Origin of the sequence: Hymenobacter perfusus (assembly GCF_003944765.1) — a bacterium.
GTDB lineage: Bacteria > Bacteroidota > Bacteroidia > Cytophagales > Hymenobacteraceae > Hymenobacter > Hymenobacter perfusus.
The window spans coordinates 1-230,686 of the sequence record NZ_RWIU01000007.1 but is presented as its reverse complement, the minus strand read 5'-3'; the positions used below and the strand labels follow the sequence as shown (position 1 = coordinate 230,686).

At 60.5% G+C, this 230,686-nt stretch carries 189 protein-coding genes, 3 tRNA genes and 2 pseudogenes; 102 read left to right on the top strand and 92 right to left on the bottom strand.

Annotated features, from left to right (window positions below; all coding sequences use genetic code 11):
- Nucleotides 1–15: 15 nt before the first annotated feature.
- The gene (gene rny, locus EI293_RS18760; protein ID WP_125440082.1) at nucleotides 16–1,713 is read left to right on the top strand and encodes a ribonuclease Y; all 1,698 of its coding nucleotides are present in this window, start codon (nucleotides 16–18) and stop codon (nucleotides 1,711–1,713) included.
- 69 nt (nucleotides 1,714–1,782) lie between these two features.
- Here the strand turns inward: rny and EI293_RS18755 are convergent, their stop codons facing one another.
- Both EI293_RS18755 and EI293_RS18750 read right to left on the bottom strand, forming a co-directional pair.
- Nucleotides 1,783–2,097, bottom strand: a complete 315-nt coding sequence (locus tag EI293_RS18755) for a hypothetical protein (RefSeq protein WP_148103285.1) — start codon at nucleotides 2,095–2,097, stop codon at nucleotides 1,783–1,785.
- A gap of 248 nt (nucleotides 2,098–2,345) precedes the next feature.
- The gene (locus EI293_RS18750) at nucleotides 2,346–3,743 is read right to left on the bottom strand and encodes a mercuric reductase (RefSeq protein WP_125440080.1); all 1,398 of its coding nucleotides are present in this window, start codon (nucleotides 3,741–3,743) and stop codon (nucleotides 2,346–2,348) included.
- Between the two features lie 150 nt (nucleotides 3,744–3,893).
- On the opposite strand from EI293_RS18750, the gene EI293_RS18745 reads away from it, so the two are divergent.
- The gene (locus EI293_RS18745) at nucleotides 3,894–4,625 is read left to right on the top strand and encodes a porin family protein (protein ID WP_125440079.1); all 732 of its coding nucleotides are present in this window, start codon (nucleotides 3,894–3,896) and stop codon (nucleotides 4,623–4,625) included.
- A 21-nt stretch (nucleotides 4,626–4,646) separates the two neighbouring features.
- Here EI293_RS18745 and EI293_RS18740 read toward each other — a convergent pair whose 3' ends face one another.
- The gene (locus EI293_RS18740; RefSeq protein WP_125440078.1) at nucleotides 4,647–6,533 is read right to left on the bottom strand and encodes a hypothetical protein; all 1,887 of its coding nucleotides are present in this window, start codon (nucleotides 6,531–6,533) and stop codon (nucleotides 4,647–4,649) included.
- Nucleotides 6,534–6,604: 71 nt separating this feature from the next.
- Nucleotides 6,605–7,867, bottom strand: coding sequence for a PIG-L family deacetylase (locus EI293_RS18735; RefSeq protein WP_125440077.1), 1,263 nt, complete (start codon nucleotides 7,865–7,867; stop codon nucleotides 6,605–6,607).
- A 438-nt stretch (nucleotides 7,868–8,305) separates the two neighbouring features.
- On the opposite strand from EI293_RS18735, the gene EI293_RS18730 reads away from it, so the two are divergent.
- Nucleotides 8,306–9,043 carry a hypothetical protein gene (locus tag EI293_RS18730; protein ID WP_125440076.1) on the top strand — a complete coding sequence of 246 codons (738 nt, stop codon included), beginning with the start codon at nucleotides 8,306–8,308 and terminating at the stop codon, nucleotides 9,041–9,043.
- Nucleotides 9,044–9,064: 21 nt separating this feature from the next.
- Here EI293_RS18730 and EI293_RS18725 read toward each other — a convergent pair whose 3' ends face one another.
- The 3 genes from EI293_RS18725 to sucD form a co-directional block, all read right to left on the bottom strand.
- Nucleotides 9,065–9,844, bottom strand: a complete 780-nt coding sequence (locus EI293_RS18725; protein ID WP_125440075.1) for a hypothetical protein — start codon at nucleotides 9,842–9,844, stop codon at nucleotides 9,065–9,067.
- On the bottom strand, nucleotides 9,841–10,710 hold the full coding sequence (locus EI293_RS18720) for a hypothetical protein (protein WP_125440074.1): 870 nt from the start codon (nucleotides 10,708–10,710) through the stop codon (nucleotides 9,841–9,843). The genes EI293_RS18725 and EI293_RS18720 overlap by 4 nt, the downstream gene beginning before the upstream one ends.
- A 149-nt stretch (nucleotides 10,711–10,859) precedes the next feature.
- Nucleotides 10,860–11,741, bottom strand: coding sequence for a succinate--CoA ligase subunit alpha (gene sucD, locus EI293_RS18715; RefSeq protein ID WP_044001011.1), 882 nt, complete (start codon nucleotides 11,739–11,741; stop codon nucleotides 10,860–10,862).
- A 247-nt stretch (nucleotides 11,742–11,988) separates the two neighbouring features.
- Between sucD and EI293_RS18710 the strand changes: the two are divergent.
- Nucleotides 11,989–12,963, top strand: a pseudogene (locus tag EI293_RS18710) (PLP-dependent cysteine synthase family protein); the annotation flags it as partial.
- A 44-nt stretch (nucleotides 12,964–13,007) separates the two neighbouring features.
- Entirely contained in the window at nucleotides 13,008–13,418 is a 411-nt protein-coding gene (locus tag EI293_RS18705) for a response regulator (RefSeq protein WP_125440072.1), read from the top strand.
- 80 nt (nucleotides 13,419–13,498) lie between these two features.
- On the opposite strand, the gene ade is transcribed toward EI293_RS18705, so the two are convergent.
- Nucleotides 13,499–15,154, bottom strand: coding sequence for an adenine deaminase (gene ade / locus EI293_RS18700; protein WP_125440071.1), 1,656 nt, complete (start codon nucleotides 15,152–15,154; stop codon nucleotides 13,499–13,501).
- Between the two features lie 253 nt (nucleotides 15,155–15,407).
- Between ade and EI293_RS18695 the strand changes: the two genes are divergently transcribed.
- The 4 genes from EI293_RS18695 (at nucleotide 15,408) to EI293_RS18680 (ending at nucleotide 18,274) form a co-directional block, all read left to right on the top strand.
- Nucleotides 15,408–15,800, top strand: coding sequence for a hypothetical protein (locus EI293_RS18695; protein WP_125440070.1), 393 nt, complete (start codon nucleotides 15,408–15,410; stop codon nucleotides 15,798–15,800).
- 41 nt (nucleotides 15,801–15,841) lie between these two features.
- Nucleotides 15,842–16,558: a (d)CMP kinase gene (gene cmk, locus EI293_RS18690; protein ID WP_125440069.1), complete on the top strand. Its 717-nt coding sequence runs from the start codon at nucleotides 15,842–15,844 to the stop codon at nucleotides 16,556–16,558.
- Nucleotides 16,559–16,696: 138 nt separating this feature from the next.
- A complete protein-coding gene (locus EI293_RS18685; protein WP_125440068.1) occupies nucleotides 16,697–17,581 on the top strand; it encodes a 4-hydroxy-3-methylbut-2-enyl diphosphate reductase in 885 nt (294 codons plus the stop codon).
- A 138-nt stretch (nucleotides 17,582–17,719) separates the two neighbouring features.
- Nucleotides 17,720–18,274 carry a DUF502 domain-containing protein gene (locus tag EI293_RS18680; RefSeq protein ID WP_125440067.1) on the top strand — a complete coding sequence of 185 codons (555 nt, stop codon included), beginning with the start codon at nucleotides 17,720–17,722 and terminating at the stop codon, nucleotides 18,272–18,274.
- Nucleotides 18,275–18,356: 82 nt separating this feature from the next.
- On the opposite strand, the gene EI293_RS18675 is transcribed toward EI293_RS18680, so the two are convergent.
- Nucleotides 18,357–18,929 carry an O-acetyl-ADP-ribose deacetylase gene (locus EI293_RS18675; RefSeq protein ID WP_125440066.1) on the bottom strand — a complete coding sequence of 191 codons (573 nt, stop codon included), beginning with the start codon at nucleotides 18,927–18,929 and terminating at the stop codon, nucleotides 18,357–18,359.
- 152 nt (nucleotides 18,930–19,081) lie between these two features.
- Between EI293_RS18675 and EI293_RS18670 the strand changes: the two genes are divergently transcribed.
- From EI293_RS18670 to EI293_RS18640, 7 genes and pseudogenes are all read left to right on the top strand, one after another.
- The gene (locus EI293_RS18670; RefSeq protein WP_125440065.1) at nucleotides 19,082–19,369 is read left to right on the top strand and encodes a 2TM domain-containing protein; all 288 of its coding nucleotides are present in this window, start codon (nucleotides 19,082–19,084) and stop codon (nucleotides 19,367–19,369) included.
- A 95-nt stretch (nucleotides 19,370–19,464) separates the two neighbouring features.
- Entirely contained in the window at nucleotides 19,465–20,586 is a 1,122-nt protein-coding gene (locus tag EI293_RS18665; RefSeq protein ID WP_125440064.1) for a PQQ-dependent sugar dehydrogenase, read from the top strand.
- A 119-nt stretch (nucleotides 20,587–20,705) separates the two neighbouring features.
- Nucleotides 20,706–21,167: an ATP-dependent zinc protease family protein gene (locus EI293_RS18660; RefSeq protein WP_125440063.1), complete on the top strand. Its 462-nt coding sequence runs from the start codon at nucleotides 20,706–20,708 to the stop codon at nucleotides 21,165–21,167.
- Nucleotides 21,168–21,245: 78 nt separating this feature from the next.
- Nucleotides 21,246–22,175 carry a 30S ribosomal protein S6--L-glutamate ligase gene (gene rimK, locus EI293_RS18655; RefSeq protein WP_125440062.1) on the top strand — a complete coding sequence of 310 codons (930 nt, stop codon included), beginning with the start codon at nucleotides 21,246–21,248 and terminating at the stop codon, nucleotides 22,173–22,175.
- A gap of 438 nt (nucleotides 22,176–22,613) precedes the next feature.
- Nucleotides 22,614–23,069: pseudogene (locus EI293_RS22740) on the top strand (succinylglutamate desuccinylase/aspartoacylase family protein); the annotation flags it as partial.
- Nucleotides 23,070–23,596: 527 nt separating this feature from the next.
- A complete protein-coding gene (locus EI293_RS18645; protein ID WP_125440061.1) occupies nucleotides 23,597–24,256 on the top strand; it encodes an OmpH family outer membrane protein in 660 nt (219 codons plus the stop codon).
- A 187-nt stretch (nucleotides 24,257–24,443) separates the two neighbouring features.
- Entirely contained in the window at nucleotides 24,444–24,710 is a 267-nt protein-coding gene (locus tag EI293_RS18640) for a hypothetical protein (protein ID WP_125440060.1), read from the top strand.
- A 115-nt stretch (nucleotides 24,711–24,825) separates the two neighbouring features.
- On the opposite strand, the gene EI293_RS18635 is transcribed toward EI293_RS18640, so the two are convergent.
- From EI293_RS18635 to EI293_RS18600, 8 genes are all read right to left on the bottom strand, one after another.
- Nucleotides 24,826–26,133 (bottom strand): T9SS type A sorting domain-containing protein, encoded by a 1,308-nt coding sequence (locus tag EI293_RS18635; RefSeq protein ID WP_170170440.1) that lies wholly within the window; start codon nucleotides 26,131–26,133, stop codon nucleotides 24,826–24,828.
- Nucleotides 26,134–26,310: 177 nt separating this feature from the next.
- Nucleotides 26,311–26,877, bottom strand: a complete 567-nt coding sequence (locus tag EI293_RS18630) for a hypothetical protein (protein ID WP_125440058.1) — start codon at nucleotides 26,875–26,877, stop codon at nucleotides 26,311–26,313.
- 58 nt (nucleotides 26,878–26,935) lie between these two features.
- Entirely contained in the window at nucleotides 26,936–27,604 is a 669-nt protein-coding gene (locus EI293_RS18625; RefSeq protein ID WP_125440057.1) for an NAD-dependent epimerase/dehydratase family protein, read from the bottom strand.
- A 286-nt stretch (nucleotides 27,605–27,890) separates the two neighbouring features.
- Nucleotides 27,891–28,730, bottom strand: a complete 840-nt coding sequence (locus EI293_RS18620) for a CvfB family protein (RefSeq protein ID WP_125440056.1) — start codon at nucleotides 28,728–28,730, stop codon at nucleotides 27,891–27,893.
- A 450-nt stretch (nucleotides 28,731–29,180) separates the two neighbouring features.
- The gene (locus EI293_RS18615; protein WP_125440055.1) at nucleotides 29,181–29,678 is read right to left on the bottom strand and encodes a hypothetical protein; all 498 of its coding nucleotides are present in this window, start codon (nucleotides 29,676–29,678) and stop codon (nucleotides 29,181–29,183) included.
- 41 nt (nucleotides 29,679–29,719) lie between these two features.
- Nucleotides 29,720–30,211, bottom strand: coding sequence for a hypothetical protein (locus tag EI293_RS18610; RefSeq protein WP_125440054.1), 492 nt, complete (start codon nucleotides 30,209–30,211; stop codon nucleotides 29,720–29,722).
- A gap of 22 nt (nucleotides 30,212–30,233) precedes the next feature.
- Nucleotides 30,234–30,779, bottom strand: a complete 546-nt coding sequence (locus EI293_RS18605) for a hypothetical protein (RefSeq protein WP_125440053.1) — start codon at nucleotides 30,777–30,779, stop codon at nucleotides 30,234–30,236.
- Between the two features lie 355 nt (nucleotides 30,780–31,134).
- Entirely contained in the window at nucleotides 31,135–33,039 is a 1,905-nt protein-coding gene (locus tag EI293_RS18600; RefSeq protein WP_125440052.1) for a BamA/TamA family outer membrane protein, read from the bottom strand.
- A gap of 246 nt (nucleotides 33,040–33,285) precedes the next feature.
- Between EI293_RS18600 and EI293_RS18595 the strand changes: the two genes are divergently transcribed.
- The 5 genes from EI293_RS18595 (at nucleotide 33,286) to EI293_RS18575 (ending at nucleotide 37,333) form a co-directional block, all read left to right on the top strand.
- Nucleotides 33,286–34,554: a putative DNA modification/repair radical SAM protein gene (locus tag EI293_RS18595; RefSeq protein WP_125440051.1), complete on the top strand. Its 1,269-nt coding sequence runs from the start codon at nucleotides 33,286–33,288 to the stop codon at nucleotides 34,552–34,554.
- Between the two features lie 90 nt (nucleotides 34,555–34,644).
- On the top strand, nucleotides 34,645–34,830 hold the full coding sequence (locus EI293_RS18590) for a hypothetical protein (RefSeq protein ID WP_125440050.1): 186 nt from the start codon (nucleotides 34,645–34,647) through the stop codon (nucleotides 34,828–34,830).
- A 253-nt stretch (nucleotides 34,831–35,083) separates the two neighbouring features.
- Nucleotides 35,084–36,025 carry a TIGR03915 family putative DNA repair protein gene (locus EI293_RS18585; protein WP_125440049.1) on the top strand — a complete coding sequence of 314 codons (942 nt, stop codon included), beginning with the start codon at nucleotides 35,084–35,086 and terminating at the stop codon, nucleotides 36,023–36,025.
- 94 nt (nucleotides 36,026–36,119) lie between these two features.
- Nucleotides 36,120–36,980: a dTDP-4-dehydrorhamnose reductase gene (rfbD, locus tag EI293_RS18580; RefSeq protein WP_125440048.1), complete on the top strand. Its 861-nt coding sequence runs from the start codon at nucleotides 36,120–36,122 to the stop codon at nucleotides 36,978–36,980.
- Between the two features lie 17 nt (nucleotides 36,981–36,997).
- Entirely contained in the window at nucleotides 36,998–37,333 is a 336-nt protein-coding gene (locus EI293_RS18575; RefSeq protein WP_125440047.1) for a DUF7668 domain-containing protein, read from the top strand.
- A 101-nt stretch (nucleotides 37,334–37,434) separates the two neighbouring features.
- On the opposite strand, the gene EI293_RS18570 is transcribed toward EI293_RS18575, so the two are convergent.
- On the bottom strand, nucleotides 37,435–38,667 hold the full coding sequence (locus EI293_RS18570) for an MFS transporter (RefSeq protein WP_246010730.1): 1,233 nt from the start codon (nucleotides 38,665–38,667) through the stop codon (nucleotides 37,435–37,437).
- A gap of 382 nt (nucleotides 38,668–39,049) precedes the next feature.
- Entirely contained in the window at nucleotides 39,050–39,970 is a 921-nt protein-coding gene (locus EI293_RS18565; protein ID WP_125440046.1) for an AraC family transcriptional regulator, read from the bottom strand.
- A gap of 274 nt (nucleotides 39,971–40,244) precedes the next feature.
- Between EI293_RS18565 and EI293_RS18560 the strand changes: the two genes are divergently transcribed.
- Together EI293_RS18560 and EI293_RS18555 are read left to right on the top strand one after the other, a co-directional pair.
- Nucleotides 40,245–41,771 (top strand): aldehyde dehydrogenase family protein, encoded by a 1,527-nt coding sequence (locus tag EI293_RS18560; RefSeq protein ID WP_125440045.1) that lies wholly within the window; start codon nucleotides 40,245–40,247, stop codon nucleotides 41,769–41,771.
- A gap of 99 nt (nucleotides 41,772–41,870) precedes the next feature.
- The gene (locus tag EI293_RS18555; RefSeq protein ID WP_125440044.1) at nucleotides 41,871–42,278 is read left to right on the top strand and encodes a DUF779 domain-containing protein; all 408 of its coding nucleotides are present in this window, start codon (nucleotides 41,871–41,873) and stop codon (nucleotides 42,276–42,278) included.
- Between the two features lie 77 nt (nucleotides 42,279–42,355).
- Here the strand turns inward: EI293_RS18555 and EI293_RS18550 are convergent, their stop codons facing one another.
- Both EI293_RS18550 and EI293_RS18545 read right to left on the bottom strand, forming a co-directional pair.
- Nucleotides 42,356–42,823, bottom strand: a complete 468-nt coding sequence (locus EI293_RS18550) for a nuclear transport factor 2 family protein (protein WP_125440043.1) — start codon at nucleotides 42,821–42,823, stop codon at nucleotides 42,356–42,358.
- A 97-nt stretch (nucleotides 42,824–42,920) separates the two neighbouring features.
- The gene (locus EI293_RS18545) at nucleotides 42,921–43,433 is read right to left on the bottom strand and encodes a glycine zipper 2TM domain-containing protein (RefSeq protein ID WP_125440042.1); all 513 of its coding nucleotides are present in this window, start codon (nucleotides 43,431–43,433) and stop codon (nucleotides 42,921–42,923) included.
- A 304-nt stretch (nucleotides 43,434–43,737) separates the two neighbouring features.
- On the opposite strand from EI293_RS18545, the gene EI293_RS18540 reads away from it, so the two are divergent.
- The gene (locus EI293_RS18540; protein WP_125440041.1) at nucleotides 43,738–43,938 is read left to right on the top strand and encodes a hypothetical protein; all 201 of its coding nucleotides are present in this window, start codon (nucleotides 43,738–43,740) and stop codon (nucleotides 43,936–43,938) included.
- On the opposite strand, the gene EI293_RS18535 is transcribed toward EI293_RS18540, so the two are convergent.
- The 9 genes from EI293_RS18535 to EI293_RS18495 form a co-directional block, all read right to left on the bottom strand.
- Nucleotides 43,935–44,804 carry an alpha/beta hydrolase gene (locus EI293_RS18535; protein WP_125440040.1) on the bottom strand — a complete coding sequence of 290 codons (870 nt, stop codon included), beginning with the start codon at nucleotides 44,802–44,804 and terminating at the stop codon, nucleotides 43,935–43,937. The genes EI293_RS18540 and EI293_RS18535 overlap by 4 nt on opposite strands.
- Before the next feature lie 85 nt (nucleotides 44,805–44,889).
- A complete protein-coding gene (locus tag EI293_RS18530; RefSeq protein ID WP_125440039.1) occupies nucleotides 44,890–47,958 on the bottom strand; it encodes a DUF6493 family protein in 3,069 nt (1,022 codons plus the stop codon).
- A gap of 153 nt (nucleotides 47,959–48,111) precedes the next feature.
- Entirely contained in the window at nucleotides 48,112–49,458 is a 1,347-nt protein-coding gene (locus tag EI293_RS18525; RefSeq protein WP_125440038.1) for an SWIM zinc finger family protein, read from the bottom strand.
- A 506-nt stretch (nucleotides 49,459–49,964) separates the two neighbouring features.
- The gene (locus EI293_RS18520; RefSeq protein WP_125440037.1) at nucleotides 49,965–53,192 is read right to left on the bottom strand and encodes an efflux RND transporter permease subunit; all 3,228 of its coding nucleotides are present in this window, start codon (nucleotides 53,190–53,192) and stop codon (nucleotides 49,965–49,967) included.
- A gap of 210 nt (nucleotides 53,193–53,402) precedes the next feature.
- Complete coding sequence (locus EI293_RS18515; RefSeq protein WP_125440036.1) at nucleotides 53,403–54,548, bottom strand: efflux RND transporter periplasmic adaptor subunit; 1,146 nt, start codon at nucleotides 54,546–54,548, stop codon at nucleotides 53,403–53,405.
- Between the two features lie 170 nt (nucleotides 54,549–54,718).
- On the bottom strand, nucleotides 54,719–56,077 hold the full coding sequence (locus tag EI293_RS18510; protein ID WP_125440035.1) for a TolC family protein: 1,359 nt from the start codon (nucleotides 56,075–56,077) through the stop codon (nucleotides 54,719–54,721).
- A gap of 439 nt (nucleotides 56,078–56,516) precedes the next feature.
- Nucleotides 56,517–58,910 carry a penicillin-binding protein 1C gene (gene pbpC, locus EI293_RS18505; RefSeq protein WP_125440034.1) on the bottom strand — a complete coding sequence of 798 codons (2,394 nt, stop codon included), beginning with the start codon at nucleotides 58,908–58,910 and terminating at the stop codon, nucleotides 56,517–56,519.
- Between the two features lie 141 nt (nucleotides 58,911–59,051).
- Complete coding sequence (locus tag EI293_RS18500; protein ID WP_125440033.1) at nucleotides 59,052–59,600, bottom strand: transposase; 549 nt, start codon at nucleotides 59,598–59,600, stop codon at nucleotides 59,052–59,054.
- Between the two features lie 160 nt (nucleotides 59,601–59,760).
- Nucleotides 59,761–65,295, bottom strand: coding sequence for an alpha-2-macroglobulin family protein (locus tag EI293_RS18495; protein ID WP_125440032.1), 5,535 nt, complete (start codon nucleotides 65,293–65,295; stop codon nucleotides 59,761–59,763).
- A gap of 103 nt (nucleotides 65,296–65,398) precedes the next feature.
- On the opposite strand from EI293_RS18495, the gene EI293_RS18490 reads away from it, so the two are divergent.
- Nucleotides 65,399–66,124, top strand: coding sequence for a hypothetical protein (locus EI293_RS18490; RefSeq protein WP_125440031.1), 726 nt, complete (start codon nucleotides 65,399–65,401; stop codon nucleotides 66,122–66,124).
- Between the two features lie 2 nt (nucleotides 66,125–66,126).
- Here the strand turns inward: EI293_RS18490 and EI293_RS18485 are convergent, their stop codons facing one another.
- A complete protein-coding gene (locus EI293_RS18485) occupies nucleotides 66,127–66,723 on the bottom strand; it encodes a Uma2 family endonuclease (RefSeq protein WP_125440030.1) in 597 nt (198 codons plus the stop codon).
- A 149-nt stretch (nucleotides 66,724–66,872) separates the two neighbouring features.
- Between EI293_RS18485 and EI293_RS18480 the strand changes: the two genes are divergently transcribed.
- The gene (locus EI293_RS18480; RefSeq protein WP_246010729.1) at nucleotides 66,873–67,772 is read left to right on the top strand and encodes a M28 family peptidase; all 900 of its coding nucleotides are present in this window, start codon (nucleotides 66,873–66,875) and stop codon (nucleotides 67,770–67,772) included.
- Nucleotides 67,773–67,853: 81 nt separating this feature from the next.
- On the opposite strand, the gene EI293_RS18475 is transcribed toward EI293_RS18480, so the two are convergent.
- The gene (locus EI293_RS18475; RefSeq protein ID WP_125440029.1) at nucleotides 67,854–72,275 is read right to left on the bottom strand and encodes a DUF2339 domain-containing protein; all 4,422 of its coding nucleotides are present in this window, start codon (nucleotides 72,273–72,275) and stop codon (nucleotides 67,854–67,856) included.
- 458 nt (nucleotides 72,276–72,733) lie between these two features.
- Here EI293_RS18475 and EI293_RS18470 point away from each other — a divergent pair, with 458 nt between their 5' ends.
- Together EI293_RS18470 and EI293_RS18465 are read left to right on the top strand one after the other, a co-directional pair.
- Nucleotides 72,734–73,642 (top strand): LysR substrate-binding domain-containing protein, encoded by a 909-nt coding sequence (locus EI293_RS18470; RefSeq protein ID WP_125440028.1) that lies wholly within the window; start codon nucleotides 72,734–72,736, stop codon nucleotides 73,640–73,642.
- 262 nt (nucleotides 73,643–73,904) lie between these two features.
- Nucleotides 73,905–75,110, top strand: a complete 1,206-nt coding sequence (locus tag EI293_RS18465; RefSeq protein WP_125440027.1) for a threonine synthase — start codon at nucleotides 73,905–73,907, stop codon at nucleotides 75,108–75,110.
- 185 nt (nucleotides 75,111–75,295) lie between these two features.
- On the opposite strand, the gene EI293_RS18460 is transcribed toward EI293_RS18465, so the two are convergent.
- From EI293_RS18460 to EI293_RS18445, 4 genes are read right to left on the bottom strand one after another with little or no spacing between them, the layout of a single operon-like run.
- Nucleotides 75,296–76,498: a tetratricopeptide repeat protein gene (locus tag EI293_RS18460; RefSeq protein WP_125440026.1), complete on the bottom strand. Its 1,203-nt coding sequence runs from the start codon at nucleotides 76,496–76,498 to the stop codon at nucleotides 75,296–75,298.
- A 27-nt stretch (nucleotides 76,499–76,525) separates the two neighbouring features.
- Complete coding sequence (locus tag EI293_RS18455) at nucleotides 76,526–77,779, bottom strand: tetratricopeptide repeat protein (RefSeq protein WP_170170439.1); 1,254 nt, start codon at nucleotides 77,777–77,779, stop codon at nucleotides 76,526–76,528.
- Nucleotides 77,780–77,814: 35 nt separating this feature from the next.
- Entirely contained in the window at nucleotides 77,815–79,080 is a 1,266-nt protein-coding gene (locus tag EI293_RS18450; RefSeq protein ID WP_125440024.1) for a tetratricopeptide repeat protein, read from the bottom strand.
- Between the two features lie 7 nt (nucleotides 79,081–79,087).
- Nucleotides 79,088–80,464 (bottom strand): ATP-binding protein, encoded by a 1,377-nt coding sequence (locus EI293_RS18445; protein WP_125440023.1) that lies wholly within the window; start codon nucleotides 80,462–80,464, stop codon nucleotides 79,088–79,090.
- Nucleotides 80,465–80,727: 263 nt separating this feature from the next.
- On the opposite strand from EI293_RS18445, the gene EI293_RS18440 reads away from it, so the two are divergent.
- Nucleotides 80,728–82,113: an ammonium transporter gene (locus EI293_RS18440; RefSeq protein WP_125440022.1), complete on the top strand. Its 1,386-nt coding sequence runs from the start codon at nucleotides 80,728–80,730 to the stop codon at nucleotides 82,111–82,113.
- A gap of 81 nt (nucleotides 82,114–82,194) precedes the next feature.
- Here EI293_RS18440 and EI293_RS18435 read toward each other — a convergent pair whose 3' ends face one another.
- The 8 genes from EI293_RS18435 to EI293_RS18400 all read right to left on the bottom strand — a co-directional run bounded on the left by EI293_RS18435 (nucleotide 82,195) and on the right by EI293_RS18400 (nucleotide 88,084).
- Nucleotides 82,195–82,995, bottom strand: coding sequence for a ZIP family metal transporter (locus tag EI293_RS18435; protein ID WP_125440021.1), 801 nt, complete (start codon nucleotides 82,993–82,995; stop codon nucleotides 82,195–82,197).
- Between the two features lie 82 nt (nucleotides 82,996–83,077).
- Nucleotides 83,078–83,350, bottom strand: coding sequence for a DUF167 domain-containing protein (locus EI293_RS18430; protein WP_125440020.1), 273 nt, complete (start codon nucleotides 83,348–83,350; stop codon nucleotides 83,078–83,080).
- Between the two features lie 3 nt (nucleotides 83,351–83,353).
- A complete protein-coding gene (locus tag EI293_RS18425; protein WP_125440019.1) occupies nucleotides 83,354–83,554 on the bottom strand; it encodes a hypothetical protein in 201 nt (66 codons plus the stop codon).
- Between the two features lie 38 nt (nucleotides 83,555–83,592).
- The gene (locus tag EI293_RS18420; RefSeq protein WP_125440018.1) at nucleotides 83,593–84,336 is read right to left on the bottom strand and encodes an endonuclease III domain-containing protein; all 744 of its coding nucleotides are present in this window, start codon (nucleotides 84,334–84,336) and stop codon (nucleotides 83,593–83,595) included.
- 80 nt (nucleotides 84,337–84,416) lie between these two features.
- On the bottom strand, nucleotides 84,417–85,364 hold the full coding sequence (locus tag EI293_RS22275; protein WP_211339617.1) for a hypothetical protein: 948 nt from the start codon (nucleotides 85,362–85,364) through the stop codon (nucleotides 84,417–84,419).
- 314 nt (nucleotides 85,365–85,678) lie between these two features.
- Nucleotides 85,679–86,077: an STAS/SEC14 domain-containing protein gene (locus EI293_RS18410; protein WP_125440017.1), complete on the bottom strand. Its 399-nt coding sequence runs from the start codon at nucleotides 86,075–86,077 to the stop codon at nucleotides 85,679–85,681.
- 12 nt (nucleotides 86,078–86,089) lie between these two features.
- The gene (locus EI293_RS18405; RefSeq protein WP_125440016.1) at nucleotides 86,090–86,500 is read right to left on the bottom strand and encodes a response regulator; all 411 of its coding nucleotides are present in this window, start codon (nucleotides 86,498–86,500) and stop codon (nucleotides 86,090–86,092) included.
- A gap of 96 nt (nucleotides 86,501–86,596) precedes the next feature.
- Nucleotides 86,597–88,084 carry a sensor histidine kinase gene (locus EI293_RS18400; protein ID WP_125440015.1) on the bottom strand — a complete coding sequence of 496 codons (1,488 nt, stop codon included), beginning with the start codon at nucleotides 88,082–88,084 and terminating at the stop codon, nucleotides 86,597–86,599.
- 105 nt (nucleotides 88,085–88,189) lie between these two features.
- Here EI293_RS18400 and EI293_RS18395 point away from each other — a divergent pair, with 105 nt between their 5' ends.
- Both EI293_RS18395 and EI293_RS18390 read left to right on the top strand, forming a co-directional pair.
- Nucleotides 88,190–89,044: a TrmH family RNA methyltransferase gene (locus EI293_RS18395; protein ID WP_246010727.1), complete on the top strand. Its 855-nt coding sequence runs from the start codon at nucleotides 88,190–88,192 to the stop codon at nucleotides 89,042–89,044.
- 34 nt (nucleotides 89,045–89,078) lie between these two features.
- A complete protein-coding gene (locus EI293_RS18390; RefSeq protein ID WP_125440013.1) occupies nucleotides 89,079–89,357 on the top strand; it encodes an acylphosphatase in 279 nt (92 codons plus the stop codon).
- Nucleotides 89,358–89,361: 4 nt separating this feature from the next.
- Here EI293_RS18390 and EI293_RS18385 read toward each other — a convergent pair whose 3' ends face one another.
- Both EI293_RS18385 and typA read right to left on the bottom strand, forming a co-directional pair.
- Complete coding sequence (locus EI293_RS18385) at nucleotides 89,362–90,111, bottom strand: YqjF family protein (protein WP_211339616.1); 750 nt, start codon at nucleotides 90,109–90,111, stop codon at nucleotides 89,362–89,364.
- 224 nt (nucleotides 90,112–90,335) lie between these two features.
- Nucleotides 90,336–92,144, bottom strand: coding sequence for a translational GTPase TypA (gene typA, locus EI293_RS18380; protein ID WP_125440012.1), 1,809 nt, complete (start codon nucleotides 92,142–92,144; stop codon nucleotides 90,336–90,338).
- 258 nt (nucleotides 92,145–92,402) lie between these two features.
- Between typA and msrB the strand changes: the two genes are divergently transcribed.
- From msrB to EI293_RS18365, 3 genes are all read left to right on the top strand, one after another.
- The gene (msrB, locus tag EI293_RS18375) at nucleotides 92,403–92,978 is read left to right on the top strand and encodes a peptide-methionine (R)-S-oxide reductase MsrB (RefSeq protein WP_125440011.1); all 576 of its coding nucleotides are present in this window, start codon (nucleotides 92,403–92,405) and stop codon (nucleotides 92,976–92,978) included.
- 145 nt (nucleotides 92,979–93,123) lie between these two features.
- Nucleotides 93,124–93,918 (top strand): DUF3050 domain-containing protein, encoded by a 795-nt coding sequence (locus EI293_RS18370; RefSeq protein WP_125440010.1) that lies wholly within the window; start codon nucleotides 93,124–93,126, stop codon nucleotides 93,916–93,918.
- A gap of 76 nt (nucleotides 93,919–93,994) precedes the next feature.
- The gene (locus EI293_RS18365; protein WP_125440009.1) at nucleotides 93,995–94,327 is read left to right on the top strand and encodes a hypothetical protein; all 333 of its coding nucleotides are present in this window, start codon (nucleotides 93,995–93,997) and stop codon (nucleotides 94,325–94,327) included.
- 84 nt (nucleotides 94,328–94,411) lie between these two features.
- Here EI293_RS18365 and EI293_RS22150 read toward each other — a convergent pair whose 3' ends face one another.
- Entirely contained in the window at nucleotides 94,412–95,011 is a 600-nt protein-coding gene (locus tag EI293_RS22150) for a hypothetical protein (RefSeq protein ID WP_170170438.1), read from the bottom strand.
- 262 nt (nucleotides 95,012–95,273) lie between these two features.
- Here EI293_RS22150 and metG point away from each other — a divergent pair, with 262 nt between their 5' ends.
- On the top strand, nucleotides 95,274–97,322 hold the full coding sequence (gene metG / locus EI293_RS18355; RefSeq protein WP_125440007.1) for a methionine--tRNA ligase: 2,049 nt from the start codon (nucleotides 95,274–95,276) through the stop codon (nucleotides 97,320–97,322).
- Between the two features lie 73 nt (nucleotides 97,323–97,395).
- Here metG and EI293_RS18350 read toward each other — a convergent pair whose 3' ends face one another.
- From EI293_RS18350 to EI293_RS18330, 5 genes are all read right to left on the bottom strand, one after another.
- Nucleotides 97,396–97,677 (bottom strand): hypothetical protein, encoded by a 282-nt coding sequence (locus EI293_RS18350; RefSeq protein ID WP_125440006.1) that lies wholly within the window; start codon nucleotides 97,675–97,677, stop codon nucleotides 97,396–97,398.
- A 28-nt stretch (nucleotides 97,678–97,705) separates the two neighbouring features.
- Nucleotides 97,706–98,272, bottom strand: a complete 567-nt coding sequence (gene pth, locus EI293_RS18345; protein WP_125440005.1) for an aminoacyl-tRNA hydrolase — start codon at nucleotides 98,270–98,272, stop codon at nucleotides 97,706–97,708.
- Between the two features lie 189 nt (nucleotides 98,273–98,461).
- Nucleotides 98,462–99,034 (bottom strand): 50S ribosomal protein L25/general stress protein Ctc, encoded by a 573-nt coding sequence (locus tag EI293_RS18340; RefSeq protein WP_125440004.1) that lies wholly within the window; start codon nucleotides 99,032–99,034, stop codon nucleotides 98,462–98,464.
- Between the two features lie 215 nt (nucleotides 99,035–99,249).
- Nucleotides 99,250–100,179 carry a ribose-phosphate pyrophosphokinase gene (locus EI293_RS18335; RefSeq protein ID WP_125440003.1) on the bottom strand — a complete coding sequence of 310 codons (930 nt, stop codon included), beginning with the start codon at nucleotides 100,177–100,179 and terminating at the stop codon, nucleotides 99,250–99,252.
- A 191-nt stretch (nucleotides 100,180–100,370) separates the two neighbouring features.
- Nucleotides 100,371–100,443: transfer RNA gene (locus EI293_RS18330), tRNA-Gln, on the bottom strand.
- Nucleotides 100,444–100,707: 264 nt separating this feature from the next.
- Between EI293_RS18330 and atpD the strand changes: the two genes are divergently transcribed.
- The 4 genes from atpD to EI293_RS18310 all read left to right on the top strand — a co-directional run bounded on the left by atpD (nucleotide 100,708) and on the right by EI293_RS18310 (nucleotide 104,838).
- A complete protein-coding gene (gene atpD / locus EI293_RS18325) occupies nucleotides 100,708–102,213 on the top strand; it encodes a F0F1 ATP synthase subunit beta (RefSeq protein WP_125440103.1) in 1,506 nt (501 codons plus the stop codon).
- Between the two features lie 108 nt (nucleotides 102,214–102,321).
- Nucleotides 102,322–102,561, top strand: coding sequence for an ATP synthase F1 subunit epsilon (gene atpC / locus EI293_RS18320; protein ID WP_125440102.1), 240 nt, complete (start codon nucleotides 102,322–102,324; stop codon nucleotides 102,559–102,561).
- Between the two features lie 145 nt (nucleotides 102,562–102,706).
- On the top strand, nucleotides 102,707–103,591 hold the full coding sequence (locus tag EI293_RS18315) for a tetratricopeptide repeat protein (RefSeq protein ID WP_125440002.1): 885 nt from the start codon (nucleotides 102,707–102,709) through the stop codon (nucleotides 103,589–103,591).
- A 125-nt stretch (nucleotides 103,592–103,716) separates the two neighbouring features.
- The gene (locus tag EI293_RS18310) at nucleotides 103,717–104,838 is read left to right on the top strand and encodes a trans-sulfuration enzyme family protein (protein ID WP_125440001.1); all 1,122 of its coding nucleotides are present in this window, start codon (nucleotides 103,717–103,719) and stop codon (nucleotides 104,836–104,838) included.
- Nucleotides 104,839–105,034: 196 nt separating this feature from the next.
- Here the strand turns inward: EI293_RS18310 and EI293_RS18305 are convergent, their stop codons facing one another.
- From EI293_RS18305 to EI293_RS18295, 3 genes are all read right to left on the bottom strand, one after another.
- Complete coding sequence (locus EI293_RS18305) at nucleotides 105,035–106,183, bottom strand: DegT/DnrJ/EryC1/StrS family aminotransferase (protein WP_125440000.1); 1,149 nt, start codon at nucleotides 106,181–106,183, stop codon at nucleotides 105,035–105,037.
- Nucleotides 106,184–106,302: 119 nt separating this feature from the next.
- Nucleotides 106,303–106,989, bottom strand: coding sequence for an acetyltransferase (locus tag EI293_RS18300; protein ID WP_125439999.1), 687 nt, complete (start codon nucleotides 106,987–106,989; stop codon nucleotides 106,303–106,305).
- Entirely contained in the window at nucleotides 106,986–107,630 is a 645-nt protein-coding gene (locus tag EI293_RS18295; RefSeq protein WP_125439998.1) for a sugar transferase, read from the bottom strand. The genes EI293_RS18300 and EI293_RS18295 overlap by 4 nt, the downstream gene beginning before the upstream one ends.
- 83 nt (nucleotides 107,631–107,713) lie before the next feature.
- On the opposite strand from EI293_RS18295, the gene ispE reads away from it, so the two are divergent.
- Entirely contained in the window at nucleotides 107,714–108,535 is an 822-nt protein-coding gene (gene ispE, locus EI293_RS18290) for a 4-(cytidine 5'-diphospho)-2-C-methyl-D-erythritol kinase (RefSeq protein ID WP_125439997.1), read from the top strand.
- A 97-nt stretch (nucleotides 108,536–108,632) separates the two neighbouring features.
- Here ispE and EI293_RS18285 read toward each other — a convergent pair whose 3' ends face one another.
- From EI293_RS18285 to tgt, 3 genes are all read right to left on the bottom strand, one after another.
- The gene (locus EI293_RS18285) at nucleotides 108,633–109,568 is read right to left on the bottom strand and encodes a DMT family transporter (protein ID WP_125439996.1); all 936 of its coding nucleotides are present in this window, start codon (nucleotides 109,566–109,568) and stop codon (nucleotides 108,633–108,635) included.
- A gap of 113 nt (nucleotides 109,569–109,681) precedes the next feature.
- Entirely contained in the window at nucleotides 109,682–110,758 is a 1,077-nt protein-coding gene (locus tag EI293_RS18280) for an LptF/LptG family permease (RefSeq protein WP_125439995.1), read from the bottom strand.
- A gap of 152 nt (nucleotides 110,759–110,910) precedes the next feature.
- Complete coding sequence (gene tgt / locus EI293_RS18275) at nucleotides 110,911–112,041, bottom strand: tRNA guanosine(34) transglycosylase Tgt (protein WP_125439994.1); 1,131 nt, start codon at nucleotides 112,039–112,041, stop codon at nucleotides 110,911–110,913.
- Nucleotides 112,042–112,197: 156 nt separating this feature from the next.
- Between tgt and EI293_RS18270 the strand changes: the two genes are divergently transcribed.
- The 3 genes from EI293_RS18270 to rsmG all read left to right on the top strand — a co-directional run bounded on the left by EI293_RS18270 (nucleotide 112,198) and on the right by rsmG (nucleotide 114,631).
- Entirely contained in the window at nucleotides 112,198–113,319 is a 1,122-nt protein-coding gene (locus tag EI293_RS18270; protein WP_170170437.1) for a glycosyltransferase, read from the top strand.
- On the top strand, nucleotides 113,310–113,924 hold the full coding sequence (locus EI293_RS18265; protein ID WP_125439992.1) for an RNA polymerase sigma factor: 615 nt from the start codon (nucleotides 113,310–113,312) through the stop codon (nucleotides 113,922–113,924). Before EI293_RS18270 ends, EI293_RS18265 begins: the two co-directional genes overlap by 10 nt.
- 86 nt (nucleotides 113,925–114,010) lie before the next feature.
- Entirely contained in the window at nucleotides 114,011–114,631 is a 621-nt protein-coding gene (rsmG, locus tag EI293_RS18260; RefSeq protein WP_125439991.1) for a 16S rRNA (guanine(527)-N(7))-methyltransferase RsmG, read from the top strand.
- A gap of 102 nt (nucleotides 114,632–114,733) precedes the next feature.
- Here the strand turns inward: rsmG and EI293_RS18255 are convergent, their stop codons facing one another.
- Together EI293_RS18255 and EI293_RS18250 are read right to left on the bottom strand one after the other, a co-directional pair.
- Nucleotides 114,734–116,353: a MutS-related protein gene (locus EI293_RS18255; protein WP_125439990.1), complete on the bottom strand. Its 1,620-nt coding sequence runs from the start codon at nucleotides 116,351–116,353 to the stop codon at nucleotides 114,734–114,736.
- Nucleotides 116,354–116,646: 293 nt separating this feature from the next.
- Nucleotides 116,647–117,633 carry a YheT family hydrolase gene (locus EI293_RS18250; RefSeq protein WP_125439989.1) on the bottom strand — a complete coding sequence of 329 codons (987 nt, stop codon included), beginning with the start codon at nucleotides 117,631–117,633 and terminating at the stop codon, nucleotides 116,647–116,649.
- 246 nt (nucleotides 117,634–117,879) lie between these two features.
- Between EI293_RS18250 and rpsT the strand changes: the two genes are divergently transcribed.
- A complete protein-coding gene (gene rpsT, locus EI293_RS18245) occupies nucleotides 117,880–118,137 on the top strand; it encodes a 30S ribosomal protein S20 (RefSeq protein WP_044001080.1) in 258 nt (85 codons plus the stop codon).
- Nucleotides 118,138–118,415: 278 nt separating this feature from the next.
- Here rpsT and pyk read toward each other — a convergent pair whose 3' ends face one another.
- Both pyk and EI293_RS18235 read right to left on the bottom strand, forming a co-directional pair.
- On the bottom strand, nucleotides 118,416–119,855 hold the full coding sequence (gene pyk, locus EI293_RS18240) for a pyruvate kinase (RefSeq protein ID WP_125439988.1): 1,440 nt from the start codon (nucleotides 119,853–119,855) through the stop codon (nucleotides 118,416–118,418).
- 162 nt (nucleotides 119,856–120,017) lie between these two features.
- On the bottom strand, nucleotides 120,018–120,446 hold the full coding sequence (locus EI293_RS18235; RefSeq protein ID WP_170170436.1) for an IPExxxVDY family protein: 429 nt from the start codon (nucleotides 120,444–120,446) through the stop codon (nucleotides 120,018–120,020).
- 162 nt (nucleotides 120,447–120,608) lie between these two features.
- On the opposite strand from EI293_RS18235, the gene EI293_RS18230 reads away from it, so the two are divergent.
- From EI293_RS18230 to lgt, 7 genes are all read left to right on the top strand, one after another.
- Nucleotides 120,609–120,845, top strand: a complete 237-nt coding sequence (locus tag EI293_RS18230) for an acyl carrier protein (protein WP_019948606.1) — start codon at nucleotides 120,609–120,611, stop codon at nucleotides 120,843–120,845.
- A gap of 177 nt (nucleotides 120,846–121,022) precedes the next feature.
- On the top strand, nucleotides 121,023–122,270 hold the full coding sequence (fabF, locus tag EI293_RS18225; protein WP_125439986.1) for a beta-ketoacyl-ACP synthase II: 1,248 nt from the start codon (nucleotides 121,023–121,025) through the stop codon (nucleotides 122,268–122,270).
- Nucleotides 122,270–123,019, top strand: coding sequence for a ribonuclease III (gene rnc / locus EI293_RS18220; RefSeq protein ID WP_125439985.1), 750 nt, complete (start codon nucleotides 122,270–122,272; stop codon nucleotides 123,017–123,019). Before fabF ends, rnc begins: the two co-directional genes overlap by 1 nt.
- 160 nt (nucleotides 123,020–123,179) lie before the next feature.
- On the top strand, nucleotides 123,180–125,114 hold the full coding sequence (nadE, locus tag EI293_RS18215) for an NAD(+) synthase (protein WP_125439984.1): 1,935 nt from the start codon (nucleotides 123,180–123,182) through the stop codon (nucleotides 125,112–125,114).
- A 237-nt stretch (nucleotides 125,115–125,351) separates the two neighbouring features.
- Entirely contained in the window at nucleotides 125,352–126,056 is a 705-nt protein-coding gene (locus tag EI293_RS18210; protein WP_125439983.1) for a DUF433 domain-containing protein, read from the top strand.
- A complete protein-coding gene (locus tag EI293_RS18205; protein WP_125439982.1) occupies nucleotides 126,034–126,444 on the top strand; it encodes a PIN-like domain-containing protein in 411 nt (136 codons plus the stop codon). The genes EI293_RS18210 and EI293_RS18205 overlap by 23 nt, the downstream gene beginning before the upstream one ends.
- A 24-nt stretch (nucleotides 126,445–126,468) precedes the next feature.
- On the top strand, nucleotides 126,469–127,467 hold the full coding sequence (gene lgt / locus EI293_RS18200; protein ID WP_246010726.1) for a prolipoprotein diacylglyceryl transferase: 999 nt from the start codon (nucleotides 126,469–126,471) through the stop codon (nucleotides 127,465–127,467).
- Nucleotides 127,468–127,673: 206 nt separating this feature from the next.
- Here lgt and fbaA read toward each other — a convergent pair whose 3' ends face one another.
- From fbaA to yidD, 3 genes are all read right to left on the bottom strand, one after another.
- Nucleotides 127,674–128,762, bottom strand: coding sequence for a class II fructose-bisphosphate aldolase (fbaA, locus tag EI293_RS18195; protein WP_125439981.1), 1,089 nt, complete (start codon nucleotides 128,760–128,762; stop codon nucleotides 127,674–127,676).
- Nucleotides 128,763–129,078: 316 nt separating this feature from the next.
- Nucleotides 129,079–129,975, bottom strand: a complete 897-nt coding sequence (locus EI293_RS18190) for an SdiA-regulated domain-containing protein (RefSeq protein ID WP_125439980.1) — start codon at nucleotides 129,973–129,975, stop codon at nucleotides 129,079–129,081.
- A 188-nt stretch (nucleotides 129,976–130,163) separates the two neighbouring features.
- Nucleotides 130,164–130,385, bottom strand: a complete 222-nt coding sequence (yidD, locus tag EI293_RS18185; protein WP_125439979.1) for a membrane protein insertion efficiency factor YidD — start codon at nucleotides 130,383–130,385, stop codon at nucleotides 130,164–130,166.
- Nucleotides 130,386–130,515: 130 nt separating this feature from the next.
- Between yidD and EI293_RS18180 the strand changes: the two genes are divergently transcribed.
- The 3 genes from EI293_RS18180 (at nucleotide 130,516) to EI293_RS18170 (ending at nucleotide 136,036) form a co-directional block, all read left to right on the top strand.
- Entirely contained in the window at nucleotides 130,516–132,801 is a 2,286-nt protein-coding gene (locus EI293_RS18180; RefSeq protein ID WP_125439978.1) for a S46 family peptidase, read from the top strand.
- A 260-nt stretch (nucleotides 132,802–133,061) separates the two neighbouring features.
- Nucleotides 133,062–133,931, top strand: a complete 870-nt coding sequence (locus EI293_RS18175; protein WP_125439977.1) for a hypothetical protein — start codon at nucleotides 133,062–133,064, stop codon at nucleotides 133,929–133,931.
- Complete coding sequence (locus EI293_RS18170) at nucleotides 133,928–136,036, top strand: ComEA family DNA-binding protein (protein WP_125439976.1); 2,109 nt, start codon at nucleotides 133,928–133,930, stop codon at nucleotides 136,034–136,036. Before EI293_RS18175 ends, EI293_RS18170 begins: the two co-directional genes overlap by 4 nt.
- 116 nt (nucleotides 136,037–136,152) lie before the next feature.
- Here the strand turns inward: EI293_RS18170 and EI293_RS18165 are convergent, their stop codons facing one another.
- The 7 genes from EI293_RS18165 to EI293_RS18135 all read right to left on the bottom strand — a co-directional run bounded on the left by EI293_RS18165 (nucleotide 136,153) and on the right by EI293_RS18135 (nucleotide 150,534).
- Nucleotides 136,153–139,743 (bottom strand): reprolysin-like metallopeptidase, encoded by a 3,591-nt coding sequence (locus EI293_RS18165; protein WP_125439975.1) that lies wholly within the window; start codon nucleotides 139,741–139,743, stop codon nucleotides 136,153–136,155.
- A gap of 373 nt (nucleotides 139,744–140,116) precedes the next feature.
- Nucleotides 140,117–142,072: a DUF3857 domain-containing protein gene (locus EI293_RS18160; protein WP_125439974.1), complete on the bottom strand. Its 1,956-nt coding sequence runs from the start codon at nucleotides 142,070–142,072 to the stop codon at nucleotides 140,117–140,119.
- Between the two features lie 5 nt (nucleotides 142,073–142,077).
- The gene (locus EI293_RS18155) at nucleotides 142,078–144,117 is read right to left on the bottom strand and encodes a DUF3857 domain-containing protein (RefSeq protein WP_125439973.1); all 2,040 of its coding nucleotides are present in this window, start codon (nucleotides 144,115–144,117) and stop codon (nucleotides 142,078–142,080) included.
- Between the two features lie 166 nt (nucleotides 144,118–144,283).
- Nucleotides 144,284–146,257, bottom strand: a complete 1,974-nt coding sequence (locus EI293_RS18150; RefSeq protein ID WP_148103284.1) for a transglutaminase domain-containing protein — start codon at nucleotides 146,255–146,257, stop codon at nucleotides 144,284–144,286.
- A 225-nt stretch (nucleotides 146,258–146,482) separates the two neighbouring features.
- Nucleotides 146,483–147,688 (bottom strand): MFS transporter, encoded by a 1,206-nt coding sequence (locus EI293_RS18145; RefSeq protein ID WP_246010725.1) that lies wholly within the window; start codon nucleotides 147,686–147,688, stop codon nucleotides 146,483–146,485.
- A 103-nt stretch (nucleotides 147,689–147,791) separates the two neighbouring features.
- A complete protein-coding gene (locus tag EI293_RS18140) occupies nucleotides 147,792–149,282 on the bottom strand; it encodes a hypothetical protein (protein ID WP_125439971.1) in 1,491 nt (496 codons plus the stop codon).
- Nucleotides 149,283–149,337: 55 nt separating this feature from the next.
- A complete protein-coding gene (locus tag EI293_RS18135; protein ID WP_125439970.1) occupies nucleotides 149,338–150,534 on the bottom strand; it encodes a thioredoxin family protein in 1,197 nt (398 codons plus the stop codon).
- 110 nt (nucleotides 150,535–150,644) lie between these two features.
- Between EI293_RS18135 and EI293_RS18130 the strand changes: the two genes are divergently transcribed.
- The 4 genes from EI293_RS18130 to EI293_RS18115 all read left to right on the top strand — a co-directional run bounded on the left by EI293_RS18130 (nucleotide 150,645) and on the right by EI293_RS18115 (nucleotide 154,458).
- Complete coding sequence (locus EI293_RS18130) at nucleotides 150,645–152,528, top strand: ABC transporter ATP-binding protein (RefSeq protein WP_125439969.1); 1,884 nt, start codon at nucleotides 150,645–150,647, stop codon at nucleotides 152,526–152,528.
- 80 nt (nucleotides 152,529–152,608) lie between these two features.
- Complete coding sequence (locus EI293_RS18125) at nucleotides 152,609–153,211, top strand: hypothetical protein (protein ID WP_125439968.1); 603 nt, start codon at nucleotides 152,609–152,611, stop codon at nucleotides 153,209–153,211.
- Nucleotides 153,212–153,243: 32 nt separating this feature from the next.
- Nucleotides 153,244–153,708: a GNAT family N-acetyltransferase gene (locus EI293_RS18120; protein WP_125439967.1), complete on the top strand. Its 465-nt coding sequence runs from the start codon at nucleotides 153,244–153,246 to the stop codon at nucleotides 153,706–153,708.
- 138 nt (nucleotides 153,709–153,846) lie between these two features.
- Nucleotides 153,847–154,458, top strand: coding sequence for a DUF4136 domain-containing protein (locus EI293_RS18115; protein WP_125439966.1), 612 nt, complete (start codon nucleotides 153,847–153,849; stop codon nucleotides 154,456–154,458).
- Between the two features lie 5 nt (nucleotides 154,459–154,463).
- Here EI293_RS18115 and EI293_RS18110 read toward each other — a convergent pair whose 3' ends face one another.
- From EI293_RS18110 to EI293_RS18095, 4 genes are all read right to left on the bottom strand, one after another.
- Complete coding sequence (locus tag EI293_RS18110) at nucleotides 154,464–155,450, bottom strand: XdhC family protein (RefSeq protein WP_170170435.1); 987 nt, start codon at nucleotides 155,448–155,450, stop codon at nucleotides 154,464–154,466.
- A 108-nt stretch (nucleotides 155,451–155,558) separates the two neighbouring features.
- Nucleotides 155,559–156,056, bottom strand: a complete 498-nt coding sequence (locus EI293_RS18105; protein ID WP_125439964.1) for a hypothetical protein — start codon at nucleotides 156,054–156,056, stop codon at nucleotides 155,559–155,561.
- Nucleotides 156,005–158,329: a xanthine dehydrogenase molybdopterin binding subunit gene (locus tag EI293_RS18100; RefSeq protein WP_125439963.1), complete on the bottom strand. Its 2,325-nt coding sequence runs from the start codon at nucleotides 158,327–158,329 to the stop codon at nucleotides 156,005–156,007. The genes EI293_RS18105 and EI293_RS18100 overlap by 52 nt, the downstream gene beginning before the upstream one ends.
- Before the next feature lie 115 nt (nucleotides 158,330–158,444).
- Nucleotides 158,445–159,908: an FAD binding domain-containing protein gene (locus EI293_RS18095; protein ID WP_125439962.1), complete on the bottom strand. Its 1,464-nt coding sequence runs from the start codon at nucleotides 159,906–159,908 to the stop codon at nucleotides 158,445–158,447.
- A 382-nt stretch (nucleotides 159,909–160,290) separates the two neighbouring features.
- On the opposite strand from EI293_RS18095, the gene EI293_RS18090 reads away from it, so the two are divergent.
- The 3 genes from EI293_RS18090 to EI293_RS18080 all read left to right on the top strand — a co-directional run bounded on the left by EI293_RS18090 (nucleotide 160,291) and on the right by EI293_RS18080 (nucleotide 163,683).
- The gene (locus tag EI293_RS18090) at nucleotides 160,291–161,409 is read left to right on the top strand and encodes a fatty acid desaturase family protein (protein ID WP_125439961.1); all 1,119 of its coding nucleotides are present in this window, start codon (nucleotides 160,291–160,293) and stop codon (nucleotides 161,407–161,409) included.
- 183 nt (nucleotides 161,410–161,592) lie between these two features.
- A complete protein-coding gene (locus tag EI293_RS18085) occupies nucleotides 161,593–162,522 on the top strand; it encodes a hypothetical protein (protein ID WP_125439960.1) in 930 nt (309 codons plus the stop codon).
- Between the two features lie 96 nt (nucleotides 162,523–162,618).
- Nucleotides 162,619–163,683 (top strand): MJ1255/VC2487 family glycosyltransferase, encoded by a 1,065-nt coding sequence (locus tag EI293_RS18080; RefSeq protein WP_125439959.1) that lies wholly within the window; start codon nucleotides 162,619–162,621, stop codon nucleotides 163,681–163,683.
- Here EI293_RS18080 and EI293_RS18075 read toward each other — a convergent pair.
- A complete protein-coding gene (locus EI293_RS18075) occupies nucleotides 163,680–164,270 on the bottom strand; it encodes an HD domain-containing protein (RefSeq protein ID WP_125439958.1) in 591 nt (196 codons plus the stop codon). The genes EI293_RS18080 and EI293_RS18075 overlap by 4 nt on opposite strands.
- Nucleotides 164,271–164,447: 177 nt before the next feature.
- On the opposite strand from EI293_RS18075, the gene EI293_RS18070 reads away from it, so the two are divergent.
- Nucleotides 164,448–167,129: a cyclic nucleotide-binding domain-containing protein gene (locus tag EI293_RS18070; RefSeq protein ID WP_125439957.1), complete on the top strand. Its 2,682-nt coding sequence runs from the start codon at nucleotides 164,448–164,450 to the stop codon at nucleotides 167,127–167,129.
- A 232-nt stretch (nucleotides 167,130–167,361) separates the two neighbouring features.
- Here EI293_RS18070 and EI293_RS18065 read toward each other — a convergent pair whose 3' ends face one another.
- From EI293_RS18065 to EI293_RS18050, 4 genes are all read right to left on the bottom strand, one after another.
- Nucleotides 167,362–168,408 carry an adenylate/guanylate cyclase domain-containing protein gene (locus EI293_RS18065; RefSeq protein ID WP_125439956.1) on the bottom strand — a complete coding sequence of 349 codons (1,047 nt, stop codon included), beginning with the start codon at nucleotides 168,406–168,408 and terminating at the stop codon, nucleotides 167,362–167,364.
- Entirely contained in the window at nucleotides 168,398–168,793 is a 396-nt protein-coding gene (locus EI293_RS18060) for a response regulator (RefSeq protein ID WP_125439955.1), read from the bottom strand. The genes EI293_RS18065 and EI293_RS18060 overlap by 11 nt, the downstream gene beginning before the upstream one ends.
- 108 nt (nucleotides 168,794–168,901) lie before the next feature.
- Entirely contained in the window at nucleotides 168,902–170,188 is a 1,287-nt protein-coding gene (locus EI293_RS18055) for a sensor histidine kinase (protein WP_317127229.1), read from the bottom strand.
- 129 nt (nucleotides 170,189–170,317) lie between these two features.
- Nucleotides 170,318–170,608, bottom strand: coding sequence for a hypothetical protein (locus tag EI293_RS18050; RefSeq protein WP_125439953.1), 291 nt, complete (start codon nucleotides 170,606–170,608; stop codon nucleotides 170,318–170,320).
- A 191-nt stretch (nucleotides 170,609–170,799) separates the two neighbouring features.
- Here EI293_RS18050 and EI293_RS18045 point away from each other — a divergent pair, with 191 nt between their 5' ends.
- A complete protein-coding gene (locus EI293_RS18045) occupies nucleotides 170,800–172,791 on the top strand; it encodes a peptidylprolyl isomerase (protein WP_125439952.1) in 1,992 nt (663 codons plus the stop codon).
- A gap of 105 nt (nucleotides 172,792–172,896) precedes the next feature.
- On the opposite strand, the gene EI293_RS18040 is transcribed toward EI293_RS18045, so the two are convergent.
- Nucleotides 172,897–173,238 carry a cupin domain-containing protein gene (locus tag EI293_RS18040; RefSeq protein WP_125439951.1) on the bottom strand — a complete coding sequence of 114 codons (342 nt, stop codon included), beginning with the start codon at nucleotides 173,236–173,238 and terminating at the stop codon, nucleotides 172,897–172,899.
- Between the two features lie 171 nt (nucleotides 173,239–173,409).
- On the opposite strand from EI293_RS18040, the gene EI293_RS18035 reads away from it, so the two are divergent.
- Both EI293_RS18035 and cysK read left to right on the top strand, forming a co-directional pair.
- Nucleotides 173,410–174,246 (top strand): serine O-acetyltransferase, encoded by an 837-nt coding sequence (locus EI293_RS18035; protein ID WP_125439950.1) that lies wholly within the window; start codon nucleotides 173,410–173,412, stop codon nucleotides 174,244–174,246.
- Between the two features lie 116 nt (nucleotides 174,247–174,362).
- Nucleotides 174,363–175,283, top strand: coding sequence for a cysteine synthase A (gene cysK / locus EI293_RS18030; protein ID WP_125439949.1), 921 nt, complete (start codon nucleotides 174,363–174,365; stop codon nucleotides 175,281–175,283).
- 216 nt (nucleotides 175,284–175,499) lie between these two features.
- Here cysK and EI293_RS18025 read toward each other — a convergent pair.
- The 5 genes from EI293_RS18025 to EI293_RS18005 all read right to left on the bottom strand — a co-directional run bounded on the left by EI293_RS18025 (nucleotide 175,500) and on the right by EI293_RS18005 (nucleotide 183,518).
- Nucleotides 175,500–175,573: transfer RNA gene (locus tag EI293_RS18025), tRNA-Ala, on the bottom strand.
- A gap of 41 nt (nucleotides 175,574–175,614) precedes the next feature.
- Nucleotides 175,615–175,688 (bottom strand) — tRNA-Ala (locus tag EI293_RS18020).
- A 140-nt stretch (nucleotides 175,689–175,828) separates the two neighbouring features.
- Nucleotides 175,829–179,287: a TonB-dependent receptor gene (locus tag EI293_RS18015; protein WP_125439948.1), complete on the bottom strand. Its 3,459-nt coding sequence runs from the start codon at nucleotides 179,285–179,287 to the stop codon at nucleotides 175,829–175,831.
- A 209-nt stretch (nucleotides 179,288–179,496) separates the two neighbouring features.
- Complete coding sequence (locus EI293_RS18010; protein WP_125439947.1) at nucleotides 179,497–182,694, bottom strand: TonB-dependent receptor; 3,198 nt, start codon at nucleotides 182,692–182,694, stop codon at nucleotides 179,497–179,499.
- A 146-nt stretch (nucleotides 182,695–182,840) separates the two neighbouring features.
- A complete protein-coding gene (locus EI293_RS18005; RefSeq protein ID WP_246010723.1) occupies nucleotides 182,841–183,518 on the bottom strand; it encodes a C40 family peptidase in 678 nt (225 codons plus the stop codon).
- A gap of 45 nt (nucleotides 183,519–183,563) precedes the next feature.
- Here EI293_RS18005 and EI293_RS18000 point away from each other — a divergent pair, with 45 nt between their 5' ends.
- Entirely contained in the window at nucleotides 183,564–184,973 is a 1,410-nt protein-coding gene (locus EI293_RS18000; protein WP_125439946.1) for an FAD-binding oxidoreductase, read from the top strand.
- 222 nt (nucleotides 184,974–185,195) lie between these two features.
- Here EI293_RS18000 and EI293_RS17995 read toward each other — a convergent pair whose 3' ends face one another.
- Nucleotides 185,196–185,726: an acyl-CoA-binding protein gene (locus EI293_RS17995; protein ID WP_125439945.1), complete on the bottom strand. Its 531-nt coding sequence runs from the start codon at nucleotides 185,724–185,726 to the stop codon at nucleotides 185,196–185,198.
- 128 nt (nucleotides 185,727–185,854) lie between these two features.
- Between EI293_RS17995 and asnB the strand changes: the two genes are divergently transcribed.
- The 26 genes from asnB to EI293_RS17865 all read left to right on the top strand — a co-directional run bounded on the left by asnB (nucleotide 185,855) and on the right by EI293_RS17865 (nucleotide 214,525).
- The gene (gene asnB / locus EI293_RS17990) at nucleotides 185,855–187,762 is read left to right on the top strand and encodes an asparagine synthase (glutamine-hydrolyzing) (protein ID WP_125439944.1); all 1,908 of its coding nucleotides are present in this window, start codon (nucleotides 185,855–185,857) and stop codon (nucleotides 187,760–187,762) included.
- 57 nt (nucleotides 187,763–187,819) lie between these two features.
- Nucleotides 187,820–188,551: a glycosyltransferase family 2 protein gene (locus tag EI293_RS17985; protein WP_125439943.1), complete on the top strand. Its 732-nt coding sequence runs from the start codon at nucleotides 187,820–187,822 to the stop codon at nucleotides 188,549–188,551.
- A gap of 62 nt (nucleotides 188,552–188,613) precedes the next feature.
- Entirely contained in the window at nucleotides 188,614–189,951 is a 1,338-nt protein-coding gene (locus tag EI293_RS17980) for a UDP-glucose dehydrogenase family protein (RefSeq protein WP_125439942.1), read from the top strand.
- 108 nt (nucleotides 189,952–190,059) lie between these two features.
- Entirely contained in the window at nucleotides 190,060–191,046 is a 987-nt protein-coding gene (locus tag EI293_RS17975) for a UDP-glucuronic acid decarboxylase family protein (protein ID WP_125439941.1), read from the top strand.
- Between the two features lie 14 nt (nucleotides 191,047–191,060).
- Nucleotides 191,061–191,462 (top strand): sugar 3,4-ketoisomerase, encoded by a 402-nt coding sequence (locus EI293_RS17970; protein WP_125439940.1) that lies wholly within the window; start codon nucleotides 191,061–191,063, stop codon nucleotides 191,460–191,462.
- A gap of 40 nt (nucleotides 191,463–191,502) precedes the next feature.
- Nucleotides 191,503–193,047, top strand: coding sequence for a hypothetical protein (locus EI293_RS17965; protein ID WP_125439939.1), 1,545 nt, complete (start codon nucleotides 191,503–191,505; stop codon nucleotides 193,045–193,047).
- Nucleotides 193,048–193,111: 64 nt separating this feature from the next.
- Entirely contained in the window at nucleotides 193,112–194,053 is a 942-nt protein-coding gene (locus EI293_RS17960) for a glycosyltransferase family 2 protein (protein ID WP_125439938.1), read from the top strand.
- A 189-nt stretch (nucleotides 194,054–194,242) separates the two neighbouring features.
- On the top strand, nucleotides 194,243–195,382 hold the full coding sequence (locus EI293_RS17955; protein ID WP_125439937.1) for an acyltransferase family protein: 1,140 nt from the start codon (nucleotides 194,243–194,245) through the stop codon (nucleotides 195,380–195,382).
- A 158-nt stretch (nucleotides 195,383–195,540) separates the two neighbouring features.
- Nucleotides 195,541–196,449 carry an ABC transporter permease gene (locus EI293_RS17950; RefSeq protein ID WP_246010722.1) on the top strand — a complete coding sequence of 303 codons (909 nt, stop codon included), beginning with the start codon at nucleotides 195,541–195,543 and terminating at the stop codon, nucleotides 196,447–196,449.
- Nucleotides 196,450–196,490: 41 nt separating this feature from the next.
- Nucleotides 196,491–197,750, top strand: coding sequence for an ABC transporter ATP-binding protein (locus tag EI293_RS17945; RefSeq protein WP_125439936.1), 1,260 nt, complete (start codon nucleotides 196,491–196,493; stop codon nucleotides 197,748–197,750).
- Nucleotides 197,744–198,367: an acyltransferase gene (locus EI293_RS17940; RefSeq protein ID WP_211339615.1), complete on the top strand. Its 624-nt coding sequence runs from the start codon at nucleotides 197,744–197,746 to the stop codon at nucleotides 198,365–198,367. Before EI293_RS17945 ends, EI293_RS17940 begins: the two co-directional genes overlap by 7 nt.
- A 63-nt stretch (nucleotides 198,368–198,430) precedes the next feature.
- The gene (locus EI293_RS17935; protein ID WP_170170433.1) at nucleotides 198,431–199,228 is read left to right on the top strand and encodes an FkbM family methyltransferase; all 798 of its coding nucleotides are present in this window, start codon (nucleotides 198,431–198,433) and stop codon (nucleotides 199,226–199,228) included.
- A gap of 37 nt (nucleotides 199,229–199,265) precedes the next feature.
- Complete coding sequence (locus EI293_RS17930; protein WP_125439934.1) at nucleotides 199,266–200,576, top strand: glycosyltransferase family 4 protein; 1,311 nt, start codon at nucleotides 199,266–199,268, stop codon at nucleotides 200,574–200,576.
- Nucleotides 200,577–200,603: 27 nt separating this feature from the next.
- Nucleotides 200,604–201,770, top strand: coding sequence for a glycosyltransferase family 4 protein (locus tag EI293_RS17925; protein ID WP_125439933.1), 1,167 nt, complete (start codon nucleotides 200,604–200,606; stop codon nucleotides 201,768–201,770).
- A 6-nt stretch (nucleotides 201,771–201,776) separates the two neighbouring features.
- On the top strand, nucleotides 201,777–202,760 hold the full coding sequence (locus EI293_RS17920; protein WP_125439932.1) for a glycosyltransferase family 2 protein: 984 nt from the start codon (nucleotides 201,777–201,779) through the stop codon (nucleotides 202,758–202,760).
- A gap of 59 nt (nucleotides 202,761–202,819) precedes the next feature.
- The gene (locus EI293_RS17915) at nucleotides 202,820–203,815 is read left to right on the top strand and encodes an NAD-dependent epimerase/dehydratase family protein (RefSeq protein WP_211339613.1); all 996 of its coding nucleotides are present in this window, start codon (nucleotides 202,820–202,822) and stop codon (nucleotides 203,813–203,815) included.
- Nucleotides 203,815–205,029, top strand: a complete 1,215-nt coding sequence (locus EI293_RS17910) for a glycosyltransferase family 4 protein (RefSeq protein ID WP_125439931.1) — start codon at nucleotides 203,815–203,817, stop codon at nucleotides 205,027–205,029. The genes EI293_RS17915 and EI293_RS17910 overlap by 1 nt, the downstream gene beginning before the upstream one ends.
- Before the next feature lie 46 nt (nucleotides 205,030–205,075).
- Nucleotides 205,076–206,179, top strand: a complete 1,104-nt coding sequence (locus EI293_RS17905) for a DegT/DnrJ/EryC1/StrS family aminotransferase (RefSeq protein ID WP_125439930.1) — start codon at nucleotides 205,076–205,078, stop codon at nucleotides 206,177–206,179.
- Between the two features lie 3 nt (nucleotides 206,180–206,182).
- Nucleotides 206,183–206,593 carry a sugar 3,4-ketoisomerase gene (locus EI293_RS17900; RefSeq protein WP_125439929.1) on the top strand — a complete coding sequence of 137 codons (411 nt, stop codon included), beginning with the start codon at nucleotides 206,183–206,185 and terminating at the stop codon, nucleotides 206,591–206,593.
- A gap of 9 nt (nucleotides 206,594–206,602) precedes the next feature.
- The gene (locus EI293_RS17895) at nucleotides 206,603–207,187 is read left to right on the top strand and encodes an acyltransferase (RefSeq protein ID WP_125439928.1); all 585 of its coding nucleotides are present in this window, start codon (nucleotides 206,603–206,605) and stop codon (nucleotides 207,185–207,187) included.
- A gap of 3 nt (nucleotides 207,188–207,190) precedes the next feature.
- Entirely contained in the window at nucleotides 207,191–208,117 is a 927-nt protein-coding gene (locus EI293_RS17890) for a glycosyltransferase (protein ID WP_170170432.1), read from the top strand.
- A gap of 38 nt (nucleotides 208,118–208,155) precedes the next feature.
- Nucleotides 208,156–209,703 carry a lipopolysaccharide biosynthesis protein gene (locus EI293_RS17885; RefSeq protein ID WP_125439926.1) on the top strand — a complete coding sequence of 516 codons (1,548 nt, stop codon included), beginning with the start codon at nucleotides 208,156–208,158 and terminating at the stop codon, nucleotides 209,701–209,703.
- A 38-nt stretch (nucleotides 209,704–209,741) separates the two neighbouring features.
- A complete protein-coding gene (locus EI293_RS17880; RefSeq protein ID WP_170170431.1) occupies nucleotides 209,742–210,911 on the top strand; it encodes a glycosyltransferase family 61 protein in 1,170 nt (389 codons plus the stop codon).
- A gap of 4 nt (nucleotides 210,912–210,915) precedes the next feature.
- On the top strand, nucleotides 210,916–212,130 hold the full coding sequence (locus tag EI293_RS17875) for a glycosyltransferase family 4 protein (RefSeq protein ID WP_170170430.1): 1,215 nt from the start codon (nucleotides 210,916–210,918) through the stop codon (nucleotides 212,128–212,130).
- Nucleotides 212,127–213,389, top strand: coding sequence for a glycosyltransferase (locus tag EI293_RS17870; RefSeq protein ID WP_125439923.1), 1,263 nt, complete (start codon nucleotides 212,127–212,129; stop codon nucleotides 213,387–213,389). Before EI293_RS17875 ends, EI293_RS17870 begins: the two co-directional genes overlap by 4 nt.
- A complete protein-coding gene (locus EI293_RS17865) occupies nucleotides 213,389–214,525 on the top strand; it encodes a glycosyltransferase family 4 protein (RefSeq protein WP_125439922.1) in 1,137 nt (378 codons plus the stop codon). The genes EI293_RS17870 and EI293_RS17865 overlap by 1 nt, the downstream gene beginning before the upstream one ends.
- Here the strand turns inward: EI293_RS17865 and rffA are convergent.
- A complete protein-coding gene (gene rffA / locus EI293_RS17860) occupies nucleotides 214,518–215,696 on the bottom strand; it encodes a dTDP-4-amino-4,6-dideoxygalactose transaminase (RefSeq protein ID WP_125439921.1) in 1,179 nt (392 codons plus the stop codon). The genes EI293_RS17865 and rffA overlap by 8 nt on opposite strands.
- The gene (locus tag EI293_RS17855; RefSeq protein WP_125439920.1) at nucleotides 215,693–216,631 is read right to left on the bottom strand and encodes a glycosyltransferase family 2 protein; all 939 of its coding nucleotides are present in this window, start codon (nucleotides 216,629–216,631) and stop codon (nucleotides 215,693–215,695) included. Before EI293_RS17855 ends, rffA begins: the two co-directional genes overlap by 4 nt.
- Before the next feature lie 183 nt (nucleotides 216,632–216,814).
- On the opposite strand from EI293_RS17855, the gene EI293_RS17850 reads away from it, so the two are divergent.
- From EI293_RS17850 to EI293_RS17835, 4 genes are all read left to right on the top strand, one after another.
- Entirely contained in the window at nucleotides 216,815–217,951 is a 1,137-nt protein-coding gene (locus EI293_RS17850) for a glycosyltransferase family 4 protein (protein ID WP_125439919.1), read from the top strand.
- A 78-nt stretch (nucleotides 217,952–218,029) separates the two neighbouring features.
- Nucleotides 218,030–218,422, top strand: a complete 393-nt coding sequence (locus EI293_RS17845; protein ID WP_044001134.1) for a MaoC family dehydratase — start codon at nucleotides 218,030–218,032, stop codon at nucleotides 218,420–218,422.
- A gap of 59 nt (nucleotides 218,423–218,481) precedes the next feature.
- Nucleotides 218,482–219,339 (top strand): carbohydrate deacetylase, encoded by an 858-nt coding sequence (locus tag EI293_RS17840; RefSeq protein WP_170170429.1) that lies wholly within the window; start codon nucleotides 218,482–218,484, stop codon nucleotides 219,337–219,339.
- On the top strand, nucleotides 219,326–220,279 hold the full coding sequence (locus EI293_RS17835; RefSeq protein WP_125439917.1) for a GNAT family N-acetyltransferase: 954 nt from the start codon (nucleotides 219,326–219,328) through the stop codon (nucleotides 220,277–220,279). The genes EI293_RS17840 and EI293_RS17835 overlap by 14 nt, the downstream gene beginning before the upstream one ends.
- 124 nt (nucleotides 220,280–220,403) lie before the next feature.
- Here the strand turns inward: EI293_RS17835 and EI293_RS17830 are convergent, their stop codons facing one another.
- Complete coding sequence (locus EI293_RS17830) at nucleotides 220,404–221,786, bottom strand: hypothetical protein (protein ID WP_125439916.1); 1,383 nt, start codon at nucleotides 221,784–221,786, stop codon at nucleotides 220,404–220,406.
- A 12-nt stretch (nucleotides 221,787–221,798) separates the two neighbouring features.
- The gene (locus tag EI293_RS17825; protein ID WP_125439915.1) at nucleotides 221,799–223,061 is read right to left on the bottom strand and encodes a tol-pal system protein YbgF; all 1,263 of its coding nucleotides are present in this window, start codon (nucleotides 223,059–223,061) and stop codon (nucleotides 221,799–221,801) included.
- Nucleotides 223,062–223,173: 112 nt separating this feature from the next.
- On the opposite strand from EI293_RS17825, the gene EI293_RS17820 reads away from it, so the two are divergent.
- The 6 genes from EI293_RS17820 (at nucleotide 223,174) to obgE (ending at nucleotide 230,294) form a co-directional block, all read left to right on the top strand.
- Entirely contained in the window at nucleotides 223,174–224,088 is a 915-nt protein-coding gene (locus EI293_RS17820) for a M20/M25/M40 family metallo-hydrolase (RefSeq protein WP_125439914.1), read from the top strand.
- 51 nt (nucleotides 224,089–224,139) lie between these two features.
- Nucleotides 224,140–225,321 carry an acyltransferase family protein gene (locus EI293_RS17815; protein ID WP_170170428.1) on the top strand — a complete coding sequence of 394 codons (1,182 nt, stop codon included), beginning with the start codon at nucleotides 224,140–224,142 and terminating at the stop codon, nucleotides 225,319–225,321.
- 116 nt (nucleotides 225,322–225,437) lie between these two features.
- Nucleotides 225,438–227,648 carry a sodium-translocating pyrophosphatase gene (locus EI293_RS17810; RefSeq protein ID WP_125439912.1) on the top strand — a complete coding sequence of 737 codons (2,211 nt, stop codon included), beginning with the start codon at nucleotides 225,438–225,440 and terminating at the stop codon, nucleotides 227,646–227,648.
- A 122-nt stretch (nucleotides 227,649–227,770) separates the two neighbouring features.
- Entirely contained in the window at nucleotides 227,771–228,310 is a 540-nt protein-coding gene (hpt, locus tag EI293_RS17805) for a hypoxanthine phosphoribosyltransferase (RefSeq protein WP_125439911.1), read from the top strand.
- A 131-nt stretch (nucleotides 228,311–228,441) separates the two neighbouring features.
- Entirely contained in the window at nucleotides 228,442–229,065 is a 624-nt protein-coding gene (locus EI293_RS17800; protein ID WP_125439910.1) for an adenylate kinase, read from the top strand.
- A 230-nt stretch (nucleotides 229,066–229,295) separates the two neighbouring features.
- Nucleotides 229,296–230,294 (top strand): GTPase ObgE, encoded by a 999-nt coding sequence (obgE, locus tag EI293_RS17795; protein WP_125439909.1) that lies wholly within the window; start codon nucleotides 229,296–229,298, stop codon nucleotides 230,292–230,294.
- Nucleotides 230,295–230,686 lie beyond the last annotated feature (392 nt).

Sequence of the window (230,686 nt, the reverse complement as noted above, 5' to 3'; positions counted from 1 at the left end):
CCCCTCTTATAGCTCATGTCCGAAACTCTTTATATTGTCCTGGCGGCCGTGCTTGCCCTTGTGGTAGGCGTGGTACTGGGGCGCCAGCTGGCGGGCAAAGCCCGCCAGGACCACGAAGCCGACGCCAAAGCCCGCGCCCAGCAGCTGCTGGCTGAGGCCGAAGCCCAGGCCACCCGCACCCGCGACGAGCGGATTCAGCAGTCGAAAGATAAATTCCGCACCCTCAAGCAGGAATTCGAGCAGGAAAGCCGCCGCCAGAAGCAGGCCCTTGACCAGGAGCTGACCGAGCGCCGGGCCGCTGTAGTGGAGCAGGAGCAAAGCATCAAGCAGCTCAGCCTGACCACCCAGAAGCAGCTGGAAACCATTCAGCGCAAGGAAAAAGACCTGGACGCCACCCGCGAAAAAGTAGAGCTGCAGGCCCAGCAGCAGCGCGAGAAGCTGGAAGCCCAGGAGGAAAAGCGCAAAGTCACCCTCGAAAATCAGCTGGCCAAACTGGAGCAGCGTGAGCAGGAAGTGGAGCAGGAGCTGGAGGAAACCCGCCAGAGCCTGAGCGAGAAAATTCAGCTGGTAACCACCCAGCTTGAAACCATTTCGGGCCTCACGGCCGCCGAAGCCCGCGAGCAGCTGGTGGAAAGCCTCAAGAACGAAGCCCAGATTCAGGCAAGCTCCTACATCAAGGACGTGGTAGCCCAGGCCAAGCTCACGGCCACCAAGGACGCCAAGAAAGTCGTGCTGGAAACCATCCAGCGCACTGCCGCCGAGCACGCCATTGAAAACTGTGTGAGCATTTTCAACATCGAGTCGGACGATGTGAAGGGCAAGATTATTGGCCGTGAGGGCCGGAATATCCGGGCCCTGGAAGCCGCTACCGGCGTCGAAATCATCGTAGATGATACGCCCGAGGCTATCATCATTTCGGGCTTTGACCCAGTGCGCCGCGAGGTGGCCCGCCTAAGCCTGCACCTGCTGGTGAAGGATGGCCGGATTCACCCGGCCCGCATCGAGGAGATTGTGGCTAAGACCCGCAAGAACATCGACGAGGAAATCGTGGAAATCGGGGAGAAAACCATCATCGACCTGGGCATCCACGGCCTGCACCCCGAGCTGATCAAGATGGTGGGCCGCATGCGCTTCCGCAGCTCCTACGGCCAGAACCTGCTGCAACACTCCCGCGAAGTAGCCAACCTCTGCGCCACTATGGCCGCCGAATTGGGCCTCAACGTGAAGCACGCCAAGCGCGCCGGCCTACTCCACGACATCGGCAAAGTAAGCACCGAGGAGCCCGAGCTGCCCCACGCCATCCTGGGCATGGAAATGGCCAAGAAGTATAAGGAGCACCCCGACGTGGTCAACGCCATCGGCGCCCACCACGACGAGATGGAAATGACGGCCATGATTTCGCCCCTGGTACAGGCCTGCGACGCCATTAGTGGCTCGCGCCCCGGTGCCCGCCGCGAGATGATGGAGAGCTACATCAAGCGCCTGAAGCAGCTGGAAGAAACCGCCAACGGCTTCAAAGGCGTGAACCAGTGCTTCGCCATCCAGGCCGGCCGCGAGCTGCGCGTGATGGTGGACGCTGAGAACGTAACCGACGAACGGGCGCAGGAGCTGAGCTACGAAATTTCCCAGAAAATCGAGAAGGAAATGCAGTATCCCGGCCAGATCAAAATCACCGTTATCCGTGAAATGCGCGCCGTGGCCTACGCTAAGTAGTACGCCGCTTTTTCAACGCAAAACAGCCCCCGCAGCTACGGCTACGGGGGCTGTTTTCGTTGGTGGGTGCTACTGTCGGTACAGCTCCAAGTATTTCGCGTCGCAGTTGCTGAAACGGGTGTATTCGTTCATCGAGTTGCCATAGTTCTGGATCAGGAGCACGCTATCCTGCCAGGCGGCGGTAATATCTTCCTCTGGTTCCTGGCCCTTCAGGCCAATGAACGTAAAGTAGGTTTCGGCTCCGTCATTGACTACTTCCACCTGCCCCCGGGTACCCTGATAGGTATACGTGTAGTGGCTGCCCTGCTGAGTAACGGCTATGGACAGCGGACAGATCGTGGTATCCTTTATAGCGTACGTGCCAGCGTACGTGCCAGCGTACATGGGGCTGGCAGGTTGTGGGACAGAAGTACTCACGCGGGAAGTATCGGAAGGGGCTGCCCCAGCGGCGGCGGAAGCAGGTGGAGTATTCGACTCACACGCTGCCAAAGTCGACGAAACAAGCAGCGTCGTCAGAAAGCCAAAATGTCGGCAGTTCATACGGGTAAATCGGTATTGAACTCAAAGAGGAAAAAAACTGACAAGAAGCGGCTCGAGCATTTATTCAGCAACGACTACTCACGCTTCAGATGCTACGCCTTAACCAGCTTGGCAAACAGGTTATTCAGCGCCTCGGCCCAGGTGGGGTGGGCGAATACGGTGTTCTGCAAATCGTCGCAGGTGAGGCCGCCGGCCATGGCCAGCTGGATCATCGACATGATTTCGCCGCCCTGCTCGCAGAAGATGGTGGCCCCGAGGATGTGGCTTTTCTCATCCACCAACACTTTCATGAAGCCGGTGGTGAAGCCCGTTTCCTGGGCCCGGCCAATTACCCGAACCGGCATGGTGGCTACGCGGTAATCGCGCTTTTCGTGGCGGGCCTGCTTTTCGCTGAGGCCGATGCGGCCCAGCTGGGGCTGGGTGAATACCACGTAGGGCAGGGGGCGGGCTTTGGCCGAGCGGCGCTTGCGGTGCAGGATATTGTCGCGCACCACGCGGTAGTCGTCGTAGGCCAGGTGGGTGAACTGGGGGCCGGGGTGCACGTCGCCGAGGGCGTAGATGCCGCGCACGTTGGTTTGCAGCCGCTCGTTCACCAGCACGTAGCCTTTCTCGTCGGTTTCCACGCCGGTCGTTTCCAGGCCCAGGTCGTCGGTGTTGGGCTCCCGGCCCACGGCCACCAGCAGGTGGGAGCCGCGCAGCCGCCGCTCCCCGTCGGGGGTACTGGCCGTGAGGGTGTACTCGCCATCGGCGTTGCGCGACACGCGGCGGACTTCCGCCTCCAGCACGAACTCCACGCCGTCGGCTTCCAGCTGCTGGTGCATGGCCTTGCACACGTCGTCGTCCTCGCGCTCCAGCAGGTTCTTGGCCGCGTCGATGATAGTGACGCGGCTGCCGAAGCGGCGGAACATCTGCCCGAACTCCAGCCCGATGTAGCCCCCACCCAGAATCAGCAGGTGTTCGGGCAGTTGCTTCAGGTCGAGAATGTCCACGTTCGTGAGGAAGCCACTTTCGGCCAATCCCTCAATGGGCGGCACGGCGGCCCGGGTGCCGGTGTTGATGAAAATGAGCGGAGCCGTCAGCTCCTGCTCGCCGCCGCTGTTCAACTGTACGTGCAGCACGCGCGGACTCCGGAAGCGGGCGTGACCCATGAGTACGGTAATGCCGGTTTGTTCCTCGGTAAGGTTGGCGCGTACCCCGTCGCGTTTGTGCTGGATGATGGCATCCTTACGCGCAATGATGGCCGGAAAATCGGGTTTTGGCGCACTGGCCCGCACGCCGTAGTCGGCGGCGGTGGCGACCTGATGGACGCGTTCAGCTGAGGACAACAAGGCTTTTACCGGCGAGCAGCCGTAGTTGATGCAGGAGCCGCCCAGTAGGTATTTTTCGATTACGGCCACCTGGCGACCGGCCTTGGCCAGGGCCGTGGCCAGTGGGTTGCCGGCCTGGCCGGAGCCGATAATAATAGCATCAAAACGAGTAGGACGGGGCATACGCAGGGGCGGAAGAAGATGAGCCGCCACGGAGCGGGGCGGCAGGCTCTATACGCATCCGCCCGGCAAACTGTCGGGCCGGCCCTAAAAGCTGCACAACGAAACCCAACTGCCGACGTTCTGAGGCCAACTTCCTACCTTCCGCTGCCTATGCTGTACCTGCTTCGTCGCGTTGCGTTTCTGTTGCTGCCCATACTGGCCAGCTGCTCCTCGTTATACTTTCCGCCGCCGCCGCAGGTGCCGCTGCTTACGCAGAAGGGCGAGTGGAGCGGGGGCATTTACACCAACTTCAGCCAGAACACCGCGGTGCAGGGCGCCTACGCCGTTACCGACCACCTGGGCGTGATGGGCTCGGCTTCGTTTCTGCACACCGATAAAAAGAAGCGGGCTGAGGACCACGACTTCGGTGAGCTGGGCCTGGGCTACTACACCCGCCTGCGCGACTCGCGGGTGCTGGAAGTGTACGGCGGCTACGGCCTGGGCCACACCAAACGCGTGGAGCGCACGCCCGCCGAAGGCATCACCCGCGTCTTGGAAGGCAGCCTCGATAAGTACTTTGTGCAGGTAAATTACACCTCCAAGGACAAGAAAACCTACCATGTGCTGGGCCGCGACTGGCCCGTGACCTACGGCACGGCCCTGCGCGCCAGCTACGTCACGCTCACCGATTTCCGCCTCGATGGCCAGCCCCACGCTTCCGAAAATAACATCTTTCTGGAGCCCATCACCTATTCTCGCATCAACCTCATCGGCCCGCTGGATTTTCAGCTCATCAGCGGCAGCAACTTCGGGCTGCGGCACCGCAAGTTTCTGAAAGCCGCCAACTCCGTGTTCCAGTTCGGGCTGGTGGTGAACGTGGGCGGGCAGAGTGGGGGGAAATGAGAAAAAAGAGGCGGTGGAGTGCTAGCGTACGTCCCAGCGGTATAGCCGCAGGTTGCCGGCTTCGGCTACGAGGATAAGCTGCTGCTGAGCGGGTAGGGCGGCTCCGGCTTCGATGAGCTGCCGGGCCTGGGGGTTGGTTTGCTGACTGCTCAACAGGTTGGTGCCATTATAGTAGCTCTGGTCGAATAACACGAGAATCGGCTTGCCTGCCGCGCGTAGCTGCCGGCGTAGCTCGGGCGTCGGGCCCTGAGGGCTGAAGATGCTGCGCAGCTGCTGAATATGCACCTGTGGCGTACGGGAAAGCTTGCTGGCCATCAGAGGCAGGTTGGTGCGCAGGGCCAGCTGGTAGGCGTGGAGGGAGTGCGCATTGTCATCATCCACGGTCAGGGCCATATCCTCGCTGCCTACATGGAAAAACGGTACCGGCAGAATGGCCTGATACTGCCCGGGTTGTACTTGCTGCAACAGCGGCTGCAGCTCCGGGAACTCCTGTTCGTTGGTGAGGACATTGGGCAGCAGTGATTTGCGGTAGTGCTTTACCGTGTCGCGGGTATCGAGCAGAGCCAATGCAACCAGTGCCACCACCACGGCCCAGCGTCCGGGCCAGCGGTTGAAGCGCAGCCAGAAATCGAGTCCGGCCAGCACGAGCAGGTTCACGGCCCAAAAGAACGGCCAGCTGAACCGGGCTACTGCCCGGAAATGGGTAACGGCGGCAGTCAGCTTCTGCAGGTAGTAAAATGCGCTGAAGTAGTTCTGAAAGGTATACTGGCCGTCGGCTACGCTGTATTCGGTTCCGATTGACACTGCCAGCCCAACCAGGGCCGCGCCCAGGAGCAAGCCCAGAAAAGCCCGCTCGGGTGTTGCTCGCCAGGCCGCCCAAAAGCGTTGAGTGGCAGGTTTGCGTACCACCCATGCTCCGGCAAAAAACGTCAGCCCAAACAAGGCAAACGCCCCCAGGTACGCCACCGATTCGTAAGTGGGCTGCTCCCGGGGTTCCAGCCAGAAATGCACGGTTTCGTAGCTGTTCGTTCGGATCAGAGCGGAAAGCTGGAGCTTCCATGGCGCAAAGTTGAAGCCCGTTGCCTCCATGCTGCGCAAGGCGTAATAGCCGTCGGAGAGGCGAACAGCCAGAAAGCACACGGCAAACGGCACCAGCGTAAGCAGCAACCCGGCTCCGCTGAGCGACCAGGACCGCCATTGCTGGCGTGGAAGCAGCCACCACGCAAAAAAACCAGCCGTGGTAAGTGCCAGCAAAGGAAGATAGTACAAGTGAGCCAGGCCGGCCGCAATAAAACCCAGCCCCAGTCCCAGCACCCACCGCCAGATAGGCCGGCAGGCTTGTGCCCGCTCGTATAGCCCCAGTAGGCCCCAGATGGCCAGGAGCACCACCCAGCTGTACGACAGGTTGAAATGGCCCACCAGCAGGCGGCTGGTTTGCGGATTCAGCCAGGGCAAAACCACGGCAAAAACGAGCACTAGTCCCCAATGCCGCACCAAGCGGTGCAGAATAGCCACTAGCAGGGCCGTACTCCCAAAGAAGCCTAGCACCAGCAGCCAGTGGTACACATCCAGCGCGTAGGGCGTGAGGTCGAAAATATAATGGGACCAGAGCCGGACCGGAATGGCGAGCAAAGGCGTGTTATCGGTGTAAAAGACGTAGTCTCCGAACGGGTAATTCATCTGGCCAAACCAGCCTAAGCCGTTCTGCCAGGGCTGCTGAATGTAGGCCTGAAAGGTGAAGTAGTTTTTGGCTCCGTCCTGTGTGGTGACCAGCAGATGCTGGCCCGGCTGCAGCAGTAGCTGCCCGAAAGCCCGCATAACCAGCAGGGCCTGAAACAGCAGGGCCAGCGCCAGCAGAAGAACACGAGAGGGCCGCCAGCGCCAAACCGTCGCGAATGAAGCACGCATACCGTGAAGTGGAGCGCGTAAGCAGAAGCTCACGCCGGGGAAACAATTGACAGATTATTCGGGCGGGGTACCTACCGTATTACCGACACGGTACGCAGCCGTCTGTGCCGGCCAACCCGCAGTTCAGTTACATAATTGCCGGCCGCCGGAAAGCGTTGGACGTCCAGCCATACCTCGTGCTGGCCAGCCGGCTGGATAGTGCCGTTCTGCAGCAGTAGAATTTCGCGGCCCTGCATATCCAGCACCCGCAGCCACACGGCGGCTGGCAGCGGCAGCTGATACACCAGTAAGCTGGATTGGGCAAATGGATTCGGGTAGCTGGGCAGCAGGTTCAGCTTTTCATCCAGGAGCGCATCCTCATCTTGCGCCACTTCCTCATCGGAGATGGAAGAGGCAATAACGGGCCGTTCGGGCTGCAGCAGTTGGCCGGTCTGGTGTTTCACCTGCACGTACTGATGGCCAATGAAAGCCAGATGCTTCGTATCCCAGGGGTCGCCCTGGCGCTGCTCAGTCATTGTCTGGCAGTAGGCCTTGTACACCTGGCGCTGGTTGTTTTGCTGACTGGCCGTCAGATTGACGGGCCGGCGGCTTACATCGTAGCCCACGTACTGAAAAAAACGGCATTCCTGCTGCCGCATGGCGTACTGGGCTAATGCGCCAGCCAGGTAATGGTCGGAATGGTCGCCGGGGTTGCACCGTGCTTCGGCCTGCGGAATGTGCAGGGTGAGCTGGCCTTTGATGGCTTCCCGCGCCAGCAGGCCGCGAATCGTCTGGCTCAGGTCATCCCACGAAACGTAAGGTGCCCCGCCATTCAGCGGGGTAAGCGGGCGGCCATAATCCCGCAGTTGCTGCAGGCTCTGAAAATTACCGCGCGCCAGCCCCCGGCCGTTTACCCCACCATCCGGCAGGTGCAGATAGCAGGCTACCGTATTTTGGTAACGGTACACATCAATGCTATGCCCATTGATAACCACTCGGGTAACCGCCGCGGCAGTGCTGGCAGCCGAAGCGAACAAGTCTGCGGCCTGCCGCACGGATGCCCGGTGGCCCGCTTCGCGACTTTGCCAGTAGGCATCCGCCGGCTCATTGGCCTGCCCGCCCGTCAGACAGATGAAAACTGTTTTGCGGCGCGGGTGGCGTACTTCCTCACACACGGCTGCCCCCATGAACAGCTGCCAGTCATCGGGGTGCGCCGTGAGAACAGCCGTCCATTTGGGCGTGGACTGGGTGGTGGAGCAGGATGGCGGCGCGGGGCTACCGGTTTGGGCATAAGTGGCTGTCGGGCGCGGGTATACTATTCCTAAGAGGAGAATCCAGAGTAGGTTTTTTGTCATCCGGTAGCAGTGGGAGCAGGGTGAGGGGAGTCCCTGTACTTCCAAAGTTATCGGTTCAGATGCGGGGATTTTCTCTTCATGGTTTGTTCTTTAGCCCAACGACGGAATTGAGCTAGCCAATGATCTGTATAAAACGGTAGAGAGCCTGTTTGGCCGGGTTTTGCAATAAATAGCCGGTCGTAATTGCCGGTCGATAAGATGAGCAAAGCGGGCTGCCTGCCACACCCGACTGCCAGTCGAAAACGCCGCTGAACAGGGAGAATAGGCTGGTGAAACCTCGCGGAAATATGCGCCAGGTTCAGAAACCGGCCTTTGGCTGCAGCGCTCCGTTGAACCGGGAAGCAGCACCATCAAGCAGAAAACCCGGAAAGCCGGCAGAAGTAATTTTGCCGCTTGCTGCCGGATGAGTACTCTTGCTGAAAGTATCCGTTGTGCTATATGTGGTATTCGTATCTGCTGCCTGTCATCGGCCTGATTTTGGGAGGCTGCACCGTTTATGCTCCCGTGCAGCCAACCATGCCGTTGCTTACGGAGGTTGGGCAGGCTGAAATACACGCCAGCATGCAACTTTCGGGGCGGTTGGAAGCGGTGGGGGCGTATTCGCCGGCCCCGCACATGCTGCTGACCGGGGCCGGAACGGTAGGCGTGAAAACGGGGGGGGATACCTACCTGCGCACCCGTCAGGGCGAGTTCGGCATTGGTGGCTACCGGGAGTTCGGCACCAATGGCCTGCTGACGGTCATCGGAGGCGGCGGCCTAGGCGTTACGCGCCGACGCACCTGCCTCTGGGGCTGCGACGACGTGCAGGGGCGTACCAGTAAGCTATTCGGGCAGGTTGGGGCGGCCTGGGAGCTACCCAACAGCTGGCTGGGCCTGACGTATCGGCTGGCGTACGTTGAGTTCTATCAGGTTAGCCAGGATGCGGTGGCGCTAGCCGACTTCGGGTCCTTCCGCCATGAAGTACTGCTGTTTCGGCGGCAATGGCTGTTTGGGAGTGAGCAGTGGTTTGCCCAGAGTACGCTCGGCCTGTCCATTAGCTCTCTGCGCAATTCCTCCCGCTCCTTAGCCATTCCGGATAGGGTAGGCGATGCCCGCTGGGAGGTGGCCGGGGTGCCCACGCCGCTACTGAGTATCGGTATCGGCTGGCAGCCCGCTATGCGGCCGAAGAATCGTTAGCTCCCCGTAGCGTTGCGGGTTTTACTCAACCGGCTCCAGCTCCAGCATGACCACCGTATCAAACGCCTGCACCGATTTACCCCGGAACGTCTGTACGCCTTCCCGCTTGTAGGGCAGATGTGGTGCCCAGCGCATCCAGGTATTCGAAACATAGCCCGCCGGACTCTGGCACAGCTTCGGAAATGCATCGGTAGAGGTCCAGATGGTGGTAGTGTCAGTGCCGCGCCGGGTAAGGATGTATGGCTGCACTACAGCTGAACCGTCCTTCTTAGTTTTGCGTCGTTGGATGTAAGCACGCCGGATAAACACTTCATCCTCCGCTGTCGGCAGGCTCTCCAGCACTACATATACTCCGGCCGTCGGCAATTGAATGTGCTCTGGAAGTAAGTTCAGCCGTACTTGCGTCCGGCGCTTGGGAATGGAATCAGGCGGCGCAAACAGAAAAGGCTGTTTCAGTAGTGAGGGCCCCAGCATTTCTGCTTCCGCTCCCCGTTGGTGGAGGCTCACCTGTAAACGCCCCGCCGTAAACCGCTGGTGTAGCGGGAGCAGCAGGGCCGTGAGGGTGTAAAGCCGGCCGGAGTCTGGCGCCGGCAGCCACACAACGCAGCGCTGCTGCGGTAATAGTGGGCGGGTACCCCGAATGTAGCTGCCGTGAAAGGTACTGACTACCTGTTTCACCAAGCGCCCCTGCACTGCCACTTCCGGCAGTGCAATGGTGTGTACTGAGTCCGTAACCGTGGGCTGAGAACAGGCCGCATACGGGCTGAGTATTGCCAGCAGGAAGAACAGATACCGCTTCATAATTCCTCTACTTCCAGTTCCAGCTCATAGTTGTAGTCGGCACTGGATGCGTCCGGATTGGCCTTGCGCATGGGAGCCATATCCTGCGGCACCGACTGCCATATCGGAGGCTGCCCCCGTCGGCTGACCAGAATCCAGGACCGACAGTCGGCGGCCGTAGCGACCAGCCGGTACGCCAGCGTGGGGAAGGACGCCGTGGCGACCAGCCGCGTGCTGCCATCGGGGCGGCGCAGTTCCTCGTACCGGTAGGAGCGGGTACTGGTGCCCGGCTGTATTTTTTGAAAATTCAGATCCTGCGGTGGGGTTCGGCCGTCGTAGGGAGTCGTCAGTATCCGGTGGCGCAAGAAGGTTTCGGTAGCCGTGGTGGGCAGGCCCTCGGCCACCACAAACGTGCCGGACCGGGGCAGTACCAGCCGATGAGCCGAGACATCGAACCGCAGCCAGCCGTGCTTTTCCACAGCCGTTTCGTCCGTAAGCAGCAGTTTCTGGGGCAGCAGATTCTGTTCGGCGGCGGGGCCGTTGGCATTGGTGCCCGGGCTGAGCCAGAGGTGCAGGCGGCCTTCGGGCAGGTTACGACGGTTTTTGGGCAAGTCTTTCATTGCCTCCGGCAGACGGGACCCCAGCCGCAGCCGCACTGCCCGCACCACGTACACTCGCGCCGTATCGGGCGGCCCGTGCCACACGGCTACCGCCCGCCCGGGCGTCATTTCCCGGCCAAAAGCAGTGTGTAGTCCTTTTGTTTCACCGGGTGCCCGCAAGGTTAGCGTCCGGTGCTGGGCGTGCACGGCCACTTCGGGTAGGTGCTGGCGGGTGTGAGCCGTGTCGGGGTAGGCAGTAAGCAACAGCAGTGAGGAAGATAAAAGCATAAGGAAGCAGTCGGATAACACAGCAAACCACTGTCGGACCAGGCCCGCAAGTATATAGTGTATATCGAATAAAATGTGACATAGCCTAAAAAAAACCGGCCGCCCCTGCGTAGCAGAAGCGGCCGGTTAAGCAGGTAGTCGAGCGAAGGTTACTTCGCGCCCAGTACGCGCAGCATCGTGTCGCCGATTTCAGCGGGCGAATCCACTACGTGGATGCCGCACTCGCGCATGATGGCCATTTTAGCGGCAGCCGTGTCGTCGGCACCGCCTACGATGGCACCAGCGTGGCCCATACGGCGGCCGGGAGGCGCGGTCTGGCCGGCAATGAAGCCTACTACGGGCTTCTTGTTGCCGGTTTCCTTGATCCAGCGGGCAGCTTCGGCTTCCATGCCACCGCCGATTTCACCGATCATCACGATGCCCTCGGTTTCGGGGTCGTTCATGAGCAGCTCCACGGCTTCCTTGGTGGTGGTGCCAATGATGGGGTCACCGCCGATGCCGATGGCCGTAGTCTGGCCCAGGCCGGCTTTGGTGAGCTGGTCAACGGCCTCGTAAGTCAGCGTGCCCGATTTTGACACGATGCCTACGCGGCCTTTCTGGAAGATGAAGCCGGGCATGATGCCCACTTTGCACTCGCCGGCGGTCATTACGCCGGGGCAGTTCGGCCCGATCATGCGCAGACCCTCGCGGCCCTTCAGGTATTCCTTCACCGCAATCATATCCTTGGTCGGAATGCCTTCGGTGATGGTGACAATAACTTTAATGCCCGCGTCGGCAGCTTCCATGATGGCGTCGGCGGCAAAAGCCGGCGGCACGAAGATGATGCTGGTATCGGCGCCGGTTTCGGCTACGGCTTCAGCCACGGTGTTGAACACGGGACGCTCCAGGTGCTGCGAGCCGCCTTTGCCAGGCGTTACGCCACCCACCACGTTGGTGCCGTACTCAATCATCTGTTGGGCGTGAAACGAGCCTTCGGAGCCGGTGAAGCCCTGCACAATCACTTTGGAATTCTTGTTTACCAGAACACTCATAGAAGTGGGGTTAGCGGAAGATGCGGGTTGAGGGTGGGGTACTAAGCCGCCGGGCAAAACCGACGGTGCGCAAAAGTAGCCTTTTTTGCCTGTCGGGCGAAGCATTGTTTGTCATTCCCACGGAAACACACTATCTGAGCGGCGCGGCCCGGACCTGGCGGCTATCTGCGGGCGGCACCCTGCCGCTCCCACCCGAAATCCGTACCTTTGCGGCCCTCTCTCTCAAAACCGCTTACCCTTCTCACCCATGTACTTTAATAACATCGTTGAGGCCATCGGCAACACGCCGCTGGTGAAACTCAACCGCGTCGCCGACGGCATCAAAGGCACCGTGCTGGCCAAGGTGGAATACTTCAACCCCGGCAACTCGGTGAAAGACCGCATGGCCGTGAAAATGGTGGAAGACGCCGAAAAAGCCGGTTTGCTCAAGCCCGGCGGCACCATCATCGAGGGTACCAGCGGTAATACCGGCATGGGCCTGGCCCTGGCCGCCATTGCCAAAGGCTACAGCTGCATCTTCGTGATGAGCGACAAGCAGAGCAAGGAAAAGCAGGATATTCTGCGGGCCGTGGGCGCGCAGGTAGTGGTGTGCCCCGTAGACGTGGCCCCCGAGGACCCGCGTTCCTACTACTCAGTGGCCAAGCGCCTGAGCGAGGAAACGCCTAACTCGTTCTACCCCAACCAGTACGACAACATGTCGAACACGGCGGCGCATTATGAGAGCACCGGCCCTGAAATCTGGAAGCAGACCGAGGGTACCATTACGCACTTGGCCTGTGGCGTGGGTACCGGCGGCACCATCTGTGGCACGGCCAAGTACCTGAAGGAGCAGAATCCGGCCGTGGTAGCGGTGGGCTTGGATACCTACGGCTCCGTGTTCAAGAAATACAAGGAGACGGGCATTTTCGATGAGAACGAAATCTATCCGTACAAGACGGAAGGTATCGGGGAAGATATTCTACCCAAGAATGTTAACTTCGACCTGATTGACCTGTTCATCAAAGTAACCGATCAGGACGCTGCCGTCATGACGCGTCGCTTAGCTAAAGAAGAAGGCCTGTTCGTGGGCTGGTCGTGCGGCTCGGCAGTACATGGGGCGCTGGAATACGCCAGAGAGCACCTGCAGGAAGGCGATACGATGGTCATCGTGCTGCCCGACCACGGCACGCGCTACCTGGGCAAAATCTACAACGACGACTGGATGCGGGCGCAGGGTTGGCTCTAAGCCCGCCGCCACTTATCTTACTTCATCAACAAAACCCGATTATGGCCCGAAAGCTGCGGAACGTCGTGCTGGTAGACGACAACGAAACGACTAGCTTCCTGAATAACCGGCTGCTGAGCCGGCTGGAAGTGGCCGATCAGGTACACACTTTCTCCAAAGCCGAACAGGCCTACCAGCAGATCTGGGGCGGCACCAAGGGCGAAGTACCAGCCGAGGACGCGCCCGATCTGGTGTTCGTGGATCTGAAAATGCCGGGCATGGATGGCTTCGAGTTTCTGAAACTCTACAGCGCCCTGCCCGATTCCGTGCGCGAGCAAACCGTTATGGCCGTGCTCACCACCTCTATGCACGCCGCCGATACCGCCCGCGTGGCTCAGTACGAAGGCGTGGAATACCTGGCCAAGCCCCTGACCGAGGAAAAGATGGAAAAGCTGCTCAAAAAGCGGTTTTAAGTTAAGTCAAAGAGAAAAAGTAAATGCCCCGAACGATAGGACCGTTCGGGGCATTTACTTTTTCTCTTTGACTTATATCCTTACACCACGTTTTCCACGAACCGGAAGGCTTCGCCGTCGAACAGGCCTTTGTCGCTGAGCTTGAGGCTGGGGATGACGAGCAGGGCCATGAAGGAAAGCGTCATGAACGGGGCCTGGAGCGGAGAGCCCAGCTCCTTCGCCAGCGCATCCACGGCGGCGTAGGCCTCGGCCACATGGTAGCCCTCCTGGTCCGACATGAGGCCGGCCACGGGCAGCGGCAGCACCAGCTCCCGCCCGTCGGGCGCGACGACGGCCAGACCGCCCCGGGCCTCAATCACCAGATTCACGGCGCGCGCCAGGCTGGCATCATCACAGCCCACGGCCGTGATGTTGTGGGAATCGTGGCCGACGCTGCTGGCCAGGGCCCCACTTTTCAGGCCAAAGCCCTGAATGAAGGCCACAGCCGGCGGGGCGGCGTGGTAGCGGTTCACCACCGTGAGCTTGAGCACGTCCCGCGCCACCTCGGGCAGCACGAGGCCGTTTTCCACGCGGGCGGGCAGGTCGTGGCGGGCCGTGATGAGCTGACCGTCGAAGCACTCGATAACGCGTACAGTGGCCGCCGCTTGTGGGGCGGAGAGCTGGAAGTCCTCGGGCGCGGTGGGGTTGGTGTCGAAGTTATTGACCACGGCCACCGGCACAGCCGGAATCAGGGTTCGGCCGTTTTCGGCCACCAACTCGCCATTGAGGTAGGTCTGGCGCACCGGAAAATCGGTGAGGTTATCCACCACGATGAAGTCGGCCGGGTCGCCTTCGCGCAGCAGGCCCACCGGCAGGTTGTAATGCTCCACGGGGTTGCGGCAGGCCACACGCAGTACCTGCAGCACCTCCTGGCCCCGGGCCACGGCCCGCTGCACCAGCTGGTTGATGTGGCCCAGCACCAGCGTATCGGGGTGCTTGTCGTCGGAGCAGAACATCAGGTTTTCGTAGTGCGCGGGCAGCAGGTCGATGAGGGCCTCAAAGTTGCGGGCCGCCGAGCCTTCCCGGATCAGCACCTTCATGCCCACGGCCAGCTTATCAAGCGCCTCCTCGGCCGTGAAACACTCGTGGTCGGTGCTGATGCCGGCCGAGGCGTAGCGGGCCGCATCCTCGCCCCGCAGGCCGGGGGCGTGCCCATCCACGGGGCGGCCGTACTGCTGCGCCAGCCGGATTTTCTCCATCACCTGCTCGTCGCGGTTCAGCACGCCCGGCCAGTTCATCATCTCGGCCAGGTAGCCGATTTCGGGGTGCTCCTTGAATAAAAGCTCGATGTCCTGCGCGGTTATTTCGGCCCCGGCGGTTTCAAAAGGCGTCGCGGGTACGCAGGACGGCGCGCCGAAGCAGAACTTAAACGGCACCTGCGCCCCATTCTCTAGCATGTACTTTACGCCCGCCACGCCCAGCACATTGCCGATTTCGTGGGGGTCGGAGACGGTGGCCACGGTGCCATGCACCACGGCCAGCCGGGCAAACTCGGAGGGTACCAGCAAAGAGCTTTCCACGTGTACGTGGGCGTCCACGAAGCCGGGCAGGGCGTAGGGCAGGGAGGGGTCGGGAGCTGCGGCCCCGGTTGGTTCAATGCGCTGGATGCGGCCGGCGGCAACGTGGAGCGTAGCCGGGGTTATCGTGTTCTGAAACAAGTTGATAACGTTGGCCTGAAGCGGAAAATCGGCGGGCATAGGACAGGAGGGAAGCACGGTGAAAAGTACGGCCGCAGGGCGGCTAACGGGTAAAGAACCGTATATTTGCCGAAAATCCGCGCCGTGAGAAAGATTGTGACTTTGCTACTGGCCGCCCTGCTCGGGGGCTCGGGCCTGCTAACGGCGGGCTGTGCTACCCGCTCGCCGCAGCAGAAAAAAACTGCCTCCATGAAGCGGAAAGCCAAGTTCGGCAAACTGCCGTGTCCCTGCGAAAGTCACTAACCCGTAGTTCATGCCCGACCAAAATCCCGTTGCCGCGCTGGTAGCCGCCGCGGAAGCCGTGCGCCAGCAGTTGCACGTCAACCAGTATGATGCCGCCGCCGTGGAGCGCCTAGCCGAGTTCATCGAGGTCCAACGCACTACGATCAAGGAAGCCGACCGCCAGGGCGTGATTACCGCGCTGGGCTGCTTCCTGGGCCAGTGCCTCGTAACGGAGTACGGCGGCGGGTGGGCCAAAGGCCCCGATGGCAGTACCGGCGTGGGCCTCAACGGCACCAGCTTTTTCAACCCTTTTTACCGCGTAAGCGAGCAATTGACCAAGGGCCTGGCCCAGTCAGTAGCCACGTTTTTCGCGGGTGTACCCGAGCGCCTGGCCGCCAAGCCGGGCCGTAAATCCTGGATTTAGTGAGTCCTTTCCGTCAGTCTGAGCCCAGCAGCGAACCTGTCATGCGAAAAATCGTCATTGCCATCGACGGCTATTCTTCCTGCGGCAAAAGCACGACTGCCAAGGCCGTGGCCGCCGAGCTGGGCTACGCCTACATTGATACCGGCGCCATGTACCGGGGCGTGACGCTGTACCTGCTGGAACACGCCATTGATTTTGCCGACCTGCCCCGCGTAGAGCAGGCCTTGCACGAGATGCAGATTGCCTTCAAGCGCAACCGCAAAACCGGCCGCAACGAGCTGTGCCTTGATGGCGTGGTGCGGGAAGACGAAATCCGGCAGATGCGCATTTCCAACCTGGTAAGCGAGGTTTCGGGGATTCCGGCGGTGCGCCACGCCATGGTGCGGCAGCAGCAGCGCATGGCCCGCAAGCGCGGCGTGGTGATGGACGGCCGCGACATTGGCACCACCGTTTTCCCTGATGCCGAAGTGAAAGTGTTTATGACTGCCGAGGTGCTGACCCGCGCGTTGCGCCGGCAGGAGGAATTGGCCGCTAAAAACGAGCTGGTGCCGGTGGAAGACATTGTGGAAAACCTGCGCAAGCGTGACCACCTCGACTCCACCCGCACCGAGAGCCCCCTGCGCCGCGCCCCCGATGCTGTGCTGCTCGACACCACCCACATGATGATTGATGAGCAGGTAGATTTCGTGCTGGAACGCGTGTCGGCCAAGCTGTTCGCGTTGGCGTCGGCTGGCTGGGAACCGAAGGAAATAAAATAAGCAGCAACGGTCTGGCAGGAAGAAAATTTCGGCTTTTGGCTGTTGTTAATAGAGTTGAGGCACAGGATTCGCTAGAGGCGCACTCGGCCGCACGGTAGGGGAGGGATTCTTGCCGGGTTGCCCTAAATTAAGGAGCTCATGAACGTCACCATCGATAAGAATTCCGGCTACTGTTTCGGCGTTGAGTTTGCCATTCAGATGGCCGAAGACGAACTGGCCCAGCAGGAAACGCTGTATTGCCTCGGCGACATTGTGCACAACCGCATGGAGGTAGAACGCCTGCACGCGCTGGGCCTGCGCATCATTGAGCGGGAGCAGCTGGAGGAGCTGCACGACGCCAAGGTGCTCATTCGGGCGCACGGCGAGCCGCCGGCTACCTACGAGCTGGCCCTGCGCAACAACATCGAGCTGATTGACGCCTCCTGCCCCGTGGTGCTCAAGCTGCAGAACCGCGTGAAGCACGCTTTCGACGCCAGTACCCGCCAGAACGGCCAGATTGTGCTATACGGCCAGCCCGGCCACGCTGAGGTAACCGGCCTCGCGGGCCAGACGCTCAACCAGGCCATTATCGTCATGACCGAGCAGGACCTCGATCAGGTGGATTTCTCCCGGCCCGTGACCCTGTTCAGCCAGACCACCAAGAGCACCGCCGGCTTCTACCACATGAAAGCCGTGATGGAGGACCGGATTCGGGCCGCCGGGGGCTCCCTGGAGTCGTTTGATGCCAACGACAGCATCTGTCGGCAGGTGAGCAACCGGGAGCCAGCCCTGGCCCGATTCGCCGTGGAGCACGACGTTATCATCTTCGTGAGTGGCCGCAAAAGCTCCAACGGCAAAGCGCTGTTCTCGGTGGTCAACAAAACCAACCCGCGCAGCTACTTCGTGGAAAACGAGGAGGAATTACAGGATGAGTGGTTCCACGAGGCCGAATCAGTTGGCATCTGCGGGGCCACCAGCACCCCCATGTGGCTGATGCAGCGCGTGAAGGACCGCATTGAGGAAGTAGCCGAGCACGTAGCGTAGGTAAAGAACTGTCATTCCGACGCGGGAGGAATCTGGGTCAAACTGTGAGAACGGTAAACCCAGATTCCTCCCGCGTCGGAATGACAGTTTCTATGGTGTCCGTTCCTGTAACTTGCCAGCCCTAATCTGTTCCAGCATATGCGGCGTCTGCTCAATTACTTTCTCAGCGGATTTCTGATTGTGGCCCCCATCGGGCTGACGATTTACATTCTGTACGCGCTGCTGCGCTGGCTGAATGAGCTGTTTGCGGGGCTGAGCTTCGATGTGCCGGGCCTGGGGCTGGTGGTGGCCGTGCTGCTGATAACGGCCGTGGGCTTCGTGGCCAAGTCGTTTCTGGTGCGGCCGTTCCTGATTATCACCGAGCGGCTGCTGCACCGCACGCCGCTGGTAAGCATCATCTACTCCAGCCTCAAGGATCTGTTCGACGCCTTTGTGGGCGACAACCAGAAGTTTAACCGCCCGGTGCTGGTGCGGATGAGTGCCACGGACCAAACCTTCAAAATGGGCTTCGTCACCCAGCCCGGTATGCAGGCCATCCACCGCGACGACCTGCTGGCCGTTTACTTCCCGCATTCCTATAACTTCTCGGGCGAGTTGGTGCTGGTACCCGTCCAGAACGTTACCTACCTCGACCTGCCCAGCTCCGAAGTCATGAAGTTCATCGTCTCCGGCGGCGTCTCGCGGCTGGGGTAAGTGGTGAAATGGTGAAATGGTGAGATAGTGAAATGATGAGTTTGATGTTCGGTCCGCGCAAGTGTTACGTCAAACTCACCACTCACCACTCACTACTCACAATTTCACCATTGTACAGCTGCTCACTTTCTTCGTCGAACACCACGAACGTGACTTCCAGATCCTCGTGCCGAGCTAAGAACTGCCGGACTTCGTGCGCGGCAATGGCGGCGGCCTGGGCTTTGGGGTAGCCGTAGATGCCGGTGCTGATGCCGGGGAAGGCCAGACTGCGGGCTCCGTTTTCCACGGCCAGGCGCAGGCAGTTGCGGTAGCAGTTGGCCAGCAGCTCCGGCTCCCGCTTGTGGCCCCCGTTCCAGACCGGCCCCACCGTATGGATGACGTAGCGGGCCGGCAACCGGCCGCCGGTGGTCAGCACGGCCTCGCCGGTGGCCAGGCCCCGGCCGTAGTGCCCGGCCCGCAGGCGGCGGCAGGCCTCCAGAATCTCGGGGCCACCAGCCCGGTGGATGGCCCCATCCACACCGCCGCCGCCCAGCAGGCTGGAGTTAGCGGCATTCACAATGGCGTCGGTATCGAGGTGGGTGATGTTGCCACGGTAAAGGAGTACGCGGCCGAAACGGTGGGCGGCGGTGCGCCAGTCGGGAAGAGGAGCAGACATAAAGCAAAACAGATGCGTCCGGCCCGAAACAGTTCGGGCGGGTTTTTTGACGGTTCAAGTACGCGAAATGGCTGCTTGGGTAACCCGGGTTTTTGGTATCTTCCTGAAAAGCATAGGTTTGTTTCATCCTACTACCTAAACGCTCCCGCATCATGGAAACTCCGGCTCGTGACCCCCAACTGTGGCGCATTGCAAAAGCCCGCGCCAAATTCAAGTCGCATCTGTTCACCTACTTTGCCGTGAATGCGCTGCTCTGGACCATCTGGCTGCTCACTGACCGCCACAGTGCCAACGGTATTCCGTGGCCCGTGTGGGCAACGGTGTTCTGGGGAATCGGCGTATTCATGAACGGCGTGGGCGTGTACGGCGGCTTCGGTAAAGCAAACCTCTCGGAGCGCGAGTATGAACGACTGCTCCGCCAGCGGGCGAATGAGTTGTGAGTTGGTAGTTGTCAGCACAGGTCTGATAACTCACAACGCGCAACTGGCAACTGAAAGAACGCAACCTTCGGGGGCGGGGGCGGGTTAGTGGCAGTATGAACACGCGCCTTCTCCTTCCGCTGCTGCTGGCTCCGCTGGCCGCCTTCGTGCCCGAGCCGAAGTCGGCCCCGGCTCCCGACGTAAATCTGAGCAAGATTAAGCTGCCTGCCGGCTTCACCATCAGCTACTTTGCCCGCAACGTGAAGAGCGCCCGGGAGCTGGCCGTGGGTCCCGATGGCACCGTGTACGTGGGCACTAAAGACGACAAAGTGTACGCCCTGCCCGACCGCAACAAGGACGGCCGCGCCGATGAAGTGGTGACGGTGGCCACCGGCCTGAACGCGCCTAACGGTGTGGCCGTACGCAACGGGGCCCTCTACGTGGCTGAAATCAACCGGATTCTGCGCTACGACAATATTGCCCAGCGCCTGAAGCAGAAGCCGCAGCCGGCCGTGGTGTATGGCAAACTCCCCACTAAGGAGTGGCACGGCTACCGCTACATTGCCTTCGGCCCCGATGGCAAGCTCTACGTGCCGGTGGGCGCGCCCTGCAACACCTGCCTACCCGAGGAGCCCATCTATGCCACCATCAACCGCATGAACCCCGACGGCTCCGGCCTCGAAACCTTCGCCTACGGGGTGCGCAACACGGTGGGCTTCGACTGGAGCCCCCAGGATAAGGCCCTTTGGTTTACTGATAACGGCCGCGACCAACTGGGCGACAACCTACCCGCCGATGAGCTGAACCGCGCCGCCGGCCCAGGCCAGCACTTCGGCTTTCCGTATTTCTTCGCCGGCGACGTGGCCGACCCCGAGCTGGGCAAAGGCAAATCGGCGGATACGTACGTGAAGCCCGCCCGCAAGCTGGGCGCGCACGTGGCGGCTCTGGGCATGAAGTTCTACACCGGCAAGCAGTTTCCGGCGGCCTACCGCAACCAGATTCTCATTCCCGAACATGGCTCCTGGAACCGTAGCAGCAAGGTGGGCTACCGCATCAGCCTAGTGAAGCTCGATGCCACCGGTAAGCAGGCTCTCAGCTACCAGACCTTCGCCGAGGGCTGGCTGCAGGGCCAGACGCCCTGGGGCCGCCCCGTATGCCTGCTGGTGCTCCCCGATGGCTCCCTACTCGTCAGTGACGACCAGAACGACGCCGTGTACCGCATCAGCTACAAGGGCTAACTGTGAAGTGATGAGATAGTGAAATGGTGAGTTTGTCGTTCTGTTAGCGCTGCCTGTGCATATTGCGCTAGTAGTACGGCAAACTCACCATTTCACTATCTCACCATTTCACCTTTGCTATGAAACAGCGCGCACCGAAACGCACCGTAGGACGGCGGGAGTTGGTCGATTTTCCGCAGTTTCAGCTCTGGGGAGTGGAGGCCAAGGTAGATACCGGCGCCTACACCGGGGCCATTCACTGCTCCAATATCCACGTAGAAACCGATGCCGCAGGCCGGCAGCGGCTACATGTGCAGCTGCTCGACCCCTCGCACCCCAACTTCGACGGCTCGCCCATGCAGTTCGCGGAGTTCACGCTGCGCGACATCCGCTCCTCCAACGGCGAGGTGCAGGAGCGGTACGTAATTCGGGCCGGTATCCGGCTGTTTGGGGAGGATTTCGAAACCGAGTTTTCCCTTTCCGACCGGTCCGATATGCGCTATCCGGTGCTGCTGGGCCGGGTGTTACTGCGGCAGGCTAGGTTGGTGGTGGATGTGTCTAGGCGTAATGTTTCGTATAAAAATCAGCTGGCGGCGCGTTGAATCGCGCCGGGTGCCACCGGGGCCGCTTATCTTTGAGCCACGCTTCTGCTCCTATTCTTCTCTCCTAAGTACCCTCCCATGAAATTGGCGATTCTGTCGCGCGAGCCGAAGCTGTACTCCACCACGCGGCTGGTGGAAGCCGCCGAGCAACGCGGCCACGAGGCCGTGGTGGTGGACCATTTGCACTGCAACCTAGTGCTGGAAAAAGGCAAGCCGGGTATCATTTATCAGGGCCAGCAGCTGGAAGGCTTCGACGCCATTATTCCGCGCATCGGGGCTTCCGTCACGTTTTACGGCTGCGCCGTGGTGCGGCAGTTTGAGATGATGAAGGTGCGCACGGCCGTGGAAAGCCAGGCCATTGTACGTAGCCGCGACAAGCTCCGCTCCATGCAGATTCTGGCCCGGGCCGGCGTGGGCATGCCCAAAACTGCCTTCACCAACTACTCCAACGAGGTACCCGAGATGATCCAGCAGGTGGGCGGGGCGCCCGTTATCATCAAGCTGCTGGAAGGTACCCAGGGCCTGGGCGTGGTGCTGGCCGAGTCGGAAAAGGCGGCCCAGTCGGTGATTGAGGCGTTCCACAACCTCAAGGCCCGCATCATTGTGCAGGAGTTCATTGCCGAAAGCAAGGGCGCCGATCTGCGGGCCTTCGTGGTAAACGGCGAGGTAGTGGGCGCCATGAAGCGACAGGGCAAGGAAGGCGAGTTCCGCTCGAACCTGCACCGGGGCGGCTCGGGCACGCTGGTGAAGCTCACCCGCGCCGAAAAGGCCGCCGCTCTGCTGGCCACCAAGGCCCTGGGCCTGGGCATTGCCGGCGTGGATATGCTGCAGAGCAAGCGCGGCCCATTGGTACTGGAAGTGAACTCCTCGCCCGGCCTAGAAGGCATTGAAAAAGCCACCGGCCTCGATATTGCCGGCAAAATCATTGATTACACCGCCGGGCTGGCCCTCAAGAAAAAGGTCAAGCAAGCCGTGACCCCCACGCCGCCCGATACCCAACCCGACTAACCTACGTCATCCGGTTTGGCCGCTGCCAGCAGTCGGACCGGGTATCGTTCGGGCCGTCCGAACGACAACGTAGCAACCTCAGTTGGCAGCACCAGATCCAACGGTTGTCAGCCACCGGACCGGGACTACCATCGGCCGGCCGAGCGACGTATCTTCCCAAACGGGCGTGCCGGATGGGGTGGACTTGTAGCGAAGGGCCGCGCACTTGTGTATCATTCTGCCACCGGGCCCGCTGCGCAGGGCCACAATTGCTGCCTGCCCTTGCTGACCCCCGCTGCTTCTGATCTGCTTTGCCTGAACGGCCTAACCATCGCCCCCGGCGAGCAGGTGCTCACGCGGCTGGTAATTTCCCGGTTGCCCTCCGGTACGGTCATCGATATTCCGGTGCACGTATTCCGCTCCCACGCGCCCGGCCCCACGGTGCTGCTGCTGGCCGGCATGCACGGCGACGAAGTAAACGGCATTGAGGTTATCCGGCGCATGATCCGGCGCGACATGCTACGGCCCTTACGCGGCACCATTCTGGCCATTCCCATCCTCAACATCTACGGTTTTCTGAACTTCTCTCGGGAAGTGCCCGATGGCAAGGATGTAAATCGGTCGTTTCCCGGCAACCCGCGCGGCTCGTTGGCCAGCCGCGTGGCCGCCCGCTTCATGCGCGAAATCATGCCCCTCATTGACTATGGCATCGATTTTCACACGGGCGGCGCGGTACGGGCCAATACGCCGCAACTGCGCTGCCTGCTGCACCAGGATGCGGAAACCGACGCGCTGGCGGCGGCGTTTGCGGCCCCGTTCACGCTGCACGCCGGCCTGCGGCCCGGCTCTCTGCGCGAAACGGCCATGCAGGAAGGCCGTCGCATCATCGTGTACGAAACCGGTGAGTCGCTGCGGCTGGATGAGGAAGGCATTGATGTTGGCATTGCCGGTACGCTGCGAGTGCTGCACCATCTGGGCATGCTGCCCGAAGCTCCGGCGCCCACCCGGCCCACGGTGGTATGCCTGCGCTCTACCTGGCTGCGGGCCAAGTATGCGGGGCTGTTTCGCAGCATCGTGAAGCTGGGCCAGTACATCGAGAAAGGAGAGGTGTTTGGTTCCGTAGCCGACCCTTATGGCGAGCATTCCGTGCGGCTGGAGTCACCGGTGGCGGGCTACATCATCGGCCTCAACCACATGCCGGTCGTGAATCAGGGCGACGCGCTGGTCCACGTGGGCCGCACTGACTCGGCCCTGAGCCGCACCGATCTGGGCGTGCCCTTCGACGAAAAGCCCACCAAGCCCACGGAAGTGGAAACTGAGGAAGATGAGGAAGCGGGGGAGGAAATGATTGGGTAGAAAAGGGGACGGTTCCGGCATCTGCGCAACTTTCCCGTACTTTGACCGGCCGCCCGTCGGCCCTTTCTCTCCATTTCTGTTTTTGAATGAAAAACTCTCTTCAACTGGCCCTCAATGTTGTGCTGGGCCTGGCCGTGGCCGTGTTGTTCTACCTGCACTTCGCCAACAAACCCGCCACTACCTCCCGTAAACCGGTAGCCGTGGTACAAACCACCGACTCCACGGGTACCGTCACCACCGCCCCAGTAGAGGAAACAGAGGACATTGTAGCCGTAGCCGACACCGACAAAGTAGCCTACGTGGAATCGGGCAAGATGCTGGATGGCTACCAGGGAATGAAGGATGCGCGCAAGGCCTTCGAGGGCAAAGCCCGCCGTTGGGAAGCCCAGAACCAGACGCTGGTGCGCGGCTTCCAGACGGCTGTGCAGCAGTACCAGCAGAAAGCCGAGGGCATGACCCAGGAGCAGCGCGCCACCACCGAGCAGCAACTGCAGCAGCGGCAGGCGCAAGTAGCCCAGGAGCAGGAAAAACTCCAGCGTCAGGCTCAGGAAGAAGAAGCCAAAATGACCCAGCAGGTGCTGGAGCGCATCAATAAGCAGATTGAGAAGTATGGCAAAAGCAACGGCTACCGTCTCATCCTCATTGCCGCCCCCAGCGGCACCATTGCTTACGGCCGCAAAGACCTCGACATTACCAACGCGGTGCTCAAACACCTCAACGACGAGTACCGGGGCGCAAAAAAATAGCGTCTAGCCTACTCCATTCCTCGCGCCGGCCCGATTGATTTACTCAATCGGGCCGGCGTTGTTTTGGGGCCGAGCCAGCAGCTGAAAGTAGGCGACCCGGCGCGGCTTTTAAACCTGGGCGGTTGGCGGGCGTCCAACCCACAACCCGGCCGTGCTACCCAGGCACTGGCCCTTATCCGTTCCGACTATGAAAAGCTTCCTGAAACTACCGGCCCTGGTGGCCGCCTTGCTGATAACCACGGCCTCGTTCCTGACAGGCTGCGTAGCCACCACGCCCGCCACGGCGGTGGTGGTGCGCCCGCGCCCGTATCCGCCGCAGCCGTATTACCGGCCGCACCGGGCCTATTACCGCCCGGCCCCGGCCGTTATCGTGCGGCCCCGGCCGGTTATCGTGGCTCCGGCCCCGCGCCCGTACTATGGCGGCCGGCCCCACCGCTACGTGCGCGTCCGGTAACCACTGATCCAGTGACGCGGACGTTGTAACCCGCGTCTGTTACGTTCGAGGTAGCAACCTTTGGCTACGCAAAAGGCCTCGTAACATCCGTTGCGGGGCCTTTCGTGTTATTGCTTTACTCCCGTACGAACCGCTGTATCACGCGGCCCCGATTGGTGGGAAGGCAAAGCAGATAGATACCGGAGGCCAGCACAGGCAATGGTATCCGTAGGATACCGCGCTGCGTTGTGGCCGGAGCGCGCTGCACCAGCTGCCCGGTTAGCGTCCGGATTTCCAGCGGGCCGGTTAACGTGCCGGGCACATCGGCCGCTTCCACGTACAGGACCCCGGTAGCTGGCACAGGATAGAGGTGAAGGGGCCCAGCCGACTGGCGGGCCAGGCTGGCCGTGATGATATCCTGAAAGTTGCCGTAGTTGATGCGCTGACGGTTGACAAATTGCGCGGTAATGGGCGAATACAGCTGCTCCGTCCGGCGCGTGAGGCGGTTCTGGGCATCGTAGCGCAACTGGGCGCGTAGCTCGTTGGTCAGCACCCAGCCGCCATTGAGCCAGTCCTCCTGCCGGTAGCCCAGGTCGTTGCCCTGCACATCATAAGGCTCAGTGTAGCGGCTGAAATTTTGCCAGGCGCCGGCGGGCTGCGCTTCTTCAATGAGTTGCGTTATGGTGCCGGTAGCGCCGTAGCTGAGCGTGTGCCGCTGAAAATCGGCCCACTGGCCACTACTGAGCCATGCCTGTACCCGAAAGCTGGCCGGTTGTCGGGCGGGCCAGTCGTGCCAGATCAGCTCGGTTAGCCGCTCCTCATTCACCCAGGCCGCGCCGTCCCAGCGCTGGGCCACCACCTCCGACCACTGCCCGTTGCTGGCCGCGTACCGGAACCGGGCGTCATTCTGGTAGCTGCCGGCGTTGAGGACCTGCACGGTTTGCTCCGTGAGCAAGGTGCCGACGTAGGTGTTCAGGTAGCGGTAGCCATCGGTGGTTTGCCAGGCATTGCCATTCCAACCCTGGCTAAGCTCTTCCGTCAGTTGGTTTTGGGTATCGTAGGTGCTCACGTACCTAAACTCATTAATCCAGGGCGTGCCATTGCCGGTCTGGGTGGTTTCCTCCAACTGGTTGCCTTGCGCATCATAGCCGTACTGCACGCGCCGGAAGGCAGTGGCAGTAGCCGAATCGGCTGTGACGATTTCGGTAGGGCGGCCCTGAGCATTATATGTGAGCTGGTCGAGGAGCGGGTTGCTCCAGGCGGCGGTGGCGGCGTCCCAGCCGTAACTGACTGCCTGTCGGGGCCGGTAGGCGGTGGTCTGGCGGGCCGGTGGCGTGGGCGTTGCGTTGGCAGTGGTATAGTGCGCAGCGCGGGAAAGAGCTTTGGGCAGCAGTTGGCCGGTGGCAGTAGTTGCAACCGCCAGCAACCCCGGCAGTAAAAGCAAACGGAACGGTATCATGGGCTTCTCCTTGAGCAGGCCGGGGTCGGCTGAATCCCAGTCGACCTGGGAAGATACAGAATTGAGCGCATATTGTGTATCGGAAAATTCATATAAAAACCCGGCCCCGCCAAAGCGGAGCCGGGTTCTGAGTACGCCTGATCGAAAGGCGTCAGCTGAAACCTAAAAAGCGAAGCGCAGGCTTACGGCCGCATCGTTGTAGAAGCCCGTGTAGCCATCAAACACTTCAAAGAAGGGCTTGTAATCGACGCCAACAGTAAAGGGCAGGTCTTCCATTTTGTACTCCAGGCCCAGAATCAGGTCGGCCCCGCCCACAATGTAGTTGGCATCATCGTACCAGTACTGCCGGTAGTAGTATTTGTCTTTTTTGCGACGGAAGCGGACGTCCTCAAAGTAGTAACGGCCTTGGTAGGAACCGATGTGGGCCCCGGCCCCGTAGTAAAACTGCAGCCCTTTGAAGTCGGAAACCGGCAGATGCTTTTCCAGTAATAAGGTCAGGCGGCCTCCACGGGCGGCATATTCGCGGGTGAGCAGCCCCTCGAAGGCCACGTTGTTCTTGCCGCTCAGGAAGTGCTTTACCGTCAGGCCCGACGACCAGCCGCCGCCCCGCAAACCAATGCCGGTAGTGTAGCCGGCCCCGGAACCGCCCTTCTTCTTACTCTGGGCCTGCGCGCCTTCACTGGCTGCCAGCAACCCGAAAGTCACCGCCCCCAAAAACAAATACTTCATGCTGGAAAGGAAATGGTACAACTCGATTTCCGGCAAAAGTACAAACCTGCTGGCAATATTACCGCCCCCTTGTTCCCAGCCGTGCCACGGCATCCGACGGATGTGCCTGCAGGCCCGCGGCCTCGGCCTCGGCGGCGTGGAGCATGGCACGGGCGACGGTAGCGGCCTCAATGGCGCGGTATTTCCGCAGCGGCCCGCGCAGGGCCGGCCGCAACGCCCGTAGCACCAGGGCCCCCAGCTGCTCCCCAAAACGTTTTTCGGCCCGGTCGCCCAGCAGCAGGGAAGGCCGGAAGAAGTGGATGGCCCGGAAGGGCGTCTGGCGCACGGCTGCCTCCATCTCGCCCTTCACGCGGTTGTAGTACACGCGCGAACCGGCATCGGCCCCCATGGACGAGACGACCAGCAGCTGGGAGGCAAAATTGGCCGCCGTAAGGGCCGCCAGCTTCACCACGTACAGGTAATCGACTTTATAAAAGGCCTCCCGGGAGCCGGCCTGCCGCAGTGTGGTGCCCAGGCAGCAGAACACGTCGTCGGCAATGAGTTGGAGGCGGTGGTCTTCCAGGTGGTCGAAATCGAGCAGGCGCTGCTCCAGCTTGGGGTGTACCAGCGGCACCGGGCGACGGCCCACGGCAATTACCCGGTCGTAACGGTCGGAGGCCAGCAGCAGCGGCAGCAGCTGGGAGCCGATGAGGCCACTGGCACCGGCAATAAGGGCAGTTTTGGACATGGGGCGGCGGTAAGCGGGTGAGGTGGTTGGGGCACAACAGCAAGCGGAGACTTCCCACTTTACGCGTTGGCCATTGAAAAGTCAGATGCACCCCACAGCCGTAGCGTTGCCTGCACGACGATGCTCACCCGATGTAAAGACGCGACACTTCGCGTCTCGGCGCGTGCTGACGTTGAAAAGTCGTTGCTGACGTTGCATGACAGCCGCCACGCCGTCTGAGTAGATACCAGCCGTTCAGATAAACAACATCAGCCGCATCAAAACGCGAAGTGTCGCGTCTCTACCTTTACTCGGCGGCGTTTAGCAGCTGGGTGTGCTCGGTGGCGAGCTGCACCAGCCCCTGCTTGTAGAGGGTGCCCAGGGCCTTTTTGAAGACTTTCTTGCTCATGCCCAGGCGGCGGTAAATGTCGTCGGGCTCACTTTTGTCGCCGAGGGGGAGCAGGCCGTTGGGGGCCTGGCGCAGGAAGGTGAGCAGGGTTTCGGCGGCGGCCAGGGCCTCGTCGTAGCCCTGGCGCTGCAGGCTCAGGTCCAGCTTGCCATCGGGGCGCACCTGCTTGATGAAGCCGGAATGCACATCACCGAGGCGCAACGGCTTGAACACCTCGTTGTGGTAGAGGATGCCCTGGTGCGAGCCATCGACAATGACTTTGTAGCCCAGGTCGGTTTCCTCGGCCACGAACAGCTCGGCCGGGTCGCCGGCTTTGCCGGGGAAGGGCTGGTCGCTCAGGAACCACTCCCACTTGGCCGAGGCCACGATACGGTCGGAGGTTTCATCGAGGTAAGCGAAGATGGTGACCCGCTCGCCGGGGCGTAGGTTGCGGCGCTGGTTGCGGTAGGGCAACAGCAGATCTTTTTCCAGGCCCCAGTCGAGGAAGGCCCCGGTGGTGGATACGTCGCGCACGGTGAGGGTGGCAAACTGGCCCACCAGCACGAAGGGCTCCAGGTTGGTGGCAATCAGGCGGTCCTCCGAGTCGCGGTACACGAACACGCGCACCACGTCGCCCACGCGGGTACCCGGGGCAATGTACTTGCGCGGCAGCAGCAGGTCGCCGTCGTCGGAGGTCAGGTACATCCCGAAATCTACCTCGCGGGCTACTTCCAGCTCGTTGAAATCACCAAGATTCATGGGAAAAGGGCAAAAAGGGAAAACGTCAGAAATCAGCCGGCCGGGGCCGCCGCCGGGCCGCAAAGCTACGCAATCAGGCGCGGCCGGGTACCGGGCACGCGTGGCCGGATGAAAATCACGGGAGGTCGGGTAAAAATCACAGGACGCCGGATGATTTTTACCCGACCTCCTCTGCTTTTCATGCGCCGCCGGGTAGAATTCACAGGACGTCGGATGATTTTCATGCTACATCGAGTGAAAATCACGGGAGGTCGGGTAGAAATCATCCGGCGTCCCATGATTTCTACCCGGCGGCGGGTACACGCAACGCGGGGCCGGATGACGGGCATCCGGCCCCGCAGGAAAGGGACTAAACGCGTGTTTGGGAAGTGAAAAGAACGTCATGCTGAGCTTGTCGAAGCATGACGTTCTTTTCACTTCTCAAACACGCACTAAGCGGTTTCGGGGTGGCTACGAGTTCGGGGTTGGGATTGGAAGCTTACCCGGTTTGCGGACGGTGCTCTGCTCGAAGCGGGTTTTGAGCACGTTTAGGGCATCGGGGGCACCGGCCACGCCCTGACGGGCGGCGTGCTGCACCGAGTTGTAGAAGGCCAGGGCCGTCACGTAGGCCTCGCTGCCCAGCTTGATGTTGGTGCTGGTGAGGCCGCTGAGCAGGGGCTGGAGACGGCGGGCCACCCGTTGCAGCTGTTGCCAGGCCACCAGATCGAGGCGCAGGCCGGCAATATCCACGTAGCCGGGGGCAAACTGCGGCTGCTGCTCGGCCAGTTCCAGGGCCTGCTGAATGAAGGGCAGAGAGGCGTCGCTGGCCTTGGGCAGGCGCTTCACGTCGGGGGCGGTGAGGGTAATGAGCACGGGGGCCAGAGCGGCCTCCAGGGCATCGAGGGCGGCGGTAATGCTTTGCAGCTCGGCGTCGGAGAGCTGGATGCGGAGGTTGTCGGCGGTAGCCATAAGTAGAAGAGAATTGGGGGAAAAGGTGGGAAATAAGAAAATCAGACTGTTTTGCGTGTGAGACAGGGCGACTGCGCCCGGCCGGCTACGTCGAAGAGGGCACCTTCTTCCCCGTCGGGCTGGCTGAACATATTGCGTTGCACGGCCAGCGTATCGAGCAGGTTGAAGCGGTGGTGTAGCACCCCGATGGGTACCACGCCCGCCTGCCGGTGTTGGGCGGCGCGGGCCCGCAACGTGGTGGCGGAGCCCAGGGTTACGGCTCGGTACGAGGCGTACCATAATTCCTGATGGGCTTGAACAAAATGCTCGAACCGCGTAGTGTCGGTAGTTGTCTGGCCGAACTGATCGAGGCGGGCCAGCGGAAATACCCGGTCGTAGAGGATGCCGGAGGGCACGGCGCTTTTGTCGAGGGCGGCCGTCAGGCTATCGATGGTGGCGGTATAGTGGGGGCGGGCGGGTAGCTGTTGGGCGCGCACAAGGGTGGGTAACAGGGCGCAGCAAAGCAGCACCCAGAGGCGATAAACGTGAGCCATAAAAGGGAGAGCGTAAAAAGCGTTAAAAAGTATAATCGAATCGGCCTTGGGTAAGCTGGTGGGTTTGGGGGCTGGTTTCCTCCTGCACCGTGAGGTCGAAGGTGCCACTGACTACCCGCGCCACCGTGTCAAAGCGGGTCACCGTCAGGCTGCCCGTCGCTGTGGGGCCGGTGTAAAAAAGCCGAGGAATAGTTAGGCTTTTCGTCATGGCGAACATACCGTAGGTAGGATTCCGATAGCCAAGAATTGGGCTGACTTGTTGGTTGCACACAAAGACACCGCTACGTTGGATATGGGGTATGAAGAGTTGAGTTATGGTCAAATCAGAATCACGGCTGAACCTTATGGTCATCGACCTACCAACCACTGTGCGTTGCCAGGAAGCTGACACCGGACCACCTTTACTAAGCAGCTTGCCCGCTTCCGGCAGCCAGGCTTTGCCATCGAGCAGGAAGCCGGCGGTGTTCTTGCCTTTCTGGGTGGCATCAGGCAGCTTGTCCAGCTCGGTTTCTTTCTTGCAGGCGGCCAGCGTGAGCAGCAGCAGCCAGGGAATGGAGGAGGCTTTCATGGGGGTAGGGGAAATGGTAGGAGAGGAAAAAGCGGCGCATAAAAAAAGCTCCGACCACGCAGCAGCCCCTACGCTTAAAAAGCGGTGGAATCTGAGGCGTAATAAGAGCAAGCGGTGTGGGTAGGAAGTGCCCGGCGCGATACTGGATAAATGCGGGCGGTAGCAATAACTGCGGTAAGAATACGCAGAACAAGTTAAAAAACAAGTCGTCCGCTCAAACCAACATTCGCGAAAATCGGACGCTGGAATTCATTGGAATCAAGTAGGGAAAGGTAATAAAATGCAGCAGGCAGGCGCGTAAGGCCACTGCCGGGGCGGCTTTTTCCGACTTTCTGGGCGGCTCAGGCTTATAACCCTACCGATACTGAATAATCCCCGGCTGGCCGAAGCTGAAATCGGAGAAGTCGTAGTAGGCGCGGGAGTTTTCGAAGATGCGGATGCCGTTGGGTGAGGTCATGCCGCGCGGGTAGAAGCCGAAGGTAATCTGGAAGGTGCGCAGGGCGGCGTATTCGTTGCGGAAGCGCAGGCCTAGGCCGAAGCCGGTGTACGGCGCCTCGTGGAAGGGCAGCACGCGGTTGAGGGTGCGAGCATTCAGCCAGGCTACATCGGCAAAGGCCACGGCCGCCATCCGGAAGCCCAGAAACGAGACGGGTGTAAACACGGTAGCCTCGTAGTTGAGCGTCACGCGGCTGGTGCCCGTGAGCAGGCCGTTGGGCTGGAAGCCGCGCAGGCCCCGCTCGCCCTCAATGCCCAGCGGCTGCTCGCCGGGCCGGCGGTTGAGGCCCAGGTTGTTGCGCTGCCACAGAAAATGCCGCCACTGGTAGTTGCCGGTGTGGTAAAGGCGCGTGAAGTAGAGCACTTCCCCGCTCACCAAGCCCTGCTGCCAGTCGTTGCCGCGCCCGCGCAGGTAGGAGCCGAACTCGCCGTTCAGGTACAGGTAGCCGCGCTGGGGGTGGTAGCCGGCGTAGGCCAGCCGCAGTCCGTAGTACCGGCGGTTTTCCAGCTCGTTGAACTCGTAGCCGGTAGTGAGGCTGGCCAGCGTGCCCGTCGGAATGTCCTCGGTGCGCCCGAAGCCGAACAGGTACTTATCCTTATAATACCGCCGCACGCTGTACCCGAAAGTGCCCAGCAGCAGGCTGGCGTTCTGGTAGTCGGTAGTGGGCTTCCGGTCGTAGCTGGTCCGGATGACGCGGCCCGCAACAATCATGCGACCGGGGCTTTCGTAGCCCAGGTCGTAGCTTTTGGGGCGCAAAGCGCGGCCCAGCCAGGCATCCTGCACGTTGTAGCGCAGGTCGCGGAAAATATACGGGTCTTCCGCGCCGCCGCTGCCCGCAATAGCCACCAGCCGGTCCGCGTAATCGTAGCTCAGGGCCCCGGCGTAGCGGGTGTTGATGGAGTAAAAGTCGCGGCTCAGGCGCACGTTGGCTTCCCGGTTGCGGGTTTCCTCCCGGTAGCGGGCCTGCCCGTAGAAAAAGCTGCGGAACGGCACCAGGTAGCTGCCGTCGTAGCGGAAGGGCCGGGCCCCGGGGCCTTCGTCGCGGCGGCCGTACTCCAGGCGGTTGCGCAGCTGATGACCCAGGCCCAGGAAGTTCACGTCGCGCAGCCCGATTACGCCCGCCTGCACGTCGCGCAGCTGAAACGAGCCGCTGATGCTGAAAATATCCTTGGTAATCACCTGCACGTCCACGCTGTCGGGGGTACTGGTGCGCTCATTCACGAACACACGCGCATCCAGCAGCTCCGCCGTCTGGCGCAGCAGCCGCTCCGATTCGGCCAACGCCTGCGGCTCCAGCTCCTCGCCTTCCTCAAACAGCAGCACCTGCCGCACCCGGGCCTTGGTGGTCTTGAGGTGAAACGTGTTGCCGGCCTTCTCCAGAATATTGCGCGGCACCCGCATCGAGTCGGAAATGCTGAACCCAAACGCATCCAGCGTCCGGATGTTGATGCGCCGCACGATTTTGTAGTTGTGGCGGTCGAACTGCCGGTCCAGCAGCGTGGCATCCAGGCCGGCCTGGTCCTCGCGCCGCTCCGTGAAGTTGAACAGGGCCGAGGCGGCCTTGCCGGCAATGGTTTTGCGCTTGGTGTACGCCTTCAACCCTTTCAGCATCCGCTCCTGATCGAAGCGGCGGCGCAGGGAATCGGGCCGGACCCCGGCCGTGCGGACGGTATCGGGCAGGGAAGCGCGCGGGGTCTGGGCGGTGGCCGGGGCCACGCCGCTCAACCACCACAGCAATCCGCCAAACCACCACAGATACTTCATACGAACAGACCGGCCAAGGCAGGCAAGTTACAACGCAGCGGGAGCATTTGCTGGTTTCCATTGGGTTCCCGCTCGTGGTCTGATTCGGTTGGTGCGCCGGGTACGGTATCCTGTTCCGTTAGCAATGCCCCGGCTGCAAACCACCGATTATAAGTTGCCACGCGGGAACAATTCTAAAAAAATTAGTCTTATAATCTGTTGTCTTTTGAAGTGTAAGCTTCTATTTTTAAGCCGAGAAAGCCGCATATGAACGACCAGCGCATCCAGGAGAAGCTAAGTATTTTGGCAGATGCCGCGAAGTACGATGTATCGTGCTCCAGCAGCGGCGGTAAGCGCAAAAACGAGGGTAAAGGCCTGGGCAACGCCGAGGGCATGGGCATCTGCCACAGCTACACCGAGGATGGCCGTTGCGTATCGTTGCTCAAGATCCTGCTCACCAACCACTGCATTTTCGACTGTGCCTACTGTGTTTCGCGCCGCAGCAACGACGTGAAGCGCGCCGCCTTCACCGTGGATGAGGTGGTGGACCTGACCATGAACTTTTACCGCCGCAACTACATCGAGGGGCTGTTTCTGAGCAGCGGCATTTTCTCCTCGCCCGACTACACCATGGAGCGGCTGGTGCGCATCGTGAAAAAGCTGCGCACTGAGCACCGCTTCAACGGTTATATTCACGTGAAGGCCATTCCGGGTGCCTCGGAGGAGCTGATTCAGGAAGCCGGCCTGTACGCCGACCGTCTGAGCGTGAACATCGAGCTGCCCTCGGAAATGGCGCTGCAAAACCTGGCGCCCGAGAAAAATTACGAGGAGATTCTGACCCCGATGGCCCAGATCCGGGACGGCATTATTCAGAATAAGGAAGAAAAGGCGCTGTTTAAGAAAGTACCGCAGTTTGCCACCGCCGGCCAAAGCACCCAGCTCATCGTGGGCGCTTCCCAGGAAAACGACCTGCAAATTATCAACCTGAGCGACTCCTTGTATAAAGGCTACGGCCTCAAGCGGGTGTACTACTCCGGCTACATCCCTATTACCGACGACGCCCGCCTGCCCCAGGTCACGCAGCCGCCCCTCATCCGGGAGCACCGCCTCTACCAGACCGACTGGCTGATGCGTTTCTACGGCTTCCAGGCCGATGAAATCCTGGACCCCGCGCACCCCTTCCTCGACCTCGAAATTGACCCCAAGCTGGCCTGGGCGCTGCGCAACCGCCACGTCTTCCCGGTAGATGTCAACGTGGCCGATTACGAGATGATTCTGCGCATTCCCGGCGTGGGCGCACGTTCGGCTAAGCGCATCGTGGCCGCCCGCCGCTTCGGGCCGCTCAACCTCGACCATCTGCACAAGTTCGGGGTGGTACTCAAGCGGGCCAAGTTTTTCCTCACCTGCCGCGGCCAGGCCCTGGAGAAGCGCGACTACGATGAGCAGACCATCCGCCGCCAGATTCTGTTCGGGGCCGGTTCCGTCCGCTCCGCTTTGGTTACCCAACAGTTAGATCTTTTTGCTCAAGCCTCCTGAAACTGGTTTTTGGTTAGTGGTTCTTGGTAGCAAGCCGAACCCATAACAAAAAACCACCAACCAAAAACCAAGAACTAACCCGCCATGACCGTGTCCCATCGCGCTGCCGCCGCGTCGGCTTCTTCCGCCGCCGTTTCCCATCCGTCGCCCCTGAAAGTTGCTCGTGTGGCCTGCTGCTGCAAGCTGTCCGACCTGTTGCCAATGGTTCAGCAGATGCACCGGGAGGTGGCGCGCCGGTCGGTAAGCAAAGCGGCCCAGGCATCGGAAGCTGCCTGAAACATAGCAGCACGTCATTCCGAGCTTGCCGAGGAATCTCGCGTGCTGATGTTGTAGTGGTAACCAAACCTCGGAACAGTAGCCCGACGAGAGGAGCTACCTCACGCGGCTGACCGTGTTTCACTAGCCCCGGCTTTACGCTCCGAAGCTCTGGAGTCATGGTCGTTGGAAGAGTTTGGTAACGCCAGTATGCGTCATTCCTCGGCAAGCTCGGAATGACGTTGCAGGGGTTCTTCGCAAAATAGTTTTACGCATGGCCGTATCCCGTTTTTCCGCGTCAGCCTCACCGGCTACTGGTACCCCGGCCGCCCGCCGCCCGGTCCCTCAACTCACCAATCAGCCCCTCGATTATGCCTACGACGGGACCTTCGAAGGGCTGTTGACGGTGCTGTTTGCGGTGTACGACCGAAAGGCGGCTCCTAACAGCATCCAGCCGCTGGGCGCAGTGCAGGGCGGCTTGTTTGCCCAGCCGGTGGAAATCAGCACCGACGAGGCCACGGCCGCCCGGGTGTGGAAGGGCCTGTTGCAGTACATGGACAAGGACGCGCGCACCCGGCTATTTCACACGTTTCTGAGCGAGCAGCCCGACCGGGAACTGATCATTTTCCGCTACGCCGACCTGTCCATGCGCGCTGGCCGCGACATTTCGGAGCACTATGCCGATGACAACGTGCGCCGGGTGCAGCGCCTGGCCCAGCAGATGTACCGCGAGAAGCACCGCATGGAAGCCTTCGTGCGCTTCGAGAAAACCCAGGATGGCCTGTTTCATGCCACCATCGAGCCGGATTTCGACGTGCTGCCGCTTATTGCCGCCCATTTCACCAAGCGCTACGCCGACCAGCGCTGGCTGATATATGACCGGCGCCGCCACTATGGCCTCTACTACGATTTGCACCGCACCGACATCGTGCAGTTTGACGCCGATACTACGCCCCAGCGCAGCACGGCAGTTTCGGCCACGGTGCTGGATGAGCGGGAGCCGCTGTTTCAGGTGCTCTGGCAAGCGTATTTCGACCACGTGAACATTCCGGAGCGCAAAAACCTGAAGCTGCACCGCCGCCACATGCCGTTGCGCTACTGGAAGTACCTGAGCGAAAAACAGCCCCGCGTCCAACCTTTCCAGCCCATCCAGAACAAGCGCCCCGTGCAGCCCGGCGGCCCCGCGCTGGGGGCAACTTCAGCCGAAACGCAGTAGGAGGGAGGCAGGAAAGCCGTAATTTGCGGCCGTATTGTCCTTGATCTGTCATTCTGAGCTTGCCCAGGATGGCAAACGCCTTATTCCTCACTGTATGAGTTCGAGCATTCTTGTTTTCGGTGGTAGCGGCCAGTTGGGCCAGTGCCTGCAACAGGTAGCGCAGCAGCGCGGTATCACCGACATCGTGTTTCTGCCCGAGCAGCAGGCCAACATCCTCAATACTGAGACGCTGCGGGCGGTTTTTGCCGAGTACCAGCCGGCCTACATCATCAACTGCGCCGCCTACACGGCCGTGGACAAGGCCGAGGACGAGGTAGATATTGCCCGCAAGGTGAACCGGGACGGCGTGGAAAACCTGGCCCGCCTCTGCGGCGAGTTCAACACCACGCTGCTGCACGTATCCACCGATTTCGTGTTTGCCGGTACCGGCAACCAGCCGCTCACCGAAACTGACGCGGCCGAGCCCATCAGCGTGTACGGCCTCACCAAGCTGGAAGGCGAGCAGGTAATTCCGCCGCACACCAGCCAGTATTTCATTCTGCGCACCAGCTGGCTTTACTCTGAGTACGCCAACAACTTCGTGAAAACGATGCTGCGCTTCGGCAAGGAGCGGGAGGAAATGCGCGTCATCTGGGACCAGCTGGGCACGCCCACCTATGCCATTGATCTGGCCGGGGCGCTGCTGCACATCATCCAGACGGGCAGCACCGAATACGGCATCTACCACTACAGCAACGAGGGCGTGACCTCCTGGTACGATTTTGCGGTGACCATTTTCGAGCTGGGCGGCCTGCCCACCCGCACGGTGCCCATCCGCACCGCCGAATACCCCACCAAAGCCACCCGCCCCACCTTCTCGGTGATGGACAAAACCAAAGCCAAAACCGCCCTGGGTCTCGCCATTCCACACTGGCGTGAAAGCCTGAAAGTGTGCATGGGGCGGCTGGCGGAGTAGAACGGTCTTTTGGACAGATGCAGCCAATTGATTTTACGTTTCCTGTTAAACGCTTTGTTGATCTACTGTTAGCGGAAAACTACCAGGCTGTTATCGAACAGAGTTTCCACAAGGACCGATTGCAGGCAGTAGATATTGAAGAGGCAATTCGTTTATTTCCCGGCTGCCTGACAGCTCCACCTATTTCTGCTTACGAAACATTAGATGTATATAAGTACGATAACGGGAGTGGTTATATGTTGGAATTCTTTCTTTGGATTGACCAAGAGCAAAGTGATTTGATCATTACCATCGATGCTATTTGGTCTGATAATGAATTGCATTATAGCTTCTGGAATATATATGGTACTTAAGCAGTACTTGTGATATTTTTATTGAATAGGACCACTTGTGCAGAACTATGAATAGTGTGAGCATTCAGATAGATACAGATGTGATGTATCTATCTGAATGCTCACTCGCCTATTATCGTATTATCTCTCTGCCGCCCATAAAACCGATTCGCCAGATACGCCAGCGCCACCAGACCCAAGCCCACGGCGCAGACGCCGGTCCACTGGAAATGGTCCCAGGCGAGGCCGCCGAGGAAGGAGCCGGCGGAGGCCCCGATAAAGCAGGCCGTCATGTACACGGTGTTCAGGCGGCTGCGGGCTTCAGGGCGGAGGCTGAAAATGCGCGTCTGGTTGGAAATGTGGGTCATCTGCTGGCCCACATCCAGCACCACCACCCCGGCAATGAGCCCCAGCAAATAAGTGCCGCCGAAACCCAGCAGCACGTAGGCCCCCAGGAACAGCAGAATCCCCAGGTTCAGGGCGTAATCGGCCCCCTTCCGGTCGGCTGATTTGCCGGCGAAGGACGCGGCAAAGGCCCCTGTGGCCCCAATGAGGCCGAACAAACCGGCCACTTCGGCTCCGTAACGGTAGGCGGGGCTTTCCAGGAAGAACACCAGCGTGGTCCAGAACGCGCTGAAGCCCCCGAACATGCACGCCCCCACCAGGGCCGAGCGGCGCAGCACCGGCAGCTCCCGCACCAGCGTGCCCAACGAGCGGAGCAGGCTGCCGTAGCTGCCCGCGTACTGCGGCTGGTTGCGTGGCAGCATCCGGGCCAGTACGGCGGTGAGTACCACCATCACGCCCGCGCCCACCCAGAACATGGTGCGCCACCCGAACTGTGACCCCACGTAGCCGCTGATGGTACGGGATAGTAGCACGCCAATCAGCAGGCCGCTCATCACCTTGCCCACTACCTGGCCCCGTTCTTCGTCGCCGGCCAAAGAGGCGGCCATGGGAATGAGCAGCTGCGGCACCGCCGAAAACAGCCCGATGAGCAGGCTGGCCGCCGCCAGCATCCCGAAAGAAGGAGCCAGCGCAGCCCCGCCCAGGCACGCGGCCGAGCACAGCAATAGCCCCAGGGTGAGGCTTTTTCGTTCCCGCTTGTCGCCCAGCGGCACCACCAGCAGCAGGCCTAGCGTATAGCCCACCTGCGTAACGGTAGCTACCAGACTGGCCCGGCTTTCCGACAGCCCAAACGTGCGCCCGATTTCGGCCAGCAGCGGCTGGTTGTAATAAATGTTGGCCACCACCAACCCGCAGGTTACGGCCATCAGCCACACCAGCCCGGGGGCCATGCGGGCCGGGACTTTAGGTGCCGCAGCTACCGGCTGCGCCCCTCCACTCAATTCTCTCATGAAAGCAAAAGCCGCCGGACAAAACGTGCGGCGGCATGAAGTACGAACAGCAGAAACCGATAAACCCGCCAGAAGGTTACGCCGGTAGTGAGTGAGTCGTTTAAAGTGGTGATGCAATGAAGAGCTTCGTTCTTCATCTGGCGTCCGCGCAGCCGAAGCATCTCTACCGCTTCGTTGTAATGCCAGAACGGTTCCTCAAGCGGTGTGCGTGGGATGTAGAGACGCGAAGTGTCGCGTCTTTACATCGTTCAGGAAGCCATTGTGAATGATTAGCCAGCGGTAGAGATGCTCCGGCTTCGCGGACGCCAGATGAAGCATGATGCTCTTTTGCACTCTCATACCCTCATACCCTCATACCCTCACACCCCAGAGTAGCCCCAGACTACCCCAGCAGCTGCCGTTTGTACATGCCGGGGGTCACGCCTTCGTATTGCTTAAAGAGCTTCTGGAAGTACGCCGTGTTGTTGAAGCCGGCCCGGAAGCAGACGTCGGCTACTTTGCTGAGGGGGTTGCGCAGCAGGCGCTTGGCTTCGGCAATGCGCTCCTGAATGATGAATTCTACGGGCGTCAGGCCCAGCTCGCGCTTGAATACGCGGAAGAACGTGGCTTTGCTCATACAGGCTAGCTCCGAGAGCTTCTCCACGGTAATCTGCTCGGTGAGGTGCTGCTTGATGTACTGCACCACCGCCGCAAAGCGGTGCGAAGTGGCGTGCTGCTGGTAATTGTGGAACAGCAGCTGCCGGGCCTGGGTCTGCATCAGGCGCACCAGCATTTCCTGAATGGTGAAGCCGGCCAATACGTCTTTCACCCGGCCGGTGTCGCGGGAGAGCTGCACGAGGCGCTCCAGGGTGCTGGTGAGTTCGGGCGTGTTCTGGAAGTGGGCGTGGTCGAGGGTATCGAGATGCCAGGGCAGGTGGGCTTCGGCGCGAGGCTGCTCCTCGTTGAGCAAATCCACGGTCTGGCGGATGGTATCGGTGGGGATGGCCACGGCCAGGCACTGGGTCGGGTGCTGCTCGTCGGCCTCGGGGAAGTCGATGACCATGGTTTCGTTTTCGCCCACAATCACCGACTCGCCGGGCAGATACTCGAAGGCTGGCTGCCCGGACAGGTGCATCACTTTTTTGCCCCGCAGCATGGTGGTAAGCACCACATGGCCCATATTCAGCGGTACCTGGTGGGCGGTCTGGTGGGTTTCGAACACGTTCAGCTCAAAGGCATCCAGGGCGTACACCGTGCGGTTTTCGACCAGCGTGGTCAGCTGTTGAGGCGGGCGCAGGGCAACGGGAGCGGGCAGATGCGGCATAAGCGGAGAAGCACGTGGCGCCGGTGCCCGCAAGGGCCGCCGACGGGTGGGAGGAACAGCTAAAGCTAAAAACCGGCGGAGGAAAATTCAACCTCCGGCCCGTCTGGTGACATGGCTACAACCCGCTGAGCTAGGGCAGAGTTGCAGCAAAAGGTGAGTGAGTGTTTACTTTTTGCGAGAATAAGTGGCTTTTATTGCGACGATAAGATACCTGTTTCGTGGCAATCAGCCTCTAGCTTGTGGTATCGGATTAACCCACTAATTCTACTCCCGAATGGAAACGCTCGAAAAACCCACCACGCTCGTCGAACGCCCCAAATTCAAATCCCACTACGATAACTTCATCGGGGGCAAATGGGTAGCCCCGGTAAAAGGCCAGTACTTCGAGAATATTTCGCCCATCGACGGGCAGGCATTCTGCAAAGTAGCCCGCAGCTCGAAGGAAGACATCGACCTGGCCCTCGACGCGGCCCACGAAGCCTTTAAAACCTGGAAAAAAACCTCGGCCACGGAGCGCAGCAACATGCTGCTCAAAATTGCCGACATCATCGAGCAGAACCTCCCGCACCTGGCCGCCGTGGAGTGCGTGGAAAACGGCAAGCCCATCCGCGAAACCACCCTGGCCGACCTGCCGCTGTGCGTGGACCATTTCCGCTACTTCGCCAGCGTCATTCGGGCTGAGGAAGGCTCGGCCACCGAGCTGAACGCCACTACCTTGTCGCTCAATATTCAGGAGCCGCTGGGCGTGGTGGGCCAGATTATTCCCTGGAACTTCCCGCTGCTGATGGCTACCTGGAAGCTGGCCCCGGCCCTGGCCGCCGGCTGCTGCGTGGTGATGAAGCCCGCCGAGCAGACGCCCGCCTCCATTATGGTTCTCATGGAACTGATTCAGGATGTGCTGCCCGGCGGCGTGCTTAACGTGGTGAACGGCTTTGGGCTGGAAGCCGGCAAGCCGCTGGCCTCGTCGCCACGCATTCAGAAGGCCTCCTTCACCGGCGAAACCACCACGGGCCGCCTGATTATGCAGTACGCCGCCGAAAACCTGATTCCGGTGACAATGGAGCTGGGCGGCAAGTCGCCGAACATCTTCTTCAAATCGGTGATGGATGCCGATGACGACTTCCTCGACAAAGCTCTGGAAGGCGCGGCCATGTTTGCCTTGAACCAGGGTGAAATCTGCACCTGCCCCTCGCGCATGCTGGTGCAGGAGGACATCTACGACGAGTTCATCGAGCGGGTAATTGCCCGCGTGAAGGCCATCAAGCTGGGCAACCCGCTCGATATGGAAACCATGATGGGCGCCCAGGCCAGTAATGACCAGTTCGAGAAAATCCTGAGCTACCTGGAAATAGGGAAGGCCGAAGGGGCGGAGGTGCTCTGCGGCGGTGAGGCCTACTCGCAGCAGGACGGCGCCTTGGCCGAGGGCTACTACATTCAGCCCACCATGTTCCGGGGCCACAACAAGATGCGCATCTTCCAGGAAGAAATCTTCGGGCCGGTGCTGTCAGTAACCACCTTCAAAACGGTGGAAGAAGCCTTGGAAATTGCCAACGACACGCTCTACGGCCTCGGGGCCGGCGTCTGGACCCGCGACGCGCACGAACTGTACGAAGTGCCCCGCGCCATTCAGGCCGGCCGCGTGTGGGTGAACTGCTACCACGATTACCCCGCCGGTGCGCCTTTCGGCGGCTATAAGGCGTCCGGTTTCGGCCGCGAGAACCACAAGATGATGCTCGCGCACTACCGCCAGAACAAGAACATGCTGATTTCTTACAGCCAGCAGAAACTGGGCTTCTTTTAGGCCATATCGCAACTGTGCTAAAATAAGAACGTCATGTCTCATCTGGCAAGCGGATGCCAGATGAGACATGACGTTCTGTTCATTTCAAAAGCCTTGCCCATGCCTACCGAACCCACCGCCCGCGTGCTGGTCACGCCCGCCGCCGAGGCCACCATCGACCTGCTCCGCGACGAGCACGGCCCACTTATGTTTCACCAGAGTGGCGGCTGCTGCGACGGTTCCTCGCCCATGTGCTTTGCCAAGGGCGAATTCCGGGTGGGCACGAACGACGTGTGGCTGGGCCGGATTCACGGCTGCGACTTCTTTATGAGCGCCGCGCAGTTTGCGTACTGGAAGCACACCCAGCTTACGGTGGATGTGGTGAAGGGCCGGGGGGCCAGCTTTTCGCTGGAAATCCCGCTGGGCGTTCGGTTTCTCATTCGCTCCCGCTTGTTCACCGCAGAAGAGGAAGAAAACATGGCGCCGGTGTATGATGGGGAAGAATACCCGCAGGCCACCGAAGCCTGAACCGCTCAAACGCACCACGGCCCCGGCAACTACGCAGTTATCGGGGCCGTGGTATGTTCGGGAAGTGGGAGCCGGAGCTATTTAATCTTCACGGGGAGGCCTTCGAGCTGCACGTAGCTGAGCTTCCAGGCATTTTTCTTGTTCTTCTTCCAGAGCAGAATGAAGTTGCCTTCGCCTTCACCAGCGGGCTGGCCAGGGCCTTCGGGCATTACTTCCGTGGAGAACGTACCGGCCTCGTAGGCCGTGGTTGCATCGGTGCCGGAAGAGGTGGTGTAGAGCTTTAGATCAGCAATGGTGCCCATAGTAGCGCGCACCCACTTGTCGGCTACTTCCGATTTGCCGTTGAAACGCGTGGCGCCCTGAGCGTACTGCACGTCATCGGCCAGCAGCGTATCAAGCTGGGCGGTGTTCTTGGCATTCCAAGCCCCTACGAATTGCTGATTGAGGGTTTGCACGTTGACGGCAGCGGCGGCTTCGTCGGCCTTGGGTGCGGAGCAGGAGGCCAGTAGCGTACCGGCGAGCAGAAAACCAAAAATGGGTTTCATGGAAACAAAAGTTAGGTGAAAGCGGAACAGCACAAAGAAACGAAACAGAAAGCCCAGGCCCGGAGGCCTGGGCTTTGAAGCTACGGCAAATACAGGACTACCAGCTCTTGCGACGTACCTCCGAAGTTGGATACGCCTCGTCGCGGGCACCGTAAGCAGTGTTAGGCAGATAGGCCGAGCTCATGGCCAGCGAGGCAGGAGCCGCGCCGGGAGCCGAGAAGCTGCTCATCATGGCCGGAGCGGCGGGGGCGGCGGCTACTGAGGCGGCGCGGGCAGCGGCCTGGCTACGGCCTTGGGCAATACCGGTGCGGTAAGCGGCGGCGCGGCGGGCCTCAGCCTGACGGGCGGCGGCTACGCGGGCAGCTTCGGCGCGGCGCTTGTTATCGGCGTTGCGGCCGATGGCATAGCCCAGGCCCCCACCGGCGGCACCACCTACGGCACCACCTACCACGCGGTTTTTCTTGTTGATGAGAGCACCAGCGGCGGCACCACCCAGGCCACCAATAATGGCACCTTTGGCACTGGAGCTTACCTTACGGTCCTGGGCGAAGCTGCTGGCGATGGTGGAAAAGAACATCACGAGGGCGAGAAGCAAACTTACCTTTTTCATGTCGAGAGAATGTTAGGTTCAGTGGGCCGGTTGTGTGGTGGCCCTGAACTCAGGTTTACAAGCACCATGCCAATACGGGTGGAAGCGGCTCCGGGTTTAGCTCGGCGGTAGCGTTTCCGGCCCGGCCAGAAGCATGTGGCCGGTTAGGCGAAAATAGCGCTGATTTACTTGTTGCGGACGTTTAAACGGATAGAAGTCGATGGAAGAAAAACTGTTGTTCCGGGTCTCTAAAAGTTTTTTCCTGCCCGGCCTGGGCTTACTGCTTTTACCCGAAAATCCGGGGCCGGAACTCCAGTCGTTTGCTTTGCACACCACTTTGCGGCTTACGCTCCTGCAACCCGACGGGGAGCGGCACACCGCCACTGCCAGCCTGGAAGAACTCACCCGTCCCGGCGAGCCGGCCATCCGCGCCCTGCTGCTCACCCAGGAAGACGCCGAGCCGGTATCGCCCGGCACCGAGGTATGGTGGACGGGCCGGGAAGCTACCTGGGAAGAATTAATTTAGCGCAGCCAGCCGCCGGCCGCCAGCCAGTTGCGCAGGCGGTCCATCCACTGGTCGGGGGTGGTGGGGTTGTGCATGCCGAAGCCGTGGCCACCCCTGGGATACAGGTGCATCTCGGCGGGAACGTGCTGTTGCACGCACGCCTCGTAGAAGCGCAGGCTGTTGCGCACGTCCACCGCCGCATCGTCCTGGGCGTGTATCAGGAAGGCGGGCGGCGTCTGAGGTGTTACGTGCAGTTCGGTAGAAAAATGCTCAATTTGCTCAGTCGTCGGCTTTTCACCGAGGAGGCGGTTGCGGGAGCCCGCGTGCGTGAGGTTATCGGTGAAGCTGATAACCGGATAGAGCAGCACCAGAAAGTCGGGCCGCAGGGAGGTGCCGGCCTGGGTGTCGTCAGTGGCTCCGGTGAACCGGGTGCCGGCCGTGGCCGCCAGGTGGCCGCCCGCCGAGAAGCCCATGAGTCCCACCTGGCCCGGCTGCACCCCAAACCCGGTGGCCCGCTGCCGCACCAGCCGCAATGCCTGCTGCGCATCCAGCAGCGGCACCACCGATTTATCGGTTTGGCTGGCATCATCGGGCAGGCGGTATTTCAGCACAAAGGCCGTAACGCCCCATTCGGTGAGCTGCCGGGCCACGTCGTAACCCTCGTGGTCGATGGCCAGGCGGGCATAGCCGCCGCCGGGACAGATGATGATGGCCGTGCCGTTGGGTCGGGCTGGTCTGAATACGGTAAGCGTGGGCTGCACCACATTGGAAATGCGGAGGCTGCCATTTGCCTGCTGCTCTACTACTTCCGTCACGCTGCTCGGTCGGGATTTGGGGATAAGGCCGGCGTGCAGCGGCAGAACGGGTTGGGTTTGAGAGGAGAGCATGGGTGAAGAAACCAATAAATCCGGAGAGCAAAAGCCTTGGTTCCGGGCAGTCCCGTTTCACCACGCGGCGGGCAGCAGTCCAAAATTACGCGGCGGTGAGGGTAGCCGACGCTTTTTTCAACGTGGCTGAGCTGCTCCAGGTATGCAGCTGTTGCTGCACCACTTCCGGGGCAATGCGGCGGTGGCGGGCCAGCAGGTCGGCGTAGGCTTCGATGAGCTTGCGAGTATTGCGGAGCGGTACGGCAGGCAACTGGGGTAGCAGCGCTTCCAGCAGCTGACGCACGGCATCATCGGTGGGGCCGCTGATGGCGCGGGTTTGCCCCAACGCTTCGGCCAGACGGGCTACGGGCACAAATTCGGCAGCCAGCAACCGGCCCAGCGTAAGGCCCAACGCATCTGCTACCACCCGCTGCTGCGCAATGGCCGCCAGCAGCACCTCCAGCGCCAGGGCCCGGCACGGCGCATCGCCATGCGTGAGGCCCAACGCCAGCAGTAGCGTAGCCGGCTCCGTGAATACCGGCCCGGGATTCAGCAGGGTGGTAAGGGCCGCCTGCAATGCCAACTGACCGGTAGCATCCTTGTCGGCGGTTCGGCCTGCCGTGTGTACTACGTGCCAGAGCAGTGTATCGGGCTGGTTAGGCAGCAAACTGAGCAGAAACGGTAGCTCGGTGCTCAGCGGCCAAAGGGCGTAGCGGTGCCGGCTGTCGGAGGAGGCGTGCAGGGAGTACAGCAGCAGGCCCGAAGGCAGGGGCCGTTGCGGGATGACAACCTGTACTTCCAGCTCCTGCCAGGTGTGCGTGACGGTTGGCTGGGCCTTATTCCAGGTCTGCGCGTACGTGTGCGACTTTTTGGTCAGGGCCCAGGTAGGCTGCCAGGGCTGAGCCAGCCCGGGATAGGTGCCCAACGCCTGCAACGCGGGCAGTTCGGCGTGAAGTTGACGGGTACGAGCGGCCACGGCCCACAGCCAGGGCAGAGCCTCCGTCAGGGCCGGGGCCAGCTCGGCGGCCGGGCGGCGCAGAAACGGAATCAGCTGACTCAGCCGTTCGGTCAGCCGCTTTTCCAGGGGCGGGCGGGTAAAGGAGGGCATCTGCCAGGCCGTGGGCTCCGGCCCCAGAAACGACTGGAGCAGGCGGCGCAACTCGGGGTGGCGGAACAGGGGTAGCAGCCGGCGGGCCTCGGCTACATCGGCGGGGGCGGCTACGGCCGTGCGGGCCAGCGCCAGGGTGAGGTCGGCGGCGTTGGGCTCCTGGCCGGCTTCCTCATAGTCAAGTAGCCGCCGCATCAGCACCGAAGCGGCTACCCAGTGCGGGGCGTGGCTGGGTGTGCTCAGCAGTGGCAACGTACGGCCCTGTTGCAGCGCGGCTTCGGCAGCGGCCAGCCGCTGCTGCTCCAGGTGCAGCAGCGGGTCGGGGCGGCTGTACTGCTGGGGCCGCAGCGGCACCTGCGCCACCAGCAGGCGCGGAAAGCCCAGGTACCAGCTGATGAGTAACGCCAGCAGCAGCTCCCGGCGGCCGTTATTGCTGGCTTCGAAAGCATAGCTGAGCAGGAAAGTCCGGGTTTCTTCCTCCGATTTTCCCTTCAGCTGCCACGGCAACGCCTGCACCAGATACGGGTGCAACTGCCGGGTATAATCGGCGGGGAACTGACCACGCAGGTGCAGCAGCCCATCGAGCCAGCGTTCCACCTCCATCGGCTCGTTCTGCCGCAGTACCTGGCCCGTCAGAAACAGCAGCTCGTGCCAGTCGCGCACCGGCTCTAGGGCCGTTGCGGCCGAAATATCGGGTCCGAAGCCACTGCGGGGCGCGTAGTGTTCGGCTTCAGCAACCAGCCCCTCACTGGCTGGCAGATAGGGAGCCAGTACCAGGCGGGCGGGAGGCGTCAGTAATTCAGTATACAGGCAGAGGTTGGCAGTAAGGTCAGCCGCTTCGGTAGCCGAGAGGAGCGGTTTCCGGGCTCCCAGAATTGTATGCAGCAGGCGGGCGGCGCGCTCCTGCACGGCCGCATCGGCGTTGGCCAGAGCGGTGGTGGCGAGGGTCGCCAGCGCGGGAGCCAAGGCGGGGTCGCGGCGGAGTAGCTTTTCCAGGCCCCCGAGCAGGGTGCGCAGGCCGGCGCGCACGTCCTGGCGCGTCAGCAGACCTTCGGCGTAGAGCAGGAGCGGGGCGGCGGCAAATTCGGGGTGTTGCCACAGGTCTTTTAGCTGTTCGAGGGCGAAGTTCACCACCAGCGGCAGCGGGTGCGCCAGCAGATCCACCAGTTCCGTCTGCCGGGTCAGGCGCTCCTCGGGGGTAGGATGCAGAGCCAGGAACAGCGTCCGGAACCAAGTGAGCAGCGGCCGGCGGAAGTCGCGGCGCAGCGCGAGCAGGCAGCGGTTGAGCAGCTCGGGCCGCACCAGGTGGCTTTGAGTAGCCAAGCTACGGAAGACATCCAGCCAGCGCAGCTCCTGGGGCGGATGCTGCTCCTGCCAGCTCTGCCAGGTGAGGGGCTGGGCCAACCGCCGCCAGTTGCTGGGCATCGGTTGCTGCACCCGCGCCTGAAAGCTGTCCACGGCCGTATCAAAATCGAACACCAGCGGCAGGTCGCGGGTCAGCAGCTTGGGGTCGGCGGCGAGGCGGGCGGTTACCACGGCCAGGGCATCGTTCGGAATGGGATTTTGCTGACTGATTTCCGTGGCCCACTCCTGCAGCAGGGCCGGTACGGAGCCGGCAAACAGCCGGGGCTCATAGGCCAGCAGCTGCCGCCGCTCCAGCTCGCGCAGCAGCTGGTAGGCCGGCCGGCTCCAAGCATTCCGGTCCGACCACTGCCGGAAAAAGTCGCCCAGCCAATCGGGACGAGCATGCTCCACCACGGCCCAGAAGTGAGGCATCTGCGCTGACTCTATGCCCCAGAGTTGAAAGTTGGGGCTCAGGGCTTCCTTTCGCGAGTATGTGTGCAGGCCTGCCAGCTGCAGCATAAACCGCTGCTCGTCGGTGCCGGCCCGGCCCCAGTTTCCATCAGGCTGCTGCCGGAAGTCTTCCAGTTCCCGGCGCAGGCGTTTGGTTTGCTGGCGCACGGCTACCACCTCGGTTTTGGGCAGGTGCAGCAGGAACTCTACCAGCGCGGGCGTGGCCTGGTGGCGAATGATGTACTCGAAAGTCTCAACAACGGAAGCAGACATAGGAAAGGAGCTGGAAAAGAGGCAGTAAAACGACGGAAAGGGCGATAAATAAGGCGCAGAGGGTCCCGGCGGCCCGCCACGAGCCCCCTGTGCAGAGGCCCGGGCCGGTCGGAAATCAACCACACCAGAAGAGAAGGGGGAAAGGGGGCGGGCTTACTTCAAGAAGCGCAGCTGGGCCGCCAGCACGTGCTTGCAGGGGCCGCGCTGGCCCTGGTGGCCGCTGTACCAGGGGCAGGTGCAGCGAGCCGGCTCGGGGCCGCCCACCAGCACGGTGTACCACACGCCGGTGCCGCGCACCCGCGCCTCAGTGCGGCCCTCGGCCCCGATGCTCACCAGCTGCACATCATCGGCGGCCGTGAGCAGGGCGCGGGCGTTTTTCAGGCGTGGGTTGAGGCTCAGGATGCGCTGGGTCTTGAAGGGCAGGCGGCGGTAGAAATACTGGTTTTCGAGCAGGTCGAAGCCCAGTAGGCCCATGGCCGAGAGGCTGGCGCAGAGGCGGTCCACGGTATCGGGGGCGAGGCCGTGCTCCAGGGCAAACAGGGTGGGGTTGAAGGTTTCGTTGCCCCGGAACAAAGCGTTGGCCCCGGCCACCCACTCGGCGGGCAGCTCGTCCACCAGGGCTTCCAGTTGGTTGCCCTCGCCCGAAAATCCGCGCCACGCATCCGCCGACAACGCCAGCACAAACTGCTGCCCGCCGCCCAGCTCCAGCACGAAGGCGGCCGCCTGCCCGTTGGGGGCGGCATACACGCGCAAAGCCTCACACAGCGGCAACAAACCTTCCAGCAGCCGCAGCCGGTGCACGCCGCCCACCCGCACCGCGCCGGGACTGGCTACGGCCGCGAAGCTGGGCCGGGGGCCGCGCAGCACCAGGAAAAAATCGGTGCGGGCGGTGCCGGCGGGCAGGCTCTGCACCAGCTGCACGGCCTGCAGGCGGGTGAGGCGCAGCTTTTCCTCCATCTGGGCCAGGTAGCCTTGCACGGTGGTCAGGCCCTTGATCCAGCGTTCCGGCAGCGCCACTTTGCGCTCAGTCACGCGCCCTGCGGCCCGCTCCAGCACCACTTCCTGCTCGCCCACCGACAGCAGCACCGGCTCGGTGCGCGAAATGCGGGCCAGGGCATTCACCATCGGCTCGTTGAAGTCGACGTTGGTGGTGCCGCTGCACAGAAACTCGCCGTCCAGCGCCTCGGGGCCCAAATCGAGGCGAGCGTACACGCCGTTGCACGACGAAAACGCCTCGAATCGCAGCTGTCCGGCCCCGGCCGTTACAATGGGGTCGCGCAGCACGGCGCTCTGGGGCACGAAGCGAGCGGCCACCACCTTGGCCAGGGTGCTCAGGCCCCGCGCCGCCAGCCACGAGTCGCGCAGGCGGCCCCGGAAAAAGCAGGCGGTTCCTGCCGTCTCGGCAGCATCCTCGGCAAAGGCCGATAACAGCAGGGCCTGGCCCTCAGGCCCTGTTTCCAGCACCGACGGCCGGGCATAGGCATAAGCAAAATCAGTCATAACATTGGCAGTTGATTACGATGCCAAGTAAGCGAATGATTTTGGCAAATACTAATTATGTTAGTATAAAATGAATGTCAATTCAGAGATGAATGACTAAATAATTTAGTTGTATACTATGTGTGGTGAAGCAGGCTGTAATGCCTTTAGAAACGCGTATTCGCGTCTTGTCATTGCTGAGGTTGTTTGTATGGACCGTTCGTAGTCATCCAATATTAAGATACGTGTATACACTGGATTTGCTAAATATGCTGGGGTTGCGTGGTGCCGGGTCGTTCAACGACGAGACGCGAATACGCGTTTCTACACCGGGCACGAAAAAGCCCCGACAGCGGGGGCTGTCGGGGCTTGGTAGGTAAGTTGCGGAACGGCTCCGGTCCGGCGGCTTTTTCAGCCGTCGGGCCGGTCGTTGTATGCTGATGTTGTTATGAGGTTGTCCAACCAGATTGTTCTTACTTCGACCGGTCCGACGGCTGAAAAAGCCGCCGGACCGGACCAGAAACAGATTACGCCGGTTGCGGCTGGGCCGAATGGTCGCCTTCGCCGGGGCCGGCTTCTTTGGGGCCGCCGTGCTCTTCGTCGGGTTTGTAGTTGGCTTCCAGCTCGGCCAGTTTCTCCTTGCCGTAGGCGAAGCGGGTGATGAGCACGTAGAGCACCGGCACGATGAAGATGGCCAGCAGCGTGGCCGAAATCATGCCGCCGAGCACCGTCCAGCCGATGGTCTGGCGGCTCTGGGCACCGGCACCGGAGGCGAATACCAGCGGCAGCACGCCCAGAATAAAGGCCAGGGAGGTCATGATGATGGGACGCAGACGCAGGCGCACGGCTTCCAGGGTAGCATCTACCAGCGGCATACCTTTATCCACCCGTTCCTTGGCAAACTCGATAATCAGAATGGCGTTTTTGGCCGACAAGCCGATCAGCGTAATCAGGCCAATCTGGGCGTAGACGTTGTTGGTGAGCTTGGGCAGGAAAATCAGGGCCAGAATAGCGCCGAACGCGCCCAGCGGCACGGCCAGCAGCACCGAAAACGGCACCGACCAGCTTTCATACAACGCTGCCAAAAACAGGAATACGAACGTGAGCGACAGGGCGAAGATGTACACCGTCTGCCCGCCAGCCAGCTGCTCCTCGCGGGTCAGGCCCGAAAACTCGAAGCCGTAGCCGGCCGGCAACGACTCGGCCGCCGTTTCCTGCAGGGCCTTGATGGCGTCGCCGGAGGAGTAGCCGGGGGCGGCGTTGCCGTTGATTTCGGCCGAGCGGAACAGGTTGTAGTGCGAGATGAGTGGGGCCGACTCGTTGCGCTTGTAGCTGGTGAGCGTGCTCAGGGGCACCATGCCGCCGCTGCTGTTGCGCACGTAGTATTGGCCCAGGTTGCTGATGTCACCGCGGTACATGCTGTCGGCCTGGGTTACGACGCGGAAGTTGCGGCCGTACACCGTGAAGTCGTTCACGTAGGCGGAGCCCAGGTAGGTGCGCAGCGCGGTACCGATATCGGAGATGGACACGCCCAGCTTCTTGGCTTTTTCGCGGTCAATGGTCAGCTCGTAGCCGGGGGTGTTGGCGGTAAAGAACGAGAAGGCGCCGGTGATTTCGGGCCGCTTGCGCAGGGCGTTCAGGAAATTTTGCAGCTGGGCATCGAAGTTCTTGATGTCGCCGCCCGCCTCGCGCTCCTGGAGCACAAACGAGAAGCCGCCGGTATTGCCCAGACCCGGAATGGCCGGCGGCGAAATCACCACCACGTTGGCTTCCTTGAAGCGGCTCATGCGCTTCTGGATGTTGGCAATCAGGCCCTGCAGCTGCAGCTCCTTGTCCTCGCGCTCTTCCCAGGGCTGTAGCTGGCAGAACACGGTGCCGCTGTTCGATTTCGAGGAGAAGTTGACGGCGTTCAGGCCGCCCAGACCGGCGTAATGCCGGATGCCTTTCACCTCGCTCAGCTCCTTCATAATGCCCTTGAGGGTGCTCACGGTGCGCTCGGTGGAGGCGGCTTCGGGCAGGTTAAAGGTGATGATGATGCGGCCTTCGTCCTCGGTAGGGATGAAGCCGCCGGGCTTCTTGGCGAACAGCAACCCGGTGCCCGCAATGATGCAGACCAGAATCACGACCACGAAGCGGCTGTGCTTGATGCCGCGCTGCACGCCCGCGCCGTACTTGCCGGTCACCTTATCAAACCAGGTGTTGAACTTGTAGAAGAACTTGTCGAGGCCTTTCGAATTCTCGTCGCGCTTGTGGGGCTTGAGCAGCAGCACGCACAACGCCGGCGTGAGCGACAGGGCCACGAAAGCCGATATAATCACCGAAATGGCAATGGTGATGGCGAACTGCTGGTACAGCCGCCCGGTGATGCCCGGGATGAAGCCTACCGGCACGAATACCGCCGCCAGAATCAGGGCAATGGCAATAACCGGGGCCGAAATTTCGCGCATGGCGGCCAGCGTGGCCTCCAGCGGATTCATGCCCCGCTCGTTCATGTTGTGCTCCACGGCTTCCACCACCACAATGGCGTCATCGACCACAATACCGATGGCCAGCACGAAGCCGAACATGGTGAGCGTGTTGATGGTGAAGCCCAGCGGGATAAACATGATGAACGTGCCGATGATAGACACCGGAATGGCCAGCACCGGAATGAGCGTGGAGCGCCAGCTCTGCAGGAACAGAAACACCACAATAATTACCAGCACCAGGGCTTCCACCAGCGTGTGCAGCACTTCCTCGATGGATACTTTCACCACCGAGGCAGCCTCAAACGGCACCACGTAGTCGAGGTCTGTAGGGAACTGCTTTTTGAGCTGATCCATGGTCGCCACCACGTTTTCGTAGGTTTCGAGGGCGTTGGCGCCGGGGGCCTGGTACACGAGCAGGTAGGCCGAGCGTTTGCCGTCCACGTAGGAGTTGTTGGCGTAGTTGAACTTGCCCAGCTCCAGCCGTGCCACATCCTTGAGGTACACCACCGAGCCGTCGGCGGGCCGGGTTTTCACGATGACGTTGCCGAACTCCTCGGTGTTGGTCAGGCGGCCCTTCACGAACACGATGTACTCAAACGTCTGGCCGGTTTGGGCCGGGGGTGCGCCGATGGAGCCGGCCGCAATCTGGGCGTTCTGCTCCTGAATGGCGGCCGTGACTTCCTGGGCCGTCACGCCGAGCTGGCTGAGCTTATCGGGCTTGAGCCACACGCGCATCGAGAAGTCATCGGCGCGGCTCACGATGTCGCCTACGCCCTTGGTGCGCAACAGCGCGTCCTTCACGAACACGTTGGCGTAGTTGTCGAGGAAGGTGGTGTTGTGGGTGCCTTTGGGCGCGTACATGGCCACCAGCATCAGAATGCTGGGGTTCCGCTTGCGCACCACCAGGCCCAGACGCTGCACTTCCTGCGGCAGGGTCGGCTGGGCAATACCCACGCGGTTCTGCACGTCGAGGGCGGCAATGTTGATGTCGGTGCCCACTTCGAAGTTCACCGTCATGCTCATCTGCCCGTTGCTGGTGCTGTTGCTTTGCAGGTAGGTCATGCCGGGCGTGCCGTTTACCTGCACTTCCACGGGCGTGGCCACGGTCTGCTCCACGGTCTGCGCATCGGCGCCGGTGTAGGTGCCGCTGACCGATACGGTGGGCGGCGTAATCTCCGGATACTGCCCCACGGGCAGGTTCAGGATGGCCAGCACGCCCACCAGCACAATCACCAAAGAGGTGACAATGGCCGTAACGGGACGCCGGATAAAGGTTTCTGCAATCATGTTGTGGTGCTTAGTGCGTGGTGCCTAGTGCTCAGCAGCGCGTTAGGCGGTCATGCTGAGCTTGCCGAAGCATCTCTACCTCTGGCTAATTAATGATGGAGCAGCAGCTCCGTAGTCTAGGGTTTAACCCCTGGACTATTGAATTGTCCGAACGAAGCGGTAGAGATGCTTCGACAAGCGGACGCCAGATGAAGCATGACGTTCTGCTGCTTACTTGGCGGCAGCGGCAGGGGCGCCGGCGCCGGCCGTAGCGGGGGCGCCGGTGGTAATCTGGCCGCCGTCGCGCAGGCGGTTAAGGCCTTCGGTAACTACTTTGTCGCCGTCCTTGATGCCGTTCATTATCACGATTTGGTCGCGGAGGCGGGGGCCGAGCTGCACTTTGCGCTGCACGGCTTTGCTGCTGTCGCCGGCAATGAACACGAAGTTCTCGCCCATCTGCTCCACAATGGCCTTAAACGGCACCACCAGCCGGCGGCCCGACTGTCGGTTGAGCACATTGAGCACGGTGCTCATGCCATCCTTCAGGTCCCGCTGGGGGTTGGGGAACTGCACCCGAATCTGGACGGTGGCCGTCTGCTGGTCCACGCCCCGGTCAATGGCCAGCATCTTGCCGGGCTGCGGGTAGCGCGTGCCATCGGGCAGCACCATGCGGAAGGTAGAATCCCGGCCGCCCTGGCGCTGTAAATCGGCGAAGCGACTCAGGTCAGAATCCGGAATCACGAAGTCCACGCCCATTGGGTCCTCGCCGCTGATGGTGTTGAGCAGCGTGGTGCCGGGGCTCACCTGCGCCCCCAGCCGCACCTGCGAAATGCCAATGCGGCCCGTAAAAGGCGCGTTAATTACGGAGTAGTCGAGGTCGGTGCGGGCCAGGGCTACGTTGGCCTGGGCCTCGGCCACCTGGGCCTGGGCGGTGGCGTAGCTGGTGGCGGCGTTGTCCACAATCTGCTTGGCAATGGCGTCCTGCTGGGCCAGGCGCTGGTACCGGCTCAGGTTCACCTGGGCGTTCTGCACCACGGCCTGGGCGCTGCGGAGGCCGGCCAAAGCCTGCTGGTAGGCGGCCTGGTACTTGCGGCGGTCAATCTCATACAGCGGCTTGCCCTTCTGCACCAGGTCGCCATCCTTGAAGTAGATCTGAGTGATAAACCCGGCCACCTGACTGCGCAGCTCCACGTTGTTGAGGGCTACCACGGTGGCTGGGTACTCATCGTAGTACACCGCGTCGGTGGTGCGGGCGGCTACCAGGGTCACGGGCGTGGCCGGCGGCGGACCGGCGGCTTTTTCGTCTTCTTTCTTGCCGCAGCTGGCCAACGCCAGCAGGCTGGCGGCGAAGGAAAAGCGGAGGAGGGTATGTTTCATATGAAAAGCAGGAGCAGCGGAAGGGGCAGTCTGGGGAGGTGTAGAGACGCAATATTTTGCGTCTCGGCATTGCTGATGTTGTTACGTCAATCGTCTGAGAGTACCGTTCAATGACGAAACGCAAAATATTGCGTCTCTACCTCGTTCAACCGGCGTGGTTCCAACGAGGCCTAGTACTCCGTCGGCAGCTCGCCGAGGGCGCGGAGCAGGTCTACTTTGCTGCTCAGGAGCTGGAACAGGGCCGTGTAGTAGTTGAGCTGGGAGGTGCGCAGGGTGGTTTGGGCCACAATAAGGTCGATGTAGGCGCGGATGCCTTCCCGGTATTGCAGATTGATGACGTTGTACACTTCCTTGGAGGCTTCCAGGTTGCGCTTGCCCAGCATGTACTGCGTGTAGTAGCCCTTGTAGTTGGCCAGCGCCGTGGCGTACTCGGTGTTGATCTGGTTGCGAACATTGCTCACGTCCTCGTCCAGGCGGGTGTTTTCGAGGCGGGCGCGGCGCAGATTCTGGGTGCGCCGGAAGCCGGTAAACAGCGGCAGCCCGAGCTGCAGGCCGGCGTAGGAGTTCGGGAAGCGCGTGCGGTACAGCTCGCTGGCCGAGTTGTTCTGGAACACCGAGTTGTAGTTGCCAAACGCCGACAACGACGGCAGAAAGCCCAGCCGGTAGTAATCCACCGTGATATCCTGCAACGACTTCTGAGTCTGGAGCTGCTGAATTTCGATGCGGTTGCTGATGTTCAGGGCCACGGCCGTGTCCATGGTGGCGGCCAGCTCCAGCTTCAGCGTGTCGTATTGTAGGGCCAGGGGGCGCTCGGGTGGCAGGCCCATCAGTTGCTTGAGGTAAGCCAGGCGCGCCTTGATGGCTTCTTGGGCCTGCTTGCGGCCGGTAAGGGAGTTGTTAAGTGAAATTTCGGCCTGCAGGTACTCCGTTTTGTCGGCAATGCCGGTTTCGTAGCGGGCCCGGGCGTCGCGGTAGTTGCGCTGGAGGCGGGCAATATCCTGACTGAACACCTCCAGCTGGCGCTGGGCCAGCAGCACGTCGTAGAAGCCCTTACTCACGTCCGAGACGGTGGCAATCTTCACGTTTACCGTGTTCTGGGTGGCGGCCTGGTTATTGAACCGCTTGCTGCGGGCGGCCAGGTACACGTCGTTGTTATAAATAGTCTGCGTGCCGCTCAGGCCCACGGTGGTCACGTTGCGCACCCCAATCTGGCGGGGCGTGAGCGTGCCGGTAGCGGGGTCGGGGAAGATGGTGAACGGCAGTTGGAAATAATGCTGCGCCGTGCCCTGCACGCCCACCTGCGGCAGCCAGGCCGCCAGGGCCACCTGGTTGTTGGCCTGCGCAATTTCCTGGTCGATGCGCGCCTGCCGCACTACCGGCTGGTTGGCCAAAGCCACATTCAGGCACTGATCGAGGGTGAAAACCTGATTGGCAGGCAGGGAAGGAGGGGCCGACTGGGCAAGCGCCGCGCTGGGCGCCAGCCACAGAAAGCCAAGCAGAAGCCGGAGCGCCTGGTGTACGTGTTTCATACGAAAGGAAAAGCAGTTACTCCGATACGTAACTGGACGGTTCAGGGCTGAATAACCCACTAGAAGCGGCAGGGCGGATGCCCCGATGGACACCGGCAGCCGGGGGGAGGCTGCACGAAAGAGAGAGGTAGAAGCCGGTGGGCGAGCCGAAGAGCGTGGGCGCGCGTTTCGGGTAGTTGCAAGGCGGAAGCTGGTTAAACCTGCCGCCCGCTGAAAGGTTTTGCGGAGTTTGTGCGGATGCTGTACGTGCGATTCAAGTTCGGGTAAACAGTTGCTCCGGTCCGGCGGCTTTTTTCAGCCGTCGAGCCGGTCGCCGGTCGGGCGTCCCGGCGGATATAACCTGCCGGCTCAACGGCAGCACGGGAAGACCGGACTGTCGGCTTCAACAGCCGCCAGTCCGGCGGCCGGCGCGGGGACGCGAACTGCAAAGTTCGTGCTACTACTCCAGCTCCGTGACGGTTACCAGCACATCGGTGTTGCGGCCGTGGTCGTCGGCGCAGGAGATTTTAAGCGGGCCGGGTTGGGGCCGGAAAAACACCCGCTCGGTGGCTTTGGCGGTGCGCAGAAACTGGTCGTTCACGTACCAATGTACCTGGCGCACCTCGCCATCGGTGGCGCAGCTGAGCAACAGCTGCTGCTGCTCGTGGTGGTTTAGCACGTACTCGGTGTTGGCGGTGGGCGAGGTGATGGTGGGAGCCAGCTCCCGGCCGCCGCGCACCTGCTGGCACTGCGGGTTGTGGGGCGGCAGGCGGCGGTACGGAATGCCCTGGGCTTCCTTATAGGCTGCCACTTCAGGCAACAGGTTCGGGTACAGCGCACGCCGGTATCCGGCCGCCGGCGCACAGGCCCGGCAATAGGTAAAGCTGCCATCTTCCGACACCAGTACCTCGCGCTGATGCTGGCACCGTTGCCCGTTGCTCACGTTGGGCAGGAAGTAGTCGATAAGCTGATTGGGGCAGTTTTCGCCGGGCACGAGGCCGCTTTCGGCGCACACCAGCCGGAAATCCAGCGCGGCCGGAGGGGCATACCAGTCGTTGGGCGAGTTGTAAGCCAGGGCGTTGAACAGGTCGAACAGCAACGGCGTAGCCACGTCCGCCCCCGTCAGGGCCGGGCTGCCCTGCCCGCTGAAGTTGCCCAGCCACACGCCGATAGTGTACTCCCGGTTGTAGCCGATGCTCCAAGCGTCGCGGCGGCCGTAGCTGGTGCCGGTTTTCCAGGCCACTTTGGGCAGGCGCATGCTGCTGGCCGCCCCCAGCGGGAGGTCAGGCCGGGTGAGCTGTGCGAGGATGTCGGTGGTGAGGAAAGCGGCGGCAGGGGAGATGAGCTGAGTGCCGGCCTGCCGGGGTACCCCGCCCTCCCCGCCGAAAAAGGAGAGGGGGGAGGCATGCGACTTTTTAGAGCTAGAGCCCCTCTCCTTTTCGGAGAGGGGTTGGGGTGAGGCGACTAAAGCTAGTTCTCTATAGTTTCCCTCAGCCGCCAGCGTCACGTACAGGTTCGTCAGCTCCTCCAGACTGGCCCCGCAGCCGCCCAGAATGCTGCTGAGGCCCAGCTGGGCGCGGTTGCGCGTTACACTGCGGAAGCCGGCTTGGCGGAGCTTGTCGGTGAAGGCGGGCACTCCCAGCTGGTTGAGCACGCGCACAGCCGGGATGTTGAGCGAGTAGGCCAGGGCGCGCTCCAGCGTTACTTCGCCGTTGCAGTGCTTGTCGAAGTTCTCGGGGCGGTAGCCCTGGAAGTTGGTGGGCACGTCGGGCAGCAGCTGCTTGGGCGTGACGAGGCCCCGGTCCATGGCCAGCGCGTACAGAAACGGCTTGAGCGTGCTGCCTGGGGAGCGAACGGCCACCACCCCGTCGTTCTGCCCCTGGCTGGCGAAGTCGCGGAAATCCGCTGAGCCCACGTAGGCTTCCACCTGCCGGGTGCGGTTGTTGATGACCAGCACGGCCGCCTGCGTGATGCCCAGCTCGCGCAGGCGGCGCACGTAGTTGCGGGTGAGGTCTTCGGCCTTGCTTTGTTTGGCGCGCTGGAGGCTGCTGCGAATGATGGCCTGCCGTGGAAACTGCCGTACCAGCCGCCGCGCCAGGTGCGGGGCCAGGGTGGGCGCGGCGTGGCGCTGCACGTCCAACGGTTCCAGCAAAGCATCCTCCACATCTTGCTTCGGGAACAGCCCCGCCGCCCCAAAGCGCCGCAGCCACCGGTTCCGCTCCCGCAGCACGGCCGCGTTGTTCTTGCCCAGCACCAGCCCCCGCGGGCGGTTCGGGATAATGGCCAGCGTCACGGTCTGGGCCAAAGAGAGGTAGTCGGGCGTCTGCTGGAAGTAGAGCAGCGCGGCCGATTTCACGCCTTCCACGTTGCCGCCGTAAGGCACCAGGTTCAGGTACAACTGCAGAATCTCGTCTTTGCTATAGTGGGCTTCCAGCTGCACGGCCCGGGCCATTTCCAGCAGCTTGTTCGGGAAGGTGCGCTCCTTGGGCTCCAGCAGCCGGGCCACCTGCATGGTGATGGTGCTGGCTCCGGTGGTGTGCCCCGTGCCGAACAGGTTGCGCCCAGCCGCCTGCACCAGCGCCAGTGGGTTCACCCCAAGATGCCACCGAAACCACCGGTCTTCCTTCTCAATAATGGCCGCCCGCAGCACCGGCGTAATCTCGCGCAGCTCTGTTTTCATCCGCCACTTCTGGGTGGGGTTGAGGTATGCGTGCAGCACCGAGCCATCCTGGGCCAGCACGATGGGCGAGTACAGAGGCGCAGGCGGCACCGGAAACGCCCGATCCAGCCCCAGAAGCAGCAGCAGCAACAGGCCGAAGCCCGCCAGGATACGGTAAATGGGGCGGCGTTTCATTGGATGTAGAGACGCAATATTTTGCGTCTCGTCGTTGCTGATGTTGTTATAGATGGTTTGTTTTTTGATGTCCAGTGTCTGAAATCGGGCGGTTCGATGTCGTTCAACGACGAGACGCAAGATATTGCGTCTCTACATCCTTTATCGGAACAAACCGTCTGCTTTGTCGTGGTCAGCTGACCATTGGGACGGATTATTGCGAATGTATTCCCGTGCTTTTTGTAACTCTACTTCGTTGCGGATTACTCGGTCAAAGTACCCCTGCTGCCACATGAATTCCACGCCAGTCCGCGTCGCCCGGGCCTTCACGCCCACTTTGAAGCCGCGCACGACAGCCGCCAGATTCTGGCTTTGTGGGCCGAACGTGGCAGGGACTTCAGTATTTGTATCCGGTTTGTGGAAGAATATGATGCCGTGTACATGGTTGGGCATCACCACAAAGGCGTCCGGTACCGCAAAAGCAAAGTGGTCCGGTATTTCCTGCCAACATGCCAAGGCCCGCTCTGCCAGAGGCGTGAGAGCCAATACTGCTTCTGCCCCAACGGCTTGTCCGGCTTGTATTTCCCCAAAATACCGGCGTCGGCTCTGCGTGCAGATAGTGATGAAATACGCACCGTTCTGGCTGTAGTCGTATCCTTGCCAGCGGGTTGAAGCAATACGGTATTTATCCTGATAAAGCCCGGAGTCCATAGGTGAAGTATAGAGCAACTGAAACGGTGTAGAGACGCAATATTTTGCGTCTCGTCGTTGAACGATGCGGTGACACGTGGTTGAACGGCCCAGTGACGCGCTACCCAAACAACATCAGCAACGACGAGACACAAAACATTGCGTCTCTACACCGTTCTGTTTACTGCACCCGCACCACGCCGGCTCCATTATAGCTGTGGTACTCGGCGTTGTACATAGCGTCGGCACTCACGGGGCCGAGCTTGAAGGTGCCTTTCGAGACGGCGCGGCATAGGTAGTAGAACGATTTGGGCTGGGGCGTGACAGTGGTGAACAGGTTGATCCGGTCGTCGCGTACGTCGAGGTAGTCGGGTTGGGCGGCGTCTTTGGCCCAGGTTAGGTCACGCACGGCCCCGATGCGCGGGTTTTCGATTTCCAGGCCGGCGGGGAGCAGGTCGGTGATGGCCACGTTCTTGACTTCACCGGCCGACTCAGCCGACTGAATGGTGATTTTCACCACTACTAAATCGTTCTGGCGGAAGCTAGTGCTGCCCACGGGGGCGCCGTTGCGGTCCAAGAACTGGCGGCGCACCTGCAGGTAGGCGTCTTCCTCGCGGATCTGGCCGGTGGGTGAGATGCCCTCGGTTTCCCAGAAGTAGTAGAGGCTGCCTTTGCCACTGGTGCGCAGGGCCAGCTGGCGGTTGGCCACGTTGCTTACCGTGAGGTCCTTGCCTGAGAAGTTACCGATGGTCTTGCCGTCGGCTAGCAGACTGGCCGTGACGGTGCTACCGGCATTCTTCTTGGCCAGCTTGCCCAACGCCAGCAGCGCGAAGGCGCGTTCCTGGGTGCTGAGCCAGCCGGCCTGTTTCACCTGGCGGCTGAGCTGGCGGGCCAGCACGTTCACTTGGGCATTGGCCGGGTCGGCGGCGAGCAGAGCATTGAGCACTAAGGCCTCGTCGCGGATGGGGGAGGAGAAGGCGTCGCCGAGCTGACGGCCGGCTATGGACTGCACCCCGAAGCGGGTGGGCAGGGCGTCGCGGTAGCTGCGCTGGTTGCCGCTCAGGGCGAAGGCCGCCGCCAGCAGGTAGCGGGAGTCTTCGGGCAGTAGCTTGCGGTTGGCTTTGTAGTAGTTCAGGCCCACGGCATCGGGGCGGCCGGCCACAGCCAGCACGTAGAGCGAGTAGGCAATTTCCTTCTTGGCCAGCGTCACGGGCTGAATCACGCCGCCGGTCTGGATGATGTTGTAGGTGTCGGTTTCGCGCTTGCGGACGCGGGCCTGCAGGTAGCGGAGTACCCGGTCGAGCACGTTCTTATTCACGTCGAAGCCGGCTTGCTGGGCTTCCAGCAGGAAGTGGGCGGCGTAGGCGGTGGCCCACCAGTTGTCGTAGTCGCCGCCGGGCCAGTAGCTGAGGCTGCCGTTGTACATCTGCTGGGCTTCCACCTTGCGGATGGCTTCTTGCACATGGTAGTTGGGGTTGAACAGGCCGGCTTTGCCCGTTTTGCCGGTTTTCTGGCCCAGGGTGGCGGCCAGGTCGCCGTAGTACAGCTGCGGGAAGGCGGCCGACACGGTTTGCTCCAGGCAGCCGTAGGGGTATTGCAGCAGGTAGCGCAGGTCCTTGGCAAACTCCGTCATCGGCGAGCGGCTCACCACCAGCTGGCTGCGCAGGGAGGAAGGCAGGAAGTCGGTGCGCAGGTTTAGCTGCTGGGCCGCGCCGCCCGCCACCACGCCCGCCCCCGTGCGCTTCTGCAGCGGCGAAGCGGGGCGGATAGGCAGTTCGATGGTTTCGGTGAAGGTTTCGTTTGTTTTTGAATTCTTAACTGTAATTGCAACGCTACCAGTGCCAATAGATGGCTTGGCATTGACCCGGAAGCTAATGCGTTTCTCTGTGTTAGGAGGAAGCTTAACAGCATATCCAGCAGGTTCTACCTTGTCTGGTAAAGAGCCATCTTGAATTAAGGGTTCGGCTGATGCAAGAGGGCCAGTGAGCTGTTTCTTGACCATAACCCACATTTCCTTACCCGTCGTATTCGTCAGCGTCACCGGCACGTCAATCGTGTCGCCGGGGCTGAGGAAGCGGGGGAGGGCCGTTGAAATAACTACCGGGTCGGCCACGCGCATGGTGTGCTCGGCTGAGCCGAAGGCGTCGCCTTTGTAGGCCACGGCCATGATGCGGATGGCCCCGCTGAACTGCGGGATTTGCAACTTGTAGCGCACTTTGCCGCTGGCGTCGGCGGTGAGCACGCCGCTCCATTTGGCGAGCAGGCGCACGCGGCGGTTGGGCACGGGCGTGGTGCGGCGCGAGAGGTCGTAGCCGTCGCCGCCGGTGCTGCTGGTGCCCAGCTCGGGCAGCAGGAAGGGGTACACGTCGTAGGCCTGCACTTCCAGAGCGCGCTTCTGGTAGAAGTAGCCATAGGGGTCAGGCGTGCGGTAATCCTTCATCTGCAGAATACCCTCGTCCACCATGGCCAGCGTCACCTGCGCGCCGGGGGCGGTGGTCACTTCAATGGTCTGGGCAGTCTGGGAGCGGCTTCGGGCGGGGGCTTTAATGGCGACTTGCAGACGCGCGCCGGGCTTCTCCACCGTCAGCGGCACAAAGCCCCGGGCCACCGTGAGCGGCAGGCGGTTGTCCTTTATTTCGCGGATGGCGGTGGCCGTCACGTAGATGTTCGGCACGTGGTTGCCGCGAATCGGCACGTCTACCTTGGCCGATTTCTCGTCGGTGGTCACGTAGAAATGGTCGAGCACCCGGTCCCGCTCCACGGTCACGAGCACGCGGCCGGGGAAGGGCGTTTTCAGCAGCAGGTGGGCCACGTCGCCGGGCTCGTATTTGGGCTTGTCGGCCTCAATGGTCACCTCGCCCTCGTTGTTTACCTCGAAGGAGTTGCTCTGGGTGTCGCCGTAGCCGTAGGCGTACACGCGCCGGGCCACGTAGGTCACGGCCCCGGGCCGCGAAATCCGGATTTCATACTCGCCGGAATACGTAGGCGAGAAGCCCAGATTGGCGTCGGAAGTGCTGCCCCCGTACACCGGAATAGTGCGGCTGAGCACCACTTCCTCGCGCTTTTGCGAGTTGTACACGTAACGGCCACCCTGGCGCTCAATGACAGTTTCCCAAAGCATCCGCACAACGGACACCTGCGCCTGGGCCTGCGTGGGCTTGCCGGCCGGCGTGAGGGCCACCAATTGCACCGCTAGCGGCTTGCCGGTGCTCACCAAATCATCGGGGCTTTTGATGCCGAACAGCACCGGCTGGGTCTGCACCTCAAACGTAGCTAGGCGGTTCACGGGGCGGCCGGTTTCGTCGAATACCGTGGTGAAGGCCGCGCCTTCCAGCGTGCCGAGGTCGGTGTAATCGGGGACTTCGTAGATGGCGGTGCCGCGGCCGGCGGCGTCGGTGGTGCCTTCGCGGGTGGTTTTCTCGAAACGGTCGGAAATAGGCGTCGATTCTAGGTCGCCGTAGTTGCCGCGCCGCCGCTCGCCGCTGTTGATGGCGAAGGTGAACTGCTCGTAGCCTTTGGGCTGGAACGCTTTTTCCTTCAGCGAAAACTCGACTTCGAACTTGCGGTCAGCAGCCGGCGGGCCAAACAGGTTCTGGGCCGTAATCAGGGCCGAAACCGACTGCCCGGGCTTCACCACGGCGCGGCTGGCTTTCACCGTCACCTTCATGCGGTCCGGAATAAATTCCTCCACCGACAGCTGGCGCGAGGTCAGCAGCACGTCGTTGCCGGTCAGCACTTCCAGGGTGTAGAGGCCGGTCATCACGGCCGGGGGCAGGATGAAGCGGGCCTCGAAGGAGCCAGCTGCGTTCAGGGTTTTCTGCAGGCTGGCGTACTCCTTGCCGGTGGGCAGCAGCAGCAGGATTTTCACCGGCAAGCCTTTCGGTGGCGACTGCCAGTCCTCGGTGCGCAGTACGGTGTTGGTCTGGATGGTGTCGCCGGGGCGGTACAGGTCCCGGTCGCCGTAGAGGAAGGCCTGGTAGCGGGCGGCGTTGGTTTGCAGGCCGCCCACCTCGAAGCGGGAGGTTTCCACGCGGCTGCGGCTCAGGTCGAGGAAGGTGAAGTCGTTGCCCTGCTGGGCCATCACCATGCCCAGCCGGAAGCGGCCATTGGCAGCCGTGCTGTCGAAGCGGGCCACGCCGTCGCCGTTGGAAATGCCGGTGCCCATCACCTGGTTGTTGGTGCTGATGTAGCGCAGCTCCACGCCGGAAAGCGGCTTGGCGTTGCGGATGGAGTTGGCAAACACCAGCGTGCTGCCGGCCTTGCCCTGCTTCACAATCAGCCCGATATCCGACACGGCCACCAGCTTGCTCACCTGCAGCCACTGCCGCTCGGTGTCCTGCACTTTGATGATGTAAAGTCCTTTCAGCCCGCCCGAAAACTCCAGGTCCTTCAGGTTCAGGTTCAGGAGCCGCAGCCCCTGCGCCTTCGGCAGCCCCGACACGGTGTAAGTGCGCTCGGTGAGGACGTTGCCCAGGTTCTCCACGTCGTAGTACTGGAAGGAGCGGTCCACGTACTCGCCGCCGTCGCCTTCTTCCTCGTTGCCTTCCTCGCCGTCGTACTCGGGGTAGCCGTATTGGGTGCCGCCGCGCAGCAGCTGCTGGATGTTGTTGGCATACACCTTGGCAATGGTCACCTTCACCTGGTTTACCTCGTTTATGCGCACGCCCAGGTTGCGCGAGCCCAGCGCATCGAGGTACATGGCCTTATCGGCGCTGCCGAAGCTGATGGTAGGCCGCTCGTCGGAGAAGCTCACCGACTGCGTCACGCCCTCCCCGAGCATCCCGCCCAGCGCCCCGCGCAGGCCCTGGTTCACGCCAATCTGGTAGGTGCGGCCCACCTCGAAGCCGCCTTTCAGCCGCACGCCGTTTTCCACTTCCTCCACCTCGTAGGCCACCTGCGGCGACACGCTGAGGTAGCTCTGCAAATCGGTGGCCGTCACGGGCTGGTTGGTGGTGATGTGCACCACCGGGTCGGCGTTTTTCAGCGAGCCTTCGATGGTGGTTACCTGCAGGGCCTCGGGGTCGGGCACCGTTACCTGGGTCTCGTAGTCGGCGGTGCTGGGCTGGTCGCTGCCCACGGCGTGTAGGCCCTGGGCCAGCGCCACCGTGAGCGGGGAGCCGGGGCGCACCTGCTGGTTAAGGCTGACGCGCACCACCTCGCCCGGCTCGCCGCTGACCTCGAAGGCCACGGGCTGGCCGTCTTGGGTCACGCGCAGCAGCGGCTTCACGTCGGCGGGCTTTACGGCGTAGTTGAAGGGCAGCTCCACGCGCATCTCGGCGGTGCCGGCGGCCCGACTGGAGCGGCCCCAGAACGCCTGTGGCTCCTGCAGCTCCAGGTAGGGCGTGTGGAATTTCCGGCGGTTTTCGGGCAGCTCGGCGTTGCGCCGGGCTTCCGGCAGTGCCTCCTTGCGCAGCGTGGCCTTGAAGGCAGTGCTGGGCTTGAAGGGCGTGCTGGGCGAAAATACCAGCTCCCGGTCCGAGTTCCACTTGAACTTGCCGCGCACGGCCGGCTCGAAGCTGACCACCTGCACCGTATCCCAGCGGTCCTGTAGCTCAGGCGTCACCACGGCATCGGCAAACTGAAACACGAGGTTCTGGTACGGATCAATTTCCTCGCCGTTGGGGTCCTGGCCGGCATCGGAACCAGACTTGGAGCAGGCGCACAGCACCGCCAGCAACACCAGCAGCGGCAGGCGGGAAAAGGAGCGAAACAGCATGGAAGGGGGAGGAGTTAGGAAAGACGCCGGAAGGTATAGAAAAACGGCGTTTTTGCTAGGTTTTGTATAGGTTTACTCCCGTTTTATTATAAACTACTGCTTTATGCTGCACCCTATGAGCAAGTGGCTCTTTCGCGCCATCATACTACTTGTTTCGCTTTCAGGCCTTAGCTATTTGAGAGTATATGGGTCTACTGCTTATCCCAATGGAAAGCCAGCATACCTAGCGAGTATAGATTCTCTGACCAATAATTATCTGGCTCAGAATCAACCAGAGCATAATCGGATGTGGAATCTGCACAAGATTCTTTTGAGCCGACTAAGGAAAGCTGGAATTGACACAATACTGTATTACCAAAGCGGCTGCGTTGGCTGTGAGGTTTTGCCTGACCGTAATACCGTGGCTTACAAAAAAAGCTGTTTGTGCTCGGAAGAGGAACAGAGTGTTTACTTATTCTGGCAAGACCACGGAAAAACACTATCCAAAAAGCTTGACTGTTGCCAAAATCAGCCTGTGACAACAGGTAAGCCAGTGGTAGTCAACTTTTACTTTCAGAATCAAGCCGCCTTTCAGGCTGGGAATAAGTTTTTCCAGGATTTTGAGGCGTACAACCGCAGCCACCCCAAGGCTGTCAGGTTTCTTCCACCAACATCAGTACATGATGATGTAACAGATATACAGTTCTATCTAGCCAAGCGAACAGTGCAATTTTCGGTCAGGAAGGCAGATTTCACGGAGGCAGGAGTTCCTAAATATCTGCGCTACCCATGGAAACGCAAGCAATGGGAGTGGACTCAGCTAATAAAGAAGTCGACACTAAAAATCTAAAACTACACTCCCTCAAACACCTCAGCCCACTCAATGCCAAACCCCGGCAGCGTGTGTACCGGAATGAAGCCGGGGGTGTAGAAGTCGCCGCGGGGCTGGTAGCGGCCTTCGTGCAGCACGAATACGGAAACCGTCTTCTCACCCGGGAATACAATCCAGTATTCCGGCACGCCGTTTTCCTCGTAGAGGTCGAATTTGCTTTTGGTATCGTGGCTGGCGTTGCCGGGGCTCACGATTTCGATAATCCAGTCGGGCGCGCCGATACAGCCTTTCTCGTCCAGCTTGGCCGGGTCGCACACCACGCAGATATCGGGCTGCACCACGGTGGTAATCTGGGCGTCGCCGTTGGGCGTGGCTTTGGTCAGGCGCACATCGAAGGGCGCGTGAAATACCTCGCAGGAACGGTGGGCCAGGTGCGCGTAAATCATGCCCAGGAAGCGGCTTGACAGCCGCTGGTGCGCTACCCGGGGCGCAGGACTCATCTGGCGCACTTTGCCCCGGATCAACTCAACCACTCCCTCCAGCCGCCACGTCAGGTAGTCGGCGTAGGTGTAGGTTTTGGTGAGGTCGAGCTGGGAAAGGCTGGTGATGGGCGGCATAGAATTAGGTGTTTCGTATGGTAGTAAATATACACGCCGCAACTGCTTTCGGGACTGTCCAGCGAGGTGCCTATCTTGGCCACATGTCTCGCCCGATGTTCTCCTGGCTGTTGGTCGCTACAATACTGATAGCGGCAGCTAGCTATTTTATGATGCGTTTCTCTCATTCTACTTCCACCGTGCCTACCTCGAAAGCCGACGAAAACCGCCTCTATGCCGATGTGGAGTTTCTGACTTCGCTGCGCCCCGCCCGCAACTACGAAAATCTGGCGTCGCTGAATCAGGCCGCTGATTACATCAAAGCCGAGTTCAGCAAGCTCGGGGGCGAGGTAGTGGAGCAGCCCTTCGAGGCCGATGGCCGCCGCTACCGCAACATTATCCTGCGCCTGGGTCCGGCCAATGCTCCTCGCTTGGTAGTGGGCGCGCACTATGATGTATTCGGTGACCATGCCGGGGCCGATGATAACGCCAGTGCCGTGGCGGGGCTGCTGGAAACGGCCCGGCTGCTGCACGCCCGCCGGCCCCCGTTGCGCTACTGCGTGGAGCTGGTGGCTTATCCCAACGAGGAGCCGCCCTACTTTGCTACCGAAGACATGGGCAGCTATGTGCATGCCAAGTCGCTGCATGATGCGGGCACGCCGGTACGGGCCATGCTCTGCTACGAAATGATTGGCTACTTCCGCGACGAGCCCGGCTCGCAGCGCTTCCCCAACCAGCAGTTGGCCGCCTTGTACCCCAGCACCGGCAATTTCATCACCGTAGTAGGTTGCACCGGTCAGGAGGTACTCACCGAAAAGGTGCACGGCCTAATGCAGGTCAACGCTGACATTGATGTGCAGCGCATCAACCTGCCCATCGGTACTGCCCTGGCCAGCCTCTCCGACCACCGCAACTACTGGCATTTCGGCTACGAGGCTCTGATGCTCACCGACACCTCCTTTCTGCGCAACGACAACTACCACGAAGCCTCCGACACCATCGATACGCTGGATTTCCGGCGCATGGCCGAAGTGGTGAACGGGGCGTACGCGGCTATTCTGGGCTTGTAAGCGGCTGAATCAGTTTGCTGAAAAGAGCCCAACTACCTCGGCCCGACGAGCTGTACCCACCGGCCCGAAATAGTTAGGTTCTTATTCCAGCGACGGAAGTGGGTCGGAGGGAAGCTCGGGTTCCTCAGGCTCTTCAGCAATGGGTTGCGGTGCCAGCCGGTCCTTGAAGCGGGCGTACAGCGCATTCATGCCCAGCAGCAGCAAACCCATCAGGATGAAGACCACCGCCCGCGTGATGGTGCCACTCTGGCGCATATCGAAAAAGAGCAGTCGGGCCAGGCTGAGCGCCATGCCGGCCAGGGCCACGTAGCGCAGATCGGGGCGGCGCAAAAGCAGGCTGCACACGAAAGCGGCCACTACTTCCAGCATCAGCAGCACCGTGAGCACCGAGCGGTCGAAGGATTGCACCAGCAGCAGCGTAAGGGCTCCGAAGGCCGGGTAGAGCAGCAGCGGAACGAGGAGGGCAGGCGAGAGGCGACCCAGACCGGCCAGCGGGGCCAGCATCGGGGGCCAGTAGGCCGGGCGCACCGCCGTAGGTTGCAGCCGGACAGCGGCGTAGGCAAACAGCAGCGCCGCCGCCCCAAACGACACCATCCACTGCACCGTGAGCAACTGCCCGGGGGCCAGGTAGCGTACCGACACGTAGCTGCTGGACAGCACCGCCGCCCCAAAAAACAGCAGCCCATACACCTGCACCCGGCGCAGGCGCCAGGGCAGGCGGGTGCCGCCCAGCGTCAGGCCAAACGCCCCGACTACCCAGACCAGCGGCAGCCATTCGGTCCGTACCTCATAGCCGATGGTACAACTGGCGAACAGCAGCAGCGCCTCGGGCAGCAACGGCTGCAGATACCGCCAGGAGCGGTACAGCGGTTCCGCTGCGGGCGGACGTTGCCAGGCCAGGCCCCCGAGCAGCAGCAGCACCGCGCCAGCCGTGAGGCGGCGGTCCGGCAGCCCCGGTAGCAGGTCGGCCGGGTTATCCAGCAGCACGTGGAAGTGCCCCAGCAGCCCCAGTGTGAGCAAAGCGTAGGTGAGGTGGAGCAGGAACCGGTCGGGAGAACCGGCGCGGTGCAGGGCCTCGGGAGTAGCGTAGCGGCGGCGGGCGTGGTGGGCGGCGGTAGCGGCCAGGGCCGCCAGCAGCAGCCAGAGTAGCACCGGTAGCGCCTCGGTCCGCGGGGCAAAGGCCGCCCAGCTGAGCAACGCAGTCTGGACGCCCGACAGATACAGCCACGGCGCGCGCACCTGCTGCCTGGCCGCCGGCCACCACGAGGTAAACAGCCCCGTAGCGGCCACCAGCAGCAGCGGCAGTAGGTAGCTCACCACTTGCAGCGGCTGAAAAACCGCCGTTGCCGGCAAGGCGTGGTTCCATTGCAGCACTTGGTAGCCGATGGTAGCCAGCACCACGCCCAGCCACAGGCCGGGCACGGCAAACCGGCGGCGCACCAGCAGCAGGCTGGCCAACAAGCCCGCCGCCACCCAGCCGGCCCAGGTGTACTCGTACACCAGGCCGCCCGCCGCCAGCAGCTGCACGGCCGGCAACAGCCCCAGCAGTCGCACCCGGTGCCGTGGGTTATCGGAAAGCGGTACGGCATCGAGCACCGGCGCTTGTTTCCAGTGCAGCCAGCGCTGAGCCGCTACCGTGGCCAGCGCCGCCCCCACCAGCAAAGCCGCCCGTTGCAGATCGGGAAGGAAGCCCAGCCGGCATACCAGGAACGGCAATGCTACGGCCAGCGCCATCGTGAAGAGCAGCAGCCCGCGGTACAGGCCGGTTTCCTGCTTCCAGGCCAGCGCCAGCGTGAACAGCAGCAGCTCGGCGTACAGCAGCGTAAATGTGGCGGGCCAGCTCAGCCCCAGCTCGTGCAGCCCTAGGATACTAACGGCCAGCACCAGCTGCCCCAGCAGCAGGTGCGCCTGCCGGAACCAGCCCAGCTGCCCGCGCCACCAATACGCCAGCCCGAACAGCAAGCCGGCCGCCGCGCTGCCGACGCTTAATAAAGCCCCCAACGGTGGTTGGGCTTGTCCGAATACGGCTTGGGCAAACAGGCCCGTTGCGCCCAGGTAGAGCAGCAGCGTGAGGCCGAACAAGGCTTGTTGCAAAGAGGTGCTGTGAGCGGGAGTCAGCAGCCGTTGCCAGGTCGGGCGCAGCACGGGCAGCATCAGAAGTACGGAGCTGCTGAGGCCGGCCGCTACCAGCAGCAGCAGGCGGCGGTGCAGCTCACCGGCCTCCAGTTCGCGGACCGTGCCGGTACACGTCAGCAGGAAAATGATGCCGCTGAGCAGCGTAGCGCCTAGCAGGGCGCGGTAGGCGTTGGCTTCGCGGGCCCAGCCGCAGGCTCCGGCCAGCAGCAGGGTTTCCAGATACAGCAGCAGGAGCGTGGCTGGCCAGCCCAGCCCCGCTTCGTGCAGCCCGAGAATGGCGACTACCAGCAACGCCTGCCCGCACAGCAGATGCAGCGTGCGGAACCAGCCACCTGTATTGCGCAGCCTCCACGCCACCCCGAAAACGGCCCCGGCCGCGGCCAAAGTACCGCTCAGCAGGGCAAATAGCGGCGGCTGCGCGAAGCCGAAAACAGCCTTGGCCAGCAGCCCGCCCGCCCCGAGGTAAAGCGCCCCCACCACCCCGCCGAACGTCTGCTGCATGTCGCGGCTCCGGCTTTCGGTGTCACGTTGCAGCCAGGGTGCCTGGTGCAGCAGCAGGTAATAGGCCGCGCCCAGCAAACCGGCCAGCAGCAGCAGAAACGCATTGCGGGGCAGCTCAGCCGCGGTGTAAGTATCAAGCTGCGCCAGGTTGAGCAGCACCAGGCCCAGCCCCGCCACCAAAGCAACCACCGAAGCCACCTGAAACACCACTTTCTCCTGCTCCCGCGCCATCACAAACGCTACCAGCAGGGTTTCCAGCAGCATAAACAGCAAAATGAGCGTCCCGGACGCGTGCCAGCCCTGCAAGGAGAAAGCCGCGAACAAGGCCAGCATCAGGGAGATGATACTATCCGTGCGGAACAGCCACCCGATACCCAGCTGCCGGGCCTGCCGCGCCACCCAGAACGTGAACAGCGCCCCCAGCCCCAGCGGTATCGTTTTCCAGGGCGAGCCGGTGCTGTAACGGTACAGGTTGATGCCCAGGCAGGTCCAGTTGAGGACGTGAGCCGCAAACAGCAGCGCATCGAAGCGGACGGTGGCGTACACCTTCCGGTATTGCACCACGGCGCCCGCCACGCCCACCAGCAGCACCAGTCCCATAGCGGGCAGCCGCACTGCCGCTGGCAGCGCACCCGTTGCCACCTCCGTAAAGCCCTGGTACCAGTACTGATGAAACGCGAAAAAGCTCAGAATACTCAGCAGCAGCTGGTATTTCCAGCGTTGCCGGTACGTAATTCCGATGCTGAATACCGTGACACCAGCTGCGGCTGCCAGCGTCAGCAGGTTGTGCGGTAGTACCGCCAGGGCCACCAGGCTCAACACGCCGTGTAACGTGGCCACAGTTTCCCGACGGGCATCCCAGGCCAGCCACAGATTCACGGCCACGCCCGCCAGCAGCAGCAGGTAGCTCAGCGGCGGCGAGGCCCATTGTAGCCCGGGCACGCTCACGGCCCCCACGCAGGCAAACAGGAATACCGCCGCCGCGCTGCTTTGCAGCCAGACGTGCAGCTTTGCCGCGAATGGTCGGGGCCGCAGGTAATAGTGCAGCCCCAGCAGCACCGCCGCAAAGCCGGTAATCATGCCGAAACGAGCCGGGGCACTCACCCGCAGGGCCGTATAAATGCCTAGAAATCCGATGCCGGTCACGAGGACCACGGCCCCCAGCACGCCTGTCCAATTGTCGAGCAGGAGCTGCTCGGTCCGGTCCCACCATGTGGGGCCGGCGGGCTGGGTAGGCAGCGGGCGGGTGGGTGCGGGGCGTAAATTCGGTACCCGATCCGGCTGCGGAGCCGGGGCGGGCCGAGGAGCCGGCGGCGTAACCGGGGGCGGTGTAGCCGTCGGGGGCGTAGCAGCCGCAGGACCGGCAACTGCAGGCGCAGCCGGCGCAACTACTGGCGCATCTGCAACAGGCCGCGGGGTGGCGGCCGGGGCCGGTGAAACGGCCGCTACCACCGGGGCCGGAACCGGCAATGCGGGCGCAACAGGCGGTACCACCGGGCTTGGTGTTGCCGCAATCGGAGTCGTGGCAATTTGAGGTGTGACAATTGAGGTTGTCACGTCTGACGTTGTCACGGCCGGAGCCGCCGCAGCAGGAGCGGTAACGATGGCGGCTACTGGCGGTACTGGCTCCCGCTGCGCAACCGGCGCGGCGGTGGCCCCGACCGGGGTGGCAGCCATTGGTGCCGCGTCAGTGGCGTGGGGCAACCGAAGGAGTTGCTGACGTAGCTGTTCCACCGTAATCTGCAGCTCGGCGTGGGCCTCTTCGCGCTGCTGCAACCGGTCGGTGAGGTCGCGCAGCCGTTTGCTGATTTTCTGATACAGTACGGCCAGGACAATGACCGTCAGCATCAGCAGGGAGGTACTCATAGGGGAAATCCGTAAGAGATAAAACACAAAGTGGCCGTGGTCAGACAGCCGATAATAGGGCGGTGGGGGCGCTGAAGAATCCGGCAGCCACCTGCAATCCGCTATAACTAAGGGACCGAAAAGTACCGGAAGTGCGGCGGATAATCCTAATAAAAATGACAAAATTTTATACGTTTTGCCTGTGGCCGCCCAATTGGGTCACTGGCGCGAGTTTAGCATTCCGCGCATCGAGCGGCGACGTAACTCGTGACCAGTTTATAAGGGAAATCTGTGCCTTCACTGCCGCGACGCGGCAAGGCGGTACCGCGCCGCTTGGGCGGGTTGTGCGGCCGGGCGAGTTGAAAACTCACGGTATGAGTTGGCACGACTTACGTCGCCGCTCGATGCGCGGAATGCTAAACTTGCGCCGGTAACGCCAGCTCCGCCCAAAACCCAGCCGGGCGCGTACCTTCACGGCCATGCTTTCCCACGCTCACGAAGTCTTTCTGGAAGTTGCCCGGCAGCTGAGCTTTACCAAGGCGGGGCAGACGCTGTTTCTGAGTCAGTCAGCGGTAAGCAAGCGGGTGCGAGCCTTGGAAGAGCACTACAAAACGGGCCTGTTCGAGCGGCTCGGCAACGCGGTGCAGCTTACGGCGGCCGGCGAGCTGCTGTACCGCAAGCTGCTGCTGGCCCGGCAGCTCCAGCACGAGCTGGAGCAGGAGTTTACCGAGCTGAGCCCCGAATTTCAGCCCCGCCAGCAGATGGTAATCGGGGCCAGTACAACCATTTCGCTCTACGTGATTCCGCCGGTGTTGTCGGCCTACCTGGGCCGCTATCCGCACACCCAGCTCACGCTCAAAAACCGCAACTCCGAAAACATCCTCAAGGCCCTGCTGGAGCACGAAATCGACCTGGGCATCATCGAGGGCATCCACAAAGTCAGCCACGTCACCTATACCCCGCTGCTCACCGACGAGGTAGTGGCCGTGTGCTCGGCCCGCAACCCGCTGCACCGCCGCGAGCTGGAAGCCCAGGACCTGCGCCGCACGCCCGTGGCTTTGCGCGAAACCGGCTCCGGCACGCTGGCCGTGCTGGAAGAAGCCCTGCAAACCCACGGCATCCGCCTCACCGATTTGCCGGTGAAAGTGCGCCTGGGCGGTACCGAGGCCCTCAAGAACTTCGTGCGGGTGGATACCTGTTTGGCGTTTCTGCCCCGGCAGTCGGTGATGAAGGAGCTGGCCGCCGGCGAGCTGGTGGAAGTGCCCGTCCGCGACCTAAACCTGGTGCGCCACTTCGATTTCGTGCAGCGCAAAGGCACCGAAAACAACCTGCCCTACAAAACCTTCGTCCAGTTCGCGCGGCGGTATTATAGCAACCTGCAGCGGTAGTAGGGTCGGCGCAAACCTAGAACGTCATTCCGAGCCTGCGAGGAATCTCGCGTGCTGATGCCTGAAAAGTGTAGAGACGCAATATTTTGCGTCTCGTCGTTGCTGATGTTGATTAGAATGTGCGGTTCCGGGCCGTTCAACGACGAGACTCCAACTATTGCGTCTCTACATCCTTTCATCATTCCAAACGGGCATAGCCTATTCCAAGAAGGCGTTTGGTTCCGGCATAGCGGGCAGGGAGTTTTGCGTTGAACTCTCCGCTATGACCACCCTCGAAACCACCACCCAATCCCGTTTGCACGCGTTGCACTGCGCCGCCTGCCACGCCCCACACGATGCCTTCACGCTGCAACGCCTGTCCGACTGCTGCGCCCAGCCGCTGCTGGCCCGCTACGACCTCACCGCCCTGCTTACCCCCGCCGAAGCCATCAACCCCGCCGACAACTCCATGTGGCGCTACCGCGCGCTGCTGCCCTTGCTCGATGACGCCAACCTCGTGACGCTGGGGGAGGGCTGGACGCCGCTGCTGCCGCTGCCGCGCCTGGCCGCCCGCCACGGTTTGCGCAGTCTGCTGCTCAAGGACGAAGGCCAGAACCCCACCGGCTCGTTCAAGGCCCGGGGCTTGAGCATGGCGGTTTCCAAGGCGAAGGAGCTGGGCGTAACCGGCTGCATCATCCCCACGGCTGGCAACGCGGGCGTGGCCCTGGCCGCCTACTGTGCCCGGGCCGGCCTGCGTTGCGTGGTGGTGATGCCCCGCCATACGCCCACCGCCTTCAAGGAAGAATGCTACTGGTACGGGGCCGAAGTTCACCTCGTAGACGGCCTCATCAACGACTGCGCCGCCCGGGTGCGGGAGCTGAACGCCGCCGGCGAGCTGCTCGACGTATCCACCTTAAAGGAACCCTACCGCCTCGAAGGCAAGAAAACCATGGGCTACGAGCTGGCCGAACAGCTTAACTGGACCCTGCCCGACGTGCTGCTCTATCCCGCCGGCGGCGGTACCGGCCTCATCGGCATCTGGAAGGCCCTGCGCGAAATGCAGGCCCTGGGCTGGTTGCCACGCCACGCCAAATTGCCCCGCATGATAGCCGTACAGGCCGCCAACTGCTGCCCGCTGGTGGAAACCCGCGCCGGCCGCCAACCCAACTGCCACGCCTACGTGGGCCAGCCCTCCATCGCCAACGGCCTGGCCGTGCCCCGCCCGCTGGGCGAGCCGCTCATGCTCGACGTGCTGGATGAATCCCACAGCCTGGCCCTAGCCATCACCGACGAGCAGATGCTGGCCGGCATGCGCGAGCTGAGCCACCTGGAAGGCCTGTTCGTGGCCCCCGAAGGCGGGGCGCTGTGGAGTGCGGCCCTGCACCTGCTGCACACCGGCCAGATCCAACCCGAGGAGCAGATCCTGCTGCTCAACACCGGTTCGGCCCAGAAGTACCTGGATAATGTGCTGGGCCGGGCAAACGGCTAGCAACCGTAACGATGTAGAGACGCAATACTTTGCGTCTCGTCGTTGCTGAGGTTGGGCTGTCCGAACGGACCTAACGGCACGGACGACGAGACGCGAAGTATCGCGTCTCTACAACCGGGCAACGAATTGGTAGAGATGCTTTGGCAAGCTCAGCATGACGTTCTGTTCCCTGGCTGCCGCAGCACCTAGCCCCGCAACCCCATCACCCACACGTACACCAGCGTGCCGCCCATAAACGTCAGGAACAGTGGGCCTTCACCGGGCAGCGCCAGCGCATCGAAGCCAACGGCCAGTACGCCCACGGCGGCCAGTCCCCAGCCAAACCATTTCGACTGCTGCCGCCGTTTCGGGAGCCACTGGCGCTGGGTGCCCACCAGCGGAAACAGCAGCCCCAGCGCCACCAGGCCCGCTGTGGTCAGCGAACTAAGCTGGCCGTAATGGCCCGCGCCTAGTAACGCCAGACCGCTCAGCAGCAAGGCCAGAAACTGATTGGAATAGCGGGTATCCGCTTCGCTGAGGGCAAAGCGGCCGTAGCGGTTGAAGCGTAGCAGGGAGTTGAACAACGGCTCGGCAAACCAGCTCATGTACACCAGCACCAGGTACAGCGGCAGCAGCCCCGGCACCACCCGCGAGAGCAGGAACAACCCGATGAACAGGCCCTGCCGCGTGCCCGGGCTCAGCGTCTGGGTCCAGACCATGAAGCGGTAGAAGCCGTTGTAGAGCCAGAAGCGGGCTTTCAGGGCCGAAACCAGGCCTTCGCGGGCGTAGTCGGAGGTGGGGTTGAGGCGCAGGGCTTCGCGGAAGTGGCCGGCGGCTTCCTTGGCGCGGCCGCGCTCCAGGGCCACCCAGCCCAGGTCGGCGTGGGTACCGGCGTCGGAGGGGCTGTGGCGCAGGGCTTCGTCGAGGTCGGCGGAGGCTTCGTCGCGGCGGCCGAGGCGGGCCAGGCAGCGCGCCCGCAACCCCAGGCAATCCACGTGGGTGGGGTCAACCTGCAGGCCGGCTTCGGCGGCGCGCAACGCGGCGTGGAGCTGCCCCTGCTGAAACCGCAGCTGGCCCAGCACGTGCTGGTAGTCGGCATCTTCGGGGTCGAGGGCCAGGGCTTCTTCAATGGCAGCCAGCGCCGCCGGTAGCTCGTGCTGGCGCTGGAGCGTGGCGCTCAGCACGTAGAAGGCAAAGCTGCTTTCGGGGTCGAGGTGGATGGCCTGTTGGGCTTCGGCCTGGGCCTCGGGTAACTGAGTTAGCTCCATCAACGCCAAAGCCAGCAGGCAGTGCAGGAAGCTATTGTCGGGGTCGTCGCGGAGCTGGCGGCGGGCTTCCTGCTCGGCCTCCTGGGGGCGCTTATGCTGCAGCAGTAACTGTACGCGGCTGATATTATGGTAGGAATTCATATCGATCTTGGGTGCCCGAAAGAGCAGTTATTCGAGATAGGAAAAAGCTAGCAGATACACCCACATGCCTAGGCTGAAGCAGAGCATGAGTGCTCGGCTGCCGAGGCTGTACTCCAGTTGGAACGCCTCTAGCAGTGCTGCCAGCAACAGCAAAGCGGCGCCATAAAGGTAGGCTGCCCGGCGGCCCCGTACGGTGCTAAGCGTTTGCCAGCTCAGCGCTGTCGCCGCCAAACTTAACGCTATACATACCCAGGCTACGACAGGACTTGCAGGCAGCAGGGCAGCGAGGGTCAGGTAGAACGCCACAATGGCCCCGGCTTCTGCTGCCAGTTGCTGACGAATTGGGGTTGGCAGCACGTGGCGGGTAGCGGGCCGCAGCAGCTGCCAGCTCAGGTGCAGCGTTTTGAAGCTGGCAATCAGCAAAGCCGGCGAGAGAAAAAACAGGACGGCCCCGGCCAGCACCGGTAGCGCGTACTGCCGCAACGTGGCGGCTTCCACGTCTTCCAGCGCAACATAAAACACTACCAGAAACATCAGCACAAACGGGGCAATCAGAAAAAACCCGGCCCGTTTGTCTTCTACAAACCACGGCTTGGGCGCCTTCGGCGGCGGAGCAAGCCCGGCCCTTGACACCGCCGTGGATACCACACCAGCCCGGGCCTCATGGGAGGTTGGGTCGAGGGCCAGCGCCTGCAGAAAATGCGTCTCGGCCTGCTCAAACTGGGTATGCTCGAGGTAGCTGAATCCCAGATTGACGTGCGTGGGCGCAAACATGGGCGCCTCGCGCAACGCCTGCTGATACTCGTGGTGCCAGTCGGCCCCGCCACCCAGCCGCGACAGGGCCCGCGCCCGGAGGTTGAGGCATTGCACGTGCTGCGGATGCAGGCGCAGGCCCTGGTCGGCGGCGGTCAGGGCGGCTTCTGCATAGCCTTCGGCAAAAGACACAGAGCCCTGAATGAAATGGTAGTCGGGCACAGTGGGCTGCAGCTGCAGGGCCGTGGCAATGTGCAGGGCAGCTGGCTGTAGCTGCCCGCTCTGCAGGCACGCCAGGCTAAACACGTAAAAGGCGAAGTCATTCTGGGCATCCAGTGCCACGGCCCGCTCGGCGGCCGGCCGGCTTTCGGCTGTCTTATTCTGGCGAATCAGACTCAACCCCAGCAGCGCCAGCAGCTGGCTGGATTCCGGAAACCAAGCTAACTGCCGCCGAGCTTCCCCTTCGGCCAGATCGGGGCGCAGCTGGCGCAGCAAAACCTGAATCCGGCGCGGCTGGAGGGTGTTCATAGAATGCATGGTATAGAAGGCAAAAACGGCGGCTACTATGCTGCCGCCCGGGCTCGGCGAAAGGCCAGAAATCCAGCCCAACTCGTAAGCCCCAATATTGCCAGCGGCCCATAGGGCCAAGTGGCTGGCCAGCTAGCGCACGTAATACTGAGGACCAGCGCCAGCGCGGCTGCCAGCACCTTTCCCAAGGGTGACTTTTCAGGCAACGGGTGCTCGGAGGCTTGTTTGAAAGCGGCCCAGATGGCCATTGCCACCGTCGTGAGCCCGCCCGTGAGGCCCGGGCCCAGGCTGCTTTCCGGGACGCCCAGCCACACCAGCAGCCAGAATATACCCGTGAGCCAGGCCAGCAGCAACAGCGTAAAGGCCGCCACCGGTCCGTACCGCCAGAATGTTTGCTGCGCGTAGGGAAGAGCCTGGTCGGGGCGGTTGCGCAGGCGCCGTACCTGCGGGTGCAGACGCCAGTACACGGCTTCAAACCCCATGAACAGTAACAGGGGGATGCAGAGCAGACTCAGCGGAATCAGAATCAGCAGAAAGTGGCCCCAGGCTTTCAAGTTGCGCTGTTTGGTGCCTTCCGAAATGAACGTCAGGTAGGCATCCAGCCACACGGCCGCTCGGCCAACCCAGAGCTGGCGGCGGATGGCCTGACTGGCCCCTTGCAGGGCCGTGGCATCGGTGGGAGCTAGGCGCAGCACTTCCTGAAAATGCACCTGGGCAGCGGCGTAGCGCTGCTGCCGCATCGCCTCGCGGCCCAGCAACTGGTGCGCTTTCGGCATGGTAGGATGAGCCGCCACCAGCTGCTGCAGCACCGGTGCCAGGTCTGGCCAGCGCTGCTGCTCGTGCAGCGCATTCGCCACCGCTATCAGGCATCCTGCGTGACTAGGGTAATTGGCTAGGCCTCGCGCCGCCGCCTGCTGCGCCGCGGCCGGCTGGTGTTGGTGGAGGTAGAGCTGCGCCTGCGCCGCCAGGTATTTGGGGTTGAAGGGCTGCAAATGCAGGGCTTCCTGCAGCGCCTGGGCACGGGCAGGTCCCTGCCCGGCCTGGTCTTCAACCAGAAACAGCACATAAAACGCCTCACTGGCGGCCGGATTCAGGGACAATGCCTGCCGGGCCGCTTCGCGCGCGCCATCCAGCTGCTGCTGTTGGTAGAGCGCAAAGCTGAGCAGGATGTGCGCGAATACATCCTGCGGATTGAGCGCCAGCTGCTGCCGAACCAGCCGCTCAGCCTGCTCCGGCCGGTGAATGTCCAGCAGGTTCTGCACCGCATCCTGCCACCGTGCGGCCGGGGTTTCGGGCCTCATAGCGCCGTTATTTTTTGATGCCGAGGTAGGTCAGAATATCGTCGTAGGTACCGCCTTCGTTGGAGTAGAGAGCGTAGTTTTTGGCCGTGGCAAACCACTCCTTGGTGCTGGGGCGCACCTGCTTGGCGGCGGCCAGCAGATGGCTCTGCTGCACCGGCCGCACTTGGCCGGCCTTCATCGACTCGCGCAAACACGCCTCCACGGCCGTATCCACCACGGCCTGCAGGTCGGCACCGGAGAGGCCGGCGGTCTGGGCGGCCAGGGCGGGCAGGCGCAGGTCGGCGGCCACGGGCTTGCCGCGAAGCAGCACTTCCAGGATGGCCACGCGGGCAGCCTCGTCGGGCGGGGTCACCAGCACAATCCGGTCGAAGCGGCCGGGGCGGCGGAAGGCGGGGTCGAGCTGCCAGGGCGCGTTGGTGGCGGCTAGAATCAGCACGCCGTCGTTGGAGCTGCGGGCGCCATCCAGCTCCTCCAGAAACTGGTTGATGAGGGTGCGGCCGGCGCTCTGGCGCAGGTCGTGGCGGTTGGCAGCCAGGGCATCCACCTCATCGAAAAACAGCACGCAGGGGGCCTGCACCCGGGCCAGCTCAAACAGCTCGTGCAGCTTCTTCTCGCTCTGGCCCATCCACATGTCCAGAATGTCGTTGATGCCCACGTGAATGAATGAGGCCTTCACTTCACCGGCCGTGGCCCGGGCCAGGTAGGTTTTGCCGCAGCCGGGCGGCCCGTATAGCAGCAGCCCGCCACCGGCGGCCTTGCCGTAGGCTTTGTAGAGGTCGGGGTGCAATAGTGGCTGAATCATCTTCATACCGATTTCTTCCTTCACCGCGTCCATCCCGCCCACGTCCTGGAACGTAATCTTCGGCTTCTCCAGGCCCGCAAACAGGGCCCGCTCATCCAGGCCCTGGTCCGAAACGTGGGTGGCGTTGTAGTCCGCCGGGGCGCCACCGCTGGCGGGCTGGGCGGCTGGGCGCAGGCCCAGCTGCTCGTCGAGGTCCTGGTTGCGCAGGCTGCCGTCCAGCTGCAGGGCCTGCTGGTAAGCAGCGCGGGCTTCGTCGGGTGGGCCGCCGGCGCGGGCCAGCACCCGGGCGTGCAGCAGGTGGGCGCGGGCGTGGTCGGGGTGGGCGCGCAGCACTTCTTCCAGCACCACCAGAGCGGCTGAGGTTTTCTGGAGGGCGGCGTAGGTTTCGGCCAGACCCAGCTGCAGCTCCTCATCGTCGGGGGCTTGGCGCAGGCCGAGGCGGTAGTGGTCCTCGGCCTCGGCAAAGCGGCCCAACTGGCGCAGCAAACCGGCTACGTGGCGGCGCAGGGGCACGTTTTCGGGCGAAAACTGCAGGGCGTCGAGTAAGAGCTGTAAGTCGGATGGATTGGGCAAAGCGGCCATAAAGCATATGTAGTAGGATGGCTGCAAGCTACGGGTTTCACCCGCAACTACGCTTTACAACGCTACTGATGGCACTCAGCTTACTGGAAGAAACAGCATACTAGCTATTGGATACGTAGACTGTAAAAATGGAAGCGTATATGTGATTTTTAGTCATAATGAGATGATTAATGCATGTAATTATAATGCCTGTTGGAGAAAATAATACTAGTTTAAGGTATATTGGCCTTCGAAAATAAGGTATAGCTGCTAAAAAATAGAATATGACTCCCCGATCCTCTTCCCTGAAACCCAGCAAGAGCCTGTTCGCGCTGGGTACGCTGCTGGTGCTGGCGTTGCTGGCGGCCTTTGTGCAGGTGCCCCACCCGGCCGCCGCACCCGGCTCCCTCAACGGAGCCGATGTGGCCTGGATGCTGACGGCCACGGCCTTCGTGCTGATTATGACGCCGGGCCTGTCGTTCTTCTACGGCGGAATGGTGCGGCCCAAAAACGTGATTAGCACCATGTTGCAGAGCTTCGTGGCGCTGGGCGTGATTTCGGTGCTGTTCTACTTCGTGGGCTTCTCGCTGTGCTACGGCGACTCCTGGCACGGGCTAATTGGCAACCCCTTCACGTTTGCGCTGCTGCGCAACGTGGGCACGGCCCCCAACCCGGCCTTTGCCGCTACCATTCCGTTCATTCTGTTCTTTGCCTTTCAGCTCAAGTTTGCCATCATCACCCCGGCCCTGATTACTGGCTCGTTTGCCGAGCGGGTGCGGTTTAAGGGTTATCTGGCCTTCATGGTGTTGTTCAGCCTGTTTATTTACTGCCCGCTGGCCCACTGGACTTGGCACCCCGAGGGCTTCCTGCGCAAGTGGGGCGTGCTTGATTTTGCGGGCGGCACGGTGGTGCACATTTCGGCGGGTGTAGCGGCGCTGGCGGGCGCAATGGTGCTGGGCCGGCGCTCGGCTAACCTGCGGCCCACGTCGTTTTCTACGCCTAACGTGCCCTACGTGCTGCTGGGAACGGGCCTGCTATGGTTCGGGTGGTTTGGCTTCAACGCCGGCTCGGCCCTGGGCGCGAATGAACTGGCGGCCTTATCCTTTGTGAATACCAACCTGGCCTCGGCAGCTGCTCTCATGGCCTGGGTGCTGATTGAGGTAGTGCGCGGTGGCAAACCTACGGCCGTGGGGGCCTGCACCGGCGCGGTAGTCGGGCTGGTGGCCATTACCCCTGCCGCTGGCTACGTCGATTATGGCCAAAGCATCCTGTTTGGGGTGTTGTCGGCCATTATCAGCCACGCGGCCGTGCATTGGCAGAACTCCCGTACTACTATTGATGATACGCTGGACGTGTTTCCATGCCACGGGCTGGGCGGTATTGTGGGCATGTTGCTCACGGGCGTGTTTGCCGATAAAGTAGGGTTGATTCACGGCTCCTTCACCACCTTCGGCTACCACCTGCTGGGCCTGCTCATCGTCATCACCTATTCATTTGTGGGGGCGTGGATTCTCCTTAAAATAACCGACCGAATCTTTGGATTGCGCGTGAAGCTCCAGGAGGAAGAATTGGGCCTCGATCTGAGCCAGCACGAAGAATCCACTTACCATATCGACGAAGAGTTTGAACGCACCTACCGCCGTGAACCGGCTTCGGAATCCGTGGCCTAGAGGATAAAGTCCAAAGTCAGAAAAGGTAAAAGTCAAAGCTCCACTTGACCGGGGCTTTGACTTTTACCTTTTCTGACTTGATTACTCGCCCAGCTTGCTGAGCACGAACGATACCAGAAAGCCCAGCACGGTAATCAAACCCGTGAAATTGTGGGCTACTTCGAAGGCCTCCGGAATCATGGTATCGGCAATCATGGCCAGCACGGCACCGGCGGCTACGGCCGTAGTAGCGGCCACTACCTCGGGCGAGAAGCCGCTGAATACGGTGTAGCCAATCAGCGAAGCAACCCCCGAAATAACCGCAATACCGGCCCAGAGTCCCAGCACATACGCGGGCCGGCGGCCGGCTTTGCGCATGCCGGCGGCGCTGCTCAGGCCCTCGGGCAGGTTGCTGAGGAAAATGGCCACTACCGCCACCATGCTCACGCCACCTCCGGCCAGCATGCTCAGCCCGATGACAATGCTTTCGGGAATGCCATCCAGCAACGCCCCGATGGCCAAGGCCATGCCGTTGTCGTCGCCGGATTCGTTGCCTTCGGTATGGCCCTTTTGCACGGCGGTGCGCTCCTCGGACTGGTGCTCACCGGAGCGTTTGCGGTGCTTGGCTCCGTAGCGGGCCAGCAGCCAGTTCGCCAGCGTGTACACCACAGCACCGCCCACAAAGCCCAGGCCCGTTGAGTCGAAGCCGCCTTTTTTGTAGGCTTCCTCCATCAGCTCCAGCGAAAGGGTGGAGATGAGTACGCCGCTGCCAAATGCCATAATGGCCGCAATAAGCCGTTGCGGTACGTTGGCGAAGTAGCCGATGGCCGCGCCCAGCAACAGTGCGGAGCCCGAAACCAGGCCCCAGAAGCCGGCCACGGCCCAGGTAGGAAAAGCGTACATAACGGAGGGGAGAAGGGCGGGAAGCCGCCAGCCCAACGCCAGCGGTGCCCGTTCAACGCCGGAGGCTCCGGAAAGGATACGGTTAAGCCACCCGAAACTGCGTCAGTACGGCCGCAAATTCGCTTTCGGTGAGGCCCGTTACCTCTACTTTTTTGAACGGAGCCGTGTGCCCGCCCAGCAGCGTAACGCTGGATTTGCTCACGCCAAATACTCCGGCCAGGTATTCCAGCAGGCAGGCGTTGGCCTTACCATCCTGGGCCGGGGCATTCAGCCGGACTGTTATAGTGCCATCGGCCAGTACTTCCAGCTGGTTGCGGCGGCCGTTGGGCCGGGCTTTCAGGTGCAGAATGGGCACACGCTAGGCCGGGTCGTTATAGGCATCATACACGTTCCAGGCCCAGATCAGGAAGGGCACTACAATGGTCCAGACCAGGAAAAAGCTGATGGTGCCGCCCACCGCCCAGATCAAAAAGGCCTTCAGAATCTGGCCCTTGATGAGCTGGCCCAGGCCGGGTACGAAGATGGAAAGCAGGGCGGGCAGGCCGTACGTGGTTTTCATAGCACAAGAGGAACAGGAGAGCGGAAAGATGCAGAAAATTACGAAACCCGGCTCTGCCCGAACGGGCATCGCGCCAGCACCACGCACCGCCCGCAGGCTGGCGTGTGGAAGTAGCAGCACTTCTGTCCGTGGAACATCAGGGCCTCATGGTGGTCGTACACCAGCTGCACATCCCAGTCGGGAGGGAGGAGGGCTGCCAGCTGCGCGTGGGCGGCGGCCTCGCCCACTTTCGGGCCGATGAGACCCAGCCGCTGGGCCACGCGGTGATGGTGGCTGTCTACGGGCATGGCGGGGCGGCGCAGGGTGCTGAACAGTAACACGGCCGCGCTGGTTTTGGGCCCCACGCCGGGCAGTTGCTCCAGCCAGGCCCGCGCCTCCGGAATCGGTAAATCGGCCAGGAATTCCAGCTGACAGGGTCCGCCGTCGCAGCGGTGGCTTACTTCGCGCAGCACCTGCTGGAGGCGGGGCGCTTTCTGCTCGGGCCAGGTGCAGGGGCTGATGGCGGCTTCCACCTCGGCTACCGGCGCATCCCGCACCTCATCCCAGGTCGGGAAGCGGGCCCGCAACTGCTGGTAGGCCCGGTGCGAATCCTGGTTGCGGGTGCGATGGGAAAGCAATGAGCTGATGAGCTCACTGAGCGGGTCTTTGGTGCTGAAAAAAGGGAAAGGAGCCCCGTATTCGGCGCACAGCTTGGCATGGACCCACAAGGCCAGCTCCTGACGCTCGGTCAGCGAATCGGAAAAAACAGATGACTTCACCTGCCTGCCTACGCGAAGCAACATCCTCGTGGCTGTCTGATCAGCAAACAAAATGCCCCGCCGGTGGGCCGGCGAGGCATTGAGGTAAGCTACACCTATCAGGCCTATTGCCCCCGGTTGTAGAGCAGAATGGCCTGTTTGATGCTGTTCTGCTGCTTCCCGCCAATTACCAACGGCACGATGGCCAGCGGAATGGCCGCATACACCAGCGGCGACACCGAAAAGCCGTTGCTGCCGCTAAAGCTGGAAAGTACTCCGGCCAGCAGCAGGCCACCGGCGCCCACGTAGCTGAGTGTAGTATAGGTCTGGTAGCGGCGGGCGTTGGCCAGGAGCTGCTGCGAGCCGGGGCTGTCCTGGGTAGCCAGTTGCAGATTCTTGATGCTCAGGTCTTCAATCGGGCCGTTATCCTTGCTGAAATACTCCGTGCGCACCGTGCGGTAGCCACCATAGCCGCCCCCGTACGGGTAGCCCCCGAAACCACCGTAGCGACCCATACCGTAAGGCGAGCCGAAACCGCCATTGTTCATGTATTGCTGGCTGGTGATGGAATACAGGCTGATGCGGCCCACCCGGTCGCGGCGCAGCGTGCTTTCGCGCTTGGAGCGGCCCGGCAGGGTGGTGCGCACGTAAAACCCGGTTTCATCCTCATAATACCGCACATCATTCAGCTCGAACCGCTGTTGCCCATCAATGAGCAGGAAGGTGCGGCCCAGCAGCGGCTGCTTCAGCTCCACATCGTAGCCGCGCAGCACCTGCCCCGACTTCAGCCCCACGGCGTAGCGGGTGGTGTTGGCCGGCGGCAGCACCTGGCGCGGAGTACGGGCCGAATCGGGCAGGGCAGGAGGCGCGGCCAGCGTACGGGGCGCGGGCGCGCGGCGGGTGGTGTCCGGCGCCGGAGCAACCGTAGTGGCTGGCGTTGGAGCCGGCACTACGGGGGCCGGCGCGGCAGCAGGCGCACCGGGCAGCGTGTTCAACTCGCGGGGTGTTTGCTGGGCCAGGGCCGGAGCCGCCAGCGCCCAGAAGGCCAGTAGAGGAAGGGAGCGGAGTAACATACAGGCAAGTAAGCAGAATGACCGAAATAAGAGGCTGCCAACGTGAGGAAGCGGTGAAGCCGTCGCCGGCCGGCAACTGGCCAAAGCACCGCTTCAACGGCCGTTGGCGGCGGAAAGTGCCCGGCTTTGCAGGCGCATACCAAGACGACAACGGGTCCTTGATTCTCCGGCTGGAGAATCTGGTTTTGCCGGCCGTCGGCACGGCGCAAAAGCCGTGCCCGTTGCTGCGGCAACGGGCTTTCTGCTGTGGCAAAACCATCCGACTTCCTGCGGAAGAGTGACTTGTGCCCGCGCCGGTTGCATGCAGTGGGCGGTTAGCCCAGGCGCAGCCACTGGCGGGCTTCCTCGGTATCATGGAAGTGCCGCGCCTCAAAGACTTCTTCCGGCGTTATCTGGGCCAGAATGTTTTGTATCGAGGTACGGTTGAAAGCGTCCTCGGCCACCAGAATAGCCGACCGGCGGAAACCGGCCGCCAGGGCGCGGGGCAAAAAGTGCTCGGTAATCCACTGCTGGTCGGCACGCGGAATCACGCGCATGGCGCGGGTATCGGCCAGTATCCGGCCCAGCTGGTGCGTCTGGAGCAGGCGCAGGGTAGCCTCGTGGGCGTCACGCAGCGGCTCGCCGGTGACAAAACCATCCCATACCTGCACCAGGGCCGGAACGGTATCGTCCAGAAAAATTCGACAATGCGGGTTCTCAAAAAGCAGTTGCATAAGGTGCCAGACTTAACGGAGCAGTTTTTCCAGCAGACTCATGCTATCCACCATATCAACGCTGGACTCAAAATCCAGGGGTTTCAGAATGTAGCCGCTCACGCCCAGGTTCTGGGCGTTCAGGCGGTCCACATCCATGCCGGAGGTGGTGGTGATGAAGACCGGAATTTCGCTCAGCTCGGGATGGGTCCGGATTTCGGCCAGAAACTCGTGGCCGTTCATTTTGGGCATGTTCAGATCCAGCAGAATCACCTCGGGTAGGGGCCGGATGGGCTCCACGCCGTTGGTGCCCAGCAGCAGATCCAGCGCCTCCAGCCCGTTGAAGGCTGTATGCAGCTGGTGTGGTACGCTGAATTTCTCAAAGGCCTTCTTGGCCGTCATCGTATCAAAAAAGTCGTCTTCAACAAGCAGTACAGAACGCATGGGAGATGGGGTAGGGGGGATGGGAGGTAGGAGGGTGTGAGGGTAGGAGGGTGTGGGGGGAATAAATGATAACTCACACTCTCATACTCTCACACGCTAGTTCTTCTGCCAGGTGAAGATGAAGGCGGCACCTTTGCCTTCTTCGGATTCGATGTGAATGGTGCCTTTCTGTTCCTCAATAATGCGCTTGACGATGCTGAGGCCGATACCGGTACTCTCCACCGTATCCCGGTCGCGCAGGGTCTGGAACAGCAGGAACACCTTTTGCTGAAACTGGGGCGCAATACCGGGGCCGTCGTCCTGCACCCGGAACTCGAAGCACGTGCCCAGGTCGCGGCAGCTTACGCTGATGAGGCCATCGGGGCGGTTGTGATACTTGGCGGCGTTGCCCATCAGGTTGGTGAACACCTGTTGCAGGCTGAGCCGGTCCGTCACGAAAACCGGCAGCGGCGTTGGTGTTTCCACCCGGAACGAGGGCGGAATTACCAGCTCGGTTACTTCGCTCACCAGCTGATGCACATTTACTTCCTCCAGCTTGCGCTCGGTGCGGCCGGCGCGGGCGTAGGCCAGCAGCCCGTTAATGAGGTCTTCGAGGCGGTGCAGGCGGCCCTTCATCATGCCCAGGTACTGGCGCATCTGGTCGCTGAGCTCGTGGGGCAGCTCGTCCTCAATCCACTTCACCACCGTCAGCACCCCTCGTAACGGGGCCTTGAGGTCGTGAGAAGCCACGTAGGCAAACTGGTCCAGCTCGCGGTTTCGGTTTTCGAGGGCTGTGAAGCTGTTGTCCAGCGTCTGGGTCATGTGGTTGAGAGACGTTGCCAGATTGCCCAGCGTGTCCTGCTCCTGATCCGAAATCTTCACGGTATAATCGCCCTGCACTACCCGGTTGGCCAGGCTCTCAATGAGCTGAATGCGGCGGGCTACGTCATCGTTAGTACGGGCCAGCTCGGCCTGCAGCTGCTCATTGGCCCGCAGCTCCCGCGTGATTTTGGTGAACAGCCAGAAGACGATGAGAGCGGCCAGCACGGCCGATACCACAACGGCCGCCGGGGTAGTATTCTCGAAGAAATCCTGCCGCCGCCGCCGCTCCTTCAGCAGCTCCTGCTCCTCTAGCTGCACCCGCATGATGAGGGCCCGCAGCTGCAGCTGCCGCTCCCGGTCAAGGCGCACGAGGCGGCGTACCGACTCGGCGGAAGGCGTCAGCATGGTCCAGCGGCGCAGGTAAGCAAACTCCTCCTTAATACTGGCCGCCAGCGAATCAAGGCGCTTCTGCTGGGCGCCATTGTCGAGGGTCAGGCCCTGCAAGGTCAGCAGGTCGGCCTGGGCAGCAGGAATGCTGGTTTCGAAACCGGGCAGGTAAGTAGTGTCGTTCAGCAGCAGATAGCCGCGCACCTGGCTCTGGGCGTCGCGCAGGTGGCCGCGCAGGCTGGAGGCATTTTCCAGCACCTGGTAGGTGTGCTCCACCTGCCGCGTGTAGAAGCCCAGCTGCTGAATACTGTACCAGGAAATAGCCGAGGTCAGCAGCAATACGCCCACGGCAATAACAAAACCCAGAATAATTTTGGTGTTGAGCTTGAGGCCCATAGGAAGGAGCAGGAACAGAAGGCGCGGAAAACGGCCGTAAGGTACGGCGGGCAGTTGGCTGGGCCTACAACGGCCGGCCGGGGGGGCGGGTTGGCTTCCGTATCTTTGCCCGAAATCCGAGTGGTTCCTCTGCCGCCGGTGTCTGCCGCCATGCCCCTCTTCGACCCGATTACCTCGCCCCAGAATCCACGCATCAAAAACCTGCTCAAGCTGCAGCAAAAGTCGTCGGAGCGCCGGGCGCAGGGCCTCACCATTATCGAGGGCCTGCGGGAACTGACCATTGCTCACGGCGCGGGCGTGGCCATTCCCGCTTTGTTCGTATGCCCCGATCTGGCCGGTACCGAGCGGCGGCGGCAGCTGGAGGAGCTGTTTGGCGGCGGCTCTACGGAGTGGTTTGAGGTATCGAAGGCAGTGTTCGAGAAGGTCGCCTACCGGGAAGGTTCCGACGGCGTGCTGGCCCTGGCCCGTCCGCCCCAACTGGCGCTGGAGGACCTGGTGCTACCCGACGCGCCGTTGCTGCTGGTGCTGGAAGCCGTGGAGAAGCCCGGTAACCTGGGAGCCATCCTGCGCACTGCCGATGCAGCGCAGGCTACGGCCGTCATCGTCTGCGACCCGCGCACCGATTTGTTTAACCCCAACGCCATTCGCAGCAGCATCGGCTGCTCCTTCACGGTGCCTACCGTGGCCACCACCCGAGAGGCGCTGCTGGCCTGGTGCCGGCAGCACGGCATCCGCACCTACGCCGCCGCCCTCACCGAGCACGCCGTAGCCTACACCACCTGCGACTTTCGCGGCCCCACGGCCCTGGTAATGGGCACCGAAGCCGATGGCCTCACTCCGGAACTCATGAAGGCCTGCGACCAGACCATCATCATTCCCATGCGTGGGGCCATCGATTCGCTGAACGTGAGCACCGCCACGGCCATTCTCACGTTTGAGGCCGTACGCCAGCGGGAGTAGCCTCCGCTGATTTTCTATTTGGAGCTTCCTTCGTATGTCCTTCCCCGAACACCGCATTCTGCACGTTTCTGGCCGCGTGCAGGGCGTTTTTTACCGTCAGAGTACCGTGCGGCAGGCGCAGCAGCTGGGCCTCAGCGGCTATGCCCGCAACAACCCCGACGGGACCGTGACCATCGAAGCCGAAGGTCCGGCCACTGCGCTGGATGCTTTGGAAGCCTGGTGCCACCAGGGACCCATAGCGGCCCGGGTAGATAAGGTGAGCGTAACATCCGGCCCAGTACAAGGCTACACCGAATTCCGGGTAGAGCGGTAGGAACTCAAACCCGCCGCAACTCCTCCACCCACACGTCCAGCTTATCGGCGGCGTGCAGCAATGGCGGGCCTACCGGCGTGGGCAGGGCGTGGCTTTCTACCAGCGTGGATTCCCAGTGCGTGAGGGTGGCCTCGCGCAATGCCCACGGCTCGTGCCAGAGCCGGCCCCGCCACAAACCTGCCCCGTGCCGGCCGGCGCGTACCGTGTGGCCGGCCGTGTAGAGGTGATATCGTTCCGTCAGGAAATACGCCAAAGAGCCGGGCCGGGCCAGTGGCAGCGCGGCCCCCGGCAGCCAGGACGCCGCAAACGTAGCCGCCGCCTCGCCGTGGTGCGTGCGCGTGGCGGTGGCGTGCAACGCGCCATCGGGGGTGGCGGTGAGCTGCATGCGTGCGTGCAGGTAAGGCAGATGAAACAGGGTGCGGGCGGCCCACACGCCCAGCGGCTGCGTGGCATCCAACGACAAAAACCACACGCCCGGCACGCCATCGAGGGTAGCGTAGGTGCGCACGTTCAGTTCATGTAGCGCGCTCAGGCCCGGTACGGCCGGCAAACCCAGCGGCCGGATGTGGCTCATGGTGAACGGAACCACGCCCAGCCACGCCTGTCCGTCGTAAGTGTCCAGCTCCAGCCGGTCCGGCAGGTAGGGGCGCAGTACTTCCGGCGACACGGGCCAGTGCGCAAACAACAGGTTGCTCCAGCGTTGCCGCATCAGCGGCCAGCGGGACGAGCGGGCAGGGGGCAAGTAGTCAGGCAAGGGGAACAGTAAGGGAACCGAGGTTGTGTCTACAACCGCGCTGCCTGGTAAATGTCCCGCGTAAGCCCCACAAACAACCCTATGCACGAGCATAGAGCGGTAAGCCTTTTGGTCAGTATTCTGCTGGGAGCTGACAACCTTAACGGTAACAAAAACAGGGGGCGCAGCCATCGGCTACGCCCCCTGTTTACAGCCTGACGGCTAAGAGCCATCAGCTTAAAAAGCTAGTCTACTTTCTTGGCCGAGCGCAGACGCTCGTTCTCGTCGAGCAGAATTTTGCGCATCCGCGTCGATTTCGGGGTTACTTCCAGGTACTCATCCTTCTGGATGTATTCCATGGCTTCCTCCAGCGAGAACTGACGCTTGGGCACAATCTTCACGTTGTCATCCGTACCCGAGGCACGCATGTTGGTGAGTTTCTTGCCTTTCTGAATGTTGATGGTCAGGTCGTTGGGACGGGTGTGCTCGCCGATAACCTGGCCGGCATACACTTCCTCGCCGGGCTCCACGAAGAACTCGCCGCGGTCCTGCATCTTGTCGATGGTGTAGGCAGTACCAGGGCCGGTTTCCATGGCAATCAGCGAACCGCTGATCCGGCCGGGAATTACGCCCTTGTATGGCTCGTACGAAGCGAAGCGGTGGTTCATGATGGCCTCACCAGCGGTGGCGGTCAGCACGTTGTTACGCAGGCCAATCAGACCCCGGGCTGGAATGTTGAACTCCAGGTGCTGCAAGTCGCCCTTGGGCTCCATGATGGTCAGCTCGCCTTTGCGCATCGTTACCAACTCGATAACCTTGCCAGCGGTTTCCTCCGGTACGTCTACCACCAGGTGCTCGATGGGCTCGGTACGGTTGCCGTTGTCGTCCTCGCGGAACAGTACCTGCGGCTGGCCTACCTGCAGCTCGAATCCTTCGCGGCGCATCGTTTCGATGAGTACCGACAAGTGAAGAATACCGCGGCCGTACACCAGGAATGTGTCTTCCTTATCGGTTTCCTTTACGCGCAGGGCCAGGTTTTTCTCGGTTTCCTTGAACAGACGGTCACGCAGGTGGCGCGAGGTCACGAACTTGCCTTCCTTACCGAAGAAGGGCGAGTTGTTGATGGTGAACAGCATGTTCATCGTCGGTTCATCGATGCTGATAACCGCCAGACCTTCGGGGTTCTCAGCATCGGCGAGCGTATCACCAATGTCGAAGCCTTCGATGCCGGTTACGGCGCAGATTTCGCCGGAGCTAACCTCCGAAACCTTGGTGCGGCCGAGGCCTTCGAACACCTGCAGTTCTTTGATTTTTACCTTTTTGATGGTGCCATCACGCTTCACCAGGCTCATGTTGGCGCCTTCTTTCAGCGTACCGCGGTGCACGCGGCCAATGGCGATACGGCCCACGAACGACGAGTAGTCGAGCGAGGTAACCTGCATCTGCGGGGTGCCGTCCAGGGTAGGAGCCGGCGGAATGGAAGCCACTACCGCGTCGAGCAACGGAATGATGCTGTCGGTTTTGGTTTTCCAGTCGGTGCTCATCCAGCCCTGCTTCGAGGAGCCGTACAGGGTCACGAAGTCCAGCTGGTCTTCGTTGGCACCCAGGTTGAACATAAGGTCGAATACCTGCTCGTGCACCTCGTCGGGACGGCAGTTTTCTTTGTCCACCTTATTCACCACCACGATGGGCTTCAGGCCCAGGTCGATGGCTTTACCCAGTACGAAACGGGTCTGGGGCATGGCACCTTCGAAGGCATCGACGAGCAGCAATACGCCGTCGGCCATCTTGAGCACCCGCTCCACCTCGCCGCCGAAGTCGGCGTGACCAGGGGTGTCGATGATGTTGATTTTAACGTCTTTGTAACGTACCGATACGTTCTTGGAGACGATGGTAATGCCCCGCTCACGCTCCAGGTCGTTGTTGTCCAGGATCAGGTCGTCGAACTGCTGGTGTTCGTCGAACAGCTTGGAGGCGTGGATGATCTTGTCCACGAGCGTCGTCTTGCCGTGGTCAACGTGGGCGATAATGGCGATGTTCCGAATGTTCTGCATACAAAGGTTTTTCCGGGTGCAAAGGTACGGAATGTTTAGCGCAAAAACGTGCAGTAATCAATTGTGACTGAGTGAGGAAGAAACAGACCGTGCGCAGATAGACAACTTATTGGGCTGCTGAGGTTCCCGAGCATATAGACAAAAGGCTATTCAAGGGATGAAGACCGAACCTGTGCCCGGCTGCGTATGTTGTGCCAACAAGCCGCCAGCCTGCCAAAGCAGCGGCTTCTTTCTCCTCTTTTCTCTCTTTCCCATCTTATGCGTTCTTCTTTCCTGCTGCTGCTTTTGTCCGTGCTGACCCTGAACTCGGCCTGTTCGCAAAATAAACCGGCCCGCGACGCCAAAATGGACGCGGCCGATTCGCCCCGGTCCGGCACTAAGCCCTCGTCGGCGGCCAAAACGTATCCTAAGCCGAAGGTAGTAACCGGCAAACCCGACGAGTTTCCCGTTCGCAAAACTGATGCCCAGTGGAAAGCCCAGCTTACCAAGGAGCAGTATTTCATTCTGCGCGAGCAGGGCACCGAGCGGCCCTTCAACAACCCTTACCACGACAACCACGAGAAGGGTAATTACTATTGCGCCGCCGACCACAACCTGCTTTTCTCTTCCGAAACCAAGTTTGAATCGGGTACCGGCTGGCCCAGCTTCTGGGCCCCGGCCTCAGAAAACAGCCTGAAAGTAACCGCCGACAACAGCCTGGGCATGAGCCGCGACGAGCTGGTGTGCGCCAAGTGCGGCGGCCACCTCGGCCACGTCTTCAACGACGGCCCCAAGCCCACCGGCCAGCGCTACTGCATGGATTCCTACGGTATGGTATTCGAGAAAACGAAATAAGGTACAGGGTGTCAGTGCGTATTACCGACAACTAAATAACTGGCAACTAGTTTTGTCCCCGGCTCCCTGGCAATCCAAGCCAGGGAGCCGTTTCGTTTGTTGTGGCTGCGGAGCGCGGGCTCCGTTGCACTTTTCCTTTCGTTCTATGTCAACTCAGGTTCATTCCGACTCTATTGCCGAGCTGCAGCAGGCGCTGGCCCCGGCACGCGAGCAACTGGTGGCGCACAGCGTATATCAGTCCCTTCACTCGCTCGACGATTTGCGCGTATTCATGCAGCACCACGTGTTTGCGGTGTGGGATTTTATGTCGCTGCTGAAGGCTTTGCAGCGCGAGCTGACGTGCGTGGAAATTCCGTGGGTGCCGCGTGGTAACGCGGCTACGCGCCGGCTTATCAACGATATTGTGCTGGAAGAGGAAACCGATGTGGACCCCGAGGGCCGGCCCGCCAGCCACTTTGAGCTGTACCTGCGCGCCATGCAGGAGTGCGGCGCCGATACTGGCCCCATCGAGCGGCTGCTGGATGCCCTGGCTGCCGGTCACTCGGTAGCGGAGGCCCTGCACGCGGCCAATGCACCGGCTTCAGTGCAGGAGTTTGTTTTGGGTACGTTTGCCATCATCGAGTCGGGGCAGCCGCACGCGGTGGCCGCCGCCTTCACCTTCGGCCGCGAAGACGTAATTCCCGATATGTTCCGTCATCTGGTAACCGACCTCAACCACCGCTTTCCCGGCCAGCTCGACACGTTCAGCTACTACCTCAACCGCCACATCCAGCTGGACGAGGAGGTGCATACGCCACTAGCCCAGCAAATGGTGCGCGACCTATGTGGCCAGGATGCCCGGCGCTGGGAAGAAAGTCGGGCCGTAGCTGTGCGGTGCATGCAGGCTCGCGTGGGCCTATGGAACGGCATTCAGGCCGATTTGCACCTGATTCACGGCTAGAAGTCAACCTCCCGACCGTAAGTCCGTTTATCAGAGAAGCCAGTCCGGATTGGGCTGGCTTCTTTGCTTTTTGCGTATGAAACGGCTGTTGCTATTACCCGCCCTGGTGCTGCTGGGGGCCTGTACAACCTCGGAAACCATAGGGGAGGAGGCTGCCGTGCGCCGCCCACCCGCCCGCATCCTCACCGATGCTGACCGCCAGGCGGCCTACAACAGCAACGCCGGCTACGGCGGCTCGGTGCCCGACGCTACGCCCGGCCGGGTACCCGTGCGCGAACAGGCCAGCGGAATTAACTCGCGCAAGCGGCCCGAAACCCTGAACACCAACGACAACAACACAACCACGCCCGAAACCCGCCTGCGCCGCGTAAACGGGGCCCCCACCGACACCTTGCGCCTGCCTCAATAATACCAAGCCATTGCTAGTACCGCACACGGCCCGCCTCCTGCATCAGGAAGCGGGCCGTGTGGCAGTAACAGTACGGGCCAGGCGCTATGCGGTAGCTTCGCCGGAAGCGTCCGGGGTGGCCGTAGCGGCTGGTTTGCTGGCTGCGGGGCGCGTGCGGCGGGGCGGGGCCGACTGCGCCGCGGCGGGTTTAGTGGCAGCTGGTACGGCTGCTTTAGCTGGCGCTGCTTTGGCTGTAGCTGAGCGGCTGGCGCGGTTCCGGGCCGGGCGGGCGGGCGTCGGCTGTGCGGCTGCGGGGGCTTCGGAAGTCGTGGAGATGCTGTCGGAAGCAGCCGGCGTACCATTTTCGTGATGGCGCACTATCGTGTGCAGCGCCTGCTCGAAAAGATGTTCCATATCTGCGTCCAGCCGCTGGGTGGCATCTTTCACCACCTCCTGTAGCTTGGCTTTGGTTTCCTTACGGATGCGCTTTACCACCTCGCTGATACGGCCGTCCAGCTCTTTTTGCAGCTGCTTAGCGGCCGATTTCAGAGCTTTCTTCTGACTGGATTTCTTGGCGGTACGGGTGTCAGAAATGGCGGTAGAAGTCGATTTAGCGGCTTTGGCGGCTTTTTTCTGCGCCTTCTCAGCCGGATCTTTTTCCTTCTTGATCTTTTTGGCCGGTTTTTCCTGTTCGGTGTTTTTCATGACGTAGTGCAGATGGGGAGAGAATTACCTGGTTTTAGTACGTAAGCCGCCGCCGTAAGTGGCCGAAATATAGAAGGATTTATAGGTGAAGTTGTTTGTACTGCTCATCAGCTACTGCGAAACCAGCGGCGCAGTTGATGGCTTCCCGAGGAAGCCCCCGCAAAAGCGGCTGCGGCTTTCCTCTTTATTCCTCGTTCCTTTGTACTCCCGTGGGCTTTCCGGCCGCGGCTTTCTTGTGATTTAGTTGCTTTCTGCTCCCGATATGGCCTCTTCTCTTCCCAAGCGCTACACCGTCACGGCCGCGCTGCCCTACGCAAACGGCCCCGTGCACATCGGCCACCTGGCCGGCGTGTACCTGCCCGCCGACATATATGTGCGCTACCTGCGCGCCCAGCAGCGCGACGTAAAATTCATCTGCGGCTCCGATGAGCACGGCGTACCCATCACCATCCGGGCCCAAAAGGAGGGCGTTACGCCCCAGCAGGTGGTCGATAAGTACCACGCCATCATCCGCGACTCGTTCCAGGACTTCGGTGTTTCGTTCGATATCTACTCGCGCACGTCCTCCCAAACGCACGCCGAGGTAGCTAGCGGCTTTTTCAAGAAGCTCTATGAGGAAGGCAAGTTCATTGAGCAGACCTCCGAACAATACTATGATGAGAAGGCCGACCAGTTTCTGGCCGACCGCTACATCGTGGGTACCTGCCCCAACTGCGGCAACGAAAATGCCTACGGTGACCAGTGCGAGAAGTGCGGCACCTCGCTCAGCCCCACCGAGCTCATCAACCCCCGCTCCATGCTCTCGGGCAACCACCCCGTGTTGCGCGAAACCAGGCACTGGTACCTGCCTCTGGACCAATACGAGCCTTGGCTGCGCGAGTGGATTGTGGAAGGCCACAAGCAGGACTGGAAAGCCAACGTGTACGGCCAGTGCAAATCGTGGATTGACCAGGGCCTGCACCCCCGCGCCGTCACCCGCGACCTGGACTGGGGCGTGCCCGTGCCGGTAGCCGGGGCCGAGGGCAAGGTGCTCTACGTATGGTTCGATGCGCCCATCGGCTACATTTCGGCTACCAAGGACCTGTTGCCCGACACCTGGGAAACCTACTGGAAAGACCCCGAAACCAAGCTGGTCCACTTCATCGGCAAGGACAACATCGTATTCCACTGCATCATCTTCCCCACGATGCTCAAGGCCCACGGCGACTATATCCTGCCCGATAACGTGCCCGCCAACGAGTTCCTGAACCTGGAAGGCGACAAAATCAGCACGAGCCGCAACTGGGCCGTGTGGCTGCACGAGTACCTGCAGGATTTCCCTGGCCAGGCCGACGTGCTCCGCTACGTGCTCTGCGCCAACGCCCCCGAAACCAAGGACAACGATTTCACCTGGAAGGACTTCCAAGCCCGCAACAACAACGAGCTGGTCGCCAACCTCGGCAACTTCGTGAACCGGGCCGTGGTGCTCACCCACAAGTTCTTCGAAGGCAAAGTGCCCGCCGCCGTGGGCTTCACCCCCGAGGACGAAGACGTATTGCGCCAGCTGAGCGAGTTCCCGGCCCGCATTGGGGAGCTGATTGACAACTACCGCTTCCGCGACGCCCTGAACGAGCTGATGAACCTCTCGCGCCTCGGCAACAAGTACCTGGCCGACCAAGAGCCCTGGAAGCTCATCAAAACCGACGAGGCCCGCACCGGCACCGTGCTGCACGTGTCGCTGCAGCTGGCCGCCGCCTTTGTTACGCTGCTGGAGCCCTTCCTGCCCGAAGCCGCCGCCCGCCTGGGCCGCATGCTGAACACCGAGAAAGGCACCTGGCCCCAGGCCGGCCGCCCCGACGCGCTGTGCGCCGGTCACCAGCTGGCCGAAGCCGCCCTGCTGTTCACCAAAATCGAGGACGCCACCGTGGAAGCCCAGGTGCAGAAGCTACTCGACACCAAGAAAGCCAACGAGGTGGCCGCCGCCGTATCGGCCCCAGCCAAGGAGGACGTGAGCTTCGAGCAGTTCCAGCAGATGGACCTGCGCATCGGCACCATCGTAGCTGCCGAAAAGGTCGCCAAAACCAAAAAGCTCCTCAAGCTCTCCGTAGACCTCGGTTTCGAGGAGCCGCGCACCATCGTATCGGGCATTGCCGAGCACTTTCTGCCCGAGGCCCTCATCGGCCAGCAGGTACAGGTGTTGCTCAACCTCGCCCCCCGCGAAATCAAAGGCATCCAAAGCCAGGGCATGCTCCTGATGGCCGAAAATGCCGACGGCGTCCTCAGCCTCATGCAGCCCAGCAGCCCCGTACGGCCGGGTTCGGGCGTGGCGTAACACGAATTGTGAAGAATCAATCAAAAAGCCCCGCTATTTAGTTGTAGCGGGGCTTTTTGATTGATGCATTTGGCTAAATAGGATTAACCGACTGGCTTAATGCTCTGAGCAAAGAGGCCAGTCGATCCAAGTCAACTGAGGTAAATGGTATTTCGTTGGCAAGCACTCGTTTCAATTCTGCTGCATCATCGAATAAAGACCCAATTACTATTTGAGGCTTCTCGAATTCCTCCCACTCATCGGTTGGAATGATAGCATAATAGTCTGTCTGTATTTCAAAGTGCCGACCATTACTTTTTAGATAGTCAGCCGTTTTCTCAAATAGCAATTCTAATTCGTCGGGAGTAATTCGCATTTATAGGCAGTTTTTAAATTCTCCAAGACTACTTCACGTTTACTACATTCATGGCCCGCTCTACGCCCAGCGCGCCAAATGCCAATACAGCCTCAGCGGCTTTCTCCAGGCGGCCTTCCAGGTCGATGTGCTCATCCGCTGAGAAAGGGCTGAGTACGTAATCCACCTGCCGGCCCTTGGAGAAGCTGGAGTCGATGCCGAAGCGCAGGCGGGCGTACTCGTCGGAGCCCAGGGTTTCCTGGATGTGCTTGAGGCCGTTCTGGCCGCCGGCCGAGCCTTTGGCTTTCAGCCGCAGCTTGCCGAAGGGCAGGGCCAGGTCGTCGGTCACGACTAGCATATTCTCCTTGGTGAGCTTGAGCGTGCTTAGCCAGTGGGCCGCCGCCTTGCCGCTCAGGTTCATATAGGTGGTCGGCTTCACCAGCACGTAGGTGTGGCCCTTGTGCTTGATTTCGGTGGTGAAGGCGTGGCGGCCCAGCTGCCAGGGCGCGGCGTCGTGCTTGCGGGCTAAGTAGTCGCCCACCATAAAGCCCACATTGTGGCGCGTATCGGCGTATTCCGGCCCGATGTTGCCCAGGCACAGCACAAGAAACTTCATATCACGGAGTTAGACGGATTGTTCGGATTTCACGGATGCAAGGTTGCGCGGCCGGAACAGCAAGAGCCTGCTGGCCCGGCACTCAACGCAAACAAAAAAAGCCGCCCTGCGAGCAGGACGGCTTTTCGGTAGACGGTATTACCCGGCACGAAATCCGTGTAATCCGAGAAATCCGTCTGAATCCGTGATTTATTTGTCGGCCGACATCTGGCCTTTCAGCGCACGTGGGATGGCCACGGTAGCAATGGGAGCCTGCTCGCTGGTCAGGATGGTGTAGTTGTTTGGCACAACTTTGCTCACCTTGATCGACTTGCCGAGGCCCAGCTCTGAAATGTCCACTTCAACCGATTCGGGCAGGTTTTCGGGGGTAGCACGCACTTTGATTTTGCGCAGCTTGCTCACCAGTTTACCACCGGCCAGTACGCCCGGCGAAACACCTACGTATTTCACGGGAACGTCCATCTTCACTTCTTTGCCATCCTGCAGCTCCAGGAAGTCAACGTGCAGCAGCATTTCGTTCACGGGGTGGAACTGAGAATCCTGCACAATGGCGCGACGAATGTCACCTTCGATGTTCAGCTCAACTACGTGCACCTCGGGGGTGTACAGCAGTTCGCGGAACAGGATGGCTGGAACGGAGAAGTGAACCTGGTCTTCGCCGCCGTACAGTACGCATGGTACGTACGAGTCGAGGCGGAGCGCCTTGGCGTCCTTCTTACCGAGATTCGCTCTTTTAAACCCTACAATCTCGAGGCTTTTCATAAACGGGTGCTTTTGAGGAAAAAACGCGTGCCCAAAGCAGGCAAACGGGCCGCAAAGATAGGCGGATTGTTTGGGATTTGAAAGCTGACAGGCTAAGTCATCTGTCAGCCTGAGCGGAGCGAAAGACCTTATCCCGCTAGAACGAATATCGCGTCAACGACTCGTTTTGACGGGATAAGGTCCTTCGCTCCGCTCAGGATGACAATAAAGCAGCGTTACACAAACAACGAGCTGATCGACTCGTGCGAGACTACGTTGTGAATGGCCTGCGCGAACAGCGGAGCCAGCGAGATAACCCGGATTTTGGGGTTTTGCTCCTTCAGTGGCAGCGTATCGGTAATCACCAGCTCCTCCAGGGCCGAGTTGCGAATCCGCTCGTGGGCCGGGCCGCTCAGGACGCCGTGGGTAATCACGGCGCGCACCGATTTGGCTCCGCGCTCCATCAGCAGCTCGGCGGCCTTGCAGATGGTGCCAGCCGTGTCCACGATGTCATCCACCAGGACCACGTTCATGCCCGTCACGTCGCCGATTACCTGCATAGAGGCAATTTCGTTGGCCCGCAGCCGCATTTTGTCACACACCACAATTTCGGCCCCAAACTTCTTGGCGAAGGCCCGGGTGCGTACCACACCGCCCACGTCGGGCGAGGCGAAGATGAGGTTGTCGAGGTTCAGACTCTTGATATAGGGGGCCGTCACGGTGGCTCCGTCGAGATGATCCACCGGAATGTCGTAGAAGCCCTGAATCTGGCCGGCATGCAGGTCGCAGGTCATCAGGCGGTCGGCACCCACGCTCTGAATCATGTTGGCCACCACTTTCGCCCCGATGCTCACGCGCGGCTTGTCTTTGCGGTCCTGGCGGGCATAGCCCATGTAGGGCATCACAATGTTCACCTTATAGGCCGAAGCCCGTTTGGCGGCGTCCACCATCAGGGCCAGCTCCATCAGGTTTTCGGCCGGCGGGTTGGTGCTCTGGATCAGAAAAACGGCGCATCCGCGCACGCTTTCGTTGAAGCTGGGCCCGAGCTCCGTATCGGCGAAACGCTGAATGCTCAGGTCGCCGAGCGGAATGCCGTAGGCAGCGGCAATCTGGGCACCCAACTCGTGGGAGGCATTGCCCGCGAAAATTTTAACCTGCTGTGACATGAAAAGGGGGAAAGGGGGAAGAGTGAATCACAGATTTTATAGATTAAAAAAAGGGATTTCGCAGATGGAAGAACCTATCGTTCCATCTGCGAAATCCCTTTTCAATCTGTAAAATCTGCGACTAAAAAAGCGAAAGGCGCCGACTCTTCCGGATGAGGAAGAATCAGCGCCTTTCGCGTTGTGGTAGTCGGTTGTCCGACCAGGGCTCGAACCTGGACTTTCTTGAATCAAAATCAAGCGTGTTGCCAGTTACACCATCGGACAATTTCAAGCGGCTGCCGGTGTAAGCGTGCCGTTTGGTTGTGCAAATGTACGGCGAGTTTTATCCGAGGCAAATTTCCGGGCAAATATTTTTTGTGGCTCTGACCCCTCATGGGGGCTGAAACGAGCTTTTGAAGCTGATTTTCAGAAGCTCAGCTCCCGAAAAAAAAGTTGAAAAATGTGCGTAGCCTCCTGCTTTGGCAATGCCGGGATTAAGCCGTAGTTTTGCGCCCTGAAACGATGCACCCCATCCAACCATACAACGCAATGGCGAATACCGGCAAAATCACCCAGGTTATTGGTCCCGTCGTGGACGTGAGCTTCGCGGGTGAAGGCTCCAAGCTTCCCAATATTCTCGACGCTCTCGAAGTCACGAAAGACAACGGCCAGGTGGTCGTGCTGGAAGTCCAGCAACACTTAGGTGAAGACCGGGTGCGCACTATCGCCATGGACTCGACCGAGGGCCTGACCCGCGGCGCGGCTGTGCGTGACCTAGGCGCGCCAATGTCGATGCCCACGGGCGAAGGCATCAAAGGCCGCCTGTTTAACGTTATCGGCCAGGCCATTGACGGCATTCCGCAGCCAAAAAGCGACGGCGCCCTGCCGATTCACCGCCAGGCCCCGCCTTTCGAAGACCTCGCTACCTCGTCGGAGATTCTCTACACGGGTATCAAAGTAATTGACCTGCTCGCTCCTTATGTAAAGGGTGGCAAAATTGGTTTGTTCGGTGGTGCCGGCGTAGGCAAAACCGTACTCATCATGGAGCTGGTAAATAACATCGCCAAGGCCTACGCGGGTCTGTCGGTGTTTGCCGGCGTGGGTGAGCGCACCCGCGAAGGCAATGACCTGCTGCGCGAATTCATCGAGTCGGACATCATCAAGTACGGCGACGAGTTCAAGCATTCGATGGAAGCCGGCGGCTGGGACCTGACCAAGGTTGACCAGAACGAGCTGCTCAAGTCGCAGGCAACCCTCGTGTTCGGTCAGATGAACGAGCCTCCTGGAGCCCGGGCCCGCGTTGCCCTCTCGGGCCTCACGGTAGCCGAGAACTTCCGTGATGGTGACGGCACCGGTGCCGGCCGCGACATCCTGTTCTTCATCGACAACATTTTCCGCTTCACGCAGGCGGGTTCGGAAGTATCGGCTCTGCTGGGCCGGATGCCTTCGGCCGTAGGCTATCAGCCCACGCTGGCTACCGAAATGGGTGCCATGCAGGAGCGGATTACCTCCACCAAGCGCGGTTCCATCACGTCGGTACAGGCCGTATATGTGCCTGCTGATGACTTGACTGACCCGGCTCCGTCGACGACGTTTGCCCACTTGGATGCTACCACCGTACTGAGCCGCAAAATCTCCGAGCTGGGTATCTACCCCGCCGTGGATCCGCTGGACTCCACTTCCCGCATTCTGTCGGTAGAAGTACTGGGCGAGGAACACTACAACACCGCCCAGCGCGTGAAAGAGATTCTGCAGCGCTACAAGGAATTGCAGGACATCATCGCCATCCTGGGTATGGACGAACTCTCGGAGGAAGATAAGCTGACCGTAACGCGCGCCCGTCGGGTGCAGCGCTTCCTGTCGCAGCCCTTCCACGTAGCCGAGCAGTTCACCGGCCTGAAAGGCGTACTGGTTGACATCAAGGAAACCATCATCGGTTTCAACGGTATCATCGACGGCCAGTATGACCACCTCCCCGAGGCGGCCTTCAACCTGGTCGGCAACATTGATGACGCCGTAGCCAAGGGTGCCAAACTGATGGCTGAAGCCAAGTAATTTCTTCTAATGTGAGGAATGTGCTGATGTGGGAAATGTGAACACGCTCCGGCGGCGCATCCTCATCAGCACATTCAGCACATTTTCACATTGCTCACATTAGAAAAGATGCATCTGGAAATCATCACGCCCGACCGTAAGGTGTTTGAAGGCGAGGTTACGTCGGCCCGGTTTCCGGGGGTTGATGGCCTGTTTGAAGTTTTGAACAACCACGCCCCGCTGATTTCGGCTCTGAAAGCCGGCGATGTGGTGCTCAACGGTGGTGCTACTTCCTTCCACATTGAAGGTGGCGTGGTAGAAGTGTTGCGCAACAACGTAATCGTGCTGGCCGAAGGCGCTTCGGCGTAAGGCAAAGAGGTAGCCATAAAAAAACCTGTGCCTTGCTCCCACCCGGGAGGAAGGCACAGGTTTTTTTATGGCTACCTGCCCCCGGCTGCGTTGGAGTAATTATCTTGCAAGGCCTTCGTATCCGGTTGTATCTCGCAGTTCAGCTATGCGCTTTCTATTTGTTTCTCTGCTTTGCCTGGGCACTACGCTTACCGCCCCGGCCCAAACCTTTCCCATTGAGTACCGCCGCGCCATGCAGGCCCGCGATACGGCCAAAGTGCGCAAAGTGCTGGTGGCCTGGCAGCAGAAGGAGCCCCGGAACCCCGACTGGCACGTGGCGAAGTTCAATTATCAGTTGCGGCAGGCGTACCGGGTGATGGTCAGCAATGCGCCAGCGGCGGATGACCGGGGGCTGAAAATAGAGCAAGGCGGCAAGCCTGCCGGCTCCCTCACCGAAGGCTACGAGCCCCGCCTGCTGGAAGCCGCCCGAACCACGTTGCGCGAAGGAATCCGGCTGGCCCCCGACCGGCTGGATATGCGCTTCGGGCTGGCCAAGACGTACGAAATGACCCACGAACCCGGCCTGGAAATAGCGGTGCTCACGGCGGCTTTGAAGGATCGAAAAATCAGCGGCAAATCCTGGCGCTGGCAGGAGGGTAAGCCGCTGCCGGAGCCAGAGGCGGTATTTGTGCCCGAAAATCTGGAGGAGTACATGTTACCCTACTGGCAGGCCGATACGCCCGAAGACGCGGAAGTAGCCCGGCAACTGGCTGAACTGGTGAATGAGTACTACCCAGCCAGTGCTCTAGGACCTTTCAACATGGGTATGTATCATACGATGACGGGGCAGGAAGAAAAGGGCTACTCGTTTTTTCAGCAAGCCAATACCCGTCGCTCTAACGACTGGCAGACATTGGCTAATTTAACCCGGCTAGCCGTCAAGCTGGAGCGCAAGGCCGAAGCCCAGCAGTATCTGGCGGCTTTGCAGAAGTTGCCTGCGGGCCGTCCCGCCGCCGCCGATCTGGGCAAGGAGGTTCGGAAAATGAAGTAAAAAGGACTTTCAGCAAAGTTCAGCTCTTGGTGGTCCGTACATTTGGGAAATGCTTGCTGACCCAGCAGAAGTGAAATCTGTGAAAAATCAGAGCAACCACGATTAATCAGCGCGAAACGTATTTCATGCATATCCACCCCAAAATCACCCCGATTTACCAGTCGTCCGTTTTCAAGTTTGAAGATCTGAACGAGCTGGAGCTATACTTCGGGGAGCCGGGCAGCCGCTACCTGTACTCGCGCAACGGTAACCCCAACTCCGATGAACTGGCCGAGGCGGTGAATCGGCTGGAAGGTGGGGCCAGCGCAGTAGCCACGGGTTCGGGCATGGCGGCCATCTTCGCGGCCCTGCTGGCGTTTTGCCAGGCCGGCGACCATGTGCTGTGCGCGGCCGATATCTACGGCGGCTCATCGTCGTTGCTGAACCAGGAGCTGAGCCGGATGGGCATTACGGTGACGTACGTGCCGTTTGAAGAGCTGTATGCGCTGGACCGCTTCGTGCAGCCTACTACCCGGTTGCTGCTCTGCGAAACTATGAGCAACCCGCTGTTGCGGGTGGCCGACCTGCGCCGTCTGGCCGACGGCTGCCACGGCTTGGGCCTGAAGCTGGTGGTGGATAACACGTTTGCCTCGCCCGTTATCACCCGGCCGCTGGCGTTGGGGGCCGATGTGGTGTTGCACAGCGTGACGAAATACATTTCCGGCCACTCCGATGTAACGGCCGGCGTGACCGTGGCCGCCGATGCAGCCGTAGCCGCCCGGTTAAAGCAAGTGGGGGTGCTGTACGGCCTCACGCTGAGCCCAATGGAAAGCTGGTTGGCTGTACGGGGCCTCAAAACGCTGCACCTGCGTATGCCCGCCCATAGCCGCAACGCGCTGGCCATTGCCGAATTCCTTCAACAGCACCCCGCTGTGCGGGCCGTGTACTACCCCGGTCTGCCTGAGCATCCGCAGCACGCGTTGGCGCAGGAGCAGGGCGGCGGCCTGTTCGGTGGGATGATGTCGATTCTGCTGGCCGATGATGCGGCGGTGGTGAATCGTTTCATGCAGCGGAGCCAGCGGTTCCCGTTCGCGCCCTCTTTGGCCGGCGTCGATTCTTCCCTTTCGTATCCGCTGGGTACGTCGCACCGCTACCTCACGCCCGGGCAACAGGCTGAGTTGGGCATTACGGTAGGGCTGGTGCGGCTCTCGGTAGGAATTGAGCCGGTGGAGGAACTGCTAGCCGACCTGGCGCAGGCGTTGGGGTAGTTTGTCTACCCCAATCTGAAAATGTGCGTAAGCTTGCTGAAAAAGTATAAAGGACTATGCCATCGTTCCGGCTTCTCTGAAAAGCAGGTTGAAAGCAACGCTGAGCCTGTTTTTAGGATATACTACCACGCAAGAATTTTGTACGTTGAATACCAGCCGGGGAACTTTATATACTAAAACAGCACAGAAACGACGATTATTCAGCAACCAGCAGTTCGCGTACGGCTCCGGCAACCCGCTGCAAATCAGCGTCCGTCATGGCAGAACCGGAAGGCAGACAGAGGCCACGAGTAAATAACTCAGTACATACCTCGCCGCCATAAGAAGTCACATCGGCGAATAGCGGCTGTAAGTGAAGAGGCTTCCAGAGCGGGCGGCTTTCGATGTTGCGGGTTTCTAGGTGCAGGCGCAGCTGATCCGGCGTGACGGTGGTTTCGGCGGGGTTGAGCAGCAGGCAGGTAAGCCAGCGGTTCGAGTGGCTGCCGACTGGCTCAAGGGGACCAAAGGATAGACCAGGAATAGCAGCCAGATGCTGCCGGTACCACGCGTAGATTTCGCGACGCTTCTTCACCCGGTCTTCCAGCAGTTCCATCTGACCCCGGCCGATGCCGGCCAGTACGTTGCTGAGGCGGTAGTTATAGCCCAGCTCCGAGTGCTGATAATATGGGGCGTCGTCTTTGGCCTGGGTAGCCCAGAACCGGGCCTGCCGGGCCCATTCGGCCGAGTTGGTTACCAAGGCCCCACCGCCGCTGGTGGTCAGGATTTTATTGCCGTTGAAGGAGAAAACACCTATCGTCCCGAAGGTGCCCAGCGGCTGGCCCTCGTAACGGCTGCCCAGCGCCTCGGCGGCATCTTCCAGTACGGGCACGCCAAATTCAGCTGCCAGCGCCAGAATTTCGCGTAGCCGGCAGGGCATGCCATACAGGTGCACAATAATGAGGGCCTTAGGTAAGCGGTTCTGATGTTTGCCTGCCTCCAGAGCTTCGCGGAGCCGTTCCGGGCAAATATTCCAGGTTTCGGCCTCGCTGTCAATGAAAACCGGTGTGGCTCCCTGGTACAGAATAGGGTTGGCAGTGGCCACAAAGGTAAATGAAGGGCATAGCACTTCGTCGCCGGGACCAACGCCCAACAGCCGCAGTCCCAGATGAATGGCCGCCGTACCCGAGGTGAGAGCCACGCAATGCCGCGCCCCGGTGAACTCGCAGATGTCGCGCTCAAAGCCATCCAGATTAGGGCCTACGGGAGCCACCCAGTTGTCTTCAATGGCCTTACTCACGTAGTTAAGCTCGTGGCGGCCCAGGTGGGGCGGGGAAAGAAACAGCCGGTCGTAATCCTGACTACGCATGAAAAAGCGGGAACTGAGAGCGAATACGGGGACAAGATGGGAAAACTGCCGTTTGCCGGAGGATTTTCGGCCCAGCTGTTCCAGAAAATCAACTGCTTCTATTGCTATGAGCTCCCGATTCAGTGAGCCAGCGCCCTGGCCGGCACACCTACCGCCGTGCAGTCAGCCGGCAAATCACGCACGGCTACGGCCCCGGCTCCTACTACGGTTTGCGCCCCTACCCGCACCTGGTTGATAACGGTGGCATTCGTGCCCAGATACACACCGGTTTCGAGGTAAGCCTCGCCGCCAACATTGGCATGCGGCATGAGGGAGCAGAAATCTTCCAGTATGGCATCATGGCCAATGGTGCAGCCAAGGTTGAGTAGAACGTGCTGCCCCAGGGTAATATCGCAGGTCAGAATACAGCCCTGACTGATGATGCTGCCCGCGCCGATGGTAACGTGCTGATAAGGCTGCAACACTACGCTGGGGTGAATGAGCGTGGCAAACGTGAGCTGAGGGGCCGTGATACGCGCCACCACGGCGGCCCGGCTGCGGCTGCTGCCCACTGCTACCACCACTTGCTGCGGCGCTGGTTGGGTATTCAGGTCGGCCACGGAACCAAGATAGGGCAGTCCGTGCACGGTAGCGGCGGCCGGGGCGCGGTCATCGTAAAAGCCGGCCACGTTCCACCGGGGTGCTACCTCGTTGATCTGGCGAATCAGGATCAGCACTTCCCGGCCCAGCCCACCCGCGCCCACAATAACCAGACAGGGCAACGAAGCCAAAGTAGTAGTTGAAGCAGCAGGTTCAGGGTGGTTCATGGAGCAGAAGAGGAGGGAGGCGTGCCCGTAAAAGCCGACATGGTAGCCTGGCCCGGAGCGGCAATATCGCGCGCGCCCAGCACGCGGCCTACGGTACGCAGCAAAATTCGCATATCGAGTCCAAACGACAGGTTGTCGACGTACCACACGTCGTAAGCAAATTTCTGCTCCCAGCTGATGGCGTTGCGGCCGTTTACCTGCGCCCAGCCGGTAATACCCGGCCGCACGGCGTGGCGGCGGGCCTGCGCGGGTGAGTAGAGCGGCAGGTATTGCTCCAGCAGCGGCCGGGGCCCTACCAGGCTGATGTCGCCGCGCAGTACGTTCCAGAGCTGGGGCAGTTCATCGAGGCTGGTGGCGCGTACCCAACGGCCCAGGCACGGCAGGCGCGCGGCATCAGGCAGCAGCTGGCCCTGAGCGTCGCGCTGGCTGGTCATGGTCTGGAGCTTGAAAAAAGAAAATATCTGCCCATGCAAACCCGGGCGCGGCTGCCGGAACAGCCAGGAGCCGCCGTTCTGCCAGGCCAGCAACGGGGCCAGCCCCACCAGCACCGGCAGAGCCAGCAGCAGCGCAGGCACGGCCAGCACCACATCGAGCAGGCGCTTGCCGTGGCGGGCGTACCAGGAAGTGGCGGCGGTGGACATAGTGGCAAAAATACGCGGAAATGCAGGGCACGTTTGACTTCGACGGTCAGGGGTTTAGCTTGCGCTGGATTTTACCGCTTCGTATGCTCGTTTTTCCCAATGCCAAGCTCAACCTGGGCCTCTACATCACCGGCCAGCGGCCCGACGGGTTCCGCAACCTCGAATCGGTGTTTGTGCCCCTGCCGTGGACGGATGCGCTGGAAGTGCTGCCGGCCCCGGCCGACTCCGAAACCACGCTGACGCTCACCGGAATTCCCATCCCCGGCGAGCCGGCCACCAACCTGTGCCTGCGGGCGTACGAGCTGCTGAAGGCCGATTTCGACCTGCCGCCCGTGCAGCTGCATTTGCATAAAGTGGTGCCCATCGGGGCCGGGCTGGGTGGAGGCTCCGGCGACGCCGCGTTTGCCCTGCGCGCCCTCAACGACCTGTTTGCCCTGCAGCTACCCTCCGATACGCTGGAAAACTACGCCCGCCGCTTGGGCTCCGACTGCGCGTTTTTCATCCAAAACAAGCCGGTTTTTGCCTACGAAAAAGGTGACGTATTTGAGCCAGTGGCGCTGGACCTAACCGGTACGGCCTGCCTGGTTATCTATCCCAGCCTGCACATCAGCACCGCCGAAGCGTACAGCCGCGTGCAGCCCCGCACCCCGCGCCACGATTTGCGCACGGCCCTCCGCCAGCCGCTGGAAACCTGGCGCGACGCCATCAGCAACGACTTCGAAGAAGCCCTCACGCCGCATTATCCGGTGCTGGGTGAAATCAAGGCGCAGCTGTACGAGGCCGGGGCCGCCTACGCCAGCCTCTCGGGCTCCGGCTCGGCCGTGTATGGCCTGTTTCCGGGCCTGGAAATGCCGCCGTCGCTGGAGCTGCCAGTGGAGTACCAGGTGTGGGCCGGCCGGCTGTAAAGGTGAACTGGTGAACTGGTGAATTTGACGTTCAATACACACAGTTGGCGCAAGCAGAACGTCAAACTCACCAGTTCACCATCTCACCAGTTCACCGCTAGCCCACAAGCACGTCGGCTGCTTCGGCGCGGCGCTGGCGGCGTTTCATCCACTGGTCGAGGACGGGGTGGATGAGGACGCTGAGCAGAATCACTACGGTGCCCAAGTAGAAGCCGGTGGAGAGCTTTTCCTGGCCGAAGCCGGGGATGTGCAGTGTGTACATCAGCACGGCCAGCAGGATGCCGTACACGGGTTCCAGGTTAATAGTCAGGTTTACCACGAAGGCCGAAATGCGCTTCATCAGCTCCACCGACGTGGAAAACGCGTACACTGTACACACGCCCGCCAGCAGCAGCAGCCACAGCCAGTCGTAGCCTTGCAACCCCAGCTGTAGGCCGCGGCCCTCGGTGAAATAGCGACTGTACACGGGCATGAATAGTACAATGCTCAGACAGGCACCGGTCATTTCGTACAGCGTGAGCTGGAACGGGGTGTGACGCTTCACCAGCTTGGAATTGAACACGCTGAACAGCGCCGATAACCCCGCCGACAGAATAGCTACCAGCAACCCGGCCATCTGGTCCAGCTCGGCCTGCGACACCAAGTACAGGCCCACCATCGTCAGCAGGCCCAGGCCCACCTCGTAGAGCCGCACCCGCCGCCACAGCACCAGCGGCTCCAGCAACGACGTCCACAGCGCCAGCGTGGCCAGCCCGGCCAGACACACGCTGACGGAAGAGAGGCGGGCGGCCAAGAAGAACGTAATCCAGTGCGCCGCCACCAGCACCCCGATGCCCAGCATCTTCAGCGCCTCCGGGGCCGCTACGCGCCAGGGCTGCCGCCGCGCCACCAGCAGCACCGCCAGCCCCGAGGCCGCCAGCAACGTGCGCCAGAACACCAGCTCCACCGGCGGCACCGATATCAGCTTGCCCAGAATGGCCGTGAAGCCCCAGAGCAATACAATAAAATGCAGACGCAGGTAGTCTTTGAGCATGCGGTGAGGTTGTGAACTGGTGAGGTAGTGAAATAGTGAGTTTGACGTTTGATTGGCTGAATGGCGCAAATAGAACATCCAATTCACTATTTCACTATCTCACCAGTTCACTGTTACTGCGGTATCACGCGGTAGAGGATGCCCCCGATGAGGGTGAAGACGATGCTGGGCACCCAGGCGGCCAGTAAGGGCGAAAGGGTGCCCACGGCCGCCAGGTTGCGGCTCAGAATCACGAAGATGATGAACACGAAGGCCAGCACGAAGCCCAGCGCAATCTGCCCGCCCACGCCGGCGCGGCTCTTGCGGGCGCTCATAATCACCCCGATGACGGTGAGGATGAACATGGCGTAGGGGTAAGCAAACCGCTCGTACTTCTCGCTGAGGTACACCTGCGTATCATCGGAGCCGCGGGCTATTTTCTGGTTGATGTAGCGGTTCAGCTCCGGCAGCGTGAGGGTTTCGGCCAGGCGGTAGGTGCTGGCGAAGTCCTTCGGGTAGAGGTTGAGCACCGTGTCGCGGGCGGGCACGGTTTTGAGGCTTTCCTTCTCGCCGCTGAAGGTGCGAATGAGTTGGGGCGTGAGGCGCCAGGCCTGCTTGGTGGAATCCCAGGTAATGGCCTCGGCCGTGAGGCGACGCTTGAGCAGCTGCCCGTCGATGGTTTCCAGCGCAAACTTGTAGCCCACGTTGTTCACGTTGTCGTAGCTCTCCATGAAGGCGTAGTCGCGGGGCCCGATTTTGATGTGCACGTTACGGCCGCTGAACCGGTACGGATTCTTGATGTAGGCCTTCTCGAACTGCACCCGCGTCTTGTTGGCAATCGGAATCAGCCAGCCCGTCATGGCCATCGTGAGAGCCCCCAGAATGGCGCTGCCCATGATGTAAGGCAGCAGAAACCGCTTGAAGCTGATGCCTGAAGCCAGCATGGCTACTACTTCGGTACGCTCGGCCAGCTGGGCTGTTACGAACACCACGGCAATGAATACCGTGATGGGGGAGAGCAGATTAGCGAAGTACGGAAACAGGTTCACGTAGTACTCCGACAGAATCTGCCACGCGCCCAGGTTGTGCTTCAGAAAGTCGTCGTTCTTCTCCGTGAAGTCAATCACGCAGATAACCGACACGAGCAGCACCACCGAGAAGAAAAACGCGGTGAGAAACTTCTTGAGAATGTATTTATCGAGCAGCTTCATATTTAGCTGTTAGCAGAACGTCATGCTGAGCGGAGGCGCAGCCGTAGTCGAAGCATCTCTACTGCTTCGTTGTAATAGTAATTAATTAGCCAGAGGTAGAGATGCTTCGACTACGGCTGCGCCTCCGCTCAGCATGACAAACGATTTCTGCCCTACAATCTTGTCATCAGCTGCTTCACCATGCGGTCCTTCCACTCGCGGAAGGTGCCGGCCAGAATTTGCTGGCGGGCCTGCTTCACCAGCCACAGGTAGAAGGTGAGGTTGTGGATGGAGGCAATCTGCGGGCCCAGCATTTCCTTGCTGTGGAACAAATGACGCACGTAGCTGCGCGAGTAAAAGGTGCTCACATAGCCGCCCAGCTCCTCGTCGATGGGCGTGAAGTCATCGGCCCACTTCTTGTTGGCAATGTTCATGATGCCCTGGGTAGTGAACAGCATGCCGTTGCGGGCGTTGCGGGTGGGCATCACACAGTCGAACATATCCACGCCCAGCGCAATGTTTTCGAGGATGTTGGCCGGCGTGCCCACGCCCATCAGGTAGCGCGGCTTGTCCTTGGGCAGGATGTCGCACACGATTTCCGTCATCTCATACATCATGTCGGCCGGCTCGCCCACGCTCAGCCCCCCAATGGCGTTACCCTCCCGGCCCTGCTCGGCAATAAACTCCGCCGACTTCACGCGCAGGTCCTTGAACGTGGAACCCTGCACAATCGGGAACAGCGTCTGGCTATAGCCGTAGTGGCCCTCGGTGCCGTCGAAGCGCGTGATGCAGCGCTTGAGCCAGCGGTGCGTCATGTCGAGGGAGCGGGCGGCGTAGCTGTACTCGCAGGGCCAGGGCGTACACTCATCAAAGGCCATGATGATGTCGGCCCCGATGGTGCGCTGGATGTCCATCACGCCCTCGGGCGAGAACAGGTGCTGGGAGCCATCAATGTGGGAGCGAAACTTCACGCCTTCCTCCTTGATTTTGCGGGTGCCACTCAGCGAGTACACCTGGTACCCGCCCGAGTCGGTGAGGATGGGCCGGTCCCAGCCGTTGAACTTGTGCAGCCCGCCGGCCTTGCTGATAACCTCTAGGCCGGGCCGCAGGTACAGGTGATACGTGTTGCCGAGAATAATCTGGGCGTTGATATCGTCTTTCAGGTCGCGCTGCTGCACGGCTTTCACGGTGCCGGCCGTGCCCACGGGCATAAAAATGGGCGTTTCAATGGCACCGTGGTCGGTGTGCACTACGCCGGCTCGGGCTTTGGAGTGCGGGTCGTTGGCTACGAGGTCGAAGGTCATGGAAAAAGCTGCAAGCTGTAAGCCGCCAGCTGCAAGCTGCGAGCCGCAAGCTGCCGACGGAACATCAGCTTGCAGCTTGCAGCTTACGGCTTGCAGCTCTTAAAAGACAAAGGTACTCCGAATGCCTACTTTTGCAGGCCGAAACCCCGTGCTGCTGTGTCTTTCTCCTTTTCTCCCGCTATCTGGCTGCTGCTGGCTGCCGTGCTGGTGCAGCTCTACTACGCGGCCTACTACTTTCTGCCCTTCGCCCGCCGCTCCCCGGAGCCTGCCACCGGCCCCGACGACGAGCCCGTCTCGGTGGTAGTGTGCGCCCACAACGAGCTGGAAAACCTGCGCCGCCTGCTCCCGCTGATTCTGCAGCAGGACTACCCCGCCGGCTTTGAGTTGCTGCTTATTGATGACCGTTCCACCGACGATACCTACCTCTACGTGCAGCAACTCACCCAGTATTATCCGCACGTGCGGCTGGTGTCGGTGGCGCGCACGCCTGACGGTTTGTCACCCAAAAAATACGCCCTGACACTGGGCATCAAATCGGCCCGGCACGAGCGGCTGCTCTTCACCGATGCCGACTGCATTCCGGCCACCAATCAGTGGCTCAGGTACATGCAGCGGGGCTTCGGCCGGCCTGCCGATATGGTCCTCGGATACTCCGCCTACGCGGAGGAACCAGGTTTTCTGAATAAATTAATCCGGTTTGAAACCTTGCTGACGGGGGCACAGTATTTGTCTTTTGCGTGGCGCGGCCGGCCCTACATGGGCGTCGGCCGCAACCTGGCCTACACCCGGCCGGTCTTTTACCAGACGAAAGGGTTTGCCTCCCACATCCGCAGCCTCAGTGGCGACGACGACCTGCTAGTGCAGGACGCCGTGCAGCACGGGGCCCGCGTGGCCGTGGTAGCCGAACCTGGGGCGCACACCCTCAGCGAGCCGGCTCTGACCTGGGGCCAGTGGTGGCGGCAGAAACGGCGGCATTTGTCGGCCGGCCGGCAGTACCGCCTCGCCGACCGGGTACGCATCGGGACCTTTATTGGCTCCAATCTGGTTTTTTACGGTACGGCAATTGGCCTGCTGTTTTCCCATTCCGATTGGGTACCTTTGGCTACGGCGTGCCTCGTGCGCACCGGGGCTATTCTGGCCGTGTATTATCAGCTCGGCCGCCGGCTCGGGGAGCGGTTGCCCGTCATGTGGCTGCCTTTTCTCGACGCTGTGTATTTTTTTTATTATCTCGCTCTGGGAATCTCGCTGTTCCTCTACCGTACGCTCCGATGGAAGTAAATCAGGAAAAACAGTTCTCCGCCAAAGCCAAGCACGATTTCAAGCTGATTCGGGCCGCTGTGGAAAAGAACGATGGCAAGGCGTACGCCGAGCTCATGCACATCTACAAGAAGCCCGTGTACCACGTGGTGCTGAAGATGGTGCGCAACCCCGACGACGCCGAGGACCTCACCATCGAAGCCTTCGCCAAGGCGTTCCGTAATCTGCACAAGTTCAACCCCGAGTTTGCCTTCAGCACCTGGTTGTTCCGCATTGCCACCAACAACTGCATCGACTTTATTCGCAAGAATAAAATCAAGACGATGTCTATTGATTCGGCCATCAAGATTGACAATGGCGACGAAATTACCATCGACTTCCGCGACCAGAACCTGAACCCGCAGGAGACGGCCATCAAGAACCAGAAAATCGAAATCATGCAGCACGTGGTATCCCGGCTGCCCGATAAGTACCAGCGCCTCGTGACGCTGCGCTACTTCGATGAGCTGAGCTACGAGGAAATTGCTCAGGAGCTGAAAGCCCCCCTCGGCACCGTGAAAGCCCAGCTGCACCGCGCCCGGGAGCTGCTCTATGACATGGTGAAAAACAAAAAGGAAATCATCTAGTGAAAAGCCCCGCCGTAAGTCGGGGCTTTTTTTGTGACATCCTGAGTGGCGCGAAGGATGACAGACGTGTTTACCTTTACGCCACGATGAATCTGATCAACCACTACTTCCCGCACCTCACCGACCACCAGCGCCAGCAGTTCCAGCAGCTCGACACCGAGTTCCGGGACTGGAATGAGCGTCTGAACCTGGTAGCCCGCTCCGACGTGGATAACCTAGAGGAGCGACACTTCCTGCACTCTCTGGGCATTGCCAAAGTGGTGGAATTTGCCCCCGGTAGCTCGGTGCTGGATGTGGGTACGGGTGGTGGTTTGCCGGGCCTGCCGCTGGCTATTCTGTTCCCCGAAGTGAAGTTTCACCTGGTGGATAGCATCGGCAAAAAGATCCGGGCGGTGCAGGAAATGGCCCACTCGCTGCACCTCACCAACCTCACCGCCGAGCAGATCCGGGCTGAGCAGCTGCGCCCCAAGTACGACTACGTGGTGAGCCGCGCCGTGGCCCGCCTGGCCACCTTCCACACCTGGATTGCCCACCGCTACAAGCCCCGCCATGAAGCGGCTCCCAACAGCGGCCTCTACTACCTCAAAGGAGGCGACCTGACCGAAGAAATCCAGGAATCCGGCCTGAAAGCCACCGTCATCGACCTGCCGGACTTCTTCCAGGAGCCGTTCTTTGAAACCAAGAAGGTAGTAGTGGTGCCCGCGTAGGGCGCAAGCATCTGCTCTACCAACATAACCAGCCGAAAAGGCCCAACACAACAGACCTTGCGACTGTTGTGTTGGGCCTTTTCGGCTGGTTATTGTTTTCACCTACTGTGCAGAGTCAGCCGCCACAACAAGTTCTTCCAGCTGGTGCTGTTGCGGGCTGCCAGATTGCGCTTGCGTAGCCAGCGTGGCACTAAGCGCCTGCGCTGCCGCTACCACCTGCGCCGGGTAGTGCAGGCGCGCCAACAGCCGAATGGCGTTGCGCGTGGTGAGCGGCCCGGTCTTGAGGCGGTAGTCGAAATACCAGTCCTCCGCCGTAACCGTCTCGCAGAAGTGGTACTCGGTAAAGCAGGCCTGCAATAGCGCGCCCAGCTCCCCGTCGTGGGTAGCTGCCATTACCCAGCTGCGGGGCTGCAGGTATTCCAGCACGGCTTTGTTGGCGGCAATACGCTCCTGGGTGTTCGTGCCTTTGAATAACTCATCCAGCAGCAGTAAGTAGCTGTCGGGGGCCGCGTCGCAGGCCAGCAGCAGCTGCCGCATGGTTTCGGCTTCTACCAGATAATAGCTTTTGCCCGTGGGCAGGCTGTCGGCCAGGCTTAGGCTGGTGAGGACCCGGCAAAACGGGGCGCGGTAGGCGGTGGCCGGGCAGGTGGCGATGGTCTGGGCCAGCAGGGCACTCACGCCCAGCGTGCGCATGAAGGTGGTTTTGCCCGACATGTTGGAGCCGGTAAGTAAAACCCCTTCTTCGGATAGGGTCAGGTCATTCGGCACGCACCCCGGCACCAGTGGGTGGTAGCCGGCTTGCAGCCTGATGCCCTCGGCGGCCAGCCCAAAGTGCGGTGCGCAGGTGACGTGGCGCTGGCGAAAGCTGGCCACTGCCAGGGCGCAATCGACGTAGCCCACCGCCTCAAAGACCGTCCGAATGGCGGGCGCATGTTGCTGCACGGCCACCCGGCAACGGGCATACAGCAGCACGTCGAGCAGCAGCAGCATCTTGAGCAGTTCCAGCAGCCAGCTGTCTTCCACCTGGAAGAAAGCCACCTGCCGCACGAAAGCTCCCAACTGAGCCAGAGGTGCTGCCAGCTGCTGGAGCGGCCCTAAAGGCAGCTCCGCCTGCAACTCCCGCCCCGCCCGGTGCAGGCGGCCCAGTTGCAGCAGCGGGCGCACACAGTGCCTAATCCACTGGCGCTGCCAGAAATGAAACACCGCATTGGTGAAGGCCAGCGTAAGCGTACCTAGCCAGAGCACGGGTAACCAAAAGCCTCCGAGCAGCGTGGCCAGCAGCCCCAGTGCGAGCAGCGGCGCATAGCGGGCACCGGGCACCGTGGGGAGCGGCTCGCCGCTAATCAAATCGACTTGGTAGTACGCCTCGTGAGCCGTCAGCTGGTCGAGGGCGAGCAGGGCCTGCCCACGCGCCCCGGGGTGCTGCGCCAGCAGCGTCGCGGCATCATCAAACTCGCGCAGGGTGGTCTCGTCGGCGAGCGGACTGCGCAGGCGGTGGTACAGGCACTGCTGACCGATCCGGCTCACCGTGGTATCGAGCAGTTCAAAAAGCAGGTCGCCGTTCAGGTCCGCCCAGGTTTGGTCCGGCAGGCGGTGGTACGTGGGCTCGTGCTGTACGAGGTCGTAATAGCGAGCCACTAAGGGAAGGTGGGCGGAACGCGAAGCTGGCTGCTGCCAGGCCGCCTCCAGGCGGGCTAAGCGTTTGCGGGAAGAAATCCACATAAGAAATAGGGGCAGCTACCAGTGCGTGAGCGGTTCCGCTGGTTGGTGCAGGAAGGATGAAAGGTAACTGGATAAAAGGTGCAAGGATACTGTTATCGTACTATATCCGCCATTCGGCACTGGCTAACCCAGGTTGTGGGCGGATTACGATTCGGCGGTTTTTTAGCCGTCGAACCAGTCGCTGAGCGAATGAAGCGGCTATGGCCAGGAACAAGGGCTAAGTCAGCTGACGACGACCGGCCCGACGGCTAAAAAAGCCGCCGGACCGTAGCCCGTGCGAGTATTTTATACCATCATCCTGGTACTTCCACCGTCAGAAACTGTACCGCCCGACGCTCAGAATAATAGTCGCCATCCGGCGTGCCCTCGCCGAAGCCGACATGGCCGCCGTCGGTGGGGGTTTCCAGGAACAGGTAGGGGCTGCCGCTGGCCGCGTCGCGGGGGAAGCAGGAGGGCGGCAAAAACGGGTCGTTCTGGGCGTTTACCAGCAGCGTGGGTATCCGGATGCCGCTCAGATACTGGCCGGAGCTGGCGTGCGCATAGTACGCATCCGCCGACTTAAAGCCGTGCATGGGAGCCGTAAACCGGTCGTCGAACTGGGGAAAGTCTAGTAGCGCGTCGAGGTCGGTGAGGTCTACCTGACCGGGCAGCAGGGCCGCTTTCTGACGCATTTTGGCGCGCAGGGTTTTCATGAAGCGGTTGAGATATACCCGGTTCTCGAAGCGGCCAATCTGGTATGAGCTGGCCTTGAGGTCAGTCGGCACCGAAAAAACGGCCGCCCGCTGTACCTCCTTCGGCACCCGGGCCGGGTTTTCGCCCAGATACTTGAGCGTCACGTTGCCGCCGGCCGAGAAACCCGTCAGGAATACGCGGCGGTAGCGGGTTGTGCCCAGAGCGTAGCGCACCACAAAATCCAGGTCATCGGTGTCGCCGAGGTGGTAGGAGCGGAGCAGGCGGTTCATTTCGCCGCTGCAGCTGCGGTAGTTCCAGGCCAGCGCATCAAGGCCGGCGTGGTTGAGGGCCCGCACCATCCCGCGCACGTAGGGCCGACCGGCGTCGCCCTCCAAACCGTGCGAAACAATGGCCAGCGTATCGGAAGGCTGCCCGTCGGGCCGGCGCGACCAGTCGAGGTCCAGGAAGTCGCCGTCCTCGGTTTCCACCCGTTCGCGCTGGTAGCGCACCTCCGGCACCGTGCGCCAGAGGCTGGGGATGATGGTTTGCAGGTGGCCGTTGAACTGGTAAAACGGCGCTTGGTAAGGGGAGTCGGCAATGAGCGGCATGGCGAAAACGGCTAGGGATGCGCAATCAGAAATGCCCGGCGGGAACGGCAAATAAGATACGCAAAACAGACTTTGACAGCACAAATAACCGCCGAAAAGTTCGACCGGCCGGGAAAGCCGGGGCGGTGGGGCAGCTCCGGGTATTCGTTACGACTTCCATTTGCTATTTGCTATTTCCAATCAAAGCCTTACCTTTGCACTCCTCAATTGAACTGAATTCGAGCAGAAGACCTTTTTCATATCCTCATGGCAAACCACAAGTCGGCCCTCAAGCGCATCCGTTCCAACGAAGCAAAGCGCGTACTGAACCGTTACCAGGCTAAATCTACCCGCACCGCCGTTAAGAAACTGCGTGCTACCACCGACGTTTCGGCTGCTCAGGAGCTGCTGAAGAAAGTATCGTCGATGCTGGACCGTCTGGCCAAGAAGAACATCATCCACAAGAACAAAGCCGCCAACAACAAATCGAAGCTGGCTAAGTTCGTGAAGTCGCTGGCTGCGTAAGTAGCTAATCGGCTATCTGCTCTTGATAGATGAAGGCTCCGGGCGTAAGCTCGGAGCCTTCCTGCATTGTGGTAAAACCATAAGGTCAATATGCCGGTCCGGCGGCGATACGCCGTCGGGCCGGTTGTTGTTCGATTCACCTAAACGAAGTCGTAACAACATCAGCTAACGACAACCGGCCCGACGGCGTACCGCCGCCGGACCGAAAAAGCCGTTTAGCCACAAAAAGCCCGCGTAACAGCTGTTACGCGGGCTTTTTGCTTCAAGCAAAGCGGTGCTTACGCCACGCTCACTTTCACCATGTTCGTTTTGCCCTTCTCGTTGATGGGCATGGATGCGGTGTTGATGAAGATGTCACCTTTCTGCAGGTGGCCGGTGGTCGTCAGGGCGTACTTGATGTCCGAAACGGTGCTGTCGGTGCTCACCATCCGGTCGTAGTAGAAGCCCCGCACGCCCCACACCAGGCTCAGGGTAGTGAGCAGGGAGCGGTTATCGGTGAAGATGAAGATGTGCGCCTTGGGACGGTACTTGGCAATCTGGAAGGCGGTGTAGCCCCGATGCGTCATGCCGGTAATGGCTTTGGCACCCGTGTTTTTGGCCAGGTGGCAGGCCGCCGACAGTACGCTGTCGACCATGAAGGTCGGCGCGTCGGGGGAGATGGGGTGCCAGTGGTGGAACAGCGTGGGCATTTGGGTTTCCACGCTCATAATGGTACCCACCATCGAGCGGATTACCTCGGCCGGGTAAGCACCCACAGCCGTTTCGGCGGAGAGCATCACGGCGTCGGCCCCGTCGATGACGGCGTTGGCTACGTCGCTGGTTTCGGCGCGGGTCGGGCGGGGCGCGGTAATCATGCTCTCCATCATCTGGGTAGCCACGATTACCGGTTTACCGGCCTTGTTGCACTTGTCCACAATCATTTTCTGAGCCATCGGTACCTCTTCCATCTTCACCTCCACGCCCAGGTCGCCGCGGGCCACCATTACGGCGTCGGTGATGGCAATGATTTCGTCGAGGTTCTTGAGGCCTTCGGGCGTCTCGATTTTGGCAATCACGCGGGCCGTCTTGCCGCTCTCGGCAATCAGGCTCTTTATGAAGCGGATGTCCTCGGCGCGGCGGGCAAACGACAGCGCAATCCAGTCTACATCGTTTTCCAGGCCGAATTTCAGGTCCTCAATGTCCTTCTCCGTCATCGACGGGGCCGATACCTCGGAGTCGGGCAGATTGATGCCTTTGCGGGGCTTCACTAGGCCGCCGTAGATTACTTCCACGTCTACTTCCTTGTCCCGGTCGGTGGCCAGCACGCGCAACTCAATTTTGCCGTCGTCGATGAGGATCATATCGCCGGCTTTGACGTCGCGGGCCAGGCCCAGGTAAATCGTGCTCAGGCGGGTGGCCGTGCTGATTTCCTTTTCGCCGCACACCAGCTTGATTTTGTCGCCGGCTTTGATTTCCACCCCACCACCTTCTACTTCACCGAGGCGGATTTTGGGGCCCTGCAGATCCTGGAGCAGGCCCACGTTGGTGCGCATGTCCTTATTGAGACGACGCACCGTGTTAATCACCGAGAGGTGGTCTTCGTGGCTGCCGTGGGAGAAGTTGAGCCGGAACACGTCCACGCCCTCCCGCATCAGCATCCCGAGCTTCTCGTAGGTGTTGGAGGCGGGGCCGACGGTGGCAATTATCTTGGTTCTATTGAAATGCGGGCGAGATTCCATGAGATGTGGTATGGTCAAAAATTCGTGACTGTAGTAGGTGATATTCCCAGTCTGCTGAGCGCGGCGAAGGACCTTAGCCCGGTAGAAAGCAAGCGTCGTAACGACTTGCGCCAGCGGAATAAGGCCCTTCGCAGGACTCGAGATGAGAATCTATTTCAAAACTCAAAAGAGCAGATTTTCTTTGAATTTAAGGTCATTCGGGTCAAACTGGCTGATCAGCTGCACTTCGGGCAACGCGGCCAACTGCCCCAGCAACGCCTCCGGCGGCAGGCTGCTGGTACCCGTGCTGACCTGCAGCAGGTAGTCGTACTCCTTGATATCGGGGGCCAGGAAGGGCTTTTTCAGGGGCGAGGGGTCCACGGAGCGGTTGCGTAGCAGGCGCATGGTGTAGTGCTCGGTGGCGTGCAGGTAGTTGCTGATGACGAGACGGCCCTTGTGCAGCAGGTCGTAAATCAGGTCCTGCTGCTTCACCAGGCGCAGGTGCAAGGTGCGGTTGAGCACCCAGGCCAGTGTGTGCTCCCGGCTCGATGAAACAAGCCCGAATAGGTCGAAGTCGCACTCGTACTCCACCTCCAGCGTGAGGGTTTTCATGGGCAGCGGCAAAAGGAAGGAAACGCAAAAATACGCACCGCAGTACCCGCGTGGAACCCCGCGGGCCATAATCTTGCACCCGGAAGATTCAAGGGACGAAGTTTGACAATGTTAGCGAAGATGGTGTTATTTGTGCCGAGTTTTCCTTAAACCCCCACGGAAATGTCTGAAATTGCAGAAAAAGTAAAAGCCATCATCATCGATAAACTCGGCGTAGAGGCTTCGGAAGTAACGCCGGAGGCTTCTTTCACCAACGACCTGGGCGCTGACTCGCTCGATACCGTTGAGCTGATCATGGAATTTGAAAAAGAATTCAACGTGTCTATCCCCGACGATCAGGCTGAAAACATCGGCACCGTGGGCCAGGCTATCAGCTACCTCGAAGAGCACGCCAAGTAGTCTAGTATTGAGTAAATGGTATTGAGTAGTTAGATTCCGCTGAGCTGTCAGACATTCCGGCATACTCAATACCACTTACTCACTACCGAAGTACTGCCCAAGTGCTTACCGGCCGGCCTGCCGCCGGCCGTTTTGCTTTTTAGTGATTTCCTTTCTTTCGCTTCTCTGAGCCAGCCTATGTCTCTTCGGAGAGTTGTCGTGACCGGCCTGGGTGCCATTACCCCGCTGGGCAACACCGTACCCGCTTATTGGGAAGGCCTGCGAGCCGGCGTGAGTGGGGCCGCCCCCATCACCCGCTTCGACGCCAGCAAGTTCAAAACCCGCTTCGCCTGCGAAGTGAAGAACTACTCCCCCGACACGTACTTTCCCACCAAGGAAGGTCGGAAAATGGACATCTTCACCCAGTTTGCCCTGATTGCCGCCGATGAGGCCATTCAGGATGCCAACCTGGAGGGAGTGGACAAGGATCGGGTGGGCGTTATCTGGGGTTCTGGTATCGGGGGGCTCACCTCCCTGCAAGCCGAGTGCATTGCCTTCGCCAACGGCGACGGTACGCCCCGCTTCAACCCGTTCTTCATTCCGAAGATGATTGCCGACAGCGCGTCGGGCAATATCTCCATCCGCCATAAATTCCGGGGTCCGAACTTTGTGACTACCTCGGCCTGTGCCTCTTCTTCCGATTCCATCATCTCGGCCTTCAACTATATCCGCCTGAATATGGCCGATGTAATGGTGACCGGGGGCTCGGAAGCGGCCATCACCGAATCGGGGGTGGGCGGCTTCAACGCCCTCAAGGCCATGAGCGAGCGAAACGATAATCCCGAGCAAGCCTCCCGCCCCTACGACAAGGAGCGCGACGGTTTTGTGTTGGGCGAAGGCGCCGCCTCGCTGATTCTGGAGGAATACGAGCACGCCAAGGCCCGTGGAGCCAAAATCTACGCCGAGCTGATTGGCGGCGGCATGTCGGCCGATGCCTACCACATTACCGCGCCGGACCCCGAGGGCAACGGCGTAGTGCTGGTGATGCAGAACGCCCTGCGCGACGCCGGTATCACGCCCGCCGACGTAGACTACATCAACACCCACGGCACCAGCACCCCGCTGGGCGACGGGGCCGAGGTGAAGGCCATTCAGAAAGTGTTCGGTGAGGACGCCTACAACCTGAACATCAGCTCTACCAAGAGCATGACGGGCCACCTGTTGGGAGGAGCCGGGGCCATTGAGGCCGTGGCCTGCATCCTGGCCATGCAGCACAGCCTGGTGCCGCCCACCATCAACCACTTCACCGACGACCCCGAACTGGACCCCAAGCTGAACTTCACATTCAACGAAGCCCAGCCCCGCGAGGTGAACGTGGCCATGAGTAATACCTTCGGATTCGGTGGCCACAATACGTCGGTCATCTTCCGTAAAGTGCGCGACTAATGCCAAAGCCCGGTCAGCCCCTGCCGTTATTCGGTTTTTTTCGCCGACTGCTGGGCCGTGACCGGGCTTTTCGGCAGGCTATTGCCACCCTCACGGGCCACACGCCCGACAATGTGCGCCTGTACCAACTCGCCTTCACACATTCCTCGGTAGTGCGCCAGCAGGGCGAGCAGGCCCGCCACCAAAGCAACGAGCGGCTGGAGTTCCTCGGCGACGCGGTGCTGGGTACGGCCGTGGCCGAGTACCTGTTCCGCAAGTTTCCGTACGAGCAGGAAGGCTTTCTGACGGAGATGCGCAGCCGCATTGTAAACCGGGAAAGCCTCAACGCCATTGCCCTTAAAATCGGCCTCGACAAGCTGGTGCAGCTGGATGCCGCTCAGGGCCGGGCCGCCCGGTCCCGCTCCGTGAACGGCAACGCCCTGGAGGCGTTAGTAGGCGCCGTGTACCTCGATCAGGGCTACAAAACGGCCCGCAAGTTTGTGCTCAGCCGCCTCATCAAGCCCTACGTGGACGTGAAGGCAATGACCCAGACGACTACCAACTTCAAGAGCAAGCTGATTGAATGGGCTCAGCGCAACGGCAAAAACCTGCGCTACGACCTTACCGGCGAAGCCCGCCCCGGCGGCGTGATGGAGTTTTCGGCCACGGTTATCGTGGACGAAAGCCCGGTCGCCTTGGGCATGGGGCTGAGTAAGAAGCAGGCCGAGCAACTCGCCGCCGAGCGGGCTCTGGAGACGCTGGGAGTATAAGACCACTGCGTCATCTGCGAAACCACCGCGTCCTCTGCGGGCTAAGTCGTTGTTACGATTTTAGCCCGCAGAGGACGCGGTGGTTTACGCTGAAGGCGCGGTGGTTACTCAATCCGGGGAAATGGAGTTGTTTTGCAGAACCAACCTTCCCCCCGAACCCATGCGAATAGCCGGTGCCGCCCTCAACCAGATACCGTTTGACTGGACCCACAACCTGCGCACCATTCAGGAGGCCATCACCCAGGCCAAGGCCGCCGGGGTGGAGCTGCTGTGCCTGCCGGAGCTGTGCCTCACGGGCTACGGCTGCGAGGACCTGTTTCTGAGTGACTGGCTGCCTGAGGCCGCGCTGGGGTATCTGCAGCAGGTGCGGCCTTGGACCGAGGGCATTTGCGTGGTGGTGGGGTTGCCGGTGCGGCTGAACCACCGCACCTACAACACGGCCGCCGTGTTGCGCGACGGACAGATTCTGGGCTTTGCGGCCAAGCAGTTTCTGGCCAATGAAGGCGTGCACTACGAGCCCCGCTTTTTCCACCCCTGGCCGGCCGGCGAAACGACTACGGTGCATTGGCAAGGAGAGGAGTGGACCCTGGGGGACATGATTTTCGAGCACCAGGGCGTGAAGTTCGGGTTTGAAATCTGCGAGGATGCGTGGCGGCCCGACGACGTGCGGCCCGCCTGCCGCCTCGTGGGCCGGGTGGATCTGATTGTGAACCCCTCGGCCTCGCACTTCGCCATGAGCAAGACCGACGTGCGCTACCACCTCGTCACGGAGGCCTCGCGCAACTTCCGCTGCACCTACCTCTACGCCAACCTGCTGGGCAATGAGGCTGGTCGCATGATTTACGACGGCGAAATTCTGGTGGCCCGCAACGGCCATCTACTGCTGCGCAACCAGCTCATGAGCTTCAAGGAAGTGGACATGGAGTTCGTGGACGTGGATTTCAGCCAGCCCCTGGAGCCCGCCGCCGAAATTGCCGCCCAGCCCGCCCCCGACGAGTACCGGGAGTTGAACCAGGCCCTGAGTCTGGCCCTGTTCGACTACCTGCGCAAGGCCCGCAGCCGGGGCTTCGTGCTGAGCCTGAGCGGCGGGGCCGACTCGGTGATGTGCGCCGTGGCCGTGGCCGAGCTGGTACGCCTGGGCACGGCCGAGCTGGGCACCGCCGAGTTTATGCGCCGGGCCGGCTGCTTCACGGCCGAGGAAAATCAACAACTAGCCGGCCCCGTGGCTTCGGTTCCCGACCAGAACGCGCCCGGACCGCAGGACGCCTCGGTGTCGGACCCAGACCAACAACAAAAAACCATCAACCAACAACTAACCAACCGGCTGCTCACCTGTGCCTACCAGGGCACCGTCAACTCCTCCGACGACACGTTCAACTCAGCCAAAGAGCTGGCCGATTCCATTGGAGCCGTATTTTATGACTGGACCATTGACGAAGAGGTGACGGGCTACGTGGGCAAGATTGAGCACGCGCTGGGCCGTGAGTTGACCTGGCAGACCGATGATCTGGCCCTGCAGAACATTCAAGCCCGGGTGCGCGCCCCCGGTATCTGGCTGCTAGCCAACGTGCAAAACTGCCTTCTGATGACGACCTCCAACCGCTCGGAGGCCAGCGTGGGCTACTGCACCATGGACGGCGACACGGCCGGCTCCATCTCGCCCATTGCGGGCGTGGATAAGGCCTTCGTGAAGCAGTGGCTGCGCTGGGCCGAAACGGAGCTGAACTACCCGGCCCTGCGCCACGTGAACAACTTGGAGCCCACCGCCGAGCTGCGCCCCCTCGAAGACAAGCAAACCGACGAGCGGGACCTGATGCCCTACCCGCTGCTCAACCGCATCGAGCGGCTGGCCTTCTACGACCGGCTCAGCCCCCGGCAGGTGCTGGCCACGCTGGTGCAGGAAGACCCCGCAGCCGATGCGGAGCAGCTCAAAACCTACGTCAAGCGCTTCTACTCGCTCTGGAGCCGCAACCAGTGGAAGCGCGAGCGGTACGCCCCCGCCTTCCACCTCGACGATTATAACGTGGACCCGCGCTCCTGGCTGCGTTTCCCCATCCTGAGCGGCGGCTTCACTCAGGAGCTGAACGCGCTGTAAGAATCGGTGTTTTGCCGTGTACGTCCGGTCCGGCGGCTGTAAGCCGTCGGGCCGGTTGTCGTTAGCTAACACCCGAACGACGACGTAACAACGTCAGCACGCTTAAACCGGCCCGACGGCTGGCAGCCGCCGGACTGGTTGTCGTTCCACTTGTAACGGCTGAGCCGGGATGACAGGAAGAAAAGGTCGGTTTTGCGGTAAACCCTGTACTTTCGTAGCTCAACTCTGAACAGCACCGTGGCGGCAAGCAGTCTGACTCAACTATACCAGGAACGCGAGGCCTACCGGCTGCCGGTGTACTCGGCGCGGCAGGTGGCCCACCTCACGGGGCTGGCTGCCACCACGGTGCAGGCCTGGACGCGGGCCGAGGATGCGCTGGTGCAGCCGGCCAGTGCCGAGGGGTTGTCGTTTCTGAACCTGGTGGAAGTACACGTGCTGGCCGCCATCCGGCACCAGCACGGCATTTCGTTGCAACGGGTGCGCCATGCGGTGCAGTTCGTGCGGCAGGAGCTGCAATCGGAAAACCCGCTGGCCCAGCACCAGTTCGAAACCGACGGCGTGGATCTGTTTGTGCGGGCCCTGGAAGACGAAAACCTGCTCATCAATGCCTCGCGCCGGGGCCAGATGACCATCCGGCAGCTGGTGGAAGCGTATTTGCGCCGCATCGAGCGGGCCGCCGACGGGTTCCCGCTGCGCCTGTTTCCGGTGTATGGCAGCACGGCCGGTCTGGGGATAGGGGCCGAGACGTTGCCCACGCTTATTGCCGTTGACCCCACCATTGCCTTCGGCCGGCCCGTACTCACGGAAAACTACGTGCCCGTGGATGTGGTGGTGGGCCTGTACCGCGCCGGCGACTCGGTGCAGCACATTGCCGAAGAATTCGGCCTGACTACCCGCGCCGTGGAAGAAGCAATTCGTTATGAGCTTGGAGCCGCAGCCTGACCCCGTATTTTTCCTTGACCGCACCGTGGCCATGCCGCGGGTGCAGGCCGCGCTGCGCGAGCAGCAAGCTACTTTTGTAAGCCACGCCGACCTGTTCCGCCCCGAAACGCCCGATACCGAGTGGCTGCCGGCCGTGGCGGCCCGGGGCCTGTGCGTGCTCACCCAGGAACGGCGCATCCGCTACAACCCGCTGGAGCAGCAGGCCCTGCTGGCCAGTGGGGCGGGCACGTTCATCATCGTGGCCAAGGGCCTCACCAGTGCCGAGCTGGCGGCCTGCGTGGTGCGGGCTTTGCCGCGCCTGCGCCGGTTTGCACTCCGCACGCCCCGGCCGTTTCTGGCCAAAGTATACGTGGATGGCAGCGTGCAGCTGCTGTCTTCTCCTTCCTGATCTGACCCTTTACTTTTCCTGCGTATGAGTTTGCTAAGTGCCATTCTGTGGAGTCCGAACCCTATTCTGGCCGAAATCGGGCCGCTCACGCTGCGCTGGTACGGGCTGCTGTTCATGTCGGGCTTCGTGGTGGGAACCTTCATCCTGGGCCACATCTACAAGTCCGAGAAAGTGTCGCCGCGCTGGGTCGATGTCATCACCATCTACGTGCTGATTGGCACGGTGCTGGGTGCGCGCCTGGGCCACGTGTTTTTCTACGACTGGGCCCAGTACAAGGATGATCTGCTGAGCATCTTTAAGATCTGGGAAGGCGGGCTGGCCTCGCACGGGGCTACCATCGGCATCATCTTCGCCGTGTGGCTCTTCAGCCGCAACAACAAGTTCGATGTGCTCTGGACCCTCGACCGGATTGTGCTGGTGGTGGCCGTGGGCGGCGCGCTCATCCGCATCGGCAACCTGATGAACTCCGAAATTGTGGGCCAGCCCACCACGGCGCCCTGGGCCTTTGTGTTCCCCCGCGACACCGAACACCTGCAGGAGCCGCGTCCCGACCAGCCCGTGCCCGCTGGCTCGGTGGCCGTGCAGCGCGTGCGCCAGCCCGATGGCAAGATTGCCTACGAAACCCAGCCCGTGAGTGGGAGTGTAGCTCCGGCCACCCAGGTAGCCGTGCCGCGCCACCCTACCCAGATCTACGAGTCGCTGTTCTGCGTGTTCCTGTTCGTGGTACTGTATGCCATGTGGAACCGCACCAAGGAGCACACGCCGCGCGGTCAGCTGTTCGGGCTGTTTGTGGTGCTGCTGTTCACGTTCCGGATTGTGGTGGAATTCTTCAAAGAGGATCAGGTGGCGTTTGAGCAGGGCATGACCCTGAATATGGGCCAGTGGCTGAGCGTGCCGCTGGTATTTATGGGCCTCTACGTGCTCTTTACCGCCCGTAACCGCCCCGGTCGCCCCCAGGATGCCCCCCGCGACCTGCACGAGCAGGAAGCCCGCGAAGCCGCCCTGGCCGCCGCTAAACGGTAGTTTTAACGCATACACCGCGTGTCATTCCGAGCAGAGCGAGGAATCTGGGTGAATTGGGTAAGGCTACTCACGCCGAAACCCAGATTCCTCGCTCCGCTCGGAATGACAACCACACAAAACGGCCCCGTGCTCAACCAGAGCACGGGGCCGTTTTGTGTGGGGCGGTCAGTCAGCCAAAAACCGATAACCACCCACCAAAAACCTACCTAGGGGCGGCGGTTTACGGCGTTGAGGTCTTCGAAGGCCGACTTGAGGCGGGTCACGAAGCTTTCCTCGCCTTTACGCAGCCACACGCGTGGGTCGTAGTACTTCTTGTTGGGCGAATCCTCGCCGGTGGGGTTGCCGATCTGGCTTTGCAGGAAGCCTTCGTTTTTCTGGTAATACACGCGGATACCGTCCCAGAACGCCCACTGCATGTCCGTGTCGATGTTCATTTTGATGGCCCCGTAGCTGATGGCCTCGCGGATTTCCTCCTGCGTGGAGCCCGAACCGCCGTGGAACACGAAGTTGATGGGACGTTCGGCGCTGAGGCCGAATTTCTCCTTCACAAAATCCTGCGAGTTTTTCAGGATAACGGGCTGGAGCTTTACGTTGCCGGGCTTGTACACGCCGTGTACATTGCCGAAGGCGGCGGCAATGGTAAAGCGGGGGCTGATTTTGCTCAGCTCCTCGTAGGCGTAAGCCACTTCTGAGGGCTGGGTGTAGAGCTTCGACGAGTCCACGTCGGAGTTGTCCACGCCGTCTTCCTCGCCGCCGGTTACGCCCAGCTCAATTTCCAGCGTCATGCCGATTTTGGCCATGCGCACCAGGTACTCTTTGCAGATTTCGATGTTCTCCTCAATGGGCTCTTCCGACAAGTCGAGCATGTGGGAGGAGTACAGCGGCTGGCCGTGCTCGGCGAAGTGCTTCTCGCCGGCTTCGAGCAGGCCGTCGATCCAGGGCAGGAGCTTTTTGGCGGCGTGGTCGGTGTGCAGAATCACGGGCACACCATAGGCCTGGGCCATCAGGTGCACGTGCTGGGCACCGGAAATACCGCCGGCAATGCTGGCCTGCTGCTTATCGTTGGCGAGGCCTTTGCCGGCGAAGAACTGGGCTCCCCCGTTCGAAAACTGAATGATAACGGGCGAATTCAGGTCGCGGGCGGCTTCCAGTACGGCGTTTACCGTGTCGGTGCCGGTTACGTTCACGGCGGGCAGCGCGTAGCCGTGGGTTTTGGCGTGTTCGAAAAGCTGCTGCACTTCGTCGCCGTGCAGCACGCCGGCGCGCAGGCCGGTGAGAGTGGTTTGTTCAGCCATTTGCTGGAGGATGGTGGCGCAGGTCGGGGAAAGGCCGCACCGGGTTTCGGAATCTTAGGTCAAACTTACTGAAAAGAACAAGGCCCATCCATAGCCGGCCCCACTTCCGGGGAAAACTGCCCGAAGCGGGATGGGTACAGGGACGGACAACGGGGTAACACAGCAGAACGTCATGCTGAGCTTGCCGAAGCATCTCGCGTGCTGACGTTGGATTACTCTGGCAACGTCAGCACGCGAGATGCTTCGGCAAGCTCAGCATGACGTTCTACTTATGCTGCCTGTGTAAATTATGCTGTTCGCGTAAAACAGCGGCGGGCTAGAACGTGTACGTGTACAACGCGCCCTGTTCGTTGCTGATGTAGAGCGTGTTGTTGTCGGTGAATACGGCGCCTTCCGTCTGGCCGGCGCCTTTCAGGGAAACCTGGCGGGGCGTGGCTTTCAGGATTTCCTCGAACGAGTTGCCTTCCAGCACGAACATTTCCTGGCGGGCCAGCAGCACTAAGCGACGGCCATCGGGGCTGAGGGCGGCATCGGTTACCTGGCCGGGAATGGCAAGGCGGGTGACTTGCTGGGCGGTGTAGTTACCGGGCTGGTCGGGCACGGCGTACACCTTGCTGGTTTGTTCCTGGGCGCGGTCCTTGGTGAACAGGTACACCTTGCCGGCGTGCCAGAGGGTGGCTTCGCAGTCGAAATTACGCTCCTCCTTGGCCGGCGGGAAGTCCTTTTGGTCGAGGTAATTCAGGTGGATTTCCTGCACCTGCTGCACGTTGCCGGGGTTGAGCCGGTAGATGACCAGGTCCTGGCGGCTGTTGTTGTTGTTGCCCACGTCGCCGATGTACACGTGGCCGTTGGTGTCGCGGGTGATGCTTTCCCAGTCGTGGCTTTTCACCGGAATATCCAGCTGGGAGAGGGTTTTGCCGGCGGTGCTGATTTTGTAGAGAATCGGCTGGGTGCCGTCGTCGCCGTGGGTGAAGAAGGAGCCGGCCTCGCCGGTCAGGGCCAGGCCCGAGCTTTCCGGCACGCCGCTCATTGTGCCGACCTGGGTGAGGTTGGCAATTGCCTCGGCGTTTTTCTTCCCTTTCTTACCCTTTTTCTTGCCCGACTTTTCCTGCTTTTCGGTGGCCTCAGCCCCAGCCGTTTCCTTGGTTTGAGCCTCCGAGCAGCTACTGAACATCATTCCGGCCACAACGGCGGCCACACATAAACTACGCATACCAGACTGGTTTCAGGCGAAAAAAAGCTGCCGCAACCCCAGGTTCCGGCAGCAACCAAACGCCTTATACGGGAAAAGGTGATTTAGTGAATTGGTGATTTAGTGAGTTTGATGTTCAGTTCGCGCAAGCCGTGCCATCAAAACGTCAAACTCACTAAATCACCAATTCACTAAATCACCGATTCACCTCACGGTACCGGGTCGTGGCCATGGCCGCCCCAGGGGTGGCAGCGGCCGATGCGGCGCAAAGCCAGGCGGCCCCCGCGCCAGGGGCCGTATTTGGTGACGGCCTCCAGGGCGTAGGCCGAGCAGGTGGGCGTATAGCGGCAGCTGGGCGGCTTGAGCGGCGAAATCAGGCGGCGGTACACCCAGAGCAGTCCCAGCACCAGCTGGCGAAACAGGTAGGTCATAGTGGCGGCAAAGATCGGGAAAGTACGGGTCAGGTGCAGCCGGCGAGGCGCGTAGGTTGCATAACACGGAAACGCCCGGCTTTGTACCTTCGCCGGCAGATTCTCATTCCCCAAACCCACCCCCATTACCATGCAAAAACAACACTGGGCCAAGGCCCTGCTGCTGACGCTGCTGTTGCCCCTGGCCGCCCACGCCGACGAAGGCATGTGGCTGCCGCTGTTCGTGAAGCGCCTCAACCAAGCCGACATGCAGAAGAAGGGCCTTAAGCTCACGGCCGAGGAAATTTACGACGTCAACAATGCCAGCTTGAAGGATGCCGTGGTGCAGCTGGGCGGCTTCTGCACCGGCGAGTTCGTGAGCAGCCAGGGCCTGCTGCTGACCAACCATCACTGCGGCTACGACGCCATCCAGAGCCACAGCACCCCCGAAAACAACATCCTGCAGAACGGCTTCTACGCCGCCACCAAGCGCGACGAGAAGAAAAACCCCGGCCTGTTCGTGGATATTCTGGTGCGCATGGAAGACGTGACCGGCAAGGTGCTGGAAGGCATTACGCCCGCTACTACCGAGCAGGAGCGCATGGCCACCATTCAGAAGCGCCAGCGCGAAATGGCCGATAACGCCAAGGAAAACGGCAAATACGTAGCCTACGTGCGCGACATGTTCGGGGGCAACGAGTACTACCTGTTCATTTACCAGCGCTTCGGCGACGTGCGTTTGGTAGGTGCTCCGCCGGAAGCCGTGGGTAAGTTCGGGGGCGACACCGACAACTGGATGTGGCCCCGCCACACCGGCGACTTCTCGATGTTCCGGGTGTACGCCGATAAAAATAACCAGCCCACCGCCACACCCCAGGAAGGCAACGTGCCCTACGTGCCCAAAAAGCATTTGCCCGTGGCCTTGCAGGGCATCAACGAGGGCGACTTCGCCATGGTGTTCGGCTTTCCCGGCCGCACTCAGCGCTTCCTGCCCGCCGCCGGCCTCCAGCTGACCCTCGACCAGACCAACCCCGCCCGCATCAAGCTGCGCGATACCCGCCTGAAGCTCTGGAAAGAGGATATGGACCAAGACGCCGCTTTGCGCCTGAAGTACGCTTCCAAGTACGCCAACATTGCCAACTACTGGAAGTACTTCATCGGTCAGAATGAGGGTATGAAGCGCCTGAAAACCGTGGATGCCAAGAAGGCCGAGGAAAACTCCCTGATGGAGTGGATTGCCCAGGACCAGACCCGTGCCCAGCAGTACGGCGAGGCCCTGAATACTATCAACCAAGCCTACGCCGGCATCCGCCAGTATAACCTCAGCACGCAGTACGTGAACGAGGGCGCGTTCGGCACCGAAATCGTGACGCTGGCCGCCCGCATGATGCCGCTGGCCACCGCGCTGAAAGCCGGCGAAAAAGCCGGTATCGACAAAGCCGTGGCCGATTTGCAGGAGCCCGTGGCCGACTACTTCAAGGATTACAGCGCCCCCACCGACAAAAAGGTGTTTGCCGCCCTCATGGCTTTGTACATGCAGGACGTGCCCAAGGATCAGCAGCCCGACGTGTTCCAGACGGTGCAGAAGCAGTACGGCGGCTCCATGCCCAAGTACGCCGACTACGTGTTCAGCAACTCCTTCCTGACTTCCGAAGCCAAGGTGAAAGCCTTTTTGGCCGCGCCCACCCTGGCCAAGCTGGAAGCCGACCCCGGCTACAAAACCTACCAGTCGGTGTACTCGAACTACGTGCAGAACATCGTGCCCAAGCTACAGGGCCTGCAGGCCGGCCTGGGCCGCGCCAACCGCCAGTACGTGGCCGCTTTGCGCGAGAAGAACAGTACCAAGGTGTACTCGCCCGATGCCAACTCCACCATCCGGCTGAGCTACGGCACCGTGCGCCCCTACAAAGGCCGCGACGCGGTAGCCTACGACTTTAAAACCACGGCCCAGGGCATTCTGGAGAAGGAAGACGCCACCAACCCCGAGTTTGTAGTGCCCCAGAAAGAGCTGGAGCTGCTCAAAATGAAGGATTACGGCCGCTTCGCCGATAAGCAGGGCAACCTGCCCGTGGCCTTCATCACCGACAACGACATCACCGGCGGCAACTCCGGCTCGCCCGTTATCAACGGCCGCGGCGAGCTGATCGGTCTGGCCTTCGACGGCAACTGGGAAGCCATGACCGGCGACCTGGCCTACGACCCCGAGCTGAAACGCTGCATCAACGCCGATATTCGCTACGTCCTCTGGTGCATCGAGAAGCTGGGCGGCGCCAAGCACATCGTGGATGAAATGACGCTGGTCAATAACGGCCCCAACCCTGGCGTAGGCCCCGCCACCGCCGCCGGTGCCGACATGAGCGACGTGGAAAAGATGAAGGTGAAAACCGAGAAAGGCAAAACCAAAATCAAGCGCAAGAAGGAAGCGGCCATGCTGTAAGGCTTGGTCGCGTGTCATTCCGCGCATGTTGCGCATCAAGCAAGGACGAGGAATCTGGGTGAAATCACCAAATACCAAACTCAGGTTTCTCGCTCTACCCGCGGAACGACAAACCACAAAAAAAGACCCGATGCCAGTTGGCACCGGGTCTTTTTTTATGCCCCGGCCGGAAGCTCTTGTACGGTTCAGGTAGAGTGTCTATTTTCCAGCAATAGAATCCTTTATTCTTCTCTATGCTGAAACGTTACCTACTATCAGGAGTGCTTATTGCTCTTGCCGCTACTGCCCACGCCCAGGGCAACGGCCCCGGTTTGTGGGGTGCCCGCGCCGCCGGCTTGGGCCACATCGGGAGCGTGCTGGAACAGGATGGCTGGGCCGGTGCCGCCAATGCCGCCGCCCTGGGTGCCCTGAGCCGGCCCACGGTAGGCGTGGGGGCCGAAAACCGCTACCTGCTGCCCGCGCTGAATACGGTTTCTCTAATGGTGGCCGTGCCCATCGGCTACCGCGCCCCGCAACCGGCCGCGCCGGTGGCGGGCGTGTCGGCGGCGGAAGCGCCGCGCTACGGGGTAGTCGGTTTCACGGCCCAGCGGTTCGGCGGCAAGCTTTATTCTGAGCAGCGGCTGGGTCTGGGCTACGGCTACCAGCTGGGCACCGTGCGGGTGGGGGCGCGGGTGGAGGTGCTGCAAACCAGCTTCGAGGGGCTGGGGAGCCGGCGGGTGGTAGCCGCGTCGTTGGGCGGGCAGGCCGATATCATTCCGCGCAAACTCACTTTCGGGGCCACGCTCTACAACCTCAACCAGGCCCGCCTCTACGAGTACCAGGATGAGCGCCTGCCCACCGTGCTGCGGGCCGGCCTGGCCTGGCGGGCCTCCGAAAAAGTGCTGCTGCTGGCCGAAACCGAGAAGGACGTGGAGCAGGATGCCGATTTCAAGGCGGGCCTGGAGTACCGACCGGTGCCGGTGCTGGCCGTACGCGCGGGCCTGGCTTCGCTCACCAGTCAGCTGACGGGCGGCGTGGGGCTGAAAACCGGGCCGTTGCAGCTGGATTACGCCGCCGCCTGGCATGAAACGCTGGGCCTGAGTCAGCAACTGAGCGTGGCCTACGTGTGGGCCAAACCGCAGCAGCCATGAGTCGCCGCGTTGTGGCGGCTGGGGCATTGCTGCTGCTGGCCGCCGGGGCCGCCCGGGCTCAGGAGTACCCACGCCCCGCCGTACCCGACCTCGACCGACTCACCCAGGAGCTGTTTGCCGAAATCCAGAGCGAGCAGGTGCCCTACGAGGACCTCTACGAAACGCTGCTGCAATACTACCAGACGCCGCTCAACCTGAACACCGCCACCCGCGAGGACCTGCGCGGCCTGCTGCTGCTCTCCGAAACTCAGATTACCAACCTGCTGGAGCACCGCCAGCGCCACGGCGCGCTGCTGAGTTTGTACGAGCTGCAGAGTATTCCTGGCTTCGAGCTGCGCACCATTTACCGGGTGGCGCCCTTCGTGGCGGTGCTGACCCTTGATCCCAACGCCGCCCGCGGGCCACTATGGCAGCGCGTGTGGCAGGAAGATAACAACGCTTTGTTTCTGCGCTATGAGCGGACGGTGCAGGGCCGCCCTGGCTACCTGCCGCCCGATACCACCAGCACCGGCGCACCGGCCTCGCGCTACCTAGGCTCCCCCGATAAGCTGCTGGTGCGCTACCGCGTGAGCCGCAGCAAGGATTTCAGCCTGGGATTTACGGCCGAGAAAGATGCCGGCGAGCAGTTTGCCTGGGACCCCGCCCGCCGCCGCTACGGCGCCGACTTCTACTCCGGCCACTTCATGGTGCAGGAGCGGGGCCGACTCAAAAATTTGGCCTTGGGCGACTATCAGCTGCAATTCGGGCAGGGGCTGCTGCTGTCCTCGGGGCTGGCGGTGGGGAAGGGGGCCGAAACCATTACCACCCTGCGCCGCAGCTCGGTGGGCGTGCGGCCGTATTCCTCGGTGCTGGAAAGCACGTTTTTCCGGGGCGCGGCGGCTACGGTGGCCGTCACCAGTACCGTGCGGGTCACCGCCTTCGTCTCGCGCAAGCGGGTGGATGCCTCCGTGCAAACCGCCCGCGACTCCCTGGCCGATTTCAGCGAGTTTACCTCCGGCCTGCTGCTGACTGGTTTCCACCGCACGCCCACCGAACTGGCCAACCGTCAGGCTTTGCGCGAAACCGTGCTGGGCGGCAACGTCAGCTACGCCAGCCTGGGCGGCGACCTGCAGGCCGGCCTCACGGCGGTGAACACGCAGTTCGATAAGCCTCTGCTGCGCCGCGACGAACCCTACAACGCGTTTGAGCTGCGGGGCCGCCACAACCTGGCCTTCAGCGCGCATTACAGCTACGTGTGGCGCAACCTGCTGCTGTTCGGCGAAACGGCCCGCAGCAGCGGCGGCGGCCTGGGCACCGTGAACGGGTTGCTGGCTAGTCTGGCGCCCAACGTGGATGTCTCGGCTCTGTATCGGCACTACGCCCGCGACTTTCATACTATCTACGGCAATGCGCTGAGCGAAAACACCCGTAATATCAATGAAAGCGGCCTGTACCTGGGGCTGAAGCTGCGGCCCGCCGCGCGCTGGGAGCTGTCGGCGTATTACGACCGGTTCCGGTTTCCGTGGCTGCGGTATCAGGCCGGCGCGCCCGGCGCGGGCCACGACTGGCTGGTGCGGCTCACCTTCAGTCCTACCAAAACCAGCCTGCTCTACGCCCAGCTGCGGCAGCGCACCAAACCCTACGACGCCGATACGCTGCGCCCCATGCCGCTGCCCGTGCCCACGCAGCGCCGCAGCCTGCTGCTGTTCTATGACGCCAGTCCCACGCCGGGCCTGAGTTTGCGCACCCGGGTGCAGGGTACCGCCTACCGCGAGGATGTCGGCCCCGCCCGCCACGGCTACGTGCTGGCCCAGGACGTAACGGTGCAGCCCCTGCGCCGTCTGCGCCTCTCGGCCCGCTATGCCCTCTTCGACACTGATGATTATGACACCCGCCAGTACGTGTTCGAGCAGGATGTGCTGTATGCGTTTTCGGTGCCGGTGCTCTACGGCCAGGGCACCCGCGCCTACGTGCTGGCCCAGGTCGAAGTCAACCGCCACCTCACGCTCTGGCTGCGCTACGCCGATACGCATTACCGCCACCAACGCACCGTCGGGTCCGGGCTGGAGGAAATCCAGGGTGCGCGCCGCTCCGATGTGAAAGCCCAATTACGGTACCGGTTCTGATTCTTCAAAAAGAGGGAGGATATACAAGCAAAAAGCCAGTTCCTGATTCAGGAACTGGCTTTTTGCTTGATAGGAGGCCCGCAGAACAGAGGGACTGTTCTGCGGGCAGGAATCAACTACTGTTTCAGCAGACGTACTACCGTCGAGCCGTTGGGCATATCGAAGTGCAGGTTGTACACGCCGGTGCGTAGCGCGCTCAAATCGAGCGGCAGTTGCAGGGCGGTGCTGCTTTTCGTCAGCGTCTGGCTTAGTACCTGACGGCCAACTGCATCGGTAACGCGCAACGTAATGGCCCCACGCTGGGTGTTATCCACTTTTACATTGAAAACACCGGTGCTAGGGTTCGGCGATACTTCAATGCCCTGCAGCAGCGCGGCGTTATGCGTAGCCGTCACCCCGGCCACCGTCTGGCAGCTTTCATTGGTGTAACCCGAAGCGCCGGTAGCGTTTACTGCCCGCACGCGGTAGCAATACGGGCCGTTGGCGGTTACTTGGTCGGTGTAGAAAGTGGTATTGGCCGGTACGGTGGCAATCCGGGCAAAAGCCGCAGTGCCGGTACGGGCGCGCTCAATCTCAAAGCCGGTTTCGTTCCCCGAGTTATCCAGCCAGATCATGTCGATGGTGGCGGCCGTAGCGGTAACGGTGGGGGCCAGAGTCGTGAGGGAGCCGGGAGCCGCCGGAATTTCACCTACGGTGCACAGCTCCAGTGTCCAGCCGGTGAGAGTACCGCCATTGGCCGCCGTGTTATCCGAAATGGTCAGCGTCCAGTTGCCATTGGCCGGGTCGTTGAGCAGGTCGCCGAGGGAATTGGCCGGGCGTACGGTCGCCCCGCTGGTCAATGGGCAGGCCAGCGCAGCGGTGGCCGCGTCGTCAAACGTCAGGTTCAGGTTGGCCGTGCCGGGGCAGGCCCGCGAGAACAGCACCACCCGCCGACCCGCCGGATTCGTGAGCGAAATTTCCAGCTCGCTTACGTCCGGATGGGTAATGGCCAGGCCCCGGATGCGAATATCCGACACCCGCTCAGTGTTCGTAACGTTGATAACGGACGTTACCGATGCCGCGGAGCCGGTTGGGATAGTACGCGGTACGTTGGTTGCCACAATGTTCTGGCAAGCCTGAATACCGGTCGTAAACTGCGTAACTGCCGAATACGGTGCCGTGCCGCAAGGGCTCAGGCCGCGTACCCGCACGAAGTACACGGTGCCGGGCTGCAGCGCCGTCAGCGGCGTGAAGCTGGTGCCGGTGATGTTGGTTTGGGTCTGAACACCGGTAGTAAAGGCTGCGTTCGTAGCAATCTGTACCTCGTAGGCCGTGGCATTTGGCACCGTGCTCCAGGTGACGCGGGGGCGTAGCGTAGTGATGCCGTTGGCGCTGGGCGCGCTGATGGTTGCGGCCTGCGTAGCCGAAGGCTGCACCGTCACGGTCACATCCAGGAGGCGCGTTACGCCGCCGCTGGTGCCGGTAAGGCGGATGGTATACGTGCCGGCGGCCGTGGTGCTGGCCGCGCTGATGGTGGCCGTGGTGCCGGAGCCGGCCTGCACGGTAGGGTTGGTATACGTAACCGTGATACCCGCTGGCAGGTTAGTGGCCGAGAGGGTAACAGCACCGGTAAAGTTCTGTAGCTGGCCCACTGTTATAGCCCGTGTGCCGGAAGCTCCGGGGCAGAATGCCAGCGCAGTGGCTGCGCAGCCCGGGCCTTGCAGGAAGAACGTAGGGCCGGCGGGTGTTTCCAGGGTAAAGTTCTGGTTTGATACGTCGAAGAAGATGCTGCCCGTGGCCTGCACCCGGATGCGGGCCTGCGTGGAGCTGCCGACGCTGGCCGGTACCGTTACGGCTTCGCACCCGTCGTTGGGCGTGTTGGCAAGCAGGGTGGTGGGGTAGGTCAGGCCGCCATCGGTGGAAAGCAGAATATCCACATTGGCCGCGCTGATGGGGGCCTGGGTGGTGTTGGCCACGTCCCAGTTCACCTGCTGCGGAGCGCCCACCAGCCAGGTAGTAGCCGTGTTGGGAGCCGTCACGACAAAGGGGCCAGCCGTGGAAACGACCACCACATTCATGGAGTCGTAGTCCACGCCACCCCCGCCTACGCGGTTGTCGCGGGTTACGAGCCGGAACACCAGCCGCCGTCCGTAGGTAGGCAATAGCTCCCCTTTGGTAGTGCTATTGTTGAGGATGTCCGATAACCGGGGAAACGTGCGCGAAGGGCTGGTAGTGGGCGAAAAGGCCCGGAACAGCGGCGCGTCGCCGGTAGCGGCAGCCGGCGCTCCGGCCGCACCCAGGTTGTATTGCTCCCAGGAGTAAGTCAGGGCGTCGGAATTGGCATCCGTAGCCGAACCCGTCAGTACAAAGGGCGTGCTGACCGGAATAGCGTAGTTGCGGCCGGCATTCACTACGGGCGGCGTGTTGCCGGTGGCCGTATTCACCGAGCAGTTGCCCAGCCCGGTGATGTGGGCTACAATCTGGTCGAAGCTGCGCGAATGGAAATATGGGTCGGAGTTAGGCTGAATGTCGTCGGCTCCGCAGATACCGGCATAAGCCATGATGGTAGTACCCGAGCCCGGCTCGTAGGCCGAGGTAGCCGCGCGGTTGCCGCCGCCGCAGCTGCCGGTCTGGCTGTTGAAGGTATGGTCGGCCCCAAACTGATGGCCCATTTCGTGGGCGACATAGTCTACATCGAAGGCATCGTTGACGGGGGCCGGGGAACCGGTTACGCCACGGGCCTTACCTGAGGCAATGCACACGGAAGGCTTCTGGGCAACGCCGCCGCCACCGGTGCTGAATACGTGACCGATATCGTAGTTAGCGGCCCCAATCCGATCCGTAACAGTGGTCTGGTTCTGGTTGAGCATTGCCGAGCCACTGCTGTTAGTGTAGGGGTCGGTGTCGGCATCCAGGAAAATCAGGGTGTCATTTTTGGGGACGATGACCAGCCGTACGGCCAGCTCCTTCTCATATATACCGCTTACCCGGTTTACCGAAGCCACCATGCCGGCCATTGCGCCCGCTTTGGTGCCGCCATGGAAGGTGCTGTACTCGCCGGTGCAGGCCAGGGCCAGCCGGTACGTACGCAATGTGGTGCCGTTGGCTACGGCGGCGCGTTGGGCCGCCGTTACCTGGGGCAGTTCTTCGGTACCATCGGGGGAGGGAGTGGCGCACACGAACGGAAAGGCGCCCCGGTTCATGGAGCGGCGCTCAAACACCAGGTGAGTATCGAGGCCCCGCGTAGCCGGGTCAATATATACCGTGGAGTTGGCCGCCAGAATCATGGCGTGGAAGCCATCCGGACTCACATCGAGGCGGGCCGAGGCCGAGGGGTCATCAATGCCCTGCGCCGCGTAAGTACGGATGTTTGGGTACTTGGCCGCCAATTGCGGAGCCATTACCGGCACCTGCACCACCCGGAAGCGTTGCGAAGTACCATCGGGCATCGGCAGGGAAATTACCGTTGCTGAGCCTTTGGCCCCGGCTCCGCGCTCCAACGGAGCGGTGCGGAGAGCAGCCCGCACGGCATCCAGCTGGAAATTAACCGCGCGGAAATGGGATAAGGGCTGGGTTGCCTGCCGGGCGGCCGTGGGCACCTGAGGTGCATCGGCCCACAATACCCGCTGGGCCGATGCGCTGGTAGCCGTCCCGAGGCCGGCTATCAGCGCGCCGCCAGCCAGCAGCGGCCGCCAGGCCCGACGGAACAAAGTAGAGGTTTCAAGCATATGGTAGAAGAATGAAAAGGAGAAAAGCAAGAAAGGAAGATAGGTGCGGAGAGGCAGGAATAGAGCGCCTCAAGTTAGAATTTTTGCCTGCGGAAGCGGCTGTTTTTTATAGATATATTTTGCTCAACTGGCAATGATTTGCTTGCAAATAAGCCTTTTGAATAATTTAGTCAGGTGTTTATTGGTATTATAGTCAAGTTGTAAAAGGTATATATAGACACGTTTTTATATTAAAAACCCAGCGTATCTGAAAATAAGAAACCCACTGCCTCTTGGCAGTGGGTTTTTGCCGTAAGGCAGCCAGGTGAAATAAATATCCGGGAAAACAGCATGCCCGGAACTTGTCCTAGACGCTCGGTAAAGCGTTCAGGACTTAGGCGTCGGTTTTCAGTAGTACGATCTGGGCCTTATCGGCGGCACTAATCTTCCGCCTGAATTCCAGATACGCCGGGTAATCGGTGCGGGCAAAGCGGGTGCGGGGCAGCTCCAGGCGGCGGATGTAGCGGATGGTGCCATCGGGCAGGGTCTGGAGCTGGCTGGAATAGGTACCGAACCGGGTGCTGAGCTGCACCGGGGCCGGCAACTGCTCGGGGCGCAGGCTGGCGGGCAGGTGCAGCTGTACCGTATCCAGTTGGGTGAGGGCATGATCCAGCCATAGCTCGCCCTGCCGCTCCCCTACGGTTGCCTGCGGTGCGGGCAGCCGGCTAAGCAGGTTTGGCGCCAGAAATACCCGTTTGCCGCTGGGCGGGGCCAGGCCGGGTAGCGTGAGCGTCAGGTTCTCGGTGAGGCCCGGCACAGCCGCGCCGGGTGCCGAATGCCGGAACGACACTTTGTTCAGGGTGAAGTTGGCCAGCGCCAGCCGGTTGCCGATATACTTTTTCTGCTCGGCCAGCTCCAGCCCCGCCACGCCGGATACGGCATCGTATTCCAACCCGGTGCGCAGGGTGCGCAACGTGGCCGTGGCGTTGCCGTTGGCATCCAGAACTACATCGGCCAGCCGCTCCCGGCGGTTTTCAGCGGCACCGTAGCGGGGCGTGGGAATGAGCTTGCCACCTTCGGGCAGCAGCAGCAGCGCGTGGCGGTTGCCCGTAAAACCGCCCATGTAGCCAAACGGGTTGGTCTGGCTGGTGCATTCCAGCCACACGGTATCCGGCCTGGCCGCCTTCGTGAGCGGCACGCACAGCACTACGTGGTTGAACTGGGAACTGGGAAAATCAGTGCGGATATCCTGCTCGTCGGAGCCGGCGCGTACCAGGGCGGCATAGGCCTGAATGCCAGCGGCCCCCAGCAGGGCCTTGCAGTAGTTGGTCAGAGCCTTGCAGTCGCCGTAGCCGTTGGCCGCCACCGAGGAGGCCGGGAACGTCTGCCAGCCGCCCAGGCCCAGCTGCACCGAGATGTAGCGGGTATTGGCCTGCAAAAACTGATATACTTTCCGGATGCGGGCCCGCTCGTCGGTTTCGCCCTGGACCAGGGCAACCATGCCCGCTTTGAGGGCCGGCGGTAGCTCGTCGCGGCCGGCATTCAGCTCGTAGGTCCAGCGGCTCAGGTCGGCCCAGGTGCTGAGGCGGCCGGCGTGGCCCTGCACCTCAAACTCGGCCGGCGCGGTGAATACGGCGGGCGTCAGCTCAGCTACCGGCGGGGCATCGGCTTCTTCCTCCCGGGCGGCCAGATCATGCACCTGCCACTCATAGATTTCCTGGCTGCCCTGGGTGTGTTTGGCCTGCGCAGTGCCGGCCGGCAGGCGTGCTTCCTGGTAGCGCAGCGCCAGTCCGGCGGGCATCAATACCTTAAAAGAAGCCTGTTCTACACTAAGCTGCTCCATCGGCTGGGGCCGCCAGGTAGAGTAAAACAGCGGGTTGTCGGACACCACTTCGTACTCAAACTCCACCGTGTAGGGGTAGGTGGGCTGGCTGAGGTCGGCTACCCGGCCCCGGGCATCGGAGGCCAGGCTGAAACCATCGGACAAGCTGATATCACGAATATCCTGGGCCCGCAGCTGGCGCAGCTGCCGGCCGGTGGCATCATACACCGCGCCCCGGAAGTAGCTGATGCTGTTGAGCTGGCTATAGTATACCAGCTCCGAGGCCCAGCGCGACCCGGCCTCATCCAGAATCGTTACGGCGCGGCGTGTGGTTTCCACCGTGCGCCCCACCGACTTCACCAGCAGGGTTTCTTCCTGATGGCGCACCACGGCGTGGGCATTTTCCCGCAGGGCCGCCGATAAATCGGCTACGGCATATTTGGGGGCCGGGCCGGGGGCCGCATAGGCCGGAGCGGCTACCGTAGCCGCTACCCAGCCGGTAGTCAGCGTAAAAAACAGATTGCGCATAGCCGTTATACCTTCTTTTTGAGGACCAGTCGCTCACTCTGCTTGGCCATCATGCGGGCAAAGAATTCGCGCAGGTACGCGTATTCCTCCGCTGAGTATACTGGCCGGCTCAGGTTCATGCGGCTCACAATCTGGATGATGCCGGTGCCCGGCTGGATGGCATAGGTGAAGCGGCCCCCGCTTTCCGGCAGCTCCATGGTCATGGGCTTGGGCGTTTCCTCCAGCTCGTAGCCGGCCGGCAGCGTGATGTTCACCATAACGATTTCGTCCAGCGCCGTCCCGAAGTCCACCGGGAAGCGGCGGCCTTCGTGCAGGAAAGGGTTTTTATCGGCACCGAAGTCGCGCAGCGGGTTCAGGTAAATAGTGCCGGCGGGTGCATCGCCCCCGGCGCTGGCAAACTCATATTCCAGCGTGAGCGGCCGGTGCAGCGCGTCGCGCTCCTTAAAGGTATAGGCAGGAATATTCCAGCCCTCATGGCTGGCGGCCAGCTCTTCCACGTACTTCTTTTCCCCCAGCTTGCGCAGCTTTTCCCGCTGACTCAGGGCCAGATAGCCGGCATGCTCCTGGTGGACTTTCCCGCTGAAGCCACCTTTTTCATCCACCGTCAGGCTGATCTGGCGGTAGGAAAGCAGCCGGTCGTTGGTTTTAAGCTCAATCCAGCGCGAGGCCCCGGTTTTGGGCAGCACCAGCCGGCCCACGCCGTTAAGGCAGCGGTGCGGCAGCATGCCGCAGGGAGCCAGCTCCTCGGTGGCATCCAGCAGCATCTCCTTCCCTTCGGGCAAAGCTACGTGGGCCAGCACGTAGTTGAAGCGCGAGAGCAGCGGCACGCCGGTTTCCATGCGGCCGTGGTTGCGGGTGCTCAGCAGCACGGGGTTGGCCTGGAAGCCGGCTTGGCGCAGGGCCGCCACCAGCAACAGGTTGATGTCGGCCGCATTGCCGGTTTTCTGGTCGTAGGCCCGGTGCACGGTGCTGGAGGCATACACGGCGTTGTTGCCGTTGTGCTTCACGCTGCGGCGCACCAGGTCATGAATGGCGGCTACGCGGGCCGCCGGGTCGGTGGTCTGGGCCAGCAGCGGCGTCAGCTGCTCTTTCAGGAAACCGCCCTTGTTGAGCTGGCTGCCAAATTGCTCATCATTGAGCAGTTCGGTGTCAATTTTCTCCCAGGAGTTAGCTACGGCTTTGTAGGGCTCATCGGGCCACTTAATGCCGGCCAGCTCAAAGTCAATTTTGGAAATGTAGTCGTTGGTGGTGGTCATGTAGGGCTCCTCGCGCATGGCGGGCACCGCTTTCATGGCCCAGCGGTGGTTGGTCACGCGTGGGGTCACCACCGTCGAGCCGCCGGAGGTACGCTCCCCGTATTCCATTTTCGACGACCAGCTGATGGTGTACTGGGTAGTTGCTTCGTTGCGCTCCTGCACTTCCAGTGGCTCATAGCCCTGCATGAGCATTTTGTAGTCGAAATACTCCGGAATAGCCGCCCGGTACTCGCTCCAGCGCACCGGAATTTCGCGCTGGAACGTCCAGTCCTGAAAGTTGAAGGTGAAAGGCGACACGACCAAGTAAGAGTATTCTATCACTGATCCTACCCGCACGTTGGGCATGGTGAACTTGCGGATGGTGATGTTAGGAGTACTTTCCTCCCGGAAAATAGCGTCGGAATTCAGCTTCTCCTTCACCACTTGGCCATTCACCAGATTGTAGGTGAAGCCCCGCAGACTGGTGAGCTTCTCTTCGTTGGTGGCTTTGTGGTACAGCGGCACCTGCACGGTGGCCTCATCGTACCCCGATTTTTTCAAGATTTTGATGCGGGTCACGCGCTCAAATACCACCCGGAACTGCCCGTCGTTGTACTCGAAGCGGGAGCGGCCAAAGTCGCACAGCACCACGGCCGAGGCGGCACTATCGGCCGCGAAGTTCTGGGCGGTAAGGTCCAGCTCGTTAATCTTGCCGAATTTGATGGGGTCGGCCTGGGCGTGGGCCAATGACACTGACGCGCCGCCGCAGACGCCAGCCAGTAGCAGCCGGCGGAGTAAAGGTGAAATCATACCAGCAAGGGGTAGAAGATGGAAATATCAGGGGAGAATACTATTCCCGGCTCCGGCAGCAGAGCAGGCAACAAAGCACTACAAATAGGTGTAGAGAAGTACGGACGGAGCAGCGGAACCGAAATATCCTGTTTATCCGGCTCCTGTACAACCCTCGCTGCGCAACTTATTGCCGCTGCAACACAATCGGTTCGGCCAGCTTGGCAAGGGCCTTGGTATAGAGCTCCCGCAGGGCATGGTACTCCTCTGCCGAATAGTGTGCTTTTGCCAACTGCAGGCGGCTTTGCAGCGCAATGGTCTGCGGGGTGGGCTGGCTGATATTAAACAGAAAACGCCCGCCACTATCAGGCAAAACCAACTGCATATTAGCCGGCAACTCGGTAGCGGCGTAACCAGGGGGCAGCGTCAGCGTTGCCACGCACTCCAGCCGCCGGGTAGTGGCCAGATCAACCGGATACAGCCGCTCGGCCTGCTTAAATGGGCTGGCCGGTACGAACAGCTGCTGCAACGGCCGCAGATACAGCGTGGCCGCCGCTGCTTCCGCGCCGGGCAGACTGGCCTTCAGTTCCAGGGTCACGGGCTTGGCCACGTCGGGGGCGGCGGTTTCGGCTTGGCTGATCTGCCAGTCGGGGTGGGCTTGCTGCCACTGCTGGCGCAGGGCCGGCAGCGGCACCCGGTAGTCGGAGGCGGCGTAGCCAGCATATTCCTGGCGGATGCTGCCCTGGATTTCGCCCTGAGCGGTTACCGTTAGCCGGGCGTTGGTGTAGAGCAGATGGGGAGCGTTTTCGGTCAGGTTCACCCACTTGCCCGCCGGCCCCAGCAGCCGGCCCTGGCCGTTCAGGCAGTAGTCGGGGAGTAGGGTGGGCGGCAGGCTGGCGTCGGTGGCATCCAAGAGTAGCTCCTGACCGCCAGGCAGGGCCACGTGGGCCACTACGTAGTTAAACTGACTGACCACGGGCAGCTCCGTCTGAATGCGGCCGTGGGCGCGGGTGCTCAGCAACAGCGGCTGGGCGTTGAGGCCGGCGGCGCGTAAAGCGGCTACCAGCAGCAGGTTCACCTCGGCCGCGTTGCCCTTGCGCAGTTCCACCACTTTTTTGGCCGGGTTCCGGGTGTGGGTGCCGGGCGCACCACTGTAGCCCACGGCCGCCAGCACCAACTGCCGGACGGCTGCGGCCCGTTCTACCTGGTTGGAGAGGGTGCGCAGGGGCGCGGCGGCGGTGCTCAGGGCGGTGGTGGCGCGCAGGTACTGCCCGAAACTTTCTTTTTCCAGCAGCTCTTTTTCAATTTCCTCCCAACTCCCCACGATGAACTGCGGCGGGCGTTTTTCATCGAACTGAATGCGCTCCAGTTCAAAATCAACCCGGCTCAGGTAGTCGCGCTCCGTGGTCATGAACGACTCGGGGTGGAAAGCGGGCAGGTTTTTCTGGACCCAGCGGCGCGTGAGGGCCTGGGTGGTAATGGTGTAGCTGTTGCCGCTGCCCGTCGGGATGGAGCCGTAGGAAGTGCGGGTGTCCTCGCGGTAGGTGGTGGCGTACGCTTTGGCTCCGGTTTCGTTGAGGGCGAAGGGCCAGTACGTGCGCGTTAGCTCCTTATAGCGGTAAAAGCTGGGAATAGTCGTGCGGTACTCGCTCCAGCGCACGGGTATATCCCGCTGAAACTGCCAGTCCTGGAGGTTGAACAGAAACGGCGACTTAATTACGTAGGTGAACTCCACAATGGAACCCTCGCGCACGTTGGGCAGCGTAAAGGCATACTCATCCAGGCGGTCATCCACTTTGCGGCTGAACACGGCCTCGGTGCGCAGTGGCTCTTTGCTGAGCGTAGCACCCGTCAGGTTGTACGTCAGGCCTTTCAGCTGTAGCAGCTCTTCCCGGCCGCCGCCCTTGGGGTCGTGGTACAGCAGCACACGTACCGTGGCGTTATCGTAGCCGGCCCGGCGGCGGATAAGCAGCCGGGCCGTACGCTCAAACTTCAGCTCAAAGCCTTCGTTTTTGCCCTGGATGCTGGACTGCCCAAAGTCGCAGAGGACCTCGGCGGCAGCCGAATCAGCCGTGGGCACAGCCAGCAGGGTAGCGGCTTCTTTAGCCTCCAGCTTACCAAATTTCAGGGGTGCGTCCTGCGCGCGGGCAGTTCCTGCCAACAATAAACCGGTAACCAGGCCCGGCGCAATTATCTGCTTAACGTAAAAAGAAACCACGGAAATAAAGGAAGTAAGAACCGGCCGGCCGGTCCGTTTGTATAAAATTCGGCACTAAAGATAACAGGTTCCGGAGGGAAGATAAAAGGCCGACGGCGGTAGTCTGCGAAAGTCAGGTGACATCTGTCTGTCGGAGCCATAACGGCTGGCAAAACCAAGCTCCGCTTCTTACGCGGCCCGCGCTTTGCGCCGGCTCAGCACCAGCAGGTAGCCCAGCCCGGCCAGCACGCTGAGCGCACTGAGCCCGTGCACGAAGGGCAGGTGGGCTGGCTCGTTGGCAAACACCCAGCCCGCCAGCAAGGCTCCCAGCCCGATACCGGCTTCCAGGGCAATATACATGGTGGCCACGGCCCGGCCGCGCCGCTCGGGGTGGCTCAAATCCACCGTCCAGGCGTACAGCGTGGGCGAGTTCAGGCCCGTGCCCAGCCCGAACAGCACCGCGCCCGCCAGAAACACCGGGGCCGACTGCGCCAGCGCCAGCACCACCAGCGCCGCCACAATCACCAGCGAGGAGCCGATGAGCACCGGCACGCGGCCGTACCGGTCGGAGGTGCGGCCGGCTACCAGGCGCACCACCAGCGAGGCCCCGGTGTAGCAGGTGTAGAACAGGCCCTTGTCTTCGCCAATGAGGCCCAGCACCCGGCTTTGATCAGGAATGACGGTAAGCACTGCCCCGAACGGAAACAGGCACAGCAGCGTCACCAGGGCCGGGGCCAGCACCCGGGGCTCGAAAACTTCCTCCCAGCTTTCAATGCGCAGCAGCCGCCAGCTGAACCGCTGCCGCTGGGCGCGGGGCAGGGTTTCCGTCATGGTTCCCTGCACTACCAGGCTCAGCAGGGCCAGGCCCGAGGAGCAGTAGAACATGGTATCGAGGGAGAAGTGCAGGGCCAGCCAGGAGCCCAGCATGGGGCCGGCGGCCATGCCCACCGAGCCCGCCACGCCCAGCAGGCCCATGGCCTCGCCGCGCCGTTCCAGCGGGATAATATCGGCAATGAAGGCGGCCGTGCCGGTGGGCTTGAAGCCGGTGCTGAAGCCGTGCAGCAGCCGCAGCCCCATAAAGGCCGCCACCGTGGCCGTAAACGGATAAAAGAAGCCGCACACGAAGCACACCAGGGAGCCAAACACCATCACCGGAATGCGGCCCACGGTATCGGCCAGCTTGCCGCTGAACGGCCGCGAGAGGCCGGCCGTGAGCGTGAACAGGGCAATAATAAAACCCTTGTACTCGGCCCCGCCCAGGCGCGTGAGGTAGTCGGGCAGCTCCGGCAGCAGCATGTTGAAGCTCATGAAGAACAGCAGCGACGACAGGCACATCAGCCAGAAGCCAACGGTGTACACACGAACTGGGGCGGAAGGCGAAGCGGTAACGGGCATAACGGCCGCAAAGGTAACCCCCGAAACGGCCGGTTCTGTGGTGATTGATTGAATTGGTGATTTAGCGTCGCTCAGGCTGTCACTCAATCACCGTACGGCCCGCCTAAATATCGCCTTCCGGAGTTTCAGCGGCTACGGAGTCCAGGATTTCGCCGGGCCGGGCCTGCTGTTCCAAAGAGTCGGCAGTGATAATCTGCTCCTCGGCCGGCGTGAGCGGCCTGGTTTCAGCGGAATCGAGGGCCACGGTATCGGGCTGAATATCGAACAGGGTGGGGGCGGCGGCTTCCGCGTTATCGTCGGCGGGCTCGGCTGAAGCGTCGGTCTGCGCGGCGGCTGGCCGCTGGGTGCCCAGCCATGCCGGGAGCTGGGTTACGGCCCACAAACCGCCGCCCAACGCCGCAATGGAAGCCACCACCACCGCGCCGCGCTGCCACTGCAGCCGCCACGGTACCGGCGGATTGGCCGGCGCCGGGCGCGCGCCGGGTGGCCGGGTAGCCGTTGGCGCCGGATTGCCGCCAACGGCTCCCATGGTAGCTACCATCGGCCGGGCCTGTAGCTGCGCCAGCTGCTGGCCGAGCTGCTGAATACGGGCGTCCAGGGCCTGGTTGCGGGTTTCGGCCTCGGTGCGAGAGGCCTGAATGGCCGCCTGCAGCTGCTGTTTTTCCTGGGTTTCGGCTGCGAGACGGGCTTGCAAAGCGGCTACTTCGGCGGTGGCGGAGGGCGCCTGCGTGAGTTGGGCCCGGAGTTGGGCAATGCTCAGTTCCCGCTCCGCTTCGCGGGCTTCCATGTCGCGGCGCTGCTGCTGTAGCTCCTGGAGTACCTGCTGGCGCAGCTGCTCCAGCCGCTGCTTTTCCTCCTGGCTGGCAGCAACAGCGGCGGCCGGTACGATGCCGTAGGGCGGGTCGGCGGGCACATCCTCGGCCCCCAGCCAGCCCCAGAGCTGCCGGACTTTCTGCCCCCAAAAAGTGCTCGGAGCTTCTTTCGGGGTGCTTTCCTCCGCTTCAGCCTGAGGTGGCTCGGGACCATATTGTACCAGCGCCTCCGCCCACTCGGCCAGCGTGGCAACGGGCAGTTGCAGCCGCGTGGGCAACTGGGCCAGGCGGCGGGGCAATTGGGTCAACTGCGGTACCAGCTGAAACTGGTCGGTGGCGGGCAATAGGTCCAACTGATCCTCGACCTCCGCCGCGAAACCCACCGGCTGATCAAACACGAGCAGACCCGCCACGTCGGTTTCCCCGATGGACTGGGGCAGTTCCGGTTGCTGCGCCAGCCAGCCGGCCAGCGCGGCGCGTTGCCGCCGGAACTGGCGTAGTGGGTTGTCGTCGGGCTCGAAACCTGCCAGCGGCTGGCCTTCCAGCCACCAGGATTCGGTTTCCAGCACCGGAATGGAAAGCTGGCCGCCGCCCGCCGCCAGCAGAAGAACAACCGCTCCGCCCGGCTGCACCAGCACGGCGGGCAGCACCGTGCCGGCTACCGGCAGGTTGCCCAGCAGCACACCCTCGGTGCCGGCGGCCGTGAGGGTGGCCAGCGCGGCTTCATAGCGGGCTTGCAGGGCCGCATCGGAAAAAGGAGCGAACAGGATGCTGTGCAGCATAAGCGGAGAAACGACGGGTAGAACGGTAAAAGTACGTGCCCGCGCTCTAGATCAGCTACTGCTTCTGAGTCGGACTGGCCGGCAGCGTGGTCAGAAGTGCCTTAGCTTCATCACCTGTCTCGTGCTCCTGCTGGGCCTGTGTCAGAGCTTCCTGCGCAAACTGTCGGGCCTGAACAGGGCGGTGTGCTTGCTGGGCGAGCCGGGCTGCCAGTAGTAAACTCTCGTAGGTGCGCTCCTGTCGCAGTAGTATGGGTAGTACGTTCAGTATTTCTCCCAGCGCCTCCTGCTGTTTTTGCGGTCCTTGCTCTTTCCCGAAATGGTACAGGTAGGTGGCAGTTTTCCGGAGCGTGTACGAGTCTGGCTGCGGCAGCTGACTGTAGCGGCGCGTTGCCTGCGCGTACCGGAACCAATCGTGCCGACCTTCCCAGAAGTTGATGACGGCCGTTGCGTTAGCCCGCGCTGTATCCGTGAAGGCAGTATAAGCAAGGTGTCGTACCGATTTGAAATCTTCGTTTTGAGAGGAGGAGCCAGCTTGTCGCGCCCGACTTTCCAGGATTCGGTACGCACGCTTCTGCACGGCGGTGGCCGGGAAATAAGGCGTAAAATAAGCCTGATGCTGCACGACGAACTCGTCGGCCGGGGGAGTGTTCTGCTCGAAAATGTACCGTAGGGTTTTCTCCGATTTCAGTTGCTCCGCCGATTGAGTAACCAGATATTCCGTGAGCACTTGGGCCTGAGGCTTGTGGTGCTGGGTGGAATACTGTAGAGCCTGCCCGTAGCGGTACAGGAAATCGGGGGTGCGGTTGCCCGCCTCATACTGGTGCTGCAAGGCGTAGAAGGCCGTGCTTGGCTGGAACGCCGCCTGAGCATCCGCCAGGAAGGCAGCCGTTGGCTTCTCACCAGAGCTGCGGTGTAAGGGCTGTCCCGTACTATCAAAGTACAGATAGGTAGGGAATCCGACAATATCATAACGGCGGGCAAAGGCTGTATCGGCCGCCACGTTTACCTTGTAGGCCAGAAATGTAGCGTTGTAGTACGTGGCCGCCGCCTTGTCGCGGAACGTAGTCTGTTCCATCTTCTTGCAGTAACGACAGCCTGGAGCATACGCGTACACGAAAATGGGTTTATGCTCCTGCTTGGCCCGTTTCAGCACCGCTGGCCAGGCAGTCGAGTCGAAAGCAATGGTAGCTGGTTGGGCATAGCTCAAGAACGAGCATAGGAATAGTGCCAGGAAGGCGAATGCCGATTTCATAGTTTAGTATCTATTGGGTGTAATAATTTGCCGGAAGATACTACATCCGCCCGCCTGCCAAAACGGCCGTCCCCGCACTCCGGCCCGAAGTGTGCCGTATAGCTGCCCGTATGGCTCGTTCTGATTCGTTTTTCTCCACTATTTCCGCCAAAAAGCCCCGGCCCGACGGCAAACCCAGCCTTTCGGTAAAGGAGCGGTTTTCGGCACTCAAAAATCTGCCGGAGTTTCTGCGCCTGGTGTGGCAGACCAGCCCGGGGCTGACGCTGGGCAACGTGGCGCTGCGCCTGCTGCGGGCGGCTCTGCCGGTGGCTATGCTCTACGTAGCCCAATTGATTCTCGACGCGGTGGTGCAGCTCAGCCGGCAGCCGGCCCCGGAGCGGGTGCTGGCCCCGGTGCTCACGCTGGTGGCCCTAGAGTTCGGGCTGGCGGTGCTCTCGGATGCGCTGGGCCGGGGCGTGGCTCTGCTTGATTCGCTGCTCGGCGACCTGTTTGCCAACCAGACGTCCATCCGGCTGATGCAGCACGCGGCCGAGCTGGACCTCGACCAGTTCGAGGACAGCGCGTTTTACGACAAGCTGGAGCGGGCGCGTCGCCAGACACTTTCCCGCACCGTGCTCATGTCGCAGGTACTCAGCCAGGCCCAGGATTTCATTACGATGGGGTTTCTGGCCGTGGGGCTGGTGGCCTTCAACCCCTGGCTGCTGCTGCTGTTGCTGGTGGCCGTGGTGCCGGCGTTTCTGGGCGAGTCGCACTTCAATGAACGCAGCTACTCGCTGGTCCACGGCTGGACGCCCGAGCGGCGCGAGTTGGATTATCTGCGCCAGACCGGTGCCTCCGACGAAACGGCTAAGGAAGTCAAGATCTTCGGCCTCTCGGGGTTTCTCATCGACCGGTTTCGCACTTTGTCGGACGAGTTTTACCAGCAGAACAAAAGCCTGGTAATCAAGCGGGCCGGGTGGGGAACGTTCTTCGCGGCAGTGGGGGCGGCGGGCTATTACGCGGCCTACGTGTACATCCTCAGCCAGACGGTGCGCGGGCAGGTCAGCATTGGGCAGCTCACGTTTCTGGCCGGTTCTTTTGCCCGCATGCGGGGGCTGCTGGAAGGCATTCTGAGCCGCTTCAGCGCGGTGGCCGAGGGTGCCCTGTATTTGCAGGACTTTTTCGACTTCTTCCACCTGCAGCCCCGCATCGTACGTCAGGAGCTCACGGGAGAGCGGCCCATTCCTTTCCCCCGACCAATCAAACAGGGCTTCACCTTTGAGGGCGTAGGCTTCAAGTACCGCAACGCCGAGAAATGGGCTTTGCGCAACCTCAGCTTCGAGCTGCAGGCCGGCGAAAAGCTGGCCCTGGTGGGCGAAAATGGGGCTGGCAAAACCACCCTCGTCAAGCTGCTCTCCCGTCTCTACGACCCCACCGAGGGCCGTATTCTGCTCGATGGCCACGACCTGCGCGAGTACGACCCCCAGGAACTACGCCAGGAAATTGGGGTGATTTTCCAGGATTTCGTGCGCTTCCAGCTGCCGGCCGGCCAGAACCTGGCCGTGGGCCGCATCGAGGAAAAGGACAACCAGCCCCGCATCGAGCAGGCGGCCCAGCAAAGCCTCGCCGATTCGGTTATTGCCAAGCTACCCCAGGGCTATGAGCAGATGATTGGCCGCCGCTTCAACGGGGGGGTGGACCTGAGCGGGGGCGAGTGGCAGAAGATTGCCCTGGGCCGGGCCTACATGCGCGACGCCCAGCTGCTGATTCTCGACGAGCCTACCGCCGCCCTTGATGCCCGCGCCGAGTACGAGGTATTCCAGCGCTTCAAGGAACTGACCCGGGGAAAAACCGCCGTGCTCATTAGCCACCGCTTCAGCACCGTGCGCATGGCCGACCGGATTCTGGTCATCGAGAACGGGCAGTTCCAGGAAATCGGAAGCCACGAGCAGCTGCTGGCCCGCAGTGGCCGCTACGCCGAGCTGTTCCGGCTGCAGGCTGCCGGGTATCAGTAGAAAGATAACATAGCCGGTGTGCAACCAGGAGCCCGTGGCGCTTCTCTGGAAGAAGAACCCGCACGCAAACACTTACGGCTATGAAACGACTTCTGCTTTTTACTTCGCTGGTGCTGGGCCTGCCCGCCTGCGGTGACCTGTTGTGTGCCGATTCCTGCGGCTGCAACCCCACGCCCAAAGTAGGCAACTACGATATTACCGGTACTACCGTCACGGCCATTGCCAATGCCGGGAGCTCAGCCACGGTGCTGGCGGCGGCCGGGCCGGTTTCCCGCAGCGAGTTTGCCTTGCGCTTTGCCCTTGCTACCCGTATGGTGGCAGCTCATGAGCACCGGGCGGGGTGGGGTGCGGCCTACGCCTGCTCCCCGGTCGAGCCGAAGTTCACGGAGCTGGTCACGGCCATTACCGTTACCAGCAGCAGTGCGCTCGACGCCCGGCACCCGGCTGGCAGCTCGCTTAATGATCTGCTGAACGTGTATGAAATAGTGGGCAATCCGGTGGCCGACGGGCTGCTCAGCGACTATGTGCAGCGACGCGCACAACAACCCGCGCTGCTGCTGGAGCTGCGGCTGGCTACTCCGGCTGCCGCCAATACTGGCCCCCAGCAGTTTACCGTGGTGTATCAGCTCAGCAACGGTGAAACGTACACCGCCGAAACGGTTCCGTTGATGCTCACGCAGTAAGAAGGTAAGTTATTGAATGCTCCGAAAAACGCATGAATCTCACGTTTCACCTGCTACCTGATGTAGTGTCGGCGTCTGCCCAATACGGGTCAGTTATTGACATACTATCGGTCGCCCTGGAAACCCCGGCTGCCGGGCTGGAAGCCGACCTCTGCTACCAGCAGGCGCGCGGCCCGGTGCAGGTGTGGCTGGCGTACGAGGGTGAACGGCTCATTGGCTGCAAGCTGGGCTACGAGCGGAAGCCGGGCCACTACTACAGCTGGCTGGGCGGCGTGCATCCCGATTTTCGGAACCAAGGCATTGCCGCCGAGCTGATGCGCCGGCAGCACGCGTGGTGCCAGGCGCAGGACTACCGCGCCGTGCGCACCCACACCTACAACCGCTGGCGCGCCATGCTGCTGCTGAATCTGCGGCACGGCTTCGATATTATCGGGACTTTGCAGGGTGCCCACGGGCTGACTATCGTGCTGGAAAAAGAGCTGCCGCCAGCTACCTGAACCGGGCCTGTGAGCCGCCGCTCAATCTCTAGCTCAACAGGGCAAATCTTGTACGAATTATTTAAGTCGCAACCCAATCGAATAGCGCCGGTAGTTTCGTATTTTAGTGAGTACGACCTTCTTACTTCCCCAGCGCCTATGAAATGGTATGTTACTCTGCTGGCCGGCAGCGGCCTGTTGCTTTCCGGTTGCCTCATGTCCCGCGAGGCCCGCGTAGAATCTGATTATAGCTACGCCGGGCAGTTCCGGCGGTACCGGACGTACGAGTTCATCAGCGGCGACGGAATCAACTCCGACACCAGTCGGCTGGGCAAGGCCGTGCGGGATGCCATCCGGAGTCGGCTCAAAATTCAGGGCTACCGCTCCGCTGCCATCCGCCGCCGCCCCGATCTACTGGTGAATTTCCGGCTGTTTGAGGGCGACATGCGCTTTCGGGGTTACGCCCAGGACGATTTCAGCAAGTGGGTGAAAACGGGCTACAGCGAGGATGAGGAAACGCCCAACCAAGACCGCAAAGGCTACCAGCCGGTCCGGCTGATTCTGGCCGAAGGCACGCTGCTGGTCACGCTCATTGATAACAAAACCAACCGGGCCGTGTGGAACGGCTACGCCTCGGGCGTATCGGTACCGCCGGGGCCGCAGGGCGAAATTGTGCTGCGCCGTTCCGTGCGCTCCATTTTCGACCAGTACCACGTCTTTACCGAAGGTTACCTCAGCGGCCAGAACACCGCCAACGAAACTGACGAGTAACGTGGCTATGCGTTCCGCTCCCGAATCAGCTCGGCGGCAATACTGATGGCAATTTCCTCGGGCGTGCGGCTGTTGATGGGCAGCCCGATGGGAGCGTGTACGCGGCCCAGCAGCTCCTCGGAAACGCCCTCGGCGCGTAGTGTAACCAGCAGCTCGGCAATCTTGGCGGCACTGCCCATCACGCCCAGGTAGCGTACCGGATGGCGCAGTAAGGCGCGCAGGGCCACTAAATCGGAGCGGTAGCCAAACGTCATGAGAATAATATACTGATGGGGGCCGGTGGGAATTTCCTGCGGCAGGGCCTCGTAGCTGACCGTACGCTTGTGGTGGGCAAACGGGTTGAGCAAGTGCGTATTCAGGCCGGGCCGGTCATCCAGCACTGTCAGCTCAAATTCCAGCGAAGCCAACACCCGGGAAAGGGCAAGGGCCACGTGCCCGGCCCCCACAATGGTGGCGTGGTCCCGGAAACCCAGCCGTTCCGAGTACGCCCAGTCAGTTCCGGGCTGCCAGGCATAGCGAGGGGCGGCAGCGTTTTGGTCCTGTTGCAGCCGCAGCCCCTCGGAGGCCGATAACTGCAGCTGGCCGCTGCTATGCTCCCGCAGCAGCTGCTTGATGGCAACGATGACCGGCAGGTCGGTGACCCGCAATGGCTGCACCAGCACCCACTGCTCGCCCGAGCAGATCATGCCGGAGCGGTCAGCCGGAGCATCCTTGCGGTGAATCTGCTGGCGTAATACGGGCGTGGAAGTAGCGTCGCGCAGCAGGGCGCGGGCTACTTCCACAAACTTGTGTTCCATAATACCACCCCCAATGGAACCCGCCAGGCTGTTGGCCGTCACGCTCATTTTGAAGCCCTGCCGGCCGGGGCTGCTTCCCTCACTGGCCAGCACACACAGCAACGCCACCGGAATACCGGCGCGCAGATTGGCTGCCGCGTGTTGCCACACCAGCATATCGCGCGGAGCCGGTGGTGTGGCGTTCAGGATATCCACGGAAGGATAACTGGGAGAAGTAGAGGGTAGTACTTGTTTAGGCAATATATTGAATTTTATATATTTTTCCTGTATATACTATCCTTTTTTCAAGTGCCCGGGCGAGGATTACAGCCACGTAGCACTAAGCGCGTAGTACACCGCCATAATGCCCGAGAACAGCGCGCTGGCCACGAAGCGCCAGTCGGAAGTTACTTTGTTCTGGATGTAATAGTTCACAGCCAGGGCCACCGGAACATTCACCAGAAACGAGCGGCCTGCCAGCGGCAGCAGCGCCCAGGAAATCTGCTCGGCCTGGCCGCTGAATAGCCGCAGAAATATGTAGTGGCGCACAATCCAGAGTGGGTTGAAGTACACCTGCGAAAGGGCCGCCCGGAGCCACTGCCGGCCCAGGCCGCCGTTGCGGCGCTCGGGTACCTGCTGGTCAATCCAGCGGAAAAAGGCGGGAACTTCCAAGGAATAGAGCACGCCGCCCACCAGAGCCATGCCCAGCAGGCGCGTCCAGGAAAACTGGTGCAGTAAAAGGGCTGCCAGCGTGTCGCCGGCGGCGTAAATCAGGAATCCGCGGAGGTGGTTACGGAGGTTAAGGGAGTGGGTGAGTTCCAAGCGTCGGAGGGGGTGGTCGTAAAATGGGGGTGCAAATTTACGAGAACCTTTTCCGGCGTCATAGGAGCGGAGAAAGAAATAGCGGCCTGCGGGTTAAATGCCCGCACTGCGTCGCGCAAAGCAAAGTAGGCCCCGATGCCGTACATCAGCGGCGGCTCGCCCACGGCTTTGGAGCGGAACACGGCGCGCGGGTGGCCCGGTGTATCCAGAAAGTGCACATCCAGCACCTTGGGAGCCGAATACAGGTCCGGAATCTTGTAGGAGTTGAGGGAGTTGCTGAGCAACCGGCCCTCGTCGTTGAACACCAGCTCCTCCAGCGTCATCCAGCCGATGCCCTGCACCAGGCCGCCCTCAATCTGCCCCCGGTCGATGGCCGGGCTCATGCTTTGGCCGAAGTCGTGGGCAATCTGCACGGCTTCTACTTCATAGGTGCCCCGGCGGCAATCCACGCGCACGGTGGTCAGGGCCGTGCCGTACACGTGGTAAGCGAAGGGGTAGCCCTGGTTGGTGGTAGCGTCGAAATGCAGGTCGGGCGTGGCGTAGTGGGCGTTTTCCGTGAGGCTGATGCGCTGCCAGTAGGCCGCCGAAACGAGCTTCTCCCAGGTGGTATCGGCAGGCTTGCCGGCGGCCAGCACCTGCTCATTCTCGATGTGCAGGCCCTCGTAATCCAGGCTCAGCTCCGTAGAAGCCAACTGCAGCAGCCGCTCCCGCAGGGCCCGGCAGGCCAGCTCGGTGGCTTTGCCGTTGAGGTCGGCGGTGGCGGAGGCGGCTGAGGGGGAGGTATTGGCTACGCGGGTGGTGTTGGTGCTTTCCACCTTTACGCGGTGCACGGCAATACCCAGCGTCTGGGCCGCTACCTGAGCAATTTTGGTGTTCACGCCCTGGCCCATCTCCACGGCCCCGGTGCTCACGCCCACCGAGCCATCGGTGTAGATGTGGACCAGCGCCCGGGCCTGGTTCATGGCGGTTTTGGTGAAGGAAATGCCGAAGCAGATGGGCATTACGGCCAGGCCCTTCTTCTCCCAGCGGTGGGCGCGGTTGAACTCCGCCACCTCGCGCCGCCGGCCGGGTAGGTCAAACAGCTCGGCGGCCGTATCCCAGGCCTGCTCGGCGTGGCAGCCCTCGGTGGGCTGGCGGTACGGGAACAGGTTCCCTTCGCGCAGCAGGTTGCGGCGCTGAATATCGGTGGCGAGCACGCCCAGCCGCTCCGCCGCGCAGGCAATGGCCGACTCGATAACAAACATGCCCTGCGGCCCGCCAAAGCCCCGGAAGGCGGTGTTGGGCGGCAGATTGGTGCGGCAACTGTACGCCGTGGCCGTCACGTTCGGAATGAAGTACGTGTTGGTGCTGTGGAACAGGGTGCGCTCCAGTACGGCCGGCGACAAGTCGGCAGCGGCCCCGGCGTTCTGGTAGAACGTTGCCTCGTATGCCACAATCTTCAGGTCGGCATCCAACCCGATTTTGAAGTCAGAGGAGTAGGGGTGCCGCTTGCCGGTCATGCGCATATCGGCCATGCGGTCGAGCACCAGCTTCACCGGGCGCTGGGTCACGAAAGCCCCCAGCGCGGCCAGAGCGCCCCAGATGGTGGCCTGGTCCTCCTTACCACCGAAGCCGCCGCCCAAGCGCGTCACGTCCACTTCAATCTGGTGCATACCCATGCCCAGCACGTGGGCGGTGTGGCGCTGCACGGCCGTGGGGCCCTGGGTGGAGGAAATGATGCGTACCCCGCCCATTTCGGTAGAAAAGGCGTACGCACCCTGGGTTTCGATGTACAGATGCTCCTGCCCACCCGACTCGGCTACGCCCTCAAATACGTGCGCGCACCCGGCCCAGGCTTCGGCAGAGTCGCCGATGCGGAAGGTGCGGGGCGGCACAATCAGCTCGTTCTGGGCGGCGGCCACGCGCGGGTCGGTGATGATGGGCAAAGGTGCCACCGAGACGCGCACCAGGGCCAGGGCCGCGTGGGCCGCGTGTTCCGAATCGGCCAGCACCAGGGCCACTGGCTGCCCCCGGAAGTGGACGTGGCCCTCGGCCAGCAGCGGCTCATCGGGCACGATGCCGCCAATCTGGTTTTCGCCGGGAATATCTTGGGCCGTGATAATGCGCACCACGCCGGGCAAAAGCAGCGCCGTCGCCGCATCAATGCCCAGGAGCTTGCCGTGCGCCACCGGCGACTCCACCACGGCCGCGTATAGTGTGCCCTGCTGCACCAGCACGTCATCCAGATACTGAGATTCGCCGCGCACGTGGCGGATAGGGTCGAGGTGATTCACTTGGGTAGGAGGGTTTGAGGGTAGGAGGGTAAGAGTGTCATTCCGACGAAGGAGGAATCTGGGTGAGCCTTTCAACGATTCACCCAGATTCCTCCTTCGTCGGAATGACAGTTCTCTAGTCAGCCAGCAGGCCGGTTTCCACGAAATGCGCTTCCAGCAGCTGGTGCAGCAGCAGGCGCTTGTAGTGCTCAGTGCCGCGTACGTCGCTGATGGGGCTGATTTCCTGCTGGGCCAGCTGCTGGGCGTGGCGCACGGTTTCCAACGAAACCGACCGGCCCACCAGCCCGGCGGCCGTCTGGCGCAGCAGCAGCGGAATGGGTCCCACGCCGCCGGCCGACAGCCGGGCTTCCTGGATAACGCCGTTTCCCAGCCGCAGCCAGGCGGCGGTGTTCACGCTGGCAATATCCAGATGGGTACGCTTGGATACCTTCTCGAAGTTGAAGGCGTCGGTAGAAGCCGGAGCCCCGAACCGGATTTTGGTTACCTGCTCGTCGGCGGTTTTGGTGAGCTGTTTGTAACCCTGGTACAGCTCCGCCAGCGGCAGCGTGCGGCGCTGGCCGGCGGCCGTGGTAAGCTCAATTTCAGCCCCAAGGGCTAGGAACAGGATGGTCAGGTCGCCGATGGGGGAGGCGTTGATGAAGTTGCCGGCCACGGTGCCCATCTGGCGGATGGGCGTGCTGCTGACCAGCTTCAGGTACCGGGGTAGCTGCGGCAGCACCGCCAGCAATACTTCTGATTCCAGCAGTTGCTGGGCCGTGGTGGCGGCGCCCAGCACAATGGTGTTGCCCTCGCGCCGGATGCCGCGCAGGTGGCGTTGGTCGTATACCAGCTCCACATCTGTGGCCCGTAGCTTTTCTGGTTGCTGTACCAGCAAATCGGTGCCGCCACCCAGGATGTGGGCCCGCGCGGCGGCTGGGGCATCCAGTACCGGGGACGGAGCCGTGACGGGCGTGGTGGCTTCGGAGCCGCCGGTGGTGGCCGCCCGGGTGGCCTCGTGCAGGGCGGTGAGGCGGGCGGGCATATCGGCGAAATAGTGTGGCACGAAACCCTCGGCGGCCAGCCAGCTTACAGCGGCGGCAGCGGGCCGCTGCCGGAGTTGCTCGGTGAGGTGCTGGGCGGCGCGCTCCAGACTCTTGTAGCCGGTGCAGCGGCAGATGTTGCCATCAATGGAGGCCAGGGCCGAGGTGGGGGTACTGGGTTTTTCGCTGAGGGCGTGGCCGGTCAGGCTCATTACGAAGCCCACGGTGCAGAAGCCGCACTGCGAGCCGCCTTCCTGCACAATGGCCTGCTGCACCGGCGTGAGCGTGCCCCGGGCCGCGTTGATGCCCTCCACCGTAACCACGTGCTTGCCGTGGGCGTTGCCCAAGGGCGTGAGGCAGGAGGTCATGGCCTGGTACTGCACCGTTGCGCCGGCCGCGTCCAGCTCGCCCACCAGTACCGTGCATGCCCCGCAGTCCCCTTCGCGGCAGCCGATTTTGGTGCCTTTCAGGTGCTGGTTGTATCGTACGAAATCGAGCAAGGTGCTACCCGCCGGCTGGTCTGTGCGAATGAGCTGGTTATTGAGGTAAAACTGGAGCATACGAGAGTAAAAATGCAGAAGCGGAAAGGAAAGTTACGGGATTTTCGGGTTTCGACGTAACAATTTGGTAATGTCGGCAACCAGCGGCGGCCACCCAATCGGTCGGGAAAACCAGCAGCCGGTGGAAAATATATTATGTCGCTAATAAACAGGGGCAGATGGCTGTCAGACAACGTAATTGCCGCGCGTTGCCAAGCTGTAAACGGCGGCCGACGGCTACTTCTGTCCGGCCGCAACGAACTGAATGGAGTGGCTCCCGGTTGAGGTGCCACGGAGGTGCCGCTGGCGGCGTATGGCGCAATGCTGCTACCTTGCCGGCATTGAAACCCATCCGTGGACACGCGGACCGCGCTGCGGCACTGCACCATGTTATTTCATACGTATGGCCAAAACACTGAAATTCACGAATGTTCGCAAAACCACCTTTTTCGCCACGGTGCGCGAGCGGGTGGATGCCTACTTTGTAGCCGAGGGTATTTCGCGCCACGCCAACGGGGCCATGTGGGCCAAAACCATCTTCTTCCTGAGTGGCTACCTGGGCCTGTACCTGCTGATTCTCTCGAACCAGTTCGGGTTGCTGGCTATGGCCGGGCTGGCGGCCCTGATGGGCGCGTTTGCTGCTTTTATTGGCTTCAACGTGTGCCACGATGCGCTACACGGGGCGTTTTCGGCCAATAAAAACGTGAATAAGTGGCTGGGCATGGTCTTCAACCTGATTGGCGCCAGCCCTTACGTGTGGAACATCACTCACAACATTGTGCACCACACCTATACCAACATTGCCGGCCACGACGAAGACATTGAGGTAGCTCCGGGCCTGATCCGGCTGTCGGAGGAGGAGCCGGTGCGCTGGATTCAGCGGTTTCAGCACTGGTACGCGTTTCCGGTGTACGGGCTGGCTTCCCTCTCTTGGGTGCTGCGCAAGGATTACGTGAAGTTTTTCCAGGGCAAAATCGGGGAGCACGTCACTAAGCATCCGCGCCGCGAGTATGTGAATCTGTTTCTGTATAAAGCCGTGTATTACGCCCTGTTTATTATACTGCCGCTGGTGGTACTGGATATTACGTGGTGGCAGTTTGCGCTGGGCTTCGTCTGGATGCACTTCGTGGAAGGGCTGGTGCTGGGCCTCGTGTTTCAGCTGGCCCACGTGGTAGAAGGCACCGCTTTCCCGCTGCCCGATGAGCAGGGCGATATGCGTGAGGCCTGGGCGGTGCATCAGATGCGTACCACGGCCAACTTTTCGCCCGACAGCAAGCTGGCCAGCTTCCTGTGTGGCGGCCTGAACCGGCAGGTGGAGCACCACTTGTTTCCGAAGGTCTGCCACATTCACTACCCAGCCCTGGCCCCCATCCTGCGGCAGACGGCCCTGGAGTTCGGGGTGCCCTACATCGAGAACAAGACGTTTTTCGGAGCGTTACAGTCGCATTACCGGATGCTGCGCCAGATGGGTCCCGAGGCCTACCGGCAGGCCCGCACGGAGCGGGTGGCGGTGGCTGCCTAGCGGCGTAAGCATCAGCACTTCACACAAAAGCGCAGCTGGGCAAGATGTCCCGGCTGCGCTTTTGCATGATGGGAGGATGAGGGCCAGTTGTAAAAAAACAGCGCCAGAGTTACGGGGGAGTTGGCTACTTTCGGCCCGGTTTTGGCCTTGGCCGGCCGCTGTAACTCCCCTTTTGTGCTTCGTATGACTGCTTTTTCTTCGTTTCGTGCCGCGTTGAGCCTGTTGGCCGGGGCCGGCCTGTTATTTTCGGCCTCGTGCACCGCGCCGCGGGCCATTGTAAGTACCGGCAAGGTTACGCCGCGCGGCGAGTTCCGGGTGGGTGGCAACATGGCTTTTAACGTGTCCACCGAAACCATTGGTAAAACCGGCTCGGCCCTGCTGGACGCGGCCAAATCAGCAGCTAACAAAGACACCATCCGCTATAACCAGAGCATTGAGAACATCCAAGTGGCGGCCCTGGCCTACGTGCTCGACCCGGTACGGCCGACCTCCGATATCTACGTGCGTTACGGCGTAATTGATCGGCTCGATGTGGGCTACAAGTACGGTTTCGGATCCCACGTTTTCGATGCCATGTACCAGTTCCTGGGGCCGACGGGCACGGTGGAAAACCCTGGCACGCGACAGGCCGGGGCCACCTACGGCAGCATCGGGCTGCAGTTTGCCACCCAGCGGGCCAAGCTGCCCAGCGTGCCGTTCCTGAGCAACGTGACGGATTTCCTGAACTTCCGGGCCAGCCGCCAGGATATTCTGATTCCGCTGGTATTCAGCAAATCGCTCGGGGTAGAGGAGGAAATTGGGGCCATTTCCTACGGGGTGGTGTACGCGCACAGCTTCTTTAAATACGGCTTCCAGCCCCAGAACCTCTACAACGGCGCGGGCAGCTCCTTGCTACCGTCGTTGCCCACGGCCCGAAAGAATTTCAGCTCGTTTGGGGCGTTCTTCAACGCGAAGCTGGGGTACAAATACGCCTACTTTATCCCGGCCCTGTCGGTGTACTACCAGAACTACGGCGAGTACCAGCTGCTCAACAACCGCACGGCCAAGCTCAGCGGCCTCACCTTTATTCCCAGCCTGGGCCTACAATTCCGCATTCCCGGCGGGAGGAAGTAATGAACAGTGAGCAATGAGTCGTTGGCGCTAATTGCTTACTGTCTCATTATTCACTGCTAACTGTTCATTACTCATTACAAACTGCTCATTGCTGGTATGAATATTTTATACGGAGTGCCCGGCGAAGGGCTGGGGCACGCGACGCGCAGCAAGGTGATAATCGGGCACTTGCTCAGCCAGGGGCATGAGGTGTGCGTGGTGAGCAGTTCCCGGGCCTACCAGATGCTGGCCGCCAACTTCCCCGGGCGCGTCCACGAAATTCGGGGTTTTCACTTGGCCTATAAGGGCCTCACGGTATCGAAGGCGCGTACGGCGGGCCTGACGTTGCGCTCGGCCCCGGAGAATCTGCGGGTGAACTTCCGCAAGTACCGGGAGCTGCTCTGCGACTTCGAGCCAGAGGTGGTGATTTCCGATTTCGAGTCGTTTAGCTTCCTGTTTGCCAAGTGGAAAGGGCTACCGGTTATCAGCATCGATAACATGCAGATTATCAGTCGGGCGGCGCTGGATGTGCCGGTGCCGACGACGGAGCGCGGCAACCTTACGCTGGCTCGCCAGATTGTGCGTGCCAAACTGCCCGGCAGTCAGCACTACTTCATCAGTACCTTCTTTCCGCTGCCGCTCCTCAAGGAGCGCACTACGCTGGTGCCGCCCATTCTGCGGCCCGAGGTGCTGGCTCTGCGCCCCACGCGCGGCGCGCACGTACTGGTGTATCAGTCGGCCACCACGCAGAAGGACCTGGTGACGCAGCTGCAACTGCTGCCGGGGCAGGAGTTTCGGGTGTACGGTTTCAACAAGGAGGAAAACCACGGCAACGTGCAGCTGCGGGCCTTCAGTGAGGCTGGCTTTCTGGCCGACTTAGCTAGTGCCCGGGCGGTTGTCACTAATGGTGGCTTCTCACTCATCAGCGAAGCGGTGTACCTGCGTAAACCGGTGTGCGCGGTGCCCATTCCGGCCCAGTTCGAGCAGTTCCTCAACGCCGCCGAAATCGAGAAGCTGGGCTACGGCCGCCACTTCCCCACCATCACTCCAGATAACCTTAAAGCCTTCCTCTACGATCTTTCCGGTTTCGAAACCGCGCTGCAAGGGTACACGCAACAGGGCAACGACGAGCTATTCGCGGCGTTGGATGCGGTGCTGGCTGGTTTGGTCGTGGCGCGCTAAAGCCGCGCCAGCTGCTCCCACACTTCGGCCAGGTGGGTCTGTTTTCCGGCTTCACGGCGGGTAGTGGCGGTGGGCGTCCAGTAGTGGTGGCTGCTCAAGAAGTCAACCTGTAGTCGTAACCAGGCTTCCTCGCCTGCTAGTAAGTTGCGCACCGTCAACTCCTCGTACAGGGTGGCACTGATGCGCCAGAAATCGGGGCGGCCGAGGTAATCCAGGTCGGCGTCGCAGAGGATTTGGGCCAGCCGGAGCGGTCCGGGGCTTTGGGGCATCCGGGTAGCCATAATGAGCTGACAGATCAACTCTACGTGGGCCGGCTCGTATCCAAAGCCGGGCAGTACCTGGCGCGCCAGCGCGCAGCCGGCAGCTTCGTGTCCCTGGTACGTTGTCAGGAAACCGGCGTCGTGGTAATGAGCGGCAGTACGGAGCAGCGCCAGTTCAGTATCGTCGGAAACGCCTTCGGCCAGCGCCAGGGAATGGGCCTGTTCAACCACATCGAGGGTGTGATGCAGGCCGTGGTAGAACAGGGTAGGAGTAAGGTGCTGGCGGAGCTGGTCGAGGACGTAGGTTTCGGCGCGAAGGCAATCCATGAGGAGCAAACGAGGCTTAGAAGGCGTAAGTAGCGGAAAAATCCGGCATCATGCCGCTGTTGGCTCCTATCTTGCACCTGTGGTAGTGCTTAGTGTCCGGTGCCCGGTACTTAGGTAAACAGGCAGAAGCTACTCCTATCAGCTGTACGCTGCCACTTAAGCATTAAGCATTACACAATGACATTACTTGCGCGTTGGCAGCAACTGCTGGGCATTCGACCCGAAGAGGGGCGTACGGTAGGGCTGTTCTTTCTGCACAACTTTCTGCTGGGCATCGGCACCATTCTGGTGTACGTAGCGGCCAACGTGATTCTGCTTGAAAACCAGCCGGAGCGCAACCTGCCGCTGGCCTACGGCGTGGCCGCGCTGGCCATGGTAGTGGCCGGCCAGGTGTACGCGCATTACGAGCACCATTTGGGCCTGCAGCGGGTGGCCGTGCGGGTGCTGCTGGCCGTGGTGGTCCTGATGGCGGTGATTGGGGTGCTGGTGGCTGTGGGCCATTCAGTGTGGGCCGCCGTGGCCATCATGACGGGCTACCGCGTTATCTACCTGCTTACCAACCTGGAGTTCTGGGGCGTGTCGGCGGTGGTGTTTGATGTGCGTCAAGGTCGACGGTTGTTCAGTGTCATCAGCTCCGGTGATATGCCGGCCAAGGCCCTGGGCGCCGTATTGGCGTTGTTAGTGCATCATCATGCGGAGCTGCTGTGGCTGCTGCTGCTGGCTTTCGGGGCCTATGTGGGGGCGTTGCTGGTGCTGCGTACTACCGGCCGGGAGCATCTGGTGGAAGCGCGTTCCGGCGGCCGGGCCGCCCGGCCGCAGGCCGTGGCGGAGCCGCTACAACGCTGGTTCGGCAGCAGCCGCTTGGTACTAAGCATGTGCCTGAGTATGCTGTCTATTGCGGCCGTGACTACCGGCGTGGAGTATTCGTTTTTTGTCAACGTCAAGCAGCAGTTTCACGACCAGGCGCTGGTGATGCGCTACGTGAGCACCGTGCTGGCCCTCACCTATCTGGTGGCGCTGGTGGTGAAGCTGGTGGTGACCGGTAAGCTGCTCGACGTGCTGGGCGTACGGACCATTCTGCTGGTCTTGCCGGCCCTGGTGCTTCTGGGGCTGGGGCTATTCAGCCAGCATAGTAGCTGGGGGCCGGGGGGCATCATGCTCTATTTCTGCGCCTTGTTCCTGACAATGGAAATCCTGCGCCGCGCCTTCTTCGACCCGGTGTTTCTGGTGCTGTTCCAGCCGCTGCCCGCGGCCGAGCGGTTGCAGGCACACACCCTCTCGAAGGGCGTGTATGAGCCGCTGGGAATGGGCCTGGCTGGTCTGTTGCTGCTGGTGCCGCACTTCTGGCCCACGCTGGGTACCGGCTTTACCTTCGGGTGGATGGCGGTGCTGATAACCGGGGCAATTTTCATGCTTTACCGCACTTATGGGCATTACCTCGGTGAGCTGCACCACGCCGTGAGCCGCCGGTTTGCCCTGCCCGATGAACTGCCCGCCACCGGGCAACCCGCCCGCAACAGCGCAGCGTCGGAGGCGGAAACAGAAGCGTTGGTGGCAGCATTAGCCGATAGGACCACGCGGGCCGCTGCCTTCACGCAACTGCAGCAGCTGGGGCCGGCCGCATTACCGGTGTTGGTGCATACGCTGCAGCACAGCACCGATGCTACCGTAATTCGGCGCGTGACGCAGTTATGCGGCCATCTGCCCGCTGCCCATAGCCGCGCCGCGCTGGTGGCGCTGGCGCAGCGGCCCGAGTTGCAGCAGCGCGAAGATGCTTTGCGTGCCCTCCGCAACTTCGCCCCGGAACCAGCCGACGCCTCGGTTTTTCAGGTATTGGTGCAGCAGGAACTGCAGCTGGCCCGCGAACTACTGCACGGGCAAGCTACCACGGCAAATCAACTCATGCAGGATGCCCTGGCCTACGAGCTGACGCGGGTGCAGCAGCGCCTGTTTGGGGTGTTGCAGCAGCTCTACGCGCCCCAGGCCATTGCCGACGCGCAGCGCAGCGTGGCGCATGCCACCCGGGAGCGGCAGGCCAATGCCCTCGAAATCCTGGATAACATCATTCCGCGCCCCATCTATCAAGGTCTCCAGACGCTGCTGGAAGTGGGCACACCTGCCGCCAAAGCGGCCCGCTTCGACCGGCTGCTGCCGGCTGCTACCACGCCCGGACCTATTGTGGCCACCATTGTGGAACGCGGCGAAACGGCCTTTTCCGACTGGACGGTGAGTCTGGCTCTGCGCCACTGGCCGGCCGCCGAGTCGCGTTTTGCTCTGCTTTGGCCTCACCTGCGTAGTACCAGCCCACTGGTGCGGGAAAGTGCCCTGGCGGTGCTGGCCCAGTGGGCCGAAACCCGGCCGGCGGCCTACCAGGCGGCCTTTGCGCAAGAACCTTCCCTGCCCGATTTGCTTATGAGCCATTCCGCCGCTACTGCCCACGTTTCTGCCGCCGACCGGGTGGCTATTCTCCAGCGCACCGCGCTGTTTGCCGCCACGCCCGCCAACGTCCTCAGCAGCATCGTGCCCATCATGAAGGAGGTGAATTTTGGCGCCGGAGAGCCAATTTTTGCCAAGGGTGACCTGGGTACTTCTCTCTTTATCCTGTCGGATGGAGAAGTGGGCATTTTTACCGGTTCGCAGTTGCTGGCTACCTTCCGTCCCGGCGACTTTTTTGGGGAGCTGGCTCTACTCGATGCCGAGCCGCGGTCAGCTACGGCTGTGGCCCAAAGTTCCGTTGTAGCCTTCCGCCTCGACCAGGATGATTTTTACGATGTGATGGAGGAGCGGAGCGAAGTGCTGCGCAATATTCTGCGCGTCCTCTGCCAGCGTCTGCGCAAGCAGAACGAAGCGGGGAAGTAGAGGGAGTCGAAGGGGAAAAGTCAAAGCTCCTGTCATTGCGAGCAGCGCGAAGTAATCCTCCCTTCACGATGCGCAGGCTTACTAAATGCAGAAAGCCCCTGACGCCAGAACCAAGCGTCAGGGGCTTTTGAGTAGGTGAGCGTTTTGCGCTTCAAAAAGAAAGGATGGCTTCGCGCTGCTCGCAATGGCGGCGCGAAGCCTCTTCACAACTTCACTCTTCACAGGTTCACCCCTACGCTACCACCTCGTAGATCATCATGGGCTGGGCCTTGTTCTTGAGGGTTACCTCGTGGAGCGGGCGGCACTGAAACGACTCTTTTACCCGCTCGTAGGTAGATTCCGTGATGATAATCTGGCCGGGCTGGGCTACGGACTGCAGCCGCTGGCTCACGTTCACATTGTCGCCGATGACGGTGTAGTCAAGACGCTTGAGGGAGGCCGAGCCAATGTTGCCCGACACCATTTCGCCGGTGTTGATGCCGATGCTGACCAGCGGCTGGTAGGGCCGGCCGTCGGGCAATACGTCCTCGTTGGCCTGCACCACGGCGCGCATGGCCAGGGCCGCGTCCACGGCCCGGTCGAGGTGGTACTCGCCCCGGAACACGGCCATCACCGCGTCGCCCATAAACTTGTCGATGTAGCCGCCCTGCGCAATAACCTCCTTCACCATCTGGTCGAAGTAGCGGTTGAGCATGGTGACAATATCGGCGGGCGGCAGCACTTCGGAGAGAGACGTGAAGCCGCAGATGTCGATGAAAACCACTGAGGCATCTACCGTTTCAGAGGCCATCAGCGTATTTTCGAACTCCGGCCGACCCACAAAGTTGAGCACGGTTTCATCCACGTACATGCGCAGGATGTTGTTTTCCTGGATGGCCCGCAGGGTTTCGCGCAGCTGCTGCACGTGCTGGGCGGTTTTGTCCATCGTCAGCTCCAGGTCCAGGAAGTCCACGGGCTTGGTCACGAAATCGAAAGCCCCCCGGTTCATCGCCGTGCGGATGTTTTGCATGTCGCCGTAGGCCGATACCATTACGGTTTTGAGGACCGGATTGGCTTCCTGCAGCTTGCTGAGCAGCGTGAGGCCATCCATCACCGGCATATTAATGTCGGAAAGGATGATGTCGAGGTCGGGGTGCTGCTGCAGCGTGTTCAGGGCCTCCTGCCCGTTGCTGGCAAACACGAACTCGTACACACTTTCCCGGATCTTACGCCGAAACTTCTGCTTGATGAGCAGCTCCAGGTCTGCCTCATCATCAACTACCAGAATCTTAGTTTTCATGCTCGGTGAGGTGCAGTAGTTTTTCCTTGAGCGCCGCAAAATCCACGGGCTTTGAGAGGAAGTCGTTGGCGCCCAGAGCCAGGGCCTGCTGGCGGCTGTCGTCGTCGCCGTAAGCGGTAATCATCATTACCTGCGGCGGGGAAGGCGGCGGCGCGCCATATTCCTGTCGGATGTGGCGCAGCAGCTCCAGTCCGCTCATACCGGGCATGTTGATGTCAGACAGGATCAGGACTACTTCGGAGGCGTGGCCGTGCAGGTAATCCAGCGCCTCCTCACCCGAGTAGGCAAATGAAAAGGTAAATAGCCCGTTGCGGATTTCACGCCGGAACCGTTGCTCAAACAGCGTCCGCACGTCCTGCTCGTCATCAACTACCAGTATTTTCATGGGGCTAAAGGTACGGGGTGGACAGGAGGAATCGGGGGAAAAAACGGCCGTGAATGCAAGGCCAAAAGAACATCATTCCGAGCGCAACAAGGAATGATGTTCTGGTGATTACCCCGGCAAGGTGACGATAAACTCGGTGCCCTGGCCTTCCTCCGTTTCCACGGCAAGCGTACCGGCGTGGCCTTTCGTTACGATATCGTAGCTGAGGGAAAGGCCCAGGCCGGTGCCTTCGCCGGTTGGCTTGGTGGTGAAGAAGGGCTGGAAGATTTTCTGGCGCACGGTTTCCGGAATACCGGTGCCATTGTCGTGCACGCGCACCTCTACGCCGCCGCCGGGCAGGGCGCGGGTGGCTACGCGTACGGTAGGGGCATAGCCGGTTTCACCCTGCTCTTTGCGCTTCTGCACGGCATAAAAGGCGTTGGTAAACAGGTTGAGCAGCACCCGCCCCAGGTCCTGGGCCACGGCCTCAATTTTGGGGAGGGGGGAAGCAAAATCGGTAGTAAGCGTGGCGTTAAAGGACTTGTCCTTCGCCCGCAGGCCGTGGTAGGCCAGGCGCAGATACTCGTCGGCCAGCACGTTGAGGTCGGTGGGTTGCCGCTCGCCGGTGCTGGCGCGGGAGTGTTCGAGCATGCCCCGCACGATGCTGGCGGCGCGCTGCCCGTGGTGGGTAATCTTTTGCAGGTTTTGCTTAAGGTCGGCCAGTAGCTCGGCTTCCAGCTCCTGGTCCCGTTCAGGGCGCTGCTGCTCTTCCTCCAGCTCCATTACCAGCTCGGCACTCACGTCGGAAAAGTTGGTGACGAAGTTGAGGGGGTTCTGAATTTCGTGGGCAATACCGGCCGTCAGCTCGCCTAATGAAGCCATTTTCTCAGACTGAATCAGTTGGGCCTGGGTGGTTCTGAGCTCTTCCAGCGCATGTTGCAGCTCCTCGGTTTGCAGAGTAAGCGAAGACGTCCGCTCGGCCACCATGCGCTCCAGTACCGCATTCTGGGCTGCTATTTCGCGTCGTTCCTTTTCCTCCGCTTCCCGCCGCACCCGTTCGGCTTCCAGCTGCTTCTTCTGCTTTCGGGCAATGAGCACGAAGGTCACCAGCCAGATGATGGCAAACCCCTGGCTATTGCTGAACAGGCCCTTGTACTCGCGCAGAAAGCTGTTGCTCAGGGACCCCGACAGCAGCTCAATGGCCGAATACGCCACGTAGGGCACCACGGCCAGCAGGATGGTCCGGGCCGGCCGGTAATCCTGCACCCGTACCAGCACCAGCACCACCATCACCATCAGCAACAGCGTGTATATCTCATCCAGCCGGTCCGTTTTCCACTGGATGAGCAGGGAAAACAGGTAGAGCAGCAGCCCCGGCACCCAGAAATAACCTAACAGCCGGTTCAGGTGGGGCATCCGGGTGGGTAAATCCAGAAACTGCCGCATACTCCGCACTATTATAGCGGCTATGCCTACGGAAATTAAAATAGACGCGTTTACTTCCATGCGGGGAGAGAGGAGTAGAAACGGGGAATAAACAGGGCTCTATGGCTTGCGCGGAGCGGCCGGCTTGTCGTCGGAGCTACTCAGAAACCGGGGCAGGGGCACGGCCAGCGTGACTACGGGATTATCCGTGGAAGTCTGGCGGCTGTTTTTGGGCGTGCGCGGCAGTACGCCGGCCAGCTCGCCCAGCTTGCCCAGCACCGTGGGCAGCGTCAGATGCACGGTCAGGACCTTCTGCGGCGGCGTTTGGGGGGGCTCCAGGGCTTGGCTGTGGCCGGGTAGTCCGATCAACAGCAACGCCAGCGTAAGCCAGATACAGTAGGAGCGAGGCATGGGAAAGGGGAGATGCGCGGGTAAATATAGGAGTTGCCGGTGGTGCGGTGGCACGAATGGGCAGTCAGCCGAAAAACAGCTGTGGCCTCTGCTCGTCGTGCCGGGTGTAAACCAGCGGCAACGCATAGGCCAGATGCTTTTTGCGGCCGGGGCGTTGCCTTCCCTGCCGGAGTATTTACCTTAGGCCAACCATGACCTACTCTGCTCTTTGTCGGGCTGCGACTCTTGCGGCCACTGCCGGCGCGGCGTTGCTTACTGCCTGCGCCCCACGCCCGGCCGCTTCTTCAGGCGCTGCTTCCACCCAGCTCAACCAGTTTGCCACCGACAGCGTCCGGCGGCGCATTGCCACGTTGCAGGACGAGCGCCGGACGGTGGGCCTGCTGCCATACCTGACCCGCTCCGAAGCTCCTTACCGCCAGGCTGCCGCTGAGGCCCTGGCCTCGGTCCAGGATAAAAAGGCCACTCCGCAGCTGCTAGCCGCCCTACAGGACCCGGAGTGGCGCGTCCGGCAGCTGGCCGCCTACGCCCTCGGCCAGACGGCTGACTCAACGGCCGAGGCCGGGCTGTTGCAGCGCCTGCCCCTGGAACCCGAGGCTACGGTGCGGCATTACGTGCTGGAAGCCCTGGGCCGCTGCACCTCCCGGGCCGGGCTCAGTGCGCTTACCCGTCTGCCCGGTTCTCTGGCTACCGATACAGCTGCTCTCAATGGGCAGGCCTGGGGCCTGTACCGCGCCGGCCTGCGCGGCCTGACTTCGGAGGCGGCCGTGGCCCGATTAGTACAGTTGCTGGGCCGCCCAAACCCGGTGGGTGCCCGGCTGGCGGCGGCCAATGCGCTGGCCCGGACCCGGGGGCTGAACCTGGCGCCGTACGCGGCGGCCATTGGGGCGGCAGCTCAGCAGGATGCCAGCTACGCCGTGCGCAGCGGCGCGGCCTCGGCCCTGGGCAAAGCTGCCGCCGCGCCAACGGTGCCCGGGACGCTGGCCGGCCTTACCCGCCGCGACCCGGACTACCGCGTGCGGGTGAGTGCCTTGCGGGCAATGAATGCTGCCATGTATGCGCCGGTGAAGGAAGCCGCCTGGGCCGCTCTCACCGACGATAATGCGCAGGTAGCCCTGGCCGCCGCCGAGTTCTTTCTGGCCCACGCTACCAATGAGCCCGGAATGGTATTTCTGGAAAAAGCCAACCGCCTGAGCCAGTGGCGGGTGCGGGCCACACTGCTGGCGGCCGCCCTGCGCCAGCCCGGCGAGGAGCGGGCCGCCATTCGGAATGCTGTGCAGGAGCGGTACGCGGCAGCTACCGATACCTACGAGAAAGGCTATCTGCTGAAGGCCCTGGGCGAAGATCCGGCGGCGTTTGATTTCGTGCAGCAGGCCACGTTTTCCCCCAACCAGGCCGTCGTTATCGGTACTTATGGGATGGAAGCCCTGGTTGCCATGCGTCACCACGCGGATTTTCCGGCGGCCCGATACCCCGAGTTTGCCCTGACGCTGCGCCGGGGTGTGCTCGGCGGTGATGTGGCTGTGATGGGTACCGCTGCCGAGGCTATCCGGGACGCGAAACTGAATCTGCGCCGCCTGCTGCCTACTGCTGATTTCCTGGTGCAGGCCCGCAGCCGGCTGGTGCTGCCCCGCGACCTGGAGGCCTGGCAGTCATTGCAGCAAACCATCGACTTTCTGCAGAACCGCCCGGCCACGCCTTCCCCCGTTGCCGCCGCCGCCACCCACCCCATCGACTGGGCCGTGGTAGCCACTATCCCCACCAACCAACGGGTGGTGGTGCGTACCAGTAAGGGCGACGTGGTCATGCAGCTGCTGGTAGATCAGGCCCCCGGTTCCGTGGCCAGCTTTGTCACGCTCACGCAGCAGGGGTTCTATAACGGCAAAAACTTCCACCGCGTAGTGCCCAATTTTGTGGCCCAGGGCGGTTGTCCGCGCGGTGATGGGTGGGGCAGCTCCGACTACAACCTGCGCTCCGAATTTGCCGATTTGCACTACGGTACCGGCGCGGTAGGCCTTGCTTCGGCCGGCAAAGACACCGAGAGCTGCCAGTGGTTTATTACCCACTCACCCACGCCTCATCTGGATGGCCGCTACACCATTTTCGCCCAGGTGGTGCAAGGTATGGACGTCGCCAGCCGCCTCGAAATCGGGGACCGAATTGACAAGGTAGAGCTGGTGAAATAGCAAAAACACTCCTCCCGAGGGGGAAGAAGCTGAGTTTACCATTGGAGCGGTGAATTCAGCTTCTTCCCCCTCGGGAGGAGCGTTTCAGGCGTTTCCGGTTGCTGCTTATTCTTTGTCGCGGCCGTGTACCTGGGCCGGTGGCGAAGTAGCTTCTACCGCCGAAAAGGCTTCCAGCACTTTATAGGTATGAGAGGCACCTTTGGGAACTACCCAGGAGTTGCCGGGTTCCAGCAACACCATCTGGCCTTCCAGATGCAGTTCGGCCCGGCCCTGAAGCACATAACCTACCGTTTCGTAGGGGCGGACGGAAGGCTCCTTCGCTTCGCCGGGCTGCTCATTTTCCCACATGCGCATGGCTACGTGAATGCCGGAAGCCAGGTATTTCTCGCCATCGGGGCCGGTGGGGGAATTTCGGGAGTCAATTTTGGTGAGGGTGGTATCAGCCATAATCAGGAGGAAAGAAGGGTGGAATAGTAAGCGGATAAAGGGCTAACGCGGCCCCCGGGCAATGGGTTATCCGGAAGCCGGTTCCAAACCTTACGAGGCGCGGCTGGTTACAAAACGTCCCGGCCGCTTTATCTTCCGCCGTTGCGGCCGGTGGCTGCTGTTCCTTTGTTTATGTCTGCTTACGAATCCGATTTTCTGCATACCCTCGCGCAGGCTCACCGGCACACGGCGGCCCCGTTGCCGGCGGCGGCCTTCTGCCAGCTGGCCGAGCAGTTGCTGGAGCTGCTGTTCCCGGAGCGGGCGGCCCGGCCCCTGCGCGACGCCGATGCCATTGCCGCCACCCTGCGTCTGTTGCAGGATGATCTGGCCTATCTGCTCCGGGCCGTAGCTGCTGCCCCGTCCGCCACGGAGCTGGCCGTGGCCCTGATGGCGGGGTTACCCGTACTGCGCGAAACCCTGCTGCTTGATGCTGCCGCCATTGTCGCCGCCGACCCTGCCGCCCAGGGTCTGGAGGAAGTGATAAGCACGTACCCGGGCTTCTATGCCATTGCCATGCACCGCTTCGGGCACGGGCTGTATCTGCGCGGCGTGCCCCGGGTACCCCGCCTGCTAAGCGAATACGCCCACCAGCGCACCGGCATCGATATTCATCCGGGAGCCCGCATCGGCCCTTCGTTCTGCATCGACCATGGTACGGGGCTGGTAATCGGGGAAACCTGCGTAATAGGGGCGGGCGTCAAGATTTTTCAGGGTGTCACGCTGGGCGCGCTCAGTGTTGCCAAACATTTGCAGGGTATCAAGCGCCACCCTACCATCGAGGATAACGTGGTGATTTACGCCGGAGCCACTATTTTGGGGGGCAGTACCACGGTGGGCAGTCACAGCATTATCGGCGGCAATGTGTGGCTCACGGAAAGCGTGCCGTCGCACTCCCGCGTATACCACCAGGCCCACATTACCGTAACCCGCTCCCAGGACCCCCGCGAGGATATCATGTTTTCAATCTAGAGTTGAGATGATGAGACCTGAGACGGATGTTTGACGGCCCTTTTGCCTAAACGTCAGTTGACTTCTGAGGTCTACAGTCTCACTTCTTACTTCTCATAGTCTCACTTCTCAAAAAAATGAAAGCGAATTCCATTCTGGATACCATCGGCAACACGCCGCTCCTGCGCCTCAACAAGTTGTTTGCCCACCGCCCCGATGTAGAAATATGGGTGAAGCTGGAACGTGCCAACCCCGGCGGCAGCATCAAGGACCGCATTGCCCTGAGCATGATTGAGCAGGCCGAAAAAGACGGTCTGCTGACACCCGACAGCATCATTGTGGAGCCGACGTCCGGCAACACCGGCGTGGGGCTGGCTATGGTAGCGGCCGTGAAGGGCTATAAGATTACCTTGGTGATGCCCGAGAGCATGAGCATTGAGCGTCGTCGCCTGATGGCTGCCTACGGGGCCAACCTGGAGCTCACGCCCCGCGAGAAAGGCATGAAGGGCGCCATCGAAAAAGCCCACGAGCTGGTGCGCGACACGCCCGGAGCCTGGATGCCCATGCAGTTCGAAAACGCGGCCAACATCAAAGTCCACCAGGAAACCACCGCCCAGGAACTGTTGGCCGACGTACCCGAAGGCTTCGACTTCTACATTACCGGCGTGGGTACCGGCGGCCACCTCACCGGCGTGGCGGAAGTGCTGAAACCAAAGTTCCCGGCCATGAAAGTGTTTGCCGTGGAGCCTGAGCTGTCACCCGTTATCAGCGGCGGCGCGCCCGGCCCGCACCCCATTCAGGGCATCGGCGCGGGCTTTATCCCGGCCAACCTGCACCAGGACGTATTGGATGGTACCATTCAGGTCAGCCAGCAGGAAGCCTTCGATATGGCCCGCCGGGCGGCCCGGGAAGAAGGCATCTTCATGGGGGTATCATCGGGCGCTTCTCTGGCCGCCGTAGCAAAAAAGCTGGACGAAGTGCCCCAGGGTGGCCGCGTACTCACCTTCTGCTACGATACCGGTGAGCGGTACCTCTCAGTAGAAGGCCTGTTCGTTTAAAGCACGGCTGTAGATCGATTTTTTGGATTCGTTTTGCTCTTGGCTTTCGCCTAATGAAAAAGGACCACCTGCAAGGGTGGTCCTTTTTGTTGAGCTGTCAGTCTGGTAAGCAACTGTTTTTCTGCCAGAACGAAGCCGGGCAGACTGGAAAATCCGTGTGAATCCGTTAGCCAACAAAAAAGCCCAACCGGGCGGTTGGGCTTTCAGGAACGGGAGTGGAGAATATCGGAGTCGAACCGATGACCTCTTGCATGCCATGCAAGCGCTCTAGCCAGCTGAGCTAATCCCCCGTTGGGTAAGGCTAATACGTTCGCCGGAGGCGAACCAGGAGTGGAGAATATCGGAGTCGAACCGATGACCTCTTGCATGCCATGCAAGCGCTCTAGCCAGCTGAGCTAATCCCCCCTGTGGTACTTGGGTCCCGCCCGCCGGTTGCGTTTGGTCTGGCAAAAGTACGACGCCTTTTCGAATCCGCAAGGAATCAACAAAAAAAAGTGGGCTGACGATACCGTCAGCCCACTTTTAAGCGGCTAAGTGGTTGAGGCTTAGTTGAAGATGTAGCGTACGCCCACCTGTGCCTGCCAGCGTGAGCCGATGGTGGTCACGTTGTCGCGGAAGGTGCTGTTGAGCGGTACGCCCGGCGTAACGGTGGTAGTACCGCTTACCGTGGTCGACGATGGATTGGTGAGGTAGGGGAACGTGAAGGCGGGCTGACCCTGAGCGGTGTAACCTTGGAAGGTAAGCAGGTTGGTACGGTTAGGTGTACGCAGCGTGCCCCAGTCGCTGTTGAGCAGGTTGCCAATGTTGAAGATGTCCACGCTTAGCTGCAGGGTGTTACGGTTCTTGCCCAAGTCCACAAATAGGTCCTGTAGCAATTTCACGTCTACCTGATGCAACCACGGCAACTCACCCCCGTTACGCTCGGCGTGCTCGCCACGGTGCTTGCTCAGGTAATCATCCTGGCTGATGTATTTGTCCAGATCAGCCCACTGCTGGCTGGCGCTGTATACGCCACCACCTTGAGCCGCCGTTAGCGTTACATCGCGCAACACGATTTCACCTTGGTTACGCGGGATGTACACCAAGTCGTTTGACTGGCTGTCGCCGTTCATGTCGCCTGAGTACAGATAGCTGAAGCGGCCTAGCGGTGAACCGGTGTAGAACACAGACAGCGTGGTGCCCAAGTGGTTGAGGTACTCCTTACGGTAGGAGGCTACCGCAATTACGCGGTGGCGCTGCAGAAACTGCGAATAGCTCAATACATCAGCATTCGGGTCGCCGGACACCGAACGGTCACGCCAGATCGACTGGGCTATGGAGCCGCCATCGTTTACCGAGCGGGAATCAGAGTAGGTATAAGCTAAGCTGGCGAACAGACCGCTGCTGAAATTTTTCTGCACCTGCGCGGTCAGAGCATAGGAGTAGCCCTTGTTCGTATTCTTCATCACAATGGCGTCCGTGATGTTAGGGTTGGCGGCGGTAGCACCACCCTGTCCACCATAGATGCGGTTGTTGGCTACCAGACCAGTACCGGTGTACAGGCCAGCCGCGTTGATGGTGCTGCGCGACAGGTCGTAGAAAATTGGACGGTTATCGGCACCAGCGGAGTTAAGCGTCGAATTGGGTAGGTTCACGTTCTGGTGATACACCGCGTTCATATCCTTGGTGTAGAAGCCTTCCAGCGTGGCCACGAAGCCCGCGCCCAGATCCTGGTCGAGCGCCAAGTTGGAGCGCCATACCTGCGGGAACTTGAAGTCTTTTTCGGTTACAGCCAAGTTGTACGTAGTATTGGCCGCGCGCGAGGCGGGAATATACTTGGCTACATCTGCGGAGAAGGGGTAGTTAGCGGCAGCGGCGGCGCTGGTTGCGGCAACAGAGCCAAACAGAACTCCGTTGTTGCTGGCCTGGTTGGAAATCCACACGAAGGGCACCCGGCCAGTGAAGATACCGGTACCGCCGCGTAACTGGGTTTTCTTGTCGTTGTTCACATCCCAGTTGAATCCAACGCGAGGGGAAAACAGCACCTGCTTCTTGGGCAACTCACCCGTGTTAATTTTCTCCCCGTTGCGGAAGCTCAACGCTGCGGCTGCCGTGTTCTGCGCCACATCGGATTTAATAACCGGCAAATCGGCGCGGATACCGGCCGTGATGCGCAGGTTGGTAAGGGGGGTATACTCATCCTGCAGATAGAGGCCGTACTGCTGGGCCTTGATATCGGCGTAAGGGAATTGGCCTTCCGGATTGGCCGCATACTGCAGTTGGAACTGCGAAGGCGTAGCGCGGGCCGCACTAGGGTTTGTGAACGGCGTGTACTGGCCGGTAGCTCGGTCGTAGGTAAAGCCATTCGCGCTGTAGAAATCCTCCAGCGAGTTGAAGCGGTAGTAGCTGTTATAGTTCGGCGCGAAGCCATTCTTGAACTTATAGAACTCGTTATAGGTGCCTACCGTCACGTTATGCTTGCCGAGGTAAGCCGTGAAGTTGTCGCCAAACTGGTAGGTGTCAGAGTTCAGCAGGTTGCCGGCCGTGAATGGCTCGTACCCAAACGAGGTGTAGGTGGCATTGGGGCTGGTAGCGCCGGTAGTACCCGTGCGGCCTACACCATTGCCAATTTCCACGAAGGGAAAGATGGACGAGAACGGCGTGCGGAAGTCCCGGTTGGCCGTATAGCCCGCCGTCAGGTTGTTGGAGAAGCGGCTGCCGAACGAGCTGTTCAACTCCGCAATGTAGGAGTTGAGGTTGTTATTAATGGTGTAGTAGGCCGCCTGATAGGGTAAACCGAAGGCCGTGCCTGAACGCGTACTGATGGCGCCGCTATTGGACGGTGGCACATCGGCATATGACTTCAGGTAATTGTACTTGACGTTGAAGCGGTGATTCTGGGAGATATTCCAGTCAATCTTGGCCGTTACTTTGTCACTGTTCTGGCGCTGGCTATAGCCTTGGTAAGCGCCGGTTTCATAACCAAACTGCGACTGCACGAAGCTGCTCAGGCTGTTGAGTTGGGTTTCGCTAGCCTGTGAGTAGCTGGTGCCATTGGCGGGGTTGCTGCTGCTGCTGGCCAGGAAGTTGCCGGATGGCGGGTCGGTGCGACGCTCCCGCTCCCCACTCACAAAGAAGAATACTTTGTCTTTAATGATCGGTCCGCCCAGGCGCACCCCATAGTTCTGCAGGCGGAAATCGGTAACCGGTACTTCCACATCACCCACCTTGCGGCCCAGGAATAGCTCCCGCTGGTTGCGGTTATAGAAATAAGCCGAACCTGTCACGGTGTTTGAGCCCGATCGGGTTACGGCGTTGATGCCAGCACCCGTAAATGAACCCTGGCGCACATCATACGGAGCCAGGCTTACCTGGATCTGCTCAATGGCATCAATGGAAATGGGCTGGGCACCAGCCTGCCCACCAATGGTAGACGATAGGCCGAAAGCGTTGTTGAAAACTGCCCCATCAATGGTCACGTTATTGAAGCCACCGTTGCGGCCCCCAAAGCTCTGCCCATTAGCCTGCGGGGTGAGGCGGGTAAAGTCGTTAAAAGAGCGGTTCAGGGTGGGTAAACGCTCAATCTGTTCCCGCTGTACTGTAGTAGCAGCACCCGTACGACCCGCGTTGATAACCGGGTTCTGGCGGCCGGTAACCACTACCTCCCCCAGCGTTTGCTCCGATTCACTCAGGTTGATGTCCAGGCGCTGGTTTTGGCCCAGGCTTAAGAAGATGTTTTCCCGCACTGCTTCTTTGAAACCAACAAAAGATACGCGAATAGTGTAGGGACCTCCTACGCGCATGTTTTGAATGTTGAAGCGGCCCTCGGAGTTAGTAGGAGCCACGTACTGCGTGTTGGTAGGGTTGTGCACGGCAATAACCGTTGCACCGGGTAAGCCACCGCCCGCCTTGTCGGTGATGACACCGTTCATGGCAGAAGTTGTGGTGCCCTGCGCCCAACTCAACTGTGCCGACATGACCGCCAGCGGCACCAGGGCCACAGAAGCGTAAAGATTACGTTTCATAAAAGAGGGGAATGGTGAAAAACCGGTGCAAAAGTACTTTACAGTTGACCTTGGGTAAGTTATTAAAATGTTATTAAAATGAGTTTCTATTACTTCAATTACGGTTGAGCTAGAGAAGGTCACAACTAACCTGTGGGTACAAAAAAAGCGGACGGAGAATATCTCCGTCCGCTTCCAAAATAATGTGTTGTGTAATCGTTAGGCTACGCTTAGTTAAATATGTAGCGCACGCCTAACTGGCCCTGCCAGCGCGAAGCGAAGGGAGCAATGTCATAACCCCGGTTGCCGTTGGCGGCGAAAGTAGCGGGGAAGGTGAAGCTAGGACGAACATTGTTGGCACCTGTAACTTCCGGACGCAGCAGTTCGATGGCATTGTTAGCAACCGAGTACTGACGACCCCAATCTTTGTTAAGCAGATTGCCTACGTTCTGCACGTCAAAGGTGATTTGGAAGGTGTTTTTCTTGCCACCTGCTAAGAAGTTAATGTCTTGAGCAATCCGGATGTCAACTTGGTGCGTCCAAGGAGTGCGGCCAGCAAAACGCTCAGCCAACTGACCACGGTGGCTATTCAGGTAAGGGTCGTTCTGAATGAAGGCCTCCAACTGATCCTGAACCTGAGCAAGCGTACGGGTGTCGCCGGAAGCAAGAATCAGATTAATCTCGTTGATGTCACGTACGTCGCGCGGGATGTAGATCAGGTCGTTGGTGAAGCCGCCGTCGTTGTTCAGGTCGCGGCCGCCCTGGCCATATACATAGGAGATGGGAGCACCTGCCAGACCTTCGTAAATAGCCGAAATGTTGGTAGCAAACATTTTATCGGTACCATAGCGGAAAGTGTATCCACCTGTTACCAGAATGCGGTGGCGCTGGTCGTTGCGTGAGAAGCCTAACTCAGGATTGTTAGGATCGTACTGAACTTGGTTGAACTGCCAGTTCGATAGCGCCGTGCTGCTCGTACCACTGTTCACTTCCTTCGACATGCCGTAGGTGTAAGCTACAGAAGTGTTCAGACCGTTGGTAAATTGCTTCTGCAACTGACCGGTGGCGCTATACCGGTAGCCCTTGCTCGTGTTGGTGAGTTGCAGTACGTTGGTATAGTTCGTGTTGATCTGGCGGGCAGTAGGATATACTGGGCGCTGGTCCGGGCCGGTTAGGCGGCCGGTAGGAGCCACCAAGTTGATGTTGCGGTAGTAAATATCATTGAGGGTTTTCGAATACACCCCTTCAATAGTAGCCACTACATCACCGGGCAGACGGAAGTCAGCGGCCAAGTTCGTGCGCCATACCTGCGGCAGTTTAAAATCTTTGTCCAGTACGTTGATTTCGGACGTTCTAACCGGCGAGTATGGAGCCGTAGTGAACACCGTCGGAATACGGGTAATGTCCGTTACGATGGGCGGATACGTAGTAGTACCGCCGGACGTGCTAGAACGGGCATCTACCGCGCCCTGGATCAGGCCGCTATTGGTGAAGCTGTTCGAAATCCACACGAAGGGTACGCGGCCGGTGAAGATACCAGTACCGCCGCGCAGCTGCACTTTGGCATCGTTATTCACATCCCAGTTAAAGCCTACGCGAGGAGCCCACAGTAACTGGCCGTTTGGCACGTTACGGGTGCTGATGTTGGAACCGAAGCCCGGCTGTGAGTTAGAGCCTTCCGAAAAGCCGGAATTATAGCCCGGCCGGTCAAAGAAGAACGGAGCATCTACCCGCAGACCCATCGTCAGACGTAGGTTTTCAGCGGGCGAATATTCATCCTGTATGTAGGCGCCAAACTGCATGGCGCTGAATTTGGACTCTCCGTTATTGGCCGTAGCATAAGCCGCCTGCAAACGGTTCGGACGCTCATTCACGAAATCTGCCAGCGTGTTGAACTGGTAGTATCCCACCCCGTTATTGATGAACAGGTTGCGGAATGTGAAGAATTCGTTGTGCGTACCCAGTGTGAAGGTGTGCTTGCCGACAGCACGGGTGACGTTATCAGTAAATTCGAAGATATCCTGGTCAAGCTCATTAAAACCCGAACTACGCTCCGTACCGAAGGTGTAGCGGTTACCGGCTTCGTTAATCTCGAAGGTAGGGAACAGGGAGCCAGGCGTGTCGCGGGTATCCCGGATGCGCGAATAGCTCAGCAACAGCTTGTTCGAAACGTTGCCCAAGCGGCTGTCCAATTCGGCTACGGTGCTATTGGTTTTGTTGCTGAATTGATAGCCGTTGCTGCCAAAACGCAATAGCGTTGAGCTGCGAGAAAGGTTATCATCGAAGGCATCAACAAAGTTGTGACGCAGGATCAACTGGTGGTTATCGGACAAGTTGAAGTCCAAACGACCAAAAATCTTGTTGCTTTCCCGCTTCAGGTTGGTATTGCCGAAGTCACCTACGGTATAGCCATACTTCGAAGAGGCAGTGGAGGCAATAGTATTAATTACGCCTACATCGAGACGCGAGGCCGAAGTACCAGGGTCGAAGCCCAAGGGAGCGCTCCGGCGGCTAATTTCGGCATTCAGGAAGAAGAAAACCTTATCCTTCACGATGGCTCCCCCTACACGGGCACCTGTCTGGTAGTCGTAAAAATCAGTAGCCTTGGTGCGAGGTTCCGTTACGCTTTTGCCCACCAAACGCTGGTTACGGCCAAAGCCATAAATAGAAGCGGAAAGGTCGTTTGAACCGGAGCGGGTAACGGCGTTAACGCCACCACCGGTAAAGTTGCCAAGCGTTACATCATAGGGCGCTACTACTACCTGAATTTCCTGGATAGCATCCAAAGAAATAGGCGTGGTGCTAGCTTGGCCGCCGGGCGTACCCGAGCTAGCAAGGCCGAACACGTCGTTGTTTACCGCGCCGTCAATGGTGATGTTGTTGTAGCGGTTGTTTGAGCCACCAATCGAACTGCTGCTGCCACCATTGGCCTGGGGCGAGAGACGCGTGAAGTCGCCAAGGTTGCGGTTCAGGGTGGGTAGACGCTGAATTTGCTCCCTAGAAACGGTCGTGGCTGCTCCCGTACGGCCGGCATTTATTACACGGTCCTGCTGACCCGTAATGGTAACACCTGCCAAAGTCTGCTCTGTCTCGCTCAGATTGATATCCAAACGTTGGTTTTGTCCCAGGGTCAGGAAGATGTTTTCACGTACAGACTCCTTGTAGCCAACGAAGGAAACCCGGATAGTGTAAGGACCTCCTACCCGCATGTTCTGCAGGTTGAAGCGACCTTCCGAGTTGGTGGGGGCTACGTACTGCGTATTGGTCGGCGTGTGTACCGCAATTACTGTGGCGCCCGGCAGACCTTCTCCGCTCTTATCGGTAATAATACCGTTCATCGCAGAAGTAGTCACCTGTGCCCAACTCAGTTGCGCTGACATGACCGCCAGGGGCACTATAGCCACCGAAGCGTAAAGATTGCGTTTCATACAAAGGGGGGATTGGTGAAAAGGGGTGTTTTCTATGCCGGAAAAACGCCGCAAAAGTACTGGTTGCAGCAGCTGTTTGCGTTACCGCAATGTTACGCTTTGAGGAAAAATTGCGCGCTTTTCGGACGCAAAGGTAAGAGGGAAATTCACAATCTGGGCCGCACAGCTTTAATGAATCTGCTGAGGTAGTAGTCCGTTTCCAGGGCGTTTTCAATAACACCTAAGGAGCTGGAAGAGTGAATGAACTGAACGCTTTCCGGCGAAGCTTCCGTCACCATTCCCACGTGGGTGATGGTGCTGCTGCCAGGTGAAGCTCCGAAAAATACCAAATCACCCGGCCGTAAATCCTGTGGTTTAATAGGTTCACCCCATACGGCCTGTTCATTGCTGGAGCGCGGAATGCTCAGGTTTATGGCCGCAAACGACTCGTGCAAGAGTCCGGAGCAGTCCATGCCGAGGCGGGAAGTACCGCCGTATTTGTAGGGAGTGCCCTGATAGGAGCGGGCCGTTTCGATGACGGCCGCCAGTTGGGCGGGCACGTTGGCCGGGAGGGGTCGGGCCGCCGGCCGGCGAACCACCGTTTTGCTTTTACCGGCCGCCGTGGAAGTTTTGGCTTTCGACTTGACCGGCGCTGCGCCGCGCCCGCGTCCGGCGGCTTTCATCCGGGCCATGTCCCGCGCTGAGTAGTACCGGCCGTTGCGGTAGTTTACCTTGCTGGTGGTGCCACAGGCGGCCAGCCAACTTACTACCAGTAGTAATAGTACTGTAGAGAGCAGCCGGTGCCACTGTGCTGAATGCCGTACCTTCGTAACGTGTTCCCGCATTGGGGCAAAGATACGCGAAGCCTCCATTTTACCCCTCATCTTTCTATGGACTTTCAACTCCTGACTCTTGCCCTGGTGGCCGAATTTGAGGCCATTGTTGGCCCGGCCCACGTTCTCACGGCTCAGCGCGTGGAGGCGGACGTGTACGCCGACTACGGCCGCGACCATACCGAAGACCTGTATTTTGCCCCCGATGTAGTGCTCCGGCCCGGTAACGCCGAGGAAATCAGCCGTATTGTGCGCCTCTGCCACGAGCACCACATTCCCGTAACGCCGCGTGGCGCGGGTACCGGCCTGAGCGGTGGGGCATTGCCCATTCACCACGGCGTGGTGCTGAGCACCGAGCGGCTAAACCGCATCCTGGAAATCGATGAGCGGAATCTGCAGGCTACCGTGGAACCGGGCGTAGTGAATGAAGCTTTCCAGCAGGCGGTGCAGGCCGTGGGACTATTCTATCCGCCCGACCCCGCCAGCAAAGGCAGCTGCTTTCTGGGCGGCAACCTGGCCCACAGCAGCGGCGGCCCCAAGGCCGTGAAATACGGTACCACCCGCGACTATGTACTGAACCTGCAGGTAGTGCTGCCCACGGGGGAAATCATCTGGACGGCGGCTAATACGCTCAAGAACTCCACCGGCTACAACCTCACCCAGCTGATGGTCGGCTCGGAAGGCACGCTGGGTATCATCACCAAAGTGGTGTTTCGGCTGCTGCCTTACCCCAAGCATAATATTCTGATGTTGGTGCCCTTCCGTCAGGAGGCGCAGGCGGCCGAGGCCGTATCGGCGGTATTCCGGGCCGGCATCATTCCGTCGGGCATGGAGTTTATGGAGCGCGAGGCCATTTCTTGGTCGTCGGACTACCTGAAAATCCCGCTTACACTGCCCGAGGACATTACGGCCCATCTGCTCATTGAGCTCGATGGCCAAGACCTCGACGAGCTATATAAGGAAGCGGAGCAAGTGTACGCCGTGCTGGAACGCTACGACGTGGGCGAAATTTTGCTGGCCGATAACGCCACCCAAAAGGACGAGCTCTGGAAAATCCGCCGCAACATTGGCAATTCGGTGCGCTACAACTCGGTGTATAAGGAGGAAGACACCGTGGTGCCCCGCGCCGAGCTGCCAACTTTGCTCAAGGGCGTGAAAGAAATCGGGGCCCGCTACGGCTTCAAGAGCGTGTGCTACGGTCACGCCGGCGACGGCAACCTGCACGTGAACATCATCCGCGGCGACCTGGACGACGAAATGTGGAACGTGGGCCTGCGCCAGCCCATCACCGAGATATTTGAGCTGTGCGTGAAGCTGGGCGGCACCATCTCGGGGGAGCACGGTATCGGGCTGGTGCAGAAAGGCTACATCGGCATTGCCCTGCAGGAAGCCAACCTGAACCTGATGCGCGGCATCAAAGGTGTATTCGACCCCCACGGCATCCTGAATCCGGGCAAAATCTTCTAAATCACAGATGTTGCGGATGAAGCCGCAGATACCGCAGATTCGTTCTGTATTACCGGTGATGCAGCTGTAAAGATTACAGCTACAACGTCCTCACGGATTACGACTTTAGCTGACCCATCTGATAACACAAAAGACCTCCCGTGCGGGAGGCCTTTTGTGTTATCAGATGAGATGAGGAAAAAAATCTGTGTTATCTGCGGCTTCATCCGCAACATCTGTGATTTAGCTTTGCTCGCCTTTCAGCTTGTCTTCGCCGCCGTAGGGCGCGCCGGCCGTAATGTCGCCGCGCAGGCCGCCCTGCGATACGCCGGGTCCGCCGGTAGGCTGCTGCGAAAGTGTCGTGTTGTCGTCGGCTTGTACTTCCGGGCTGGAAGCGGCGTCGGCACCACTTACCTGTGAGCCGGTGGCGGGGTGGCCGTTGCCGGTAATGATGTTGGCTTTCTCACTTACCGGACCGGCAAGGCTGTTCACCTTCTCGATGTACTGGCGGCGGGCCTCGTCTTGGTCGGTGCCCTTATACTTGCTCCAGGCATCCCACTGGGCCTGCGACAGGCCCTCGGGGCCGTTGGGGTTATCGGGCGTGTCGTCGCCTACTTCGTCGCGCTTGGTGTCATGGTCGCCCTCGGTGGCTTGCTTGTAGAGACCGTACAGATCGGTCATGTGGGCGGCGGCCTGGTCGCCGGGCAGCCCGTCTACGCGGGATACGGCGGCTTCGAAATCTTGCTGAAGGCTCATTTTATCTTGCAGTGTCATGGGAAGGAGAAAGTGGTGGGAGGGGAGTGTATGAGGGGTGTACTAAGGTGGCCCGGCTTTGGTTGCGGGCGGGCACGGGAGTTTTTTTAAGAACTCAAGTCCCGATAGTTCGTACTTTTGCCCGCCTTATGTGTGGAATCTCCGGAGTATTCGCTTTTACCGACGCAGGTCGCAGTTCGCTGGCCTCGCTGCGCGCCTCAACCGATGCCATCGTCAGCCGTGGCCCTGACTCCCAGGGTCACTTCGTGTACGAGCGGTGCGGCCTGGGTTTCCGGCGCCTGGCCATCCTCGACCTCTCGGCCGACGGCAACCAGCCCATGACCGACGAGTCGGGTCGCTATACCATCGTCTTCAACGGCGAAATATTCAACTTTAAAGAGCTGCGCCAGAAGCTGGTGGCCAAGGGGCACCACTTTCATTCCCAGACCGATACCGAAGTGGTATTGCATCTCTACATCTCGGAGGGGCGCAACTTCCTGAAGAAGCTCAACGGCTTTTTCGACTTCGCCATTTACGACAAGGAGGAAGATTCCATCTTCCTGGCCCGTGACCGGATGGGGGAGAAGCCTCTGCTGGTGTACCGCGACGAGGACAAGCTGCTGTTTGCCTCTGAGATGAAGTCGTTGCTGGCCCTGGGCATTCCGCGCAAGCTCGATTACGTGGCCCTGAGCCATTACCTGCAGCTCAACTACATTCCCGGTCCCGCCACCATTTTCAAAGGCGTGAAGAAATTGTTGCCCGGTCACTACCTGTTCGTGAAGGGCAAGAAGGTGGTGAAGAAGCGCTGGTACAAGATTCCCTACGACCCCAAAAAGGTTGAGAAAAACAAGACCAGCTACGAGCAGCAGCAGAAGAAGCTGGTGGAACTGCTGGACGACGCCACCGCCCGCCGTCTCGTGGCCGATGTGCCCGTGGGCGCGTTCCTGAGCGGCGGTATTGATTCGTCGGTAGTCGTGGCCCTGGCCTCGCGCCACACCCAGCACCTGAACACGTTCAGCATCGGCTTTGCCGATGAGCCGTTCTTCGACGAAACCAAGTACGCCAAGCTGGTAGCCGACCGGTACAAGACCAACCACACGGTTTTCTCGCTGAAGAATCAGGACCTCTACGACCACATCTTCGACGTCCTGAACTACCTTGATGAGCCCTTTGCCGATTCCTCGGCCCTGGCGGTGTACATCCTCAGCAAGCGCACCCGCGAAAAAGCCACCGTGGCCCTGAGCGGCGACGGTGCCGACGAGATTTTTGCTGGCTACAACAAGCACATGGGCGAGTTCCAGGTGCGGCAGGGCGGCTTCAAGGCCGAAGCCGTTACCGGCCTCAACTTGCTCTGGGACGTGCTGCCCAAGTCGCGCAACTCGTTTTTTGGCAACAAAATCCGCCAGTTCCAGCGGTTCTCGCGCGGCATGCTCAGCGGCCCCAAAGACCGGTACTGGGATTGGGCCTCGTTTGCTTCCGAGAAGGATGCTCGGGGCCTGCTCAGCGCCGCGTCCCGCCGCAAAGTGGGCCGGAAGCTGGCCGAGAAGCGCCGCCGCGACATTCTAGAGGACCTGCACGCCGACGGCGACCTGAACGAAGTACTGCTCACTGATACCAAGCTGGTGCTGCCCTACGACATGCTGGCCAAAGTGGACCTGATGAGCATGGCCAACTCCCTGGAGGTGCGCCCGCCCTTCCTCGATCCCAACGTGGTGCGTTTCGCCTTCTCGTTGCCCGTCAGCAGCAAGATTGATGCGAACATGAAGAAGAAGATTGTGCAGGATGCCTTCCGGCCCATGCTGCCCGAGGAGCTATACAAGCGCCCCAAGCACGGCTTCGAAGTGCCGCTGCTCAAGTGGTTCCGGGGCGAGCTGCGCCCCCTGATTGAGGACGATTTACTGTCCGATGGCTTCATCGAGGCCCAGGGCGTATTCGACGTGGACGCTATCCGGGGCCTGAAGAAGCAGCTGTTTAGCAGCAGCCCCGGCGACGTGCATGCCCGTATCTGGGCGCTCATCGTGTTCCAGTGGTGGTGGAAGCGGTGGATGGCGGCATAACCGCTTCGTTTTTTACCGCTTTATCTCCTGATTTTACCTTCTGCTTTTCCTTTTGCTATGTCGGCACCTGTTCCCCCGCGTAAGCTTTCCATCATCATTCCGGCTTACAATGAAGGAGCAACTATCCACCTGATCTTGGATCAGGTGAAGGCGGTAGAGTTGATTGGCGGTTTTACCAAGGAGGTAATCATTGTGAATGACTGCTCCCGCGACAATACGGAGCAGGCCATCCAGCAGTACATGGCGGCCAACCCCGACCTGCCGATTCAGTACCGCAAGCACGAAGTAAACCAGGGAAAAGGGGCCGCGCTGCACACCGGCATCCGGGAAGCAACCGGCGACTACCTCATCATTCAGGATGCCGACCTGGAGTACGACCCCGAGGAATACAACGTGCTGCTGCGGCCCGTGCTGCGCGGTATGGCCGACGTAGTATACGGCTCCCGCTTCATGGGCGGCAAGCCCCACCGCATTCTGTTCTTCTGGCACAGCATCGGGAACAAGTGGCTGACTTCTCTGTGCAACGCGTTTTCCAACCTGAATCTCACGGATATGGAAACCTGCTACAAGCTGTTCCGCCGCGACATTGTGCAGGGCCTGACGCTGGAGGAAAAACGTTTCGGCTTCGAGCCGGAAGTGACGCTCAAAATGGCGCGCGTCCCCAACGTACGCATTTACGAAGTAGGCATCAGCTACTACGGCCGCACCTACGCTGAGGGCAAGAAGATAGGCTGGCGCGACGGATTCCGGGCCATCTACTGCATCATCAAATACGGCTTGTCCAGCTGATCAACAGCCGGCCCAGGCGGCACAAGAACATTCTTTGACACTCTACCGATAGACTTCTTCATATGAAAATTGCAGTAGTAGGCACTGGCTACGTAGGCCTCGTGACGGGCACCTGCTTCGCCGAAGTGGGTATTGATGTAACCTGCATCGATATTGACCAGCGCAAGATTGACAACCTGCACCAGGGTATTCTGCCCATTTATGAGCCGGGGCTGGAGGAAATGGTGTCGCGCAACGTGGCCGCCGGCCGCCTGCATTTTTCCACCAAACTCAGCGAGGCCATCAAAGACTGCGACGTAGCTTTCATTGCCGTGGGAACTCCTCCCGGCGAGGACGGTTCGGCCGACCTGAAGTACGTGCTGGGCGTGGCCCGGGAAATTGGTGAGAACATGACCAACTACGGCGTAATCGTGACCAAGAGCACGGTGCCGGTAGGTACGGCCGCTAAGGTGCGCAAGGAAATTACCGACGCCCTGGCCAAACGCAACGAAACCATCGACTTCGACGTGGCCTCCAACCCCGAGTTCCTGAAGGAAGGGGCGGCCATCGACGACTTTCTGAAGCCCGACCGCATTGTGGTAGGTGTGGCGTCGGAACGCGCCGAGGAAGTAATGACCAAGCTCTACAAGCCCTTCCTGCTCAACGGCCACCCGATTATCTTCATGGATATTCCGTCGGCGGAAATGACGAAATACGCGGCCAACTCCATGCTGGCCACCAAAATTTCGTTCATGAACGACATTGCCAACCTGTGCGAAATCATGGGGGCCGATGTAAACATGGTGCGCAAAGGCATCGGTTCCGATGCTCGTATCGGCACCAAGTTCATTTACCCCGGTATCGGCTACGGCGGCTCCTGCTTCCCCAAAGACGTGAAGGCGCTCATCAAAACGGCCCAGGAAAACGGCTACCAGATGCAGGTGCTCCAGGCCGTGGAAAGCGTGAATGACGCCCAGAAGGAAGTACTGTTCGACAAGGTGAAAAAGCACTTTGGTGGCGAGCTGCAGGGTAAGAAAATGGCCGTGTGGGGCCTGTCGTTCAAGCCCAAAACCGACGACATGCGTGAAGCTCCGTCGTTGGTTATTATTGAGAAGCTGCTGGCCGAAGGCTGCACCGTGACAGCCTACGACCCGGTGGCTATGCCCGAGGCCAAACACTCGCTGGGGGATACCATCACCTACGCCAAAGACCAGATGGAAGCCCTCATCGATGCGGATGCCCTGCTCATCGTGACGGAGTGGCCCGAGTTTCGGGTGCCTAACTTTGAGGTAATGAGCCGGTTGCTCAAGCAGAAGGTTATCTTCGATGGTCGTAATATCTACGATGCCGCCGAGCTGAAAGAAGCCGGTTTTGCCTACCATTGCATCGGCATCCGGACGGCTCACCACGAACCGGCATAAAGAAGTGAACGGCTCATGGCTGCCGGCTATTGGCTTTCCGCTCCTGATTTTGCTCCTGTCACAGAAACGCTGCTAGCTAACCGCTATCAGTCAAAATATCAACGTAGTATGGCTGACAAAAAAAGAATTCTGATAACCGGCGGCGCTGGTTTTCTTGGCTCGCACCTCTGCGACAGGTTCATGGCCGAAGGGTACCATGTCATTGCCATGGATAACCTGGTGACCGGTGACCTGAAGAACATTGAGCACCTGTTCGGCAAGGAAAACTTCGAGTTTCATCATCACGATGTATCGAAGTTCGTTTTTGTGCCCGGCCAGCTGGACTACATTCTGCACTTTGCCTCTCCCGCTTCGCCCATCGATTACCTGAAGATTCCGATTCAGACGCTGAAGGTGGGCTCACTGGGTACCCACAACCTGCTGGGCCTGGCCCGCGTGAAAAATGCCCGCGTTCTAATTGCCAGCACCTCGGAGGTGTATGGCGACCCGGAGGTGCATCCGCAGGTGGAGGAATACTATGGCAACGTGAACCCGGTGGGGCCGCGCGGCTGCTACGATGAGGCCAAGCGGTTCCAGGAAGCCATTACCATGGCCTACCACACGCACCACGGCTTGGAAACCCGTATCATCCGCATCTTCAATACCTATGGCCCCCGCATGCGCCTCAACGACGGTCGTGTGTTGCCAGCATTCCTCTCGCAGGCCCTGCGGGGAGAAAACCTGACGGTTTTCGGCGACGGTTCCCAGACCCGGGCCTTCTGTTACGTGGATGATCTGGTGGAAGGAATCTACCGGCTGCTGCTGTCGGATTACCCGCTGCCCGTCAACATCGGCAACCCCGATGAAATCACCATTAAGGAGTTCGGAGAAGAAATTGCCCGGCTTACCGGCGTGGAGTTCAAGCCCGATTACCGCCCGCTGCCCACCAACGACCCCATGAAACGGCGGCCGGATATCACCAAGGCAAAGGAGATTCTGGGCTGGGAGCCCAAGGTTGACCGCGCCGAAGGCCTGCGCCGTACGCTGGAGTACTTCAAGGAAAACGTGCCCGGCGTAGTAAACGGGCAAGTGGATAACACCCCCCGTACCTTCTAGGTTGTGTTTTGCGCATGTCTTCCCCGTACCTGATTCAGTTTCCCAAGCTGGGAGCACCTGACATCGGTTATATTACTGTAGCAGAAGGAACCCACCTGATTCCGTTTGCGGTAGCCCGTACCTTCTGGACCTATCACACTCCGGAAAGTATCGTGCGCGGGAGGCATGCGCATCACCAAACGCAGCAGGTGCTAGTGGCCGTAGCGGGACGCATTACAGTAACGACGGAAGTCCTAGGTTCTCCCGTGCAGACTTTCGTACTGGATCAGCCCACTGTGGGGCTGTACATTCCGCCGCACGCCTGGCACACTATGCAATACTCGGCGGGGGCAGTGCAGCTGGCCTTGGCATCCGGAACGTATGATCCGGCGGATTATATCCGGGATTACGAGGATTTTAAGAGAGTATGGGGCTGATAGTTTTTTTCTCAGCCAGAGCTTTTGTACGCTTTATGGTATGAGTTGGCTGTACCGCAACCCGGCGTGGGTTTTTACGGCGCTGTTACTGCTGATATCGGGCTGGTTTGTAGCGTTTCCGGATATTATTCCAGTAAATCATGGGTTTGGCTTTGAGGGTGCGTATTTCTACAAAGCCGTAGCTACGGATTTTTACCAGACAGTATTTGTACGAGGCATCAACTCGTATAGTATTCAGCGCATCCTGCCTTTCGGCCTGCTGCACTACACGTTCCGGCTGCTGGGGTTGCCCTTCACGGATGCGGCTATGCTCCGCTATTTTGAGCTGTATAATGCGGTGGTGGGGGTACTGCTGGTGTATTACTGGCACCGCACGGCCCGGCTGCTGCACCTTACCCTCGCCGCTACCTGGAGTGGCTACATAGGATTACTGCTCAACTTCGCCACGCTGAAGTACGATACCTACGTGCCGTTCACTTATGACCGTACAGCCTTGCTGATGGGCATGATGAGCGTCTATTACCATTTGGCCCGCCAGCCCATTCGGCTGCTGCTGACGGCTCTGGTATCCCTGCTGGTCTGGCCCACTGCCGTGTACTGTAACGTGTGTTTGCTGCTGCTGCCACCTTTCCTATCGGTTAACCCGCAGGGCAACCGGCCTCTGAGCATGTTGTGGGCCGCCGTTAGTAGCACAGTTCTCGCTGGCCTGTGTATCGGCACGGTGTACGTCAAGCACATCAGTTTAGGCATGTTGGTAGCCCCAACGGAGGCTACGTTGGTACCGCTCAGCATCGCGCTGATTACCGCTTATTGCGCTTTTACCCAATACACGGTGGCCCGGGCATTGCTGGGCTGCCCGCAGGAACTATGGCGGGTTGCCAGGGAAGTGCTCCGGCAACCCAGGGCTTGGGTAATGGTAATCGTGCTAATAACCGCGTACCTGGGCCTGACCCGTGGCCTCGGCACGCAGGGCAACGAGCACCTGAACGGAGCCACGTTTCTGGTGAACGTGGTGTATGGAGCCATCAGCCGGCCGTTACAGGCCATTGTGGCGCACAGCAATTACTACGGTCTGCCAGTGGTACTGGCCCTGCTGTACTGGCGGCGCGTGTGCACCGCCCTGCGCGAACTGGGGTTGGGTATAGGTGCTTTGTTTGTGCTGTTGCTGCTGCTCTCGGTGAACTGTGAAACGCGGCAACTGGCTAATCTGCTGCCGGTGGTAGTGGTAGTGGTGGCCGTGGTGGTGCAACAGCTGAAGCCGCGCGCGTGGGCGGTGGCCGCCAGTGCCGGCTTGTGCCTCGTGCAGTCGAAAGTGTGGCTGCGCATCAATAATTTTGACCCCACATTCGGGCAACCCAACGACCAGTTTCCGTTAGGGGATGGAGTTGGTAACGAATACGTCTGGAATTCGCCCTTCCAGGCCTACTGGATGAACATCGGCCCCTGGACCAGCAACCAGTATCTGCTGTGGCAGGGGTTGGTGCTGCTGCTGCTGCTGGGGCTGGTACGCTGGCTGTACGCCCCCACGCGTCGGTCAACGCCGACTACGGAAGCTCCTGAAACTACTTCGGTAGCTCGGGTTTGATTCCGCATCTTTACGCTCCGGTTCTCTCTGCGGAGCCGGGCTGTCTTTTGCCGCTGCCTTCGCTATGCCCAAGCTCTCCGTCATTGTTCCGTGTTATTACAATGAGTTGAACATCCCCATCACCGGGCCCGAGCTGATTGCCAACGAGCAGAATTTCCCTCCGGAAGTCAGCTTTGAGTATGTGCTGGTAGATGATGGCTCGCGCGATGGTACCTGGGAGGCGCTGCTGCACCTGCAAGCCCAGTATCCGGAGCGGGTGATGCTAGTGAAACTGGCCGGTAACGTAGGTTCCTATAATGCCATTGTCGCCGGTATGGCTGCCGCTACGGGCGAGTGTCTGGCCGTCATCACGGCCGATTTGCAGGACCCGCCGGAGTTGCTGGCCCAGATGTACACCTACTGGCAGCAGGGCCTGAAACTGGTGCTGGCCAACCGCGCCGACCGGGAAGAGGGCTTTGGGCAACGATTGGTAGCCAATACCTTTCACTGGCTCATGCGGCGCATTGCACTGCCTGGCATCCCTTCCGGCGGGTTCGACATGGTCTTTTTCGACCGGCAATTGCGCGACGAGGTAGTGCGTATGCAGGAGCGCAACGGCAACGTGTTCTATCTACTGGTATGGCTCGGCTACCCCTATGTGAGCATCCCGTACCGTCGTCGCCGCCGCCAGGTAGGCAAGTCGCGCTGGACGATCAGTAAAAAAGTCAAGTTGTTCGTCGATTCGCTACTATCCTTTTCCTTCTTTCCGGTGCGGGCTATTTCGGTGCTGGGGATGTTACTGGGTGGAATAGCCACGCTATACGGCCTTTTCCTGGTTGTGCTGCGCCTGGGTGGCGCCCCCGAACCGCAGGGCTGGACGACTCTCATGCTGGTCGTGCTGTTCGTTTCCGCCTTCCAGATGATAGCCCTGGGAGTCATTGGCGAATACGTCTGGCGCAGCCTCGACGCCGCCCGCCGCCGCCCCATGTACGTAGTGGAGGAGCAGCGCCCCACGTCATCCTCCTGACTGCTCTGGTAGTTTTACTATACCTTTGCAGCTTATGGCTTTTCAATAAGTGTGTGCTGCAACTAGGTGATACTTTATGCTATTTGGTGCGAAAAAATATATAAGTAGTGCAACTAATAGCTATAAGTAAAATGGTGTATGGATGGTGGTTTCTTAAAGTGATATTTTGAACGTTGTCAGCGTAAGATAATGAAAGAGCAAAGAGTACTCAGCTCCTATATGCCAGCATTGACTGGAGTGAGGGCTATAGCAGCCTACATGGTGTATTTTCACCATTTCAACCCATTTACCTCGTACGAAAATAAGACAGGGTTTCTAAATCTGTTGTATCGTCTCTGTGACCAGATGCATGTGGGGGTTACGCTGTTTTTTGTACTTAGCGGATTTCTTATATGCTTTAGATATTTCAATAAAGTTGATCAGATAAATCCTGGCTGGTTTTTAATATATATGAAAAATAGATTTGCTCGTATATATCCTGTGTATTTTATTTTAACTGCATTAACCTTTGGTTTAATGAGTTTGGATAATCGCCTTGATTTTATGGGGCAATATAATGGCTTTTCTGACATTCAAAAATTTGTAGTATTTGTATTGAACATAACTTTTGTAAAAGGCTTTTTTAATGGATTTAAATTCACTGGTATTGCGCAAGGGTGGTCTTTGACAGTTGAAGAGTGTTTTTACGTTTTTGCACCATTTGTATTGTTGTTAAGTAAAAAAAATAAATATGCTATTATATATTCGTGGGTAGCCGTTTTGGCTTTAGGTTTCTTATTGGTTTTATTATTTTCAAAACATAATATTTTTGGATTTTTTGAAAGCGTGAAGTTTATGTTGAATTTTACGTTTTTCGGCAGGGTAACAGAATTTATTTTTGGTATAGGGTTAGGTATTATTGCGTTAAGGATTCAGAAAAAAACAGTATTGAAAGAAGGGATTTTTACATATTTTTCTCTGCTTGGTATAGGATTTGTTATCTACGTAATGTCTTGCCTGGGTGAGTCAGAAGTTAGTAAAAACAATTTTTTTGGAATATTTCTTAATAATGTTGTGTTAGCTGCTATAGTTTGCTTATTTTTTTATGGAATTATAAGTGAAAAGACAGTTGTTGAAAAAATACTTTCCAGTAAAATTTTTGATATTTTGGGCAAAAGTTCATATATATTCTATCTGATTCACATGGGAGTATTTAGTATTCTGCTTAAAACATACGTGACCGATAATTACCTCATTTGCTTTGTTCTATTGAATATAGCATCAGTAATACTGTATACCTATCTGGAAAAGCCGTTGCATAAGCTGTTGCGCCCTAAGCGGCAGGTATAACCGCCAACTATTGTCAGTAGCCCGTGGCGGTAACGGTCGGCGCGCAAGTCAGCACTAGCCAAGCTTTGGCTATCTTTGTCGGGCAGTATGCGCAAACCAGCGCATGGCTGCTGGCCGCTGCTTGAAAGCAGAAGAGCAGAACCTTAACCTCCTACTTTGTGCAAACCGTAGAAGCCCCGCCGGTGGCAAACGCCCCCGCCAGCACCTCTCGCCTGGCCGAGGAAGAGTGGACCGAAGTCATTCAGCCCCGAACCCGTCTGCTCGATCTGGGCCTGGCCGACGTCTGGCGCTACCGCGACCTGGTGCTGCTGTTCGTACGGCGCGACTTCGTGTCCACGTATAAGCAAACTGTGCTGGGGCCTATCTGGTTTTTCATCCAGCCTCTGCTCACGACCATCATGTTTATGGTCGTGTTCAACGGCATTGCTAAAATTCCGATTGGCGATGCGCCGCCCCTGGTGTTTTATCTGGCCGGCGTAACCATCTGGAACTACTTTGCGCAGGCCCTGACCTCGACCTCGACGGTATTTACCACCAATGCGGCCATTTTTGGCAAGGTGTATTTCCCGCGCCTGACCATGCCGCTGTCCATCGTGCTATCCAACCTGGTGCGCTTCGGGATTCAACTGTCGCTGTTCCTGCTGGTATGGGCTTACTACATGCTCACCACCGACAAGCTCCACCCCAACGGCTACCTGCTACTGACGCCTGTGCTGGTAGTGTTGATGGGGCTGCTGGCTCTGGGGCTAGGCATGATTTTCAGCGCCCTCACTACCAAGTACCGCGACCTAGCCATGCTACTGGCCTTCGGGATTCAGTTGCTGATGTACGCCACGCCGGTCATCTATCCGCTGGCCACCATCAGCGCCCGCACCGGCTGGTTGCGCTGGGCACTGCTGGCGAATCCGCTGAATTCAATTGTTGAAACGTTCCGCTACGGATTCCTGGGGTCCGGAACGTTCAGCTGGGCTTATCTGGGATACAGCACCGCCGCCACGCTCATCATCCTGCTCATTGGTACCATCGTTTTCAATAAAGTAGAAAAGAGTTTCACCGATACGGTCTGATTTAGTCAGATCGAACCATTGGTGAGCTGTAAGCTGAATGTATGAGTGATATTGCCATTCAAGTTGAAAACCTGGGCAAGCTGTACCGCTTGGGCGAAATTGGCACGGGTACGCTGAGCCACGACCTGAACCGGGCCTGGGCCCGGTTGCGGGGCAAGGAAGATCCGTTTGCCAAAATCGGGGAAACCAACGACCGGACCACCAAGGGCGACAGTGACTTTGTGTGGTCGCTCAAGGACATCAACTTTGAGGTGCGCCAGGGCGAGGTGCTGGGCATTATCGGCCGCAACGGGGCTGGTAAGTCTACGCTGCTCAAAGTGCTGTCGAAGGTGACGGCGCCGACCACGGGCCGCGTGAAAGTGCGCGGGCGCATTGCCTCGCTGCTGGAAGTGGGCACCGGGTTTCATCCGGAACTGACGGGTCGGGAAAATATCTTCCTGAATGGGGCCATCCTAGGCATGACCAAAGCCGAAATCCGCAGCAAATTCGATGAAATTGTGGATTTCTCGGGTGTGGAACGCTACATCGATACGCCGGTAAAGCGCTACAGCAGCGGCATGTACGTGCGTTTGGCCTTTGCCGTTTCTGCTTTCCTAGAACCCGAAATTCTCATTGTGGACGAGGTGCTGGCCGTGGGCGACGCCGAGTTTCAGAAGAAGTGCCTGGGCCGCATGAAGGATGCCAGTAGCAACGAAGGACGCACGGTACTATTCGTTAGTCATCACTTGCCTTCCGTCAAGAACCTGTGTGAAAAGGGGCTTCTGATGTCGAATGGGACAGTGAAGGCATTTGGTGGTATCACCCAAGTGCTGGAGCAGTACCAAAGCATTGATTCTAGTCAGCAGGACGGCGGTAGAGAGAATATCCCGCAGAATACACCGGTGTGCTTTACTGGTTGGTCACTGACAAGCGGTAACTCAGAAAATGTGCATGCTACGTATTCTAAAGAGTCGGTAATATTCAAGCTAAATGTTAGATGTAGCCAAGATTCTGACAGAGTAGAGTTCGGATTTATTCTGCGAGATGCTGAGAATAATATCATTGTAGGGATTAATAGCCGGGATAACAACGAGGATTTTTTGTCAATAAAAGAGGGTGAACATAGTTATCTGTTTGAAATGAATTTGCCGTTAAAGCCGGCGCAATACGAAGTTGATATTGCAATTGCTGTTAATGGGGCTATAGTAGATCATTGGGTTAGTGATACAAAGTTGCGAGTTTTAAGTAGATATGAAACTGTGCTTGATGACAGATGGTCAGGTGTAGTTAATCTTGATTTTAAATTCCTGGAAAAATGTTAAGCTTTGTGAAGAGTAAGATAAATTCCTTTCTGTTCTCCAGAATTGAATCTTATTTCAAGCAAAAGTTTACTTCAGGAAATAAGTGGGGAGTATCCTTGCCCTATACTTCATGGTTTGAGCTTCCAATGGATATAGAAGGAGGAGATAAGATCAGTGTAGGTGATTATTCCTCCATCGGAAAAATGGCTTGGTTAGGAGCCTTTGCTTCTTATCTGCCTGGTGATAAATTTCAGCCAAGTATCAAGATTGGAAATCAAGTAAGAATAGGTAATTATGCTTGCATAGTCAGCGTGAAATCAGTTGAAATAGAAGATAATACACTAATAAGCGAATATTTTTATGTTTCAGATCATGGTCATGGTTACAATCCAATAGTAGATATTCCGCCGGCCAAACAGCCGTTGGAAGTTAAAGGTGAAGGAGTAAGAATAGGTAAAAATTGTTTCATAGGATACCGGGTGACTGTTTTGCCCGGAGTTACACTAGGCAACAATTGTGTAGTTGGTAGTCATTCAGTAGTAACTAAGTCATTTCCTGATTATAGTATGATTGCCGGAGTGCCTGCTAAGCTGATAAAGAAGTATGATGCAGGTTTGAATGATTGGGTTTCTGTTTAAATTACATACATGACCAACCTGAAAAGAACAATTCATCAGAACACGCTGGCTAGATTTCAGTACATGAAATCCTTTCAAAAGCTGGGTGTTACGTTTGATGAATATTGTGACTTTCTGTATTTCAATACGGAAACCGGCTTTGCCTTGCAGAATGCCACACTTTTTGGCAAATCAATCAAGCGCAATAACGCTTTCTGGTTTGTGCAGAATGTGGAGGAGGTATTCATTCAGGAGGTGTACCGCTTTCAGCCTAAGACTTCTACGCCGTATATCCTGGATTGCGGCTCCAATATTGGTCTGAGCCTGATTTATTTCAAGCGGCAGTTTCCGCAGGCGCGGGTAGTTGGCTTCGAGCCTGACCCAATTATCCACGAAACCTGCCGGTACAACCTCAAGGCCTTCGGGTACGATGATGTAGAAGTGCTGAATGCGGCCGTGTGGAAGCAGGCGGGCTCCATCCATTTCCTGCCCGATAATTGCCTGGGCGGCAAAATTGTGGAGGGTGAACTGCCCGCCGGTGTGGATGCGGCCCAGGTGACCAGCCTCAAGGCCGTGCGGCTGAAATCGTACCTGACGGAGAAAATTGATTTCATGAAAATCGATATCGAAGGGGCCGAGATGGACGTGCTGCGCGACTGCCAGGACGAGCTGCACTGGGTAGAAAACCTGTTCATTGAATACCACAGCGCGGGAAACAAGCCCCAGGAGCTGCCGGAACTGCTGAGTATGCTGTCGGCGGCCGGCTTCCGGTACTACATTAACTCGGCCTGGCAGAAGATGAAGCATCCCTTCGTGGAGCACCCGATTCATACGACCAGCTCCTACGACTTGCAGCTCAATATATTCGCTTACCGCCGGTAGCTTGCCGGCAGAAGCCCACCGCCTAACCCCGCCCTGAATGTTGCGCACCAAGTGGAACATTGATGACATTGAAGAAACGCGCCAGCACCTCAACCAGCTCCAGCAGCAGGCCGAGGACTACGTGGGCGTGAAAAAGCTGGGTAACGCCTTTGTGCAGGCATTGGTGGCCGCCGTAAAGGCCCGCCTGCCCCGGAAAGCCGCTGCTCCGTCATCGGCTGCCAATCCTTCGGCCGATTTCTTTGCGCGCAATCCCGGTTTTAAGCCCTACCAGATTCAGCTTAATGCGCCCACGGATGGCCGGAAGCGCCCGAAAATTCTGCACGTCATCCCGTACTTCGTAACTGGTGGCTCCCAGCAACTGGTCGTCGATCTGATTGAAGGCCTGAGCGACGAGTACGAGCACGAGGTGGCCCTGTCGGCCATTCACGCGGAGCAGGGCTACGTGGGCGTAAAAGTCCATGACTGCTCGGGAATGCGCGACCCGGCCGCGTTTACGGCCCTGCTGCAGCAGGTGCAGCCCGCGCTGGTGCATGTGCATTACTACGGGCGCTGGCCCTACGCTTTCTGGTACTGGTACCACGTGATGTTCCAGGGCGCATTTGCCTACGGCTGTCCGGTAATTGAGAATTGCAACATCCCGTACATGCCCTACTACCACCGCCAGATTGCGCGGTACGTGTATGTGAGCCAGTACGCCCAGGACACCTACGGTATCCGGAACATGCCCAACCAGGTGATTCATCCGGGTTCCAACTTCTCGTTCTTTGAGCGCAACGGCGTAGCCCCCGACTCCGACACCATTGGAATGGTATACCGCCTCGACAACGACAAGCTCAATGAGCGTGCCATCGAGCCGTTTATCCGGGCGGTGCAGAAGCGGCCCCGCACCAAAGTGCTCATCGTGGGGGGCGGCCAGTTTCTGGAGCTGTTCCGGCAGAAGGTGGCCACCGCCGGGGTGGAAAGCCAGTTCACGTTCACCGGCTACGTGGCCTACGAGAAGCTGGCCGACCTCTACCGGCAGATGGCCGTGTTCGTGGCCCCGGTGTTCAGTGAGAGTTTCGGTCAGGTGACGCCTTTTGCCATGAACATGGGCATTGCCGTAGCCGCCTACAATATGGGGGCGTTGGAAGAAATCCTGGATAATCCCACCGTACTGGCCCCCGGCGACGACGCGGAAGCCTTGTCCGATATCATCGTGGACCTGCTCAACGACCCGGTGCGCCGCGCCGAGGTAGGGGCCCACAACCGTCAGCGCGCCCTCAACCTGTTCACGGTGCAAACCATGAACGAGAGCTACCGGGCCGTGTACCATTCGCTGGTGCCGGCTGCCGGCGTGCCCGCTCACTAACCTCAACCCCCGACTTTTTCCGCGCTTATGGCCCGAATACTGTGCGTACTGCATGAGGCATCCCGAACAGGAGCCCCTTTTACCCAACTGCACCTGATGCGCTGGCTCCGGCAGCATTCCGGCCACGAGCTGATGCTGGTGCTGCTGCGGGGTGGCGCACTGGAGCCGGAATTCGCGCAGGTGTCGCAGGTAGAGGTGATTACGCCCACGTACGTGCCCGGCCGCAGCCTGGCCGCCCGCGTCTTTTCTCGTTTGGGCCAGGTAGTGGCGTCGAATGAGAAGCGTGTGCTGAAAGCCGCCCAGCAGTTTGCCCCCGATGTCATTTATGCCAATACGGCGGTGGTAGTGGAGTTTGCCGCTCAACTCAAGCGCCTGCTGGGGGTACCACTCATCAGCAACCTGCACGAGCTGGAAACTACCTTCTACTACCATTCCAAGGCGGAGTTTGCCAACTCGGCGGCCCAGGTTGATGCCTTCGTAATGGGCTCGGAGGCCGTGCGGCAATATTATCTGCAGGAGTTTGGCGTTGCGCCGGAGCGCGCCCACCGCATCTACGACTTCACCGGCCCGGTGCCCAAAGCGGCTCCGGTTTTGCGTGATATCCGGGCGGAGCTGGGGCTGGCTCCCGGTACCCGTCTGGTAGGTGGTATGGCCTCCCTAGGCTGGCGCAAAGGGCCCGATCTGTTCGTGGACGTGGCCCGCCGAATTGCGGCCCAGACGGAGGATGTGCATTGCCTGTGGGTAGGAGGGAACACGCTCTCGGGTACGTACCAGGAGCTGCAGCGCGACGTGCGCCTGCTGGGCCTGGAGCACCGCGTGACCCTGGCTGGCGAGCAGGCCGACATTGCCAGCTACTATGCTGCCTTCGACGTGTTTCTGCTCACCTCCCGCGAAGACCCGTTTCCGCTGGTGTGCCTGGAAGCAGCCCTTTCCGAAACGCCCGTACTGTGCTTTGCCAATTCCGGCGGTATGCCCGAGTTTGTGCAGGACGACGCCGGCGTAGTAGTGCCCTATCTGGATACGGCCGCCATGGCTCAGCAGGCCCTGAACCTGCTAAACGACGACGACCGCCGCCGCCAGCTGGGCCATACAGCTCAGCAGCGCGTGCTCAGCTCCCATACCATTGATGCTGTGGGCCCGGCTATTCTTCAACTCATCGAGGCTACTATTGCCACCCGCCCGGTGGGCGCTTAACCGTCTATGTCTGTTTCGTCGCCCACAGTCTCCGTTATCATTCCCAACTACAACCACGCCCGCTACCTGCCCGAGCGGCTGGACAGCGTGCTGAACCAGACCTACCGGCAGCTGGAAATAATTCTGATGGACGACTGCTCCACGGATGAGAGCCGCCCGCTTCTGGAAGAGTATGCGCAACGGGATTCCCGCATCCGGCTGGTGTTCAACGAGCAGAACAGCGGCAGTACCTTCCGGCAGTGGAACAAGGGCCTGGGGCTGGCCACGGGCGAGTACGTCTGGATTGCGGAAAGCGACGATGCCGCCGAGCTGACGCTGGTGGAGCAGCTGCTGGGCCAGCTGGAAACCCACCCCCAGGCCGGGCTGGCCTATTGCCAGTCCTGCTACATTGATGCCGATAGCACGCGCGCTGGCGTGGCCTTACTATTCGAAGATGGCCTGGGAAGCGCCGATTATTACCGCCCCGGTCCTGAACTGGTGCGCCGGTACATGCCCATTACCAACATCGTCCCGAACGCCAGTGCCGTGCTGCTGCGCCGGAGCACCGCAACGGCCGTAGGTCCGGCCCCGGAGGATATGCGCCTGGCCGGCGACTGGCTGTACTGGATTCGGTTCATGCTGCAAACCAACGTCTGCTACCTGGCCGCGCCACTCAACTACTTCCGCTCGCACGGCCAGAACGTGCGCTCCCATACGCTGGCTGAAGGCCGGAATCTGGTGGAAATGGCCCGGGTGCTGGGCTACGTGCGGGCACAAGTGGAGCTGACGCCGGCCGTGTATCGGGAGGCGCTGCAAATGCTGGTGGAGCGGTGGTTTCACACCTTTATTTACTCGCCACTCACCTGGCGCGGGCACCAGGCCTTTATGCACGAAATGCAGCGTACGGAACCCGGCTTTCCCCGTATCTTTGCGGGTCTGGTACTGGCCCGGCTTGCGCAAAACCGGTTCAGCGGCCTGAAAATGCTCGTGGCAGATAAGCTGCTGAGCTAGATCCACTGACTTTCAGCTTCCAGCGCGTACGGAAGTTTCATTATCCAGAATAAGCGTTCATGATGGGAGATTCTACTGCTGCTGCCAGTCCGGTTACCTGCGTAATTGGCGGTAACGGCTTCATTGGACGGGCAGTAGTGGCCGAGCTATTAGCCCGGGGCCGCCAGGTAATCGTGGTGGGTCGGGAAAACGGCCCGGTAAACCTGCCGGCCGGAGTCCGCTACCTGGAAAACGCGCCCGACGCCGGTACCACCGTAGTACGGGAGGCCTTGGAGGCTTCCAGCGAAGTAGTAGATCTGGCCTACGCCACCAGTCCCGGCACCAGCTTCCAGGACCCCGTAAACGATATTCTGGTGAACGTGCCCGAAACCGTGCGGCTGTTTGAGCTGGCCGCGTCCATGACTCATCTGCGCAAATTCGTGTGGATTTCCTCGGGCGGTACGGTGTACGGTCGCACCCCAGCCGTTCCTATCACCGAGAATCACCCAACGCTGCCGCTTTCCCCGTACGGCATCACCAAGCTGGCGCTGGAGAAATACGCCCACATGTATTTCGAAACCCGGCAACTGCCCATCGTGTGCGTGCGGCCTGCCAACGCTTACGGCGAAGGTCAGCGGCCCTACGGCGGGCAGGGCTTCGTAGCCACCGCCATTGCCTCCATCCTTGATGGCAAGTCCCTGACGCTATTTGGAGAGCAGGGCACCGTGCGCGACTACCTGCATGTGGCCGATATGGCCACCGGCATTGTGGCGGCGCTGGATGAGGGCCTGCCCGGCGAGGTGTATAATCTGGGCAGCGGCCAGGGCCTGACCAACCGGCAGATTCTGGATTTGCTGGCGCCGCTGGCAGTGGCCGCCGGCCGGCCCATGCACCTGCTGCGGCAGCCGGCTCGTCCCTTCGATGTGCCCGCCAATATTCTGGACTGCAGTAAGCTCCGCACTACCACCGGCTGGCAGCCGCAAGTGGGTATCACAGCCGGGCTGGCGCGCACCTGGCACTGGCTGGCTGCCACTCAGGCTATCAACACGCCTTTGCAGGGGCAAGCAGCAGAGTAATGGCGAAGCTTCCTGCCCTGCCCCGCATTGGTTTTCTGACCAGTACTGACCCCTTGAACCGCCGTTCCTGGTCGGGGGTGCATTACTCCATTTTCCGGGCCGCCGAACGGGTGCTGGGACCGGTAACGGCACTGGGTCCGGTGCCCATGATCTGGCCTATCCGCATCGGCAATAAGCTGAACCAGCACCTGATTACGCCCCTCACCGGCAAGCGTTACCATCACGCCTGGAGCGTTGTCCTGTCGCGGCTGTATGCCCGCCGGTTTGCCCGCCAGCTCCAGGTGCAGCAATTTGATCTACTGCTGGCCCCGGCTTCCTTCACGGAAATTGCCTACCTGAACACCAAAGCCCCGATTGTCTACATCGAAGATTCCACCCTGCGGCAGCTTATCGACTTCTACCCCGGTCTGATGGGCTTGCTGGACGTCTCGAAGCAGGAGCTGAATCACATTGAAAAGCGGGCTCTTGATGCGGCTTCACTGGTTTGCTATTCTTCCGAGTGGGCTGCGCAGTCGGCTATCCAGGACTACGGCGCCGATCCGGCCAAAGTGGTGGTCATCCCGTTCGGAGCTAATTACCCCTCGCCGCCCGCCCGCGCGGAAGTGGCCGGTAAATCCCGCGGGGCCGAGTGTCGGCTGTTTCTGCTGGGGGGCGAGTGGGGCCGTAAGGGTGGAGCCATTGCCTACGATGCCATGGTGGCCCTCAACGAAATGGGCGTGCCCGCTACCCTGACGGTGGTGGGCTGCGCGCCCCCGGCCCACGAGGCGGCCCGCTACCAACATCCGGGCTTCACAACTATTCCGTACCTGAACATGGGTGAGCCAGCTGACCTGGCCCGTCTGGATATGCTCTTTCGGACAGCAGACTTTTTCATCCTGCCGTCCCGGGCCGAATGCGCCGCTATTGCCTTCGCCGATGCCAACTCTTTCGGGCTTCCCGTCGTAACGACCGACGTCGGCGGTATTGCCAGCTTCGTGGAGCAGGGTAAAACCGGCTTGATGCTACCGCTTAGTGCTACCGGTTCTGATTTCGCGGCGGCTATTCTGGGCCTGTTCCAGGATGAGGCCACTTACCAGCAGATGCGGGTGGCTGCCCGGCAGCGCTACGAAACCGTTTTGAACTGGGACCAATGGGCTATGCAACTCCGCCAGGAGCTGGTAAACCGTAAGCTCTGGCCACCGGTTGATATGGAGTTATCGCCCACGCATTCCTGATTTGGCCGGACAACCCGTACCTTTGCCCTCCGATTTTTAACCGCTCATGCAGATTCCATTCCTCTCTTTCTCGCCCCAGCATCACCCTATTCGGGAAGAAGTGCTGGCTGCCATTGCTCGTGTTTATGATAGCCAATGGTACGTACTGGGCCAATCCGTAACTGATTTTGAAGCCGCTTACGCCGCTTTCAATCAGGTAGAAAACTGCATTGGCGTGGCCAATGGCCTAGATGCCCTGCATCTGTCCTTGATTACCCTCAACATTGGGCCCGGCGATGAGGTAATCGTGCCTTCCAATACCTATATCGCCACCTGGCTGGCGGTGTCGTTCGTGGGGGCTACGCCGGTGCCGGTGGAGCCCAACGCGGCTACCTACAACCTCGACCCGGCGCTGATTGAGGCGGCCATTACGCCGCGTACTAAAGCTATTATGCCCGTGCACCTGTACGGGCAGGCCTGCGAGATGACGGCCATCATGGATATTGCCCGCCGCCACAATCTGGTGGTAGTGGAAGATAATGCCCAGGCCCAGGGCGCCACCGCCGATGGAGGCGTAACCGGCAGCTTCGGTAACGCCAACGGCACGAGCTTCTACCCCGGCAAAAACCTGGGGGCTCTCGGCGACGGTGGTGCTATCACCACCAACGACGCGGAAGTAGCCCAACGCCTGCGCAGCCTGCGCAACTACGGCTCCCAGAAAAAATACTACAACGAAGTAATCGGCTACAATTCCCGGCTGGATGAGATGCAGGCGGCCGTACTATCGGTGAAGCTACCATATCTGCCCGACTGGACCGCCCAGCGCCAGCAAGTAGCCGCCCGCTACACCGAGTTACTGGCTGGTATCGAGGGGCTGCAATTACCCGTGGTAGCCGCCGGCAGCACCCACGTTTACCACCTCTATGTGGTACGCACAGCCCGGCGCGACGCTTTGCAGCAGCACCTGACGGCGCAGGGCGTTGGCACCCTCATTCACTATCCGGTACCGCCGCACCTGCAGCAAGCGTATGCCCATCTGCAGATGACAGTCGGCCAGTATCCGATTGCGGAAGAACTAGCCGCTACCAGCCTTAGTCTACCCATGTGGCCTGGCATGACGGAGGAGCACATACTGGCGGTTGCCGAAGCAGTTCGTTCGTTTTTCAACTAGATAATGACACCCACTCCTCAACTTTTTCCGCTTAAGAAGCTAGGCGATGATTCCATCGGCTTTCTTAGCATAGCAGAAAATAAGGCGTTACCATTTCCTGTCAAGCGGGTGTACTGGACTTACCTGACGCCCACTACTATCATTCGGGGCCATCACGCGCACTATGAGCTGGATCAGCTGATTTTCGCGGTGAACGGCTCTATTCGCTTTGAGTTGGAATGGCCTGGCGGACACCGTGCCACCGTGGAGTTGACGGATCCGAGTCAAGGATTGCTGGTGCCCCGGTTGTGCTGGCACACAATGACCTTTACGGAGGGTGCGGTACTGCTCAGCCTTGCCTCCGAGGAATACCAGGAAGCGGATTACATCCGTGACTACGAAGTGTTTCGCGCATTGCCCCCCATCACTCAGTAAACGTTTGCTATGGCCGATAAAACGCCTTACTACATTCATCCCAGCTCTATAGTCGATACTAAAGATATCGGCTTTGGAACTACTATCTGGGCGTTTGTACACGTGCTGGACGGAGTCCAAATCGGATCCGACTGCAATATCTGCGACCATTGTTTCATTGAAAACGGTGTGGTAATCGGCTCCAACGTGACGCTTAAGTGCGGCGTCTACCTCTGGACTGGTATTACGGCCGAAGATAATGTGTTTATCGGCCCCAACGTGGTGTTTACCAACGATGTACGGCCGCGTAGTAAGAACAAGGAATTTGTTCTGGCTAAAACCGTTCTCAAATACGGCTGCTCTTTGGGTGCCAATTCCACCATTCTGGCGGGGGTAACCGTAGGGCGCTACGCACTAACGGGCATCGCCTCGGCGGTTACGCGGGACGTGAAAGATTACGCTCTGGTATACGGTAACCCCGCCCGGCAACATGGCTGGATCGATGAGCAAGGCCAGAAACTGGTGGCGGCTGAGGAGTCTGGCTATTGGGTGTCGCCCGCCACGGGCCGGCGCTATCGTGAAGCCGCGCACGGCCTAGTTCCAGAAAGCCTATAAATGATGAATCATCCTGTTGTCAGTATTGGTATTGGCTCTTACAACAACGCACGTTACCTGGTAACATTACTGGATAGTGTACGGGCGCAAACCTATCCGGCAATTGAGCTGATTGTGGTAGATGATTGCTCTACCGATAATTCCGCTGAAGTAGTAGAAAACTGGACCAGGCAAACTGGGTATCCGGTTATCTTCGTTCAGCACGAAAAAAACCAGGGCGTAGTTCGCACGTTCAGCGAGTGCACCCAGTTGGCAACCGGCCAATACGTGTCATTGGTAGGTTCCGATGACGTGCTCGATCCGGACCTCATTGCGCAGACGGTGGCGGAGTTTGACCGCCGGGGGCCGCGTTGTGGAGCGGTGTATGCTGATTGTCGCCTGATTGATGCCGATGGGCATGAAATGGCTCCCAGCTTCCTGCGCTACTTCAACCCGGCTTATGCCGATGCGCCGCCTGAGGGTAACCTGATTGTGCCATTGCTGCGGGGCCTGTATCTGCCTACTCTTACGACTACCGTTCGGCGGGAGGCATTAGAAGCAGTGGGGCCGCATGATGAAACGTTGTTTTCGGAGGACCTGGACATGTGGCTACGGATTTCCCGAACATTCCATTTTGCCTACCTGCCGGCCGTGCTGGGCTCGTACCGGGTGCATGACCGTTCGGCTATACATACCAACAAACTAGCCCTCAACGAAACCTATTTCCGGATTTACCGGAAAGGCTACTTCGAAGGTGCGGAGGAATGGGCCGCTGCCCGGCACAGCCTGGCCGATCATGCCGAGCATTACTACGCCAGCCAAGGGCCGGAAGCGCCGGCTCGTTTGTGGTTTGCCTTCCGGGAAACCCGCCTGCCCAAAACGGCATTATTCTGGCTAATGGCGCGGCTTGGAGTAAAATACACGGCCCTGCGCCGTGCAACAGGTCGTTGAAGCTCTTCGGGGCTTCCGATTGTTACCAGTAGTTTTTCATGGCTGAAATTTCCCGTACTAAATCTGCCTTCTGGGGTACTGTCTCGACGCAGGCCTTCACCATCATTTCGATGGTGGTGTCCATCGTCAGCACGCCTTTGATGGTCAAATACCTGGATAAGGATGCCTATGGGTTGTCTATTATCTTCTTTCAAATAGTTAACTACCTGGCCCTGTTTGATTTCGGCCTGTCTTCGGCCGTTATCCGCAACCTGGCACTGCACCGGGGCGACGACGAGCACAACCGTCTAATGGTGAACCGCATCATGTCGACGGGGGTGCTGGTGGCGGCGGGGTTTGGGCTGCTGGTAGCTATTCTGGGTATTAGCCTGGCGCCCTTGCTGCCCAAAGCCTACGACCTGCGGCCCGAACTGGCGGCCCCGGCCGTGCCCATCATTATTACCCTGAGTTTGCTGGTGGGCGGGCAGTTCATCCAGCGTGGCCTGGGCGGTATCTTCTTCGCCCATCACCGGCAGGCCCTCATTGCTACGCCCATCTTTGCCGTCAACCTGCTCACTACCGGCCTGACGCTGCTGCTACTCTGGCGCGGCGTGGGCCTGTGGACGTTCGTGTACGCCAATCTGTTCCAGCTGTTCGGCAACGGCATTGTGCAGATCTGGCTGCTGCGGCGCTACTATCCCAACGTGCGCATTAGCCCCAGGTTTTACGATAAGGCCCTGACGCACTCCATGCTGGGCTACGGTTTTTTTATGTTTCTGCACGGGCTGGCCACGCAGGTTATTCTGTACACCGACCGCCTAGTGATTGGCAAAGTGCTGTCGTTGGCTCTGGTGGCGGTGTTTTCGCTCACGGTGCGCATTCCGGAAGTGGGTATGAACCTGCTGGGTCGCGTGACCGAAAACGCCCTGCCCGCCGTAGCTGAAATTGTGGTGCACGAAGGTCCAGCGCGGGCCCGGGTGTACTTCCACCGGATGATGCTGCTGATTGTGGTGATGAGTCTGGCGGCCTTCTGGCTGATGCTGGCCCTGGATGAGTGGTTTATCCGCCTGTGGGTTGGCCCCGATTTCTTCGCCGGGCAGCAGGTGCTGGTACTGGCCCTGATCATCATGGTGCAGCAAACCATTACCCGCACCGGGGTGTTTTTCCTGAATGCCAAAGGCATTGCCCGCCCCCTGAGTTTTGCTGCCATGATAGAAGCTGCCCTCAACCTGACTTTATCCATCGGGCTGGGCTACAAAATGGGCATGAGCGGCATTCTGCTCGGGACTATTCTGGCGGCCCTGCTCACCTCGGTATGGTACGTACCATATCTGCTGCGCAAGCACCTCGAAATTTCGATGATGGACTCCCTGGTACGTCCCATTCTGGGGCCTACACTGGGCGTCAGCGCGGCGGGCGTGGCCATTTACTTCCTGGTCAGGGCCCTGGATGCAATGCCGTTCTTCAACAACTGGCTGTGGTTCCTGCCCATTGGGGCGGTAGTGTCGTTGCTGATGGGCATCTTCGTGTGGCTGGTGTATCTGCGCAAGCCGTTGGGCGAATACGTGCCGCCGCGTTTTCGCCGCTACCTGCTCGTTCAATCTTAACCCTAACGGCCGCTCACGCGGCCGTTTTCTCGCATGCTATGACCTCAGTTTCCAGCTTCCTCAACAAAGCCACCCGCACCGTACTCTGGCGTACCGGCTTGGGCCGCAAAGCGGCGGCCAGCTACTGGACCAACCGGGCCGAAGGCGCGGGCTTCCGCTACCTGTACCGCGAAACCGACGACGTGTTTGCCAACGTGCCCACGCAATTCGCGGATCCGGTATTCACCAAGTTCATTGCCGAGGACAACAAGCGCTGGACTATGCAGGAAAGCTTTGTGGTGGAAGTAGACGACGTGTTGCTGGAGCCGGAGCGGCTGTTGGGCATCCGGGCTGGACGGGAAGTGGTGGAGCAAACCGTAGTGTATAAGCACGACCGGCAATACCCGTACATTCTGCCTTACCTGCTGCGACCGGCCAAAACTACCCAGCTGGCTACGGCTATCTGGTACGATGGCTCGGCCACCCGCAACTACTTCCACCATTTGGTAGATGCCCTCATCAGCCTCCAACAGCTGGAACGCAGCAAGCTGCCGCTGGATACGCCCGTGCTCATCACCAAGCAGATGTACGACACGGTGTATTTCCAGTACCTGTACCAGCGCAGCACCCAGCTGCGGCAGCTGAACTGGTACGTGGTGGGGGATAAGGAGTGGGTGCAGGTGAAAAAGCTCTATAAGCTGCAAACTGCACCGTATAGCCCGGCCGCCTGGCGCACCATGCGCGAGCTGTACGCCATGCCCGACGTGAAGCCTTGGCGCAAGGTGTTCCTGAACCGGGACCGGAACCGCTACGGCCGCTACCTCGATAACGAGCGGGAAGTGGTGGACATGCTCAAGCGCCACGGCTTCGAGGAAATGTTTGCTGAAAACCTCACCATCGAGCAGCAGGCCCAGCTGTTCCAGGAAACCGAGTACATGGTAGCTCTGCACGGAGCCGGCATGATCCAGCAGTTCTTCATGAACTACGCGCACAGCCACGTCATCGAAATTATGCCCGGCAACTACTTGCAGCCGCTGTATTACTGGCAGGCCTACACGATGGGCCTGAAGTACTACGATGTGATTGTGGGCGGCACCATGCGCGACGGTAAAGAATACCCGGTGGATGTAGCAGCCGTGGAAGCGGCCGTAGAGCGGATGTTGAATACCCAGCACCCCGGGCGCGTGTATGGCCTCACGGAACTCCCGGCGGCCCCAGCTGTTTCCTAAGGCTATGAAAATCCTCATTGTTCTGGAAGACCTGCGCACCGGCGGCGCCCAGACTTTCGCCTTACGCCTGGCCCAGGCTTTGCACGTTGCCGGCCACCAGGTGCATTTGTATGATCAGTACGCACACCTGGTCAACCAGAACCTGGTGCGGCAGCTGGCCCCCGATGTGCCAGTGGTTTCCTATGGGGCCGAGTCGCCGGGGCTGGATGCGGTGCTGCGCAAAGCCGCCGGGCTGGGCCGCCGCCTCGGTCGCCCCGACTGGCTGCGGGAGGACCAGGTTATCCGCCACCTGCGCCAGACGATTCAGCGCCTGCAGCCCGATGTGGTGAACAGCCACACCATCAAGGCTGATTACGTGGCCGCCAAGGCGGTGCAGGGGCTGGCGGTTCCGCTGATTATCACCATGCATGGCTGCTACGAGCTGTTTCTGCACAAAACTGATGCGCCAGAAGTCACGCCCAAGGGCAATTTCGCGTTGCAGCAGGCGGCGGCCGTCGTGTACCTCACGGCCAAAAACCTGGAAATATTCGAGCAGCAGGGCGTCCGGCCGTTGAATAAGCTGCTGAACCGCAAGATCTACAACGGCTTCGACGGACAGTTTTCGGCCGACAAACCGCAGCATACCCGGTCCGCGCTGGGTATCCCGGCCGACGCTAAAGTGTTCGGGATGGTAGCGCGGGGCATTCCGGAGAAAGGCTGGGCCCACGCCGTCAACTCGTTTCTGGCCCTGGAAGCTGCCCACCCCGAGCTGCATCTGGTGCTGGTAGGGGAGAGTGACTACCTCACCCAGCTGCGCGCGGAGCATCCACACGAACGGATTCACTTCACCGGCTTTTCCCGCAACCCCATCGACTGGGTTGATTTGTTCGATGTAGGGTTGCTGCCCAGTTACTTCCACGCCGAAAGCCTGCCCAACTCCATTGCTGAATATCTCTCGTGCGGCAAGCCCGTTATTGCCAGTCGCATTGGCGAGGTCCCGGCCATGCTGGACTCCGAGGCTGGTTTGGCTGGGGTAGTGCTGGACCAGGCCAACTGGCAGCTCACCGACCCCAACCAACTCACGGAAGCCATGCGCGCCTACCTGACGGAGCCGGCGCTCCTGGCCGAGCATCAGCAACGTGCCCCGCTGGCTTTCGAGAAATTCCGCATGAAGCACTGTCTGGCCGCTTACGAAGACCTTTTCCGGCAGGCCCGCGCCGCCCAACCCCAATCCGCATGAGTACACCTGCCTCCCCAAAGCCGGCCCGCAACCTGCTCCTTCTGATTTCGAACCTGGGCCTGGGCGGGGCGCAGCGCGTGTTCCACGACCACAGCGTGGAGCTGGCAAAGCATTACCAGGTGACGGAAGCCGTGTTCAACCTGGAAGGCGGCAACATGTACCCCAGCGGCAACGAAATGCTGAGTCTGGAAGTGGATGGCGGCGGGAGTCCGGCCGACAAAATCCGCAACTTCGGCCGCCGCATCGGGCGGCTCCGGGCCCTTAAGCGCCGCCTGCGGGCCGATGTGTGCGTGAGCCACCTGGAAGGAGCCGACTACGTGAACCTGCTCAGCAAAGGCTCCGAGAAAGTAGTGCTCTGCATCCACGGCTCCAAACTGCACGATGGCAACATTACCGGCCTGGTGGGCTGGCTGCGCAAGAAAGTGCTCATGCCCGGCCTCTACAACCGCGCCGATAAAATCGTGACGGTCAGCCGCGACATTAACCCGGAGCTGATTGAGGGTTTTGGGGTAAAGCCCGAAAAGCTGGTCACCATCAACAACTTCTTCGAAGTCGCCCAGATTGAGGCGAAGTCGCGGGAGCCGCTAACGGCCCAGGAGCAGGCCGTGTATGATGCCGCGCCGGTGCTCGTCACTTCCGGCCGCCTTACCATCCAGAAAAACCAGGCCCCGCTGCTCGATTCGTTTGCCGCCCTCATCAAGCGGCGGCCAGCCAAGCTGGTGTTTGTGGGCGACGGGGAATTGCGCGACGACCTCACCCGCCACGCCCGGCAGCTGGGTTTGCGGGTGTACGAAGCCTGGAACCAGGACGCCCTCACGCCCGACTACGACGTGTATTTTCTGGGTCTCCAGCAGAACCCGTTCAAGTACATCCGGCCGGCTTCGCTGTTCGTGTTTCCCTCGGCTTGGGAAGGCTTCCCAATGGCGCTGGGCGAGGCCATGATTTGCGGCGTGCCGGCCGTAACCACCGACTGTCCCACCGGGCCCCGCGAAATCCTGGCCCCCAGCACTGGCACGCTTCGCACCGGCATCCGGGCCGCCGAAAAGGCCGAGTTCGGGATGCTGATGCCCATGCTCAACCAGCCCGCCACCCTGGCCGCCGACCAGCGCGTGTGGACGGAAACGCTCTACCAGCTGCTCGGCGACGAAGTTGAGCGGGAACGGCTGGGCCGCTTGGCCAGCCTGCGGATGCAGGATTTCACCCGGGAAAAGATTTTCCGCCAGTGGGTGGCCGTACTCGAAGACGTACTCACAAGCTAATGCCCCAATCGACTACCAGGCCCGTTATTCTCATTGCCGATAACTCGACGGCCGTGACCGGGGCCCTCATGGCCATCCGCAACGCCACCGACCGGCTGCGCCACCAATACGAGTTTGTGTACGTGCTGCCCACCGGAAGCCGGGGCCGTAGCGTGTTGGAAGAAGCAGGTTACCGGGTGCAGGAGCTGCCGTTCGTGGAAATCAGCAAGCGGGTGCGTAACCTGCTGCTGTACGTGCCCATGCTGCTGCTGAACGGCTGGCGGCTGGCCGCGTTGGTGCGCCAAGAGCGGGCGGCGGCCATTCACATGAACGACTTCTACAACCTGACCGGCGTGGTGGCGCGGCTGCTCACCGGCCGGCCGCTGGTAACGCACGTGCGGTTTTTGCCCCATACCCAGATGCAGCCCTTAGCCCGCACCTGGCGCTGGGTGGCCGAGCATCTGGCCCAGCGGGTAGTGTGCGTATCGCGGGCGGTGTATTCGTATTTTCAGCCGCTGCCGCACATCAGCGTCATTTTCGATCCGGTGCCGGAGGGCGAGAAATATCCGCCCACCGACCTCACGCCCCGGCCCGATGGCAGCGTGCGGGTATTGTTTCTGGGCAACTACATTCCCGGTAAAGGCCAGAATTTCGCCGTGGAAGCCTTCAAAACGGCTTACGCTCAGCAGCCCAACCTGCGGCTGCATTTTGCCGGTGGGGATATGGGGCTGGAGAAAAACCGGGAGTATCGGCGGCAGCTGGAAACGGCCGTGGCCGCTGCCGGCTTGCAGGAAGCCGTGACGTTCGGCAGTTTCGTGCAGGATGTGGAAGCGGCCATCAAGCAGGCCGATATCGTGCTGAACTTCTCCGAGTCGGAATCCTTTTCGCTCACCTGCCTCGATGCGCTGTACTTCGGTACGCCCCTGATTGCCACCGACTGCGGCGGCCCCGCGGAGCTGTTCGAATCGGGCCGCTCCGGTCTGCTGGTACCCAACCGCGACGTGCCGGCCATGACGCAGGCCCTGCTGCAACTGGCCGCCGATGCCGGAATGCGCCAACGGTTCGCTGCCGCCGGCCGGGAATTCGTGCGCCACAAGTTCCGGCCGGAGTCCAGCTACGAGCAACTTGGCCAACTGTACGCCGGGGTGCTTAACTAACTGCGCAAGAGGAGCCGGGTAACTGGAAAAATGCCTGGATGGCGGCCACTACCCGTTGCTGCTGCTCCGGTTGCAGATCATGATAGAGCGGGAGGCGCACGAGCGTCTGGCCGAAACGGGTGGCGTGGGGAAGGAGGCGTCCATCGTGCCGGGCGGTATAGTAGGGGCTGCTGTGCAGTGGCAGGTAATGAAAAACCGCCAGGATGTGCTGCGCCCGCAAGTGCGCTAATAGCGCATCCCGTTCAGCTTCCGTGCGGCAGAGCAGCGCAAACAGGTGCCAGTTCGGCTGGCCTTCAGCGGCAACCGGGAGCAGTTGAAAATAGCCGGCGGCGGCCAGCGGAGTTAAAGCCGATTCGTACGCTTCCCATAATCGTTGCCGCTGCCGCTGAATAATCTGCCGGTTTTCCAGCTGCGCCCACAGATACGCCGCGTTCAGCTCGGAGGGCAGAAAGGAGGAGCCCACATCCACCCACTCGTAGCGGGCGGCCTCGCCCCGGGCAAAGGCGGCGCGGTTGGTCCCTTTCTCCCAAATGATTTCGGCGCGGGTAGCCAGCTCCGGGTCGTTAACGGCCAGCAGACCGCCTTCGCCGGCACTCAGGTTTTTGGTTTCGTGGAAGGAGAAGGCTGCCAGGTGCCCAAAGGTGCCCAGTGGCCGGTTGTGGTAAGTCGCCTCAATGGCCTGGGCCGCATCTTCCACCACCCACAAGCTGTACTGCGCCGCCAACGCCATAACAGCAGCCATGTCGCAGGCCGTGCCGCCGTAATGCACCGGTACGATGGCCCGCGTGCGGGGCGTGATGAGGGCCTCCAGTCGGGATACATCCAGATTAGGATGCTCGGGCAGGCTGTCGGCGAATACAATACGAGCCCCGCGCAATACGAAGGCATTGGCCGTGGAGGTGAAGGTGTAGCTGGGAACAATTACCTCGTCGCCGGGCTGAATGTTGAGCAGCAGCGCGGCCATTTCCAGAGCATCGGTGCCACTAGTAGTCAGCAACGCTTTAGGCATGCCGTACTGCTGCTCGAAAAACTGCTGGCACCGTTGGGTAAACCGGCCGTTGCCGGAAAGTTTGCCTGCTGCCACCGCTTGCCGAATGTACTCCAGCTCTGGCCCCGCCAAGTGCGGCCGGTTGAAGGGAATAAAATCGGGCGGCAGGGGAGTGGGAATCATGCGGGCGTGGTGGTTTCGGCTACTACGTACAGCGGCCGGTTGCGCACGCCTTCAAACGTTTTGCCCACGTACAGCCCTACAATACCCAGCACCGAAATGATAATGCCTGAAAACAGGCTAATGGATACGATGAGACTGGCGTAGCCGGGCACCGTAATCTGGCCCAGCAGGTAGCGGCCCAGCATCACGAGGCCCAGCAGAAAGGCCCCTCCCGAGAGCAACAACCCAAAATACACCGCCAGCCGCAGGGGTTTATCGGAGTACGTCAGCAGAATATCGAGGGCCAGCTGCAGGCGGCGGCCCAGGGAGTAAGAGGACGGCCGGGTGCCCTCGCCGTGGGTAACGGCCAGCGTGGTTTGCCGGAACCCGGCCCAGCGCACCATCGTAGGGAAGTAGCGTGTGCTTTCGCGCAGGCGCAAGACCGTATCAATCAGCCGCCGGTGGTAGATGCCAAAGTTGCCGATTTCGGGGTCCTGTGGTTCACCGGTCAGGTAAGCCAGTACCTGGTAAAATAGCCGGGAGCCACCGCGCACGGCGGCTTCATCGGTGCGGCGGCCACGGCGGGCCAGCACGGCTTCGTAGCCTGCCCGGGCCGTAGCCAGCAGGCGCGGAATTTCCTCGGGGCGGTCCTGCAAGTCACAGTCCATTACCACTATCCACTCGCCCCGGCTGTTTTCCAGACCCGCCGTCAGAGCATGATGCTGGCCGAAGTTCCGCGACAGACGCAGGCCCCGTACGCGGTGGTCCCGGGCGGCGTATGCCTGCACGAGCGGCCAGTCGGCGGGGTCAGGGCTGGCATCGTCTACCAGCACAATTTCATACGCTTCCGTCAGCGGCGGCAGAACTTGCTGCAGGCGTTGCAGCAGTACCGCCAGCACCGCACCGGCCCGATACACAGGTATCACAACGGAAAGCAGCGGGGCGAGAGCAGGCATGGAGTAGGGTGAATGGGGCCAAATATAGCCACTCCGACGTGGCAGCGTATCTGCCGGCCCATCAGGGCGCCGGAATAGTTTCGTACTTTTGTGGCGGGGTACCGTAAGAAGGCTCCGTTCTGTATCGGCTGAGTGTGAGCCGGCTACTCAGGTCTGCGGGCCGTTATCAGGTATATTTTTCGAATGAAGATTCTTTTTTTGACCCCGTACCCGGCCGGGGAGGCCCCGTCGCAGCGCTTTCGCTTTGAGCAATATTTCCCCGCGCTGCGGGAACGGGGCATTGCGTACACCGAGCGTTCCTTCCTGGATCTGGCCACCTGGCGGATCCTGTACAAACCCGGGCATCAGGCGGCCAAAATCTGGGGTATCGTGAAGGGCTTCGGGCGGCGCGTGAAGCACCTGCTGGAAGTGCCCGGCTACGATTATGTGTTCATTCACCGGGAAATCACGCCTATCGGCCCACCCGTTTTCGAGTGGATTGTGGCGAAGCTGCTGGGCAAGAAGATTATCTACGACTTCGACGACGCCATTTGGATGGCCCTCACCTCGCAGCACAACCAGATGGCGGCCATTGTGAAGTGGCACAGCAAAGTGGCCTCCATCTGCGGCTGGAGCTACAAGGTGAGTTGCGGCAACGACTTCCTTTGCGACTACGCCCGGCAGTTTACCCCCAGCGTGGTGCTCAACCCCACCACCATCGACACGGTACACCTGCACAACCGCACCAACCCGCAAACCAGCGAAAAAGTGGTGCTGGGCTGGACGGGCACGCACTCTAACATGGTGTATCTGGCTTCCTTGCTGCCCGTGCTGCGCCGCCTGGAGGAAAAATATGACTTCACGTTCCGCGTCATCTCCAACCAAGACCCGCAGCTGGACCTCAAGAGCTTCGACTACGTGCCCTGGCAGAAGGCTACCGAAATTACTGACCTAGTGCAGTTCAACGCTGGCGTGATGCCGCTGGAGGAGAAAATCAGCCCGTTGTCGTTGGGTAAGTGCGGGTTTAAGGCTTTACAGTACATGTCGTTGGGTATTCCGGCGGTAGCTTCACCGGTGGGTGTGAATACCAAAATCGTGACCAATAACGTGGACGGCTTCCTCTGTGAAACTGAGGAAGATTGGTACCAGGCCCTGGCCCGGCTCATCGAGGATGCCGAGCTGCGTCGCCGCCTGGGGGCCAACGCCCAGCGCACGGTGCAGGAGCGGTACTCGGTGCTGTCGAACACCGAAAATTTTATCCGGCTGTTTTCGGATGCTGGTGCCGGTTTGCCGCCGGTGGCGGCTACTTCGGCCGCCATGCCGGCAACTGCCCACCGGTAGTTGCGTAAGCGGGCCGGCTGCCGGCGGGTAGTTCCCTCGGCGGCGGGTCCGTACCTTGCTGCTTCATTTTTCTCTGCTATGTTAGAAATCGGCCAGAAAGCCCAGCTTTCCAAAACCATCACCGACGCCGACGTGCGCGCCTTCGCCCAGCTTTCCCTCGATACCAATCCCGTGCATCTGGACGAGGAGTACGCGCAGCAAAGTCTGTTCGGGCAGCGTATCAGCCATGGCATGCTTTACGGCTCGCTCATTAGCGCCGTGCTGGGCACGCAGCTGCCGGGTCCGGGTGCCATCTACATGGGCCAGACCTTTAAGTTTCTGAAGCCGGTGTACCTCAACGACACCATCACGGCCCAGGTGGAAGTGCTGACGCTCAACGAAGAAAAGCACATTGCCACTTTGCAGACCACCTGCGTAAACCAGGATGGCAAGCTCGTGCTGACGGGCGAAGCCACCATGAAATACGCCTGATTTTTCTGATTTAACTGCTGGCCGACTCCTTGAGAATGGGGCCGGCCGTTGCTTTTCGTATGCGCAAAGTCATTATCAACGCCGACGACTTCGGGCTGTGTGCCCCGGTGAACCGCGCCATTGTGGAAAGCTACCGGGCGGGCAACCTCACCAGCACCACCATGATGGTGGCCATGCCCGGCACCCAGGAAGGAGCACAGTTGGCCGCCGAAAACCCTGGGTTGGCCATCGGCCTGCACTTCTGTCTCACCGAGGGCCGGCCCCTGACCAAAGCCGCGTCGTTGGTGGATGCCAACGGCAACTTTCTGGAGCGCGGCGCGCTGATGAAAAAGCTGCTGCTGGGCCGGGTGCAGCAGGCCGAGGTCGCCGCCGAGTTTGAGGCGCAGTACAACGCGCTGGTGAAGCTGGGCATCCGGCCTACCCACACCGACTCGCACCAGCACACGCACATGAACCCGACGGTGTTTGGCGCCATGCTGCCGCTGCTGAAAAAACACCGTCTGCCGGTGCGTCTGGCTATTCCGCTGAAGCCCGATCTGAAGCTACTGCTCACGCGTCCGCCGAAATTCCTCAAGCAAAGCGTGCTATACAACGCCAGTCAACGGTTCCGCCGCCAGATCAGCACCCGCACCGACGATTTGCTGGTGTCAGTCCACGATTTGAGCACGCCGCCCGCCGGCTACACCGCCGATACGCTGCGGGCGTTGGTACATGAGGCCCCGGCCGCCGCCGAAGTGGTGGAGCTGATGGTACACCCCTACATTCCGGGCCCCGAGCTGGACCAGCTTTACCCCACGGACCTGGACCAGCGCCGGCCGTTTTTCGAGAAATGCTACGCGGAACACCGCATCCTGACCGGCAAGCCCCTGTTTGCCGACGACCCGACCGTAACCCTGACTACCTATGGCCAACTCTGACGAAATTACGCTGCACCGCGCCACCGCCACCGATCTGGCCGATGTAGTAGAACTCAACCGCGTCGAAAACGACGACGATCGGATGACCACCGGCTACCTCGACTGGTGGTACTTCAACAACCCCTTTAACTCCTTCAGCTTCTTCCTCTCGCGCATTGGCGGGCGGGCCTGCGGCATGTGTTCTTCCAATGATGCCCAGTTCGTTATCAACGGGCGGCCCTGGAAGGCGGGTTTCATTCAGAAGGTGCTCACCAGCAATGAGGTGCGAGGTAAGGGCCTGTTCGGTAAGCTCTACGTCAAAACCGATACCGACTTCTTGGAGCGCGGCGGCGACTGTTTCCTGGCCTTCCCCAACGCCGTAGCTAAGCCTATCTACCTGGCCAAATACAGCTACAGCCACGGTATCTACCCCGATCTGACGCTGCTGTTTACCAATCCGCTGCACCTGGCGGCCGGGAGCCAGCATGAGGTGGTAACTCAGCTGGATTCCGCCTTCTTCCGGCAGCCGACTTTCCAGTTTGAAAACGCCATGAAGAAGGACGAGAAGTTCCTGAACTGGCGTTACCTCACCTTTAAGTCGGAGCACTACAAGTACGTGGCCCTGGCCGTGAAGCGGGCCGGCAAGCTGGTGGGCTACGCGTTTCTGAAGAAAATTCAGAAGAAAGGGCTGCCGGTATTCGTGCTGATGGACGTGAGCTTCCACAACCAAGCCGATCTGGCGCACATCATCAAGCAGGCCCGCGTGTACGCAGCCAAGCAACTGTCGGTGGGTTTGCTGTACATGGGCAACCCGCTGATTGATGCGGCTACTGCAGGTGTAGCCCGCAAGGTGTGGCGCAACCAGTTCGATTTCTTGGTAAAGGGGAAAAACCAGGACGAAACCGACGAGCTGGCGAAAGTCACGTTCAACTTCTTCTTCGGCGACCTGGATTTCGTGTAGCCGATACAGCGTAGATAGTAGGTATCAAGACTTTTTTCTTTGATACCTACTACCTCCCAAGGCCAAAAAGGCGCGGCCTTCTCAACTACTGAGAAGGCCGCGCCTTTTTGGTCTTGGTAGCGAATTACGCGCCGGCCAGTTGGCGGGTAACCGGCCGGGCAATGATGCGGCGACGCGCTTTTTTCTTCACCGGAATGGCATCCTGCAGAATGAACAGAGCCGTCACGTAAAAAGGCCACATAGGAATGCGGTAACGCACCAGGTTACCGAAGTTGCCGGAGGTAATGGCGGTGCCAATGGCGAACAACACGGAAAAGATGATGCAGAACAGCACCAGCGGCGTGCTGCCGATGCGGCCCAGCGTGCGGAAGAAACCGGTTTTGCGGAATACCTGAATGGTCAGGTACGTAATCCAGAGGACCTCCAGACCCGAGAGCAGCATAACCGGGTTGCTGACCTCCCACATGAACGGCCGGAACAAGCCGATGACAATGGCCTTGGGAGCCAGCTTGGGAATATCGGCAGGGCCGGTGAAGTCCTCCATAGCGTAGCCGGAGTTGCCCATGCCACGGCCTTTGTTTACTTCCGTGTGGCTGATGCTGTTATGGTAAGTAGAGGCCACCGTCGCCCGGTCCTCAATCTTGTCGAAGTCGTAGTTCTGGTTGCCGGAAGCTACCGACTGGCTGATGGCAAACCCGACCACGCCCCCCAGCACAATCATGATGGGCATGATCAGGGCCCGTAGTAAGCCGGATTTGATGCGGGCACTGTACTGGGTGGTTACCCACAGCATAACCGGCGGAATGAAGCTGATGAGGATGTAAATCTTTACCGATTTCAGCACGAAGCCTGCCACAAGAATGGCCACCGCTGCCTGCACCATCTGAGTACGGGCTACCAGCAGGTTGTAAAAGGCAAAGAACATCCAGCCCAAAGCGCCAATGCACAAGGCATCCTTGGAGATACCGGAGCCCCAGAAAAACACTGATGGCACAAAGAACACCGCAATAGCCAATTGTTTGTACAAACGCGGGTAGAGGCGCAGAAACGTATTGTACAGAGCCCACACGCCGCTGAAGCTGATAAAGGCAAACATTAGCGCAATGACGGAATAGGTGTGAAAGCAAAACAGGCCAAAAAAGCCGCACACCTTCACAATAAAGTACTCGGTTTCCGAGTGAAACCAGTGCATCTGAGCTACATACTTGGCCATGGAGGCGTCGTACACATTGTTGCTGGCCAGCATGAGCTTGATGCCCACAGCCGGCGAGTCAAAGAACGCCTCGTGAATAGTTTTGCTCTCGTTGAAGTAGTTGAACGTGTCACCGCCCCCGTAGTAAAACTGATAAATCAGCCCCAGCGAAATAGCCCCCAGAAACTTCACCGACAGGGCCGGAATAAAGTATTTCCGAGTAAGCGGGTTGGTAAACCGCTTCCGCAGCGCAAACGCCAGCCCATATAGCAGGCCGAGGTATAAAGGCGTCAGAAATAAATCCTTCAGTTCCATGAGCGTAGGGCGTTACTTTTTCGGAGCGGCCTTCAAATACGCCTTGGCCTCCCGGTACTGTTCCGATTTCTTGTCGGACTTGTCCAATACCACGGTGTAGTAGCGCTGGGCGGCTGGGGCATCTTTGGCCTTATCGGCCAGGCGGGCCAGGGCCAGATTGGCAAACACGTAGAAGCCGTACTTGGTTTCCCCGTTCAGCTCCGCGAATACGATGCAGCGCTGGTAGTATTCCTTGGCCTTGGTATAGTTCTTATACCGGTTCTGCATCAGATACCCCAAAAAGTAGGTCGCGTAGCGGCCACTATTAGCCTCGTACCCGGGGAGGCCCTGGTTGAGCTTCTCCAGCATATCCCGGCTCACTCGCTCGCACTCCCGAAACTCGCCCTGCCGAAAGCAGATGTTGGCATAGATGCGCTGGAAATAGCCGTTGTCGGGGTAGGTGGTGGCCAGATAGCGGGCCAGCGGCATGGCCTGTTCTGGCTTGTCTTCTTCGTTAAGCAGAATGCGCATCAGAAACACGCGCGCTTCCGGCCCCACATAAAAGCCATTATCGGCCACGTTGCGGAGCTGCTGCAGCCCCAATTGCTTATTGCCCTTCGGAAAGAACAGCAGCACCGGCTTGAGGAGCGGATAATTATCGGGAATCCAGACGGCGTAATAGTTGAACAGGGCCTGTCCGAACAGAAACTCCGGGCTGAGGCCGTTAGCTTCCTTGCTTTTATCCAGGTAATCAAGCGCCCGCTTGGCACTGACGGTGGCTTTGCGCCAGTCGTGGCGCTCTGCGTGCAAACGGCCGTCGAAGCCATAGCCTGCGGCCAGAAAGAAACTGGCTTCGTAGTTCTTGTTATCTGCCTTATACATTGCCTCCCCTTTGGCAATGGTAGTATCCATATAAGCGAAAAACTGCTTGTCGTAGAGCGTCGTCTGGATGCCGGTGGGCATAATTTTCCACCACGTACTCAGCCCCAGCAGGAAGTAGGGCATGGGGTGGTTGGGGTAGCGGCGGCGCAGGCTGCGAAACTGCCGCTCAGCCTTGTCATATTTGAAATTGTACAGGTTATATACCGCTCCTTCCAGCTCCGTCTGGATATCCTTATCCATGAGCAGCCAGCCCTTGGTATCCACGGCGGCCGGGGCCACATCCACGTTTTCCAGCCGTACTTGCCGCACCGAGTCGGGTAGGGCAGCGGGCCTGGCAGTGTCAGGTTGCTGGGCCCAGACTGCCAGCGGCAGCAACAGGAGAAGCAACAGGACAAATTGAACGCGTGGGAGCATAGGTATTCTAAAGTTGCGGCTTCAAACACTAACTGGAGTATGCCCTCCACCGCCCATACAAGCAGCTAAAGTAGAACATTTGTCCTAGTTTTGGACAAATAAGATACTAGGTATGCAGCTTTTACAAGCCCTTTGTCAGATTTCCGCGCCTTCCGGCCACGAAGCTCCGCTTACGGAATACTTACTTGACTACATCCGGACGCATCAGGCCGGCTGGCGCACTCACCCAACCGTGCTGGCCGGAGGAGAGTTCCAGGATTGCATTATTCTGGTATTCGGTACGCCCCGAACGGCGGTTTTTGCGCATTTGGACAGTATTGGCTTCACGGTGCGCTACGGCCGGCAACTGGTGCGCATCGGTGGCCCCAACGTGGAAACCGGCTACCGGCTGGTAGGCCAAGATTCGCAGGGGGAAATCGACTGCACCCTGGTGGTGGATAAGGAAACCGGGGCGCTTAGCTACGACTTTCACCGGGACGTGGAGCGAGGCACGGAGCTAACGTTTTACTGTGACTTTCGGGAAACGGAAACCACGGTGCAAAGCTGCTATCTGGATAACCGACTGGGCGTATGGAACGCGTTGCGCCTGTGCGAAACCCTCGAAAACGGTATTGTAGCGTTTAGCTGCTGGGAGGAGCACGGCGGCGGCTCGGTGGCGTATCTGGCGAAGCACATCTACGAAACCTACGGCGTGCGTCAGGCCCTGATATCGGATATTACTTGGGTGACGGAGGGCGTACGCCCGGGCCAAGGCGTGGCCATTTCCCTGCGCGACTCCCTGATTCCGCGCCGCAGCTATGTGGAGCGCATCCGGCGCATTACCGAGGCCGCCGGCGTGCCGCATCAGCTGGAAGTAGAAGGCAGCGGCGGCTCCGATGCCAAAGAGCTGCAGCACGGTGCCCAACCCTGGGACTGGTGTTTCATCGGGGCTCCCGAGGACAACGTGCATTCCCCGCACGAAATCGTGGATAAGCGCGACATCAGCAGCATGCTGGCTTTGTACCAGGTGTTGCTGCAGGAGCTGTAGTTGTCGAATAAACTCGGACCTTTGCAGCCCATCAACAGTTCAGAATCAGGCGTGAATCCTTCTACCCAACCGGTGGCCGAGCAGGCCCCTCTGCAGCACCTTACTTATCAGGAGTTAGATATTCTGCATGCATTGCGGGGCTTCTGCGCCTTTTACGTGGTGATTTTTCACGCCAAATTTATCCTGTGGTCGGGGGGGCGGCAGTATCTGCAGGTGCACCCACGCGCCACCTGGGGTGCGCTGGATTACTTGGCTTTCGGGGCTGATATGCTCAGCTCGGCCGGCTACGAAATGGTGATATTCTTTTTCGTGCTGTCGGGCTTTTTCATCCGGTACGCGCAACTGCGCAAGCACCGCAAGCCGGTAGCGTTTTACATCAACCGAATCGTACGAATCTATCCTCCATTCCTGTTCGCCTCGGTACTGGCGGCCGTGGGGCTGTGGTGCGTGGCGCGGGGCATCCCGGCGGCAGTAGCCGCCGATAACGGTCGGGAACTGAACACTACTCTGGCGGAGGCCTGGCGGGAGCTGAGCACGCTGAACCTGGGCGGCGTGGTCCGGACGCTGGGATTTTTGCAGGTAGATAAGGTGTACATCGGTTACAACGACGTGTACTGGTCGTTGCTGCCGGAAGCCATTTTCTATCTGGCCGTACCGCTGGCGTTCTGGCGGATCTGGGTGTACTATGGCTTGTCAATAGCCATCCACGCGGTGGGCTTGCTCTGGACCCAGCACGGCCCGCTGAACCCGTTCATCGATTATCTGCTGACGTTCAACTTCTACTTCGCAGTAGGAGCCATGTTCTACGATGCGGTGGTACGCACGCCCTGGCTGACATGGGGCCGTCGGGTGCCCGCCTGGTTGCTGTTGTTGCTGATGGGCGGCCTGTTCGGGGCCTTGTTGCTATTGGCCGTGCTGAAGCTAAAGCCCATTTCCGGCTTGGTAGCCACGCTGCTGGCCGTGCTGAGCATGACCACGCTGCTGGCCGGCAAAGTTTCCGCTCAGAATCCATTGATGCGGGGCCTGCACAAGCTGGGTGTCTTCAGCTTTTCGCTGTATCTCTACCATTTCCCGCTGCTGCTGCTCTGCTACGGCAGTCTGGTGTACCTCACGGGCGAAACGGTGTTTTACGCCCGCTATTACTGGCTGGCCCTGCCGCTGGTGACGCTGGTAGCCTATGCCCTGTACTGGGTAACGGAGCGGGCTTCCGTAAATTATTTCCGCAAAGTATAAACGGCGGCGCAGGCAGTTCTGGGTCAGAGAGTTGGAGTTGCTGGTAAAACCTCTATTTTACCAGCAACTCTTTTGCTTTTCACTCTCCCCACCAAAACACCCTGTTCCCACCGTTTATGATGAATATTCTCTACGTAGTGCCGGCGCTGGGCGTGCTGGCGTTGCTCTACACCTGGCTGCGCGCGGGCTGGGTGAGCCGACAGGATGGCGGCGACGCCAAAATGCAGACCATTGCCGGCTACATTGCCGACGGGGCCATTGCCTTTCTTCGGGCCGAGTACCGGGTGATGATGATTTTCGGCTTGATTGCCTCCGCTTTCCTGTTTTACCTGGGCAGCACCGGTGAGAAGTCGAGCCCGGTTATCGTCATTGCCTTCCTGATTGGAGCGGTACTCTCGGCTCTAGCCGGTTTCATCGGGATGAAGATTGCCACCAAGGCCAACGTGCGCACGGCCCAGGCCGCCCGCACCAGCCTGAGCCAGGCCCTGAACGTGTCGTTTTCGGGGGGCTCGGTGATGGGGATGGGCGTGGCCGGTCTGGCGGTGCTGGGGCTGGGCTCCTTGTTTATCGTGTTCTACCAGTTGTTCGTGGTGAGCAAGGGCGGCACGGCCAACGGCATTGAGATGGAAACGGCCCTGGAAGTACTGACCGGCTTCTCCCTCGGCGCCGAAAGCATTGCTCTCTTTGCCCGCGTGGGCGGCGGCATCTACACCAAAGCCGCCGACGTGGGGGCCGACCTCGTGGGCAAAGTAGAAGCCGGTATCCCCGAGGACGACCCCCGCAACCCCGCCACCATTGCCGATAACGTGGGCGACAACGTGGGCGATGTGGCCGGCATGGGCGCCGATTTGTTCGGCTCTTACGTGGCCACCATTCTGGCTACCATGGTGCTGGGCCGGGAGGTAGTAGCGCGCGGCGACGAGTTTCAGGGCCTTTCACCCATCCTGCTGCCGATGGTAATTGCCGGGATGGGTATCGTGGCCTCACTCATTGGCATTTTGTGCGTGCGGGTGAAGGAGGGCGGCAACGTGCAAGCGGCCCTGAACCTGGGTAACTACGTGTCGGTGCTGGTGTCGGCGGTGGCTTCCTACTTCATTATCCGCTGGATGCTGCCCACTGAGGACCTCACTATCCGGGGCATCACCTTCAGTGCCATGAACGTGTTTTACGCCGTGCTGGTAGGGCTGGTGGTGGGTACGCTGATGAGCATCATTACCGAGTACTACACCGCTATGGGCAAGCGGCCGGTGCTCAGCATTGTGCGCCAGAGCAGCACCGGGCACGCCACCACCGTCATCGGGGGGCTGGCCGTGGGCATGGAAAGTACCGTGCTGCCTATTATCGTGCTGGCGGCGGGTATTATCCTGAGCTTCGAGTGCGCCGGCCTCTACGGCGTGGCTATTGCGGCGGCCGGCATGATGGCTACCACCGCCATGCAACTCGCCATTGATGCCTTCGGACCCATTGCCGACAACGCCGGCGGCATTGCCGAAATGAGCGAATTGCCCAAGGAAGTGCGCGAGCGGACCGATATTCTGGACGCCGTGGGCAACACGACGGCCGCCACCGGTAAGGGCTTCGCCATTGCCTCAGCTGCTCTTACGTCGCTGGCGTTGTTTGCCGCCTTTATGGGCACGGCCAACATCACGTCTATTGATATCAGCAACGCACGCGTGCTGGGCGGGCTGTTCGTGGGCGCCATGATTCCGTTCATCTTCTCGGCCTTGGCTATTTCGGCGGTGGGGCGCGCGGCTATGGCCATGGTGCAAGAAGTGCGCCGGCAGTTCCGCGAGATTCCCGGCATCATGGAAGGCACCGGCCGGCCCGAGTACGAGAAGTGCGTGGCTATTTCCACCCAGGCCGCCATCCGCGAAATGATGCTGCCCGGGGCCATTGCGCTGGTGGTGCCGGTGCTGGTAGGCTTCACCTTCGGCCCCGAGGTGCTGGGCGGCACGCTGGCCGGCGTCACGGTATCCGGGGTGCTGATGGCCATGTTCCAGAGCAACGCCGGCGGGGCCTGGGATAACGCCAAGAAGTCGTTTGAGAAAGGCGTGATGATTGACGGCAAGATGGAATACAAAGGCTCCGACGCCCACAAAGCCTCCGTCACGGGCGACACGGTAGGGGACCCGTTCAAAGACACTTCCGGCCCCAGCATGAACATCCTCATCAAACTCATGAGCATCGTCTCGCTGGTGATTGCGCCCCACATTGCCGCCCCCGAGCGCGGCGTGGCCCAGCAGCCGGAAACGTTACCGGCGGTGAAGTACGAGTTGACGGTTGGCAGTCAGGAGGCGTCGGCCGGCATTCCTGCCAACAACCGCTAGCCGATATCTCCACGGCCAGTAACGATTCGACTACATTGGGAGAAGCCGCTTTCCTGCCGGGAGGGCGGCTTTTTTCTGCTACCTTTGCCCGGCCCGCTCACCCACGGCCCAACCCCAAACGGATGAATCCGGACCATATTTCGCTGCACAACAAGCAGTTCGAGCCGTACTTGTCGGCCGCCCAGCTTACGGCGGCTATCCGCGAGGTTGCTGCCCGCATCAATCAGGATTACGCCGGCCAGCAGGTGCTCTTCGTGGTGGTGCTCAACGGCTCCTTCATGTTCGCCGCCGATTTGCTGAAGGAAATTTCCCTTGATTGTGAAATCTGCTTTATCCGCGTGGCCTCGTACCAGGGCACTAGCAGCACCGGCGAAGTAAAGGAAGTGCTGGGCCTCACCGAGGAAATCCAGGGCCGCCACGCCATTATCCTCGAGGACATTGTGGACACCGGCCACACCATGCAGATGCTGCTCGACACGCTGGGTGCCCGGCAGCCGGCCTCGCTGGAAGTCGCCACGTTGTTCCTCAAACCCGAATGCCTGCAACACGAGCTGCCGCTGCGCTACGTGGGCCTGAGCATTCCCAATGATTTTATTGTAGGCTACGGCCTCGATTTTGACGGGCTGGGCCGTAATTACCCGGATGTGTACAAGGCCGTGTAAAGCCCGACGAGCCGGATAGCGCAGCTAAAATTCGCCGGCCCGCGTAAAGGCTTTCCCGTTCCTTGCGTATCTTACCAAAACCCTCCCGTTTTCTCCTTCCCGCGTATTTCCGCGTAACCCCCTAGCTACTCATGCTGAATCTCGTGCTCTTCGGCCCGCCCGGTGCCGGCAAAGGAACGCAAAGCCAGAAGCTGATTGCCCGCTATAATCTGGTTCATTTGTCCACCGGCGACCTGCTGCGCGCCCAGATCACCCAGGGCACGGAACTGGGTCTGCGGGCCAAAAAACTCATGGATGAAGGCCTGCTCGTGCCCGATGAAGTGGTGATTGGCATGATCGGCTCGGCGCTGAAAGACAACAAACAGGCCTCCGGCTTTATCTTTGACGGCTTCCCGCGCACCGTACCCCAGGCCGAAAGCCTCGACCGGCTGCTGGCCGAGCACGAAACCAACGTGTCGTGCATGGTGGCTCTGGAAGTAGCCGAGGAAGAGCTGGTGAAGCGCCTGCTGGAGCGCGGCAAAACCTCCGGCCGCCCCGACGACCAGGACGAAACCAAAATCCGCAAGCGTGTAACGGTGTACAATACGGAAACTGCCCAGGTGGCCGGTTACTATGCTACCCAGCAGAAATTTCACGCCCTGAACGGCATTGGCGCCATCGAAGACATCTTCGGGCAGATCTGCGGTATCCTCGACCAGCACCAGCCCGCCGCTACCGAAGGCAGCCGCCAAGCAACCGACGAAGTAAAAGCGTAACTTTGCCGCTGCTACCCGCCTGGGTAGTGGCAGAATCATCTGTCATCCTGAGCGAAGCGAAGGATCTTATCCCATCTGAGCGAGTCGTTACCACGATTAGCGTTCAACCGGTATAAGGTCCTTCGCTTCGCTCAGGATGACAGCTGTTTTTCAGACAACCTCATTGAGAAGCAAGAACGAAGAACCACACAATTCTTAATTCTTAATTCTTAATTCTTAATTCCAAAGAAGTGGCTTCCAATAATTTCATCGACTACGTCAAAATCAACTGTCGCTCAGGTAAGGGCGGGGCGGGTTCGCACCACTTTTTCCGGGCCAAGGGCCTGCCCAACGGCGGCCCTGATGGTGGCGACGGTGGCCGGGGCGGCCACATCATTCTGGAAGGCAGCACTCAGCTCTGGACGCTGCTGCACCTGCAGTACCAGAAGCACCTGATTGCCCAGGCCGGCGAAAACGGCGGCGAAAACCTGCGCTCCGGTAAGCAGGGCGAGGATATCATCATTCAGGTGCCCCTCGGCACCATAGCCCGCGACGCCGAAACCGGCGAGAAGAAGCTGGAAATTACGGAGGAGGGCCAGCGCCTGATCCTGACGCCCGGCGGCCGGGGCGGCCTCGGCAACGACCACTTCAAATCTGCCACCAACCAGGCCCCACAGTACGCTCAGCCCGGCGAGCCGGGTATTGATGAGTGGGTGATTCTGGAGCTGAAGCTGCTGGCTGACGTGGGCCTAGTAGGCTTCCCCAACGCCGGCAAAAGCACGCTGCTGTCGGTGGTATCGGCGGCCAAGCCCAAAATTGCCGATTACGCCTTCACCACCCTCACGCCCAACCTGGGCGTAGTGGCCTACCGCGATTACAAATCCTTCGTGATGGCCGATATTCCGGGTATCATTGAGGGCGCGGCCGAAGGCAAAGGGTTGGGTACCCGCTTCCTGCGTCACATCGAGCGGAACTCCATCCTGCTGTTCATGATCAGCTGCGACTCGCCCGACATCAACGCCGAGTACGGCGTGTTGCTCAACGAGCTGGAGCAGTTCAACCCCGAACTGCTGGAGAAGCGCCGCCTGCTGGCCGTTACCAAGTCCGATATGCTGGACGAGGAGTTGGAAGCTGAAATCCGCGCCTCATTGCCCACGGATCTGCCGACGGTGTTCATTTCCAGCCTCGCCAACAAGAACATTCAGAAGCTGAAGGATCTGATCTGGGAGGCGTTGCACACGCAGGCGTAGTCAATCTACAACTCTGCAGATATTGGGGTTTTCGGAAGCGTATTGAACGGACAGTGTGTCGCCAAGGCGTAACCCTGAAGTATTGTTGAGAGCGGCAGTCTGGTAAGTACCTAATGGCGTACTGAATTGGGCTCTGAATAATTTGGTTCTACTCGTAGGGCGGGAACTGTTCCAGGTTGCAATAACTACTCCGTCTGTCTTGATTCCGTTACTGGCAAGGACCTGCCTTTCCCAAAAGCCCATCCAATATCCCAGAGCTGGCCCGACTAGGGAGTGTTTACAATTAGAGCCAGGTCAAGGCGGCAATCAAGCAGCAGGTGGCAAAGTAGTTCGCCGCTCGTTTATCAAAGCGGGTCGCCACAGCCCGGAAGCGTTTTAAGCCGTTAATGGCT

Coding starts and splice junctions, on each gene's coding strand:
- rny (WP_125440082.1), top strand. CDS start 16: ATGTCCGAAACTCTTTATATTGTCCTGGCGGCCGTGCTTGCCCTTGTG.
- EI293_RS18755 (WP_148103285.1), bottom strand. CDS start 2,097: ATGTACGCTGGCACGTACGCTGGCACGTACGCTATAAAGGATACCACG.
- EI293_RS18750 (WP_125440080.1), bottom strand. CDS start 3,743: ATGCCCCGTCCTACTCGTTTTGATGCTATTATTATCGGCTCCGGCCAG.
- EI293_RS18745 (WP_125440079.1), top strand. CDS start 3,894: ATGCTGTACCTGCTTCGTCGCGTTGCGTTTCTGTTGCTGCCCATACTG.
- EI293_RS18740 (WP_125440078.1), bottom strand. CDS start 6,533: ATGCGTGCTTCATTCGCGACGGTTTGGCGCTGGCGGCCCTCTCGTGTT.
- EI293_RS18735 (WP_125440077.1), bottom strand. CDS start 7,867: ATGACAAAAAACCTACTCTGGATTCTCCTCTTAGGAATAGTATACCCG.
- EI293_RS18730 (WP_125440076.1), top strand. CDS start 8,306: ATGTGGTATTCGTATCTGCTGCCTGTCATCGGCCTGATTTTGGGAGGC.
- EI293_RS18725 (WP_125440075.1), bottom strand. CDS start 9,844: ATGAAGCGGTATCTGTTCTTCCTGCTGGCAATACTCAGCCCGTATGCG.
- EI293_RS18720 (WP_125440074.1), bottom strand. CDS start 10,710: ATGCTTTTATCTTCCTCACTGCTGTTGCTTACTGCCTACCCCGACACG.
- sucD (WP_044001011.1), bottom strand. CDS start 11,741: ATGAGTGTTCTGGTAAACAAGAATTCCAAAGTGATTGTGCAGGGCTTC.
- EI293_RS18705 (WP_125440072.1), top strand. CDS start 13,008: ATGGCCCGAAAGCTGCGGAACGTCGTGCTGGTAGACGACAACGAAACG.
- ade (WP_125440071.1), bottom strand. CDS start 15,154: ATGCCCGCCGATTTTCCGCTTCAGGCCAACGTTATCAACTTGTTTCAG.
- EI293_RS18695 (WP_125440070.1), top strand. CDS start 15,408: ATGCCCGACCAAAATCCCGTTGCCGCGCTGGTAGCCGCCGCGGAAGCC.
- cmk (WP_125440069.1), top strand. CDS start 15,842: ATGCGAAAAATCGTCATTGCCATCGACGGCTATTCTTCCTGCGGCAAA.
- EI293_RS18685 (WP_125440068.1), top strand. CDS start 16,697: ATGAACGTCACCATCGATAAGAATTCCGGCTACTGTTTCGGCGTTGAG.
- EI293_RS18680 (WP_125440067.1), top strand. CDS start 17,720: ATGCGGCGTCTGCTCAATTACTTTCTCAGCGGATTTCTGATTGTGGCC.
- EI293_RS18675 (WP_125440066.1), bottom strand. CDS start 18,929: ATGTCTGCTCCTCTTCCCGACTGGCGCACCGCCGCCCACCGTTTCGGC.
- EI293_RS18670 (WP_125440065.1), top strand. CDS start 19,082: ATGGAAACTCCGGCTCGTGACCCCCAACTGTGGCGCATTGCAAAAGCC.
- EI293_RS18665 (WP_125440064.1), top strand. CDS start 19,465: ATGAACACGCGCCTTCTCCTTCCGCTGCTGCTGGCTCCGCTGGCCGCC.
- EI293_RS18660 (WP_125440063.1), top strand. CDS start 20,706: ATGAAACAGCGCGCACCGAAACGCACCGTAGGACGGCGGGAGTTGGTC.
- rimK (WP_125440062.1), top strand. CDS start 21,246: ATGAAATTGGCGATTCTGTCGCGCGAGCCGAAGCTGTACTCCACCACG.
- EI293_RS18645 (WP_125440061.1), top strand. CDS start 23,597: ATGAAAAACTCTCTTCAACTGGCCCTCAATGTTGTGCTGGGCCTGGCC.
- EI293_RS18640 (WP_125440060.1), top strand. CDS start 24,444: ATGAAAAGCTTCCTGAAACTACCGGCCCTGGTGGCCGCCTTGCTGATA.
- EI293_RS18630 (WP_125440058.1), bottom strand. CDS start 26,877: ATGAAGTATTTGTTTTTGGGGGCGGTGACTTTCGGGTTGCTGGCAGCC.
- EI293_RS18625 (WP_125440057.1), bottom strand. CDS start 27,604: ATGTCCAAAACTGCCCTTATTGCCGGTGCCAGTGGCCTCATCGGCTCC.
- EI293_RS18620 (WP_125440056.1), bottom strand. CDS start 28,730: ATGAATCTTGGTGATTTCAACGAGCTGGAAGTAGCCCGCGAGGTAGAT.
- EI293_RS18615 (WP_125440055.1), bottom strand. CDS start 29,678: ATGGCTACCGCCGACAACCTCCGCATCCAGCTCTCCGACGCCGAGCTG.
- EI293_RS18610 (WP_125440054.1), bottom strand. CDS start 30,211: ATGGCTCACGTTTATCGCCTCTGGGTGCTGCTTTGCTGCGCCCTGTTA.
- EI293_RS18605 (WP_125440053.1), bottom strand. CDS start 30,779: ATGAAAGCCTCCTCCATTCCCTGGCTGCTGCTGCTCACGCTGGCCGCC.
- EI293_RS18600 (WP_125440052.1), bottom strand. CDS start 33,039: ATGAAGTATCTGTGGTGGTTTGGCGGATTGCTGTGGTGGTTGAGCGGC.
- EI293_RS18595 (WP_125440051.1), top strand. CDS start 33,286: ATGAACGACCAGCGCATCCAGGAGAAGCTAAGTATTTTGGCAGATGCC.
- EI293_RS18585 (WP_125440049.1), top strand. CDS start 35,084: ATGGCCGTATCCCGTTTTTCCGCGTCAGCCTCACCGGCTACTGGTACC.
- rfbD (WP_125440048.1), top strand. CDS start 36,120: ATGAGTTCGAGCATTCTTGTTTTCGGTGGTAGCGGCCAGTTGGGCCAG.
- EI293_RS18575 (WP_125440047.1), top strand. CDS start 36,998: ATGCAGCCAATTGATTTTACGTTTCCTGTTAAACGCTTTGTTGATCTA.
- EI293_RS18570 (WP_246010730.1), bottom strand. CDS start 38,667: ATGAGAGAATTGAGTGGAGGGGCGCAGCCGGTAGCTGCGGCACCTAAA.
- EI293_RS18565 (WP_125440046.1), bottom strand. CDS start 39,970: ATGCCGCATCTGCCCGCTCCCGTTGCCCTGCGCCCGCCTCAACAGCTG.
- EI293_RS18560 (WP_125440045.1), top strand. CDS start 40,245: ATGGAAACGCTCGAAAAACCCACCACGCTCGTCGAACGCCCCAAATTC.
- EI293_RS18555 (WP_125440044.1), top strand. CDS start 41,871: ATGCCTACCGAACCCACCGCCCGCGTGCTGGTCACGCCCGCCGCCGAG.
- EI293_RS18550 (WP_125440043.1), bottom strand. CDS start 42,823: ATGAAACCCATTTTTGGTTTTCTGCTCGCCGGTACGCTACTGGCCTCC.
- EI293_RS18545 (WP_125440042.1), bottom strand. CDS start 43,433: ATGAAAAAGGTAAGTTTGCTTCTCGCCCTCGTGATGTTCTTTTCCACC.
- EI293_RS18535 (WP_125440040.1), bottom strand. CDS start 44,804: ATGCTCTCCTCTCAAACCCAACCCGTTCTGCCGCTGCACGCCGGCCTT.
- EI293_RS18530 (WP_125440039.1), bottom strand. CDS start 47,958: ATGTCTGCTTCCGTTGTTGAGACTTTCGAGTACATCATTCGCCACCAG.
- EI293_RS18525 (WP_125440038.1), bottom strand. CDS start 49,458: ATGACTGATTTTGCTTATGCCTATGCCCGGCCGTCGGTGCTGGAAACA.
- EI293_RS18520 (WP_125440037.1), bottom strand. CDS start 53,192: ATGATTGCAGAAACCTTTATCCGGCGTCCCGTTACGGCCATTGTCACC.
- EI293_RS18515 (WP_125440036.1), bottom strand. CDS start 54,548: ATGAAACATACCCTCCTCCGCTTTTCCTTCGCCGCCAGCCTGCTGGCG.
- EI293_RS18510 (WP_125440035.1), bottom strand. CDS start 56,077: ATGAAACACGTACACCAGGCGCTCCGGCTTCTGCTTGGCTTTCTGTGG.
- pbpC (WP_125440034.1), bottom strand. CDS start 58,910: ATGAAACGCCGCCCCATTTACCGTATCCTGGCGGGCTTCGGCCTGTTG.
- EI293_RS18500 (WP_125440033.1), bottom strand. CDS start 59,600: ATGGACTCCGGGCTTTATCAGGATAAATACCGTATTGCTTCAACCCGC.
- EI293_RS18495 (WP_125440032.1), bottom strand. CDS start 65,295: ATGCTGTTTCGCTCCTTTTCCCGCCTGCCGCTGCTGGTGTTGCTGGCG.
- EI293_RS18490 (WP_125440031.1), top strand. CDS start 65,399: ATGCTGCACCCTATGAGCAAGTGGCTCTTTCGCGCCATCATACTACTT.
- EI293_RS18485 (WP_125440030.1), bottom strand. CDS start 66,723: ATGCCGCCCATCACCAGCCTTTCCCAGCTCGACCTCACCAAAACCTAC.
- EI293_RS18480 (WP_246010729.1), top strand. CDS start 66,873: ATGATGCGTTTCTCTCATTCTACTTCCACCGTGCCTACCTCGAAAGCC.
- EI293_RS18475 (WP_125440029.1), bottom strand. CDS start 72,275: ATGAGTACCTCCCTGCTGATGCTGACGGTCATTGTCCTGGCCGTACTG.
- EI293_RS18470 (WP_125440028.1), top strand. CDS start 72,734: ATGCTTTCCCACGCTCACGAAGTCTTTCTGGAAGTTGCCCGGCAGCTG.
- EI293_RS18465 (WP_125440027.1), top strand. CDS start 73,905: ATGACCACCCTCGAAACCACCACCCAATCCCGTTTGCACGCGTTGCAC.
- EI293_RS18460 (WP_125440026.1), bottom strand. CDS start 76,498: ATGAATTCCTACCATAATATCAGCCGCGTACAGTTACTGCTGCAGCAT.
- EI293_RS18455 (WP_170170439.1), bottom strand. CDS start 77,779: ATGAACACCCTCCAGCCGCGCCGGATTCAGGTTTTGCTGCGCCAGCTG.
- EI293_RS18450 (WP_125440024.1), bottom strand. CDS start 79,080: ATGAGGCCCGAAACCCCGGCCGCACGGTGGCAGGATGCGGTGCAGAAC.
- EI293_RS18445 (WP_125440023.1), bottom strand. CDS start 80,464: ATGGCCGCTTTGCCCAATCCATCCGACTTACAGCTCTTACTCGACGCC.
- EI293_RS18440 (WP_125440022.1), top strand. CDS start 80,728: ATGACTCCCCGATCCTCTTCCCTGAAACCCAGCAAGAGCCTGTTCGCG.
- EI293_RS18435 (WP_125440021.1), bottom strand. CDS start 82,995: ATGTACGCTTTTCCTACCTGGGCCGTGGCCGGCTTCTGGGGCCTGGTT.
- EI293_RS18425 (WP_125440019.1), bottom strand. CDS start 83,554: ATGAAAACCACGTACGGCCTGCCCGCCCTGCTTTCCATCTTCGTACCC.
- EI293_RS18420 (WP_125440018.1), bottom strand. CDS start 84,336: ATGTTGCTTCGCGTAGGCAGGCAGGTGAAGTCATCTGTTTTTTCCGAT.
- EI293_RS22275 (WP_211339617.1), bottom strand. CDS start 85,364: ATGTTACTCCGCTCCCTTCCTCTACTGGCCTTCTGGGCGCTGGCGGCT.
- EI293_RS18410 (WP_125440017.1), bottom strand. CDS start 86,077: ATGCAACTGCTTTTTGAGAACCCGCATTGTCGAATTTTTCTGGACGAT.
- EI293_RS18405 (WP_125440016.1), bottom strand. CDS start 86,500: ATGCGTTCTGTACTGCTTGTTGAAGACGACTTTTTTGATACGATGACG.
- EI293_RS18400 (WP_125440015.1), bottom strand. CDS start 88,084: ATGGGCCTCAAGCTCAACACCAAAATTATTCTGGGTTTTGTTATTGCC.
- EI293_RS18390 (WP_125440013.1), top strand. CDS start 89,079: ATGTCCTTCCCCGAACACCGCATTCTGCACGTTTCTGGCCGCGTGCAG.
- typA (WP_125440012.1), bottom strand. CDS start 92,144: ATGCAGAACATTCGGAACATCGCCATTATCGCCCACGTTGACCACGGC.
- msrB (WP_125440011.1), top strand. CDS start 92,403: ATGCGTTCTTCTTTCCTGCTGCTGCTTTTGTCCGTGCTGACCCTGAAC.
- EI293_RS18370 (WP_125440010.1), top strand. CDS start 93,124: ATGTCAACTCAGGTTCATTCCGACTCTATTGCCGAGCTGCAGCAGGCG.
- EI293_RS18365 (WP_125440009.1), top strand. CDS start 93,995: ATGAAACGGCTGTTGCTATTACCCGCCCTGGTGCTGCTGGGGGCCTGT.
- EI293_RS22150 (WP_170170438.1), bottom strand. CDS start 95,011: ATGAAAAACACCGAACAGGAAAAACCGGCCAAAAAGATCAAGAAGGAA.
- metG (WP_125440007.1), top strand. CDS start 95,274: ATGGCCTCTTCTCTTCCCAAGCGCTACACCGTCACGGCCGCGCTGCCC.
- EI293_RS18350 (WP_125440006.1), bottom strand. CDS start 97,677: ATGCGAATTACTCCCGACGAATTAGAATTGCTATTTGAGAAAACGGCT.
- pth (WP_125440005.1), bottom strand. CDS start 98,272: ATGAAGTTTCTTGTGCTGTGCCTGGGCAACATCGGGCCGGAATACGCC.
- EI293_RS18340 (WP_125440004.1), bottom strand. CDS start 99,034: ATGAAAAGCCTCGAGATTGTAGGGTTTAAAAGAGCGAATCTCGGTAAG.
- EI293_RS18335 (WP_125440003.1), bottom strand. CDS start 100,179: ATGTCACAGCAGGTTAAAATTTTCGCGGGCAATGCCTCCCACGAGTTG.
- atpD (WP_125440103.1), top strand. CDS start 100,708: ATGGCGAATACCGGCAAAATCACCCAGGTTATTGGTCCCGTCGTGGAC.
- atpC (WP_125440102.1), top strand. CDS start 102,322: ATGCATCTGGAAATCATCACGCCCGACCGTAAGGTGTTTGAAGGCGAG.
- EI293_RS18315 (WP_125440002.1), top strand. CDS start 102,707: ATGCGCTTTCTATTTGTTTCTCTGCTTTGCCTGGGCACTACGCTTACC.
- EI293_RS18310 (WP_125440001.1), top strand. CDS start 103,717: ATGCATATCCACCCCAAAATCACCCCGATTTACCAGTCGTCCGTTTTC.
- EI293_RS18305 (WP_125440000.1), bottom strand. CDS start 106,183: ATGCGTAGTCAGGATTACGACCGGCTGTTTCTTTCCCCGCCCCACCTG.
- EI293_RS18300 (WP_125439999.1), bottom strand. CDS start 106,989: ATGAACCACCCTGAACCTGCTGCTTCAACTACTACTTTGGCTTCGTTG.
- EI293_RS18295 (WP_125439998.1), bottom strand. CDS start 107,630: ATGTCCACCGCCGCCACTTCCTGGTACGCCCGCCACGGCAAGCGCCTG.
- ispE (WP_125439997.1), top strand. CDS start 107,714: ATGCTCGTTTTTCCCAATGCCAAGCTCAACCTGGGCCTCTACATCACC.
- EI293_RS18285 (WP_125439996.1), bottom strand. CDS start 109,568: ATGCTCAAAGACTACCTGCGTCTGCATTTTATTGTATTGCTCTGGGGC.
- EI293_RS18280 (WP_125439995.1), bottom strand. CDS start 110,758: ATGAAGCTGCTCGATAAATACATTCTCAAGAAGTTTCTCACCGCGTTT.
- tgt (WP_125439994.1), bottom strand. CDS start 112,041: ATGACCTTCGACCTCGTAGCCAACGACCCGCACTCCAAAGCCCGAGCC.
- EI293_RS18265 (WP_125439992.1), top strand. CDS start 113,310: ATGGAAGTAAATCAGGAAAAACAGTTCTCCGCCAAAGCCAAGCACGAT.
- rsmG (WP_125439991.1), top strand. CDS start 114,011: ATGAATCTGATCAACCACTACTTCCCGCACCTCACCGACCACCAGCGC.
- EI293_RS18255 (WP_125439990.1), bottom strand. CDS start 116,353: ATGTGGATTTCTTCCCGCAAACGCTTAGCCCGCCTGGAGGCGGCCTGG.
- EI293_RS18250 (WP_125439989.1), bottom strand. CDS start 117,633: ATGCCGCTCATTGCCGACTCCCCTTACCAAGCGCCGTTTTACCAGTTC.
- rpsT (WP_044001080.1), top strand. CDS start 117,880: ATGGCAAACCACAAGTCGGCCCTCAAGCGCATCCGTTCCAACGAAGCA.
- pyk (WP_125439988.1), bottom strand. CDS start 119,855: ATGGAATCTCGCCCGCATTTCAATAGAACCAAGATAATTGCCACCGTC.
- EI293_RS18235 (WP_170170436.1), bottom strand. CDS start 120,446: ATGAAAACCCTCACGCTGGAGGTGGAGTACGAGTGCGACTTCGACCTA.
- EI293_RS18230 (WP_019948606.1), top strand. CDS start 120,609: ATGTCTGAAATTGCAGAAAAAGTAAAAGCCATCATCATCGATAAACTC.
- fabF (WP_125439986.1), top strand. CDS start 121,023: ATGTCTCTTCGGAGAGTTGTCGTGACCGGCCTGGGTGCCATTACCCCG.
- rnc (WP_125439985.1), top strand. CDS start 122,270: ATGCCAAAGCCCGGTCAGCCCCTGCCGTTATTCGGTTTTTTTCGCCGA.
- nadE (WP_125439984.1), top strand. CDS start 123,180: ATGCGAATAGCCGGTGCCGCCCTCAACCAGATACCGTTTGACTGGACC.
- EI293_RS18205 (WP_125439982.1), top strand. CDS start 126,034: ATGAGCTTGGAGCCGCAGCCTGACCCCGTATTTTTCCTTGACCGCACC.
- lgt (WP_246010726.1), top strand. CDS start 126,469: ATGAGTTTGCTAAGTGCCATTCTGTGGAGTCCGAACCCTATTCTGGCC.
- fbaA (WP_125439981.1), bottom strand. CDS start 128,762: ATGGCTGAACAAACCACTCTCACCGGCCTGCGCGCCGGCGTGCTGCAC.
- EI293_RS18190 (WP_125439980.1), bottom strand. CDS start 129,975: ATGCGTAGTTTATGTGTGGCCGCCGTTGTGGCCGGAATGATGTTCAGT.
- yidD (WP_125439979.1), bottom strand. CDS start 130,385: ATGACCTACCTGTTTCGCCAGCTGGTGCTGGGACTGCTCTGGGTGTAC.
- EI293_RS18180 (WP_125439978.1), top strand. CDS start 130,516: ATGCAAAAACAACACTGGGCCAAGGCCCTGCTGCTGACGCTGCTGTTG.
- EI293_RS18170 (WP_125439976.1), top strand. CDS start 133,928: ATGAGTCGCCGCGTTGTGGCGGCTGGGGCATTGCTGCTGCTGGCCGCC.
- EI293_RS18165 (WP_125439975.1), bottom strand. CDS start 139,743: ATGCTTGAAACCTCTACTTTGTTCCGTCGGGCCTGGCGGCCGCTGCTG.
- EI293_RS18160 (WP_125439974.1), bottom strand. CDS start 142,072: ATGCGCAATCTGTTTTTTACGCTGACTACCGGCTGGGTAGCGGCTACG.
- EI293_RS18155 (WP_125439973.1), bottom strand. CDS start 144,117: ATGATTTCACCTTTACTCCGCCGGCTGCTACTGGCTGGCGTCTGCGGC.
- EI293_RS18145 (WP_246010725.1), bottom strand. CDS start 147,688: ATGCCCGTTACCGCTTCGCCTTCCGCCCCAGTTCGTGTGTACACCGTT.
- EI293_RS18140 (WP_125439971.1), bottom strand. CDS start 149,282: ATGCTGCACAGCATCCTGTTCGCTCCTTTTTCCGATGCGGCCCTGCAA.
- EI293_RS18135 (WP_125439970.1), bottom strand. CDS start 150,534: ATGAAATCGGCATTCGCCTTCCTGGCACTATTCCTATGCTCGTTCTTG.
- EI293_RS18130 (WP_125439969.1), top strand. CDS start 150,645: ATGGCTCGTTCTGATTCGTTTTTCTCCACTATTTCCGCCAAAAAGCCC.
- EI293_RS18125 (WP_125439968.1), top strand. CDS start 152,609: ATGAAACGACTTCTGCTTTTTACTTCGCTGGTGCTGGGCCTGCCCGCC.
- EI293_RS18120 (WP_125439967.1), top strand. CDS start 153,244: ATGAATCTCACGTTTCACCTGCTACCTGATGTAGTGTCGGCGTCTGCC.
- EI293_RS18115 (WP_125439966.1), top strand. CDS start 153,847: ATGAAATGGTATGTTACTCTGCTGGCCGGCAGCGGCCTGTTGCTTTCC.
- EI293_RS18095 (WP_125439962.1), bottom strand. CDS start 159,908: ATGCTCCAGTTTTACCTCAATAACCAGCTCATTCGCACAGACCAGCCG.
- EI293_RS18090 (WP_125439961.1), top strand. CDS start 160,291: ATGGCCAAAACACTGAAATTCACGAATGTTCGCAAAACCACCTTTTTC.
- EI293_RS18085 (WP_125439960.1), top strand. CDS start 161,593: ATGACTGCTTTTTCTTCGTTTCGTGCCGCGTTGAGCCTGTTGGCCGGG.
- EI293_RS18080 (WP_125439959.1), top strand. CDS start 162,619: ATGAATATTTTATACGGAGTGCCCGGCGAAGGGCTGGGGCACGCGACG.
- EI293_RS18075 (WP_125439958.1), bottom strand. CDS start 164,270: ATGGATTGCCTTCGCGCCGAAACCTACGTCCTCGACCAGCTCCGCCAG.
- EI293_RS18070 (WP_125439957.1), top strand. CDS start 164,448: ATGACATTACTTGCGCGTTGGCAGCAACTGCTGGGCATTCGACCCGAA.
- EI293_RS18065 (WP_125439956.1), bottom strand. CDS start 168,408: ATGAAAACTAAGATTCTGGTAGTTGATGATGAGGCAGACCTGGAGCTG.
- EI293_RS18060 (WP_125439955.1), bottom strand. CDS start 168,793: ATGAAAATACTGGTAGTTGATGACGAGCAGGACGTGCGGACGCTGTTT.
- EI293_RS18055 (WP_317127229.1), bottom strand. CDS start 170,188: ATGCCCCACCTGAACCGGCTGTTAGGTTATTTCTGGGTGCCGGGGCTG.
- EI293_RS18050 (WP_125439953.1), bottom strand. CDS start 170,608: ATGCCTCGCTCCTACTGTATCTGGCTTACGCTGGCGTTGCTGTTGATC.
- EI293_RS18045 (WP_125439952.1), top strand. CDS start 170,800: ATGACCTACTCTGCTCTTTGTCGGGCTGCGACTCTTGCGGCCACTGCC.
- EI293_RS18040 (WP_125439951.1), bottom strand. CDS start 173,238: ATGGCTGATACCACCCTCACCAAAATTGACTCCCGAAATTCCCCCACC.
- EI293_RS18035 (WP_125439950.1), top strand. CDS start 173,410: ATGTCTGCTTACGAATCCGATTTTCTGCATACCCTCGCGCAGGCTCAC.
- cysK (WP_125439949.1), top strand. CDS start 174,363: ATGAAAGCGAATTCCATTCTGGATACCATCGGCAACACGCCGCTCCTG.
- EI293_RS18015 (WP_125439948.1), bottom strand. CDS start 179,287: ATGAAACGTAATCTTTACGCTTCTGTGGCCCTGGTGCCGCTGGCGGTC.
- EI293_RS18010 (WP_125439947.1), bottom strand. CDS start 182,694: ATGAAACGCAATCTTTACGCTTCGGTGGCTATAGTGCCCCTGGCGGTC.
- EI293_RS18005 (WP_246010723.1), bottom strand. CDS start 183,518: ATGCGGGAACACGTTACGAAGGTACGGCATTCAGCACAGTGGCACCGG.
- EI293_RS18000 (WP_125439946.1), top strand. CDS start 183,564: ATGGACTTTCAACTCCTGACTCTTGCCCTGGTGGCCGAATTTGAGGCC.
- EI293_RS17995 (WP_125439945.1), bottom strand. CDS start 185,726: ATGACACTGCAAGATAAAATGAGCCTTCAGCAAGATTTCGAAGCCGCC.
- asnB (WP_125439944.1), top strand. CDS start 185,855: ATGTGTGGAATCTCCGGAGTATTCGCTTTTACCGACGCAGGTCGCAGT.
- EI293_RS17985 (WP_125439943.1), top strand. CDS start 187,820: ATGTCGGCACCTGTTCCCCCGCGTAAGCTTTCCATCATCATTCCGGCT.
- EI293_RS17980 (WP_125439942.1), top strand. CDS start 188,614: ATGAAAATTGCAGTAGTAGGCACTGGCTACGTAGGCCTCGTGACGGGC.
- EI293_RS17975 (WP_125439941.1), top strand. CDS start 190,060: ATGGCTGACAAAAAAAGAATTCTGATAACCGGCGGCGCTGGTTTTCTT.
- EI293_RS17970 (WP_125439940.1), top strand. CDS start 191,061: ATGTCTTCCCCGTACCTGATTCAGTTTCCCAAGCTGGGAGCACCTGAC.
- EI293_RS17965 (WP_125439939.1), top strand. CDS start 191,503: ATGAGTTGGCTGTACCGCAACCCGGCGTGGGTTTTTACGGCGCTGTTA.
- EI293_RS17960 (WP_125439938.1), top strand. CDS start 193,112: ATGCCCAAGCTCTCCGTCATTGTTCCGTGTTATTACAATGAGTTGAAC.
- EI293_RS17955 (WP_125439937.1), top strand. CDS start 194,243: ATGAAAGAGCAAAGAGTACTCAGCTCCTATATGCCAGCATTGACTGGA.
- EI293_RS17945 (WP_125439936.1), top strand. CDS start 196,491: ATGAGTGATATTGCCATTCAAGTTGAAAACCTGGGCAAGCTGTACCGC.
- EI293_RS17940 (WP_211339615.1), top strand. CDS start 197,744: ATGTTAAGCTTTGTGAAGAGTAAGATAAATTCCTTTCTGTTCTCCAGA.
- EI293_RS17935 (WP_170170433.1), top strand. CDS start 198,431: ATGAAATCCTTTCAAAAGCTGGGTGTTACGTTTGATGAATATTGTGAC.
- EI293_RS17930 (WP_125439934.1), top strand. CDS start 199,266: ATGTTGCGCACCAAGTGGAACATTGATGACATTGAAGAAACGCGCCAG.
- EI293_RS17925 (WP_125439933.1), top strand. CDS start 200,604: ATGGCCCGAATACTGTGCGTACTGCATGAGGCATCCCGAACAGGAGCC.
- EI293_RS17920 (WP_125439932.1), top strand. CDS start 201,777: ATGTCTGTTTCGTCGCCCACAGTCTCCGTTATCATTCCCAACTACAAC.
- EI293_RS17915 (WP_211339613.1), top strand. CDS start 202,820: ATGATGGGAGATTCTACTGCTGCTGCCAGTCCGGTTACCTGCGTAATT.
- EI293_RS17910 (WP_125439931.1), top strand. CDS start 203,815: ATGGCGAAGCTTCCTGCCCTGCCCCGCATTGGTTTTCTGACCAGTACT.
- EI293_RS17905 (WP_125439930.1), top strand. CDS start 205,076: ATGCAGATTCCATTCCTCTCTTTCTCGCCCCAGCATCACCCTATTCGG.
- EI293_RS17900 (WP_125439929.1), top strand. CDS start 206,183: ATGACACCCACTCCTCAACTTTTTCCGCTTAAGAAGCTAGGCGATGAT.
- EI293_RS17895 (WP_125439928.1), top strand. CDS start 206,603: ATGGCCGATAAAACGCCTTACTACATTCATCCCAGCTCTATAGTCGAT.
- EI293_RS17890 (WP_170170432.1), top strand. CDS start 207,191: ATGAATCATCCTGTTGTCAGTATTGGTATTGGCTCTTACAACAACGCA.
- EI293_RS17885 (WP_125439926.1), top strand. CDS start 208,156: ATGGCTGAAATTTCCCGTACTAAATCTGCCTTCTGGGGTACTGTCTCG.
- EI293_RS17880 (WP_170170431.1), top strand. CDS start 209,742: ATGACCTCAGTTTCCAGCTTCCTCAACAAAGCCACCCGCACCGTACTC.
- EI293_RS17875 (WP_170170430.1), top strand. CDS start 210,916: ATGAAAATCCTCATTGTTCTGGAAGACCTGCGCACCGGCGGCGCCCAG.
- EI293_RS17870 (WP_125439923.1), top strand. CDS start 212,127: ATGAGTACACCTGCCTCCCCAAAGCCGGCCCGCAACCTGCTCCTTCTG.
- EI293_RS17865 (WP_125439922.1), top strand. CDS start 213,389: ATGCCCCAATCGACTACCAGGCCCGTTATTCTCATTGCCGATAACTCG.
- rffA (WP_125439921.1), bottom strand. CDS start 215,696: ATGATTCCCACTCCCCTGCCGCCCGATTTTATTCCCTTCAACCGGCCG.
- EI293_RS17855 (WP_125439920.1), bottom strand. CDS start 216,631: ATGCCTGCTCTCGCCCCGCTGCTTTCCGTTGTGATACCTGTGTATCGG.
- EI293_RS17850 (WP_125439919.1), top strand. CDS start 216,815: ATGAAGATTCTTTTTTTGACCCCGTACCCGGCCGGGGAGGCCCCGTCG.
- EI293_RS17845 (WP_044001134.1), top strand. CDS start 218,030: ATGTTAGAAATCGGCCAGAAAGCCCAGCTTTCCAAAACCATCACCGAC.
- EI293_RS17840 (WP_170170429.1), top strand. CDS start 218,482: ATGCGCAAAGTCATTATCAACGCCGACGACTTCGGGCTGTGTGCCCCG.
- EI293_RS17835 (WP_125439917.1), top strand. CDS start 219,326: ATGGCCAACTCTGACGAAATTACGCTGCACCGCGCCACCGCCACCGAT.
- EI293_RS17830 (WP_125439916.1), bottom strand. CDS start 221,786: ATGGAACTGAAGGATTTATTTCTGACGCCTTTATACCTCGGCCTGCTA.
- EI293_RS17825 (WP_125439915.1), bottom strand. CDS start 223,061: ATGCTCCCACGCGTTCAATTTGTCCTGTTGCTTCTCCTGTTGCTGCCG.
- EI293_RS17820 (WP_125439914.1), top strand. CDS start 223,174: ATGCAGCTTTTACAAGCCCTTTGTCAGATTTCCGCGCCTTCCGGCCAC.
- EI293_RS17810 (WP_125439912.1), top strand. CDS start 225,438: ATGATGAATATTCTCTACGTAGTGCCGGCGCTGGGCGTGCTGGCGTTG.
- hpt (WP_125439911.1), top strand. CDS start 227,771: ATGAATCCGGACCATATTTCGCTGCACAACAAGCAGTTCGAGCCGTAC.
- EI293_RS17800 (WP_125439910.1), top strand. CDS start 228,442: ATGCTGAATCTCGTGCTCTTCGGCCCGCCCGGTGCCGGCAAAGGAACG.